Source organism: Brucella sp. NBRC 14130 (genome assembly GCF_040371715.1).
GTDB classification, from domain to species: domain Bacteria; phylum Pseudomonadota; class Alphaproteobacteria; order Rhizobiales; family Rhizobiaceae; genus Brucella; species Brucella intermedia.
This window is the reverse complement of the sequence record NZ_BAABTE010000005.1, coordinates 283,963-503,436: the sequence shown is the minus strand read 5'-3', so window position 1 is coordinate 503,436 and position 219,474 is coordinate 283,963. Positions and strand designations below refer to the sequence as shown.

The window sequence follows — 219,474 nt, the reverse complement described above, 5'->3', positions numbered from 1 at the left end:
TCGGATCAGGATGCGCGAGAAAACAAAGTCGCATCCCGAAAAGTGCGAAGCGGTTTTCGGATCAGGATGCGCGAGAAAACAAAGTCGCATCCCGAAAAGTGCGAAGCGGTTTTCGGATCAGGATGCGTGTGAGGGCGGCGGTTGTGCATGGCGGCGATGTTTCGCCTTTCACTTGTTTTTCTCAACCGGTTTCAATTTGGGAACGAAATTTCCTTGACCGGAGGGCCCCTGTCATCGTTAGTTAAAAATAAGTTGATAACGAGACCCGCAAAGGGCCGATCAACGGGGACTCTTTTAAAAATGGGAAACTGCGCATGCGTTTTGTCACTTCTGCGATAGCAGGCATGATGGTGCTCTTCGGGGCGGCGGCGATACCGGCCAAGGCCGCGCAATGGAGTGAAGCAGGCGGGCTTACGAGCATTCCTTACGGGCACAAGGATTATTGCGATCGCAACAAGCGCGATTGCGGCGCGCATCGCGTCCTGCCGCCCATGAAGCTGACCCCGCAGCGCATGAAGCTGCTGCAATCGGTCAGCAGCTCCGTCAATCACCGTATCAAGCCGGTCTCCGATCAGGAGAATTACGGCAAGCGCGACTACTGGACGCTTCCCGTCAACGGCAAGGGCGATTGCGAAGACTATGTGCTGATGAAGCGGGCGCAGCTCATGGCGCGGGGCATCAGCCCGTCATTGCTGCTCATCACCATGGTGCAGGGCAGCGAGCCGCATGTCATCCTGACTGCCCGCACCGATCACGGCGATTATATCCTCGACAATCTGCGCGACGAGGTGCTGCCCGTCGAGAAGACGTCGTACCGCTATATCAAGATGCAGTCGCCAGCCAATTCCGGCCAGTGGGTTTCCATCGCCGGGCGGTCGGTCGCCGTCGCGAACAACTGACCGGGAGTACAGCGTTCAACGCCGAACGCTGCGAGGCCGTTTGAATATCATCAAGCCGCATTTCGATGCGGCTTTTTGTTTTTAGGGGTTGCGCGATCAGGGATGGAGCGCGAAAATCACCCCATTGTTCACTCTCATTGGACAATATATCCGGACAGACTGTTCGCGCTTCTTGAACAAAGACACCTTTGTAACAGTCGTGTGATTGCTGGTATATCAATCAATCTATTGTTTTTATTTGATTTTTTAAATCAGTTTGGCTCAAATTAAAAAAATTGGTCGCACAAATGTGTGATCAAGAAAACATTTTCGTGACTGGAACTTTTGCTCACTGTCACCCATTTCAGCTGCATCGGAACGACGAACAAACGCCGCTCCACTTTCCAAGGAGATAGGAAAATGAAGAAGATTGTTCTTGCTGCCGCTGCTCTTGCTCTTACCGCCGGTGCCGCCTTCGCAGAAAACCCGCATGTTGGCGAACCTGCCGATCTTTATGCAAACGACCGCACCCCGGTCGCTGCCCAGAAGCTCGACTACACGGCTCCTGCCTCTATCAACAAGGCAACGGTCTATCAGGATGGTTCGGCTCACCGCTTCGGTGATGCATCGCCTTCCTCTTACCAGAACTAAGAGTCCTTCCGGACTTTTGGTCTTTCCGGTCCCGACGGGCCGGGCATGAATACCCACATTGCATGTCATCCCGAAGGTGTCGGGGCATTTCCTCCCAGATGTGCCTGACACCGTAGGGCGGGCCACGAAGGCCCAGCCAACCGGCGGATTGCCGTTAGACAACCGCCAGATAACCGCCAGTTACCTACCAAGTAACCAAATGTCCCCCCTGAGCCCGAACACGAGCCCGAAATTGAGGTTCGACCGGTGAAAGCCGATTTCGGGGACGCTATGGAAAAGGAATAGAGATATGAAAAAGTTTGCTCTTGCCGCCCTTGCTGTCGCTCTCAGCGCCGGTGCCGCCTATGCCGAAAACCCGTTTGTCGGCCAGCCTGCTGAAATGGCTGCCCAGGACAAGGCCTTCGTGCTCCCCGGCGAAACCCCGGTCGCTTCGACCCGCAGCAACATCGACTATACGGCTCCGGCTGCCATTCGCCAGTCTGCGCCGGTCAGCCAGGATGGTTCGGCTCACCGCTTCGGCGACGCTTCCCCGTCCAGCTACCAGAACTAATCGGTTCTGATAGTTGAGACTCCCGGTCGTCCTGCGTGGCCCTGCGTTCGTCCCCCTCACGCATCAGCCATGCAGGGCAACCGGAAAGCTTTAAAACTATCTCCCCGGAGGATGGCGTCAGTGTCTCCCCGGATTGCCCGGATCAGAGGCATTGCGCCATCCGAAGGGGCGACCAGTTATGAAAAAGGCGACGCCAGCGGCGTCGCCTTTTTCCTTGATATGCCTGCGTTTCAAAGCGCATCCCGAAAAGCGTGGACCGGTTTCGGCGATCCACCAAACAGACGCGTTCTAGTCCCGCAGCAATTCGTTGATCGAGGTCTTGGAGCGGGTCTTTTCATCGACGCGCTTGACGATGACCGCGCAATAGAGGCTCGGGCCCCAGTTTTCGCCGGGAACGTTCTTGCCCGGCATGGTGCCGGCGACGACGACGGAATAGGGCGGCACTTCGCCGTAGAAGACTTCGCCCGTCGCGCGGTCCACGATCTTGGTGGACTTGCCGATGAAGACGCCCATGCCGAGCACGGAACCTTCACGCACGATGCAGCCTTCAACGACTTCCGAGCGTGCGCCGATGAAACAATTGTCCTCGATGATGGTTGGGCCGGCCTGCATCGGCTCCAGCACGCCGCCGATTCCGACGCCGCCGGAAAGATGAACATTCTTGCCGATCTGTGCGCAGGAACCGACCGTCGCCCAGGTGTCGACCATCGTTCCTTCATCGACATAGGCGCCGAGATTGACGAAGGACGGCATCAGGATAGCATTCGGCGCGATATAGGCCGAGTGGCGCACGACGCAGTTCGGCACGGCGCGGAAGCCCGCCTTTTCGAATTCGTTGGCTGTCCATCCGTCGAACTTGGAGGGAACCTTGTCCCACCACGACGACTGGCCGGGGCCGCCCTTGATGACTTCCATCGGGTTGAGGCGGAAGGAGAGCAGAACCGCTTTCTTCAGCCATTGGTTGACATGCCAGTTGCCGTCCGCCTGTTTTTCTGCGACACGGGCTTCACCGCGGTCGAGCAGAATGAGCGATTGTTCGACGGCATCGCGCACTTCGCCGCGCGTTGCCGTATTGATGCCGTCGCGCTCGTCGAAAGCCTTGTCGATTGTCTTCTCAAGGGAGGCGAGGTCTGGCTTGGTCATAAGGTGCGGTCTCCATGAATGGGGCGGCGGAAGGCAGGCGGGAAAGGTCCAGCCCGTTTGCTGGGAAATTGATTAAGCGATGGCGCCATATGGGTCAATCGCGTTCGTGACCCGATTGCGGCGCCACGTTTGAGACAGATTAAGCAATTAGCGCCAGAATGAATGTTCAATTCTATGCATGGCGGAATGAAGGAGCAGGTGAGTAGCATGAACCCGATGGAGAAGTCCGGCTGGACGCCGTTCCCCAATTCAGAGGAAGCTGTCAAGCAGGCGCGAACCGTACCGCAGACGCCGCAGACCGAAGCTTCGGCCTATCGCCTTGCATTCACGGACGACGAGTTCATGACCCGGCGCGACCTGCGCCCGGTGCGTCTGCAGCTGGAATTGCTGAAGCCGGAAATGATTCTGGCCGACCGTGGCATCAAGTCCACCGTGGTCATGTTCGGCGGCGCGCGCATTCCCGAACCCGGCGGCGAGGCCTGGGCGGCCAAGAACGAGGTCCAGAAGAAGAACCTCGAAGCCAACGCCCAATATTACGAGGAAGCGCGCAAATTCGCGCGGCTTTGCTCGGAATATTCCGCCACCACCTATTATCGCGAGTTCATCGTGGTGACGGGCGGCGGCCCCGGCGTCATGGAAGCGGGCAATCGCGGTGCCGCCGATGTCGGCGCGCCGACCATCGGGCTCAACATCGTGCTGCCGCATGAACAGGCGCCAAACGCCTATGTCACGCCCGACCTCTGCTTCAATTTCCATTATTTCGCGATCCGCAAGATGCACTTCCTCATGCGCGCCAAGGCGATCTGCGTCTTCCCCGGCGGTTTCGGCACGATGGACGAGCTTTTCGAGGCCATGACGCTGATCCAGACCAACCGGATGGAGCGCCTGCCGCTGATCCTGTTCGGCAAGGAATTCTGGACCAAGGCGATCAATATCGAGTTTCTGGCCGAGCAGGGCACGATTTCGCCTGCCGATATCGAACTGCTCAATTTCGTGGAAACCGCCGACGAAGCCTGGGGGCAGATCAGGGATTTCTACAAGCTCTGATCGTCCCGGATATTCTGTGCGATGCGCCCGGCCAGAGCGGTTCCGGTTAAAACGGAGTCATGGGGACCGCTCTGTCTCTTTGTTTGTACGCGCATCTATTCGGGCGTTTCTTTTTGCAGCTCATCTTCTGCTCGATAGGGACGAGGACGGTGAACGAGCGTCACCAGCACCACCGAGATGATCATCAGCAGATACCACGAGCCGAGCTTGCTCATCGATACGAACTCCCAGCCATTGCGCTGGTTGGGGTAGAGCCAGGCCCTCGACCATGTGCCGATGTTTTCGGCGATCCAGATGAAGAGCGAGGTAAGCAGGAAGGCGATCAGCAGCGGCATCTTGTGCCGGAAGCGGAAGACGCGGTAATGCATGGAGGTGCGCCAGAAAAGCGCGAAGGTCGTGGCAAACAGCAGCCAGCGCATGTCCTGGATGAAGTGGTGGGCGAAGAAATTGATGTAGATCGCCGCAGCCAGAACCACGGTCATCCAGAGCGGTGGATAGTGGTTCAGCCTGATATCGAAAATGCGGTTGATGCGGGCCATATAGGAGCCGACAGCCGCATACATGAAGCCGGAAAAGAGCGGCACGCCGCCTATGCGGAAGAAATTTTCTTCCGGATAGACCCATGAACCGGCATGGGTCTTGAACACTTCCATCGCTGTGCCGACCACATGGAAGATGAGGATGACCTTGGCTTCCTCCCACGCTTCCAGCTTGAAGACCAGCATGGCGAGCTGGATCGCAAGCGCGGCGAGGAACAGGAAATCATAGCGGGTGACGAACCCCGCTCCGCCATCCGGCCAGAACCAGCGGGTGATGATGATGAGCGCCAGCATGGCGCCGCCGAAAAGGCAGGCCCACGCCTGTTTCAGCCCGAAAACCAGAAATTCGATCAGGGCGTCGGAGACGGGATGGCGGGGCAGGGCATCGAGAACACGATGCGCTGCCGCGTCCAGCCATTTTTCAAGGCCGGTGAAATGCCTATCTTGGCGCAACAATCTCTTCCAGAAACCGGGTCAGGTTGTCGGTCACATAGTCCACCTGATCGGTGAACTCGGGATCGCTTTCCCATATTTCGGAAAAAGTAGGCTCAAAATTGTTCGGCACGACCAGCACGGTTTTCATGCCGAGCGCTTTGGGGACGACCAGATTGCGCGCCAAATCCTCGAACATCACGGCCTTGCCCGCATCGATGCCGAAGGAGCCGAGGAAACGGTCATAGGTGACCCGTTCCGGTTTCGGCGTCAGTCCTGCCGCCACGATGTCGAAGATATCGTCGAAATCATCGAGGATTCCGAGCTGGCGCGCCGCGCGTTCGGCATGGCCGCGATCCCCATTGGTGAAGATGAAGCGACGGCCCGGCAGCGCCTTGATGGCCTCGCCCAGAGCCGGATCGGGCTTCAGCCACGTATAGTCGATGTCATGAACCTTTTGCAGAAAGTCGTCCGGGTCGATCTGATGGCACTCCATCAGGCCTTTCAGCGTGGTGCCATATTCCAGATAGAACTGCTTTTGAATCTTGCGCGCCTCGTCGCGCGGCAGGTTCAGCAGCGCCTCGACATAGCTCGTCATCTTCACGTCGATCTGGGAGAACAGATTGGCGGCGTGCGGGTAGAGCGTATTGTCGAGGTCGAACACCCAGTCCGTGACGTGGGCGAAGGCAGCTCTGTCCGGAATATCGGTCATAGTTTTTTCCTTACGGCACGATCAACGTGCTTCTTTTTTTAAGGCACGATCAACGTGCCGGCACCGTGTTCGGTGAAAAGCTCAAGCAGCACGGAATGCGGGGTCTTGCCGTTAAGGATGACGACGCCTTCCACGCCGCGGCGGATGGCATCGATGCAGGTTTCCACCTTGGGGATCATGCCGCCGGAAATCGTGCCGTCCTTGATGAGCGCCTGCGCATCGGCAACCGACAGTTCCTTGATGAGGTTCTTGTCCTTGTCCAGCACGCCCGGAACATCGGTGAGGAACAGGAGGCGCGTTGCGGCCAGTGCACCGGCAATCGCGCCCGCAAAAGTGTCGGCGTTGATGTTGTAGGTGTGGCCGTCGCGGCCCGGCGCCACCGGCGCAATGACCGGGATCATCTCGGAGCGGGCCAGAAGGTCGAGCAGGGTGCGGTCCACTTCCGCCGGTTCACCGACGAAGCCGAGGTCCAGCACTTTCTCGATATTGGAATCCGGGTCGATGACGGTCTTGTGCGCCTTCCGCGCAAAGACCATGTTGCCGTCCTTGCCGCAAAGCCCGATGGCCCATTCGCCTTCGGCATTGATGAGCGCGACGATCTCCTTGTTGATGGAACCGGCCAGAACCATTTCCACGATCTCGACGGTCTTTTCATCGGTGACGCGCAGGCCGCCTTCGAAGCGGGATTCGATGCCGAGCTTGGTCAGCATGGCCTGAATCTGCGGGCCGCCGCCATGTACGACGATCGGGTTTACGCCCGACTGCTTCAAAAGCGCGATATCCCGTGCGAAAGCCTTGCCCAGCTCCGGATTGCCCATGGCGTGACCGCCATATTTCACGACGACATGCTTGTTCTCGTAGCGCTGCATATAGGGCAGGGCTGCGGACAGGAGTTGCGCTTGCATTTCGGGATTTTCAAGTGTCGTCATCGCGGGCTCCATGGCAGGCGACAGGGCAGGGAGAAACAGGTTTTTCTAGACTGGTTTTGTGGCAATTGGAATCGGCTGCAGCGTATTTTTCGCTTCACCCTTCGCGATTATTTGAATTTGCAGCCGGAAACCTCTGGAATAGAAAGCCTGACGGGATTTTTTAAACGGAATGATTTTTCGAGCCGAATGATTTTTTGAGAACGGTTTCATGCGCAAGATTTTCCTTACCGCCCTCGCATTTCTGATTGGCGCAACCGCGCCCCATGCCGCGCCCCCGCAAACCACCGAGACGATCATCCTTGTCCGCCATGGCGAGAAGCCGGAAGGCGGCATGGGGCAGTTGAGCTGCCGGGGCCTTAACCGTTCCCTGAAACTGCCCGCCGTCATTGCAAAGGATTTTGGCAAGCCGGACGCCATTTTCGCGCCAGATCCCGCAAAGGAGAAGATGGATGACGGCGTTTCCTACGCCTATATCCGCCCGCTGGCGACGGTGGAGCCGACGGCGATCCGCTTCGGAATGCCGGTCGATACGCGCTTCGGTTATGACGAGATCGAAAAGCTGCAAGCCGCACTTGAACAGCCGCAATATGCCAGTGCCACGATACTGGTCGGCTGGGAGCACAAGCAACTCTACAAGCTGGCGAGAAATCTGCTGAGGGACAATGGCGGAGATAAAGCTGCGGTGCCCAAATGGCGTGGCGATGATTTCGACGGCATCTATGTGCTGCGTATCCAGCGCAGCGAGGGGCATTCAAGCGCCCGTTTCGAGCAGTTCAATGAAGGGCTGGACGGGCAGCCTGAAAGCTGCCCCGGCTGACTATCAGGCTTCCTTGATAAGCAGCGCGATGGCCGCTCGCAGTTCGTCGAGACCCACACCCTTTTCCGATGATGTGGCGATGATCCCAGGGAAGCAGGCCGCGCGCTTGTAGGTGAGCTTGTGCGTTTCTTCCAGCAGGCCCGGCACGCCCGCAGGCTTGATCTTGTCGATCTTGGTCAGCACGATCTGGTAGGAAACCGCCGCCTTGTCGAGAAGGTCGAGCACTTCCGCATCGTTCTTCTTGATGCCATGCCGGGCGTCGATCAGCACATAGACGCGCTTCAGCGTGGTGCGTCCGCGCAGGTAATTGAACACAAGGCGCGTCCAGGCATCGACCTGCGCTTTCGGCGCTTCGGCGAAACCGTAACCCGGCATGTCGACCAGGGCCAGCGGCGGCAGGTCGCCATTCTCGCCCGAATAGCCATCCGGCACGAAATAGTTCAGTTCCTGCGTGCGGCCCGGCGTGTTGGATGTGCGCGCAAGGCCCTTCTTGTTGACGAGCGCATTGATCAGCGACGACTTGCCGACATTGGAGCGGCCCGCAAAGGCGATCTCCACCGGGCCTTCCGGCGGCAGGAATTTCATCGACGGCACGCCACGGATGAAAATCCATGATTTCTTGAAAAGCAGGCGTCCTTCCTCGACAAGTGCCGCCTGGGCTTCCCGGACTGCATCCGCCGCTGCCTGAGCGGCCCTGATCGCCGCCTGCTTCTTATCCTGCTCGCTCAATGGTTCTGTCCCGGTCGGTGTGTTCTCTTGCGTACACGCATCAATGTTATGGGCCGCATTGTCAACATGAGGGTACAAAAAACCCCGCCGAAGCGGGGTTCTTTCAAGTCTATTTCTTCGCCTCTTTCGGCTTTCGCTTGAAGAGGCTCTTGAGATTGTCGAAGAGCTCGATCTTCACGCCCTGGCGCTTCATGATGATGCCCTGCTGGGTGATGGAGAGCAGGTTGTTCCATGCCCAGTAGATCACCAGACCAGCCGGGAACGAAGCCAGCATGAAGGTGAAGATCACCGGCATCCAGGTGAAGATGGCAGCCTGCGTCGGGTCCGGAGGCGTCGGGTTCATGCGCATCTGCAGGAACATGGTGATGCCCATCAGAAGCGGCCAGACGCCGATCATCAGGAAGTGCGGCACGGCGAAAGGCAGCAGGCCGAACAGGTTGAAGAGCGAAGTCGGATCGGGCGCTGCAAGGTCCTGGATCCAGCCGAAGAACGGCGCGTGGCGCATTTCGATGGTGACATAGAGCACCTTGTAAAGCGCGAAGAACACCGGAATCTGCACCAGCACCGGCCAGCAACCGGCCAGAGGATTGATCTTCTCTTCCTTGTAGAGCTTCATCATCTCCTGCTGCTGCCGCATCTTGTCATCCGCATATTTCTCGCGGATTTCAGTGAGCTTCGGCTGCACCAGCTTCATGCGCGCCATCGACTTGTACGACTTGTTGGCAAGCGGGAAGAACAGGCCCTTCAGCAGAACGGTGACGACCAGAATGGCGACGCCGAAATTGCCGGAGAACTTGTAGATCCAGTCGATGAGATAGAACATCGGCTTGGTGATGAAGTAGAACCAGCCCCAGTCGATCAGCAGTTCAAACTGCTTGATGCCGAGCGTTTCCTCGTAGTTCTTGATGAGGGAAACCACTTTCGCGCCTGCGAAGACATGGTTCTTCACCGTCTGGGTCTGGCCCGGCGCAATGGTCATCGGCGCGCCGAGGAAATCGGCCTGATAGCGCGGACGGTCATTGGTGAAATGCGAGAAACGGCCGGTGAACTTTTCGTCCTGCGGCGGAATGAGCGTCGCCGCCCAGTACTTGTCGGTGATGCCGAGCCAGCCGCCCTGGACATCCTTGAACGAGATGTCCTTGTTGTCCTCGATCTTGGAATATTTGATTTCCTGCAGGCCGTCCTGACCCATGACGCCGATCAGGCCTTCATGCAGCACATAGGTGGCGCTGGCATGTTCGGGCTGGTTGAAGCGGGTCACGCGGCCATAGGAAGCAAGCGAGATCGGCGCACCGGAATTGTTCACGATCGTGTCCTCGACCGAGAACATGTAGGATTCATCGACCGAGATGATGCGCTTGAAGGTGATGTTCTTCTCGTTTGTATAGGTCAGCGTAACGGGCGTCGTCTGCGTCAGCCTGTTATTGCCTTCCACGGTCCAGACCGTGTTCGGTCCGGGGACGGGACCGGTGGTCTCGTTGCCGGTGAAGCCCAGTTCGACGAAATAGCCCTGCTGCAGCGGCGACGGCGCGAGCAGTTCGATGTTCGGCGAATTGTTGTCGACGGTCTCGTGATAGTTCTTCAGGAAGATGTCATCGAGGCGGGCGCCGGTCAGGTTGATCGAACCGCGCAGCGAAGGCGTGTCGATTTCGATGCGCTGCGTCTGGGCAACGGCTGCCTCGCGGGTCAGCGTGCCGCCGCCGGCTGCAACATCGCTGTGACCGGGAACGTTCCCGGAGGCGGCGGGCATCTGCGGCGTGTCGCCGTTCTGGCTACCTTGCGCCTGCTGCTGCGTCGCCTGTTGTTTTTGCTGCTGCTGCTCCTCAATGCGTGCCTGCTCCCGCTGGGCTTCCGATTTCGGACCCAGATAAAACACTTGCCACAGCGTCAGCACGAGGATGGACAGGGCAATGGTGATGAAGAAATTACGATTATTTTCCATTGACGGGTCCTGATTCCGGTCTTTCCGTTCGGCGTTTCCCATCGCCCCGCCGTTCACCCTTCGCCTTGATGCGGCGGGAGAGTTCTTCGGTCAGTCGCGAAAAGGGCGCAGTGAGGGCTTGCTCGCGCGCTACGATCACATAGTCGGTCGAAGGCGCCATGTCACGCCCTGCGTGACAACGAACCGCTTCTCTGAGCCTGCGGCGGATGCGGTTTCTTATCACGGCGTTGCCGTTCTTCTTCGTTACGGTGAAACCTGCACGGGGTTTGTCGCCGATCCTGGCGGCTTGCGATTCCTCTTCGGTCCGTTCCCGGACTTCAAGAAGAAACAGTGGACCACGTCGCTTTTCACCATTCCTCAAAGCCAAAAACTCCGCTCTCTTGCGAAGGCGGAGTATTTGTTTCGGCTTGTTCATTTCTTTAGTCACCGCGCGACAGCGCGGGAAAAGATTAAGCGGAAAGCCGCTTACGGCCGCGCGAACGGCGAGCGGCGAGAACCTTGCGGCCGCCGGTGGTTGCCATGCGTGCACGGAAACCGTGACGACGCTTGCGGACGATCTTGGATGGCTGGTAAGTGCGCTTCATTTATTTAATACCGCGGTGTGCGGCCCTTCTTGATTCTGTTTTTCCGTTGAACATGACCTTGTCCGAAACCGTTATTCACTTTCGGGGTCATGCTCTATTGAACAGGAGCTGGTTCTTTCCCTTGCGATGGACAGCACAAAACCATCCGTAAAACCGCGCGGGCGAACGTGACGCGGCTTATAGGGTGAGGGCGGGAAAGAGTCAATGCCGTCATCATGGGCCGTCATCATGGGCTGTCATCGGCTGCCATCGCCATATGATCACAGCTGCGCTTCAATCGCCGCCTTGTCGATGACCGACCAGACCCGTCTTATCAGCGTATTCTCGAATTCGTAAAAAACATTTTCGGCGAACCGCACCCGCCTGCCGTAGACCGGCAGCCCCAACAGCATCCCCTTCGGCGTGCAGTCGAATTGCAGGCGGCTGGCGATGCGGGGCGGATCGCTGACAAGAAGCTCTATGTTGAAGCGCAGGTCGGGGATCGCCTCGAAATCCTGTTCCAGCATCCTGCGATAGCCATCAAGGCCCAAGGCCCTGCCATTGTGCACGGCCTCTTCATGCACATAAAGTCCGAGGTCATCCCAGTCCTGCCGGTTCAGGCATGCGATATAGTCGCGGTAAATCTCGGCGAGCGGTTGCGCCATGCTTTCCTCCTCCGGGAGAGCGGTTCGGTCAAAACGAGCTTGCCGGGGCCGCACCGGCTATTTGTTTCGTCGCATTATATTGCGCATCGCAGCCGGATGGAAACCAGTCGAGCGAACGGATTTCCCCGCGTGGACGCTCCATGCTTTTGCGGGAAATGCTGTTTTCACTGAAATAGCATCATTCAGGCTGGCATTGGCATTGCCAAAGCGGATCAGGGCTTTAATAAGGATACGCAACATTTTCACATGCGGGCCATGCCCGCGGAAGAGCAGTATCGAGAGGAGTCCACCATGAGCATCCGTCGCATCGGAGTCGGCCCGCGCATGAGCCAGGCCGTCATTCACGGCAACACCGTTTATCTCGCCGGTCAGGTGGGAAATCCTGGCGCCAGCGTCACAGACCAGACCAAGGCCGTTCTGGCCGAGGTGGACCGTCTTCTCAAGGAAGCGGGCTCCGACAAGACCAAGATTCTTCAGGCCATCATCTGGCTCGCCGACATGAAGGACTTTGCCGAAATGAACGCCGTCTGGGATGCATGGGTCGATCCGGCTCACACGCCTGCACGCGCCACCGGCGAGGCAGCGCTGGCAACGCCTGACTACAAGGTCGAGATCATCATCACCGCCGCGGTGTAATCTGGCCCATAAAAGATTACCCCGTCGAAGTTGCGGCTTCGGCGGGGTTTTTCATGAGCGGTTCCCGTCGGCAGTGCCGACCAGACCCTTCGCACTTTTGCCGGAAATGCCCTATTCGCGTATGCGCTCCGAAAAGCCGTCGCGTCCGCCTGCGAGCGCCCTTGCATCGATCGATGCGCGCTGGCGCAGTTCCTCCAGCGTGCCGCCATTTTCCAGCCAGCCGTGATCATAAAGATAGCCGGGCAGGAAGCCTGACAGAAGAATGCGGTAATCGAAGGGGAAGTTCGGGTCCAGCACCCGCGCCATGTGGAAGATGATCGTGGTGCAGTTCGCGGTCAGCGTATTGTAGAATTTCGGCTGCTCGGCCAGTTGATTGCCCAGCGCGACATAGGAGAGGAAGAGTTCGCGCGCGCCTGCGGGCGGCAGCTTGACGCGATAGCGATAGACGTTTTCCTTGCGGACATTGGTGCGCAGATAAATGATGTCGCGTTCTTCCGCCGCGATCATCGCCAGCTCGAACTGGCGGAAGAACCCGGCAATGGCGGAAAAGACCTCGTGATGCTCGCGGCGGATTTCGCCTGAAAACACCACATGACGACCATCCTCGAAGCCGAACGACAGAAGTGTGTGGGCGATAGCCGGGCTCGACCAGTAGGAAAGAAAGACGTCGACCGATGTGATCTTGCTGAGGTCGTAGGTTTCTTCCTTCCAGTTGGGCGTGAAATCCTCCGTCGTCCGCCAGATGAAATCGCGGACATTGGATAGGGTGACGAGATCGCCATTGACGTGCCCGGTCACCGTGCGGGCAACATCGGGCGCCCAGATGCGATTGAGGGACGGGCGCACCGTAGACCAGGCCGCCAGCATCGCCAGCGCAAGAAGGCAGAAGAAGAGCCGCCTGCGCCAGCAGCTGTAATGTCTTTCGCCTGCAATCACCGCAAGGGCGATCAGAAGCCAGATGGCGATGACGGAGCCGCGCATGGCATCGCCGAAGGGCAGCTGAAACCACATGGCGAAGCTGGCCCAGATCGCAAAGACAAGGGTGAATAGAATGAAGACGAATTTGCCTGCGATGCGGACGGGAGCCGATTTCAGGAGAGAAGACATATGCATTCCGTATTCGTCAGTTGCCGCCGCCGGGAACTATTCCGTGTGCGGAAATCGCGGCGATACTGACATGATTTGCATCGTCATGTCATGGGGGTAAGTGTGGGAACACGAAATTTAGATTCTATATTAGAATTCTTGCAAAAAGGCTCTCGCTGGCGGCTTATTTCTTTGCCGCGATTGCTTTACCGCGCGGGCGGGAAACAGGCTTGCGGTTTCGGGCGTGCGGACGCACCAGACGCCACAGCAGAAGCGCGCCGACGATCCCGGCATAGATGACCGGTTCGGCGGGCCAGCTTTTCACCGACATGATGAAATGGATCGCGCCGCCCGCGATTGCCACATAGACCAGCTTGTGCAGGCTGTTCCAGCGCCGCCCGAGCTTGCGGATCGACCAGTTGTTGGAGGTCAGCGCCAGCGGCACCAGCAGCACAAGGCTGATCATGCCGATGGTGATGAAGGGCCGCCGCACGATATCGGTGACGATGGCGGAGATGTTCAGGCCCTGATCCAGCAGCATGTAGGTGGCGAAGTGCATCAGCGCATAATAGAAGGCGAGGAGACCCAGCGCCCTGCGGTAGCGCAGCAGCGCAATGCCGGTCAGGTCGCGGATCGGCGTGACCATGAGGGTGAGAATGAGGAAGCGCAGCGCCCACAGGCCGAGCGTGTGTTCAAAGGTCTTGACCGGATCGGCGCCGAGATTGCCGCTTGCGCCCAGATAGAAGGTCCAGACAGCCGGGACGAAACCGACCGCGTAAAGCAGCCAGATTTTCCATTCACCGGGCCGGGTTGTTTTCTTCCGCTCTGTCCGGGTCGCAGCCGCCATGTCAGTAATTCACCTTCAGGTCCATGCCCGCATAAAGCGATGCGACTTCCTCGCCATAGCCGTTGAACGGCAAAGTCGGGCGTCGGCCCGAGCCCAGAAAACCGCCTTCGCCGATGCGCCGCTCGGTCGCCTGGCTCCAGCGGGGATGGTCGACCTCCGGGTTCACATTGGCGTAGAAACCATATTCGTTGGCGGCCTGCTGCTGCCACGAGGTAGGTGGCTGCTTTTCGACGAAGCTGATTTTGGTGATCGCCTTTATCCCCTTGAAGCCGTATTTCCACGGCACCACAAGCCGGATCGGCGCGCCGTTCGCATTGGGCAATGTCTCGCCGTAAAGGCCGACCGAGAGGATGGTCAGCGGATGCATGGCCTCGTCAAGACGCAGGCCCTCGATATAGGGCCAGTCGAGAACCTGAAAGAGGCCGGTCTGGCCCGGCATTTCCTCCGGTCGCACGAGGCCGGTAAAGGCGATGTATTTGGCCGAACCGAGCGGCTCCACCTGCGCCAGCAGGCTTGCGAGTGGAAATCCGATCCACGGAATGACCATCGACCATGCTTCGACGCAGCGCATCCGATAGATGCGCTCTTCAAGCGGCATCCGGGAAATCAGGTCCTGAATGTCGAATTCCTTCGGCTGCTTGACGAGGCCGTCGACGGTGAGCTTCCAGGGCAGCGGCTTGTAATTGCCGGAATTGGCGGAAGGGTCGCTCTTGTCCGTGCCGAACTCGTAGAAATTATTGTAGGTCGTGACGGCATCCTGCGGCGTCAGCTTCTCGTCCACCTTATAGGCGGAAGCCTTGGCCTTCAGCGGTTCGGCAAAAGCCGAAGAGGCAATGCCAGCGGCAGCGAGAGCACCGGCGCCGACCATGAAGGAGCGGCGGTTGAGATAGAGGCTTTTGGGCGTCACCGCATCATAAGTGAGGCGGGCGGATGAAAAACGCCCCGGTTTGAAGCTGCTCATTGTCGTTCCCACTTCCAAAATGATTGACCCTCAAGTTGCAGACATGATTCCACGTAAAGGCGTCAAAAGCATGGATAATCTGCGGCCAGTGCGGTGGTCACGCATTGTTGAAGCCGCGTGAATGCGTAACAGAATTGTAACACGATGTAACTTTTCGTGCATTCTGCCATATTCTCGCTAAAACTCTGCTGTTAACCGCATTACATTAGCGCAACCGAACGAGCGACTTCGGACTAAATTCGCTATCGCCGGCAGGGGTGGGGACGCACCCGGGAAGAGCTGCCTTCAAACCTTCGTTAACGTCTCATTGGCTATGTTGAGATCATGGTAAAGAAGATGTTTATGGCCGCTTTGGCGGCAGCTGCATTCACGGTGGCGGCTGGCTCGGCTCTGGCTGAGGGACAGCCCGTTTCGACCAACGGTCAGGGCAAGGCCCTGAGCGCCATCGCCGCATCGATGAAAGAAGAGCAGGGCGCTCCCAAGCTGGGTGAAGGCGTGACAATGCGCGAGAAGAAGATGGATACGGAAACGACGCCGGAACAGAATTTTTCGCGCAGCAGGCAGTTCATCCATCGCTTCTACAAGCCGGAAAACGCCTCCAGTGAACTGGTGATCCTGCTGCACGGTTCGGGCGGAAACGAAACCAGCCTAGTGCCGATGGCATCCAAAATCTGGCCGCGCGCCACGCTGCTCGGCATTCGTGGCCGCGTGATGCAGGATGGCGGCACGCGCTGGTACAAGCGCATCACGCCCGTAAAGTTCGACCAGAAGGACATCAAGCTCGAAGCCAATGCCTTCGTGACCTTCCTCACGCGTCTGGCCGACGATAAGGAACTCGACCTTACCCACGCAACTTTCGTGGGCTATTCGAACGGTGCCAATCTTCTGGCGGCGACGATGATGCTCCACCCCGATCTGGTGAAGCGCGCTGTCCTCATGCGCTCGATGCCGGTTCTGGACAATGCGCCTGCCGCCAATCTGAGCAAGGCGCGCGTTCTCACCATCACGGGCGAAGACGACAAGCTTTATTCACCCTTCGCGCCGGCGCTTTCAGCGCTTCTGCGCTCCGGCGGCGCGCGCGTCGACGCCCGCACCATCGATGCGGATCATATGCTGGGCGAAAAGGATGTCGCGGCCATCAGCCAATGGGTAGCGTCGCTCGGACCAGATGGCGCACCGGCGGTCTCGATGAAGTCGAAGTAAAGATGGCATCAATGTCTTTGCTTGATAAGTAATCGCAAATATTATGTTGGCCGGCGGAAATTGTTGCGTTTCGCGACAAAAAGGTTGATCATCTGGAAAATCTGTCATAGATGTTTGCTATTATATGTGAATGTAATAGCGATTATCTAGTTTTATTAATAATAATATTTTTATTGAATTTCTGTAGATAGTTATAGTTAGAGAGAATATAAATGAAGAAAAATACTGTGCTGTGGGATGGCCCTGCGGGGTATGGACCGGTTAGCCGCATATTTCATTGGTCTATGGCATTCTTATTCTTCTGCCAGTTTGTGATTGCGATCACACTGTTCTTTTCCGGTGATGGTCCCGTGGGTAACCTGCTCTGGCCTATCCACCAACAGCTCGGATTTTTCCTGTTTTTGTTGGTTTTCGCTCGTGGTATTTGGGGCGTATTGAATCTTGCCCACCGTCCGCCCAAGCAGGGATTGTCGGGCAAACTGGCGACGTTGGGGCATTTGGTCATCTATGCTCTCATGATAACGGTCCCGGCTTTGGCACTGTTGCGTGCTTCTGGTGATGAATACGGCTTCTCATTTCTGGGCATTCAGATTTTCAAGCCAACAGGAACGGAAAACACAGCATTAACTGCTCCGGGCAATGCACTTCACAGTCTGCTTGGTTGGGTTCTGTTGGTGGTCGTTGTAGGACATGCAGCCATGGCGCTTTTCCACCATTTTGTGCTGCGCGACGATACGTTGCATAAAATGACAGGCCATAAACCAGAGAATTTACGTCCCAAACCCTAATCGGCTATCGAAACCACGCCGCAATCCCCGGCCTCCGAGCCGAAGACGAGGCGGTGGCCGTGCTCGTCCCAGCCCATGCTGGTGATTGCGCCCTTGCCGGGGCGGCGCAGGAGAACTTCCTTGCTGTCGGCGAAACGTGCGATCAGGATCATGCCGTCATTATAGCCAATGGCCACAATGTCCTCGACCGGGTGGCAGGCAACCGATGTCACCATGCTGTCGCCGCGAAGGCCAAGCTCCAAGGGAGCCTTGCCCATCGGGCCGTCCTTGCCCGCAAAAGGCCAGACGATTGCCGCAGGCGCGCCGGAAGTGGCGAGCCACTTGGCCTTGGCGCTCCACGACCAGTCCTTCACCTTCGCCGGATAGCCGGTCATGCGCATGTGCTTCGTATCTTCGAGACGCCAGCCATGCAGCGCATTTTCCTGCATCGAGGTGATGAGGAAGCGGCCATCGGGCGAGAAGATTACGCCGATATGCGCGCCTTTCCATTCCAGTTCGACGGGCTTTGCCGCCGTGCCGGTCCAGATCAGCGTTGCGCCGTTATAGCGTGCAATCGCCAGCCGCTGGCCCTTCGGCGCAAAGGCGATGGCTTCGACGCTGCGTTCCTGCGCAAATTCCTGTACCTTGCCGTCGGACGTGCGCACCCACGCAGTGCGGCCGGACGCAAAACCGACAGTTCCGCCGGGGCCTGCTGCGACAGCGGTCATCCATTTGCGCGGAACCTTTGCAAGTTCGCTCACCGTTCCATCGACGTCGGTACGGCACACGCGACCGTCTTCGCCGCCGGTGATGAGCGACTTTCCATCAACGGAAACGGTCGCGCTCAACAGCCCGTCATGGGCGGCAGAGGTCCTGCTTCCATTGTTGAGCTGATGGATCGCGCCAGCGGCCATGGCGAAGAAGGGAATGCCGCCGACAAAGCGCGCATAAAGACAATGACCTTCAAGGTCGAGCGGAGCTACTGTAGGCATCGGCTTCCGGTATTGTTTATTGATGAGGGCATTTCCAGCACAGCTTTGGAGCGGTTACTGGAAATGCGCAAGAGGAAACAGGGAGCGCTCCCGGTTCGGTCCGAACCGGAGGCTTATTTCGCCTGGCTGTTCTCGAAGCCGGCCTTCAGGGCGGCGGGGTCGAGTTCGCGTCCGATGAAGACGAGGCGGCTTTCACGCTTTTCGTCTTCCTTCCAGGCGCGCTGGTGATCGCCTTCGATGATCATGTGCACGCCCTGCACCACATAGCGGTCCGGGTCGTCCTTGAAAGCGATGATGCCCTTGAGGCGCAGGATGTTCGGTCCCTGCGTCTGGGTGATGTTCTGTATCCACGGGAAGAATTTCGCCGGGTCGATTTCACCCGCCCTCAGCGATACCGACTTCACCGTCACATCATGGATCGGCGAGGCGTGATCGTGGTGGTGATGATGGTCATGATCGCAATCAGGGCCGCATACATGGTCGTGATCGTGGTGATGATCATGGTCGTGATCATGCGCATGGTGATGGTGTCCATGATGGTCATGATCATGGTGATCGTGATCGCAGTCGGGGCCGCATACGTGGTCGGGATGATCGTGGTCCAGGAAGTGCGGATCGTTGTCCAGAACACGCTTGAGGTCGAATGCGCCGCGATCCAGCACGCGGTCGAGCGGGATGGAGGCGCGCTCGGTGCGGTGGATGATGGCGTGCGGGTTGATGGCGCGCACGGTCGCCTCGATGGCGGCCAGTTCCTGCGGCGTGACGAGATCGGTCTTGTTGATGAGCACCACGTCGGCAAAGGCGATCTGGTCTTCCGCCTCACGGCTGTCCTTCAGGCGCAGCGGCAGGTGCTTGGCATCGACAAGGGCGACAACCGCATCAAGGCCGGTCTTGGCGCGCACGTCGTCATCCATGAAGAAGGTCTGCGCGACCGGAACCGGGTCGGCAAGGCCGGTGGTTTCCACGATGATGGCGTCGAAACGGCCCGGGCGGCGCATCAGGCCTTCCACCACGCGGATCAGGTCGCCGCGCACGGTGCAGCAGATGCAGCCATTGTTCATTTCGTAGATTTCTTCATCCGACTCGACGATCAGGTCGTTGTCGATGCCGATCTCGCCGAATTCATTGACGATGACGGCATAACGCTTGCCGTGGTTCTCGGTCAGGATGCGGTTGAGAAGGGTGGTCTTGCCCGAACCCAGATAACCGGTCAGGACGGTCACGGGGATGCGGCCAGCTTCAGTGGTCGTCTTGGTTTCAGACGGAGCTTCGGTTTGGGCTTCAGCCTGGCTCATGGTCATGCCTCTTGAAGTTGTGGCCTTGTGAAGTCGGGGTCAAGGGCAGCCAGCGCGTAGCGGCACGGCACCGAAACCCCGGATAGGACAATTCATATAAGGGAAGGGCGGCGTGAATGCCATATGCAATGCTATAATATTACATTCTCGTCGTTCACGATGATGGCAGTGGCTTTTCCCGAAGCTTGCCGTATGCAGACGTCAGATATCACCCCTTTAAAGAAGCTTCCGATAGAAGATCACCCGCTCCGTTTCATCAAAACCCAACGCCGTGTGAAAGCTCTGGCTGTCCCGGTTTTCAAGCAGAACGTCGGAGGCAAATTCGGTGCAGCCTTTTTCCCGGCCCCAGTTTGCGATTGCCTCGCAAAGCAAGCGCGCGATGCCACGCTGGCGATATTCGGGAGAGACGTAGATTCCCTCGAGGAACAGGACAGGCGATGTCTCGCAGCCGTTGACATAGTCGCGCCGCAACGCTGCCTCCGCGAAGCCTGCGATCTGACCGCCAGCGCTTTCCGCGATGAATGTTACGGCATCAGGGTCATCCTGATCGAGCGTCTCGTAAATCTCCTGCAGATGCTGCTCAAGGCTGGTGTCGGGCCAGAGCGCATGGCGCAATTGCGCCCATGCCTCGGCATGTTCTCTTCGTGCGACGAGCGTGCCCATCCCGATATATCCGGGCTCAGCTCGCCTGACTGGCGAGACGTTGCGATTTGAACCGGGCGAGATCGAACCTGTCGACATCGCGCAGCAGGTCGATGAAACCGGCGACCGCGTTGGCGATCAGCTTTTCCCCGGCTTCCGCCGTTGCGGCGGCGGCGTTGCCGGCAACGCCTTCCGAGTTGAGATCGTGCATCTTCCAGCCGAAGGCATGCGGGCCGTAAGCGCGCAGGAACCTGAACTCCTCGGCATAGCGCGACTGGGCATTGGAGAAATTGCGCGCCTTCGACATGTCCACCAGATCGGGGCGCAGGGCCAGCATCACCGATGTCTCGATGAAGCCGCCGTGAATGTCGAGCGCCTTTTCCTCCGGCGTGATCAGGCCTTCCGGCAGGCCGAAGCGGGTCCAGCTCGTGGCAACGGCAAGCATGTCGAGCCGTGTGCGCAGCTCCGTCGCGACAATCGTCATCAGGGGCGAATTTCCGCCATGCGCGTTCAGCATGACCAGTTTGCGGATGCCGCCCGCGTGAAGGTTTTCACCGATGCCGATCCACTGGTTCACAGCCTCGGCATAGGCGAGGCTCTGGGTTCCTTCCGTGTCCATGTGCTCGATGGAATAGCCGACCGGCTGGGCGGGCAGGAAATTGACGTTGAGTTCGGCGGGCAGCGCATCGCTGACGCGCGCGACAATGCCTTCGGCGATGATCGTATCCGTTTCAAACGGCAGGTGAGGCCCATGCTGTTCGTGAGCGCCAAGGGGCAGGACGACAATCATGTCGCTGTTTTGCTCGCGCAGATCGGTCATGTTTTCCTCGCTTTATTCTTTTCTTCGAGCCTGAGACCCTAACGCTCGTTAGCCATGACAGCAACCGGGCCTTGTTGTTTCATAAGTCGGACAATATTTTACGATATATGAATGGACGGGACTATCGATCAGGCGACAGGAAATAGTTTATTTTGAACAGGCACCTCGTCCGAAACCGTTTCGCTTTTCGGGGATGTGCTCCAAAGAAACAAGGGCGAGGTGGCGATGAGCAAGGACAATAAGGCGGTTGTACTTTACCGGCTGCAATCCGTGGCGAGGCTGTCGCGGACGGTGCTGGCCACGCGGCTTCTGGAGCAGGGGCTCTATGCGGGGCAGGACGCGGTCATGCTGCAACTGGCGGCCGAGGACGGGCTGACGCCCGGCGTTCTGGCGCAGCGCCTGGGCGTGCGTCCGCCCACCATCACCAAAACCATTGCGCGCCTGCAAAGCCAGGGGTTCGTCGCCAAGCGCGCCTCGGAAACCGATCAGCGCCAGTCGCATATCTATCTCACGCAGGCTGGTCTCGAGACCATCAAGGCAATCGAGAAGTCCATTCGCAAGACCGAGAAGGACATGCTGAAAGGCCTCGACAAGAAGGATCGCAAGACCTTCCTCAAGATGCTGAGCCGGATGGAGAGCAATCTTGCGCTTCGTGGCGTCGTGCGCCTTGCGGAAGAAGCGGAAACGGAAGTGCTGGAAGAGGACGAGGTGGAATAAGTCCGCCCTTTCTCCGGCTCTAACTATTTGTTTTGACGCGCATCTTGGCGGGAAACCGTGAAACACTTTTCAGGTTGCGTGCTATCGAAAATGCTTCCAATTCAAGGATGGCAATGGCATAACCGTTCGCAGGACGAACGGTCGCGTCCTGCCTTGTCAGGTTGCGGCTGCGTCTCCGACTGCGGCACGGACCAATTTGGGGAGGCGACTTGGCCCAGAAAATAAAGCTATCGACCATCGCTGACGCGCTTGGTGTTTCGACAGCCACAGTTTCGCTCGCTTTGCGCGACAGTCCCCTCGTTGCCGACCAGACCCGCGAGAAGATCAAGGAACATGCCCGCGCCATCGGTTATATCTATAACCGTCGCGCTGCGAGCCTGCGCACCTCGCGTTCCGGCATTGTCGGCGTCGTGGTGCATGACATCATGAACCCGTTCTTCGCGGAAATCCTCAAATCCATCGAAACGGAACTGGACCGGTCGCGGCAGACCTTCATCCTGTCCAATCACTACGACCAGCTCGAAAAGCAACGCACCTTCATGGATACGCTTTTGCAGCTCGGCGCGGACGGAGTCATCATGTCGCCCGCCATCGGCACCCCGCCGGAAGATATCCAGCTTGCCGAAGATAACGGCCTGCCGGTCGTGTTGATCGCGCGCAGCGTCGAGGGTGTTCATGCGCCGGTGTTCCGGGGCGACGACGCCTATGGCATCGGCCTTGCCACCAATCACCTGATTTCGCTGGGGCACACGCGCATCGCCATGATCGGCGGCACCGACCAGACCTCGACGGGCCGCGACCGCTATCGCGGCTATGTGCAGGCCATGGAAAAGGCCGGGCTTGAGGTTCGTCCCGACTGGCGCATCGCCGGGCCGCGCACGAAGCAGGGCGGCTTTGAGGTCGCGCCGCAATTTCTGGCGCTGAAGGACAAGCCGACGGCGGCGGTCTGCTGGAACGACTTGACGGCCATCGGCCTGATGAACGGCATTGCCCGCGCCGGGCTGGTGCCGGGCGAGGACATTTCCGTGACCGGCTATGACGATCTGGAGGAAGCGGCCATTGCGACGCCAGCGTTGACGACCGTCTGGAACGGCCAGCGCGAGGTGGGGCGCCGTGCGGCGCGCGCGCTGCTCGACCAGTTGAACGGCGTCGAGGTGTCCTCGATGCAGGAACTCATCAAGCCGGAACTGCATATCCGGCAATCGACGTCCAAGCCGAAACACGGCTGATTTCCCCCGCACCGGCTCTCTTTCGGGTCGGTTTTCTTTACGCATTATCCTAAGCAAAACCGCTGCGCACTTTTGCTGGAAATGCTCTACGCATGAGGAATGCCATGACAAAACGCGACGCGACAATTCTGGTGCTCGGCAATTTCGACGACTATGCCGTGCAGAGGCTTTCGGGCGAGTTCAATGTCCAGCGTATCGCGCGCGGCGACACGGCGCTCCTCGATGCCGCCTGGGCGAAAGACGTGAAGGGCATCGCCAGCATGTCGACCGTCGATGCGGCGCTGATCGACGCCTTGCCCAATCTCGAAATCATCGGCAATTTCGGCGTCGGCTACGACGCCGTGGATGCGAAACATGCCGGTGCGAACAATGTCATGGTCACCAACACGCCGGACGTGCTGACCGAGGAAGTGGCGGATACGACCATTGGCCTCCTGATCGACACGGTGCGCGAATTGTCGAAGTCGCAGGAATTCCTGCGCGCCGGCAACTGGGTGAAGGAAGGCCGCTATCCGCTGTCCCGGCTTTCGCTGCGTGGGCGCAAGGTCGGCATTTTCGGCCTTGGCCGCATCGGCAAGGCGGTCGCCCGACGCATCGAGGCATTCGGCCTGCCGATTGCCTATCACAATCGCCGCAAGTCGCCGGATGTCGCCTACGAATATCATCCGAGCCTCAAGGAACTGGCCGAAGCCGTCGACACGCTCATTCTGGTAGCGCCGGGCGGCGCGGAAACGGCGAAGGCCGTCAATGCGGACGTGCTGAAGGCGCTCGGACCGGAAGGCGTGCTCGTCAATATCGGACGCGGTTCGGTGGTGGATGAAGAAGCGCTTGCCGAAGCGCTGCAGAACGGAACAATTGCCGCTGCCGGTCTCGACGTCTTTGCAAACGAGCCGCATGTTCCGCAAGCCTTGCTCGATGCGCCGAACACGGTCCTCCTGCCGCATATCGGCTCCGCCTCGGTCCGGACCCGCCGCGACATGGCCAATCTGGTGATCGACAATCTCATCGCGTGGTTCGACACTGGTGAGGCGCTGACGCCGGTGCCGGAGACGGGGCACGTTAAGGCAGTAAGGCAATAGGGCAGTAAGGCAGTATGTTAAGGGAATAGGGGAATAAGGGAGTAGGGGAGTATGTTTGGCTTGCGGACGACCGCAACGCACATATCCTTCTCTGCCCTACTGCCCTACTGCCCTACTGCCCTACTGCCCTACTGCCCTACTGCCCTACTGCCCTACTGCCCTACTGCCCTACTGCCCTACTGCCCTACTGCCCTATGTCGACGCACTGCATCGCCGAACGCCTCGAAGATCTTGCGGGAAGGGGCATCGGAATGCACCCAGTATTCCGGGTGCCACTGGACGCCGACGACAAATCCCTTCGCATTCTTCACCGAGACGGCTTCGATAGTTCCGTCTTCCGCAACGGCTTCGACCTCAAGCTGCGGCGCAAGCCTGTCGATCGCCTGCCGGTGGACGGAGTTCACCCGCACGCTGTCTTCCTTCAGGATTTCCGCGAGGCATGAGTTCGGGTTCAGCTTGATCGGATGCTGGATGGCGAAACGCTCCGCCTGGCTTTCCGATTCCGGCGCTCGGTGGTCCATCCGGCCTTCCAGCTCCTGGATTTCGGTGGCGAGCGTGCCGCCCAGCGCGACGTTCAGTTCCTGTATGCCGCGGCAGATGGCCAGAACCGGAACGCCCTTTTCAATGGCGGCGCGGATCAGCGGCAGCGATGTCGCGTCGCGGGCATTGTCATAAGGCTCAAAGGCCGGATTCGGCTCCACGCCGTAAAGGGCAGGGTGAACGTTCGATTTGGAACCGGTGACGAGAAGGCCGTCCACCGCATCCAGAATGGCGTCGAGGTCCATCCGGTCGCCGAAGCTCGGCACCAGAAGCGGAGTCACACCCGCAACATCGATGGCGGCTGCCAGATATTGTTCCGGCGCGGCGTGCCAGGTGTAGTTTTCAAATGGCTTCACATCGGTCGGTACGGCGACGAGAGGGCGAGAAGTCTTGGGCATAATGTTCGATTCCACCATTCGGAATATGAAGCGGTTTTGCGTGAGGTAATGCCTAGAAACAAAGATAAAGGGCATTCCCAGCGATCCAGTTCGAACCGGAAATGCCCTGTTTGCTCTGTTCCTTACTTCTCCGCAACGGGGCGCGCAATCACGAACAGGTGTCGTCCTGCGGCCCTGCGGTCGGTCTTTTGATTGTGCCTTCTGTGTATTGTGTTGATTTGGACTGATTTTTACGGTCGAAGATGGTTCAAATGCTGCTTCCGATAATCTAGGAATGAATAAAGACGGATTGGCAGTTGAGGGGATGAATGACTGACGATCAGCTTTTCTCCGTCAGGGGCAAGGTCATTGCCGTGACGGGTGGTTCTTCAGGGTTGGGCCTCAGGATGGTCCATGTGCTGGCAGGGCACGGTGCGCATGTGATTTCGATCTCGCGCACCCATGCAGGGGAAAGCATTTGCCCCTCGGGCGGCGAAGTGCTGGAAATCATGGCGGATGTGACCCATCCGGATGAAATCGTCCGTGCTTTCGATGAAGCGGAAGCGCGTTTCGGACCGATAACGGCGCTTTTCAACAATGCCGGCGTTGCGCATATGGCGCGCGCGCTCGATACGACGCGCGACATGCTCGAACATATTTTCGAGGTGAATGTCGCCGGTGCCTTTTTCGTGGCGCAGGAAGCGGCGCGCCGCATGATCCGGCATGGCGAGGGCGGCTCCATCGTCAACACGACCAGCATTCTGGGCGAGCGTCCGCAGAAGGGCGCTGCCGCTTATTCCATGTCCAAGGCCTGCGTGACGCAGATGACGCGGGCGCTGGCGCTGGAATGGGCCGCGCACGATATTCGCGTCAACGCGATTTCGCCGGGCTGGTTTCCAACGCGAATCAACGAAGAACAGCTGCAGGGACCGGCAGGGGGCTACTTTAAAGGGCGAAACCCGATGCGGCGCCTTGGCGAGCCGCAGGATCTGGACGGGGTTGTGCTGATGCTGGCCTCCGACGCCAGCCGCTATATGACCGGTTCGATCATCACTGTCGACGGGGGGCACCAACTCTGACAGAGTTGGAAGCTTCTTGCGGTTATTTCCCGCCGCTGGACCTTGGATGGCAGGATTTTTCTCTAAAAGGCGGGACTCTGGCGGCAGAATATCCATCGTGACTAATCTGGATTAATTCTCCGCGACGCGACAACTAACCTGCGCTGTTCTCCAATTATGGCTGTTTCAGTAATATTAGGACAACTAAAACAATACATGCCTCTGGTTGTAATTGCCGGACAGGGGTTGTGCGTCTATGGTTTTCCTTAAAAAACATCTGAATACATCTTATGGTGGTCGGCATGACAGCTTGTGGTTTAATATCCCGAAAGATATTTTTAAGTCATTGGTGCGATATTGCTGCCCCATACAAGGGATTAAATGCATCGAATGTGGCAAAGCCGTAAACCTGAGATACCTGCAGATGTGCGGCTATCTTTTCTCAGAGCGCTGTATGGTAATCGTACGACGCTCTGGTTCGGCTTGCTCGCGCACGTTGTAGCCTGTGTCGTCATCTATGTGAAAACCGATGACTGGCGCTATCTGATGTTTGCCGGCGTCTTCGCGATCGTGGCGGTCGGCCGCATCTTCGACATGCACAAGTTCGATCAGGCAAGGCAGCAGCCGCTTTCCCATGCCGATCTCGACCGGTGGGAGACGCGCTATCTGATTGGCGCATCCGCCGTGTGCCTGACGCTCGGCATGTTATGTTTCTTCTCAAGCTTCGTGCTGCGGGATTCCTTTGCCGAACTTGCCAGCCTGACCGTGCTGCTTGCCTCGGTCGTTTCCATCGTGGGCCGCAACTATGCTTCGGCAAAGGCCGTCATCCTGATGTCGGCCTGCACGCTCCTTCCCGTTCTGGCGGGGCTCATTCTGGCGGGGACGCCGTTTCACGTCATCATCGGCCTGCTGCTGATCCCGTATTTCCTGTCCAACATCCAGATGGCCAACGGGTTGCGCGAATTTCTCTTCGCGGCGGTCATGGGCAAGCGCCGCCTGTCCATCGTGGCCGGGCGTTTCGATGCGGCGCTCAACAACATGCCGCAGGGCCTTTTGATGTTCGACAGCCAGCAGCGCATCGCCGTCATCAACAACAAGGCCAAGGCGATGCTGCAGATTGCCGAGCATACCAAGCTGCATGGCCGCAAGCTCGATGTCCTTCTGCGCTATTGCGCCAAGAAGGGGCTGTTTCCGCAGACCGACCTGAAAAGCGTGCATGTGCGCATGCAGGACCTCCTGATCGGCAAGCGCGCCCGCGACATTTTCCAGCTTTCAAACCAGCGCTATATCGAATGCATCGGCAACCAGACCCTCAATGAAGGGGCGGTCCTGATGTTCGAGGATGTGACGCAGCGCGTGGAAGCGGAAGCGCGCATCCAGCATATGGCGCGCTATGACGGCCTGACCGGCCTGCCGAACCGCAATTATTTCGAGACCATGGTGCGGTCGCTGCGTCCCCATCAGAAGAAGGGCACGCAGGTTGCGCTCATCGTCATCGACATCAACCATTTCAAGCATGTCAACGACACGCTGGGGCATCATACGGGCGATGTGCTGTTGCGCCTGTTCGCCGAACGGCTGAACTCGCTCGATCCGCAGCGCTTCGTTGCATCGCGCTTCGGCGGCGACGAGTTCGTGGTGTTTGTCTTTAACCTGCGCGGCGAGGCCGATATTGCCGGGGTGATGGACCACATCATGGCGGTGGCGACCGGGGTTTACGATCTCGACGGCGATCAGGTCCAGATCGATATCAGCGCGGGCGTGGCGATCGAGAATGTCGAAAGGTCCGATGTCGGCAGCATGCATATCAATGCCGATCTCGCGCTTTACGAAGCCAAGAGCACGGAAGAAAAGTCCTGGTCGGTCTTCGTCGATGCGATGGACACCAAATATCGCGGACGCCAGAAACTCAAGGCGGATCTGCGGCTCGCCATCAATCACGGCGAGATCAAGGTCGTCTACCAGCCCATCGTCAGCGCGCAGTCCCTGCGCGTTGTCGCATGTGAGGCGCTGGCGCGGTGGGAGCATCCGGAGCTTGGCTTCGTGCCGCCTGCCGAATTCATTCCGCTTGCCGAGGAAATGGGCATCATCACCGACATAACCCGCTTCATGCTGGAGCAGGCCTGTGCCGACTGCCTGTCATGGGGCGACCGGATCGGCGTGTCCGTCAACCTGTCGGCCATCGACCTGAAAAGCAACGACATTGCCCGGGATATCGCCAATGCCTTGCAGAAATCCGGGCTTCCGGCGCATCGGCTCGAGGTGGAAGTGACGGAAAGCGCCATCATTTCGGACCGCAACAAGACATCGATGGTGTTGCAGCGGCTCAAGAATGCCGGGATCAATATCGCGCTCGACGATTTCGGAACCGGCTATTCCAGCCTCAGCTACCTCAATACATTGCCCCTGACCAAGGTGAAGGTCGACCGCTCCTTCGTGCGCGACATCACCACCGACCGGCGGTCGCTGATGCTGCTTCGCGGCGTCACCCAGCTTTCGCATGAGCTGGGGCTCGGCGTGACGGTCGAAGGTGTCGAAACCGAGGAACAGCTTGCGCTCATCCGCGTGGCGGCGGGCGCCGATCTCGTCCAGGGCTATCTGCTCGGCATGCCGGTGCCCGTGGAAGCAATCAGCGCCATGACCGCGAAGGCCGCAGCGCGCCGCGATGGTGGGCGAACCGTCGCCTGAGCGGGCTTGCCTATTGCCGCCTTTCAGGCGGAATACTCCAGAAAACAGGAAATGAAGCGGCTGCGATTCCACCTGATCGTCGGGCTGAATCTTTCGGGCTGAAACGCCCCGCCAGATCGCCCCGCCAGTCGCCCCACTTGAACCGTTCGGGCGCGTGCCTCCAGTTGGGGGCTGCGCTGCAAAAGCGCTTTACCCGGTATTCTCCGCAGTGCATTGCAGCGGTTCATTTATAGTACACATAAATCTGAATAAATCTGAATAATAGGGATATTTTTCCGGGGAACTATCATGCTCATAATAGATTGGAGGAGTGAATATAAGTATTCATTCATGTGCTTATAGAAAAGATATTCGGCTCAATCTTGTTGTTTGAGGGGAGGCTAATGAAACGATTGTATCACTATACTTTATACATTCTGGTCGCATTGGTTGTTGTTGCCGGTGTCGGCACGGCGGTCTTCTGGAAGAAAATCCATGAAACCTGGGCCGTCTATCAATATGCCCAGATGTTCAAGGGGCCGGAGATTTTTGAGAATTTCCGCAATGTCTACAAGCGTTATCCGTCCGTGCGCATTCCGCATGAAGGCGAGGTCAGCCCGCTTGCCAAGGCGGAGCAGCCCCTGCCGGAAACTTTCGTCTACAAGGGCGAAACCCGCAAGATTTCCGACTGGCTGGAGCGCGGCGGCACCACAGGGCTCATCGTCCTCAAGGATGGCGTCATCGTCCACGAGCAATATGACCACGGCAACAGCCCGGCCACCCAGTCCATCGCATTTTCCGTTTCAAAATCAGTTGTTTCCTTCCTTATCGGCAATGCCGTCCGCGATGGCCTGATCGATATCGGCCAGCCGGTCGACCGCTATGCGCCCGTGCTGGCCGAAGGCGGCTACAAGGGTGTGACGGTCAAGAACGTGCTGCAGATGGCATCCGGCATCGGCTTCAACGAGAACTATGGCGATCTCAATTCCGACATTGTCCGCTATGCCGTGGAGCTTCTGACCGGCTCGATCACGAATTTCACCGCGCATCTGAAAAGCGTGCGTCCGCAAGGAACGCTCAGCCAGTATGTTTCGTCGGATACGCAGGCGCTCGGGCTGGTTCTGGAAGGCGCGACGGGCATTCCCTTGCAGGATTACATGAAGGACAGGCTCTGGTCGAAGCTTGGGGCCGAAGCCGATGCCTTCTGGATCGTGGACCCGACCGGGGAGGCTGCCGCAGCAGGCGGGATGAATGCCGTGCTGCGCGATTATGCGCGGTTCGGGCTGCTCTATCTCAACGACGGCCGCAACTTCAAGGGCGAGCAACTTGTGCCCGCGCAGTGGGTGCATGATTCGGTGACGCCGGATGCGCCTTATCTGATGCCCGGCCGCGAGGATGCGTTCGGCAAGATTCCGTTCGGCTATGGCTATCAGTGGTGGACGCCGGTTGACTGGCAAGGCGATTTTAGCGCTGCCGGCATCTATGGGCAGTTCATCTATGTCAATCCCGCCAGGCGTGTGGTGATCGCCAAGACCTCTGCCCATGCCAGTTACAATGTCGATGGGCAGGATATGAAAGACGAAACCATGCATGCGTTTCAGGCGATCGCCAACGCACTTTGAAGAGCTTTTTTCAAATTAAGGCAGAACGCTGAAATGGCCCGTAATCGGGCCATTTTGCACTTTTCGTCGGATATTCCTGCGTAAAAGCCCACCTCAATTGTGGCGAACGAACGTTCATTGTGCGGCGACAAAAAGGCAGGGCACAAAGTTATATCTTTACATGCTGATAAAGGCGCATATTCTGCACACTGATTTGCGGGGTGCGGAAAAATCGATTGCATGACGAATACAGCTGTTACAGGCGATAAACCGCCATTGTCCAATTTTGCGCGGCAGCTGTTGCAGTTTCTCGACCGGGTGGAATATCGCCGTATCGTACATGCGGAGGACCTCGAGGAAATCGGCCGCCTGCGCTATCGTTCCTACCGCACGCGCAATGTGATGCACGAGGCGGAAGTGCCGTCCATCGTCGATGATATCGATCGTGACAGCCATGCTTTCGTCTATGGCGTGCATGTGGATGGGCAACTGGTCAGCACGCTGCGCATCCATCACATCACGCCCGATCATCGTCGCGGCACGAGCTATGCGCTTTTTCCGGATATCCTCGATCCGCTGCTCAACAGCGGCATGCATTTTGTCGATCCGACCCGCTTTGCGGCCGATCCGGAACTGTTGAGCGAATATCCCGCCATTCCCTATATCACCTTGCGCATCGCGGCGATGGCGTCGGAATTTTTCGCGGCGGATCAATGCCTTGCCTCGGTGAAGCCCGAGCATATGGCCTTTTACAAGCGCATTTTCGGCACTTCGGTCATGGCCGATGCCCGCGAGCATGAAGGCTATGGAATCAGGGTGGGGCTCGGTGCTGCACCCATCCGCAATATCCGCGATGCGGTGGCCGTGCGCTTCCCGTTCTTCAAGTCGCAGCCGCATGAGCGCCGCGCCATGTTTGCCGACATGCGGGACAGTTCCGTGCCGCTGACAATCCTGCCGACGGCGAAATATACCGGGCTCGGCATATAGGAATCTGAAAACATCGCGGAGCTTAAACAATTAAATATAGCCAGAAGGGCAGTTTCGCTTTACGAAGATTGCGGAACCGCTTCTGCGGAGAGAGGGTAGCTGCGACGAAAAGCCTTGCGGTCAATGCATCGGTTTGTTCGCTCGCGCATTGAAGATTGCAGGCATTTCCGCTTAACATGACGGTGTATGGGCGGAAATTTTAAAGCGTGTTGCGCTTTAATCTTGTTTTCACGCATGTCTTTGTCCCGAAACCGGTTCCCACTATTGGGAGACATGCTTTAAATGGGTGGAACTAAAATGGCAGAACATCATACGACGGCTCCGGCTGAACTTGGCGCACCGATGGACTATTCCGAGCATGAGAAAACTTATGCCGGTTTCACGGGCCTGGTTAAATGGAGCACGGTGGCGCTTATCGCCCTTATGATTGCCATGGCGTTCGGCTTTTTTGCTGGTGGTTTCTTCTCCGCGACCGTTCTTTTCATCCTAGTCTGTGTCGCTGCCTGGTTCATTCTTTCGTGACCACTGCCGCCGGATTTCAGCTTCCGGCGCAGTATCGTTGAACTGAAGCGCGAACCGGGGTCAACCCGCACGATTTGATCGAATGCCTTGGCATGGAATACCGTGCCGAGGTTTTATGCATGTCTATAGTTCAGGTTATTTGAACGGGCTTCGCCCCGGAAGCTCGTAACTGTGCATGACCGGAATCAATCCCGGAAGAACGCCACGAAAGGGAAACCAGCTTGGCCCAGACGTTATTTATCCCGAAAGAAAGCGACCCCAATGAAAGCCGTGTCGCGGCGTCGGCGGAGACGGCGAAGAAATTCATCGCGCTCGGTTTCGATGTCGTGGTGGAAAGAGGCGCGGGCGAGAAATCGCGCATTCTCGATGCCGAGTTTACCGCAGCCGGTGCCCGCATCGGCACGGTGGCGGACGCCAGAACGGCGGATGTCGTCCTGAAAGTGCGCCGCCCGTCCGATGCGGAACTGAAAGGGTATAAATCGGGCGCGGCGCTCTTCGCCATGCTCGATCCTTACGGCCATGAAGATGCTGTTGCCGCGCTTGCCAGGGCTGGCATTTCTGCCTTCACGATGGAATTCATGCCGCGCATCACCCGTGCGCAGGTGATGGACGTATTGTCTTCGCAGGCCAATCTCGCCGGTTATCAGGCGGTGATCGATGCGGCGGAAACCTATGACCGCGCCATGCCGATGATGATGACGGCGGCTGGCACCGTGCCTGCCGCCAAGGTGTTCGTGATGGGGGCAGGGGTTGCCGGTCTTCAGGCCATTGCAACGGCCCGTCGCCTTGGGGCCGTCGTGACCGCCACCGACGTTCGCCCGGCTGCGAAGGAACAGGTCGCCTCGCTTGGCGCGAAGTTTATCGCGGTCGAGGATGAAGAGTTCAAGGCAGCGGAAACCGCTGGCGGCTATGCCAAGGAAATGTCGAAGGAATATCAGGCGAAACAGGCGGCACTTGTTGCCGATCATATCGCCAAGCAGGATATCGTCATCACCACGGCGCTCATTCCGGGCCGTCCGGCGCCGCGGCTGGTATCGAAGGAAATGGTTGCTTCGATGCGCCCCGGCTCGGTGCTGGTCGATCTCGCGGTCGAGCGCGGCGGCAATGTCGAAGGCGCTGTCGCTGGCCAGATTGCGGATGTGAACGGCGTCAAGATCGTCGGCCATCTCAACGTTCCGGGCCGCATTGCGGCAAGCGCCTCGCAGCTTTACGCGCGCAACCTGATCGCCTTCGTCGAAACGCTGGTCGACAAGGAAACGAAGCTTCTGAAAATCGATCCGGAAGAAGAACTGGTGAAGGCGACGCTTCTCACCCATCAGGGCAAAATCCTGCATCCGGCTTTTGCCAAGGCTGAGGCAGTACCTGCCGCAACCACGCCAGTTGTTGCAAAGCCGGCTGCAAAACCGAAAGCCGCACCGAAGCCCAGGGCTGCAAAGGCAGAAGTCGTTGCCGATGCAGCGAAACCTGCAGCCCCGAAAACGGCGAAGAAAGCGCATGCAAAAGCACCGAAGGCTGCTGCAAAGTCTTCTTCATCCCCCAAGTCTCCAGTTGATGGAGGAGAGGCATAATGGCCGAAACTAGTCTCGATAAAGCTCTTGAGAGCCTGAACCAGGCCGCAGACGCCGTGCGTCAGGCGGCGGAAAATGCGGGCGGCCTGGGTGATGCGGCGGCTGCTGCCGCGCATGCCGCGTCGGGCGGCGCAATCGATCCGTTCGTGTTCCGCTTCGCGATCTTCATCCTGTCGATTTTCGTCGGCTATTACGTCGTCTGGTCGGTCACGCCCGCGCTGCACACGCCTTTGATGGCTGTTACCAACGCCATTTCATCGGTGATCGTGGTGGGTGCGCTGCTAGCCGTCGGCCTGTCGCTTTCGGGCTGGGCAACCGGCTTCGGTTTCATCGCGCTGATCCTTGCAAGCGTCAACATTTTCGGCGGCTTTCTGGTCACCCAGCGCATGCTCGCCATGTACAAGAAAAAAGAAAAGTGAGGCTGAACGGTCATGAGCGTTAATCTCGCAGCCTTCCTTTATCTCGTCTCCGGCGTGCTGTTCATTCTGGCGCTGCGCGGCCTGTCGCATCCGACAACCAGCCGTCAGGGCAATATGTACGGCATGATCGGCATGGGGATTTCCATCCTCACCACATTGTTGCTGGCGCGTCCGAGCTTCGGCGGTCTGGTCCTGATCGTCATCGGCATCGCCATTGGCGGCGGCATCGGTGCGGTCATCGCGCGCCGCATCGCCATGACGGCCATGCCGCAGCTTGTTGCCGCCTTTCACTCGCTGATCGGTCTTGCCGCTGTTCTGGTGGCCGCTGCCGCGCTTTATTCGCCGCATTCGTTCGGGATTGGCGAAGTGGGCCAGATCCACGGTCAGGCGCTGGTCGAAATGTCGCTTGGCGTCGCCATCGGCGCGATCACCTTCACCGGCTCGATCATCGCCTTTTTGAAGCTCGACGGACGCATGTCGGGCAAGCCGATCATGCTGCCGGGACGCCATGTCATCAATGCGGCTCTGGCCGTGGCGATCGTGCTTTTGATCGTCGTGCTCACCAACACGGAAAGCCATTTCGTGTTCTGGCTGATCGTGCTGCTGGCGCTTGCCTTCGGCGTGCTCATCATCATTCCGATTGGCGGCGCGGACATGCCGGTCGTCGTGTCCATGCTCAATTCCTATTCGGGCTGGGCTGCGGCAGGCATCGGCTTCACGCTCGGCAATCTGGCGCTGATCATCACCGGCGCGCTGGTCGGATCGTCCGGTGCGATCCTCAGCTACATCATGTGCAAGGGCATGAACCGCTCGTTCATCTCGGTCATTCTCGGCGGCTTTGGCGGCGATACATCCGCTGCCAGCGGCGGCGAGGTGGAGCAGCGTCCGGTCAAGCAGGGTTCTGCCGACGATGCGGCCTTCATCATGAAGAACGCTTCGAAAGTCATCATCGTGCCGGGTTATGGCATGGCGGTGGCGCAGGCCCAGCACGCGCTGCGCGAAATGGCCGACAAGCTCAAGGCCGAAGGCGTGGAAGTCAAATATGCCATCCATCCGGTCGCGGGCCGTATGCCGGGGCATATGAACGTGCTTCTGGCCGAAGCCAACGTGCCTTACGATGAAGTGTTCGAACTGGAAGACATCAATTCGGAATTCGCGCAGGCCGATGTTGCCTTCGTGATCGGCGCGAATGACGTCACCAATCCGGCGGCGAAGACCGATCCGAAGTCACCGATCTTCGGCATGCCGATCCTCGATGTCGACAAGGCTGGCACGGTTCTGTTCATCAAGCGCGGCATGGGTTCGGGCTATGCAGGCGTGGAAAACGAGCTGTTCTTCCGCGACAACACCATGATGCTCTTTGCCGACGCGAAGAAGATGGTGGAGAGTATTGTGAAGGCGCTCGATCATTAGGGAAGGCAGTAGGGGAATAGGGCAGTAGGGCAGTATGTTTGACTTGCAAATATACTGTCCGTATCTCCCTTACTCCCTTACTCCCTTAACATACTGCCTTATTGCCCTACTGCCTTACTGCCCTAACATGGCATCCTGCAATGCCCGCAGTTCGGCGATCTTCGAGCCGGGCTTCGGGGCCGCATTGGCATAGGTGATGAGTTCGCCCTTGCGGATCGGCGCGATGACCGTGCCATTCTGCAGCAGGCCGCAGGGGATGGCTTTGGCCGCGCGGGCCTCCGGTGTCGTCATGATCCATGAACGGTAGCAATATTGGCCGATGGCGTCCAGATGATCGCCGGGCCGCAAGTCTTTCTTGGCGACGGCGCACACTTCCGCCACAGGCTTCGGCAGCGGCACCATGTCGGTCTTGCCGTGCAGCACGACCCGGGCAACCGTCAGCGGCACTTCCAGCGAGGTGAGGTGGAAAGGACGGTGGAAGGTGAAATAGGGGCCTTTGCCCATTTTCAGGTCTTCCAGACGCTCCACAAGGCGGGGATGTTCCATCTTGGCGATGACGAAGACGCCGGGCGACACGCCACGTCCGATGGAATAATCGACCACGCCGGTTTTGTTCAGGACGCCGCCGTCCTCCTTCGGGATCAGGGTGCGGTTCAGTTCATCGATTGCTGCCTTGGGGCCGTGCATGCCTGCAATATCCGGCACAAGGCCGGTGGCGTTGGCAATCGCCGCCATTTCGACCATCGTCTTGGAGCCATCGACAAATTCCACCAGCAGGCGGACATTCATGTTCCGGCGGTCGGCCTCCTCCTGATAGTCGTCGGGGATCGCATCGAAATTGAGCGGATTGTTCTTTCCTTTGCCGGCGGCAACGACCTTGTGGCCCATGGCGGAAACGAATTCGATCAGCTCCATGCAGGATGAAGGCTCGTCGCCTGCGCCCAGCGAATAGATCACGCCCTGCCTGTCGGCTTCGGCCTTGAGGTAAGGGCCGATGGTGACATCGGCTTCCACATTCATCATGACGAGGTGCTTGCCGTTGCGGATGGCCTTGATGCCGGTCTCCGCACCCACTTCCGGAATGCCGGTCGCATCGATGATGACATCGAGCAGCGGGTTGGAAAGGATCAGGTCATTGTCGTCGGTGACGGCGATCTTGCCCGCTTCGATGGCGCGGGTCATTGCGGACTGGGTGGCGGTTTCCTGCGCGTTGTCCTCGTCGCCATAGGCGGTGCGGACAGCCTTGAAGGTGTTGGGCAGCCTGCGGGCGGAAAGCGCGCCGACTTCGATGCCCTGCATCCGCGCGACCTGGGTGACGATGTCGGTGCCCATTTCGCCAGCGCCGATAAGACCGATGCGGATCGGCTTGCCGGTTTCAGCCCGCGCCGCGAGATCGCGCGCCAGTCCAACCAGTGCCACATTTGTCGTCATGAAAATCTCCGCAAAATCTCGAAACCCAGCAAGCGAGGTAATTTTGTCACGCTTGTGTTGATATAGGTGCGTAATAGACGAACAGTCTCTATATCAACACTGACGGACGCGCACCTCCAAACTGCGCGACAAAATATGCATGTCACTGGAGCCAAAATGAGCAGCGTTTCCCCCTTCGATCTCGTGATCTTCGATTGCGACGGCGTGCTTGTCGATAGCGAGCCGCTTTCCTGCCTTGCATTCGAGCAGGTCTATGCCGATCACGGCATGAAGCTGCCGGAAGGGACGGTCGCGAAAGGCATCGGCATGAAGCAGGCCGATATCATGAAGATGATCGAGGATATGACCGGGCACCGCCTGCCGGAGGAGGCGACGAACCTGTTCTGGCCCGCGACGAAAATCCTGTTTGCGGAAAGCCTGCAGCCGACCGTGGGTATCGCGGACTTCCTGCGCGAACTGCCGCAGAAGCGCTGCGTGGCTTCGTCGTCGCAGCCGGAGCGCATTGCGTTCAGCCTGGAAAAGACCGGCATCAGCCATTATTTCGGCGATGCTGTCTATTCGTCCAGCATGGTCAAGCGCGGCAAGCCGGCGCCGGACCTGTTCCTGTTTGCTGCGACCAGGATGGGCGTCGATCCGGCGCGTTGCGTGGTGATCGAGGATTCGCCTTTCGGGGTGGAAGGCGCCATTGCGGCAGGCATGACGGCATTCGGCTATACGGGCGGCGGGCACACCTATGAGGGCCATGCAGAAAAACTGGCGGGCAAGGGTGCGCATCAGGTTTTCTCGCATTGGGATGATATTGCACGGGAAATTCTGGTTGCCGCCTAAGTGTCTGATCCAAAAGTAGCCATGCCAGACTGCAAATGGCAATTTCTGCGCTTCCGGTGCTCATGTACATTTAAGTACATTGCGCTCCGGTTCTCGAAATCACCATTTTCGCCATGGCCTGCCACTTTTTGATTCAGACACCAGGCTTTATTGGTTAAACACAAGGCAAATCACATCAGCAGGAATAGCCAGCGAATGAAAGACGCAATCACGCTCGACCAGTTGCGCGAGGCAATCGGCACGGAAATCGGATGTTCGGAGTGGCGCGAAGTCACGCAGGAAATGATCAACCAGTTCGCGGATGCGACCGATGATCACCAGTTCATCCATGTCGATCCGGAACGCGCCGCGAAGGAAACGCCTTTCGGCGGCACCATCGCGCATGGCTTCCTGACGCTGTCGCTGCTTTCGACGCTGGCCTATGAGGCGCTGCCGATGCTGGAAGGCGCAACGATGGGCATCAATTACGGCTTCGACAAGCTGCGCTTCCTGTCGCCGGTCAAGACGGGCTCCCGCGTGCGCGCCCGTTTCAAACTGGCGGATGCGGATATCCGTCCGTCGGGCCGCGTGGTCAATCACTATGATGTGACGCTCGAAATCGAAAACTCGCTGAAGCCCGCGCTGACGGCGACCTGGCTGACGATTGCCGTGGTGGAGCCGCCCGAAGGCTAAGCAATCGGGGTTCAAGCCGCTTCGCGATACGAAACCGGAAGCCGTCCTTCTTCATCGAGAGGGGCGGCTTTTCCCTTATGCCCGGTCATCAGGTCGCGGAAGAAGAACGGGCCGTGCAGGAACATGCCGAAATCGTAGAAATTCTTCTTCTCCGCACCGCGCATATAAAGAAGGTGCATCAGGAAGAAATTGCCCTTCGAGCGCTTGTAGCGGTTTTCGCTATGCACGTGCTTGAAGCGGATGCGGTTGATGAGCGGCGGATTGGCGGTCTTCAGCTTCAGGACCTTTGCCGGGTCCGAACCGTAGAAGTGGATGATGTCGGTCAGCACCTGGAATTCCGACCACAGGACGGGGCTTTCCTCGATCACCACGCGCACATCCTCGCGCAGGGATTTTGCCCTGGGATGCAGCGCGATCATCATCAGGCATGAGCCGATGGCGAGCATCGAAACCGGCTGTTTTTTCAGAAGGTCGGGGCGTTCGCGCTGGAGATCGGCGAGCGCTTCCACCGCCGGAACCGTGCCAAGGCTATGCGCGACAATGACGACTTCATCGGCATTGCTGGCCTCGATCTTCCGTTTCAGGGCTTCGGCAAAAGCCTTGCGCCGCTGGTTGAGCTTCTCGTTGCGGCCATGGATACGATCATAGGCCGCGGACCAGTCGTCGAGCAGATAGGACATGAAAAACCGGTCGCCGGGCTTGCGCACCAGCAAGGTGGCGATGAAGACGGCCAGCGGTGTCGACCAGAAAAGATGCAGGGCCGAGAGACCCGCCACCAGCGGTGCAAGGGCGATCAGCGCGGCGACGGCCAGAATCGCCAGCGACAGCAGGAACGGCCACAGGAAAAACAGGACGAAGCGCCAGCTCGTCGTCAGATAGCGCAACAGCGTTCCGGTGAAGAGGATGTTCAGGAAGGCGTGAAAGCCGGTCAGCATGCGCTTCGGCGTCGAGCGCGCGGCGTAATCGTCGAAAATATCGGCAGTGCCGAACTGGCAGAACTCGGTTTCCGTCTGCCAGCCATTACCCGTGGTTAGGGCGGTCGTCGTGCCGCAATCGTCAGGCTCGTCCACCATGGGCGGGAGCCTGGTCCTGGCGTTCCACAGGCGGTCGAAATCCTTCAATGCCTGCGCATGGCGCACGCGGACGGCCTTGGGATGCAGGCCTTCATAGCCTGTGAACTGGATAACGAGTCGCTTGCGGAGGGGCATAAGGAGAATCGGATATAATAAGAGGAGGCATCATCGGTTTGCTGGCAAAGTGCTATGGGGTGCCATTAAGGCCGATTTATGCGAGAAACCCGTGCGGCTTAGCCTATTCGCACGGTCGCGGCCATAGTAAATCGTGCGCAAGCCGGTATTTCGCGCAAGCCGGTGGGCAAAGTTGCATCTTGATGTGGACAGGCGAGGCTCTTTCTGATAATAGCCACGACCAATTTGCAGCGTATCCGTTGCGAAGCTTGGGAGCCTTTGGGCGTTGATCGGCCGGTCAGACCGGCTGAAATCGTTAAAAGACCCCCTAACGGCCTCAGGCTTAACCGAAATTCTAACCGATACGGGAATACACGTGCAGGTACTCGTCCGCGATAATAATGTTGATCAGGCTCTCCGCGCTCTCAAGAAAAAGATGCAGCGCGAAGGTATCTTCCGCGAAATGAAGATGCGCGGCCACTATGAAAAGCCGTCCGAAAAGCGCGCCCGCGAAAAGGCAGAAGCCGTTCGTCGCGCACGCAAGCTGGCCCGCAAGCGCGCTCAGCGTGAAGGCCTCGTCGGCGGCCGCGCCGGCGCTCGCTGATCGACCTTGAAATCAGGCGCTGTTGAACAGCGCCTTTTCTGCTTTCCGGTGTCGGCTTTCGCCTGCGCCGGATTTTGCATGTTTTGACTTCAGTTTGCGTGTTCGTTTCCGATGTGAAACGAAGGGTCGACATGACCACGGCAGACATATTTCTTTATCCTGCTTCCATTTTTAATGCAGCGTTACGAAAAGTTTCTGGACTTATCGGGCGTCATTATGTGTAAAAACAAATAATTAGGATATCCGCCTGTGCGGCGCGCCATCCAGAGATAAAACAAGCGCAAGACAATGCCGCCTTTTTGCTGTTTTTATCTGCTGGTTGGGGCCAGTATAGTGCCGTAACAGGCAGAATAGTCCGGCAGGAGCAAGCCCTTGAGGGCGGGCTGGCCACGGGATGGAGAAGAAGCAATAGGGTCTTGGCACCCGATGCGAGCTGAAAGGAATGCAGTCGTTGCCCACGCGCTTGAAGATGATGCAATCGTCTGGAACGAAAGTTTCGGGAATTGAGGCATTGGGTGGAACAGGCCGGAACGGCCTTCTCATTGCCACCGCACTTCTGGCTTTAACCATTGCGGGCTGCCAAAGCTCCACGACCGCGCTCAGCACGGTGGACAAGGCGCAAGGGTCGAGCGAGAACATCAGTTCGCTGACGAGCGTGATCCAGAGCAATCCACGCGATCCGGAAGGCTATAATGTGCGCGGGTCAGCCTATGGCAAGTCCGGCCGCTACAAGGAAGCGCTGCGCGACTTCGACCAGGCAATTGCGCTCAACCCGAATTTCTATCAGGCCTATGCCAACCGCGCGCTGGTCTATCGCTATATGGGCGACAGCACCAAGGCCGCGCAGGATTACAGCAAGGCCATCCAGCTCAATCCGCAATATGACGCCGCCTATATCGGGCGCGGCAATGTCTATCGTCAGGCAGGCCGTCTCGATCAGGCGCTGAGCGACTTCAATCAAGCCATCGCCCTGCAGACGACCGACGGTCGCGCCTATCACAATCGCGGCCTGATCTATCAGGCGAAAGGCCAGCACAAGCAGGCCATCGAGGATTTCTCGAAGGCGGTCTCGCTGAATTCCACCGCGCCGGAGCCTTATAATGGCCGCGGCATTTCTTATGTGGCGCTCGGCGATTACGACAACGCCTTCGACGACTTCAACACCGCCATCACGCTCGACCAGAACGTGGCGGAAAGCTGGGCCAATCAGGCGCTTGTCTATGAGCATAACGGCGACAAGGCCAAGGCTGCCAATTCCTATTCACGCGCCGTGCAGCTTGACCCGAAATACCAGCCTGCAAAGGATGGTCTGGCCCGCACGCGCGGATAACCTTCCATATAGCGAAGTATTGAAGATTGATGGCGGCGCTTTTCAAATTGGGAAGCGCCGCTTTTCTTTGTAATTGGCCGCGATATATTGCATCTCATGTCGCTCTTCGATCACATCGGTTTCAAAGCCCGCAACGTCAACCGCAGCCTTTCGTTTTACGAAAGCTGCATGCCCGAACTTGGCCTTGAGGTCATTGCCCGTTCCGGCAGCGGCTTCTTCGTCAGCGGGGGAGAGCGGGCGCCGGTTCCGTTTCTGTGGATCCACGGCAGTGCCGATGGGGTAGCCGACGGCGAGGACAAGCCCGGCGACCGCCTGCACCTGATGTTTACCGCCGGAAGCCGCGAGGCCGTGGAGGCGTTTCATCAGGCAGCGCTCGAGGCAGGCGGCAGGGATAGCGGCGGACCCGCCTATCAGGGGCCGGAAGAGATGGGCTATTATGCGGCACTGGTCTTCGACCCCGACGGAAACACGCTGGAAGCGGGTTTCCGTGAGAGGAAGAGATAGGGATCAGGCCCGCAGGTTGCGCTTGTCGAGACGGCTTACCAGCCGGTCGCCGATCCACTGGATGCCGCAAACCATGATGATGAGAATGATCACGACCGCGATCATGATCTGCGTCTCGAAGCGCTGATAGCCGTAGCGGATGGCAAGGTCGCCAAGCCCGCCCGCGCCAATGGCGCCCGCCATTGCCGATGCGCCGACAAGCGTGATGATCGTGACCGTGAAGCCCGCGACGATGCCCGGCAGGGCTTCGGGCACCAGCACTTCGCGCACGATGGTCCAGCGGTTGGCGCCCATGGAGCGGGCGGCTTCGATGAGGCCATGATCGACTTCACGCAGCGACACTTCCGCAATGCGCGCATAATAGGGGATCGCGGCGATGGACAGCGGCACGATGGAGGCCCATGTGCCGATGGACGTGCCGACGATGAAGCGCGTGACGGGGATGAGCGCCACCAGCAGGATGATGAACGGAACCGAGCGGAAGCCGTTGATGATGGCGCCGAGGATCGTGTTGACCGTCAGGTTCTGGGCAAGGCCGCCACGCTCCGTCAGGATCATGATGAGGGCGAGCGGAAGGCCGACGACGAGCGAAATCAGGCTCGAAAAGCCGGTCATGATGATGGTCTCCCAGAAGGAGCGCCAGAGAAGATCAAGCATCGCCTGAGACATAGCCGAGTACCTCCGTGGCGTCTGCATGGGTGTCGAGATAGGTGATGGCGGCGTCAAGCTTCGCCTTTTCCTGTGCGGGCAGGCCGATGAAGAGCGTGCCGACCGGCTCGCCCTGGATCGTGTCCATGCCGCCATGGATCAGTTGCGGCGCTATCTGGGTGGCGGCTGCGATGTCATTGAAGAACGCGCCTTTTGCCGCCGCGCCTGAAAGTCTGACTTTCAGCACGGCAAGATTGCCCGAATTTTGCAGCCGGTCGCGCCAGACGACAGGCAGTTCCGGCGTCAGCACCTGCAACATGCTCTGCGTCACAGGCGATTGCGGATTGGCGAAGACTTTCCAGACCGGGCCTTCCTCGGCGATCATGCCGTGGTCAAGCACGATCACGCGGTCGGCAATGCGGCGGATGACTTCCATCTCATGCGTGATGAGCAGGATGGTAAGGCCGAGCTTGGTGTTGATGTCTTTCAGCAGGGCCAGAATGGACTGTGTGGTTTCCGGATCGAGCGCGGATGTCGCCTCGTCGGAAAGCAGCACGGCGGGTTCGGCGGCAAGCGCACGCGCGATGCCGACACGCTGTTTCTGGCCGCCGGAAAGCTGGGCCGGATAATGCGTCGCCTTGTCGGAAAGGCCGACCAGTTCCAGAAGTTCGGCCACGCGCCGGGCGCGTTCTGCCTTCGGCTTGCCCGCGATCTTCAGCGGCAAGGCGATGTTTTCGGCAACGGTCTTGGCGGAAAGCAGGTTGAAATGCTGGAACACCATGCCGATGCGGCGGCGTACCGGGCGCAGCGCATCTTCGCCAAGGCCGGTGATTTCACGGCCTTCGATCAGGATCGAACCGGTATCCGGCTTTTCAAGGCCGTTGACGCAGCGGATCAGCGTGGACTTGCCCGCGCCGCTGCGGCCGATGATGCCGAGGATTTCGCCGCGTGAGACCGAAAGCGAAACGCCGTTGATGGCTGCCGTTTCGCCGAACATTCGGCGCACGTCTTTCATCTCGACGATGGGCGCTGATGCGGCGGGTGGCTTTTCAATGGTCACGGGCGTTTCTTCTATGTCTGGATAGGCCGCTGCGGGCAGCGGCCTGGTTCATTCGATAAGGCTTCCGTGTCTGTTTCAAAAGTCGCCATACCGGGTTGCAAATGGCGTCTTTCTGCGCTTCCGGTGCTCATGTACTCTCAAGTACACTCCGCTCCGGTTTTCGAAAACCACCATTTTCGCCACGGCCCGGCGCTTTTTGATTCAGACACTCAAGGAAGGATGATGCCTGGCTCAAGCCATCAGCTTTTGCTGTGGCGATGCTTTAGGGCAATTTTTGTCCGCACGTCAACAAAAGCCGCGCCGGAAACGGTTCCGGCGCGGGTTTTCCAACTCCTGGATGATCAGTTCCAGGCCGGGATGCCGGTGCCCTTGTAGGCGCGGTCGAGTTCGGCCTTCACGGCGTCGTTCTGGAACGAAGCCACGAGGTTCTTCACCCATTCGGCGTTTTCATCTTCGGTGCGCACCGCGATGAAGTTGTTGTACGGGTTGTTTTCCTTCGATTCCCAGCCGATTGCCTCTTCCTTCTTGAGGCCGGCCTTTGCGGCCCAGTCGTTGTTCACGATGGCTGCATCGAGGTCGTCGATGGAACGGCCGACGACACCGGCGTCGAGTTCCTTGATCTCAAGCTTCTTCGGGTTTTCGACGATATCGATCGGGGTTGCCAGAATGCCTGCATCCGGCTTCAGCTTGATGAGGCCCTTTTCTTCCAGCACGCGCAGCGCGCGGCCTTCGTTCGACGGATCGTTCGGCACGCCGACGACAGCGCCTTCCTTCAGATCATCAAGGCTCTTGTGCTTGCGGGAATAGATGCCGATCGGCCAGACGGCGGTATAGCCGGCAACGGAAATCTTGTAGCCGTGCTGCTTGATCTGCTCGTCCAGATAAGGCTTGTGCTGGAAGGCGTTGGCGTCGATTTCCTTGCGTTCCAGAGCTTCGTTCGGCTGGTTGTAGTCGTTGAAGGTCACGCGCTCGATGTTGAGGCCGTGCTTCTTGCCTTCTTCGGCGACGACTTTCCAGACGTCTTCGTCTTCACCGCCCATGATGCCGACCTTGATGGTCTTGTCTTCCGCGTGGCTCGGGGCCGACGCGAAGCCGACGGTCAGTGCGGCTGCGGTGAAGAGAAGGGCTTTCAGACCGGCGCGGCGGGTCAGTGTATAGCGGGAAAGGACTGACGACATTTTGTTTTCCTTGTTCAAAGACTTTGGAGAGCCGGTCCCGGAAAGCGATCTTTTGAGATGATCTTTCTCCCCCTGCCCACCTTGTTGCCGATAATTCCCTTTTGTCGGGCAATAAACAAGGAAAATTATTTCAGAATTCGCCGAGGCGATAATGCCGAAATTGCGTTCACGAGACGGTGAGCGGATTGCCATTTCCGCTCTTCCGGCTTGCTTATCCATTGTCAGCAATAATCATCTGCGCGGCCTTCTCGGCGATCATGAGAGTGGGCGAGTTGGTGTTGCCGGACGTGATGGTCGGCATGACCGAAGCGTCGGCAACGCGCAGGCCCGCAATGCCGTTGAAGCGCAGGCGCGGATCGACGATTGCTTCCGCGTCCTGCCCCATGCGGCAGGTGCCGACGGGGTGGAAGATCGTCGTGCCGATATCGCCCGCCGCCTTTTCCAGCTGTTCCTGCGTTTCGTAGGCAGGGCCGGGCTTGAATTCCTCAGGATGGAATTTCTGCAAGGGCGGCTGCGCCACGATATGGCGGGTGAGGCGGATGGCGTCGGCGGCGACACGGCGGTCGCTCTCGGTGGCGAGATAATTCGGCCTGATCGCCGGTTGTGTCCGGTGGTCCGGCGACTTTATGTGGATCGAGCCGCGGCTGTCGGGGCGCAGATTGCACACGCTTGCCGTAAAGGCGGGGAAGGGGTGCACGGCCTCGCCGAATTTTTCGAGGCTGAGCGGCTGCACGTGATATTGCAGATTGGCGGTTTCGTAGGACGGGTCGGAGCGGGTGAATACACCAAGCTGGCTTGGAGCCATGGACATGGGGCCGGAGCGGCGCAGGAAATATTCAAGCCCGATCATGGCCTTGCCAACCAGCTTGCTTGCCTTCTCGTTCAGCGTCGGGATGCCGGTGACCTTGTAGGCGCAGCGCAATTGCAGGTGATCCTGCAGGTTTTCGCCGAGCTGCCTGCGCTCCAGCTTGACCGGGATGCCTGCCTGCTGCAGCACATCACCGCGCCCGATGCCCGACAATTCAAGGATTTGCGGCGAACCGACCGCACCGGCGGCGAGAATGACTTCGCGCCGTGCCTTCACTGTCCGGGTCGTGCCGTTCTGGTCGAAGGTGACGCCGGTGGCGCGCAAGTCCTCGATCTCGATGCGGCGGACATGCGCGCCGGTTTCAACGGTCAGGTTCTTGCGACCCAGCGCCGGGCGCAGAAAGGCCTTGGCGGTGTTCCAGCGGATGCCGCGCTTCTGGTTGACCTTGAAATAGGAGACGCCTTCATTGTCTCCGCGATTGAAATCGTCGGTGGCGGGGATGCCCGCAGAGACTGCCGCGTCGCGGAAGGCATCGAGGATATCCCAGTGCAGGCGGGCGCTCTCGACACGCCATTCGCCGCCCGCGCCATGCAGGTCGCTTGCACCGGCAAAATAGTCTTCCGATTTCCTGAAGAGCGGCAGGACATCGTCCCAGCCCCAGCCGTCGCATCCGGCCTGACGCCAAAGGTCGTAATCGCGGGCCTGGCCGCGCATATAGATCATGCCGTTGATGGACGAGCAGCCGCCCAGCACCTTGCCGCGCGGATAGCCGAGCGAACGGCCGTTCAGTCCCGCTTCGGCTTCCGTGGTGAAGCACCAGTCGGTGCGCGGATTGCCGATGCAATAGAGATAGCCGACGGGGATGTGAATCCAGGCATAATTGTCCTTTCCGCCCGCCTCAAGCAGCAGCACGGAACGGTTCTGGTCTGCGGAGAGCCGGTTCGCGAGGGCGCAACCTGCCGTGCCCGCGCCAACCACGATGTAATCGTAGGTGTCGGTCATGATCTCATATCCAGTAAAAGGTGGGGGCCGCCGGACGCGCGGGCGGCCCCGCAGTGTCGGTTATCCGAAAAGCCTCTTTCCCAGGCGCGATGCGTAGAACTCGCCTATGATTCCCTTCCGGAAGAGGAGGACGCATGCCATGAAGATGACGCCGGTTACGATCGTGACGGGGAAGTCGGATGTTGCGAGATAGTTCTGGAGGGCGACGACGAAGGCGGCGCCGACGATGGGGCCGATGAGCGTGCCAATGCCGCCCAGAAGCGTCATCAGGATCACTTCGCCCGACATCTGCCAGCCGACATCGGTCAGCGTTGCAAACTGGAAGACGAGCGCCTTCAGGCCGCCGGCAAGACCCGCAAGCGCTGCCGACATGACGAAGGCTGCAAGCTTGTAGCGGTTGACGGAATAGCCCAGCGAGATGGCGCGGTTTTCGTTTTCGCGCACGGATTTCAGGATCATGCCGAAGGGCGAGTTGATGATGCGCCAGATGACGAACACGCCCAGCACGAACACCGCCAGCACAAAATAATACATGATCATCGGGTGGTTGAGGTCGATGATGCCGAAGAGATAGCCGCGCGGCACGCCCTGCAATCCGTCCTCGCCATGGGTGAAGGATGCTTGCAGGCAGAAGAAGAAGAACATCTGCGCCAGCGCCAGCGTGATCATCGTCGAATAGATGCCCTGACGGCGAATGGCGAGATAGCCGATGACGAGGCCGAGGGCTGCGGCGGCAAGGACGCCGAGCACGAGGCCAAGCTCCGGCGTGACGCCCCAGACCTTGACCGTATGGGCGGTGATATAGGCCGCGCCGCCGAAGAAGGCGGCATGGCCGAAGGACAGGATGCCGGTATAGCCGAGAAGAAGATTGAAGGCGGAGGCGAACAGCGCGAAGCACAGCATCTTCATCAGGAAGATCGGATACACCATGAAGGGTGCGGCCAGCAGCCCGACAAGGGCAATGCCGAGGATGACGGCCGAGAGGCTGTTGACGGCAGGCGCCTTGCTGTCGCGCGAGGCCGTATTTGCCTTGAGAGCGGTATCAGCCATGTCAGGCCTCCTTCCCGAACAGTCCGGCGGGGCGCACCAGAAGAACGATAGCCATGATGACGAAGATGACGATGCTGGAAGCTTCGGGATAGAAGACCTTGGTAAGACCTTCCGCCAGCCCCAGCACATAGCCGGTGATGATGGCGCCGAGGATCGACCCCATGCCGCCGACCACCACCACGGCAAAGACCACGATGATGATGTTGGAGCCCATCAGCGGGCTGACCTGATAGATCGGCGCGGCCATGATGCCTGCAAGACCGGCAAGGGCGGCACCGAGCGCATAGGTGAAAGTCAGAAGCAGCGGAACATTGATGCCGAAGGCCTTCACCAGCGTCGGGTTTTCCGTCGCGGCGCGCAGATAGGCGCCGAGCTTGGTCTTTTCGATCAGGAGCCATGTGCCAAGACAGACGATGAGCGAGGCGACGACCACCCAGGCGCGATAGTTCGGCAGGAACATGAAGCCCAGATTATGTCCGCCCGCAAGCGACGGCGGCACCGCATAGGGCTGGCCTGCCGCGCCATAATAATAGCGGAACGTGCCTTCGATGACGAGCGCCAGGCCGAAGGTGAAGAGCAGGCCATAGAGCGGGTCGAGATTATAGAGCCGCGACAGCGCCACGCGCTCCACGATCGCGCCGCCCAGCCCGACGATGAGCGGGGCGAGGATCAGCGCCGGCCAGTAGCCGATGCCGAGCCAGCTCAACAGCAGATAGCCGACAAAGGCCCCCAGCATATATTGCGCGCCATGGGCGAAGTTGATGATGCGCAGGAGGCCGAAGATGATGGCAAGGCCGAGGCTCAGCATCGCATAGAAGGAGCCGTTGATGAGGCCGACCAGCAGCTGCCCGAGAAGTGCCTGCAAGGGTATTCCAAAAATCATTGTCATTCAGACCCCCAATGCATGCGTGAGTTCTGCCATGCGGGCGGGCAGTTCGGCGGTGGGGAAGTTGTCCGTCACCACGCCATGATCCATGAGGTAGAAGCGGTCGGCGACCTTGGCGGCAAAGCGGAAGTTCTGCTCGACCAGAAGCACGGTCATGCCGCGTTTCTTCAGTTCCACCAGCACATCGCCGATGCGCTGCACGATGACGGGCGCAAGCCCCTCGGTCGGCTCGTCGAGGAGCAGCACCTTGACGCCGGTGCGCAGGATGCGCGCAATCGCCAGCATCTGCTGCTCACCGCCCGACAGCTTTGTGCCGGGGCTGTTGCGGCGCTCATGCAGGTTGGGAAAGAGTTCGTAGATCTCATCGAGCGACATGGCGCTCTGGCCGTCCCTGGAGACGACCGGCGGCAAAAGCAGGTTTTCGTGCACGTTCAAGGTGGCGAAGATGCCGCGTTCTTCCGGAACAAAGCCCAGACCCGCATAGGCGATGCGGTGCAACGGCACGCGCACGATGTCCTTGCCGTCGAGCGTGATGGTGCCGGTGCGCTTGCGGATGATGCCCATGATGGCGCGCAACGTCGTCGTCTTGCCGACGCCGTTACGGCCCAGAAGCGTGATCGTCTCGCCGGGCCAGATGTCGAGGTCGACGCCGTGCAGGGCATGGCTTTCGCCATACCAGGCATTGAGCCCGCGCACGGACAATAGCGGTTGGCCTCTATTCATGTTCGGTTCCCATATAGGCGGTGCGCACGCGCTCGTCCTTCGAGACGGCGGCGTAATTGCCGGAGGCAAGTATTTCGCCGCGTTGCAGCACCGTGACGTGGTGGGCAATGTCGGCCACCACCTTGAGATTGTGTTCGACCATCAGCACCGCGCGGTCCTTCGCCACATCGGCGATGAGGGCGGCGATGGTATGGACGTCCTCATGGCCCATGCCGGCCATCGGCTCATCGAGCAGCAGCACCTTGGGATCGAGCGCCAGCGTGGTGGCGATCTCCAGCGCGCGCTTGCGGCCATAGGACAGATCGGCGGCCAGCGCATGGCGGGCATCGGCAAGGCCGACGCGCTCCAGAAGCGAAATCGCCTGCGCGTCGAGCCGGTCGAGCGCCGACAGCGGACGCCAGAACTGCGTGGCAAGCCCGTTGGGGCGCTGCAGCGCGACCTTGACGTTTTCCAGCACCGTCAGATGCGGAAAGGTTGCCGAAATCTGGAACGAACGCACCAGCCCCATGCGCGCCACCCTGGCCGGATCGGCTCTGGTGATGGTTTCGCCCAGTAGCGTGATCTCGCCGCTCGATGGCTGCAGGAATTTGGTCAGGAGGTTGAACACCGTCGTCTTGCCCGCGCCATTCGGCCCGATCAGCGCGTGGACGCGGGCATGTTCCACATCGAGATCGACGTTCCTCACCGCGTGAAAGCCGCCAAACGACTTGCCCAGTCCGCGCGCCGACAGAACCGTCCGGCCGCCGGATGAGCCGCCATCGTCCGGCCCTGCTTCATGCAGGGCCGTCATATTGCCAGTTGCTGCGTTCATTCAACCAGCCTCTTTTACTGCTTCACAAGCGGGCAGCCGCTTTCTTCCGGCTTCATGTAGGCCTGATCGCCGGGAATGGTGGCAAGGACCTTATAATAATCCCAAGGCGCCTTGCTTTCATCAGGCTTTTTCACTTCCATCAGATACATGTCGTAGATCATGCGTCCGTTGGGGCCGACCTTGCCGTGGCGGGCGAAGACGTCTTCGACCGGCATTTCATGCAGCTTCTTGGCAACGGCTTCGGTTTCGTCGGTGCCTGCTTCCTTGATCGCCTTCAGATATTGCGTGACGGCGGAATAGGTGCCTGCCTGAATCATGTTCGGCATGCGGCCCGTGCGCTCGAAGAAGCGCTTGCCGAATTCACGCGATTCATCGTCGCGGTCCCAGTAGAAGCCTTCCGTCAGCGTCAGCCCCTGTGCGGCTTCGAGGCCGAGGCCATGCACTTCGGCGAGCGTGAAGAGCAGGGCTGCGAGGCGCTGTCCGCCAGCAACGATGCCGAATTCCGCCGCCTGCTTGATGGCGTTGGAGGTGTCGAGACCGGCATTGGCAAGACCGACCACTTTCGCGCCGGAGGCCTGTGCCTGCAGCAGGAAGGAGGAATAATCGGTGGTCGCCAGCGGGTGGCGCACCGAACCCAGCACCTTGCCGCCCTTGGATTCCACGAACTTGGTCGTCTGCTCTTCCAGCGAATAGCCGAAAGCATAGTCGGCGGTGAGGAAGTACCAGGTGTCGCCGCCCTGCTGCACGAGCGAGCCGCCGGTGCCGACGGCGAGCGCATGGGTGTCATAGGCCCAGTGGAAACCATAGGGCGTGCACTGCTTGCCGGTCAGTTCCGACGTGGCCGCGCCGGTGTTGATCGTGATCTTTTTCTTGTCCTTCGACAGGGCCTGCACCGCGAGGCCGACCGATGAGGTCGTCAGTTCCATGATGGAATCGACCTGCTCGGTGTCGTACCACTGGCGCGCAATGTTCGAGGCCACGTCCGGCTTGTTCTGGTGGTCGGCCGTGATGATTTCAATCGGCGCATCGAGCACCTTGCCGCCGAAATCCTCGGCAGCCATCTTGGCAGCTTCGAACGACCATTTGCCGCCGAAATCGGCATAGACGCCGGACTGGTCGTTCAGAATACCGATCTTGACCTTGCCGTCGGAAATTTCCGCCGCCGACGAGATAGCCGTGGCGGCGAAAAGCGCCGCCGTTGCCAATGCGAGACATTTCATGAAGTGCTCCTCCCAATAACACCTTGAGCCATTGCGGAAAAACCGCACGGCATCCTCCTTCAAGCAGTCTTTCGAAATCGGGAAACAGCTTTTCCTCTTCGCCGTTCGCCCTCTGCCCGCGCCCGGTTTGTTCCTCCACCCGGGCTTTGAATTGAACGGTAGCATTGACAAATGCGTACAAGAACAACAATTTTTGAACATTGTCTGTTCAAAAATGTACAGAGGCGGTGGCGCGGGTCATCTCTGCTGTCTGGGAGGCGGCGTGCGGCAGTTTACATGGGACGATCTGCAATATTTTCTGGCGGTTGCCCGCACGGGACAGCTTTCGACGGCGGCGCGGCAATTGCGCACCAGCCATGTCACGGTGCTGCGGCGGATCGACCGGCTGGAACAGGCCCTGGCGACCAAGCTTTTCGAGCGGAACCCGCGCGGCTATCTGCTGACGCCCATCGGTGAACGGCTGGTGACCTCTGCCGAGGTCATGGAACGCGAGGCGGTGAAGTTCCAGACGGAGGCCACGGGCAATCTGGCGGCGCTGTCGGGCGTCGTGCGGCTTTCGACGCTGGAAGGCTTTGGCAATTTCTTTCTTGCCGACCGCCTGCCGGTGCTGGCGCAATCCTATCCGAGCCTGTTCGTGGAAGTGGTGACGATCCAGCAGATCATGTCGCTGTCACGCCGCGAGGCGGAATTGTCGATCACGCTGCATATGCCGCGCACCGGTCCCTATCACAGCGAGAAACTGACGCCCTATCGTCTCTTCATCTATGGGCATCGCGATTATCTGGACCGGCATCCGCCGATCAGGACGCGCGAGGACATGGCCCGGCATCCTTTCATCGGTTACATCGACGATATGGTTTTCACGCCCGGCCTCGATTACATGCGCGAGATCCTGCCGGGGCAGCGCTGTACCTATCAAAGCTCGAGCATCCATGCGCAGCTAATCGCCACCCAGATCGGCTATGGCCTGTGCGTGCTGCCTTATTTCATCGCGAGCCGGCACCCGGAACTGGTTCCGGTTCTGCCGCGCGAGATGCATCTGGTGCGTGAATACTGGATGAGCTGTCACATCGATGTGGTCGCCGCACCGCGAATCCGGGTGTTGAGCGATTTCATGATCCGCGCCGTGCGCGAGTCGTCAGCAATCTTCCTTGGGGAACCCCTGCTGCGGGCATGATATGGTGTGATTGCCGTTCAGATCGTGCCGCCGCCGATGGCGACGATGCATGTAATGACGAGTGCGGTAAAACCGAACCCGATAATGAACAGATTAAGTGTTCTCATGACCCCTCCCTTTCAACCCAGGGGCGTTATGTTCGACTTGCGGTGGAATGTCTACCTTAAATTGCAACTATCCAGACTAAAGTGGTAGAGCCGTTCTTCAGCCGTTCTCACGCTCGATATCCCGGCGAAGCACGATTGCCGTAGTGAGATCCTCTACCGTCTCGTGGGTGGCGATGAGATCGCGCAGGCGATTGAGGCGGTCTATGGAGGGAACTTCAACCTCCACGATCAAATCGAGCTGGCCGCTTACCGACGATACGCGGCGTACTTCGGCATGGCGCGCCAACTCGTCGAGAAGGCCAAGCGCCGGGGTGCGCTTGAGGCTGACCAGAATTATGGCGCGGATGATATTGCCGTCGATCTGGCCAATATCTGCCCGATAGCCGCGAATGACGCCGCTTTTCTCCAGATTGGCGACACGTTCGCCGGTGGCGCTGCGCGAAAGCCCGATACGGCCCGCAAGCGTCTTCAACGGTATGCGCGCCTCCTTGGAGAGAATGGCCAGTATCTCACGATCCTTCGCATCCAGTTCCCGCATGGTCGGATGTGCTCCCGCCGTAAATGTGCCGGTCTATTCCGGCAAAGTGCCGGTCTGACCGACGCCTTGTCTGATGCCTGAAAATCGCGGACATGCCAAGCTCCTCCTGTTGCCTCCCATTCATATTCAACCCGTGAAGCGCTTCCCATGACCGATATTTCGCATCCCGCTCCCGATTTCTCGCCAGAAGAGGCCGAAGTGCTGGCCCAGCTTCATTTCGGCGTGACGGCGAGTGCTTCGCCGCTCGACAGCGAGCGCGACCGCAATTTCCGCCTGAAAACGGGCAATGGGTCAGGGGACTGGATATTGAAGATCGTCAATGCCAGCGAACCGCCCGTGGAAAGCGAATTCCAGACCGCGCTTCTCCAGCATCTGGCCAAGGCCGATCCGGCGCTTGCCGTGCCGCGCTTGAAGGCGAGCCTGTCGGGCGAGGTGCTGGCTTCTGTCGAAAAGGATCAGGGCAAGCCGCATGCGCTGCGGGTGGCGAGCTGGCTTCCCGGCACGCCGCTTGCGGAAGTCCTGCGCACCAGAATGCTCATGCACAACCTTGGCGCAGCGCTCGGCGAACTTGATCGCGCCTTGCAGGGCTTCATCCATCCGGGCGCGCTTCGCGATTTCGACTGGGACCTGCGTCATGCGGGGCGGGCGCGCGACCGGCTGCATTTTATCGACAAGGCGGAAGACCGCGCTGTCGCGGAGCGCTTCCTTGCCCGTTTCGAGCGCGATGTGGCGCCGAAGCTGCCATTGCTGCGCGCGCAGGTGATCCACAACGACGCCAATGACTGGAACGTGCTGGTCGACACCCAGGAGAATGAACGCATTGCCGGGCTGATCGATTTCGGCGATTCCGTCCATACGGTGCTGATCGCCGAAGTGGCGATTGCCTGCGCCTATTCCATCCTGGACATGGACGACCCGATCGGAGCAGCCGCTGCCCTTGCCGCCGGGTTCCATGCGAAATATCCGCTCCTGCCGCAGGAAATCGATCTTCTGTTCGACCTGATCGCGATGCGTCTCGTGACGAGTGTCACGCTGTCGGCGTCGCGCCGCGAAAAGACCGATGACAATCCTTATCTGGCGATCAGCGAAGCACCTGCATGGCGGCTTCTGCACAAGCTGGACGCCATGAACCCGCGCTTTGCCACCGCGATCCTGCGGAAAGCCTGTGGTTTCGATGCAGTGGAGGGTGCCGGTGCGGTGCGCCGCTGGATCGCCGCGAACAGCAAGGCTTTCGCGCCTGTCGTGCGCCCGCATCCTGCCACGATGACCAAGGCGCTGGTGCCTTATGGCGACCCGGCCCATGTGATGACGGTCGATTCCGCCGGGCAGCGCCCGAAGGAAGCAACAGCCTGGTGGGATGATTTCTGCGCCCGCAACCGTATCGAACTCGGCATCGGGCCATGGGGCGAAAGGCGTACCGTTTATACCGACGAGGCGTTCCGTTCGCGCTTTGTCGAAGGCGAGCGGCGTGTCCATCATCTGGGGCTTGATCTGTTCATGCCCGCAGGCACGCCTGTCTACACGCCGCTTGCAGCCATCGTGAAAAGCGTTGAGATCGAGACCGCGCCGCTTGGCTATGGCGGGTTGATCGCGCTGGAACACCAGCCGGAGGACTGCCCGCCCTTCATCACGCTCTGGGGCCATATGGCGCATGAGGCGATGTCGCGGCTGAAACCCGGCCAGAAGCTCGCCGCTGGCGAACTGGTCGGCTATATGGGCGACATGCACGAGAATGGCGGCTGGACGCCGCATCTCCATTTCCAGATTTCGACCGATACCGGCCTGACGGCTGCGGAAATTCTGGGCGTGGGCGAAAATGCCTTTCTCGATGTATGGGCCGACATCTTCCCGGATGCAGCAGCCCTTGCAGACATTCCGGCGGAAGCTTTCCACCAGAGCGGGCGTACGCGCGCCGAAATCGTCAGCGCGCGCAAGGATATCCTGCTGCCGAACCTCTCCATCTCCTATACCGAGCCGATCAAGTTCGTGCGCGGCGAAGGCGCATGGCTGATCGACAATCGGGGCCGCGCCTATCTCGACTGCTTCAACAATGTCTGCCATCTCGGCCATGCGCACCCGGAAGTGGTGGAGGCAATTGCCAGACAGGCGGCGATCCTCAACACCAATACGCGCTATCTGCATGACAATATCGTTTCCTATGCCGAGCGGCTGACGGCAACCTTGCCGGAAGGTTTGACGGTGGCGTCATTTGCCTGTTCGGGCAGCGAGGCGAACAGTCTGGCGCTGCGCATGGCGAGCGCGCATTCGGGCCAGCGCGATGCGCTGGTGCTCGACTGGGCCTATCACGGCACGACGCAGGAACTGATCGATCTCAGCCCCTATAAATATAAGCGCAAGGGCGGCAAGGGCCGTCCGGACCATGTGTTCGAGGCCACCATTCCCGACAGCTATCGCGCACCGGAAAACTGGTCGCTGGCAGAACATGGCAAGCGCTTTGCCGAAAGCGTGGCCGAACAGATCGAGGCCATCAAGAAATCTGGACGCGGCCCCGCCTTTTTCATTGCGGAATCGATCCCCAGCGTGGCCGGTCAGGTCTTCCTGCCAGAAGGCTATCTGCGTGAAGTCTATGCGATGGTGCGCGCTGCTGGCGGCGTCTGCATTGCAGATGAGGTGCAGGTCGGCTTCGGCCGTGTCGGCAGCCACTGGTGGGCGTTTGAAATGCAGGACGTGGTGCCGGATATCGTCACCATGGGCAAGCCCATCGGCAATGGCCACCCGATGTCGGCTGTGGTCACGACCCGCGAAGTCGCCGACAGCTTCAACAATGGCATGGAATATTTCAACACGTTTGGCGGCAATCCGGTTTCCTGCGCAGCGGGTCTGGCGGTGCTGGATGTGATCGAACGCGACGGCCTGCGCCGTAATGCGCTGGAGACAGGCAACTATCTCCTCGACGGGTTCCGCGCAATGCAGAAGCGCTTCGACATTATCGGCGATGTGCGCGGGCAGGGGCTGTTCCTCGGCATCGAACTGGTCACGGATCGCAAGACCAGGCAACCGGCAACCGCGCTGGCCAAAAAGATCAACGACGGCGCGCGCGAACGCGGCATCCTGATGGGAACCGAAGGCCCGTTCGACAATGTGCTGAAAATGCGTCCGCCGATGATCTTCAGCCGCGCCAATGCGGATCATCTCCTGAACGTTCTGGAGGACAGTTTCGCGACTGCGCTGAAATAGGGCCTGACCCTGGTTCGTGTCTGATCGAAATAACAACAAGCCCGGCGGGAATGTCGCCGGGCAATGGATCGGCTTTGCTCAAATTCCGAGGCTAGGGCCGATATTCTGGGAGGAGGAACAATGAAAAATATTCTTTTGGGTTCGTTGCTGGCGGCGGGCTTTGCCCTGTCCGCTCAAGGTGGGGCGCAGGCGGACACGCTTTCGACGGTCAAGGAACGCGGCAAGCTCAATTGCGGCGTCAGCCAGGGCGTCGCCGGCTTTTCATCGCCGGACGATCAGGGCAAATGGACCGGCTTCGACATCGATTTCTGCCGCGCGGTTTCGGCAGCGGTCTTCGGTGATCCCGACAAGGTGAGCTTCATTCCGCTTTCGACCAAGGAACGCTTTACCGCCTTGCAATCCGGCACGGTCGATCTGCTTTCACGCCAGACGACATGGACGCTCTCACGCGATGCGGGCATGGGCATTCTTTTTGTCGGCACGGCCTATTATGACGGGCAGGGCTTCCTGATCCGCAAGGACCTTGGCGTCGACAGCGCGCTGAAGCTCGACGGCGCGTCGGTCTGCACCGAACAGGGCACCACGACCGAACAGAACGCCGCCGATTATTTCAGCGCCAACAATATCAAGTATGAGCCGGTGGTGATCGATTCCGCCGACGGTATTCTGAAGGCGTTCGAAACGGGCCGCTGCGATGTCTACACGACCGACGCATCCGCGCTCTACGCTCAGCGCCTCAAGCTTGCCGAACCAGACGCCTTCACCGTTCTGCCGGAAGTGATTTCCAAGGAGCCCCTTGGACCTGCCGTCCGACAGGGCGACGACAAATGGTTCAACGTCGTCCGCTGGACCCTGTTCGCGCTGCTTGAGGCAGAGGAACTGGGCGTCACGCAAGCCTCGGCTGAAGCGGACCTCAACTCAAAGAAGCCGGATGTGCGCCGTTTCCTCGGCTCGGAAGGCGATGGCGGCCAGCAGCTCGGCCTCGAGCCGAAATGGGCCTATAATGTCGTCTCCACGATCGGCAATTATGGTGAAATGTTTGAACGCACCATCGGCAAGGGCAGCCTGCTCAAGATCGACCGCGGCCTCAATGCATTGTGGAACAAGGGCGGGCTGATGTATGCGCCGCCTGTAAAGTAAAGCCAGATAAAGCGGATGAGAGAGCCCCGGAAAACCGGGGCTCTCTTGTTTTTACTTCTGCTTCGCAAAACCCTGTTCGCGCATCTGGCTGAGGCTCATCTTCGGGGAAAGCGCTTCGGGATCGATGCGGATTTCGATGAGGCCGGGTTTGCCGGACTTTTCGCAAGCCTCGAAGGCGGGGGCGAAATCCGCCGTCTTCTCCACCACTTCACCATGCAGGCCATAGGCGCGCGCCAATGCCGCGAAGTCGGGATTGGCAAGGCCGGTGCCCGAAACGCGGCCCGGATAGGTGCGCTCCTGATGCATGCGGATCGTGCCGTACATGCCGTTGTTCACGACGATGAAGATGGCGTTGGCGCCATATTGCGCCGCCGTAGCCAGCTCCTGTCCGTTCATGAGGAAACAGCCGTCGCCTGCAAAGGCAATGACGGTACGTTCCGGCGCGGTAAGCTTGGCGGCAACCGCAGCCGGTACGCCATAACCCATCGAGCCGTTGGTGGGCGCAAGCTGGCTGCGATAGGTGCGGTACTGGTAGAAGCGATGCGGCCAGGCGGAATAGTTGCCCGCGCCGTTGGTGATGATGGCGTCGGCTGGCAGATGCGCACGCAGCCATTCCATCACTTCGCCCATCTGAACTTCACCGGGGATGACCGGCGACTTGATGTTGTCGCGATAATCGGCATTGGCGCTGTCGGTCCACGCCTTCCAGCGAGGGTCGGCGACCGGCGCAAGCCTGGCCGCTGCCGCACAGAAGGCAGGCATGGAAGCATTGACCGGAACGTCCGCATGATAGACGCGGCCCAGTTCCTCAGCGCCCGGATGGATATGGACAAGCTTCTGCTGCGGCACCGGAATGGAGACGAGTTCATAGCCCTGCGTCGTCATTTCGCCAAGGCGTGCGCCGATCACGATCAGCAGGTCGGCATCGCGCACGCGCTGCGCCAGCCCCGGGCTGATCGAGGTGCCCATTTCGCCAGCATAAAGCGGGTGAGTGTTGTCGAACATATCCTGACAGCGGAAGGAAGCAGCGACCGGCAGGTGCATGTTTTCTGCAAATTTGCGCAGGTCGCTGACGGCATCGTCATTCCAGCCGCCACCGCCGACGATCACGAGCGGCCGTTCGGCCTTTGCAAGCAGCGCTTGCATGTCCTGCAATTGGTCCGCGCCCGGATGCATCTGAACCTGCTTATAGGCCGGTGTGTCGCTGACGGCGGCATAGGATGTCAGCATGTCTTCCGGCAGCGCGATCACGACCGGGCCGGGACGTCCGTTGACGGCGCGGTGAAAGGCCTGGCTGACGAGTTCCGGTATGCGGGCCGCATCGTCGATCTGGACGACCCATTTGGCCATCTGGCCGAACATGCGGCGATAATCGATTTCCTGGAAGGCCTCGCGCTCGACCTGATCGCTGGCGACCTGTCCGATGAAGAGCAGCATCGGCGTCGAGTCTTGAAAAGCGGTGTGCACGCCGACGGAGGCGTTGGTCGCGCCCGGGCCGCGGGTGACGAAGCAGATGCCGGGCTTGCCGGTCAGCTTGCCATAGGCTTCCGCCATATAGGCCGCGCCGCCTTCCTGCCGGCAGACGATCAGGTCGATCGCATCGCTGGCATCGTGAAGGGCGTCAAGCGCAGCGAGATAGCTCTCGCCGGGTACGCAGAAGACGCGGTCGGCCCCGTGGATGCGCAGCGCATCCACCAAAATCTGGCCTCCGGTACGGGCATTGGGTTTGCTCGTCATTGTATGCATTTCCTCAATCTCACCATGTCTGGCTCGCCATTCCGGCTTGCCTTGCAAGGGCGGTTTTTCCGCCTCTTTTCAAAAAGATCGTCCCGAAATTCCGGACAATTCATGTGTTTGGGGGAACGGGAACTCATGGTCAGACGCACCCAAATGGCCGACAGGTGCACCGGGCCTTGGTCTCGCGGCCGGGTTTTACCCTCAGCCGTCTGCTTTTCCTCCCAGTCAAGCACGCTGATATGAACATAGCCAGCGGTGCGAATACAGATTAAACATCATGACCAAACAGTATGAACTCATGATGCACCGGTATGGAGGAAAGGCAATGGCCAAGGAAAAGACGGGCGAGATCCGCATCGGCATTGGCGGCTGGGCCTATGAACCGTGGGATGAGAGCTTCTATCCCGAGAAACTTCCGAAGAAGCGCCAGCTCGAATATGCGTCGAGCAAGCTCACTTCCATCGAAATCAACAGCACCTATTACGGTCCGCAGAAACCTGCGACCTTCGCCAAATGGCACGATGAAACACCGGACGGTTTCGTGTTTTCGCTGAAAGCGCCGCGTTTTTCCACCAATCGCCGCGTGCTGGCCGAAGCGGGCGAAAGCATCGAGAAGTTCATGACCGGCGGCATGATGGAGCTGAAAGACAAGCTCGGCGTGGTCAACTGGCAGTTCATGGGAACGAAGAAGTTCGATCCCGTGGATTTCGAGGCGTTCTTGAAGCTTCTGCCCAAGCGGGTCGACGGGCGCGATGTGCGTCACGCGGTGGAAGTGCGCCACGATAGTTTCAACTCGCCGGAGTTCATTGCGCTGCTGCGCGAATATGGTGTGGCAGTGGTGATTGCGGGCGACAGCGACTTTCCCCAATTTGCCGATATGACGGCGCCTTTCGCCTATTTCCGCATCATGGGGACGAAGGAAAGCGAGTCGGGCGGTTATGGCAAGGACGAACTCGATCAGTGGGCGGCGCGCGCAAAGGCAGTTGCCGCCGGAGAGCTTGCCGAAGGGTTGAAGACCGTCACGCCGCCCGTTGCCGATTATATCGCCCGCGATGTCTATCTCTATGTCATCAGCGGCTATAAGGCGCATAATCCGCATGCGGCCATGGCCTTGATCGAACGGATAAAATGATGCCTCGTGGCGGCTGTTGATTTCATCTGAGTCGCCTGAGCATCATGTCAAAATTCGATCTTCCCGCGCTAGAAGCTTTCGTTCGCACCGTTCCGCAGCACTATAAGGGGCCGGGCGGCGCGGTCGCCGTGGTGAAGGATGGCAAGGTCGTCCTGCGCCACGCCTGGGGCTTTGCCGATCTTTCGGCGCGCAAGGCGATGACGCCGCAAACGCGCATGCCGATCTGCTCGATCAGCAAGCAGTTCACCTGCGCCGTGTTGCTGGACAGCGTTGGCGAGCCGGAAGTTCTTGACGATGCGCTTGCCGCCTATCTCGACAGGTTCACGGAAGAGCGCCCGAGCGTGCGCGACCTGTGCAACAACCAGTCGGGCCTGCGCGATTACTGGGCGCTGACTGTTCTGTGCGGGGCCGATCCGGAAGGCGTCTTTCTGCCGGAACAGGCGCAAAGCCTGCTGCGCCGCCTGAAGACCACGCATTTCGCGCCGGGCACGCATTATTCCTATTGCAACGGCAATTTCCGCATTCTGGCTGATCTTATCGAAAGCCATACGGGCCGAACCCTGGTCGAGCTTCTGGCGGAGCGTATTTTCAAGCCTGCGGGCATGAAGACCGCAGAACTCATCCCCGATACCGCGCTGTTCGACGAATGCACCGGCTATGAGGGCGATACGGTGCGCGGGTTCCTGCCTGCCGTCAATCGCATCCACTGGATGGGCGATGCGGGCATCTGCGCGTCGCTCGACGACATGATCGCCTGGGAACAGTTTATTGACGCGACACGCGACGACGAAGACGGAATCTATCGTCGCCTGAGTGGTCCGCAGACTTTCAGCGATGGCAATGCGGCTCCCTACGGCCTCGGCCTCAAGTTCGAGGAAGCAGGCGGCAGGCGGCTCACCGGCCATGGCGGGGCGCTGCGCGGCTGGCGCTGCCAGCGCTGGCATTGCGCTGATGAGCGTCTCTCGACGATTGCCCTTTTCAATTTTGAAGGCGGCGCGTCCGATGTCGCCTTCAAGCTGATGAATATCGCGCTTGGCGTTTCCACGACGGAACAGGTCCGGGTCGAAGCCGATGCCGCTTGGTTCGGCTCGTGGCTGGACCATGAAACCGGCCTTATGCTGAGCCTCGAAGATGCCGGGCGCGGGCGCATGAAGGCGCGTTTCGGCACCGGGCCGGAAGTGATGGATGTGGTGGGCGAGAACGAAGCGCGCTCCTCGATGACGACGATCCGCCGCAAGGGCGATACGATCCATCTGACGCGTGAGGATGAAAATCTGAGCCTGACGATGCAGCGCCTGAAAGGGGCGGCGAAGCAGGATATCGCGGGGCGCTATCGCAGCGACGAGCTTGAAGCCGATCTTCTGATTGTCAATGAGGGCGGCGCTTTCTACGGGGCCTTCGAGGGTTTTCTCGGCAAGAGCGACATGTATCCGCTCTATGAGGCAGGCCCGGATGTCTGGCTGCTGCCGGTACAGCGCTCGATGGATGCGCCGTCGCCGGGCGAATGGAAACTTGTCTTCCATCGCGATGCCAAAGGCGGGATAACAGGCATGACCGTCGGCTGCTGGCTGGCGCGGCATGTGGACTACAGGAGAATTCCGGAATGAGCGAACTGAAAGTCAGGACCCGCGAGACGGGCGCCGTCGCTGAAATGCCGCATGGAAAGCTTCCGGTCATTACCACGCCGACCGGCGGCGTTGTGGAAATCGTCACCAGTGTCAGTCAGGCAGGCTTCAACCCGCTCGACCTCATCTATTCGTCGGTCGCGGCCTGCATGGCGCTCAGCGCGCGCATCGCTGCCGGCCAGCTCGAGCTGAAGGACAAACTGACCGATGTGCGGGTGGAGGTGAAGGGCGACAAGGCGCATGAAGGGCCGTCGCGCATCGAGCGGTTCGATATCACCTTTCATTTCGGTGGCGATCTGACCGAGGATGAAAAGCACCGGCTTGCCGAAATGGCCGAGGAAATCTGCACGGTCAGCAATACGCTGCGCGGCGAGCCGCAGTTTGATCTGAAGGTATCGTAACCTTGAGAGTGGTTCTATATGATGGAGCCGTAAGAACCTCTCTCTTTCTCCTTTACCGCATTATCGAACGCAAAACCCGTTCCCACTCTCAAATAACGTCCCGGATGCGATCGACGCCAAGCTTGATGACGCTTTCCATGGCCTGACGCGCTTTCTGCGGGTCGCGCGATGCGATGGCATGGGCAATGCGCAGGTGATTGGCCGCGCATTCGGCAATGCCTTCCCGCGATGCCGCAGGCGATGAAAGCTGGAACGAGATTGCAAGCGCCGCCTCGATCAGGCCGCTGACCGAGCGCATGAACGGGTTGCCCGACATGCGGGCGATGGCGAGGTGGAATTCCAGATCGACCTTGGCGATGGATTCAGGCGTGTGGTCGGGATTGTCGAATTTGGCGGCGAGGGCATAAAGTTCGACGATCTCGTCGCTGGAGGCGCGCTCTGCTGCCGCTGCCGCTGCCGCCGGTTCCAGCGCCATGCGCATTTCCGCCAGATGATCCACGAAGACTTCATCGAAGCCCGCCTCGAAGCGCCAGGTCAATACGTCGGGATCGAAGAAATTCCAGCTGGCATGACCCAGAACGCGCGTGCCGACCTTGGCCTTGGGTTCGATCAGGCGCTTGGCGGCAAGCGTCTTCATCGCCTCGCGCAGGACGGTGCGGGATACGCCGAAGCGCAGCGACAGTTCATGGTCGCCGGGAAGGATCGAGCCTTCGGGAATGTTGCCCGCGACGATCCCACGGCCCAGTTCCCCCACAACCACCGCGTGGCTGTTATGGCGCTTGCGTCCGGTTATGGCCGTTTCCAGCAATCCCAATTCAGGCCTCCTTCATGCGTTGCCGCGCGTGTTTTATATCGGAAAACCACAAGAGTCCCCGTTGCAGGGCGATAAACAGAAACAGCAATATACCGATAGCAATTTTCGTCCACCATGAAGACAGCGTTCCGTCGAAAACAATGTAGGTCTGGATCAGCCCCTGTATGAGAATGCCGACGAATGTGCCTGCCACAAGGCCCGCGCCGCCCGTCAGGAGCGTCCCGCCGATCACCACCGAAGCGATGGCGTCGAGTTCCACGCCGACCGTCGCCAGCGAATAGCCGGATGAGGTGTAAAGCGTATAGACGATCCCGGCGAGGCCGGAAAGCACGCCCGACATCGTATAGATGCCGATTGTGGTGCGGGCAATCGGAACGCCCATCAGTTCCGCCGATTGCTGGTTGCCGCCAAGCGCATAGATATTGGCGCCGAAGCGCGTGCGATGGGCGATGATGCCGCCGACGATGAAGACCGCGAGCATGAGCATGGCGATGAATGTCAGCCTTCCGCCGCCCGGAAGCCGGAGATAAAGCCCCTGCAAGGTATCGAGAAACGGATGCGCTATGGGCACGGATTGAGTGGAGATGAGGAAGGCCGCGCCGCGTGCCAGAAACATGCCGGCAAGCGTGGCGACGAAAGGCGGGATGCCAAGGAAATGGATCATCACGCCCATCCACGCCCCGAACAAAGCCGCGATCACCAGAATGAGCGCGAATGCCACGAGCGGGTGCACGCCGAGCTGCCCCACCAGAACGGCGACGAAGACGCTGGTGAAAGCGATGACCGAGCCGACCGAAAGGTCGATGCCGCCCGAAAGGATCACGAATGTCATGCCGACGGCGGCAATGCCCAGAAAGGCATTGTCGGTCAGAAGATTGCCGATCACCCGCGTCGACAGCATGTTCGGAAACTGGATGATACAGATCGCATAGGCAAGCAGGAAGATTGCGACGGTTGTCAGGAAAGGCAGATTGCGTAGCGCTCTCATTGCTGTGCTCCCTGCTGGCTGTGGCGGACCGGCTTGGCTCCGTCTCCCTTGCGCTCGGAGCGCAGGAAGGCGATCAGCTGGACGATGGCCGGTGACTGGAAGGTGAGTACGATCACGATGATGATCGCCTTGATGATGAGGTTGAATTCCGGTGGAAAGCCCGCCATCAGGATGCCGGTATTGATCGACTGGATGATGAGAGCGCCGAGCAGCGAGGCCATGATCGAGAAACGTCCGCCATTGAGCGACGTGCCGCCGATGACGACCGCCAGAATGGCGTCGAGCTCCAGCCACAGCCCTGCATTGTTGGCGTCAGCGCCGCGAATATCCGCCGCCGCGATCAGCCCGGCAAGGGCTGCGCCAACGCCGGAAACCGCATAGACGCTGAACAGGAGAAAGTGCGCCTTGACCCCTGCCAGCATCGCCGCGCGACGGTTGATGCCGGTTGCTTCGATCAGGAAGCCGAGCGCGCTCGTGCGCACGGCAAGGCCCACCGCGAGACCGGCCAGGATCCAGATCAGGACCGGAACGGGCACGCCGAGGAAGGAGCCGGAACCAAGTGCGGCAAAGGAATCATTGTTGAAGGTCAGGATCGCGCCTTCGGTGATAAGCTGCGCGATGCCGCGCCCCGCCACCATCAGGATGAGCGTTGCAATGATGGGCTGGAGATCGAAGACGGCGACCAGGAAGCCGTTCCACAAGCCGCAGAGCAGGCCGACGCCAAGTGCGGCCGGAATGACGATAGCAAGCGGATAGCCCGCCACGATGAGCGAAGCGGCAAAGGCGCCGCTGATCGCCATCACCGCGCCGACCGAAAGGTCGATGCCGCGGGTTGCGATCACAAGCGTCATGCCGACGGACAGGATGGCCACGGGCGCCGCACGCACCAGAATATCGATCAGGCTGCCATAGAGGCGTCCGTTCTGGAAGGAGATGTCGAGAAATCCAGGCGCGATGATGGTGTTCGCCGCCAGAATGAGCACGAGGGCAGCGAGCTGGGGGGCAAGTCTTTTCAGTTTTCTGGTCATGCGGGCAATCATGCTGCCGCTTCCTTTTCGCTTCCGGTCTCTGCGATTGCGCGCACGATATTGTCGGCGGTGATTTCCTCGCCTTTCAGTTCCGCGACATGGCGGCGATCCGAGAGGACGACGACACGGTTGGCCACGGCGGCAAGCTCCTCGAATTCCGACGAGATGATGACGAGCGACATGCCTTCCGCGCAAAGCTCGCCGATGAGCTTGAGGATTTCGGCATGGGCGCCGATATCGATGCCGCGCGTCGGCTCATCCAGGATCAGGAGACGCGGATCGGTAGCGAGCCAGCGCGCCAGAATGGCTTTCTGCTGGTTGCCGCCGGACAGGAACTTGATCGGCTTGTCGGGATCGGGAGGCCGGATATCAAGCGCCTTGATATAGCGCTGGGCAAGCGCCGTCTTCTCGCGTGCAGAGATCGGTCTCGACCAGCCACGCTTCGCCTGAACGGCGAGCGCGATGTTTTCGGCCACCGAAAAATCGCCGATGATGCCATCGGTCTTGCGCTCTTCCGGACAAAAGGCAAAGCGCTCGGCAATCGCCGCAACGGGCGAGGGCAGCCGGGTCTCCTTTCCATCGACGGTCAGGCTTCCGCTATCGGTCTGATCGACGCCGAACATCAAAAGCGCGGTTTCGGTGCGGCCGGAACCGAGCAGCCCGGCAATGCCGACGGCTTCTCCGGGCCTGATCGAGAGATCGAACGGGGCAACGCTGCTCTTTTTGCCGAAGTCCGAAAAACGGATCGGCGCGACCGTTTCCGCGCTGACATCCTCGGTGAGCTGGCGGCGCACGGTTTCCTGCAATTGATGGCCCAGCATCATGGAAATAAGGTCGGTGCGCGGCAGGTCCGACAGGTTTCGACTGCCGACCAGACGACCGTTGCGCAGCACCGTCGCGCAATCAGCAATCGCGTAGACCTGATCCAGAAAATGGGTGATGACGACGATGCCAAGGCCGTCGGCCTTCAACTGGCGCAGAACGCCGAAAAGCATTTCGACTTCACGCGCGTCGAGACTGGCGGTCGGCTCATCGAGCACCAGCACCTTGCCGGAAAGATCGACGGCGCGGGCAATGGCGATGATCTGGCGGATGGCGACGGAATAGGCAGACAGAGGCGCACCGACATCAATAGTGAGGCCGTAGCGGGAAAGGAGCTGCGCCGCATCCCTTTCCATCCGCCCGCGATCGACCAGCCCGAAGCGCCTGGGCTGGCGTCCAAGGAACAGGTTTTCCGCAACCGTCAGGTTTTCGAGCAGGTTGACCTCCTGATAGACGGTGCCAATGCCGAGCGTCTGGGCTTCCGCCACGGATGCGGGCGCAATCGGCTGGCCTTCAAGCAGGATCGATCCATCGAAGCCGTGATAGGCCCCGGTCAGGATCTTGATGAGCGTGGATTTGCCCGCGCCGTTTTCGCCGAGCAAGGCGTGGATTTCACCGCGGTGAAGCGTGAAATCGACATGGTCGAGCGCGGTTACGCCCAGAAAGGATTTGGTGATCGAACGGGCTTCAAGAAGCGGTGTTCCCACCGCCGATGCAGCGTCTTTTGCAGCCATGGCATTCTTCCGTTTGCGCTTCGCAAAGGGGTATCCGGGCCGACAGCGGCCCGGATGAAGCGGATCAGTAGCCGAGGCCCTTCTTGGCTTCGTAGACGGCCTTCGGATCGTCAGCCTGTGTGTAAAGCTTCGATTCCGTCTGGATCCATTTCGGCGGAACGGTGCCCTTGTCCTTGAAGGCTTCAATCGCGTCGAAGGCCGGGCCTGCCATGTTCGGCGTCAGCTCGACGGTTGCGTTGGCTTCTCCAGCCGCCATGGCCTGAAAGATATCCGGCACGGAGTCGATCGACACGATCTTGATTTCCGTACCCGGCTTCAGGCCAGCTTCCTTGATGGCCTGGATGGCGCCGACGGCCATGTCGTCATTATGGGCGTAGACCGCACAGATATTCTTGCCGCCGCCTTCGGCCTTGATGAAGCTTTCCATGACTTCCTTGCCCTTGGTGCGGGTGAAGTCACCGGTCTGCGAACGGGTGATCTTGATGTTGTCGTGTCCCTTGATCGCGTCCTCAAAGCCCTTCTTGCGGTTGATGGCAGGCGAGGAGCCGGTGGTGCCCTGAAGCTCAACCACGTTGCATGGCTTGTCGCCCACATCCTTCACCAGCCAGTCGCCGGCCACCTTGCCTTCATGCACCTGGTCGGAAGTGACGGCGGTGAGGTAAAGATCTTCCGGGGAATCGATCTGGCGATCAAGCAGGACGACCGGAATTTCCGCTTCCTTGGCTTCCTTCAAGACCGCATCCCAGCCGGTGGAAACGACCGGCGCGATAAGGATCGCATCGACTCCTTGAGCAATGAAGCCGCGGACGGCCTTGATCTGGTTTTCCTGCTTCTGCTGGGCGTCGGCGAATTTCAGCGTATAGCCGCGCTTTTCGGCTTCCTGCTTGGTCAGGGCCGTTTCTGCGGCGCGCCAGCCCGATTCCGAACCGATCTGCGAAAAGCCGACCGTCAGCGATGCGGCGGATGCGCTCGAAATCAGGGCAAGCGATAGTGCGGCCGTCAGAGCCGCCAGACTGCGTTTCATGATAGTTCCTCCCAATAATAAGGCCCTCCCGGCCTTCGTGTTTATGAAGCATATAATATTACTTTATGGCAAGCGCCTTTCGATAATTCCCAATAAAATGCTGGTGCGACAAACGGGCAATATCTAAATTTATGAATATGAAACAAAGGCTTGTATCATTGCGCGGGGAGCAGCTTTTCTGAACGATGCATGTGGGGGCGTCTGCTTGCTTGACAAAGCAGGCTGCAGCAAAATAGTCATATTAATAACGCGAACCGTGGATTGACGCCTTCTGGTGTTTTTCAAGCGGTCAGGGTGAATTCCGCAAAGGGTAATGCGGAAAACGGGAGGTTTAATGTTACGTCTGGTCCAGTTCCGCGACGAAAGCGGAGAAATGCGTGTGGCTGCCTGCAATGACGAGGGAGCGGCGCATGTCGTCAGGGGCGTGGCAACGACCTATGAACTGGCCTCGGCGGCAATTGCCGCAGGCATCAGCCTTGAAGAACAGGTGGCGAAGAGCGGCAAGGGCGAAGCTGTCGATATCGATGCCGCCCTGGCAGCGGGCCGCGTCGGCCTGCCGATCACGCATGCCGATCCGGCGCATCTGATCGTGGCCGGTACGGGCTTGACGCATCTGGGTTCCGCCGATGGCCGCGACAAGATGCACAAGGCCGCGCAGGCTGCCGAGAAGCCGACCGATTCCATGCGCATGTTCCTGATGGGCGTCGAAGGCGGCAAGCCGAAGCCAGGGGAGACCGGCGTTCAGCCGGAATGGTTCTACAAGGGCGACGGCTCCGCGCTGGTCGCTACCGGCGGCGAACTGGTTTCGCCTTCCTTTGCCGAAGATGGCGGCGAAGAGCCGGAGCTTGCAGGCATCTATCTGATCGGCCCGGATGGTACACCGTTCCGGCTCGGCTTCTGCCTTGCCAACGAGTTTTCCGACCATGTGACCGAAAAGCAGAACTATCTCTGGCTTGCCCATTCCAAGCTGCGGCAGGCGGCGCTTGGGCCAGAGCTTTATGTGGGCGCGCTGCCGGATCATGTGGAAGGCGTTTCGCGCATTCGTCGCGGCGATAAGATCATTTTTGAAAAGCCGTTCCTGTCGGGCGAAGCGAACATGTCGCACACCATCGCCAATCTGGAACATCACCATTTCAAATATGAGCTGTTCCGCCGTCCGGGCGACATTCATGTTCACTTCTTCGGCACGGCGACCCTGTCCTTCTCGGAAGGTGTTAAGACGGAAACTGGCGACCGGTTCGAGATTTCCGCCAAGCCATTCCGCTATGCGCTGGTCAACAGGCTGGCGCAGGCGGTCGCCGAAGACGTTGTTGTGAAGGCGCTCTGAAATGGCGGCTGAATCGAACATCGCTGTCGCAATCGTCGGTCTCGGCAAGATCGCGCGCGACCAGCATCTGCCGTCCATCGAGGCCGTCGATGGCATCGAGCTGAAAGCCATCGCCAGCCGCAATGCCGGGCTGGATGGCCTGCCGTCCTTTCACGATATCGATGCGCTGCTTGGCAGCGATGTCGCCATTGACGCGGTGTCGCTCTGCACGCCGCCGCAAGGGCGTTTTCAACAGGCTTACGCCGCCCTGAAGGCGCGCAAGCATGTGATGCTGGAAAAACCTCCGGGCGCGACCATTTCGGAAGTGCAGGCGCTGGAACGGCTCGCGCAAGCGGCAGGCGTGACGCTTTATGCCACATGGCATTCGCGGGAAGCGGCGGCGGTCGAACCGGCGCGGGAATTCCTGAAAGATGCGGAAATCCGTTCGGTCTCGGTCATATGGAAGGAAGATGTGCGCCACTGGCATCCCGGCCAGCAATGGATATGGGAGCCGGGCGGGCTCGGCGTGTTCGATCCGGGCATCAATGCGCTTTCCATCGTGACGCATATCCTGCCGGAGCGCTTTTTCCTGACGCAGTCCGATCTGTATTTTCCTGAAAACCGCGCAGCGCCGATTGCCGCCGATCTCAAATTTGAGACGGAAAGCGGCATTCCGGTTTCGTTCGAGCTGGACTGGCGCCAGACCGGCCCCCAGACCTGGGACATTCGCGTCGAGACCGACAAGGCTACGGTTCTTCTCAGCCATGGCGGCAGCCGTCTGGCCATTGCCGGAACCGAGAAGATGGCCGAGCCGGACCGCGAATATCAACGACTTTACAAGCGTTTCGTGCAATTGATCCGTGCGGGGCGTTCGGATGTCGATCTCGCTCCGCTGACCCATGTGGCCGATGCGTTTCTGCTCGGAAAGCGGCATGTCGTCGAAGCATTTGAAGATTAAAGCGCATCCCGAAAAGTGTGAAACGGTTTTCGGACAAGATGCACGATGAACCAAACATTCAGAATGTCGATCTGATTTCAAGGATCGGCGTCGAAGGAATCGAGACCGCTTTCCGGTCTCTTACCCACGCAGGACAATGAAATGAACAAGCCCGTCTCTCCGAAACCGCCAAAGTTCCGCTCCCGCGCCTGGTTCGACAATCCCGATAATGTCGACATGACCGCGCTCTATCTGGAGCGCTACATGAATTACGGCCTGAGCCAGGAAGAGCTGCAGTCCGGTCGCCCGATCATCGGCATTGCGCAGACGGGTTCCGACCTCTCGCCTTGCAACCGTCATCATCTGGAACTGGCCAAGCGCGTGCGCGAAGGCGTGCGCGAGGCTGGCGGCATCGTCATCGAGTTTCCGGTCCATCCGATCCAGGAAACCGGCAAGCGCCCGACGGCGGGCCTCGACCGCAACCTTGCCTATCTCGGCCTCGTGGAAGTGCTCTATGGCTACCCGCTCGATGGCGTCGTGCTGACGATCGGCTGCGACAAGACCACGCCCGCATGCCTGATGGCGGCGGCAACGGTCAACATCCCAGCCATCGCCCTTTCGGTCGGACCGATGCTCAATGGCTGGTTCCGTGGCGAACGCACCGGTTCGGGCACCATCGTCTGGAAGGCGCGCGAACTGCTCGCCAAGGGCGAGATCGACTATCAGGGCTTCGTGAAGCTCGTTGCTTCGTCTGCTCCATCGACCGGCTATTGCAACACGATGGGCACGGCGACGACGATGAACTCGCTTGCCGAAGCGCTCGGCATGCAGCTTCCCGGTTCCGCCGCCATTCCGGCGCCGTATCGCGACCGTCAGGAAGTGGCCTATCTCACCGGACGCCGCATCGTGGAAATGGTTCATGAAGACCTGAAGCCGTCGGATATTCTGACCAAGGATGCCTTCGTCAATGCGATCCGCGTCAATTCCGCTATCGGCGGCTCGACCAATGCGCCGATCCACCTGAACGCGCTGGCCCGCCATGTCGGCGTGGACCTGACGGTGGATGACTGGCAGAAATATGGTGAGGAAATTCCGCTTCTGGTCAATCTCCAGCCCGCCGGTGAATATCTCGGCGAGGACTATTATCATGCCGGCGGCGTCCCGGCTGTCGTCAATCAGCTGATGGGGCAGGGCCTCATCAATGAGGACGCGCTGACCGTCAACGGCAAGACCATTGGCGAGAACTGCAGGAACGCGACCATTGAAGACGGTAATGTCATCAAGACCTACGACCAGCCGTTGAAGAAACATGCCGGTTTCCGCGTGCTGCGCGGCAATCTGTTCTCGTCGGCGATTATGAAGCTGAGCGTGATTTCGGACGAGTTCCGCAATCGCTACCTGTCCGACGACAAGGATCCGAATGCCTTTGAAGGCAAGGCGGTCGTGTTCGATGGACCGGAGGATTATCATCACCGTATCGACGATCCGTCGCTGGAAATCGACGAGCATACGGTACTGTTCATGCGCGGTGCCGGTCCGATCGGCTATCCGGGCGCGGCGGAAGTCGTCAACATGCGCGCGCCGGATTATCTCTTGAAGAAGGGCATTACTTCGCTGCCTTGCATCGGCGACGGTCGCCAGTCGGGCACATCGGGTTCGCCTTCGATCCTCAACGCTTCGCCGGAAGCTGCGGCAGGCGGCGGACTGGCCATTTTGAAGACCGGCGACCGCGTGCGCATCGATCTCGGTCGCGGCACGGCGGATATTCTCATCTCGGATGAGGAACTGGCCGAGCGCCGCAAGGCGCTGGAAGCTGCGGGCGGCTATAAATATCCGGAAAGCCAGACGCCGTGGCAGGAAATCCAGCGCGCCGTTGTCGGCCAGATGGAAACCGGCGCGGTTCTGGAAAATGCGGTCAAGTATCAGGATATCGCGCATACGCGCGGCCTGCCGCGAGACAATCACTAAGGCCGGTCCCGATGGCTCTCGATAAAAAGCCATTTGCAGCAGCAGCGGACTGGGGCACCACCCGGTTCCGCCTCTGGACGCTGGATGCCGATGGCAATGTGCTGGGCGAAAGCCGCGGCGATGACGGTCTGCTGCAGGCAAAGGAAGCCGGTTTCGAGCCAACGCTCGAACGGCACCTTGCTTCTGTCGGCGCACCGGACGATCTGCCGGTGGTGATATGCGGCATGGCCGGTTCGCGGACCGGCTGGATCGAAGCGCCCTATATGAGCCTGCCCGCCGGGCTGGAGGGCATCGTGAAGGCGGCGGTGCGCGTGCCTGCGCGTCGCCACGTCATCATGCTGCCGGGTGTCGCGCGCCGGGACGAATTGGCCCCGGACGTGATGCGTGGCGAGGAAACCAAGCTTCTGGGCCTCGTGCATCGCGGAACGCGGGATGCGGTGGTGGTCATGCCCGGCACCCATGCCAAATGGGTGCGGATTGCCGATGGCGGTCTCGCCGATTACCGCACCTTCATGACCGGCGAAATGTTCGCTCTCCTGAAAGACAAATCTGTGCTGGCCGGTGCGCTGGAAGGTGCGGGTGCGGTCGATCCGAATGGCCAGGCTTTCGCTGCGGGTGTGAAAGCCTCGCTGGAAAGTCCGGCCCTGATTTCCAACGCGCTTTTTTCCGTTCGTGCAGGCTGGCTCGTGCATGATCGCAAGCCGACGGACCAATTGGCCCGTTTGTCGGGCCTGCTGATCGGGCTGGAAGTCGCTGGCGGGCGCACGCTCCACGGCGGCGCTGAAGAAGTGCTGCTCCTTTCGGACGACACGATGGGGGCGCTTTATGCCAGCGCGCTTGAAATCGCGGGGCTGAAGGTCCGGCGTGTGGCGGCGGACGAGCTGGTACGGGATGGTCTTTTCATGGCGGCAAGGCACGCCTTCGGAGGAATTGCGCAATGAGCGGGCGCATCGCATGGCCGAAATTGCGCTATCCGCTGGTCGCTATCCTGCGCGGCATCCGCTGGCAAGAAACCGAGGCGATTGTCGGCGCGCTGATCGAGACGGGTTTCGAGGCTATCGAAATCCCGCTCAATTCGCCGGAGCCTTTTGTGTCAATCGAAAAGGCCGCGAAGCTCGCGCCTGCCAATGTGCTGATTGGCGCGGGAACAGTGTTGACCGTTGAAGATGTGGACCGCCTCAATGATGTCGGCGGCAGGCTGCTGGTGAGCCCGAATGTCGAGCCGGAGGTCATCCGCCGTGCCGGACAGCATGGCATGGTGACGATGCCGGGCGTGTTCACGCCGACGGAGGCTTTCACGGCGATCCGCGCAGGCGCGTCGGCGCTGAAATTCTTTCCGGCAAGCGTGCTGGGTGCTGACGGCATCAAGGCGGTATGCGCCGTCTTGCCGAAGGATGTTCCTGTCGGCGCCGTGGGTGGCGTTTCCGAGGCTGATTTTGCGACCTATCGGACAGCGGGAGTAAGCTGCTTCGGTTTGGGTTCCAGTCTTTACAAGGCCGGCTTTACGGCAGCCGAGGTTCGTGAACGCGCTGAGCGTGCGGTTGCGGCATGGGACAAGATCGCGGGCTGAGGAGCTTCGCGACGGGAAGAATTCCGCGTGGCCGGAAGGTGGGGGCGGAAATTTTGGGAGAACGACAGGCAGAAAAACCTGTCCCAATTTGGGAGTGAGACAATGGCAGGCATGAAATCTCTAACACTGGCAGTCGCGATGGCCGCGCTTGCCTTTAGCGGTCTGGCGCATGCGGAAGACAAGGGTCTTGTCGCCGTCGCCATGCCGACGAAGTCTTCGGCGCGCTGGATCGCCGATGGCGACAACATGGTCAAGGTGCTGAAGGAACGCGGCTACCAGACCGATCTTCAATACGCCGAAGACGATGTGCCCAACCAGCTTGCGCAGATCGAAAACATGGTGACCAAGGGCGCCAAGGTTCTTGTCGTTGCATCGATCGACGGCACGACGCTTTCCGACGTGCTGGCCAAGGCACATGACGCAGGCATCAAGGTCATCGCCTATGATCGCCTGATCCGCGATACGCCGAATGTCGATTACTATGCCACCTTCGACAATTTCCAGGTCGGCGTGCTGCAGGCGCAGTCCATCGAGAAGGCTCTGGACCTGAAGAACAAGCCGGGCCCGTTCAATATCGAGCTTTTCGGCGGCTCGCCGGACGATAACAACGCCTACTTCTTCTACAACGGCGCGATGTCGGTGCTTCAGCCTTATATCGATAGCGGCAAGGTCGTTATCGGCAGCGGCCAGACCGGCATGGACAAGGTGGCGACCCTGCGCTGGGACGGTGCAACCGCTCAGGCGCGCATGGATTCGATCCTTTCCGCCTATTATGCCGATAAGAAGCTCGACGCGGTCCTGTCGCCTTATGACGGCATTTCCATCGGTATCCTGTCGTCGCTCAAGGGTGTAGGCTATGGCAGTGGCGACATGCCGATGCCGGTCGTCTCCGGTCAGGACGCGGAAGTGCCTTCGGTGAAGTCGATCCTCGCCGGTGAGCAGAACTCGACCATCTTCAAGGATACCCGTGAACTCGCCAAAATCACGGTCGACATGGTCGATGCGCTGATGAGCGGCAAGGAGCCGGAAGTCAACGACACCAAGACCTATGACAATGGCGTCAAGGTCGTGCCGTCCTACCTGCTCAAGCCGGTGATCGTCGACAAGTCGAACTGGAAGCAGGTTCTGGTCGATAGCGGTTACTACAAGGAAGACCAGATTCAGTAATTTATTGTTCCGGGCGTATCGGAGGATGTGCCCGGAACTATTCTGCAAGCCATTGCCCCAAACTCCCCAGCCTTTCGGCTGGGGTAGGCTTGGCGATTGACAGCGTTGTCTTTCCAGTGCGGGCAATGGTTGCAGAACTTGTAATGGGAGCGAGCGATGAATGTAGCCAATCCTGTCCTGCGCGAGCAGCCTGACGGCGAGCCGGATATCGCCGGCAAGCCGCTTCTGGAAATGCGCGGCATCAGCAAGTCTTTCGGGGTTGTCAAAGCGCTGAGCGATGTCAATTTTACCGTGATGCCGGGCGAGATCCACGCCTTTGTGGGTGAGAACGGGGCGGGCAAGTCGACCTTGATGAAGGTGCTGTCGGGGGTCTATCCGCACGGCAGCTATGAGGGGTCGATCTTCTTCGACGGCGAGGAACGGCAGTTTCGCGACATCAACGATTCCGAAGCGCTTGGCATCGTCATCATTCATCAGGAGCTGGCGCTCATACCGCTGATGACGATTGCCGAGAACATTTTCCTCGTCAACCCGCCCGCGAGCTATGGCGTCATCGACCGCAGCACGGTGCACAAGCGCACCCGCGAGCTTTTGCAAAAGGTAGGCCTGTCGGAACAGCCAGATACGCTCGTCACCGATATCGGCGTGGGCAAGCAGCAGCTTGTCGAAATCGCCAAGGCATTGTCGAAGCGCGTGCGGCTCCTGATCCTCGACGAACCGACCGCGAGCCTCAACGAGACCGACAGCGCGGCGTTGCTGGCGCTTCTGCGGGAGTTTCGCGCGCAGGGCATCACGTCGATCCTCATTTCGCACAAGCTCAATGAAATCCGCGAGGTCGCCGACAAGATCACCGTGCTGCGCGACGGCAAGGCGGTGGCCACGCTGGATTGTCATGCAGGCGAAGTGGAGGAGGACGACATCATCCGCAAGATGGTGGATCGCGACCTGGAAAGCCGCTACCCGAAGCGTGATCCCAAGATCGGCGATGTCATCTTCGAAGTCGATAACTGGTCGGTCTATCATCCGCTGCACCCTGAGCGGCATTCGGTCAAGAACGTATCGTTCAAGGTGCGGGCGGGCGAAATCGTCGGCATTGCCGGATTGATGGGCGCGGGCCGCACGGAATTCGCCATGAGCCTTTTCGGGCGTTCATGGGGAACGAATATCAGCGGCGACGCACGCATCAACGGCAGGCAGGCGGATATTTCCACCGTGGCGCGGGCGATCAAGGCAGGGCTTGCCTATGTGACCGAGGACCGCAAGAAGCTCGGCCTCGTTCTGGGCGAGAACATTTCGCGCAACATCTCGCTCGCGCATTTGCGCGGCGTCAGTCCGAAAGGCGTGATCGACGATATTCGCGAAATGAAGATCGCGAATTCCTATCGCGAGCAGATGAGCATTCGCTGCCACAACGTCTATCAGGAGACAGGCACGCTTTCGGGCGGCAACCAGCAGAAGGTCGTGCTGTCGAAGTGGCTCTTCACCGGCCCCGACGTGCTCATCCTCGACGAGCCGACGCGCGGCATCGATGTCGGCGCGAAATACGACATCTACACAATCATCAATTCACTGGCAGACAGCGGCAAGGGCGTGGTCGTCATTTCTTCGGAAATGCCGGAACTGATCGGCATCTGCGACCGCATCGTCGTCATGCATGAAGGTGCCTTCGTCGGCGAAGTCGCCGGCGAGGAAGCAACGCAGGAAAACATCATGCGCGCCATCATGCGGAACAAGGGAAAACGGCAATGAGCGAGAATATCATCGGAAGCAGTGGATCGAAAGTTCCTGCAAGCAGCGTGGGGCGTTATCTCAAGAACAATCTGCGCGAATCCGGCATGCTGCTCTCGCTGGTCGCGATCATGATATTTTTCCAGATCGTGACGGGCGGCGTGCTGATGAAGCCGCTGAACCTTACCAATCTGGTGCTGCAGAACAGCTATATCGTCATCATGGCATTGGGGATGCTTCTCATCATCGTCACCGGCCATATCGATCTTTCGGTCGGCTCGGTCTGCGGTTTTATCGGCGCGCTTGCCGCCGTGATGATGGTCAGACTCGGCGTGCCTTTTCCCATCGCGGCAATTCTCTGCCTGCTGGTGGGCGGTCTCATCGGCGCGATACAGGGGTTCTGGGTCGCCTATTTCAACATTCCGTCCTTCATCGTCACACTGGCGGGCATGCTGGTCTTCAAGGGCCTGATGCTCGCCGTGCTGGGCGGGCAGTCGGTGGGTCCGTTTCCGGTCGTGTTCCAGAAACTGTCGTCCGGCTTCATACCGGAAATCATCGGTACGACCGGCGGTGTCTATCTGACATCGCTCATCATCGGCGTGCTGCTTGCCGGTTTCATGATCTGGCAGAACGTGAAATCACGCCAGCGCCATATTGCCCATGAAGTGGAAACGGAGCCGTTCGGCCTGTTCGTCATCAAGAACATCCTGTTCTTTGCAGCGATTGCCTATCTGTCGCTCTTGATTTCCATGCATCGCGGCTTGCCCAACGTGCTCATCATCATGGCGGTTCTGATTGCGGCCTATGCGTTTCTCACCAACCGGACCGTGCTCGGACGGCAGATCTATGCAGTGGGCGGAAACCGCCATGCGGCAAAGCTTTCCGGCGTGAAGACCGAGCGGCTGACCTTCCTCGCTTTCGTCAATATGGGCGTGCTGGCAGCACTTGCCGGTCTTGTCTTCGCGGCGCGCCTCAACACGGCGACGCCCAAGGCCGGCATCGGCTTCGAGCTGGACGTGATCGCGGCCTGCTTCATCGGCGGCGCATCGGCCTATGGCGGTGTGGGCCGTGTGACGGGTGCGGTGATCGGCGCGCTCATCATGGGCGTCATGAACAACGGCATGTCGATCCTCGGCATCGGCATCGACTATCAGCAGGTCATCAAGGGGATCGTGCTGCTGGGGGCTGTTTGTATCGACGTCTATAACCAGAAGCGCTGATATTTCGGCTCTGGCGGCCTGCAAATGGCGTTGTTTTGCGCTTCCGGTGCTCACGTACCTTTAAGTACGTTGCGCGCCGGTTCTCAAACTCCACCATTTTCGGCTCACCATAACCAAAATACGCCTGGTGCTTCGCCTCAGGGGGCGGGCGAAGCTCCAGACCGCGCCGGAAGCAATTCCGGCGCGGTTCTGTGTTGGGGGAAATCATTTCAGCTTGTCTGTCGCGACGCTTATCCCTCATCCTGAGGTGCGGAGCGAAGCGAAGCCTCGAAGACGAGGGCAGGCGTTGTGCGTTTTCCCTCGCCCTTCGATCCTTCGACAAGCTCAGGATGAGGAGCGAAGAAAAATGGGTGCGTCGTGCCTCAGATCGCCGTGCGGCGGGCGTGATCGAGATAGATTTCGCGCAGGCGACGGGCGACAGGGCCGGGTTTGCCATCGCCGATGGACTTTTCATCGATGACGGTGATCGGCGTGACGAATGTGCCTGCGCTGGTGAGGAAAGCTTCCTTGGCCGCATAGGCCTCATCGATGGTGAAAAGGCGCTCCTCCAGCTTCATGCCGGTCTCGGCGATCAGTTGCAGCAGCGACAGGCGCGTGCAGCCGGGCAGGATGGAATTGCTGTTGGGGCGCGTGACGATGACGTCATCCTGTGTGACGATATAGGCGGTGGACGACGCACCTTCGGTCACATAGCCGTCCTCAATCATCCACGCTTCATCGCAGCCGGCATTCTTGGCGATTTCCTTGGCGAGCGCCTGCGGCAGCAGGCAGACCGTCTTGATATCGCGGCGCTTCCAGCGCAGATCTTCCAGCGAAAGCACGCGCGCGCCGGTTTTCAGCGCTGGCTTGTCGAGCAGGTTCGCTTCCTGGGTGAACAGGACAACCGATGGCTTCATGCCCTTTGCAGGCACGAAATCGCGGTCGCGCCCGTCGCCCCGTGTCACCTGCAGATAGACCAGGCCTTCGGTCAGATTGTTGCGGCGGATCAGCTCGCGCTCGACGGCGACGATCTCGTTTTCATCCATAGGCATCGGAATGCCGATCTCGCCGGTCGAGCGGCGCAGGCGCCGCATATGCGGTTCGCTGTCGATAAGCTTGCCTTCCAGCACGGCGGTCACTTCATAGATGCCGTCACCGAACAGAAAGCCGCGGTCAAAGATGGAAATGCGTGCATCGCGGGCGGGGACATATTCACCGTTGACGTAGACAATACGGTTTTCGAGGTCTTCTGCTGAAACGGCCATGTGGGATGAATCCTGAAGTGAAAGGGCCGCGACACAAGTCGCGGCCCTTTCATATGCCACTGAATGTTTTAAGGGAATATTTTTCGTGCGGCCTGTCTGCCTGCTGCGAACGGCTCTGGTCAGATTGCAACAATCGAGATCAGAAATGCCGTTCCCTTGCCCTTGATCGTCAGGGGCTCGGCGTTGCCGCCTGCGAAAACCGCGCAGTCCAGTTTCTCCAGGCGAACTGCCCCGGAACCTGAATTCAAATCGAGCTGGCCTTCGGCACAGAAAAGAAGCCCCGGGTTGCCATCGGCCACGGTCAATGTGGTGCCATCGACAGGCAGGCGCCTGACCTTATGGGCGAGGCGACCGCGCCGTGTCATGACGTTGAGATCGGTAATGGCCGATCCGATCAGCCGCGCACTGGAACGCGCATCGGCGGCAAAAGCCAGCGGGGCGCTTTGGCGGGTGAGCTTCGTTTCCTCCCCCTCGACATCGAGCAGGATGCCGTCTCCCTCCAGCACCGATAATGTGCGATCGATGCCGGGAAAGACGGAAAACGGGCCATCGCTGGCCACCGTGGCCATGGAAACGCGCCAGTCGAAATCATCGACTGACGCGCCTTGCGGATGAATGGCGATTTCGACCGTGACGCCGCCGCCGTTTTTCCACGGCATGCGGCGATGGTTTTCGGCCTTGAGGATCGTGAGCGCCATTCGACCTCAGTTTCCGAGTATGCCAGGCAGGCGCAGGCCCTGCTGCTTCGCCCAGTCGAGCGCTATGTCATAGCCCGCATCGGCATGGCGCATGACGCCGGTTGCAGGGTCGTTCCACAACACGCGACCGATGCGCTCATCGGCATCTTCGGTGCCGTCGCAGCAGATGACCATGCCCGAATGCTGGCTGAAGCCCATGCCGACGCCGCCGCCGTGATGGAGCGACACCCATGTCGCGCCCGAGGCTGTGTTGAGAAGCGCGTTCAGAAGCGGCCAGTCGGAGACGGCGTCCGAGCCGTCCTTCATCGCTTCGGTCTCGCGGTTCGGTGAAGCAACCGAGCCGGAATCGAGATGATCGCGACCGATCACGACCGGCGCTTTCAGCTCGCCGTTCCTGACCATTTCGTTGAAGGCGAGGCCAAGGCGGTGACGGTCGCCGAGGCCGACCCAGCAGATGCGTGCGGGCAGGCCCTGGAAGGCGATGCGCTCCTTCGCCATGTCGAGCCAGTTGTGCAGGTGCTTGTTGTCGGGCAACAGCTCCTTTACCTTGGCGTCGGTCTTGGCAATATCCTCAGGGTCACCGGAAAGGGCAGCCCAGCGGAAAGGCCCGATGCCGCGGCAGAAGAGCGGGCGGATATAGGCCGGCACGAAGCCCGGGAAATCGAAAGCGTTCTCCAGTCCTTCTTCCAGCGCCATCTGGCGGATATTGTTGCCGTAATCGACTGTTGGAATGCCTGCGTTCCAGAAGTCGAGCATGGCCTGAACCTGCACCTTCATCGAGGCGCGGGCAGCCTTGGCAACGGCCTTCGGATCGCTTTCCTGTTTGGCGCGCCATTCGGCGACGGACCAGCCGATCGGCAGATAGCCGTGCACCGGATCATGAGCGGAAGTCTGGTCGGTGACGATATCCGGCTTCACGCCGCGCTTAACGAGTTCCGGGAAGATTTCGGCCGCATTGCCGATAAGCGCAATGGACTTTGCCTCGCCAGCCTTGGTCCATGCTTCAATCTTCGCCAGGGCCTCATCGAGGCTGTGGGTCTTTTCATCGACATAACGGGTGCGCAGACGGAAATCGGCGCGGGTTTCGTCGCATTCCACCGCAAGGCAGCAGGCACCGGCCATGACCGCTGCAAGAGGCTGGGCACCGCCCATGCCGCCCAAACCGCCGGTCAAAATCCATTTGCCCTTGAGGTTGCCGTCATAATGCTGGCGACCGGCTTCCACGAAGGTCTCGTAGGTGCCCTGAACGATGCCCTGCGCACCGATATAGATCCACGAACCGGCGGTCATCTGGCCATACATGGCAAGACCCTTCTTATCCAGTTCGTTGAAATGGTCCCAGGTTGCCCAATGCGGCACGAGATTGGAATTGGCGATCAGGACGCGTGGCGCATCCTTGTGGGTGCGGAACACGCCGACGGGCTTGCCCGACTGCACCAGCAGGGTTTCGTCTTCGTTGAGCGTCTTTAGGGTCGCCACGATCCTGTCGAAATCATCCCATGTGCGGGCGGCGCGACCGATGCCGCCATAGACGACCAGCTCATGCGGGCGCTCGGCCACGTCAGGGTCGAGGTTGTTCATCAACATGCGAAGCGGCGCTTCGGTCAGCCAGCTTTTTGCATTGAGTTCGCTGCCGCGTGGAGCACGCACTTCGCGCTCGTTATGGCGTGGATTGGACATGATGTTCTCCTCAGGAAATTAATTCGGGAGCCAGCTGTTCCAGCTGCTGCAAAAGAGATTTGAGATGTACGCGAAGCTTGTCCGCCTTGGCCTCGTCATAGGCGAAGGGAACCGCTTCGGTAGCCAGATGCGTGGACTGGGCAAGCTCCATCTGGATGGCGTGCACGCCGGTTTCGGGCTTGCCGTAATGACGGGTCGTCCATCCGCCCTTGAAGCGGCCATTGAGGATCGACGTGTAGCCCTCGGCCTGTCCCGTTATCTCGACAGCGGCGGCTTCGATGGCAGGCGCGCAGGTCTTGCCCATATCCGTCCCGATGTTGAAATCCGGCAGCTTGCCTTCGAACAGGAACGGGATGTGGGACCGGATCGAATGGCAGTCATATAGGATAGCGACGCCGTGGATAGCCTTCACACGGCTGATCTCGGCGGCAAGCGCGTCGTGATAGGGCTTGTGGAAACGGCCGATGCGATCCGCAATATCGGTTTCGGTCGGCGCCTCGCCGTCCTTCCAGATCGAAAGCCCGTCAAAGTCGGTTTCCGGGATCAGCGTCGTGGTGTTCTGGCCGGGATAGAGGCTGACGCCTTCCGGGTCGCGATTGGCGTCGATGCAATAGCGGTGGAAGGTGGCGCGAACCATGGTCGCGCCTTCGAGGACACCGTCATAAAGCCGGTGGATGTGCCAGTCGGTATCGGCGAGAATCCTGCCATTTTCATTGAGGCGCGCCCAGATGTCGCCGGGAACATCCGTGCCCGTGTGAGGAAGGCCCAGAATGACGGGCGACGTGCCTTGCCGGACTTCAAAGGCGCTCAAGATCAGGCCTCCAGCGATGGCAGGATGCCGCCCGAAACCGCCCCGGCAAGCACGCCGTCGGCCACCAGATCGGCAGCATTCCTGAGGTCGTCGGCCATGTAGCGGTCGTCTTCCAGCGTCGGCACGCGGTCACGCAACGCGGCGATCACCCTGGCAAGCTCGGGGCTGGTGGTCAGCGGTTCGCGCAGTTCGACGCCGAGCGCGCCGGTCAGCGCCTCGATGCCGATGATTGCATTGAGGTTGGCGGTCATCTGGAGAAGACGGCGCGCGCCATGGCAGGCCATGGACACATGGTCTTCCTGATTGGCGGAGGTGGGGGTGGAATCGACTGAGGCCGGGTGCGCCATCTGCTTGTTCTCGCTCATCAATGCGGCGGAAGTGACTTCGGCGATCATCAGGCCGGAGTTGAGCCCCGGCTTGCGGGCGAGGAAAGCCGGAAGGCCGAAGGACAAGGCCGGGTCGACCAGCAGAGCAATGCGGCGCTGCGAAATCGCGCCGATTTCGCAGATTGCGAGCGCGATCTGGTCGGCGGCGAAGGCAACGGGTTCGGCGTGGAAATTCCCGCCCGATACCGCGCGGCCGTCCGAGAGAACCAGCGGATTGTCGGTGACGGCATTGGCTTCGATTTCAAGCGTGCGTGCGGCCTGCCGCAGAATGTCGAGGCATGCGCCGTCGACCTGTGGCTGGCAGCGAATGCAATAGGGGTCCTGCACGCGCTGGTCGCCCTCAAGGTGGCTCTGGCGGATGACGGAACCTTCGAGCAGGGCACGCAGCGCCCGGCCGGCATCGATCTGGCCTTTATGGCCGCGCAGCGTGTGGATTTCCTCGTGGAAAGGCGCGTCCGATCCCATGGCGGCATCAGTCGAAAGGGCGCCGGTGATGAGCGCCGTCTGCGCCGCACGATGGGCGCGGAACAGACCTGCGAGTGCGAGCGCAGTCGAAGTCTGGGTGCCGTTGATCAGCGCCAGCCCTTCCTTGGCGGCAAGCACCACCGGTTTCAGACCGGCCTTTTCCAGCGCCTTTGCGCCGGAGAGGCGCTCGCCCTTATAAAAGGCTTCGCCTTCGCCGATCATGGCCGCAGTCATGTGGGCAAGCGGCGCCAGATCACCGGAAGCGCCGACGGAGCCTTTTTCGGGGATCATCGGGATCACGCCTTTTTCCAGCATGTCTTCGATGAGGGTGATAACTTCAAGCCGTACGCCGGATGCGCCGCGACCGAGCGAAATCAGCTTCAGCGCCATGATGAGACGCACGATGTTTTCCGAAAGCGGCTCGCCGACGCCGCAGCAATGCGAGAGGATCAGATTGCGCTGCAAGGTGGCGACATCGCCTGCCGCGATGCGGATCGAGGCGAGTTTTCCGAAGCCCGTATTGATGCCGTAAACCGGCTCGTCGCCTGCCGCGATTTCCGCAATGCGCGCTGCCGCTTTTTCAACACCGGCATGAAAGGCCGGATCGATGCGGACGGGGAGGCCATCGCGATAGATTGTTTCAAGCGTTTCCAGCGATACGCTGCCGGGCTTGAGGATGATGGTCATGGAAGGCTCCATTGCAAATGAGTTAAAGCTGGCCTTTGAACACCCGCTTCCAGAGCGGATTGAAGCCGATGCGGTAGACAAGTTCAGCTGGACGGTCGACGTCCCATATGGCGAGATCGGCGTCCTTGCCGGTCTCCAGCGTTCCGGTACGGTCGAGTATGCCGAGCGCGCGTGCGGCCTCGCGGGTAACGCCTGCGATGCATTCGTCCACCGTCATGCGGAAGAGCGTTGCGCCCATGTTCATGGTCAGGAGCAGCGAGGTCAGCGGCGACGTGCCCGGATTGTTGTCGGTGGCAAGCGCCATCCTGGTGCCTGCGGCGCGGAAGGCATCGACCGGCGGCTTTTGCGTTTCCCGGATGAAGTAATAGGCACCGGGCAGCAGCACGGCCACGGTTCCGGCCTTGGCCATCGCGGCAGCGCCTTCTGCATCCGTATATTCCAGATGGTCGGCTGAAAGCGCGTCATAGGACGCAGCAAGTGCCGCGCCATGCAGGTTGGAAAGCTGGTCTGCATGAAGCTTGACGGCAAGACCATGGGCCCTGGCCGCATCGAAAACGCGGGCGATTTCGTCAGGCAGGAAGGCGATCCCCTCGCAGAAGCCATCGACGGCATCGGCCAGTCCTTCGGCGGCAATGGCGGGCAGCATGTCATTGATGACGCGATCGATATAGGCGGCCTTGTCGCCGTTCATTTCCGGCGGCAGGGCGTGCGCGCCGAGGAAGGTCGTGCGGATCGCCACGTCGCGCTCTTCGCCAAGACGGCGAGCCGCTTTCAGGGACTTGATCTCACTGTCACGGTCGAGACCGTAACCCGATTTGACTTCGATGGTGGTGACGCCTTCGGCAATCAGCGCATCGAGGCGGGGCAGGGTTTCGCGCACCAGATCGTCTTCGCTGGCGGCACGCAGGTTCTTGACCGAGGAAACAATGCCGCCGCCAGCGCGCGCGACTTCCTCATAGGATGCACCGTTGAGACGCAGTTCGAACTCGTGCGCGCGATTGCCTGCATGGACAAGATGCGTGTGGCAGTCGATCAATCCCGGCGTGATGAGCCGGTTGCCACAATCTATCCTGTCGAACGAATCATATTCACCCGGCAGCGCGCTTTCGGGGCCGACATAGACGATCCTGCCATCCCTGACGGCAAGCGCCGCCCGTTCGATCAAACCGAGATTTGCGGCATTTTCCGCCAGCGTCGCAATGCGAGCGTTGGTGAAAACGGTGCTTGAATTCTTGAGCATGAGCGTTTTCTCGCTTCCCCTGTTTTGAGATAATGTATATACATATTACCGGAACAGCAAAGAAAAAAATGCGCCGGGGCATTTTCGATCCAAAAGCGGAAACTGCTTTGCGTCGAAATGCATGAGAACGAAGTCGAGGAGAGCCTATCCATGTCAGATGCCACGCTCAAAACACGTTTTGTCCATGCCGGCCAGGCACTCCTCAAGAGCGGCTGGGCCGACGACGTGCGGATCGGCATTGCTGATGGAAAGATCGTGTCGCTTGATGCGGGTTCGTCCGTGAAGCCGGGTGATGAGCCTCATGCGGTCGTCGTCGCGGGCATGCCGAACCTGCACAGCCACGCTTTCCAATATGGCATGGCAGGGCTTGCGGAACGGCGCGGCCCGTCCGCCGATTCGTTCTGGAGCTGGCGCGAGATCATGTATAAATTCGCGCTCACCATGTCGCCGGAACAGGCGGAAGCCGTGGCGCTGCGCCTCTATGTCGATATGCTGGAGGCTGGATTTACGCGCGTCGGCGAATTCCACTACCTGCACCATGATCGTGATGGCGCGCCTTACCCCAATCTTTCCGAAATGGCGGATCGCATTGTCTCCGCTGCCAAAAGGTCGGGCATGGGCCTGACGCTCCTGCCGGTCTTTTATGCGCATTCGAGCTTTGGCGGCGCGGCTCCCAATGAAGGCCAGCGCCGGTTCATCAACGATCCGGAGCGCTTTGCGCGACTGCTGGAAGGCTGCAAACAGGCGCTGGTCGGTTTCGATGGCGCTGTTCTGGGTGTTGCGCCGCACAGTTTGCGCGCCGTCACGCCGGATGAACTCAATGTCGTTACGCAGCTTCTGCCCGATGCGCCGGTGCATATCCACGTGGCCGAGCAGGTGAAGGAAGTCGAGGACTGCATCGCCTGGTCGGGCAAGCGCCCGGTCGAATGGCTACTCGATAATCAGGACCTGTCGTCGCGCTGGTGCCTCATTCATGCCACCCACATGACCGACGATGAAACGAAGCATATGGCCGAGGTGGGTGCGATTGCCGGCCTCTGCCCGGTGACGGAAGCCAATCTGGGCGACGGGACTTTCAACGCGACGGTGTTTGCCGCTGCCGGTGGCACGTTCGGCATTGGCTCGGATTCGAACGTGCTGATCGGCATTGGCGACGAGTTGCGACAGCTCGAATATTCGCAGCGTCTGTTCCATCGCGCCCGCAATGTGCTGGCCGAAAACCAAGGATCGACCGGACGCGCGCTGTTCGATGGCGCGGTTGCGGGCGGCAATATCGCCATGGGACGCGCCGGCGATGGCCTGAAAATTGGCGCTTCAGCCGATCTCGTTGCGCTTGATGTGGGGCGTCTGCCGCATGCAAAAGGCGACGCGGTGCTGGACGGCTGGATTTTCGGCAGCCGCGCCCATATCAACGATGTATGGGTGCGCGGCGTTAAACAGGTGGAAGGCGGGCGTCACCGCTTGCGCGATGAAGCCGAGCGTGCTTTCCAGAAAACCATAGGCGAATTACTCGCCTGACAGGAGACGGCATGGCTGGCGGAGATTCGATCGCAAAGGAAACACCGGCGCTTTCGCTGCATCAGCGTATTCTGGACGATATCGAATCGCGCATCCTGTCGGGGGAGTGGCTGCCCGGCCATCGCATCCCGTTCGAGCATGAACTGACGGAACAGTACGGCTGTTCGCGCATGACCGTGAACAAGGCGCTGACCCAGCTTGCCAAGGCGGGCCTGATCGAGCGCAAGCGCCGGTCGGGAAGCTTCGTCTCCTTTCCGCAGTCGCAGGCGGCAATCCTCGAAATCCACGATATTCGCGATGAGGTGGCGGCGCTTGGTGTCGCCTATCGGTTCGAACTGACGAGCAGGCGCGAGCGGTTGAGCGGGCCAGCCGACGCAAGGCATATCGATATGCCGCGCCATACGCCGCTGGTGGAACTCGTCTGCCGTCACTTTGCGGGCAAGCGCGTCTTTGCGCTGGAGGAGCGCATCATCAGTCTGGATGCGGTTCCAACGGCGGCGTCAACCGACTTTGCCGAAAATTCGCCCGGCCCTTGGCTGGTTTCATGCGTGCCGTGGAGCAGCGCAAAACACTCCATCCGCGCAATTGCCGCCACGCAGGAAAATGCGGGTATGCTTGGTATTCCGCTGGGTTCGCCCTGCCTGGTGATCGAACGCCAGACCTGGAACGCTGACCAGCCGGTGACGCATGTTCGCTTTACCTATCCCGGAGACAGCCATGCGCTTGTGGCGAACTTCACGCCGTCGCAAGGATAAGTGGAGTGGAAAAAAGCCGCCGCAGGGGAACAGCGGCGGCTAAAAGGCAGCATGACCTGGGTGTTGGTCAGGCTGCGCGTTTGATGGCGTCGCCGATGATGGAAACGATCGTGTCGATCTGTTCCTTTTCCACGATCAGCGGCGGCGAAAGGGCAATCACATCGCCGGTGACACGGATCAGCAGGCCCTTCTTGAAGCAATCCACGAAGACGTCATAGGCGCGGGCACCCGGTGCACCTTCGCGCGATGAAAGCTCGACGGCGCCGACCAGACCGAGGTTGCGGATGTCGATGACGTTGGAAACGCCCTTGAGTGAGTGCAATGCTTCCTGCCAGTGGTCGGCAAGCTGCGCACCGCGGGTCAGGAGACCTTCTTCGGCATAGACTTCCAGCGTGGCGAGACCGGCGGCGGAGGCAACCGGATGGCCGGAATAGGTATAGCCGTGGAAAAGCTCGATGGCGTTTTCCGGGCCGGTCATCAGGCCATCGTGCACCTTGCGGCTGGCGAAGACCGCGCCCATCGGGATGGCGCCGTTGGTCAGGCCCTTGGCGGTGGTCACGAGGTCAGGCACAACGCCGAAATAATCGACGGCAAACGGCGTGCCGAGGCGGCCGAAACCGGTGATGACTTCGTCGAAGATCAGCAGGATGCCGTGCTTGTCTGCCGTGGCGCGCAGGCGCTCCAGATAGCCCTTCGGCGGCAGGATGACGCCAGCCGAACCGGACATCGGTTCAACGATGACGGCAGCGATCTTTTCCGCGCCATGCAGTTGCACCAGGCGTTCCAGATCATCCGCCAGTTCGATGCCATGCGCAGGCAGGCCCTTGGAGAAGGCGTTCTTCCCGATGTCGAGCGTGTGGCGCAGGTGATCGGCGGGAATCTGAGGGAAGACGCGGCGGTTATTGACGAGGCCGCCGACGGAAATGCCGCCGAAACCGACGCCGTGATAGCCCTTTTCGCGGCCCAGAACCATGGTGCGGGTGCCCTGGCCGATAGCGCGCTGATAGGCGATGGCGATCTTCAGGGCGGTGTCGACTGATTCCGAGCCGGAATTGGTGAAGAACACGCGGTCGAGCTTCGCATCCGGTCCGCCGGGCGCAATGGCGGCGAGCTTTTCGGCAAAGTCGAAGGCGACGTTGTGGCCCATCTGGAAGGTGGGCGCGAAATCCATGGTGGAAATCTGACGCTCAACCGCTTCGGTAATGCGCTTGCGGCCATGACCGGCGTTGCAGCACCACAGACCTGCCGTGCCGTCCAGAACCTGATTGCCGTCGGTGTCGGTGTAATACATGCCCGAAGCACTTGCGAGCAGGCGAGGCGCTGCCTTGAACTGCCGGTTTGCGGTAAACGGCATCCAGAAATTCTCAAGGCTTGGCGCATTGGTTTTGGTGAGCATGGTGTCCTCCTGTTTGGGGGTAGCAGGACACGCTTTGCGAAGGGCAACAAGTCCTTTTCTTCAAAATATTAAGCTATTGTTTTCATGTGGGATAATTATCAGTTTTGTGCTATATCGAACATCATAAACATGAAGGGAAGGTTCGATGAGCATCGATATCGGCGGGAGGCTTCGTTATGTGCGCATGCGGCAGAATCTGTCACAGCGCGAGCTTGCCAAAAGGGCAGGCGTGACCAATTCGACTATCTCCCTCATCGAAGCCAATCAGTCCAACCCGTCCGTGGGCGCATTGAAGCGCATTCTCGACGGTATTCCCATCGGCATGGCCGAGTTTTTCGCGCTCGAACCGGATGCGCCGCACAAGGTATTCTATCAGGCGGAGGAGCTTGTGGAAATCGGCAAGGGGCCCATCTCCTACCGGCAGGTGGGGGACCACCTGTTTTCGCGATCATTGCAGATGCTGAAGGAGCGGTACGAGCCCGGTTCGGACACGGGCAAAGTGCTTTTGATGCACGAGGGCGAGGAGGGAGGCATCGTCATTTCAGGCCGCATTGAAGTGACGGTTGGTGCCGAGCGCCGCATATTGGGGCCGGGCGATGCCTATTATTTTTCCTCAAAGCTGCCGCACCGGTTTCGTTGCGTCGGGCCGGTGCCGTGCGAAATCGTCAGCGCCTGCACGCCGCCAAGTTTTTAGTCAGAGGGAGGCAACGGTACAACTTCCAGTCAACCATCGGAAGGTTGCCGACATCCTTCGAGCCAGACGTCGCCATGGCTTTTGGCTGCACACTTGCCTGCTACGAGACGTTCAATTCGTCCGACACGCTCATCGAGAGCAGTGTCTTTCTCGCTCAGTTTATACAACGCCGGCGAGATGAGAACGGCAACCAGCCGCATGAATTCCAGGTTGTTCAATTCGGCAGGTGCTCGCCCATAAATCAGGGAACTGGCATTATTGAAACCGGTCATCCATCCTTGAGGACCTTCACCCATTTCCAGAGTATCGAGCCACAGGGCAAGGATTTGTTCCTTTGAAAGTTGGCTTTCGAGGCCCAATGCATAACCGGTTTGGCGAATCTTGCCGAGGCCGGGATGAAATTCTTTGAAAGCAAGGCGTTTGGATGCCGATTGAGTGATTGTCGTCGCGCCTGCTCCGGGCGTGGAAAAATCAACGCCAATGTGGTTGGCGAAATTGGGGTCTTCTACAGCAAGCAATATCGCCAGATGTTCCCCACCGAGCGAGCTTCCTCCCTGTCCCCGGGCTATTAATGCATCGGCGCGTTGACGTAATTCCGGCGCATCCGACAGAGCGTCCAAGTATCCTTTTCCACCGTACAGAACACCTGCAACAACTATCAGGCCCAGAAAAAGGCCAGTGAACTTATACACTCGTCTCATGTAGTTTCCCGACCAGAAATCGCGGCAAGATCGCATCCAATGAGACACTGGATTGCAGCAGAATTTGGGTTCAGGAGGTTTTGGTGCCGTGCGAAATCGTCAGCGCCTGCACGCCGCCAAGTTTTTGACGGCGCACAGGCATTTTCTTATTCGTAGCGGGAAATGCCAAGGTCGTCCGCCCGGATATCCGGCTTGTTGCCGGAAATAAGGTCGGCGAGCAGCTTGCCGGAACCGCACGACATGGTCCAGCCAAGCGTTCCATGACCGGCATTGATGAACACGTTGTCGTAGCGCGTTGCACCGATGATCGGCGTGGAATCCGGCGTCATCGGGCGCAGGCCCGACCAAAAGGTTGCAGCTTTCAGGTCGCCGCCGGGGAACAGGTCGGTGACCGACAGATCCAGCGTTGCGCGGCGCGCGGCAGGCAGATCCTTGGTGAAGCCCGAGACTTCCGCCATGCCGCCGACACGGATGCGGTCGCCAAGGCGGGTAATGGCGATCTTGTAGCTCTCATCGAGTACGGTCGAAACCGGGGCGCGTTCTTCATTGATGATCGGCGCAGTAATCGAATAGCCTTTCACCGGATAGATCGGGGCGTTGAGGCCGAGCGACTTGACGAGTGCAGGCGTGTAGCTGCCGAGCGCAACCACATAGCGGTCGGCAGTCAGAATGCCTTGCGAGGTTTCAACGCCGGAAACCTTGCCTCCCGACATCAGCAGCGACTTGATGTTGACGCCGAAGCGGAATTTCACGCCGAGCCCTTCGGCAATCTTTGCCAGCGCATTGGTGAATTTGAAGCAGTCGCCGGTTTCGTCATGCGGCAGGCGCAGGCCACCGACGAACTTGTCCTTCGCGTGTGCAAGCGCCGGCTCCACCTTGACGCAGCCTTCGCGGTCGAGCACTTCGAACGGCACGCCGTCCTGCCGCAGCACTTCAATGTCCTTGCCGATGCCGTCAAGCTGGTACTGTTCGCGGAACAGCTGGAGCGTACCCTGCATGCGCTGGTCGTATTCGATGCCTGTATCCTTGCGCAGATCGACAAGGCAATCGCGCGCATATTCGGCCACGCGCACCATGCGGGTCTTGTTGATCTTATAGCGGCTGTCGGTGCAGTTGGCGAGCATCTGCAGGAGCCAGCTGTACTGGACCGGATCGCAGGTCGGGCGCAGAACGAGCGGCGCGTGCTTCTGGAACAGCCATTTTGCGGCCTTGAACGGGATGCCGGGAGCAGCCCAGGGCGAGGCGTAGCCGGGCGAAACCTGGCCGGCATTGGCGAAACTCGTTTCCAGTGCCGGGCCTTCTTCGCGGTCGACAACGGTTACCTCATGACCGAGCTTGGCGAGGTAGTAAGCGGTCGTAACGCCGATGACGCCGCTGCCGAGGATGGTGATCTGCATGTTCGCCTCTTGTCTTATGCTTTTATGTCGCTCGCGCCGCTCTCCACGTAGACACGTGCATAACGGTTGCCGAGCGCAGTCAGAATTTCATAGGGAATGGTGTCGCAGTCGCGTGCCACGTCTTCGAGACGCTGGTGCGGACCAATCAGTTCCACAAGGCTGCCGAGTTTCAGCGTGCCTTCCGGCAATGCGCTGACGTCAAGCGTGATCGAGTCCATAGAGACGCGACCGATGATTGGCAGGCGTGTATCGCCAAAGAAGGCAGAACCCTTGTTGCTGAGAGAGCGGAACCAGCCATCGGCATAGCCCACCGCAATGGTCGCGACCCTCATCGGGCCTTCAGCGACATAGGTGCCGCCATAGCCAACCGCCGCGCCCTTGTCGATATCGCGCACCTGAATGACACGTGCCGACAGGGTGAGGACAGGAACGACCTCATTTTCGGGACCAACGCCATAAAGCGCGACGCCGGGACGGGCGAGGTCGAAATGATAGGATTTATCAAGAAAGCTGCCGCCGGAATTGGCGAAGGCAACCGGAAGTTTCGGCAGGCGCACAAGCAGGGCTGTCATATTGGCGAGCTGGCGCGCGTTTGCCGCATTTTCCGGCTCGTCGCCGCTGGCCAGATGGCTGATGACAAACTTGATGTCGATATTGTCCAGTAGCGCGAAATTTTCCAGAAGGCGCTCGAATTCACTGGCGGAGAGGCCAAGACGCGACATGCCGGTATCGAGTTGCAGAAGGGCAGGCAGCTTCCTGCCCTGTCTGGCGGCGAGTGCCCCCCAGTTTTCGATCTGTTCGAGTGAGTTCAGCACGGGCAGGATGCCGTCGCGAGCGCAGGCTGCTTCCGTTCCCGGCTGAAGGCCGTTCAGAACGTAAAGTGTCGCATCGGGCTGGAGAAACGGCTTCAGCGCAATGGCCTCGCCAAGATGGGCGACGAAGAAATCACGGCAACCGGCATCGTAAAAGGCCGGGGCAACGCGGCTGGCTCCGAGGCCGTAGGCATCCGCTTTCACGACAGCGGCGGCGCGCGTGGGCGCAATATGACGGGCAATGGCCGAATAATTGTGCCGCAGCGCCGCAAGATCGATGGTCAAAACGCCGCCGGCGGCAAGGTCACGCTCGTCCTGTGAAAATTGCATCGCCATATCAACCATTTACGCGGTTCTTTCCAAGCATCCGACTACTCAATGAGAACGCCTGGAGGCCGCTGGCGATATGGATCGCGCGCCGCCCAGAGCGTATAAAGCCCCGGCGGAGAAACCCGGCCGCTCCTCACACCCACAGCTTACTCATATATTAATCGAAGACTATTCGAATGTTTTTGCTATTTATCGCATATTATGCGAATTTCCGCACAACTTGCGCATATTTTAGCTTCTCGGTTGAAGATTATTCATGGCAACGCTCGACAGTATAGACCGCAACATCATCCGCTGCCTGCGCCGTGACGGGCGCATGACCAACAGCCAGCTGGCCAGCGAGGTGGGGCTTTCCCAGTCCGCCTGTCTGCGACGGGTGCAGATATTGGAGGAAAGCGGCGTTATCCGTGGCTATACGGCCATCGTCGGCTCATCCGGTGGCGATGAGCGGCTGGTCGCCATCGTGCGCATTACGCTCGACCGGCAGACGGAGGAATTTCTGAACCGTTTCGAGGAAGCGGTGCGGCGGCATCCCGAAGTGCAGGAGTGCTATCTCATGACGGGTGATGCAGATTACATTCTGCGCGTCGAAGCTGAAAATGCTGCGGCCTATGAGGTCATTCACAAGGAAATCCTGTCGCGATTGCCCGGCGTCGCGCGCATTCATTCCAGTTTCGCCATCCGCACGGTGCTGTTGTCGAAAGCGCCGGTTTCACGCGGCTGAAATGAAAAAAGCCCGGCTGAGCCAGGCTTTGCTATTCAAGTGAGCACGATGCTTAACGGAATTCGTAGCGCAGACCGGCGCGGATCGTGTGCATGTTGAAGCCGTTGTCCTTGGCCTGCGTTCCGGTGGCGCCCGGTCCTTCGGCGTTGCCGTAAGGGTTCGTGTTGCGGTCGTCGGCATCGTATCCATAGGCCTTGCCGCCATTGATACGCATATAGCGATAGCCAACATCCAGCTTGAGTTGTTCGGTCAGGTCATAGCTGACGCCGGCTATGAGAGCCATTGCAAAACGCCAGCTGTCCAGTCCGCCCTTTTCGCTGGAATAGGTGCAGCCAGCGCAGACTTCATGGGATTTCCAATCGTCATATCTGACATAGGCAGCACCAAGGCCCGCGCCGAGATAAGGCGTGACAGGGCCTGTACGCGGCAGGTCGACATAGGCGTTGGCCATGGCCGTCCAGATATTGGCCGTGGACGAATCCTCGTAGTTGCAATTGTCCTCGACCGGATTCAGCCCCTTCCCGGACTTCACATAGCTCGGACAGGGGGTGCGTCCGTTGATGCCTGCGCGGAAGTAGTCCAGCGTGGCATCGGCGCGGAATGTGTCGGTAAAGCGATAGCCGACACCCACGCCGTAGGTTGCACCTGCCTTGAGGTTGAAATCGTCGTAACGCAGCGTGTCGTCAATGCCGCGATAAGGCGGATCGAACTGGTTCCAGAAGTTCCACTCGCCGCCCGTGCTGGATTTGAAATTGTAACCGAGGTCGCCACGAATATACCAGCCGGAGGCATTGACCGGTTCCGGCATTGGCTCAATAACAGGCTCTGCAATTATATCAGCCGCAAAGGCCGCACTCGATCCCGCCATCAGACTGACAGCCACGATGGCAATGGCGGAAATGCACTTCATCGGTTCCCACTCCAAATCCGAACAGAAAATCGGCTCACAAGCCGCATTGCCGGATATGGTAAAGAGATATGTTTAACACTTGGTTATTAAGTAACCCTGCGGTGTATTTTCTACCGGCACTCGCGCCAAGCGCGATATTTTATAAGTAATAGCTAAAGTATAGGGGCCGGCGCGGGGCCGGCTCCAAACATCGTCAAAAGTTAATGGAATGGATGATCGACTTGTCGATCTCGTTGATGTCGCGCTTGCCGCAGAGCGCCATCGTGACATCCAGCTCCTTGCGGATGATCTCAAGCGCCAGCGTTACGCCGTCCTTGCCCATCGCGCCGAGGCCGTAGAGGAACGGGCGGCCGATGAAGACACCCTGCGCGCCGAGCGCGCGGGCTTTCAGCACATCCTGACCGGAACGAATTCCGCCATCGACATGAACTTCGATCGCGTCGCCGACAGCATCAACGATCGGCTGCAGCATGGAGATTGAAGATGGCGCGCCGTCGAGCTGGCGTCCGCCATGGTTCGACACGATGATAGCATCTGCACCGGACTTCGCCGCCATTCTTGCGTCTTCGGCGTCGAGAATGCCCTTGAGGATGAGCTTGCCGCCCCATTGTTCCTTGATCCAGGCAACGTCGTTCCAGTTGAGCTGTGGGTCGAACTGCTCCGCGGTCCAGGAGGAGAGCGAGGAAAGGTCGGTGACGTTCTTGGCGTGACCGGCGATGTTGCGGAAGGTGCGGCGCTGGGTGCCCATCATGCCAAGGCACCAGCCCGGACGGGTCGCCATCTGCCAGATATGCTTCGGCGTGAATTTCGGCGGGGCGGAAAGGCCGTTGCGGATATCCTTGTGACGCTGGCCCAGAATCTGGAGATCGAGCGTCAGCACCAATGCAGAGCAGCCCGCAGCCTTGGCGCGGCCGATCAGGTTCTTCACGAAGTCGCGGTCCTTCATCACATAGAGCTGGAACCAGAACGGCTTCTTCGTGACCGAAGCAACGTCTTCGATGGAGCAGATGCTCATGGTCGAAAGGGTGAAGGGGACGCCGAAGGCTTCAGCTGCCTGCGCAGCCAGCATTTCGCCGTCAGCGTGCTGCATGCCGGTCAGACCCGTTGGGGCGAGAGCCACCGGCATGGACACTTTTTCACCGATCATCGTCGTTTCCAGCGAGCGGTTTGTCATGTCGACGAGAACGCGCTGGCGCAATTTGATCTTCTTGAAGTCGTCCTCGTTTGCGCGGTAGGTCGACTCGGTCCAGGCGCCAGAATCCGCGTAATCAAAGAACATCTTGGGGACGCGGCGCTGGGCAAGCCGCTTCAGATCGGCGATTTCAACGATGTTGGGCATCTATCCCACCCCTTGTGGTAATTTTTCTTGACCAATCGCATGACGGATCGCGCGGCTGAAATCAAGTACGAACAAGTATCGAATAACAATTGCCTCGCGGTTAATTGAAGGACCGGCTAATTCCTCTTATGGTAATGCCACACGCCCAAGGCAACTTCCTGCCGATCAGAGAAGGCGTTCCTGCAACTGAGCCCGCAATCGGGTTAGAGGGTAACGGATGAGCAAGGCCACCAAAACCGGTTTCATCGGCAAGCGATCCGCTGCTGCGGGTGGATGGGGTGCATTGAAAAGCTGCGGCAAGCAATTGCTCGCCAGCGGCGCTCCACTCTCCGGCGCGCGCACGCTTCTCAAGGCAAACCAGCCTGACGGGTTCGATTGCCCCGGTTGCGCCTGGGGTGATCCGGAACATGGCTCTTCGTTTGAGTTTTGCGAGAACGGCGTGAAGGCTGTCGCCTGGGAGGCAACCGACCGGCGCACGACGCCGGCCTTTTTCCGCGAACATACGGTTTCCGAGCTTCGTGGCTGGACGGATTACGATCTGGAAAATACCGGTCGCCTGACCCATCCGATGCGTTACAACGCTTCGACCGATCAATATGAAGCCATCGAATGGGACGAGGCTTTCAAGACCATCGGCGATATTCTCAAGAGCTTCGACAGTCCGAACCGCGTCGAGTTCTATACGTCCGGCCGCGCTTCCAACGAGGCTGCGTTCCTCTATCAATTGTTCGTGCGCGCCTACGGCACCAATAACTTCCCCGACTGCTCCAATATGTGCCACGAGGCAAGCGGTGTCGCGCTGAAGCAGTCGGTCGGTGTCGGCAAGGGCACGGTGCTTCTGGAAGATTTCGAAATGGCTGACGCCATTTTCGTCGTCGGTCAGAATCCGGGCACCAATCATCCGCGCATGCTGGGCGATCTGCGCCGTGCGGCTGAACGCGGCGCGCGCATTGTCGTTTTCAATCCGATCCGCGAGCGCGGGCTGGAGCGGTTTGCCGATCCGCAGAACAAGCTTGAAATGCTGCATGGCGGCAGCGAAGCCATAGCAAGCGATTATTTCCAGCCGCGGCTTGGCGGCGACCTCGCCGCTTTCCGCGGCATGGCCAAGGCGGTTTTCGCGGCAGACGATGCAGCGCTCGCCGCAGGCAAGCCATCGACTCTCGACAGGACCTTTCTCAGCACGCATACGGCGGAACTGGAAGCCTATCGTGCGGCTGTCGACGCGACCTCATGGGAGGAGATCGAGGATCAGTCCGGTCTTCTGCGGCAGTCGCTCGAACGCGCGGCGCAGATCTACATGCAATCGGAACGGGTCATCTGCACCTGGGCGATGGGCATCACCCAGCACCGCCATTCGGTTATCACGATCCGGGAAATCACCAATTTCATGCTGCTGCGCGGCAATATCGGCAGGCCGGGCGCGGGCCTCTGTCCGGTGCGCGGCCATTCCAACGTGCAGGGCGACCGCACCGTTGGCATCAACGAGCGGCCTCCGGTTGCGTTTCTCGATGCGCTGGAAAAGGAGTTCGGCTTCAACGTTCCGCGCGAGCCGGGGCATAATGTTCTGGGCGCCATCGGCGCGATGCTCGACGGATCGGCCCAGGCCTTTATCGGCCTTGGCGGCAACTTTGCACGAGCAACGCCGGACAGCCCGCTTATCTCGAAAGCGCTCTCCAGCCAGCGTCTGACGGTCCATATCGCAACCAAGCTCAATCATTCGCATCTGGTGCCGGGGCAGGATTCCTTCATCCTGCCGTGCCTGGGACGCACTGAAATCGACCTCAACTCCAAGGGCGTTGCGCAGATCGTGACGGTGGAGGATTCCATGAGCATGGTGCATGGTTCGGGCGGCATCAATGCGCCTGCCTCACCGCATCTGCGCTCGGAAGTAGCGATCATTGCAGGCATGGCGCAGGCGACGCTTGGGCCGCAGCCGGTCAACTGGCTGGAACTTGCCGACGATTATGATCTCATCCGCGACCGTATTGCCCGCGTATTGCCGGACTTCTACGACTTCAACAAGCGCGTGCGGGTTCCGCGCGGCTTCCATTTGCGCAACTCCGCCCGGGAACTGGAATGGAACACGACGAAGGGCAAGGCCACGTTTTGGGCCGGCGCCCTGCCGGAATCCGTGGAGCACCAGCAGGCGCGCGGCACGCCCGGACGCTATGTATTGCAGACATTCCGCAGCCACGACCAGTATAACACCACCATCTACGGCATGGATGATCGCTATCGCGGTGTCTATGGCGAACGTCAGGTCGTCTTCATGAATGCCGACGACATGGCCGATCTCGGCGTTGAGGCCGGCGACCGGGCCGATATTGTTGGCGAATTCGATGACGGCGTGGAGCGGATTGCCCGCGATTTTCGCTTCGTGCCCTACGATATTCCGCGCGGCTGCATTGCAGGCTACTACCCGGAAATGAACGTGCTGGTGCCGCTCGCCAGTTCCGGTGATGAAAGCTACACGCCGACCTCAAAGTCGGTGATTGTTTCGTTCCGTCCCCTGAAGTCGGCTGCCGCATGATGGATGAGAGCGAGGCGGAATATATGGCGTTCGTCGATGCTCTTATGGCTGCGTCCGGCAATCTTAGCGCGCTCGGTGCGGGGATTGTGGCCGGGCTGGCGCTGGATATCGCCTCAGACAGCCGAACCTTTGCGCGGTTGCTGGGCGTTGCCCATGCTCTCGTGCTGCGGGAAATTTCAGTGCTCGGGCAGGACCATGGTTATGTGCGGATCAGGCAGCGCGATCCGCGCACGCAGCGCACACGTTATGAATTGAACGCTGCCGGGCAAAGGCTTGTCCGGGAGGTGCAAGGGTAGAAGGCAATCGCCGGTATTCCCGGAACATTTCTTCAAACTCTGCTCGTACCTACATTTTTACTTATAAATTTTCTGATGAAAGGCAAAAGCCGCCCAATTGTTTGGTGTAAACATTTCCGAAGAGCTTTTGACAGCGAGAAATATGAAACCATATCTTTTACGACGCCGCTTTCGCGTGCGTGGCTTTCGTTGCACTCTCAAACGAACCGAACCAGCGAGATTCGTGTAAATGGCAGTAAATTCATTTGTTTACGGTTTGTGGAATGGGGGAGGGCGCGTTGTGAACCGGCACGTTTTTCCCCGTTTCGGGATAGCCGCCATAGTCCTTGCCTGCATGGGGCTGCTTGTGCCGGGCGCAACGTTTCAGGCGCGGGCGGATGAACTCAATGTCGTCCCGGTGGCGGCGGTCAAAGCGGTCGCCAGTGATTATCAGCCAAAGCTGACATTATCCGGGTCGATAGCGGCGCGATCGCTTGTCAATGTGTCGTTTCGGCTGAACGGTCAGGTGGTTCAGCGTCTGGTCGAAGTCGGCCAGCATGTGGAAAAGGGACAGCCCCTCGCCAGTATCGACGATGTTGAACAGCAGGCTAATCTGCGCGTTGCGCAAGCCTCCAAGGATGCCGCGCAGGCGCAGCTGGTGCAGGCGGAAGCCAACTTTGCGCGACAGAAGGCCTTGCTGGCGCAAGGGTTTACGACGCGCAGCACCTATGATCAGGCAACCCAGAACCTTCAGACGACGCAAAGCGCCCTTGCCAGTGCGGAAAGCCAGCTCAACAACGCGCGCGACGAACTGTCCTACACCGAATTGCAGGCGCCTGTTTCAGGCGTGATCACTGCGCGCAATGTAGAGGCCGGTCAGGTGGTGCAGGCGGCGCAGACGGCGTTTTCGATTGCCGAGGACGGTCCGCGCGATGCGGTCTTCGACGTGCAGGAAACGCTGGTCAACCATGCCAAGATCGGAATGGGTGTAACGATCTCCCTTCTCTCCGATGCTTCGATAAGCGCCGAAGGAAAGATCCGCGAGATTTCGCCGGTGGTCGATGCGCAGACCGGCACTGTGCGGGTCAAGGTCGGGATAGCTCAAACCCCGCACCAGATGGCGCTGGGCGCCACGGTGACGGGCACGGTTCATATGGAAAGTGTGAAGGTCGTCGTTCTGCCATGGAGCGCGATGACCTCGGATGCAGGACGCACGGCTGTCTGGAGGCTCTCCAAGGATTCGAAAGTGGCAACGCTGGTTCCGATCAAGGTGCTCGCCTACGAAAAAGGCCGGCTGCTCGTTGAGAGCGGGCTACAGGAAGGCGAGCTGATCGTCACCAAGGGCGCGCAGATGCTGCGTTCAGGCGAACCGGCCGAGATCATGCCGGAACAGGAAGGGCTCGTTGCACAATGAAAACGGCAATCCAGTTTCCCACGATCCGCTCGGCGGGTTATGTCGCCCTGCTTGGCGCGGCGGTTCTGCTCAGCGCCTGCGGCAAGGAAGAAGACAAGCAGGCGGATTCGGACGTCGCGCGTCCGGTCCTTTACATGGTGGTCGAGCCCAAGCCTGTAACGCAGACGGGCTTCGCCGGTACGATCGAGCCTCGTTATTCCACCGATCTTGCCTTTCGTGTGCTGGGCCGGATCATCAATCGACCTGTTCAGGTGGGCGATCTTGTAAAGAAGGACGAGATGGTGGCCATGCTCGATCCTGCCAATCTCGATCTTGCCGTCCAGTCCGCACGGGCCGATCTGGCGAGCGCGGAAGCACAGTTTGCCAACGCCTCGGCAAGCGAGGAGCGCCAGCGTATCCTGCTGAAGGGCAATAATGTTTCCCAGGCCGATTATGATGCGGCAAGGCAGGCGCGGGATAGCGCTCACGCGGGGCTCGAAAAGGCCCGGGCGGGTCTGAAAAAGGCGCAGGACCAGCGCAGCTATGCCGTATTGCGCCCGGATTACGATGGCATCATTTCCGCAACGAGCGCCGAAGTGGGGCAGGTGGTCGCCGCGGGACAAACCGTGATGACGGTCGCACGTCCGGATGTTCGGGAAGCCGTCCTCGATATTCCCGACAGCATGACGCAATATTTTGAACGGGACACGCCATTCAATGTGCAGCTTCAGGCCGACCCGACTGTCACCGGAAAGGGGACCGTGCGTGAGGTCGCCCCGCAGGCGGACGCCCAGACGCGCACGCGGCGCGTGCGCATTGCCCTCGACAATCCGCCCGACGGCTTTCGCCTCGGCGCAACGATCCGGGCGGCGATGGCTGCACCCGAACAGAACCTGGTAACGATCCCGATCCAATCCTTGCACGAAGAAAACGGCAAGACCGGAATCTGGGTCATCGACCCCGGAAAACAAACGGTTTCCCTTCACGACGTGCAGGTTATCGAGCGGCGCGGCGGCAGTTTTGTCGCCGAGGGTGTCGATATCGGAAGCTACGTTGCGATTGCCGGTGTGAATGAGTTGAAGGAAGGACAGAAAGTCCGCCTGGACGCGAAAGGAACGGGTCTGTGAAGAAAGGATTCAATCTGTCTGACTGGGCTCTGAACCATCGGTCCCTGGTCTGGTACTTCATGCTCGTCTTTCTCGTCGCGGGCTTTATTTCCTACATCGATCTCGGTCGGGAGGAAGACCCGGAATTTACCGTCAAGACGATGGTCGTGCAGGCCAATTGGCCCGGAGCCTCCGTTGAGGAAACGCTCAATCAGGTTACGGACCGGCTGGAAAAGAAGCTCGAGGAGCTCGATACGCTCGACTATACCCGCAGCATAACGACGGCTGGCAAATCGGTCGTTTTCGTGTTTTTGAAAGATACGGCGCGCGCCGAACAGGTCAAAAAATCATGGACCGAGGTGCGTCACTTTCTGAACGACATTCAGAACACGCTGCCTCAAGGCGTTCTCGGGCCATATTTCAATGACCAGTTCGGTGATGTTTACGGCAATGTCTTTGCGTTCACGTCGGATGGTCTTTCGATGCGGCAGCTGCGGGACTATGCCGAAAGCACGCGGGCGAAAATCCTCACCTTGCCGAATGCCGGCAAGGTCGAGCTGATCGGCGCGCAGGACGAGGCGATCTATCTGGAATTCTCCACACGTCAGGTAGCGGCGCTCGGACTGGACCAGCAGGCAATCCTGCAAGCCTTGCAGGACCAGAATGCCATCACGCCTTCCGGTGTCGTGGAAGCCGGTCCGGAACGCATCAGCGTGCGTGTCAGCGGGCAATTCACGTCGGAAGCCGACCTGCGCGCGGTGAATTTGCGCGTCAATGATCGCTTCTTCCGCCTTTCCGATGTCGCGACCATCACGCGTGGCTATGTCGACCCGCCGACATCGATTTTCCGGGTCAACGGGCAGGACGCCATCGGCCTTGGCATCGGCATGAAGCCGAACGGCAATCTGCTGGAATTTGGTGCGGCGCTCGACAAGATGATGAGCCAGGTGACGCAGGAACTGCCCGTTGGCGTGAATGTCTTCAAGGTCGCGGATCAGCCCGAGGTCGTCAAGGATGCGGTTTCCGGCTTTACCAGAGCGCTGTTCGAGGCTGTCGTCATCGTTCTGGCGGTGAGCTTCGTCAGCCTGGGCGTTCGAGCGGGCTTTGTCGTTTCGCTGTCGATCCCGCTGGTGCTGGCGATCACTTTCCTGGCAATGTCGCTGCTGGATATCTCGCTGCAGCGCGTGTCACTCGGTGCGCTGATCATTGCGCTCGGTCTTCTGGTCGATGATGCGATGATCGCGGTGGAAATGATGGTCGCACGGCTGGAGGCAGGCGATCCGATCAACAAGGCGGCGACCTACGTTTATACCAGTACGGCTTTCCCGATGCTGACGGGCACGCTTGTGACCATCGCCGGCTTCATACCGATCGGGCTCAACAGCAGTCAGGCCGGTGAGTACACGTTCACATTGTTCGTGGTGATTGCGGTTTCGCTGATTGTCTCGTGGATCGTGGCTGTGCTGTTTGCGCCGTTGCTGGGGGTCACCTTCCTGCCGAAGAAAATGAAGGCGTATGAAGAAAAGCGAAGCCGCTTCTTCGAAATATTCTCGCAGGTCCTGCTCGCGGCCATGCGGCATAAATGGATCACGATCATCGCGACCATCGCACTTTTTGCCGTGTCGGTTTTCGGGATGGGCTTCATCGAACGGCAGTTCTTCCCGCAGTCGGACCGCCCGGAACTGGTGCTCGACTGGACGCTGCCGCAGAACAGTTCCATCACCGACACCAGAGCGCAGATGGAAAAGTTCGAAGCGACGATGCTCAGGGATAATCCCGATGTGGATCACTGGAGCACCTATATCGGTCAAGGGGCTATCCGATTCATCCTATCCTTCGATGTGCAGCCGGCGAACCCCTATTTCGGGCAGATGGTCGTCGTTGCCAAGGACATTGAAGCGCGCGACAGGCTCCGCGACAAGTTCAACGAGGTGTTGCGCAAGGACTATGTCGGCACGGACGTCTATGTGAAATATCTGGAGCTTGGACCGCCAGTAGGGCGTCCGGTGCAGTATCGCATTTCGGGACCGGACATCCAGAAGCTGCGGGGTGTGGCGCAGGATTTTGCCGGTATCCTGAGCGCGGACAAGCGGCTTGGCGTTGTCAACTATAACTGGAACGAGCCTGGCCGGGTCATTCGCGTCGATGTGATGCAGGACAAGGCGAGAAAGCTCGGCATTTCCTCAAAGGATATTGCAACGACCCTCAACGGTATCGTTGGCGGGATCACGATCACGCAGGTGCGGGATTCCATCTACCTGATCAACGTGATCGCACGGGCGCAGAAGCAGGAACGGGATTCGATCGATACGCTCCAGAGCCTCCAGATCGCAACCGGCAACGGGACCTCGGTGCCCTTGGCGGCGATTGCGAATTTCCGGTATGAGCTGGAGCAGCCGGTTATCTATCGTCGGTCGCGTATTCCCACCATCACGGTTGCCGCCGGCATCATCGACAAGACGATGCCTGATACGATCGTCAAGGATCTGGAACCAGCCATCAAGACCTTCGCCGACAAGCTGCCAGCGGGATATGATGTCCAGACGGCAGGTACGGTGGAGGAAAGCGGCAAGAGCCAGGGACCAATTGCGGCGGTCGTTCCGCTGATGCTGTTCGTCATGGCAACGGTCCTGATGATACAGTTGCAGAGCTTCCAGCGGCTGTTCCTTGTGGTGGCTGTGGCGCCGCTCGGGTTGATCGGTGTCGTTGCCGCTTTGCTGCCAAGCGGCAAGCCGCTCGGTTTCGTTGCGATCCTCGGCGTGTTGGCGCTCGTCGGCATTCTCATCCGCAACTCGGTCATCCTGATCGTGCAGATCGAGGAGCATATCATCGAGGGCATGCACCCATGGGATGCAGTGACACAGGCGAGTCAGCACCGAATGCGCCCCATTGCCCTGACGGCGGCGGCGGCAAGCCTGGCGCTGATCCCTATCGCGCGCGAAGTGTTCTGGGGACCGATGGCCTATGCCATGATGGGTGGCATCATCGCGGGCACGGCAATCACGCTCCTCTTCCTGCCGGCGCTCTATGTCGCCTGGTTCCGGATCAAGGAGCCGGAACGCAACGGCGATGCGCCGCCAGCCGAGGCACATACTGCTTCGCCATCGCATTAACAAAAAAGCCCGGTTACAACCGGGCTTTTTTCATGAGATTGTCACTTGCCATTGGTTCTATATAGGTTCTATTATGTAAGTTATGAATAGAACCACATTGATCACGGCGATTGAAGAGCGCGGCTTGCATGATCCGCAGCTTACGGGGCCGCTTTACCGGAACCTCGCACGCATTCTCGGTGAGTTGATCGAGGAAGGGGAGCTTGCGCCCGCTGTCGGCCTGCCGCCGGAGCGCGATCTGGCGGAACAGCTTGGCGTCGGCCGTATCACTGTTCGCAATGCCTATAAGGAATTGCTGACACAGGGCGTGGTGGAAGCGCGGCGCGGCAGCGGCACCTTCGTCGCGGAGCGCCCGGCACGCATCAGCCAGCATCTGTGGCGCCTGACTTCGTTTTCCGAGGACATGCTGTCGCGCGGCAAGGAGCCGGGCGCGCGCGTCGTCACCAACAAGGTCGACAGGCCATCGCCGGACGAAGCTTTCCGGCTGGGGGTCGGTGTCGATACGACCGTGGTGCGGCTTGACCGCCTGCGTCTCGCCGACGGAGTGCCGATGGCTTTTGAGCGCGCGGTGGTTCCACGCCATTTTCTGGACCAGGATCGCGTTGATGAAACCTCGCTTTACGGCGCGCTGGCGCGTCGCGGCCACAAACCGGTACGCGCCCTGCAACGCCTGACGGCGGTCACGCTCGATCCCGGCATAGCCCGCCTGCTTGGCGTGCATCGGGGCGCGCCCGCACTTTTGATCGAGCGCGTCTCGCATCTCGAAGACGACCGGATCGTCGAATATACCCGTTCGCATTATCGCGCCGATGCCTATGACTTCGTCGCGGAACTGAAAATTGGAGAATGACCATGAACAGCCTTTCCTCCTTGATGCTGCAGGAAACCGAACAGTCGCCAGCCGTCGTCGCCGGTCTGCTTGAGAAGGAGGCAGGCACGTTCGCGGAAATCGCGCGCCTCTTCCAGAAGAGCGAACCTGCCGTCATCACCACCGCCGCGCGCGGTTCGTCCGACCACGCGGCAACATTCTTCAAATATCTGATGGAAATCACGATGGGCATTCCCGTCGCGTCCATCGGGCCATCGGTGGCATCGGTCTATGGTTCCAAGCTGAAGCTCAAGAACGGCCTGCACTTCACCGTGTCGCAATCGGGTGCCAGCCCCGATATTGTTGCGGCGCAGGAAGCAGCCAAAAAGGGTGGCGCAACCACGATTGCCGTCGTGAACGTCGTCGATAGTCCGCTTGGTAACGCTGCCGACGTCGTGCTGGCGCTCCATGCCGGTGAAGAAAAAAGCGTTGCCGCAACCAAGTCGTTCATCGCCGCGGTCGCCGCGCTTTCGGGCGTCGTTGCTTCGGCCAGCGGTGACGCAAGCCTGCAAGCCGGACTGCAACGCCTGCCGGAAGCGCTTGCTGCAACACGGCCCGATGGCCGCGAGGCAGTGGAAAACCTTCTGTTCAATGCGCGTTCGCTTTATACCGGCGGTCGCGGTACGGCCTTTGCGATTGCACTCGAAGCTGCGCTGAAGGCAAAGGAAACCGCGAATATCCATGCCGAAGCTTTCTCTCTGGCCGAACTGATGCATGGTCCGATGCGTCTGGTGGAAGAGGGCTTCCCGATCGTTTCCTTCCTGCCACGCGACGAAGCCTTTGACACCAACATGCAGGCGCTCAAGCGGCTGCACTCGTTCGGGGCGAGCATCGTATCGCTATCCGATGCGGAAACGCCGGGCTTCCGGTTGCCATCGGCGAGCACGGGTAACGCGCATCTCGATCCGCTGGTTTCCCTCATCAATTATTACCGCGTCATTGAAGCGGTCACGCGCCGCAAGGGGTTCGATCCCGACAAGCCGCGCAATCTCAACAAGGTTACGGTGACGGTATGACGAAAAAATCAGCAATAGCAGGGGCGCGTATCTTCGACGGCGAGCGCTTTCACGACCAGAGCGCGTTGGTGTTCAGCGATGGCCGGATCGAAGCCATTGTGCCGGAAGCCTCGCTTGGCGAGGCCCATGAGGTCGAGCGTCTGAATGGCGGCATTCTAGCTCCCGGCTTCATCGATGCGCAGGTGAATGGCGGCGGCGGGCGCATGCTGAACGATCAGCCAACGCCCGAAATCATGTTCACGATTGCCAAGGGGCATCGCAAATATGGAACGACGAGCCTTTTGCCCACGCTGATTACCGATACGACGCCGGTTCGCGACCGCGCCATCGAAGCGGCGATTGAAGCGGTCAAGGCGGACAAGGGCGTTGCCGGCCTGCATCTTGAGGGGCCGCATCTGGCGCCTGCACGCAAGGGCGCGCATCTGGCGGAACTGATGCGTCCCGTCAATGATGCCGATATTGCGCTCTATATCCATACGGCAAAGCAGATCGGCACCTTGCTGCTCACGCTTGCTGCCGAGCAGGTCACGCCGGACCAGGTGCGCCGGTTAAGCGATGGCGGTGTCGTCGTCAGCATCGGCCACAGCGACACTACAGCGGAAGAGGCGTTCAAGCGCTTCGATGCTGGTGCGCGGAGTGTCACCCATCTTTTCAACGCGATGAGCCAGATCGGCCACCGTGCACCGGGGCTTGCAGGCGCGGCGCTCGATCATCCCGACATCTGGTGCGGTATTGTTGCCGATGGCCATCATGTCGATCCGATGGCGCTGCGGCTTGCGCTCAGGGCAAAGCGCGGCGACGCGCATCTGTTTTTCGTGACGGATGCCATGGCTTTGGTCGGTTCGGACTCGGAAAGCTTCGAGATCAACGGGCGCGCCGTCCGTCGTGTGCCGGGCGGCATCTGCTCCAAGCTCGTGCTGGCGGATGGCACCATTGCCGGTTCCGATCTCGACATGGCGTCGGCTGTTCGTTTCGGCGTGGCCGAGCTGGAACTCACGCTGGCCGAGGCGCTGCGTATGGCGAGCCACTATCCCGCGCGCTATCTGCGTCTTGATGATCGCGGCACATTCCGACCCGGCATGCGAATGGATGCGGTCCATCTTGATGACGGATTGTTTGCGAAAGCCACGTGGCTTTCGGGTGAAAAGCAGATCGCGGGGTACGGCCGATGACCGAAATCACCGATCGTTATTTCAATGATCTGATCGCCCGGCTCTCCGGCCTGCGGGATCGTCTTGCCGATCCGATGGCCAAGGCGGCTGAACTCATCGCCGCTGCGGCCAAGGCGGATCGCCGCGTTTATGTGTTCGGCACCGGCCATTCGCATATGATGGCGGAAGAGCTGCATTATCGTGCAGGCGGACTGGCAATCACCGTGCCCATTCTCTGCGGGGCGATCATGCTGCAGGACGGGGCGGTGGCAAGCTCGCATTTCGAGCGGATCGAAGGAGCGGTGCTGCCAATTCTCGAACGTTATGGCATTCGCGAAGGCGACGTGCTGATCGTCGTGTCGAATTCCGGCGTCAATGCCGCTCCCATCGAGGCAGCACGCTTTGCGCGTGAGAAGGGCGCGGCCGTTATTGCGGTCACCTCCGTCACCTATTCCAACGCCATCGCCAAGGGGCGCACGCAATTGCTTTCTCTGGCCGATGTCGTTCTGGACAATGACGCGCCAGCGGGGGATGCGGTGCTGGAAGTCGAAGGCAGTGCGCTAAAAGTCGGCCCGGTTTCAACCGCGCTTGGCGTGACCATCCTCAATGCCGTTTTTGCCGATGTGGCGGCAAGGCTGGTGGGCGAGGGCGACGCCCCGATCTATCTCAGCGCCAACATGCCGGGCTCTGGTGATGTGAACCGCTCGCTTGTTGCCCGCTATCGTAATCGCAACCCGCATCTTTGATGCTGGTCCGCATCCCGGAACGGGGGATGCGGCTCGAAACAAAATTGGACAATCTTTCTTCCAAAGTCGCTTGATAGCGCAATCCCGTCAGTGCATTACGCATTCTGGCATGGCCGGGGCCGCTTCGTGGATTAGGTTCGCGATGTGGTCGCCCTGGCTTGCGCCTTCGAAAATTTGAGGAAGTCCGATGCATAATTTCGTCCTGACCGTCACCTGCAAGTCCACCCGTGGTATCGTTGCCGCGATTTCGGGTTATCTTGCCGGCAAGGGTTGCAACATCATCGATAGCGCCCAGTTCGACGATCTGGACACCGGTCGCTTCTTCATGCGCGTCAGCTTTATTTCCGAAGAAGGCGTAGCGCTCGACGTGCTGCGTGAGGGCTTTGCGTCCGTGGCGGCACCTTTCGACATGAATTTCGAGTTCCATGACAACGCGCACCGCACCAAGACATTGCTGATGGTTTCGCGTTTCGGCCATTGCCTGAACGATCTTCTCTATCGCTGGAAGATCGGCGCACTGCCGATCGATATTGTCGGCGTGGTCTCGAACCATTTCGATTATCAGAAGGTTGTCGTCAATCACGACATTCCGTTCCATCACATTGCCGTCACCAAGGCCAACAAGCCGGAAGCCGAGCAGCGCCTTCTGGATATCGTGGAAGATACCGGCACCGAACTGGTGGTGCTAGCGCGTTACATGCAGGTTCTGTCCGACCAGCTTTGCCAGAAGATGTCGGGCCGGATCATTAATATCCACCACTCGTTCCTGCCGTCCTTCAAGGGCGCAAATCCTTACAAGCAGGCTTATGAGCGTGGCGTGAAGCTGATTGGCGCGACCGCGCATTACGTGACGGCTGATCTTGATGAAGGCCCGATCATCGAGCAGGATGTGGCGCGCATCACGCACGCACAGAGCGCCGCCGACTATGTGTCGATTGGCCGTGACGTGGAAGCGCAGGTTCTGGCGCGAGCCGTTCACGCCCATATCCATCACCGCTCATTCCTCAACGGCAACCGCACCGTCGTATTCCCTGCTAGCCCCGGTTCGTTCGCCTCAGAACGCATGGGGTGATCGACCAGTCGATATTTACGCACTGACGGTCTGCAAATGGTGCCTCTCTGCGCTTCCGGTGCTCATGTATCTTAAAGTACACTCCGCTCCGGTTCTCGAGAGGTCACCATTTTCGCCGCGTCATTGCAAAAATCTCAACCGGTCGATGCGTTGTGCCAATTCAAATATTAAGCCAATAAAAAACCCCGCCGAAGCGGGGTTTTCTTTTGATCTATAAAGGGAGCGATCAGTCGATGTCGAAGGAAACGCCCTGTGCCAGCGGCAGAGCCTTCGAGTAATTAATGGTGTTGGTTGCGCGGCGCATATAGGCCTTCCACGCGTCCGAACCCGATTCACGACCGCCGCCGGTTTCCTTTTCGCCGCCGAATGCGCCGCCGATTTCCGCACCAGACGTGCCGATATTGACGTTGGCGATGCCGCAATCCGAACCTTCAGCGGAAAGGAAGCGCTCTGCTTCCTGCAGATTGAGCGTAAAGATCGATGACGACAGGCCTGCGCCGACAGCATTGTGGCTCGCCAGAACATCGTCAAAGTCGGAATACTTCATGACGTAGAGGATCGGGGCGAAGGTTTCTTCGAGAACCGGGCCTTCCTGCTTCGGCATTTCGACAATGGCCGGACGCACATAGTAAGCGTTTTCATGGCCAGCATCGACGCGTTCGCCGCCCTGTACCTTGCCGCCGTGTGCAGCTGCTTCCTTGAGCGCCTTCTGCATGTTGTCGAAAGCAACCTTGTCGATCAGCGGACCGACCAGAGCGCTGGTTTCAAGCGGAGAACCAACAGTGACGCTGGCATATGCCTTCTGGAGACGCGGGACGAGGGCGTCGTAAACGCTTTCATGCACGAAGAGACGGCGCAGCGTGGTGCAGCGCTGGCCAGCGGTGCCCATTGCGCCGAAAGCGATTGCGCGCAGCGCCATGTCGAGATCGGCCGACGGGCAGACGATGCCTGCATTGTTGCCGCCCAGTTCGAGAATTGCGCGAGCAAAACGCTTGGCAAGGCGCGGACCGACTTCGCGGCCCATGCGGGTCGAGCCGGTTGCCGAAACGACCGGGACCTTCGGGCTGTCGACGAGGACTTCGCCGATTTCACGATCACCGAGCAGAAGCTGCGAGATGCCTTCCGGCGCATCGCCAAAACGCTTCAGGGCACGCTTGAAGATCGCATCGCAGGCAAGAGCGGTCAGAAGGGTCTTTTCAGACGGCTTCCAGACGACCGAGTTGCCGCAGACGATTGCAAGAGCGGCGTTCCACGACCAGACGGCCACGGGGAAGTTGAAGGCAGAGATAACGCCAACGACGCCGAGCGGATGCCAGGTTTCCATCATGCGATGGCCAGCACGTTCGGTTGCGATGGTGAGACCGTAGAGCTGGCGCGACAGGCCGACGGCGAAATCGCAGATGTCGATCATTTCCTGCACTTCGCCGAGGCCTTCCGAAGGAATCTTGCCAGCTTCGAGCGAAACGAGACGGCCAAGATCTTCCTTGGAAGCACGCAGTTCTTCACCGAGCAGGCGGATCAGCTCGCCGCGCTTCGGTGCTGGAACGTTGCGCCAGGCGCGAAAGGCTTCGTCGGCCTTGTCGATGATCTTGACGGCGTCTTCCTTGCTGTGGGTCTTGACCGCAGCAATCTGTTCGCCCGAAACAGGGCTGAAACCGGCAAGGTCGCCACCGGTATAGGCGGATGCATCCACGCCGAGTTTGGAAAGCAGATCGGCGGCTTCCTTCTTCACGTCGATTTTTCTAACAGCGGTGTTCATGGCTTTCCTCTCTGTATGAGTTGTTTGCGCATAATCCTGTCCGAGAAGTTTGCAACTTTTCGGGGTTATGCGTTTATTCCGCCGCTTCGAGGCCCTTCAGGCCTGCTCGAACGGCTTCGATGGATTCGCGTTCGATGCGGGCATAGTGCTCGAATTCATTAAGCACTTTCGCGCCCAGATCATCCTCGAAACGCTTCTGGTTGGGGCTTTCAACAAAATCCTGCGTTTCGTCGTCGCCCAGATTGGACTGGAATATACCGGCAGCACTGACCGGCAGGAAGTCTTCATAGATGATCGGGTCGAACTGAACTGCGCCTGCTTCAATCAGAACCTCGATATCGGTATCCGGCTTGAAAGCTGCAAGACGTGCAGCATCCTTGACCGAATAGGCGAAGTAGCCGAGGCCTTCCTCACGCACGCCAGCCCATGTATCGGGGAAGGCCGCGAAAGTATCGCTCAGCGCCTTCACATATTCAGCCGCATTCGAGCCGTCCGGGGCAGGGCGGGCAATAGCGCGGGTGTCGTTGAGAAGCTTGTCGTAAAGCGCACGGCCCTTTGGCGTGAGCGCCACGCCGCGCTGTTCGATCTCGCCGAAACGGGCGGTATGCGAGCCCGGTGTCCAGGTTCCGTCCGGGTTGACGAAAGATACTTCTTCTTCCAGCGCCTTGAAAGAGGTCTGGCGCAGGAGGATCGGGCACTTGCGGGTTGGCGGGCCTTCAACGACGGCTTTCGGGTTGATGCCGCGTTCCGGCATCTGGGCCTGCACGGCGTCGATGTCGAGCGTGCGCGGCGTCAGATGGTTGATATGCGGACCCTTGAAGGAAACGACATCGGCGATGAGGCGATGTGCATCATGCAGGCGATGATAAAGTTCGGCGCTGACATTGGCGTGATCGTGCCAGCGGAAGGTTTCCAGCACTTCAGCGACGAAGGCCTTGGCATCGTCATCGTTGAGGCCGCCTTCAGCTTCCGCCTTTTCGACGAGCGCGATAGCGCCAGCGGTGAAGATGTTGCGCTTGGAGAGAACTTCCTCCGATTCGGCGCGCAGCTTTTCATCGGCGATGAGGTCAAGGCGCAGAAGCGAGGTGAAGACGCGGAACGGGTTGTGTTTTAGCGCTGCATCGGCGACCGGGCGGAACGCTGTCGAATGGACCGGAACGCCAGCGGCGCTCAGATCGTAATAGCCGACTGGGAACATGCCCATGACCGCGAACACACGGCGCATCATGGAAAGCTCGGCAGCAGTGCCGAGACGGATTGCGCCGTGGCGCTCTTCCGAGATGCGCTCAAGCGAATCTGTTTCCGTCAGGCGTTCATGCAGGTGGCTGTCATCCGCCAGCACCTTGGCGTTCACATCGGCAACGAGTTCCATCAATGTGCCATAAGCAGGCACTTCCTGCTTGTACATGGCAGACATCGCAGCCGAGAAGGCGGAACGAATGGCGTCCGGCGAAACGAATTTCTGGTCTTTCATGGCGAAAATTTCCGTCGAGTGGGGCATCTTCGGGGGGTGCATGTCTTGTTTGGGAGGATCATGCATGGATTATGATGAAAATGTATCATATAGACCGTTTTGCGGTTATGCTTGCGACGAAAGCAACTATGTTAATGCGAGAATGGAATGAAGCTGAGCAGAAGACTGATCCCGGACATCGCCACGCTGCAAGCCTTTGAATGTGCTGCCCGTCACGGAAGTTTCACCCAGGCCGCGCATGAGCTCAATCTCACCCAAAGCGCTGTCAGCCGTCAGATCAAGGATCTCGAAAGCCAGCTCGGCGTGCTGCTGTTCGAGCGCATTCGCCAGCGTATTCTGCTTTCCGATGCCGGCCGCAAGTTTCTGCCGGAAGTGCGGCGTCTTCTCAACCAGACAGAGGATACGATGTTGCGCGCCATGGCTTCGGCGCAGTCCACCTCTTCTTTCAGTGTGGCGACGCTGCCGACATTCGGCACGCGCTGGCTGATGCCGCGCATTCCCGATTTCGTCGAGAAGCATCCGGGGATCGCGTTGAATGTAGCGTCCCGTTCCGGCGTTTTCGACTTCGAGGAACAGCCCTTCGATCTGGCCATTCATTACGGACAGCCAGTCTGGGCTCACGCCACCTGCACTTTCCTGTGCAGTGAGGTTATTGTGCCGGTTGCTTGTCCAAGTCTGTTGAAGGCACGTCATCCGTCCGCTCCGGAAGAACTTGAAAACGAACCTTTGCTGCATCTTGCGACACGGCCCAAAATGTGGGCGCAATGGTTTGAAAGCTGCGGCGTCGAAGGACAGTCGGCCTATCGCGGCCACCGTTTCGACCAGTTTTCGATGGTTATAGGTGCAGCATTGGCTGGGCTGGGTTTCGCGCTTCTGCCGCTTTATCTGATCGAGCAGGAATTGCGCAGCGGTGAACTGGTCATGCTTTTCGAGAAGCCGATGCGGACCGAGAATGAATATTATCTCGTTGTCCCGGAAGGAAAACTGGAAAACCCGCTGACGCAGGTCTTCTGCCAGTGGATTGCCGGGCAGGTTGGAAATACGGATTATTCGATGCTGGTTCATTCCAAACCGGAATGAATTGTTGCGCAAATAACGCTGTCCAAGTGGGTTTGGCGGCGTGAAATAGAAACAACCGGGCAGGGTGCCCGTATTCCACGAGAGCGGTCGATCATGAAAAAGACCGGGAACCGCTCTAACTGTTTGTTTTTACGCATTTCCGAACGCAAAACCGCTTCACACTTTTGCTGGAAATGCTCGGTATGAAATGGTTGTCTCAATGCTGAACGATCCGCGCTCCCATGGTCTTTGGGAAAAGACCGCCCCTGCCGCTCCCAAGACGACTGCGCTGCAAGGTGATCTGACTGCGGACGTGGTAATCGTAGGCGGCGGCTTCACCGGCCTGTCAACAGCCTTGCATCTGGCCGAAAAAGGCACCCGGGCCATCGTGCTTGAAGGCATCGAGATCGGATATGGCGGTTCGGGACGCAATGTCGGTCTGGTGAACGCGGGCATGTGGGTCATGCCGGATGATCTGCCCGGCGTGCTTGGCCAGAAATATGGCGACCGTCTGCTCGATGTCCTCGGCAATGCGCCGAAGCTGGTTTTTGAGATTATCGAGAAACACAAGATTGCCTGTGAAGTCGAGAAGCAGGGCACGCTTCATTGCGCCGTCGGCAAGAAGGGTCTGAAAGAACTTGAAGATCGTTATGAGCAGTGGGCGCGCCGTGGCGCGAATGTAAAGCTGCTCGATGCGAGAGAAACCGAAGCCAAGGTCGGCACGAAAGCCTATGCCGGGTCGCTGCTCGATCTGCGCGCCGGTACGATCCAGCCGCTGGCCTATGTGCGCGGGCTTGCCCATGCCGCTGTCGCCGCTGGCGCGACCATCTTTACCGGAAGCCCCGTGACCGGCTCTGAGGAAAAGAACGGCAAATGGGTGGTCAAGACCGCCAAGGGTTCCGTAACGGCCAATTGGGTCGTGGTGGCAACCAACGCCTATACCAATGCGCCTTGGGCGGAAGTTCGCGCCGAACTGGTTCATCTGCCATATTTCAACATGGCTACAAAGCCGCTGTCGGACAATCTCAAGAAGAGCATTCTGCCGGAGCGTCAGGGTGTATGGGATACGAAGGAAGTGCTTTCGTCCTTCCGTTTTGACAGCCAAGGCCGCCTGGTGTTCGGCAGCGTCGGTGCGCTGCGCAATACGGGTGCTGCCGTGCACAAGGCATGGGCCAAGAAGTCGTTGAAGCGACTGTTCCCGCAGATCGGCGAAGTCGAATTCGAAGCCGAATGGTATGGCAAGATCGGCATGACCGATGACAGCCTGCCGAAATTCCATCGCCTGGCGCGCAATGTCGTCGGGTTCTCCGGTTATAATGGCCGCGGCATCGCGCCGGGAACTGTCTTTGGAAAACTGCTTTCGCAACTCGTTTCAGGCGAGATCAAGGAAGACGATCTGCCGCTGCCGGTCAGCGATCCGAAGGAACAGAATTTCCGTGGTCTGCGCGAAGCCTATTACGAGGCGGGCGCACAGATTGCGCATGTCGCCGAGATCGTTATCTGATCTGCCGAACGGTTCACCGGGGATAGGTTTGCGGCTGTCATAAAACCGCAGTGCAATTCCTCTAATGCCATCCGCATCTCTCCAAATCAGGAGAAACGGATGGCTGTTCGGCAACTGCCTCAATGCCTTACAAGCCTTCCGATGGAATGATTCCGCCGGAAGGCTTTTGCTTTTCCGGTTTCACGTTGCAGGATGTTTGACAGGTGCACCATGAATGGAAATGATCGTGCCTATCGCCATGGCAGTATCTGCGCGTTATCACTTCGCACGCGTCAGGATCGCACCGGCATCGCTGGTCATGCTGGCGAACATTACACAGAAATTCGAGGAGCGAATCCCATGAACAAGATGCTGAAGCGGGCCGCTGTCGTACCTGCGCTTCTTGCTCTTTCCATCGCCGTGGCGCAGGCCGATACGCTGACGCTTTATACCTCGCAGCCGGAAGCGGATGCGACCAAGACGGTTGAAGCGTTCCGCAAGGCCAATCCCGATACGGATGTGCAGATTTTCCGCTCGGGCACGAGCGAACTCCTCACCAAGCTTGCTGCCGAATTTGCGGCTGGCGCACCGCAGCCCGATGTTCTTCTCATTGCCGATGCGGTGACGATGGAAGGCCTCAAGAAGGACAAGCGGCTGCTCGCCTATCCGGAGGCCAAGGTCGATGGCTTTGCCGCAGATAGCTACGACGCCGACAAGACCTATTTCGGCTCCAAGCTGATCACGACGGGCATCGCCTACAATACGGGTGCCGCGCAGAAGCCTGAACATTGGGCCGATCTTGCCAAGGCCGACTACAAGGGTCAGGTTGTCATGCCGAGCCCGCTTTACTCCGGCGCTGCCGCCTATCTGCTGAGCGGCTTCGCGCTCAACAAGGATTTGGGCTGGGATTACTTCAAGAACCTCAAGGCCAACGAGCTGGCGAGCGTCAAAGGCAATGGCGCTGTGCTGAAGTCTGTCGCCAGCGGCGAAAAGCCATATGGCATTCTCGTTGACTTCATGGCGCTCAACGCCAAGGCCAAGGGTTCGCCGGTTGAGTTCGTATTCCCGTCGGAAGGCGTGCCCGCAGTGACTGAACCGGTCGCGATCATGGCAACCGCCAAGAATGTCGACGGCGCGAAGAAGTTCGTGGATTTCATCCTGTCGGATGACGGCCAGAAGCTGGCGCTCGAGCAGGGTTATCTGCCTGCCAAGGAAGGTGTTGGCCGTCCTGCCTGGCTACCGGAAGGCACCAAGATCAACATCATGTCTATCGACACCCAGAAGGTTCTCGATCAGACTGATGCCGACAAGAAGCAGTTCTCCGAGCTGTTTGGCGGATAAGGCATCTCGATGCGCATCATGAGAGACCTTCAGGGCCGCGATGCGGCCCTGATTGTTGGCATAACACTTATCGTGGCGGTTCTGTCGCTTCTGCCGATGGGCAGGCTGCTGGTCGAACTGGTCGCGCCGCAGGGGCAGCTTTCGACTTCGGCGCTGGTGGAGACACTCGGAAGCCAGTCGACTTGGGTTGCGACATGGCATTCGTTGCAGATCGGCATTGGCGGCACCTTGCTGGCGCTGGTGTTCGGCATTGTCGCGGCATTGCTCGTCGGGCTGACAAACATGCGCGGCCGCAATGTCTTCGTGCTTTTCTATGTCACTCCACTTTTGATCGCTCCGCAAGTAACGGCGCTGGCTTGGCTCCAGCTTTTCGGGCCTTCGAGCCAGTTTCTCAAGATTGTGGGGATGGCGCCGCCGCTTGGCAGCCGCAACCCCCTCTATTCCGTCTGGGGCATCATCTTTTTGCTGGGCGTGCAATACGGCCCGCTGGTTTTCCTGATCGTGCGCGCAGGTTTGCGCAAACTGCCACGCGAACTGGTGGAAGCGGGACTTAGCGCCGGTGCCGGCAAATGGACCGTGTTACGCACCATCATCCTGCCGCTGATGACGCCGTCAATTATCGGTGCTGCCGCGTTGGCCTTCGTTTCCTGCGTGGGGAATTTCGGCATCCCGGCATTTCTCGGCATACCGTCGAATTATCTGGTTTTGCCGACGCTGATTTATCAGCGTCTTGCGGGCGGCGGCCCGTCTGTGCTTTCCGGTGTCGCCGTGCTGTCCGTGCTGATCGGCCTCATTGCCATGGCTGGCATTGCTGCGCAGGAATATGCGTCCCGCAGACGTGATTTCCGCATTGTCTCGACGTCTCTGCCAGCCGCTCCCTTTGCGCTTGGCCGCTGGCGCGTGCCGGTGGAAGCCTCGGCCTGGCTGCTGATCGTGGTCGTACTCTTCCTGCCGCTGATCGGGCTCACGCTTTCCGCTCTGGTTCCGGCCTACGGCGTGCCGCTGACCTTTGCGACCGCGACAGTCGAAAATTTCCGCTTCGTCCTTATGGAACACGCCGGTGCCGCGCGCGCGTTTCGCAATAGCGTGGTCCTGTCACTGTCGGCAGCGTTCTTCGCTGTCCTGATCGCCGTTCCGCTCGCCTATATGCTGGCATGGCGCAAGCGTCGCTGGACGCCGATCCTCAATTTTGCAGCCGAAATGCCGTATGCCCTGCCGGGCGTGGTGCTGGCGATTGCCTGTCTGCTACTGTTTTTGAAACCGCTGCCGGTGATTGGCGTCAGTCTTTACAACACGCTCTGGATCATCCTGTTTGCCTATCTCGCGCGCTTCTTCGTGCTGGCTCTGCGGCCGACGGTCGCCGGATTACACCAGATCGACCGGGCGATGGAGGAGGCCGCGCGTGTTGCAGGCGCGGGGCTTTTCTATCGCCTGCGGACAATTATATTTCCCCTCGTCGCACCGGCGACGCTCGCGGGCGGCGTGCTCATCTTCATGACCGCTTTCTGTGAGTTGACGGTTTCAGCGCTTCTCTGGGCGTCGGGATCGGAAACGCTGGGCGTGGTGATGTTTTCTTTCGAACAGGCGGGCGATTCCGCCTATGCGGCAGCCATCTCCATGCTGGCTGTCGCGGTGACATTCATGCTGATGCTTGCAACCAATCTGTTTGCGCGGCGTCTTCCAAACGGAGTGCTGCCATGGCGCGACTGAAAATCGCTTCTGTTTCCAAGAGCTTCAATGAGTTTCAGGCCTTGTCCGGCGTGTCTCTCGATGTGAAGGATGGCGAGTTTGTTGCCATTCTCGGACCATCGGGCTGCGGCAAGACCACGCTTCTTCGCATGATCGCGGGATTTGAAGATGTCGATGGCGGTGAAATCCACATTGGTGACAGCCGCGTTTCTCATATTGGTGGTAGCGTGCCGCCCGAAAAGCGGCAGGTCGGTATCGTCTTCCAGAATTATGCGCTCTGGCCGCATATGACCGTGGCCGAGAATGTCGGTTACAGTCTGCGGGTGGCAAAGGTTGCCAGGGCCGAGCGCGAACGCCGCGTGAACGAGGCGCTGGCGCTCGTCGATCTCGCCGGTTTCGGTGATCGCCGTCCGGCCAATCTTTCGGGCGGTCAGCGGCAGCGTGTCGCGCTGGCTCGCTGTCTGGTGGCTGCACCGTCTCTCGTCCTTTTCGATGAACCTCTCGCCAATCTCGACGTGCATCTGCGTGCTTCGATGGAAGACGAGTTCGCGGCGTTTCACAAGCGCACGGGCACCACGATCATTTACATCACCCACGATCAGGCTGAGGCCATGGCGCTCGCCGACCGGATTGCGGTGCTGGACCATGGCAGGCTGCAGCAGTTCGACACGCCACGCAAACTCTATGAAGAACCGGCGAGCGCAATGGTCGCGTCCTTCATCGCGCACGGCATGGTATTGCCTGCAGAGGTTGTATCCTTTGCACAAGCGGGACATTGCGAGGCGCTGGTGCTGGGAAGCCGCGCACAGGTGCGTTGTTCAGGCACGGAAATGCCACGCGCCAATGCGCAGCTCTGCGTTCGGGCAGAGGACCTGACATTGACCGAAACCGGCGGCATTCCCGTGCGGGTCAAGCGCTCGGTTTATAGGGGCGGCGGTTCGCGCATTGAGGCATCGCCGGTCGCGAAGCCGGATACTCATCTGCATTTCGAGGTGCGCGATCCGGTGCAACTGGAAGAGGGCGACGAAGTGCGCATCGCCATCCGCAACGGCTGGATCATTCCCACCGCTGACATGCCGGTGAGAAAAGCCTCAACCGGCTTTCCGATAGGTAACAAAATCTGAATGAGAAAAGGGCGGCTTTGAGACCGCCCTTTGCTTATTTCTTCTTCATAGCTTCCAGCAATGCTGCGCCGAAGCCGCCGGTCGATGGCTGCTCCTGTTTGCGTTGCGGTGTGAAGTTCTTGGCGGGCCGTTGATCTCGGCCTGCATTCCCGCGTGGGGCAGGGGCTTCGCCTCCGTCCTTTCTCATCGTCAGGCCGATGCGCTTGCGAGGCACATCCACTTCCGTCACGCGCACCTTCACCACATCGCCAGCCTTGACTACTTCATGAGGGTCTTTGACGAAACGGTCCGCAAGCTGCGAAACATGGACAAGTCCGTCCTGGTGCACGCCGATATCAACGAATGCACCGAAGGCCGCAACATTGGTCACGGTGCCTTCAAGCAACATGCCGGGCTTCAGGTCCTTGATGTCATCAATGCCATCGGCAAAGGTCGCAGTCTTGAACTCCGGACGCGGATCGCGGCCCGGCTTGTCAAGTTCGGCAATGATGTCACGCACGGTCGGCAGACCGAAACGCTCATCGACAAAAAGACGCGGATCAAGTGCCTTCAGCGCTGCGCTGTCGCCCATGAGGCTGCGCACATCGCGACCGCAAGCGGCGACGATTTTCTTTGCGACGCCATAGGCTTCCGGGTGAACGGAGGAGGCATCAAGTGGCTCTGTGCCGTTGGAAATGCGCAGGAAGCCCGCGCATTGCTCGAAAGCGCGGTTGCCGAGCCGTGCGACTTTCAAAAGCTCCTTGCGGTTCTTGAAGGCTCCGGCTTCATCGCGGTGCGCCACGATTGCCTCGGCGAGCGACTTTCCCAGACCCGAGACACGCGCCAGCAGTGAAGCGGAAGCCGTATTGAGATCGACGCCGACCGCGTTCACGGCGTCTTCAACCACTGCATCGAGCGAACGCGCCAGGCGGGATTGATCGACATCGTGCTGGTACTGGCCGACGCCGATGGATTTCGGCTCGATCTTAACGAGCTCGGCCAGCGGGTCCTGCAGACGCCGCGCAATAGAAACTGCGCCGCGCAACGACACGTCGAGCTGCGGGAATTCGGCAGCTGCGGTTTCGGATGCTGAATAGACCGATGCGCCTGCTTCCGACACGATGACTTTCAGCGGTTTTGGTGCTGGCATGTCGGAAAGCATGTCGATGACAAGCCGTTCGGTTTCGCGGCTGCCGGTGCCGTTGCCAATGGCGATCAATTCGACCTTATGCTTGCGGATCAGGCTTGCAAGTTCGGCTTGTGTGCCGCGCACGTCGTTCTTTGGCGGAAAAGGGTAGACCGTCGTCGTGTCGAGCAACTTGCCCGTACCATCGACCACCGCTACCTTGACCCCGGTGCGGATGCCCGGATCAAGCCCCATCGTGGCGCGCGAACCGGCAGGCGCTGCGAGCAGCAGATCCTTGAGGTTGCGGGCGAAGACATTGATGGCCTCTTCTTCGGCACGCTCGCGCAGGTCGCGCATCAGATCGAGCGAGAGCGACAGCGAAAGTTTCACGCGCCATGCCCAGCCTGCAACTTCCATCAGCCAGCGGTCGCCGGGAAGCGTTCCGCCGATATTATAGGCGGCGGCGATCTTGCGTTCGACCGGCTTCACAGGCGAGGTATCGTCGGCGTCGATCTCGATGTCGAGCGACAGGAAATCCTCGTTGCGGCCGCGCAGCATGGCGAGCGCCCGGTGGCCCGCAACATTTGCCCAACGTTCGGAATGGTCGAAATAGTCGGAGAACTTCGCGCCAGCGGCCTCTTTGCCATCGACAACCCGGGAGCGGAGAACTGCGCGCTCCTTGAGATAGTTACGCAGATTGCCGATCAGCTCGGCGTTTTCCGCAAAGCCTTCGGCAATGATGTCGCGTGCGCCATCGAGCGCCGCCTTTACGTCGGGAACATCGGCGGTGATGTATTGCGCCGCGATTTCGGCAGGGACAAGCTTGCGGTCCGTCAGAATGGCCTCGGCAAGCGGACCGAGGCCGCGCTCACGGGCGATTTCCGCCTTGGTGCGGCGCTTCGGCTTATAGGGCAGATAAAGATCTTCAAGCTCGGCCTTGGTGGCGACGCCTGCGATCTTCAGCTCCAGCTCAGGCGTCAGTTTTCCCTGGCCGCCAATCGATTCCAGGATCGAAGCGCGACGGGCTTCCAGTTCGCGCAGATAGGCGAGGCGTTCGGAAAGCTGGCGCAGCTGCGTATCGTCAAGGCCGCCGGTGACTTCCTTACGGTAGCGGGCAACGAAAGGCACGGTCGCGCCTTCGTCCAGCAGGCCGATGGCGGCGAGCGCCTGATCCGGCTTTGCGTTGATTTCCGCCGCGATGATCCCGGCAATGCGCTTGGTAATATCGGCCATGTAACTTCCATTTCTTAATAGTCGCGCCGAACATAGTCGGATGCCGGTTCGGCGCAATCAAGGCAGTATCGATGTTCCACAAGAAAGGCGTCAGTGTTCGTGTTCACGGCGATGTGAACTGCCTGCATCTTTTTAAATCGGATTTTAGCAATACTTATATCGGGTAATGACGATACGCATTGGAAGATCAGCGAGGTGACTGCGATGTCGGATGTTCAGCCTATACCTCTGGACGAGATATTAAAAGCGCTCGCCAATCCTGTGCGTCTCGACATTTTGAGCTGGCTCAAGGAGCCGGAGAATCATTTCTCCGGCCAGCACATGCCTCTGGAGATGGGCGTGTGCGCGGGCCAGTTCGAACGGTGCGGCCTCTCCCAGTCGTCCGTTTCCGCCCATTTGTCCGTATTGACCAAAGCGGGGCTGATCACGCCCCACCGCGTCGGGCAATGGACTTTCTACAAGCGCGACGAAGGGGCGATAGCCGCCTTCGTCAAAGCCCTTTCCGATCTTTAATCCATCCTGAAACCGACCTTTCCCACTTGCCCAATCTTTCCCACTTGAAGGAAATGTATCCATGGCTTCATTGTTCGATCCCGTTACCGTAGGCGATCTCAAGCTCGCAAACCGCATCGTCATGGCCCCCTTGACGCGCAATCGTTCGCCCCGCGCCGTGCCAAACGACCTCAACGTCACCTATTACGAACAGCGCGCGAGTGCCGGCCTCATCATCACCGAGGCAACGCCGATCAGCCATCAGGGACAGGGCTATGCCGATGTCCCGGGTCTCTATTCCGCTGAACAGCTCGCTGGGTGGAAGCGCGTGACCGACGCCGTGCACAGCGCAGGCGGCAAGATCGTCGTGCAGATGTGGCATGTCGGCCGTATTTCACACACCACCTTGCAGCCGAATGGTGGCCAGCCGGTCGCGCCTTCCGCGATCACGGCCAAGACGAAGACCTATCTTGTTCAGCCTGACGGAACGGGCGGCTTCGCGCCGACCTCCGAGCCGCGCGCCCTGGACAAGAGCGAACTGCCGGAAATCGTTGCTACCTACGGCAAGGCTGCAAGGGATGCGGTTGAAGTGGCGGGGTTCGATGGCGTGGAAATCCATGCCGCCAACGGTTACCTGATCGACCAGTTCCTCCGTTCGGGCAGCAATCACCGTACCGATGAATATGGCGGCTCGATCGAAAATCGCGCCCGTTTCCTGTTTGAAGTCGTCGACGCCGTGACGAAGGCGGCCGGTGCAGGCAAAGTCGGTATCCGTCTTTCGCCGGTCACGCCAGCCAATGATGCCTCCGATCCCGATCCGCAGCCGCTGTTCGATTATGTGGTCGAGAAACTAGCGGGATATGGTCTGGCCTATATCCATATCATTGAAGGCGCGACGGGTGGTCCGCGCGATTTCCAGCAGGGACCGCAGCCCTTCGATTATGCGCGTCTCAAGCAGGTCTATCGCGATGCGGGAGGCAAGGCGGCGTGGATGGTCAATAATGGTTACGACCGCGCGCTTGCCGAAGAGGAAGTCGAAAGCGGTCGCGCTGATGTTGTGGCTTTCGGCAAGCCCTTCATTGCCAATCCGGACCTCGTGCGTCGCCTTAAGGACAATGCGCCGCTGAACGAACTCGACCAGCAGCATATGTATGGCGGTGGCGCCAAGGGCTATACGGATTATCCCGTGCTTGCCTGATCACGAGAATACAAAACCCGGCGAAAATGCCGGGTTTTTGTTATCAGAGCCTTGCTCGTGTCGAGCGCGGTGTGGCCAGCAGCAGATTGGTTTCGCTGGCCTTGATGCCCGGCACCAGCCTGATGCGGCGCAGGACGGCGTCGAAATCGGTGAGCGTGGCAGCACCCAGTTCCACCACCAGATCAAAGCGGCCATTGGTGGTATGGATCGCCGATATTTCCGAAAAGCCGCCAAGCGCCTTGACTACACGGTCGGCCACATGGCCTTCGATTTCGATCATCATGATGCCGCGCACCGGCAGATCGACGGCATCCGAGCGCAGGATTACGGTATAGCCGATGATATCGCCGGAATTTTCCAGCCGCTCCATGCGAGCCCGCACGGTTGCCCGCGAAACACCGAGATCAATAGCAATATCCGAAATGCTGCGTCGCCCGTTATGGCGCAAAAGCGTAATCAGCTTTTCATCCAGATCGTCCATGCTTTCTCCATTTTGAAAAGCCAAACCGACATTCTGATAAACCAAACCGATAAAATTGCCAATCCGGTTGCTTCACATCGCCAAGCGTAAATGGTGAATCTTGATCTGGATATTCAGAAGGACTCCACTTTATGCATTGCAAGATTCTGGGACTGCCCGTTCAGGAAGGTACCGGCCGCGTGGGCTGCAATATGGGCCCCGATTCCTACCGTGCCGCGGGCATTGCTTCGGCTATCGAGGAACTCGGCCACGAGTTTACCGATCTCGGCAATCTCGCACCGGCTGTCCAGCGCCCGCTGGAGCATCCGAACCCTGCAATCAAGGCATTGCCCCATGCCGTTTCCTGGATCGAGGCAATCAGCGAAGCCGCCTATCGCGAAAGTGCGGATGGTTTCCCGATCTTCCTCGGTGGCGATCACCTTCTTGCCGCCGGCACCGTTCCGGGCATTGCGCGCCGTGCGGCTGAAAAGGGACGCAAGCAGTTCGTGCTATGGCTCGATGCCCACACGGATTTCCACACGCTGGAAACGACAACCAGCGGCAACCTGCACGGGACGCCCGTCGCCTACTACACCGGTCAGAAAGGCTTCGAAGGCTATTTCCCCACGCTCGCCGCACCGGTTGACCCTGCCAATGTCTGCATGCTCGGCATTCGCAGCGTCGATCCGGCGGAACGGGAAGCAATCAAGAAAACCGAAGTCGCCGTCTATGATATGCGCCTGATCGATGAGCATGGCGTTGCGGCCTTGCTGCGCCGCTTCCTTGAGCGCGTAAAAGCCGAAGACGGCCTTCTTCATGTCAGTCTCGACGTCGATTTCCTCGACCCGTCCATCGCGCCTGCCGTCGGCACCACGGTCCCGGGCGGCGCAACCTTCCGCGAAGCGCATCTCATCATGGAAATGCTGCACGACAGCGGGCTGGTAACGAGCCTCGATCTCGTCGAACTCAATCCCTTTCTCGATGAACGCGGACGTACCGCCACCGTCATGGTGGACCTGATGGCGAGCCTGCTTGGCCGCAGTGTCATGGACCGCCCGACGATTAGTTATTGAAACATGCTCAAGGAGCAATGATGACCCAACCGAACCTCAATATCGTCCCCTTCGTCAGCGTCGATCACATGATGAAGCTGGTGCTGTCCGTCGGCGTGGAAACCTTCCTCAAGGAACTTGCCGACTATGTCGAAGAAGATTTCCGTCGCTGGGAAAACTTCGACAAGACGCCGCGCGTGGCGTCGCACTCGAAGGAAGGCGTGATTGAGCTGATGCCGACGAGCGATGGTACGCTTTACGGCTTCAAATATGTGAACGGCCATCCGAAAAACACGCGTGAAGGTCTCCAGACCGTCACGGCCTTCGGCGTGCTGGCCGATGTGGGCAGCGGCTATCCGATGCTGCTGACCGAAATGACCATCCTGACCGCGCTGCGCACTGCTGCGACTTCGGCGGTTGCTGCAAAGCATCTGGCGCGTGAGAACTCGCGCACGATGGCCATTATCGGCAATGGCGCGCAGAGTGAATTCCAGGCTCTGGCATTCAAGGCGCTGCTTGGCGTCGACAAGCTTCGTCTTTACGATCTCGATCCGGAAGCCACCGCCAAGTGCATTCGCAACCTGCGGGGTGCCGGCTTCGACATCGTCGCCTGCAAGACGATTGAAGAGGTTGTCGAAGGCGCGGATATCATCACCACTGTCACCGCCGACAAGGCCAATGCGACGATCCTGACCGACAACATGGTCGGCGCTGGCGTACACATCAATGCGGTTGGCGGCGATTGCCCCGGCAAGACGGAACTGCACGGCGATATCCTGCGCCGTTCCGACATCTTTGTCGAATATCCGCCGCAGACCCGCATTGAAGGCGAAATCCAGCAATTGCCGGAAGATTACCCGGTCAATGAGCTTTGGGAAGTCATCACCGGCAAGATCACCGGTCGCAAGGATGCACGACAGATCACGCTGTTCGACTCCGTAGGTTTCGCCACGGAAGATTTTTCGGCATTGCGCTATGTGCGCGACAAGCTGAAGGATACCGGCCTCTATGAGCAACTGGACCTGCTTGCAGACCCCGACGAGCCGCGCGATCTCTACGGCATGCTGCTGCGCCACGAGAAGCTGCTGGAAGGCGAAAAGACCAAGCCTGCGGCCTGATCGTTCTCATTTCTAGGAGCGATTTTATTCAGCTTCACCTGTTGCAACCCTGCCGCGCTCGACGTGCGGCGGGGTTATGTTTTTTCAATCAGTGCGATAAATCCTTGTGCCGGGCACGATTTCCATTATTGCAGAGGGTACTTCTGAGATTGGGGATGCATCGGGCATGGATGACAGGGTGGAAAACGCAACATCCTTCAGGCAATCGGCAAATACCGTCCGGTCTGCCGCCAGCCCTCTCGTCTTCAGCGATACGCTCGGGCTTTATCAGCGGCCCATTGGTGAAGCTCTGGATACGGTCGTCTTGTTTGCAAGCCCCTGGGGACTGGAGGAACTCTGCACGACGCGGAAGTTCTGGCGCATCATCGCCGACAGGCTTGCGGCGCGGGGCATAGGTTCCTTCCGTTTCGACTGGCCGGGCACCGGCGACGGGCGCGACGACATCGATTTTTCCAAAGGTTTGGGTCTCTGGCGCGATACGCTGGTGGAGGCCGCCCGGAACGCGCGCGCCCTGTCGGGGGCAAGCCGTGTTGTTATCATCGGGCAAAGCCTCGGAGGAGCCGTTGCTGCCGAAACGGCATCGCAGATCGACGGCGTTGCGGCCCTGGCGCTTCTGGCACCGGTCATCTCCGGGCGGTTCTACACGCGTGAACTGGCAGTCTGGTCGAGCATGGTCGATGCCGATCTCGGACTGACGGACGAGCAAAGGATCAGGAACGGCGTTTCCATCGCCTCCCTGACGATGCAGCCGGAAGTAGCCGCCGATGTGAAGAAGATCAATCTCCTGTCGCTGGAGGCAAGACCTGCGCCCAGGTGCCTGTTATTGGCGCGAACAGATCGTCCCAACGATGCAGAATTCGCGGCCCATCTGGAAAAGCTTGGCAGCGACGTGACGGTTGAGGCCTTCGCCGATTACGACAAGCTGATTTCCAACCCCGTCATCTCGCGCCTGCCGCTGGAGGTAGCGAGCCGGCTTGTCGATTGGGTGGCCGGGCTGGCAGGTTCTACGCCCGCGCAAAATACGCCGGACGAAAGCGCTCTGGGCGGCACGTTACGTGGGGACGGTTTTATCGAAACGCCTGTTTCTTTCGGTTCCGAAAACCGGCTTTCAGGTATTCTCTGTGCCCCTTCTGGCGAACGGCAGGGCAGGACGGTCATGTTCCTTTCCTCATCCTACGACCGTCGCGTCGGATGGGGACGCACGACCGTCGACATGGCGCGCAAGCTTGCGCGGGAAGGCGTCGCTTCGCTGCGCTTCGATATTGCAAATGCGGGCGACAGCCCACCCAATCCCGGCATGCCGGAACAGGTGCTTTACACCCACAGCCCCGAGGCCGATGTTGCAGAAGCTCTCGATTATCTCGAGGCGCTCGGCTGGGGGCGTCCGGTTGTTGCCGGGCGATGCAGCGGCGCATTCCTGGGATTTAACACGGCCCTGAAGGACGAGCGCATTTCCGGCGCGGTTCTGGTCAATCCCGTCACCTTCTACTGGGCGCCGGGACGCTCGATCGACGAGGCACTTCGCGAAGGCAATCGCACGCTGGAGGATTACGGCAGCCGTGCCTTGCGCGCCGAAACGTTTCAGCGCCTGCTCCGTGGCGAACTGGATATCCGCGCCATACTGCGCAACCTCACACGCGGGGTGGCCGGGCGTATTCGCGGCCTGGCACGCAAGCTTTTGCGCAGCCGCACAGCGGAAGGGCGGGCGGTCTACTCGGCTTTTGACGAACTGAAACAGCGTGATGTGCCGCTGGCGCTGGTCTATGCCGAAAAGGACCCCGGGCGCGAACATTTCAATTTCTATTTCGATCAGGCAGGCAGCGGCGTGCAAGGTTTCGACAATGTGTCGGTCGCCATCATTCCCGATGCCGATCACAATCTGTCACCGGAACATTCACGCAAGATCTATATCGACGCGATCCGTTCCCTGGCCCTGAAATAGTCAGAACCAGACGATCCGGGACGAACCAGCGATACGAATTTCGCCGGACGGTTTTTCCGGTGTTTCGTTGCGCGGGATAAGCGTGACGCGTTTCGTACCGTTGGGGGCGAGGTGAAACCAGTTGTCGGCTGGGCGCCAGTCGCCCGTATCGATGCTGACGGATTGGGCCAGAACCGGTGTTTTGAGATCAAGGAACCAGTTCCCGTTCTCTTCCACAATTACGGCTTCGATGGCGGCGTCGTGAAAGGCTTTTGTCCGTCCGAGCGGAAAGTGAAACGCCTCGGCGATGGTAATATCATTACGTTTCAATCGCGCCACCGTCACGTCATGCGCCGGAGGGCCGAAACGATAGGCATAAGCGACATCGAAGAACGCGCCGAACAGATCAGTTGCCGGAATGGTGATCGCTGAGCGACCTCCCATCGAAAGATCGCGGCGACCGGAAACCACCGGCTGGGAACCAGCGCGCAGGCAAGCTAACTCAAGCGAAAGATCAGCGGATTCTGTCTGTTCGTTCAGAACATGAATCGCAAGGCCGTTGACGCCTTCGTCGGTCAAGGCAAGCTGTTGCGGACGGAAGGCACGCTTGAGGCCGTGCCAGGAGGGCTTGGGTTCGCCCGCCGCATCGATCATGCCCCACCCGGCACCGGGCAGAAGGTCTTGAAACATCCAGACAAGCCCGCCGAAACAGGTGCTTCCCGGACGTCTCCATTCGGCAAAAGTCGCTTCCATCACTTCTGTCGTGACGGCGCGGGAAAGGTGGAGATATTGTTCCACATCCTCGCGTCGCAACCGCGCCGGATCGTAACCGTATAACATCTCCAGATAGCTATCCCGCACATCCTCGAAATCCCAGGATACGCCGCGATCGCGTGGCACGCGTGCCTTCCAGCGCGGATCGTGCACAGGCGGCACATCAAGATGGGTTTTCAGCGTGCGTGCTTCCGGCACGTTGGCGAAGGCCAGACATTCGGTTGCAAAGCGCACTTCCGCCCGGCGCGCATCTTCCAGCGGGCGGCAATAGGCGCTGACGCCGTAATAATGGCTGACGCCTTCATTGCTGATGAAGGGCAGGGCGCCATCGCAGGGCGAATTCGGCACATAGGGAATGTCGGGGCAAATCTTGCCTGCGATAGCCGGCAGGATTTCCTCGGTAAGCGGGCCTTTCCATGTCGTCTCCGGCAGGCCCATCATAGCGCCCTGCTGGTAGATTTCGCTGCCGCCGCAAAGCACGGTCAGCGATGGCGCCTGTCCGATGGCAGCAAGAAGCTGCGACGCTTCTGCCTGCACCTTCGCGACAAATGCCTCGTCTTTCACCGGATAATCGAAATTGGCGAACATGAAGTCTTGCCACACCATGATGCCAAGCTCATCGCAAAGCGCGTAGAAATCGGGCGTCTCGTAGGCGGTGATGCCGCTTAACCGCAGCATGTTCATGCCCGCTTCCTGCGCGAGCTTCAGCCACGGTTGGTAATCGCTGCGTGTGCCGGGAAGGCGGACGATATCCGCAGAACTCCATACGGCACCGCGACAGAAAACCTTTTCGCCGTTGAGTTTGAGCGCAAATACCTTGCCGTCCGGCCCGCGGTCGACCTCGATCCGGCGAAAGCCCGCGCGCCCCAGCAGGCGCATTTCGCCGTCGAGCGAAAGTTCAACATCGTGAAGCGCCGGATTGCCATGCGTATGCGGCCACCATGGTTCAACATTGGGGAGCGTCAGCCTCGCGGTCCACTCGCCGCTAGTCTGGCGCTCGCAAATGGCCTGTTGCCCTGCGCAATGGAGGGTCAGCGTTCCGGCGCCGCCGCTATAAGTAAAACTGGCTTCAAGTTCCCCATTGCCGCTTTCGGTTAATCTTGCCCTGATGGTGATGCCTGAAATGGCTTCGGTATGGGCGCGGCTGATTGTGACGGGACGCCATGGTCCCACCGCTTGGACTTCCGGGCACCAGCCCGGCATATAGCCAAGCGCGGTCGTGCGGATGAGGCGCAAACCTTGCGTGTTCATCAGCTGCGTGCGCCAGCGGGCACGCGGGCCTTTTTGATTGAGACGGGGTGCGAGCGCGCGAAAACACAGCGCAAGTTCGTCCTTGCCGGTCAGTGTGACGGGCAGATCATGTTTGAGAAACATGCTGTCGGTTTGCAGCAGCAGTTCGCCGTTGAGAAAGACATCGCAAATGGTGGCAAGCCCGCCCAAATGCAGCATGGCAGGGCCGGGTGCCTCGTCTAGGTCGAGGAAATACCAGGCATCCTGATTGTCGAGCGGTAGGGGATTGTTTCGGTCGAAGCGCCCCGCTTTTTCCAGGGCTTCCGCCACCGTGCCGGGCACCGGTGCGTCCTTGATCACCTCACCGGACCTGGCGTCATGCGGCGTTTGCGCCGCATCCGGACCGGTGAGAACGAGCCGCCAGCCGGTCGAGAGCGGGCAGGTCGTCGGATTGAATTCAAGCGGCATCGCGACCCAGTTCCGTTGCAAGCGCTGCCATCAGCCGATCCCAGGCATCTGCTGCCGGTTGAAGCGTTCCGCCCAGTGCGTCGAACTTCTTGCGCATGACGGCACGGGCAAGCTGGAACTGAACCGCCTTTGCCGTTTCCGCAATCTGCAAGGCATCGGCGGAGGCCGTTGCAAAGCGCTTGCCTTGTCCGAGCCACTCCAGATGGCTTGCTGCAAGTTCGAAATTGGCGCCGAGCTGGCGCAGCGTGTTGAACGCATATTTATGGAAGAAGCCGAACGGGCGTTCCGCGATTGCTTCCACCTGAGCGGGGAACACGCTTGCAAAGGCACGGATCGGGTTTTCCTTCGGCCTGCGCGCAAAATGGCGCGGCAGAAGGATTGCAGCCACGCGTCGCTGATGGGCTTCGTCCGGCACGTGCTTCGGAAATTTGGCGAATTCCGTATAGGGCAGGAAGGGCAGGTCGGCATCCGTCAGATGACGCTGGAAAACGCCATCGAAATCCTCGTCTTCGAGATGGTAGAAGCCGCCATTGTGGAAATAATCGAGCTGGCGGTTTTCAACATCCATGCGATTGATGGCGATGGTGGTCTTGCCATGTTCAGTACGATAGCTGACCCCATGCGTATCCGGCATGAAATAGCTGTCCATTTCGACCATGCAGAGGCGTCCACGCGCGATCTGTTCGGCGATATGGCTTTCCACACGGTCGAAAATTGCAAGCTCCGTCGCCCGCACGCCGTAAAGGGCTTCGAGGTCTTCCAGAGGCACCTTGAAGAAGGTGAACTGGTCGCCCTCGAAATCCTGCGTCAGCGTGAAGCCGAGCATGGCTTCCGGTGCGACCCCCAATGTTGCCAGCACTTCGATCCAAAGATCGACATAGCAGTTGGTTTCCGGCCAGATACGCGTCTGGGCATGCAAGGCGTGCGGCGTGTAACGGTCGGGCGCGATGTTCGGAAAAACAGCCTGCATGAGTGCGATCAGCCCCACAATTCCTTGCGTATGTTTTCCGGCCAGATTTCGACATCCAGACCGTGGTGATGGAAGAGCGCCAGTGCGATGCGTTCCAGCCCGAAGCCGACACATGCCGTGTGGGCCACCGAACCGTCGTCGAGTGAGAGACCCCACTTCACGCCAAACTGATCCTGATGATAATTGAAGCTCATGCAGGCGGTCGGCTTTTCCACGCTGGTGATCGGGATCAGCAGTTCGAATTTCAGGTTCTGGTCGCGCTGGTTGTTGACCAGCATCTTGCCTGCACGGCCAAAGAACGGGTCATTGGCGACGTCGATTTCAACCGGCAGCCCAACCTTCTTCATCATTTCCGTGCCACGATCGATCCAAAGCTGGCGGAACGCCATCACATCGGCTTCAGTGCCCATGCGCACATATTCGCGCATGCGGAAAAGCTGCTGACGGGCAGGGTCCACCGATGGTTCGTGACGGAAGCAATAGGATTGCAGGTCGTAAAGCCCGCCGCCCTGCGGCAGTGGCCCGCGCCTGGCGACGGTCGGATAAAGTGGATAGCAGGCTGCTGGCGTCAGAACGATGTCCGTTGCCTTCTGCTCCATCGTCCAGTCTTTGCCTTCATCCATGCATTTGATGAGGTTGACGTGGTCAAGTTCGCAGCCGCAGAAGCTGTGCACTGTGCCAGCCAGTTGCGGGAAGCTTTTCATGTAGCCGCTTTTTTCGAAGAAAGCGCGGTTCATGCCGGGCGGGAAGCGGATTGCCTCGGCGCCGTCATTGCCTCCGGTACGGTCGATCAGGCGTTCAAATGCCTGGATGACATCTTCGAACTGGCCGGAGCGTCCGTAAAGACCTTCCACGCCGGTGTCGATCAGGAGACCGGAATCGAAAAGCCGGTCGAGAAATGATCTCTGAGCATCCATGGCGGTTATCCCAAAAGGCTGGTGTTCTGTTTGTGGATGAGCAGCATGGTGGCGGTATTGCCGAGGATGCGCTCGTTTGAAATCATCAGCTGCGCGGAATGCGCGTCACGCAGATGGCGTCCGAGGCTGAAGGGCGTATCGTTCTTGTAGCCCATGATGCCGCAGACCAGCATGGCGTGATTGATGATCTGCAAGATCATCTGTGAAGCGGCAATCTTGAGATTGTTCATCGCAATCGCAAAACCCATCGAGGCCAGCTTGTCGGGATGATGCTTGGCTTCGCGATAGGTCTTCAGGCAGGCAACGATTTCGGATTTGAGCATCTGCAGCATGTTGGACGCTTCGGCGACACGCAATGCGCCAGGCTGCGGCGCGCCCGGATTGCGCTTTGCGGCGGCGCGCACGAATGCCTGCGCCCGGTTGACCGCGTCGACAGCGATACCGTACCAGAGCGAACTCCACAGCGTATGCGATTGCGCCAGCATGGACTGCGCTGCGATTTCCGCGAAAGGATGCGGCAGGATCTGCACCTTGTCGGCCTCGCCGCGGAACACAAACCCTTCCGAGCAGGTGCCGCGCATGCCGAGCGTGTCCCAGTCATGCGTCTTTTCGAGCGTGTACTGGTCTTTCAGAAACACCGTCATCACCTGATCCGATGATGCGGCGTCCTTATGGGAGCGCGATGTGATCAGGATGGCATCAGCATAGGTGCCGTAGGAAATGACGGTGGCGTTCTTTTCCAGACGACACTTGTCCCCTTGGACTTCGATAGCGCAGATCGAATTGCGCAGATCGCCGCCAATGCCGCCTTCGGTGGTAGCCGAAGCAAGCAGCAGCTGATCCTTTGCGATTTTGCGCATGAAGTCCCGGTGCCATTCGACCGTCTGGCCGTGTTCCACCAGGCTTGAAAGCTTGATGTGATGCATCGCGAAGATCATCGCGCTCGATGCGCAGGACTGACCGAGAATGCAGCACAATTCCGCAATCTGGTCGATCTCCGCGCTTTCGCCACCCAGTTCGCTCGGCACCTGAATACCAAGCAGACCCTCGGCCTTCATCGCATCGATTGCTTCACGCGGGAAGCGGCCTTCCTTATCGACGCTATCGGAAAATTTACCCGCTATGGCCGCTACGCGGCCTGCGCGCTCTGAAAGACTGTTTCCCGCCCCGGCATTCATTATGCGGCCTCTTTGTCCTTGAGAATCTGGGTGATCGTCTGTTCGATGGCCTTGATGCTCGCGAAAGACTTGCGGTTCAGATACTGATCCGGAAATTCGATATCGAACTTGTCTTCCAGACCGAGCATGAGCTGAACCGAGGCAAAGGAGGACAGGCCTGCGCTGTAAAGATCGGCATCATCGGCAATGTCCGTCACCGGCCCCGGCAGACCGCCGACCTTGGCCAAAAGTTCGCGAATGGATTCATTCATAATCTAACTCCCTGCTTATTCGCTCAAGTCGAAGGTTCGCGTCTGGGTTGATGCGACGGCACGATCTCTCAAGCCTCTCGAAAAGCTGCGGCAACTGTTCGAAATTCTGTCTCTTTATGCAAGTGATATGTTGCGAATGTTAGCAACATCGCAAACACATCAGTATGCGTCCGGCTTTTTCTGCTCCCGCAAGCCTTTATTTTCTGTTGACGCAGAGGCATTGCGGCCCGCCTGTTCTGAAGACGTGCTTATATCGTTAAATATTCAATGACAAGATATGTGGCATTGCCCGCAAGAGTTGCGTGCTCTTTTAGTTAAAAAGGACGGCGCGAATGCCGCGGCGCGGCGATCTGTCCCGTATTTGTAGCGATTGCCATTTCAAAACTGTCGGCAATGCGGCGAGCCCTGTCGATGAAGATAATTGCAGCTTCCGGCGGAAAGATTTCGCGTGTGGTCTTCTCGAAAAGGTCGAGCCAGCGGTCGAAATGTTCGTTCTTCAGTCCCAGTTTCAGATGCGGGGCCATGGGGCGGCCTTCGTAATTGCCGGTCTTGAGAATGACCGACGACCAGAACGCGGCGATCTGCGCGATGTGGTGATCCCAATCATCGACCGCATCGGCAAAGATCGGCCCGATGACTGCATCTTCGCGCGCGCGTCCATAGAACGTCGTCACCAGTCTTTCGATTGAAGTCGGGTCGATGGATGGGTGAGGCTGATTGATGAGAACGGTCATGTCGCCTGTTGATATCTTTGCGCCGGAAAAACGGGCTCTGGCGCGGATATAGTCGCTGTACCGGCCACAATCCAGTGAAGTGTTGCCGCATGGGCATCAACTTCCCGTTGGCGAAGCAGTTGCGACGATCTAATAGTACGATGGTTGAACACGGTTGAAGGAGGAATGAATGCGGGTGTTTCTGTTTGCGGGTCTGTTGACCCTTGCGACCGGCGGAGTGGGCTTTGCGGCTTCGTGCGAACAGAATTTCAAATCCGATGGCGTTCCGCTGGTAACATCCGTGAGCTATCGCTCGACACAGAGCTTTGCCGGCGTGAAGTCTTCGGCCGCCTTGCAGCGTCTGGCGCAAGCCATTGCCGCTGAAGGGTTTTCGGGTATCAAGGTGAACAAGCAACTCGCTTCTATCGAGGCTTTTCAGGAAACGACCGGATCGGGCCGGATCCAGACCTTGCGCGTCACTGCCCGGGCGCAGGGCAAGAGCACGCGTGTCGATGCGGTCTTCACCATTCAGGCGGGACAGGCGACCAGCAAGTCCGTCGTGCGCGAAGGACTTTGCCGCATCATTACTTCTGCTGCAAATTGAGTTTGTCGTCCCAAGGTCCGAACGATGTGTTCCAAGCGCAAAACCCACCGTTAACCGGTGACGCCGCCAAACTCGGATTATCGCTGGAGAAAGAGAATGGTAGCGGAGGAGGGATTCGAACCCCCGACACAAGGATTATGATTCCTCTGCTCTAACCTACTGAGCTACTCCGCCACGCGTCGCTTTACAGAGACAACTTCATGATCGCCGTTTCCGGTGGGACAAATCGTTGTTCCTGCAAGGAATGGCGGCGGTATATGTGCGGAATGAAAAGCTGTCAAGCACTCTTCGCATAGCTTTCGTCTTGTTTTCTATCATTTGCACCGATAAGGAACTTGGCATCAGCAAAGGCATGGTTTTATGGCACCTCGTATTGCGGTTTTGGGTTGCGGCTATTGGGGCGGCAATCACATTCGTACCCTGAAGAGCCTTGGTGCCCTTCAGGCAGTTTCCGACGCGAAGGCAGAACAGGCGGAACGCTTCGCGGCCGAGTTCAATGTTCCCAACATTCCCGTCGATGAATTGTTCACGCGTCCAGACATTGACGGCATCGTCCTGGCATTGCCGGCACAGTTCCATTCACAATACGCCATCCAGGCAGTGAAGAACGGCAAGGACGTACTGGTCGAAAAGCCGATCGCGCTCGACATTCCGGCTGCGGAAGCCGAAGTCGAGGCCGCCCGTGAAAACGGTCGCGTGTTCATGGTCGGCCATGTGCTGCGTTTCCACCCGGCTTTCGAGAAGCTGCTCGACATGGTGAAAAGCGGCGAGCTTGGCGATATTCGCTATGTGCATTCGCATCGCGTCGGTTTCGGCAAGTTCCACAACACGTTCGATGCATTGTGGGATCTTGCGCCGCACGATCTTTCGATGATCCTGGCTATTACCGGAGAAGAGCCGAGCGCGGTACGGGGAGAAGGCGTGGCGACGCTCGATCATCTCACCGATATAGCCCATCTTCATCTCGATTTTCCCAATGGCATCCGCGGCCATCTGTTTGCGTCGCGCCTGAACGCCTATCGCGAACGCCGCCTGACGGTCACCGGCACAAAAGGCATGGCGGTATTCGATGATGGCGAGCCGTGGGATCGCAAGCTTGCGCTCTACAATCATGAAGTCTGGCGGGAAAACGACCAGTGGTCTTTCAAATCCGTCGAGCCGGTTTACATCACTGTTGAAGAAGGCATGCCGCTGACACGCGAATTGCAGCATTTCATGCATTGCATCGAGACGCGCGAAAATCCGCGCACCGACGGCAAGGAAGCAATCAGCGTGCTGCGCATTCTCACGGAAGGTACTGTCAGGCACCCGCAGTAAAATGTGGGGCGTGCGGGCCCGGTAACCTGCGTCAAGCGGTGTTACAGGAATCGCAAAACTTTGAACGCTCTGGCCATAGCGGGGCAGGGCGCAAGCGAATAAATAGGTTGCCGAGGATTCGCATATCGACTTGTGCGGGCCAGATATATTGGAGCCAACATGCAGTTTATTGATCTTGGAGCGCAGCGCGCGCGTATCGAAGACCGTCTCAATGCCGCCATTTCCAAGGTTGTTGCGGAAGGCCGTTATATTCTTGGACCGGAAGTAGCCGAGTTTGAAAAGAAGCTTGGCGAATATCTGGGCGTGGAACACGTCATCGCCTGCGCCAATGGCACCGATGCCTTGCAGATGCCTTTGATGGCGCGCGGCATCGGACCGGGCGACGCCGTGTTCGTTCCGTCCTTCACCTTCGCTGCCACGGCGGAAGTTGTTGCACTGGTGGGCGCCGAGCCGGTCTTTATCGACGTGGATGCGCAAAGCTACAATCTGAATGTCGAGCAGCTCGAAGCTGCCATCGCCGCCATCCGCAAGGAAGGCCGCCTGCAGCCAAAGGCGATCATCCCGGTCGATCTGTTCGGCCTGGCCGCCGACTATAACCGCATCAGCGCCATCGCCGATCGCGAAGGCCTGTTCGTCATCGAAGACGCTGCGCAGTCGATCGGAGGCAAGCGCGATAACGTCATGTGCGGTGCTTTCGGCCATGTAGGCGCGACGAGCTTCTATCCCGCCAAGCCGCTCGGCTGCTATGGCGACGGCGGCGCGATGTTCACCAACGATGCCGAACTGGCCGACACGCTGCGTTCGGTCCTGTTCCACGGCAAGGGCGAAACCCAGTACGACAACGTTCGTATCGGGCTCAATTCGCGTCTGGACACCATTCAGGCAGCCGTTCTTCTGGAAAAGCTTGCAATCCTCGAAGACGAAATGGAAGCACGCGACCGCATCGCCAGGCGCTACAACGAAGCGCTGCAGGATGTCGTCAAGGTTCCGGCGCTCCCGGCTGGCAATCGCTCGGCTTGGGCGCAGTATTCCATCGAGAGCGATAACCGCGACGGCCTGAAGGCGCATCTTCAGACGGAAGGCGTTCCTTCGGTCATCTATTATGTGAAGCCGCTGCACCAGCAGACCGCATACAAGCACTATTCAGTTGCGCCGGGAGGCCTTCCAGTTTCGGAAAGCCTGCCGAACCGCATTCTGAGCCTGCCGATGCACCCCTATCTGTCGGAAGCCGATCAGGACAAGATCATCGGCGCCATTCGTGGTTTCCACGGCAAAAAGGCTTGATCTTTTTTGCCTGTCTAACGAAAACCCGGCGAAAGCCGGGTTTTTTATGTTTCAGGCTTGCAAGTTCAATTGCCAGGAAACACCGTATTTATCCTTGATCCAGGCGAAAAGCTTGCTGAAACCATAATTGTCGAGCGGCATCAGCGTCTCGCCGCCTTCCGAAAGCTTTTCGAAAACGCCGGTCAGGCTTTCCTCATCATGAAAGTCGACGAACAGGGATACGGACGGATTGAAATCGAACTGATGCGGGATGGGGCTGTCGATCACGATCAGCCGGTGTTCGGCAAAGGTCACGCGGGCAATCTGCACCTTGCCGGGGCTGCCGCTTGCTTCGTCATAGGTTTTGATCGACTCGATCAGGAAGTCCGGAAAGATCGAACGATATGTTTCCAGCGCCGCGCCTGCACTGCCCTGAAACATGAGATGGGTGCAAACCTGTGTCATGGCGGAAACGTAACACGGCCCCGCCGTTTTCGGCAATCAGGTTGCCAGGGCATTTGTGTCGGGAAATGCCCGAAACCGGTAAGAGCGGTCCTGACGATACCGGGAAAACAGGAGCCGCTTTAAAGGTTCTTTTTCTTCAACCGCTTGTCGATGCGCGCGGCCACGAAGCGGGCGAGGGCCGGACCTGCCAGAAGCACGATGAAGAAGCGGCTTGTCTGCATCGCAATGATGAAAGGCAGGTCGACATTGCTCGATGCTGCGATGATTGCAACCGTATCCGCGCCACCGGGACTGGTGGCGAGATAGGCTGTCAACGGATCGAGCCCCAGCACATGGCCGAGCGCCATGCCGAACAGCCCGCAGACGGCGATGAGGAGCAACGTGGATGTTAGCACCGCTGGAAACGCCCGCGCCGCATGGGCGATGATGGCGCGCGAAAAGCCGAGGCCGATGCGCCAGCCGATAAGCAGGTAGCTGACCGCGAGCAGCCATGGCGGCAGGTCAATGGTGATGAATCCGGTGTCTTGAAGCAGGGCACCCAGTATGAGCGGCACGAGCATGGCGCCGGTCGGAATGCGGAGGAGTTCGCCTAGGAACGCGCCGACGACGACCAGCAGCAGTGTCGGGCCGAGGGTGGACCAATTTATGGGTGGAAACCATATGATTTCGGCAGGTGCAACGGTTTCCACGCCTGTGCTGAGGCGCAGGACCAGCGAAGCGGCTGTGGCCACCAGCACCACGCGCAGATATTGCATGAAGGCGACGAGGCGGGCATCCGCGCCGTGGGATTCCGCCATCAGCGTCATTGCCGTGGCCGCCCCGGGGGAGGAACCCCATACGGCGGTTGTTCCCGGCAGAATGCGAAACCGCGCCAGCAGATAGCCGATGAAGGTACTGGCAAAAAGCACGTAACCTACGGATAGAAGGATAACGGGCAGGTGCTGCCCCATGCTCGTGAAGAACTCGGCAGTGATCGAACGGGCGATGAGGCAGCCGACGACGCCTTGTGCTGCGAGTGACAGCCAGCGGTGGACCCGCAGCGTGCTTTCGCCCGCAGCCATCAGGATTGCGCCAAGCATAGCGCCCAGAAGCATCGCGGCAGGCAGTTGCAGCTTTTCCCCTGCAAAGATCAGGATGGCGGAAAAAACGACCAGCAGACCCCACTGGGCTGGTCTCGGCAAGGTCCTGACGCTGAATCTTGTGGAGGCCGAATTCGGCCCGGAGGGGGAGGATTTCTGCATTATGTCTTTTCACTACATCCGGCCCGGGAGCGATGCAAACCAAGATTTGCACGGCTTTGCCCAAATCTCCACGCTCCCTCCAGCTAACCGCAAAAGATTTTGGCAATTGTCGTATTTGATCGGAAGAAACGGATGGTTCGTCAGCTTCTCCATCGGCAGTCTGATAGGTGGCGCGTGAAGCATGGGCGGCCCTGTCCATGCGGCGTTCAGTCGATTGCCAGTCAATGGAGAAGAAGGGTGATGAAACTAAAATATCTTCCAATGCCGAGCGACGAGGTGCGTGCTTTGCAAGCCGGTGGCAAGGATGCTTATGGCTGTGCGCCGGAGCGAACGGTTTCCGACGGAGACGGCAACCCCTGCCGCCATTGCCTTGACTTCGTACCGAAGGGGGCAGGCATGCTCATTCTCGCCTATCGCCCTTTTCCCGATGTTCAGCCCTATGCTGAAACCGGGCCGGTCTTTTTGTGTGCCGACCCCTGCGAGGCCTGGACTGGGGAAGGTGTTCCGCCCATTTTGGAATCGAGCAAGGATTATCTGCTGAAAGGCTATACCGAAAACCACCGCATCAAATATGGAACGGGGAAAGTCGTCGAGCGCGATGATCTGGCAGATTATGCCGCCGACCTGCTGGGTCGTCCGGAAATCAGTTTCGTCGACGTCCGATCTGCGCGCAACAACTGTTTCCAGTTGCGGATCAAGCGCGCAAGCTGAATTGACCGGAGGCCGGTTTGATCGGGAGAACACGAAAACACCGCCTGCGAGGCGGTGTTTTTCATCGTTGGGCAAGGTTGAGAAACGAAACGTCGATCAACCGATCATGGCGCGGCGCTGATTTACCGGACGCTCGATCACTTCCCTCGGAGCCTTGCCGCCGTCGCGTTCTTCAAGCGCTTCGGCCTTCGTCAGTTCGGTTTCCGCCGCCGACAATTCGGCTTCGGCCGCTTCCTTCTGGGACATCAGGTCGCGAATCGATACGAAAAGATTATCGCGCCGCTGGCGAGCCGCCTTGGCGAAGGTCGGATAAGCGAAATGATTAATGTCAGTGATGCCAGCTTTTTTCTCTTCCGATAGAATCTGGGCGTCGAGTTCTCCGGCCATCCGTTCGAACTCGCCGATCATCAGGTCGAGCTGGCCCAGTTGACGGCGTTTTTCCTTCACCTGGAACAGTTTCAGCCTGACTAGGCTTTCACGTGGCTTCATACGCAATACTCCTTGAACACCAACCAGCTTTCATGTGTTGGGGCGTTCCCCCGACTTTATTAACAGGTGTGAACGAGCAAAACGCACCCGGCCTGCACCCGAATCTCCTTGCGAATTCAAGCCCCTGAAGGGGAAATCATCGCAACCGTTCTTCCGAAATGGCTCAACAAGCGAAACAAAAAGTTAAGAATTCGCTCGTTTGGTAACCATTCCTTTACCGGCGAAGTTAATCATACGCGTTAGGACTTAAGGCTCGGTAAACCTCGTGTGGTTTTTCGGCAACAGGCGAAAGCTAGAGTCAGATGAATCGCTTAGCGAAGATTCTTAATGCGATGCTTTAGAGTCGTGAGGAAGAGAATGTCTTTATGATTCAGGCGCGTAAGAGAATTTTCTAAACAGGGCAGAAATATGCTTGCCAAGCAGAATCATATTTTGTTAACCATTTGCTGGCACCTTCATGCAAAGGCAACGATAGTTCCGTGTGCTGCCGTGAGGGACATCGGGTCGGCTGCGGAAAGGGGATAAGAGATGCGCGTCCTTTTGATTGAAGACGACAGTGCTATCGCACAGAGCATCGAGTTGATGCTCAAGTCCGAGAGTTTCAATGTCTACACGACCGATCTGGGCGAAGAAGGCATCGATCTCGGCAAGCTATATGATTACGACATCATCCTGCTGGACCTGAACCTGCCGGATATGTCTGGTTATGAAGTTCTTCGCACCTTGCGTCTGTCCAAGGTGAAGACGCCGATCCTTATCCTTTCCGGCATGGCCGGCATCGAGGACAAGGTTCGTGGTCTGGGCTTCGGTGCCGACGACTACATGACCAAGCCGTTCCACAAGGACGAGCTGATCGCACGTATTCATGCGATCGTGCGCCGTTCGAAGGGGCATGCGCAGTCGGTCATCACGACGGGCGACCTCGTGGTCAATCTGGATGCGAAGACGGTGGAAGTCGCCGGCCAGCGCGTTCACCTGACCGGCAAGGAATACCAGATGCTGGAGCTTCTTTCGCTCCGCAAGGGCACGACGCTCACCAAGGAAATGTTCCTCAACCATCTTTATGGTGGCATGGACGAGCCGGAACTGAAGATCATCGACGTCTTCATCTGCAAGCTGCGCAAGAAGCTCGACGCTGTTTCCGGTAGCCAGAGCTACATCGAGACAGTCTGGGGCCGCGGTTATGTGCTGCGTGAGCCGGATGCGGAAATGCGCGAAAGCGCCTGACCCGGCAACAGGCTTCAAAATGTAAAAAGCTCCGCTTCGGCGGAGCTTTTGCTTTTTGGAGGGACCGTTTGCTCCGGCTTTCAGGCGGACAGAACGCCTGCAAACTGTTCGGTGAGATAGGCGCGGTCGAATGGCTTGAGAATATAGCCATTGGCGCCTGCGCGCTTCGCCCGCATGATGCGGGTGACGTCGAGTTCATAAAGACAGAGGATGATGCGCAGCTTGTCGCCACCCGGCATGGCGCGCAGTTCGGTCACGACTTCCAATGCCGTCATGTCCGGCAGGTCGTAGTCGAGCAGCATGACGTCGGGCATCCGCGAAAAACAGGTTTCGAGCGCTTCCCGGCCGGTCGAAGCTTCAGCAAATTCGGCTATGGTTTCGGAAAGGATGCGGCGGGCGACCTTGCGAATGACGGATGAGTCATCGACCAGCAGACAATAAGCTGCCATTGGTTCATTCGCCATTCAGACCCCCCTTGCAGATATGTGATGATCGCCGCGCCTTCGACGACATTCGAGGCAAATCCTCATCGGAAATGCATGTTTGTCTGATAGAGGGTTTTATGATGGTTTGCCAGTGCGAGCGCGGGCTGGTCCCGCGCTCGCAAACGCTTATTCAGCAGAAAATACGATGTCTTCCGCGGTTGCGTGGATTGAAATCTTCATGCCGGCCTCTTCGGCCAGCAGAAGGGTATAGTAAGGCTGGACGGAATGGGCGTCGATCGGCTCTTCCGGAGCGGCGCCGGAATGAAGCTCAAGGAATTTGGGCGGAACGCGCAGCATGCGGCCCTTCACGGTGATAACGAAGCGCGGCTCGGTATCGCCGCCTTCAAGCCGCACGGCCAGCGAACCGCCGCGTGGAATGGCCGCGTTGCCGATCAGCAGCATGTTGAGGAGCAGCTTGACCTTGTTCTTGGGCAGAAGGACGCGGGTGCCTTCCCAGGTGAATTCCGGCTTTTCATTCTTGAAGTATTCTGTGGCAACGTTCTGCGCGTCGCCGGTGTCGATCTGTACGCCAGCCGAGCCTGCCGCGCCGAAAGCGATGCGGGCAAACTGAAGCCGGGCAGAGGCGTTGCGGGCGCTCGACTTGATGAGCGCCATTGCGTCTTCGTCGGCTCCGCCTTCTTCCAGCAGTTCCAGACCGTTGTTGATCGCGCCGACCGGCGAAATGATGTCATGACAGATCCTGCTGCACAGAAGCGCACCGAGGTCGAGTGCGGAAAGGGTAACGGGCATTGGCATGGCGTTTTCTCCGGAACGCGGATTGATCCTGGCCTCCGACCGGGTCGGATAACAGAATCGTTATCGGTTAACGAGACAGCCCGCAAAGCCAGTGTTTGCGCGCTGCATGAAGATGGGCGAATCGCCCTGAATATCAATTTAACTGGATACACGCGCCATCGGACCGCCGCAACAAAGCTCTCTTTTTGATCCGCCGGGCTACCCCCCAGCTTCACACGATGTGAGAAATTCCGTGCCTTCGTAAAGTCAATTTCAGTGCTTAAAGGTTTGGACAATAAATTCGGGTCTAAAATAGGCGCGATTCGACCAAAATGTCCGTAAGAGACGTGGTCTGGCTTTTTAACAGGGCCGTCAGACAGAGGAGCGGAGAGCCAAAAGGAATTTTACATGGCCACACAATCCCTGTCGCAAATCAGGTTCCGCAATGCGGCGTGCTTCGTTGCGTTTTTTGCGGCGCTGTTTGTTTCTTTCATCGCCCTGCCAAATCAGGCCAGGGCACAGAACACATACACTGCCGAGGAAATCGTCGAATCTGGTCACAGGTTCTTCGGGTCGGCTTCGGGTGGAATCGCAAGCGCGGTCGAGAAGGCGTTCCAGAGTTTTGGTCTGCCCAACGGCTATATTCTTGGTGAGGAAGGTTCCGGCGCCTTCATTGGCGGCCTGACCTATGGCGAAGGCACGCTCTATACCAAGAATGCGGGCGACCATAAGACGTTCTGGCAAGGCCCATCGCTTGGCTGGGATTTCGGCGGGCAGGGTTCTCGCGTGATGATGCTCGTCTATAACCTCGACGACATCCAGAACCTTTACGGTCGTTACGCCGGTGTTGCAGGCTCCGCCTATGTCGTTGCCGGTGTCGGCTTCAACGTCCTCAAGCGCGAGAACATCATGCTTGTGCCGATCCGCACCGGCGTGGGCGCGAGGCTGGGTGTGAATATCGGTTACCTGAAGCTGTCTGGTGCTCCCACCTGGAACCCGTTCTAGGGCCTCGTTGCCAATGAATACCTTTTCAGCCGGTGATTGTTTTGCTGGCTGGAAAGACGGTCGGCTGCGCACTATGAATAGTAATGCTTGTCTGAAACCGCTCGGGCCCATGTGAAACCGTGATCCAGTCCGCTCTCTTTTTCATATTCGGCGTTCTTGTGACGGTTTTCGTCGTGGTGCTGCTCGGCCCTTCGGTCTGGCGGCGTGCCTTCTTTCTGGCGCGGCGGCAGGTCCAGGCGGAACTGCCGATCACACTCGCCGAGATTCGCGCCGATCGTGACGGGTTGCGCGCAGAATATGCCGTTGCGGTCAGCAGGCAGGAACAATTGCTGAAGCTTGAACGCCAGAAGAATGCCGAGCAGAAGGTGTTGCTCGCCCGGCAATATGAAGAGATGAAACGCATTCCGTTGCTTGAGGCAAGTCAGGCTGATATCGAGAAGCAGCTTGCAGAACACGAGCGGATGGCGGAAGAAGCCGGGAGCGCGCGCGATACAGCGCTGGAAAAGGCGCAAATCCTCCAGGCTGAACTGGAACGGATGCAAAGCCATTACGCCGCGCTTGAGGGATTGGCCGATACATTGCGTATCGAGATAAGTGGAAGCGAGACGGAATACAGCCGTCTGACAAACGAGATGACCGAAATGCGTCGAGATCGCAAGGAAGCCGCAGCCCGTTACAACGAAGTTTCCACCCAGTTGACCTCGGCACAAACGGAGCTGAAAAGCGAGAAGCGGCGCAACAGCGAGTTGCAGCAGAAACTTGAGAAGCTGATTTCCGAGCTTTCCGATGCACAGGAAAAAATCGAGCGCTACAGCCGCCAGAAAGCTGGCGTAGACGACAGTCCCGATTTGGCGGAAATCGAGCGCGAGAATGCAGTCCTTCGCGAAGAAATGGCTGCACTTGCCGCCCGCATGGTAGCGGCGACCGCCGAAAAGGAAGGACCGGGCTCGCCCATCCATTCAATTCTCGAGGCAGCCGAAAAGGCGGATGCAGGAAAAGGCAGGAAGGCCGGCCCCAAGAGCCTGGCGCGCCGCATCCGCGACCTGCAATAGGCCATCGTTCAGCGACTATTCCTTGCCCAGAACATCCGACCAATCGGGATGGCGCATCGCCTGCGCATGCATGAAGCTGCAACGCGGGATGATCTTCCACCCGCTTCGCCGGGCGTCCAGAACAGCGTTCTTGGCAAGCGCCTGCGCGACGCCTTTGCCGCGCATCGTGTCCGGCACGAAAGTGTGGTCGATGGATATCAGCGAGGGGCCAAGCTTCGTATAGGTCATTTCGGCTTCACTGCCGTCGAGAACAGCCGCATAGCGCCCGCCGTCGGAACTGTCTTCCTTGCGAATCTCGATCGTCCCGCTCATGCCATCCTCCTGAACATTGTGTCTCTGGATCAACGCGCCAAGTTCACAACATAGGAACGGAATGTGCAAATAAAAACCGGCCACGAGGGCCGGTTTTCGATTTGTCGATCAATGCCCCTTTCACGGAAGACTTGTTCCGCGGGAGGCCCGATCCTCGCCCTTCCAAAACCGGTCCCGGTTTCGAGGGGCGGTTTTAGTGACGATACTGTTGAATTCTGGTGGTCCTGAGGCCGGCGAGACCATGCTCATCGATTGAGGATTGCCAGGAAAGGAATTCCTCCACCGTCAATGTGTAACGCTGGCATGCCTCCTCAAGGCTCAGAAGTCCGCCCCGCACCGCGGCGACGACTTCAGCCTTGCGGCGAATGACCCAGCGCCTTGTATTGGCGGGGGGGAGGTCCGCGATGGTCAGCGGGCTGCCATCAGGACCGATAACATATTTTATACGCGGTCTTACCAGATCGGTCATTGTACTCTCTACACAACACTCAAGGACCTAATCGAGTAGGAGACTAACGCGACAGCTTTAAAAATTACCTAAGCAGGCGGTAACTCTCTGGTAAGACTTGAAAAAATACTCGTGATGGCGCTTTTGCAGGCGTTTTTGGGGCATAGGATGGGAAAACTTCACGGTGAAGTGTCCGCTGCCTGTCGCAATCCGGACAATGATTGTTCCCTGACCCTTGGCAAATTGCCGCAGTTTAGCCTATATAGGGCGCAGAAACCTAAATTTTGAGAAGCAGGGCAATTGCCCGGAAGCTGGAATCAATCATGAGCCTGAACAGCCTCGATCTGCCGGGAAAGCCGGAAGACACGCGCGTTGTCGTCGCCATGTCGGGCGGCGTCGATTCATCTGTTGTGGCCGGGATTCTCAAACGTGAAGGTTACGATGTCGTTGGCGTGACGCTGCAGCTTTATGATCATGGCGCAGCCGTTCATCGCGCCGGTTCCTGCTGCGCGGGACAGGACATCGAAGATGCCCGCCGCGTTTCGGAAAGTCTCGGCATTCCGCATTATGTTCTCGATTACGAAGCACGCTTCCGCGAGGCGGTGATCGATCCTTTTGCGAATTCCTATGTCAGCGGCGAAACGCCCATTCCGTGCGTTTCGTGCAATCAGACGGTAAAGTTCGCCGATCTCCTGCAAACGGCGCGTGATCTCGGCGCCGATGCACTGGCGACAGGGCACTATATCCGCAGCCGCGCCAATGGTGCGCATCGCGCACTCTATCGTCCGGTCGATACGGATCGCGACCAGAGCTATTTCCTCTTTGCCACCACGCAGGAGCAGATCGACTATCTGCGGTTCCCGCTCGGTCATCTGCCAAAGGCGCAGGTGCGCGAGATTGCTGAGGAAATGGGCCTAACTGTCGCCAAGAAACAGGACAGCCAGGACATCTGCTTCGTGCCGCAGGGCAAATATTCCGACATTATCTCCAAATTGAAGCCGGAAGCGGCCAATCCGGGCGATATTGTCCATATCGACGGGCGCACGCTCGGCCGCCATGACGGCATCGTGCATTACACGGTCGGCCAGCGGCGCGGTATCGGCGTCGCTACGGGCGAGCCGCTCTATGTCGTTCATCTCGATGCCGCCAATGCGCGGGTTATCGTCGGTCCGCGTGAAGCGCTGGAAACGCATAAAGTTTTCCTGCGCGACATTAACTGGCTGGGCGATGCGCCGATTGGCGATCTGCCCGAAGGCGGAATGGAAGTGTTCGCCAAGGTCCGCTCGACGCGCCCGCCGCGCCCCGCCGTGCTGCGCCATGCCGATGGCCAGACATGGGTCGAACTGGTCGATGGCGAAAGCGGCATCGCTCCGGGACAGGCCTGCGTGCTCTATTCGGATGAAAGCAATACGGCGCGCGTCTTTGGCGGTGGCTTTATTGGCCGTTCGGAGCGTGAGCCGCAGGCGGAAGAAATGCTGCGCCGTCTTGTTGCCAATACGGCAAGCGCCTCGGCAGCCTGATAAACTTTCCTGCTGCATCAAAAACCTCCGGTTCGAAGCCGGAGGTTTTTTGTTGAGAGCATTTCCAGCAGAAGTGCGAAGCGTCTACGCGGGGAAATCAGTTCACTGGACTGATTTCTTATCCCGCTTCGATGCGTTGGATAATGCGGCAATACGAATAGTTAGAGCGGTTCCGATAATTCCGTTTTAATCGGATGCGCCCTGGAGCATGTCGCCCCGAAGCGGGAACCGGCCAGGGCAACTTCCAGTGATCCAATCAAAACAGGAATTGCTCGGAAGCCGCTCAAGTAAATTTGCTGAACCGCGAGAGGGCAATGCCCGATGCGGTTGCGACATTCAGGCTGTCGAACGCTGTGGACATGGGAATCCGCGCCGTCTGAAACTTATCCAGTAACCTTGGCGGCAATCCCTCCCCTTCGGTCCCGAGCAGGAGTGCGTGACGGTCTTGCTTCGCCGCACCGTAGATGCTGAGCGTTGATGACGGGCTGAGCGCAAGCAGATTGAAGTTGGCATCGCCGAGCGCGGCGATGATTTCATCAATGTTGCCGCCGTGGAAATAGGGGACTTTCAGCGTCGCGCCGACCGATACACGGATGGCCTTGCGATAAAGCGGATCGCAGCAGGTTTCATCCATCAGCACGCAGTCTGCCTCGAAGGCTGCGGCATTGCGAAAAATCGAGCCGACATTGTCGTGATTGGAAATGCCGCACAATACCACGACGAGCGATTGGGCGGGGAGGGCCCCGAGCATCGCCTCCAGACCGGGCTGTGGTTTGCGACGGCCCACAGCGAGAATGCCCCGGTGAACATGAAATCCCGCAACTGCATCCATGACAGCCTGCGGGACGGAATAGACGGGAACATCGGGTGGGAGGTGCCCCAGTTGTTCTCCGAGACCTGCAAGCCGGTTTTCCAGAACGAGCAGCGATTCCGTTTCGAATCGTGCGGAAGAGGAAAACAGGACGTTCAGAACCACCTTGCCTTCAGCGATGAAACGCTGCTGGCGCCCCACGAGGTCTTTCTCGCGAATGCTGCGATAAGGGGAAAGGCGTATGTCGTCCGGATCGTCAATTGGATGGACGCAAGGATGGACGCAGCCGTGCGAATGAGAACTTTCTTTCATCGCACGGCTGTGACCTCATGATGTTATGCGTGAGCGACTGCCGCCAGATTATGTCTGCGCGGTGTTGGACTCATATACAGACTCGAGAGTGTCGACAACATCAACTCGATATGCGGCGAAGAGACCATGTAGTAGATGGTCTGCGCGTCGCGCCGGGTTGAAACGAGATCAAGAGCTCGTAGTTTTGCCAGGTGCTGAGACAAAGCGGATTGGCTAAGGTCAATCGCCTTGGCAAGCGCACCGACGGACATTTCGTTATGAAGCAACTTACACAAAATTAGTAATCGCTTATTGTTAGCAAGTGCCGAAAGGAAATCGGCGGCCTGGTCTACATTTTCAATCAAATCAAAAAAAGTATCTTGGTTGCTCATTTGCCGTCATACCCCCGTAAGACTGGACAAAGTTAAAAATATACATGCGAATTTCCATAAGCATGCATATTCAAAATAGTGCTATAAGCTGCTTTTGAAAAGCCCTTGCTTATATTCAATCCAGTATAAAGACGTGCAATTTCGTCCCAAAAAAAATGCGGTTTTGTTTCAGGGGGCTTTATTTTACCGTTTTGTCAGTGTTGTAACAGCTTCCCTCAGAGAATCGGGCTGCGCCGAAAATACGTGACGAAGAACCAGATCGCCACTGGTAATATCGGCACCATCGGGGTCGATACCCACAATTTTGAACTGTTCCCGAAGGGCGTCTGATTTCGAAAGCCCGCGCGCAATATGTGCGATTTCCAACGCGTGATTTTCATTCAGATCGTCAAGCGCCTTCTGTTCGCCTTCGGCAAAGCTGGCGCTGACGGAAGCTGCGCATAGCAAATCGTCCTGCGTCAGATTGAATGCCTTGCCGAAGCCGCCGTTGAGGCTGGCGCTTTCCAGTTCGAGGCGGAAGAAGGCGAAATCTCCAAGATCCACATACAGCGAACCCTTCGGATTATGATTGAGATAGCGCCTGTGGATGCGCGAATAGTCGGCGTCGGTTTTCTCAACTTTTCGCGCCTGGCAGTGGAGGGTGACGCGGGCATGGGCGAGTGGGTCTCCCTTGCCGACCTCGCCGAGCAGAAGCGAGCAGGCAGGGTTTGCCAGCAGGCCCGGCGTATGCGCGGCCAGTCCGGAGACCAGAATGAGCGGTGTGCCATTCACGTCTGTCGCAACGGCAACGCGGCTTGCCAGCGGCCTGCCGGTCGCCGCGTCAAAAACGGCAATTGCACCGTAGCGCGACGTGCGCAGCAACGACTTGGCAAGCTGGATGGCTTCGGGGGTGGTCGGACGAATTGGATTGGCTTCGGGCATGGTCTGCAGGACTCAAATATGACTTTTATTGTCCACTTTATACGACGCCTTTTCCCAATGCGCCAGTCAATTCGGCGGTGGCCTGACAGGGCTGATGCGGGACCCACTTTCAGTTGATCGACTTATGGATCTGGCACCTCGAGTCGGTGATGCGCAGCTTGCATTACCCCATGCAAAATGCGTGCGAATAATATTATAATTCAGTGTGCTTTAGCGCAATTTTCCGAAATCATACCCTTTCATAGAATAAAAATCTAACGATTGGTCCCATAATCGGTTGAGAATATGAAGTGGTTCTAAAAATTGCGCTTGCAAAGTGACGATCCACACGTTTCGATAAGCGCAAGCTGCGGGCAATGGGGTGCGCGCGGCATGCTTTTCCGTGGAGGCGGACAATAATGAAATTCTACCAAAAACTCCTGGCAGCAACCGCGCTGGTGGCTCTGATGAGCGGTGCTGCATCAGCGAAGACCTTTGTGTATTGCTCGCCGGCTTCGCCTGAAGGCTTCGATCCGGCTGCCTATACCGGCGGCGATACGTTCGACGCCTCGGCCCATCCGGTTTACAACCGCCTTGCCGAATTCGAAAACGGAACGACGAAAGTCGTGCCCGGTCTCGCAGAAAGCTGGGACGTTACCGACGACGGTCTGGAATATACCTTCCACCTGCGCAAGGGCGTCAAGTTCCATTCGAACGACTATTTCACGCCGACCCGTGATTTCAACGCCGACGACGTGATCTTCTCCTATGATCGCATGCGCAACAAGGACAATCCTTGGCACCAGTACACCGCTGGCATCACCTACGAATATTTCGACAGCATGGAAATGGGTGCGCTGATCAAGGACATCGTCAAGGTTGACGATTACACCGTCAAGTTTGTGCTGAACCGTCCGGAAGCGCCGTTCCTCGCAAATATCTCGATGCCTTTCGCTTCGATCATTTCGAAGGAATACACGGACAAGCTCGCCGCCGATGGCAAGAAGGACGACCTGAACCAGGTTCCGGTCGGCACCGGCCCGTTCCAGTTCGTCGCCTACCAGAAGGACGCCGTCGTCCGCTTCAAGGCCAACGAAAACTATTGGGGCGGCAAGCCGAAGATCGACGATCTCGTCTTCGCGATCACGACCGATCCGGCTGTTCGCGCACAGAAGCTCAAGGCTGGCGAATGCCACCTGATGTCCTATCCTGCTCCGGCAGACATCAAGGGCCTTCAGGCCGACTCCAACCTCAAGGTTGACGAACAGGCAGGCCTCAACGTCGCCTACTTCGCGTACAACACGCTGAAGGCGCCTTATGACAAGCCGGAAGTCCGCAAGGCACTGAACCAGGCCGTCAACAAGCAGGCCATCGTCGATGCGGTGTTCCAGGGGCAGGGCCAGGTTGCCAAGAACCCGATCCCGCCAACGATGTGGGGCTATAACGACAAGGTCGAGGACGACAAGTACGATCCGGAAGCCGCCAAGAAGGCTCTTGAAGCCGCTGGCGTGAAGGATCTGAAGATGAAGCTGTGGGCGATGCCTGTCAGCCGTCCTTACATGCCAAATGCCCGCCGTACCGCCGAACTCATGCAGTCCGATCTGGCCAAGGTCGGCGTCAACGCCGAAATCGTTTCGATGGAATGGGGCGAATACCTCAAGAAGTCGTCCGACAAGGACCGCGACGGCGCCGTGATCCTCGGCTGGACCGGCGACAATGGCGATCCGGACAACTTCCTCGGCACGCTTCTCGGCTGCGCAGGCGTCGGTTCCAACAACCGCGCCCAGTGGTGCTACAAGCCGTTCGAAGACCTGATCCAGAAGGCCAAGGTCTCGACCAGCCAGGAAGAGCGCACCAAGCTTTACGAAGAAGCACAGGTGATCTTCAAGGAACAGGCTCCTTGGAACACCATTGCTCACTCGACGGTCTTCGTGCCGATGTCGGCCAAGGTCACGGGCTTCAAGCAGAGCCCGCTCGGCGACTATCGCTTCGAAGACGTTGATATCTCCGAGTAAAATCTGACAACACGAGCGGCCGGGTGTAGGGTGATCCCCTGCACCCGGTCGGAGTTTTTGTATGTTCCGCTTCATATTGAACAAACTCGTCTATCTGGTTCCGACCTTCATAGGCATCACAATCGTGGCTTTTGCCTTCGTCCGGGTTCTTCCGGGCGATCCCGTGCTGTTGATGGCCGGCGAACGCGGCGTAAGCCCCGAGCGCCATGCCGAACTGATGGCGCAACTGGGCTTCGACCGCCCGATCTGGCAGCAATATCTCGACTATGTCTGGAACCTGCTGCACGGCGATTTCGGTCAGTCCCTGGTGACCAAAAAGCCTGTTCTCGTCGAATTCTTCGCGCTGTTTCCCGCAACGGTCGAGTTGTCCATCTGCGCGATCATCGTGGCTATTCTCCTCGGCATCCCCGCCGGCGTCATCGCGGCTGTCAAGCGCGGCTCATGGTTCGATCAGGGCCTGATGGGCATTTCGCTGGTCGGTTATTCGATGCCGATCTTCTGGTGGGCGCTTCTGCTCATCATCCTGTTCTCAGGCGTGCTGCAATGGACGCCGGTCTCCGGCCGCATCTCGCTGCTCTATTTCTTCCCGCCCGTCACCGGTTTCATGCTGATCGACAGCCTGATGTCGGACCAGAAGGGCGCTTTCGCCTCCGCGGTCTCGCATCTCATCCTGCCGACCATCGTGCTTGCGACCATTCCGCTCGCCGTAATCGCCCGCCAGACGCGCTCTGCGATGCTGGAAGTCCTGGGTGAAGATTATGTGCGTACCGCGCGCGCCAAGGGCCTGCCGGTTCGTCGCGTCGTCGGTCTGCATGCGCTTCGCAATGCGATGATACCCGTGATCACGACGATCGGCCTGCAGGTCGGCGTTCTGATGGCCGGTGCGATCCTCACGGAGACGATCTTCTCATGGCCCGGTATCGGCAAATGGATGCTCGATTCCATTTTCCGTCGCGACTATCCGGTCGTGCAAAGCGGATTGCTGCTGATCGCATTCATCATCATGCTGGTGAATCTGGTCGTGGACCTGCTGTACGGCCTCATCAATCCGCGTATCCGGCACAAGTGAGGGTATAATGACACACTCAGCTATTCAGCCGGAAGCCGTGAACGACGTTGGCAAGATGCGCGCGTTGAGGGATTTCTGGTTCTATTTCAGCGTCAATCGCGGCGCTGTGATCGGTCTTTTCGTATTTCTCGCGATCATTCTGGTCGCAATCTTTGCTCCGCTTATTGCGCCGCATGATCCCACGGAACAGTTCCGTGAATTCGTGAAGGTCCCGCCATTCTGGGAAAACGGCGGCACGACGCAGTTCCTCCTGGGAACTGATGCGGTCGGACGCGATATCCTGTCCCGCCTGATCTACGGTTCGCAGTATTCGCTGCTTGTCGGCTTCGTCATCGTCATCATTTCGATGTGCCTCGGCATCACCATCGGCCTTATCACCGGCTATTTCGGTGGCGGCGTCGATACGGTGTTCATGCGCATCATGGACGTTATCCTCGCATTCCCGTCGCTGCTGCTGGCGCTGGTTCTGGTGGCGATCCTTGGGCCCGGCCTGATCAATGCCGTTCTGGCGATCACGCTGGTCCTGCTGCCGCACTTCTCGCGTCTTACCCGCGCTGCCGTGATGGCGGAAAAGGAACGCGAATATGTAACCGCGGCCAAGCTTGCCGGTGCAAGCAAGCTGCGCCTCATGTTCAAGACCATCCTGCCGAACTGTCTTGCCCCGCTCGTGGTGCAGGCGACGATGTCGTTCTCCAACGCCATTCTCGACGTTGCGGCTCTGGGCTTTCTGGGCATGGGCGCGCAGCCGCCCACACCGGAATGGGGCACGATGCTTGCCGAAGCGCGTGAGTTCATCCTGAGCGCCTGGTGGATCGTTACGTTCCCCGGCCTTGCGATCCTGATTACTGTTCTCGCCATCAATCTGATCGGCGACGGTCTGCGCGATGCGCTTGACCCGAAGCTCAAGAGGAGCTGACCGATGGCGCTGTTAGAAATCAAGAATCTATCGGTTTCTTTCGACACCTCGACCGGTCCCTTCAAGGCGGTCGATGGGATCGACATTACGGTGGACAAGGGCGAAGTGCTGGCGATTGTCGGTGAATCAGGTTCGGGCAAGTCTGTCGGAATGCTCGCCGTCATGGGCCTCCTGCCCAAGTCAGCGACCGTTACCGCAGATGTCATGACCTTCGACGGTCAGGACTTGCAGGCGATGTCCGACAAGGAACGCCGCAAGATCATCGGCCGCGACATTTCGATGATTTTCCAGGAACCGGTCGCAAGCCTCAATCCCTGCTTCACGGTCGGGTATCAGCTTGAGGAAGTGCTGAAGCAGCATATGGGCATGAACGGCTCGGCAAGCCGTGCCCGCGCCATTGAGCTTCTGGAACTCGTCGGCATTCGCGATGCGGCGGAACGCCTGAAAAGCTTCCCGCATCAGATGTCGGGCGGCCAGTGCCAGCGCGTCATGATCGCGATTGCGATTGCTTGCAATCCCAAGCTCCTTATCGCAGACGAACCGACGACGGCTCTCGACGTGACGATCCAGAAGCAGATTCTCGATCTGCTGATGCGGCTTCAGGTGGAGCACGGCATGGGTCTGATCATGATCACCCACGACATGGGTGTGGTTGCCGAAACGGCGGACCGCGTGATCGTGCAGTACAAGGGCCACAAGATGGAGGATGCCGACGTGCTGTCGCTGTTCTCCGCGCCCAAGCATCCTTATACCCGTGCGCTGCTGTCGGCCCTGCCGGAGAATGCGACCGGCGACCGTCTTCCGACGGTGTCCGATTTCGTCTTTGAAAATAATGGTGCGGGAGAAGCGTGATGAGCGAGATTGTTCTCGAGGCGCGCGATATCAAGCGCGATTATCATGTCGGCGGCGGGCTGTTCGGCAAGCCAAAAGTGGTTCATGCCGTCAAGGGCGTGAGCTTCAAGGTGGAGAAGGGCAAGACGCTGGCGATCGTCGGTGAATCGGGTTGCGGCAAGTCCACGCTGGCCCGCATTCTCACCATGATCGATCCACAGACCTCCGGCGAGCTGAAGATCGGCGGCAAGGATGTGAACATCGCTCGCGATGGCCTGACGCCCGAAATGCGCCAGAAGGTGCAGATCGTGTTCCAGAACCCCTATGGTTCGCTCAATCCGCGCCAGAAGATCGGCGACGTTCTGGCTGAACCGCTGTTGCTGAACACCAATATGTCTGCGGAAGAGCGCCGTTCCAAGGCCATGCAGATGCTGTTGAAGGTCGGCCTCGGTCGTGAGCACTTCAATCGCTATCCGCATATGTTCTCCGGTGGCCAGCGCCAGCGTATCGCCATTGCACGCGCGCTGATGCTCAACCCGAAACTGCTCATTCTGGATGAGCCGGTTTCCGCACTCGATCTTTCGGTGCAGGCACAGGTCCTCAACCTGCTGGCCGATCTGCAGGAAGAGTTCGGCCTTACCTATGTCTTCATCAGCCATGACCTTTCGGTCGTACGCTATATCGCCGATGAGGTGATGGTGATGTATTTCGGTGAAGTGGTTGAATACGGTTCGCGCGACGACGTGTTCAACAATCCGCAGCACGATTATACGAAGAAGCTCTTCGCCGCGACGCCGCGTGCGGATGTGGATGCCATCAAGGCACGCGTGGAAGCGCGCGCTGCGGCTAGACAGGCCGCCCATAGCTGACGCGCATACTGCGCAGCCTGAAATTCGAAAGCCGCACATGAGAATGTGCGGCTTTTTTGTTCACGAAGAGGTTCCGCGCTGCTGATGCCAGGCCAGCGCACGCACAATGTCGTCTGCCGCAATCTTGCCGACCACGGCGCCATTCTCGACGATGCCGACATCGCCACTGCTGTCCGCCACTGCATTCATCAGTTCGCGCACCAGCGTTTCGCGCCGTGCGGTAGCCGCAAAGGGACGCGGTGCCGCATTGCGATCGAAAGGCACCATGATGTCTCCGGCGCGAAGCACGCCGAGCGGGTTCATATGCGCAACGAAGTCGGCGACATATGCATCGGCAGGCTGCAGGAGAATTTCCTGCGGCGTGCCGCACTGGACGATACGCCCGCCCTCCATGATGGCGATGCGATTGCCGATCTTCATGGCTTCATCGAGATCGTGGCTGACGAAGACAATTGTCTTTTTCAGGCGCGACTGGAAAGCCAGCAATTCGTCCTGCAACCGCGTGCGGATCAGCGGATCGAGGGCCGAGAACGGCTCGTCCATCAGCAGGATCGGTGCGCCGGTCGCAAAAGCGCGGGCAAGTCCGACGCGCTGCTGCATGCCGCCGGAAAGCTCCCCGACCTTGCGCTTGGCCCAGTCCTGCAAGCCGACGAGTTCGAGCTGGTCGCGGGCCTTGGCGAGGCGCTCTTCCTTGCCCATCCCGGAAATTTCCAGTCCGAAGGCGACGTTTTCCTCGACCGTGCGCCATGGCAGCAGGCCGAACTGCTGGAACACCATGGAAACGAGTTCGGTGCGCAGATGGCGGAGTGTCGCCCGGTCAGCCTTGCCGACATCGATGGCACGGTCGCCTGCACGCACGAGAACGCGGCCGCGCGAAATCGGATTAAGCCGGTTGATTGCGCGAAGAAGGGTCGATTTGCCGGAGCCGGAAAGCCCCATGAGAACGAGGATTTCGCCTTCCTCGATGTTGAGCGTGCAATTGTGGACGCCCAGGACGAGATTGGTTTCCGCCTGGATCTGCGAGCGGGTTGCGCCGCGATCCGCCAGCGCCAGCGCGTCGCCGACATTGCTGCCGAAAATGATGCAGACGTCTTCGAGTGCGATGATGGTCATCCGCTTGTTCCTATTTCTCGTTCCCAGCGCGGAAGATGCGATCAAGTATGATTGCAACCACGACGATGATAAAACCTGCTTCGAAGCCGAGAGAAATGTTGACGGAGTTCAGCCCGCGCACCACCGGCACGCCGAGACCGTCGGCTCCGACAAGCGCGGCGATGACCACCATCGACAGCGAAAGCATGATCGTCTGGGTCAGGCCCGCGAGGATTTGCGGCATCGCATAGGGCAGCTCGACCTTCCAGAGAAGTTGCGAGCGTGACGCGCCAAAGGCTTCACCCGCTTCTATGAGCGAGGACGGTGTGGAGGAAATGCCGAGCTGCGTCAGGCGGATGGGGGCGGGGATCACAAAGATGACGGTGGCAAGCAGGCCCGGCACCATGCCGATGCCGAAGAAGACGATCGCCGGGATCAGGTAGACGAATGTCGGCAAGGTCTGCATCAGGTCGAGAACCGGACGCATCGCGGCGTAAAGCGCCGGACGATGGGCCGCAGCAATGCCGAGCGGCACGCCGATCGCCATACAGACAAAACACGATGACAGGACGAGTGTTAGTGTCTTGAGGGTCGGTTCCCAATAGCCCTGATTGATGATGAAGAGGAAACCCAGAACGGTTAGCAGGACGACTGAAATACGACGTTGGATCAGCCAGGCAATGATTGCGAAGATGGCGATCAGCAGCAGTGGATGCGGCATTTGCAAGAGATACAACAAGCCGTCAATCAGGCCCTGCATGATCGCCGCCAAAGTGTCGAAGAAAAGCCCCAGATGGGTCGTCAGCCAGTCCACCACAGATTTGGCGGTTGGTCCGACAGGAATCTTGTAGTCCGTCAGCCAGTTCAACGATCAAGTCTCCTGCTGCGTGCTTGTGATGAAGGTGCTGGAATGTGCCGGGCCGCGTTTGTCGCAGCCCGGCGGCATAGGCGAATCAAAGGCCGAGCGCCGCCTTGACGGCCGGCAGGCCTTCCTTGCCGTCGACGGTCGTCACGCCTGCGAGCCACTGGTCGAGAACGCCGGGATTGGCCTTGAGCCAGTCCTGTGCGGCTTTCGAAGGTTCCTGGCCGTCATCGAGAATCTTGCCCATGATCTCGTTTTCGATATCGAGCTTGAATTCCAGATTGGTGAGGAACTTGCCGACGTTCGGGCATTCCTGCGTGTAGCCGGTGCGCACATTGGTTTCGACCTTGGCGCCGCCGAGATTGGGGCCGAAGAAATCGTCGCCGCCGGTGAGGTAGGCGATTTCGAAACGCTTATTCATGGGATGCGGCTCCCATGCCAGGAACACGACCGGGTCCTTGCTCTTGATGCTGCGCGCGACCTGCGCCAGCATTCCCTGCTCGGACGATTCCGCCAGTTCGAAGGACTTGAGGCCGAAGGCGTCCTTGTTGATCATGTCGAGGATCAGGCGGTTGCCGTCATTGCCCGGTTCGATGCCGTAGATCTTGCCGCCCAGCTTGTCCTTGAACTTTGCAATGTCCTTGAAGTCCTTGAGGCCTTCGTCATAGGCGTATTTCGGCACGGCGAGGGTGTATTTCGCGCCCGTCAGATTGGTGCGCAGCGTCTCGACGGTCTTGTCGTCCAGATAGGGCTGGAGGTCGGCGCTCATGGACGGGTTCCAGTAGCCGAGAAAGACGTCGATGTCCTTCTTGCTCAGCGACGCATAGGTCACCGGCACGGAGAGAACCTTGATGTCGGTCTTGTAGCCGAGACCTTTGAGGATTTCCGTCGCCACCGCCGTCGTGGAGGTGATGTCGGTCCAGCCGACATCCGAGAAGCGCACGGTCGAGCAGCTTTCGGGTTCGGCGGCGACGGCGTTTGCAGGCGCGCTCAGCATTGCCGTTCCCGCGGCAAGCCCACCCAAGGCAAGCGTAAGCATAAGGGTCGATACGGACTTCATTGTTCTCTCCATTTACCGGGCCGTTTTTACGGATTGATTGTTTTTCCGGTTCCAGCTTTAGCAAACACCAAAGATTTCGCCATTCAAGTACCATAGCGGCGAAAATGTTCTTGATTGCGACGTTGACCGCAGTTTCCGGCGAAAAACCGTTCGCACCTGATTTGAAACCGCCTTGAAGCTGTTGTCGCTCATCATTTCCGGAACCGTCGGCCAGGGGAGGCGGGCAGGATTGCCACGCACTTGGCCGAAGCGGGTTGGCGCCATGTTACGGATCGGCTCCCGGGATTCAACCCTGTCAGCGGAATTGACGGATAAAATCAGTTGGATGAGCGTTCGAGTGGATTGAATTTGACGTTTGATATCCGTCCGATATAAATCTCGTTTCAAACGCCCAATTCGAAAAATACACTCGATTCATAAAGTTACCAGTGGTCTGATTCCGACATTTGCTCAGCGCTCATATCCGCGGGATGCAAATGTCGGAATCAGACCATCGGGTTGTCGAAAAGATGAGCACACTCTATTTGAGAACCAGTGGCTTTTTCAGGCTTGGCTGCTTGCGAACGGGACCTGCGATGCCTAGGTCCGCGTGCGGTGCAGACGCGGTGCGAAGCCCCGGTTTATCGGGCAAAAGGAAGGATATTTTACAGTGTGGAATGCAGTAAAGGGCGTTTTTTCCTTCCTCGGACGTTTCATCGCGGCGCTTGCCCGCCTGATTGCCATTCCGCTTGGCGGTTTGTGGCGGCTTTTCCTGCGGCTCGGAATTTTGTGGAAAGTTGTAAGCGCGGTCCTCGTGATCGGTCTTGGCGGGCTTTACCTCTATTTCATCTGGCAGACTCAAGCCTGGACGAATTTCGATCCCGATTATCCGGCCAAGTACAGCTATCAGAATGCGACGACGCCCGGCGAAGAGGTGAAAGCGGAGGCCGCGCCAGCCGAAGTTCCGTCCACTGCCGCACCGGCAGAACAGCCCGCCACTGCGCCATCAACCGGCCAGAACAGCGATGCCGCAACGGCGAATCAACCGGTTCAGGCGGCGCAATTGCCGTCGTCGGCGCGCAAATGCTCGCGTTCGGCCATTGCTGAAGTTGCTGCCGATCTCACCGATTTCAACGTCAACCAGAATGCATGGATTTCTTCCATGCTGCTCTACAAGCTCGGCTTTTTCGGGCTGGATTGGGACCGCACGCCGTTCCTCGACAACAAGGCTTCGTTCCAGCGCGGCATCAATGCAGCCGTGCGCCGCACCGCGATTGAACTCGTCGACAATATCGGACGCCTCAGAGGCACATCGCAGATTGATGGCGATCTGCAAAAGGCGCGCGGCAATCTGCAATTTGCCGAAGATTCCTGGTATTTCGGCCTGAGCCCCTTTGGCCCTAAAACGCCGACGCCAAGCTATTACCGTTCGGCGATCAAGGATCTGCGTGCGTTCAACGGGCGGCTGGAAAACTGTCAGGCAACATTCGATGCCCGCGCCGACAATCTGATCCAGTTCGTGGACCGTATCGCGAGCGACCTCGGTTCGACTTCGGCCATCCTCAAGGATCGTGCCGAGAACTACCATGCCGGCTGGTTCGACACGCGCGCGGATGATCGTTTCTGGTTCGCCTATGGTCAGCTTTATGCCTATTACGGCCTGCTGCGTGCAGCACATTCGGATTTCCGCGGCGTTCTGGCCGAAAAGCACCTCGACGGTGTGTGGGACGAGATGGAAAAGCAGATGCGCGCCGCGCTCGACATGCAGCCTTTCATCGTTTCCAACGGCAGCCCCGATGCCTGGTTCACGCCGTCGCATCTGACCACGATGGGCTTCTACATCCTGCGTGTCCGTTCGAATCTCGTCGATGTGAAGCAGGTTCTGGAGCGCTGACGGGCAATGGAACTGCCAGCTTCCTTGCGACAGGCGGTGGATGCCGCGCTTGAGGGCGTGGCTCTGGCCGACCTGAAGCGCGCATCCGAAATGCTTTCGCGCCGTTACCGGGCCGAGACGCGCGACGGGCGCATGCATATTTCCGGCGATCTTGCCGCGAAAGCCTATCTGGCGGCGCGCCTGCCTGCGACCTATGCGGCGGTCCGCGCCAGTATGGAGAGTGCAGCCGAGGTCTGTCCCGATTTCGCACCGCAATCCATGCTGGATGTGGGCGCAGGGCCGGGAACGGCCCTTTGGGCGGCCAGGCAGTGCTGGCCCATGCTTCAATCGGCAACGATGATCGAGGCAAGCCCTGCAATCCGTGCAGTGGGAAGCGGCCTTTCGCAAAATAGCGGATTGCCCGATCTCGATTGGCGGGCAGGGGATGTGGTGCGGGAAAAGCTCGATTTTCCGCAGGCCGATCTCGTGACCATTGCCTATGTGCTGGACGAGCTTGCGCCTGAAAAGCGGCAGACGCTGATCTCGCGCCTGTGGGCAGCGGCAAGACAGATGCTGGTTATCGTGGAGCCGGGTACACCGGCGGGCTGGCAGCGCATCCTCGATGCACGCCGCACGCTCATCGCCCAAGGCGCAATCATTGCGGCGCCCTGTCCGCACCAGCTCGATTGCCCGCTGGTCGCTCCCGACTGGTGCCATTTCTCGCGCCGGGTTGCGCGCTCACGCATTCATCGTCTGACCAAGGACGCGGAAGTGCCATGGGAGGATGAGAAATTCATCTATCTTGCGGCGGTGCGCGAGACGATCAATGATGTGAAGGCGCGGGTCATCGCGCCGACACGGGTTGGCGGCGGCAAGGTTTCGGTTAAACTGTGCAGGGACGACGGCAGGGCCGAAGAACGTCTCCTGACCAAGCGCGAGGGTGATCTGTTCCGTTGGGCGCGCCGCGCCGACTGGGGCGATGCTTTGATTGAAGATTGAGCCGGAACCAAAACGATGAAGATCAGTCTGGTCCAGTTACGTCTGCTTGAAGCTGTTGCGGAGACCGGCAGCGTCGGTGCCGCCGCGCGCCGCCTGCGCCTGACGCAATCGGGCGCAAGTCAGGCGATTGCGACACTGGAAAAGATACTCGGGGTTGAGGTGCTGGCGCGAAAGCGCGACGGGGCTGCGCTGACGGCATTCGGACAATCGATCCTTGCCGACGCCAAGGCGGCGCTTCAGGCCATCGACCGGATAGAGGTGCAGGCACGGTGTCGTGCTTCAGGCGCGCCCGAACGGCTGCGCGTTGCGGCAATTCCGAGCCAGCTCCAATATGTCCTGCCCGGTCTGCGAAAGACGTTTCAGCGGCTTTATCCCGGCATCGAGTTCAGCGCTTTCGAGGGTGGGCACGATGATGTCAGCCTGTGGGTGCGGGACGGCATTGCCGATCTCGGCATCACCTCGCTGCCGACGCCCGAGCTTGAGGCTCGCGAGATTGGCCGCGAAGAACTGGTCGTGGTGGGCAGACGCGACGATCCCTTCATGCGCAACGACACTGTTGCGGCAGAGGAACTGCGTAACCGCCAGCTGATCGCGGCTGCGGGCTGCGAGATGATCATCGACCGGATTATCCATGGCGATGGCGAAACGCGCAGCGAGCAGGTGCGCACGCGAGACGTCGCCACGGTGCTGGAAATGGTGCGGCATGGCATCGGCACCACGCTCCTGTCGGAAATCAGCCTGCCGGACGCCGATCTGCATGGATTGCGCGCGCGCCGTCTCAATCCGCCAACTTTCCGCACGGTCTATATCGTCTTTCGGGCCGACAGCCCGGTCAGGCATCTGATCGATCGGTTCTGCGATGTGGCCCTGCAAGCCAGAAGCCGCGCGGCATAAGAAATTCTAATATCTCATATCTCGCTTATCCGTGGCGCTCGTCGCGGCCAGGAATGCAATAGTCCGGTGCTATTCCTTTTTCCTGCTGCGAGCGAAAATGACGGCCATCACCGACACCCCTCCGACGACTTCGACTTCCAATACCATACGCGGTCTGGCCTGGGGGCTGTCCGGGGTGCTGGTGTGGTCCGGGTCCTTCGTCCTGACCCGGTTCGGGTTCAAGACCGCCTTGACGCCATTCGACATCATTGCCCTGCGCTTCGGCGTGGCAGGGCTGGTGCTGTTGCCGGTCGTTCTGATGAAAGGGTTTGGCCTTCGCCAGCTTGGCCCGCTCGGCTTCGTGCTTCTGGCTTCCGGCGCAGGCGTTCCCTATGCGCTCCTGACCACTTGCGGCCTGCAATATGCCCCGGCGTCCCATGCGGCGGCGCTTATTCCGGGGCTGATGACGGCGATGGTTGCCATTCTGGGAATGGCGCTTCTGAAGGAACATCTTGCACCGTCGGGGTGGTCCGGGGTCGTGTTGATCGTGATCGGGGCCATGCTTATCGCCGGTCTGTCGCAACTGGGCGGGCCGGAAATGCTCGGGCACCTGTTCTTTTTCGTCGCGGCACTGGTTTGGGCGATCTATGTCATGGTGTTTCGCAAGAAGGGGATGGACGGGCTGCACGCGACCGCCATCGCCGCCGTCACCTCGGCAATCGTCTATCTGCCGATCTACATGATCTTCCTGCCCAAGGGGATGGACGCGACACCCTGGGGCGATATTGCCCTGCAGGGGTTTTATCAGGGCGTCCTGACCTCGGCCTTCGGCGTATTCGCCTTCAACCGTGCCGTTGTCCTGCTGGGAACGGCTGCGGGGGCAGCGCTGTCGGCGCTGATCCCCGTCATTACTCTGGTTCTGGCGCTTGTCCTGCTTGGCGAAGTGCCGGGCTGGACCGACACGCTCGCCGCCTTCTTGATCAGCCTCGGCGTGCTGGCGCTGAACAGGAAGGGCAAAAAACCTGCCGTGTCATGATGCCTGCAAGGCAGGTCTTGCGGCAGGGCGGTTGATGATGAAGACCATGGCAGCGGCGGCAAAGCACATTGCGCCCGCAAGGATCAGGGCCGGGGTGTAGCTGTCATAGTCCGTGCGCACGAGTCCCGCGAAGGCGGCTGCGGCCGCTGCACCGATCTGATGGCCGGTGAACACCCAGCCAAAGACCAATCCGGCCTTTTCCGGGCCGAAACGTTCGGCGGCAAGCTTGACCGTCGGCGGCACGGTCGCCACCCAGTCCAGCCCGTAGAAGACGGCGAACAGTGCCAGTTCGTAGACGGTGAAGTCGGTAAAGGTCAGGTAGATCAGCGACAGGCCGCGCAGCGCATAGAACCAGAACAGAAGCCAGCGATTGTCGAACCGGTCGGAGAGCCAGCCGGACATGATCGTGCCGATGAGGTCGAAGGCGCCGATCACGGCAAGGATGCCCGCAGCCCCCACCGGAGCGATGCCGAAATCGCCGCAAAGCGTGATCCAGTGCGTCTGGATCAGGCCGTTGGTGGAAAAGCCGCAGACGAAGAAGGTCAAAAACAGGACCCAGAAGGTCGCGGTCGACGATGCCTCGCGCAAGGTGACGAGCGGGGAGGCCAGCATGGCGCCGAAGCTCTTGCGGGGTTCAGGCGCTGGCAGCGGCGCGGTGCGGCCGAACGGTTTCAGGCCGATATCCGCCGGGTGGTCCCGCATCAGCGCGAGAACCAGCACAAGGGCTGCAACAAGGAAACAGATGACGATGGTGAGCGATGTGCGCCAGCCGATCGTCTGGCTGACGCTGGCAAGGATCGGCATGAAGACCAGCTGGCCGGTGGCGTTGCTGGCGGTCATGAGGCCGACGACGAGGCCGCGCCGCTTTTCGAACCAGCGGGCCGCGACGGTTGCGCCAAGCACAAGCGCGGTCATGCCGGTGCCAAGGCCGATCACGATGCCCCAGAGCCCTACCATCTGCCATTCCTCGGTCATGAAAATGGAGCCGACAAGCCCCAGCGAAATCATGATGAGAGCGGCGGCAACCACGCGGCGCAGTCCGAACTGGTTCATGAAGGCAGCGGCGAATGGCCCCATGAGACCGAAAAGAACGAGGCGAAGCGCCATTGCGAAGGAGATATTCGCATTGGTCCAGCCGAATTCACGCTGGAGCGGTTCGATCAATATGCCCGCCGATCCCATGGCGGCTGCCGTTGCCAGCATGGTCAGGAAGGTAATGGCGGCGACGATCCATCCGTAATGGATGTTTCTCTGGGCGAGAAAGCTGGCAAGGCGGGCAGAAATCATCTTTGGCGCTTTCAGGTTCAAGCTGGCTCTCGACCAGCCTTGCGTTTGATGGCGAAGCCATTCGCCCTGATCTTTGGTTTCCACGCATCGTGCTTTGCGAAAATCGTCACCGATTTCGGGCCGATGCTGTAGCGGGCGCATGGCTTCAGGTCATTGTTTTCAGTCAAAGGCGTTTGGTTTTCAGTCAAAAGGCGTCTGGCTTAGCCGAGCGCGCGGAGCAGATGCTGCAATTGCTCCACGCCGTCCTCTCCCAGTCGGGTTTCGATTTCCTCCTGGGCCTCATCCCAGAGCGGGCCGCCGCGCTCAACCAGATCGCGGCCATCAGCCGTGAGCGTGACGCTGGTCTCGCGATGGTCGTCGCTGGCGGCGGGCTCGATCAGGCCCATTCGCTGCAGAACCTTCACATTGCGGCCCATGGTCGATCGGTCCAGCTCCGACAGATGGGCGAGTTCCGTCACCGAGATGGAGCCCGCACGCCGGATTTTCCGCAGCGTGCTGAACTGGGCGACATTGATGCCAAGCGGAGCCAGCGCGTTGTCGTAGACGCTCGACGTCTTGCGGGCTGCCTGGCGCAGAAGAATGCAGAAACACGGATGTGACATGTTGCGGGTATATACCCGTAAATAATTGCGCGCAAGTTCGAAGTGCAGAACAGGGCATTCGTTGCTGCCATGCTGCTGACAGCAACGACGTGTTCAGGAAGGGCTTGTCGCCTGCTCAGACGGCGATATAGGCGGTTTCCTTCACTTCCTCCATCACGGCATAGGTGTGCGATTCCCGCACGCCGGGGAGGGAAAGAAGCGCTTCCGAAAGGAAACGCCGGTAGTGATCCATATCGGATACGCGGGCCTTGACGAGATAGTCGAAGCCACCCGCAACCATGTGGCATTCCAGAATGTCCGGATTGTTGCGGGTGAAGGTCGAGAAGGTTTCAAAGACTTCCGGCGTGGTGCGGTCGAGCTTGATCTCGATGAAGACCAGCATGGCCCGGTCGAGCATCTTGGGCGAAAGCCGCGCCGAATAGCCTAGAATATACCCTTCGCGGGTCAGTCGCTTGACGCGTTCGGCGGTGGCCGTCTGCGAGAGATTTATGCGATCAGCCAGTTCGGTATTGGTCAGGCGTCCATTCTCCTGAAGGGCGCGCAAAATACTCCTGTCCATCGCATCGAGATTCTTCATCAGTTGTCCCCAATGGCCGTTTATGTGTGACGGCTCTATTCTTGATTTTTGCATATGTGTTTGAGTTGCCACGGAAATGAATCCGAAATCGATCCCCGACGCAAGACGAAACTTGTTGGGTGGTCCTACAAATTTTCGAACTGTTTCGGTGAATTGGCCTCAAATGTAAGCATACGTGCAAATAACAATCACAGGTTGCATAATAATCGCGGCCTGTGATAAGGATAAATGTGCATACTGAAAGTCATATTGCACCTGGAAATTTTGGCATGGGGTAAGGGGGGGCCGGATTGGGGGAATCGTCGCTTTCCTTCCGTCCCGTTCATCCCCGGTTCTGAGGAAGTCCGGACAGCCCCAAACTGTCCGGATTTCTTTGTGGTGATTGCGGAACGTGCCGAAGGCCCTGTCGGCGGCGAGCTGGACGGCGCTTTGCGGCCCGGATTGCGCGCCCGAATTTTCCGGTTGCAAGGAAACGGATTGAACGCTAACAGTAGCTCCATGAACATTTCGCGCAATATCGTCATCAACGGTTGGTGGTGGGCCCGCTAAAAGCGGCCACGCAGGCGTTTGTGCATTTGCGTTCAGGAAACAGGCCGCTGGGATTATCCGGGCGGCCTTTTTGTTTGGCTGTTTGTATAAGACCGGCGGGAGAAACCGGTTTCCGGGAATGTTTGGGAACAGTTGGAGCATGTCCCCGGAAGCGGGAGTCGTTTTTTGGGATCGAGACATGCGTCAAAAACAAATAGATAGAGCATTTTAAACCGGAAATGCTCTCGTTTTGGGATAGCCGATCATGAATGCGAAGATTGCGGATAGCGAGATATTCCAGCACGAGACGGCAGGCGGCATCGTCGTCGAGCGCGTGCGCCACCTCACAGCCTATAAGGGCGCGATCGAGACCTATATCGATGCGCTGAACGAACGGCGCGGTGCGGTGTTCTCGTCCAACTACGAATATCCGGGCCGCTATACGCGATGGGATACGGCCATCGTCGATCCTCCGGTGGTCATCACCTCGCGCGCCCGCACCATGCGCATCGAAGCACTGAATGCCCGTGGCGTCATTCTGCTTCGTCCCATTCTGGACACGGTAAAGGCGCTGGCCGAAGTGACGGTCGACAGAGCGGAAGAAAGCCGGATCGAGCTGACGATTGCCGAACCGAGCGGCACCTTCACCGAGGAAGAGCGCTCGCGCATGCCTTCGGTCTTCACGGTCCTGCGCGCCATTGTCGGCCTGTTCTTTTCCGAGGAAGACGCCAATCTCGGTCTTTACGGCGCCTTCGGTTACGATCTGGCGTTCCAGTTCGATCCGATCCAGTACAAGCTGAAGCGCCCCGACGATCAGCGCGATCTGGTGCTGTTCATCCCGGACGAAATCTTCGTGGCCGATCATTATGCGGCACGCGCCTGGGTGGATCGTTACGAATTCACCTGCGGCGGTTCTTCCACGCACGGTCTCGCACGTGCGACGCCTGCACGCGCCTTCAAGCCATCGGACGCCAAGCTTGCGCGGGGCGACCACAATCCGGGCGAATATGCGAAGCTGGTCGAGCGCGCCAAGGAGAGCTTCAAGCGCGGCGACCTGTTTGAAGTGGTCCCGGGGCAGACCTTCTATGAGCGCTGCCACACTGCGCCATCGGAGATTTTCCGTCGGTTGAAGACGATCAACCCGTCGCCCTATTCCTTCTTCATCAATCTGGGCGAGAATGAATATCTGGTCGGCGCGTCGCCGGAAATGTTCGTGCGGGTGAACGGCAGGCGCATCGAAACCTGCCCGATTTCAGGCACGATCAAGCGCGGCGAAGATGCGATTTCGGATTCGGAACAGATCCTGAAACTGCTGAACTCCAAGAAGGACGAGTCCGAGCTGACCATGTGCTCGGATGTGGATCGCAACGACAAGAGCCGCGTCTGCGAGCCGGGATCGGTGCGCGTCATCGGCCGCCGCCAGATCGAGATGTATTCGCGCCTGATCCACACGGTCGATCACATCGAAGGACGGCTTCGCGACGGCATGGATGCCTTTGACGGTTTCCTCAGCCATGCATGGGCCGTGACCGTGACCGGCGCGCCGAAGCTGTGGGCGATGCGCTTTCTGGAGGAAAACGAACGCAGCCCGCGCGCATGGTATGGCGGCGCGATCGGCATGATGCACTTCAACGGCGACATGAATACCGGCCTGACGCTGCGCACCATCCGTGTGAAGGATGGCGTGGCGGAAATCCGCGCCGGTGCAACGCTTCTGTTCGATTCCAATCCGGAAGAGGAAGAGGCCGAAACCGAATTGAAGGCTTCGGCCATGATCGCTGCGGTGCGCGAGGCGCAGAAGAGCAATCATGTCGCCGAGGAGCGCGTAGCGGCGAAGGTGGGAGAGGGCATCTCCATCCTGCTCGTGGATCACGAGGATTCCTTCGTGCACACGCTCGCCAACTATTTCCGCCAGACGGGGGCGACGGTTTCCACCGTGCGCTCGCCAGTGGCGGAAGAGGTGTTCGACAGGATCAAGCCGGACCTCGTGGTCCTGTCGCCCGGACCGGGCACGCCGCAGGACTTCGATTGCAAGGCCACCATCACCAAGGCGCGCAAGCGCGAACTGCCGATCTTTGGTGTCTGCCTTGGTTTGCAGGCGCTCGCCGAAGCCTATGGCGGCACGCTGCGCCAGTTGCGCATTCCGATGCACGGCAAGCCGTCGCGCATCCGCGTGTCGAAGCCGGAGCGGATATTCTCTGGCCTGCCGAAGGAGGTGACGGTTGGGCGCTATCATTCGATCTTCGCCGATCCGGAGCGTCTGCCGGATGATTTTCTGGTGACGGCGGAAACGGAAGATGGTGTCATCATGGCTTTCGAGCACAAGCACGAGCCGGTTGCCGCCGTTCAGTTCCATCCGGAATCGATCATGACGCTTGGCCACAATGCCGGAATGCGCATGATCGAGAATGTGGTGACGCATCTGGCGGGCAAGAACAAGGCTCGCCGCACCAACTACTGACCGAACGCTTGGCGTCGTGATTTCAAGCCAGTCGCGGCCCGCGCCGCGGCTGGCTTTTTTATGATCTGTCGGCGCTTGCCCATTGCCTGCTCTGGCAACTCATTTGCAACTGTAATGCCTTGCATTTGCAGGAGAAAATTAAATGCGGGAACTGAAAAAACAGGGTACGAAGTTTTGCTTTTCTGGGGTATAGAGCGGCGGTGAATTGCTGCCGCATATGCCAGATGCGTTGTGGATGTGTCCCGCGCGCTGGCGCGCATCCGAAAAGTGTGAAACGGTTTCGGATAAGATGTGCGGTTCATGACAAGCAGTTGGAGCGCCGGTCTGTTTCAACCGGATCGAACCGCGCTCCAAGAGTTTTATAGTCGCATTATCCTACGCAAAGCCGCTTCGCACTTTTGCTGGAAATGCTCTGGATCAAGATAATCAAAGGTTCATCATGGACGCGAGTGCAAAGGTTCGGCGGCTTGCCGCTTGGTCTATTCCCATTGCTTTCGGTGTGATGGGCCTGAAATATCTGGCCTATGCGCTGACCGGCTCCGTGGCGCTTTATTCGGATGCACTGGAATCCATCGTCAATGTGATTGCGGCGGTCGGCGCATGGTGGGCAATCCGCATGAGCTACAAGCCCGCGGATGGCAATCACCCTTTCGGGCATCACAAGGCCGAATATATTTCGGCTGTCGTGGAAGGCGTCCTGATCACGGTCGCCGCGCTCCTGATCTTCCGCGAGGCGTGGTTTGCGCTGGAAACCCCGCGCAAGCTCGATGAACCCTGGCTGGGCCTTGCCATCAATACCGCTGCGGCCGTCATAAACGGCCTGTGGGCGACCTTGCTGATTCGCACCGGCCGCAAGTTCCGCTCGCCCGCGCTGGAAGCCGATGGCAAGCACATCATGACCGATGTTTTCACCTCGGCTGGCGTTCTGGTCGGCCTTGTCGGCGCGGTGGTGACGGGCTGGGCCATACTCGACCCGCTGCTTGCCATACTGGTCGCCATCAACATTCTCTGGCAGGGCTGGCATGTCATCAATTCCTCGGTGCAGGGGCTGATGGATATCGCCGTCGAGCCGACCGAGGAAATGCGCATCCGCGACGTGATTTCCGCCAATGCGGGGGGCGCCATCGAAGTTCACGACCTCAAGACGCGCATTGCCGGCCGGGTCACCTTCATCGAGTTTCACCTGGTCGTTGCCGCCGATATGAGCGTCGGCGATGCCCATGTGATTTGCGACCGTATCGAGGATGCCCTGAAGAAGGAGATCGACAGCGCGCGCGTGGTGATCCATGTGGAGCCGGAGGACGAGGCAAAGCTGCCGCCGGGAACCAGCGCTGTGCCATTTGCCTGACTGAAATACTGTCTTGCATGGCGGATAGTGCGCGTGTAAAAGCTTTCCCCATGACGATCAAAAACGCAACATCCATGGAACATTCCGCAGTCGCCTTCGGCGCGCGCGTTGATGTTTGCGTTCTAAACTCGCTTCTTACCCTCGGCCTTAGCGGCGATCGCCGGGCTCGCTGAAAGGAGCGTCCGGCGGTCGATCCCCGGTCGCAGGCCTGTGCTCCTTTCCAGAAAACCCTTATAATTGATCAGTATTATCCGCGCTTGACGGCTTGAATCCGTCGACAGCCGGGAGGAAACGAACATGAATCAATCCGTCACCACGCCGCAATCGAAGTCCGTCTCCGAACGCAAAGGCATGCCGATTGCAGGCAGCAAATACTCACCGTTCCCGGTTCCGCAGCTCCATGATCGCACCTGGCCGTCCAAGCGTATCGAAAAGGCGCCGATCTGGTGCTCGGTCGACCTGCGCGACGGCAATCAGGCCTTGATCGACCCGATGGGCCACGACCGCAAGGAGCGCATGTTCCGCCTGCTGGTCGATATGGGCTTTCCGGAAATCGAAATCGGCTTTCCGTCCGCTTCGCAGACGGATTTCGACTTCTGCCGCTGGGCCATCGAGCATGGCAATGTGCCGGACGAAGTGGACTTGCAGGTGCTGGTTCAGTGCCGTCCCGAACTGATCACGCGGACTTTCGAGGCGCTGGAAGGCGCGAAGTCGCCGATCATCCATTTCTACAATTCCACCAGTGAATTGCAGCGCCGCGTGGTCTTCGCCAAAGATGTAGGCGGTATCAAGCAGATCGCGACCGATGCCGCCAAGATGATCATGGACATGGCTGCCAAGGCAGCCAATTCTACAGATGGCGGTTATCGCTTCCAGTATTCACCGGAAAGCTTCACCGGCACCGAGCTGGATGTGGCGCTGGAAATCTGCAACGCCGTCATCGAGATCGTGAAGCCGACGGCGGACAACAAGCTGATCGTCAATCTGCCCTCGACGGTCGAGATGAACACGCCGAACGTCTATGCCGACCAGATCGAATGGATGTGCCGCAATCTCGACAATCGCGAGAACCTGATCGTCTCGCTGCACCCGCATAATGATCGCGGCACGGGCATCGCTGCCACGGAACTCGGCCTGATGGCGGGCGCCGACCGCGTTGAAGGCACGCTGTTCGGCAATGGCGAACGCACCGGCAATGTGGATGTGGTGACGCTGGCGCTGAACATGTACACGCAGGGCGTGGACCCGGAACTGGACTGCACCGACATCAACCGGATGAAGGAAGTCTATGAATATTCGAACCAGTTGAAGATCGCCGAGCGCCACCCTTATGTCGGCGAACTGGTCTATACGGCTTTCTCAGGCTCGCATCAGGATGCGATCAACAAGGGCATGAAGGCGCGCCGTTCGGCCAATTCGCCTATCTGGGAAGTGCCTTATCTGCCGATCGATCCGCAGGATGTGGGCCGCTCCTACGAAGCGATCATCCGCATCAATTCGCAGTCGGGCAAGGGCGGCATCGCCTATATCCTGCAAGCGGATTACGGCCTGAACCTGCCGCGCAACCTGCAGGTCGAATTCCGCGAGATCATCCAGAACATTACCGATGAAGAAGGCAAGGAACTGCCGTCGAAGCGCATTCACGACGAGTTCCAGAAGCTCTACGTCACGCAGCCCGGCGCACGCATCAAGTTCGTGGATCATCACACCATGCCCGATCCCGAGCAGAAGGGCCGTCGCATTCTCACCGCCGAAATCACCGATAACGGTGTGACCAGGAATATCGAGGGCAAGGGAACCGGCCCCATCGACGGTTTTGTCGATGCGCTGTCCAAATATCTCGGCGTAAAGATGTCGGTCGTCGACTATTCCGAACATTCGCTACAGCAGGGTTCGGACGCTTCGGCCATCTCCTACGTCGAAATGGCTCATCCGGGCGGCAAGCTGTTCGGCGCCGGTATCAACGACAATATCGTCAGTGCTTCACTGGAAGCAATCGTCTCGGCGGCCAACCGGGTGATTGGCCGTTAAGCCAAAACACATAGATTAGAGCGGCGGTCTGTTCAATCAGATGGGCGCTCTATCTCCTTGTTTCGAAGCGCATCTTTTCCGAAAGCCGTTTCACACTTTTCGGGATGCGCTCCAAACGGCGCTAAGGCGCCGTTTTGTTTTGAAATCAATAAAGAACGCGCTCGTTGAGCTTCGTTATTTTCTCACTGGCATCGGAAACGCCGTGTTCTTCCATGAGGCAGGACCAGCCGCCCTCAGGCCGCCTGTCGATGCTGAATATGTTGTAGCGGGCGGCGGGTTTGTGACCGCCGAAGTTCTGGCTTGCAGACGGCACGCTGACTACGGGGACCTTGCCGTTCGGCCCGTCAATCTCGTAATGCGTGACAAGATGCGTGTGGCCGTGGAGAACCAGCTCCGCACCATGCTTGCGTATGATCTTCTGGAAACGGCGGATGCCGTAAAGACGTTTGTGCGCGGGCGTCGCGCCATGGATCGGCGGGTGATGGATCATCACGATGCGGAAGAGCCCGCGTGCACCGGCTTCGTCCAGCATCGCCGCCAGGCGCTTGCCTTGCGCAGACCGGAAATCGCCGCTTGCCATGAAAGGGGCCGTCGCACGCGCCGAGGAAACACCGATCAGCCCCACGGGGCCGCGCACGCGCATATAGGGAAATTGCGGGCGGTTGCCACTGTTGTCGATGCCGTCGCCGCGCATCCACGGTTCCCATTTCCGGCATGACTTGTCGAGCGCGCCGGGAACATAGGCGTCATGATTGCCGGGGACGACCGAGACATCGTTCGGGTTGCCCAGCCTGGTGAGCCAGTCATGGGCAATATCGATTTCGAGATTGAGCGCCAGATTGACGAGATCGCCCGTCACCGCGATATGATCCGGGGATTGCGCCTGCATGTCAGCAATGAGACTGTCGAGTACGGTTCCGTGCATCGCATTTTTGCGATTGCGCAGCCAGTTTATGTAACCGGTAATGCGCTTCGATGCCAATTCGCGGTATCGCACGCGCGGCAGCGGTGAAAGGTGAATATCGGATATGTGGGCGAGACGGAACATAAGGCCCCGTTTACTGGATAATGTTTAAAATCAAAACCTGTTTAGCGACTTTTTGTTGATGACATTGATGCATTAATACGAAGTAGATTGCTTCGCGGAGAGACGGCATGCGCTTTCGACATTTTATATTTCATACATATTTTTTATTAAGGCGCCCAATGACATTAGGAGTAAGGGCCATTGTTTTTGATGAAAAAAAGAATTCGGTTTTCCTGGTAAAACATACCTATGTGCCCGGATGGCAGTTGCCGGGCGGAGGCGTCGAGCGCGGCGAGACTTTTATCGAGACGCTGGAAAAGGAACTGCGCGAGGAATGCAATATCGTGCTGAAAGGCTCCCCCCGGCTTTTCGCGCTTTACAAGAACGCCCATGCATCGCCGCGCGATCATGTGGCACTCTATGTGTGCAGGCAATTCGAGCAGACAGCGCCGCGTTTGCCTGACCGCGAAATTGCCGAATGCGGGTTTTTTCCGCTCGACAATCTGCCGGAGGGAACCACGCCCTCGACGAAACGGCGCCTGCAGGAAGCACTTCACGACCTGGAGCCGCTGCCGATCTGGTGAAGGTGCATCCGCCGCACCCTCACCGTGGCGTGTGGAGTTTTAGAAGCGGTAGGTGATACCCGTGCCGATCAGCCATGGATTGAGCTTGGCCTTGCCGGTCACTTCCGTGCCGCCGATCAGGGTAGCGTCGAATTTCGGCTCCAGGAACAGCTTCTTGACGTCGAAGTTCACGCCCCAATGCTCGTTGAGCATGTAGTCGAAGCCGATCTGCAACGCGCCGCCGAATGCGTTCTTGACCTTCAGATATTCGACGCCGGTCGCATCCTGATTGTAGAACACGGTATAGTTCACGCCTGCACCGACATAAGGCTTGAAGGCGCCGAAATTGGTGAAGTGATATTGCAGCGTTAGCGTGGGCGGCAGAATCCAGGCCTTGCCGATCTTGCCCAGCCCGTCGATCGAACCGGCGCCGTTGATATTGGCATAGGTCGTGCCGAGAATGAGTTCGGCGGCGAAATTGTCGGTGAAGTAGTAGGTGATGTCGAGTTCGGGCGTGATCGACTTGGAATAGTCGAGATCCGAACCTGAAACGCCATTCACATAGCCGGAATTCTGCGGAACGACGCCGAGTGCGCGCACACGAATCTGCCATGGCGACAGGGCTTCCGGCACGGCCTGAATTTCGGACGCGGGCTGGGCTACGATGGCATCTGCGGCAAACGCCGCCGGTGCGGCCAGGGTAAGGGCGATAGCGGCCAGCAATCCTCTTGCGAAGCGGTTCATCTCTCTCTCCTTAAGTCGTGGTCAGTCTTTGAAGTCCTGGGGGAGGTAGTAGTGATGCGTGCAATCTGGACCGCGCAACGAAACGCCCCATTGATCGAAATCAATGGGGCGCGAGAGATTTAAGAGATTGCTGATGTTCTCCCCGGCACTGTTGCAGGAAAAGCGCAGTTGGTCCGGTCGGGCTTTAAAGCCGCTTCACGCTCTTGCTGGAAGTGCTGAGGGGAAGCGATCCCGGTCATGCGGGGCAGCGAAGTCGATTTCCGGTCCAAGCGGCACAACGCCGGTCGGATTGATCGTCTTGTGGCTGCGATAATAATGGCCCTTGATGTGTTCCATGTTCACGGTCGGGGCGACGCCCGGCACCTGATAAAGCTCGCGCGTGTAGTTCCAGAGGTTTGGATAATCGGCAAGGCGACGCAGATTGCACTTGAAATGGCCAACATAGACCGGATCGAAACGCAACAGCGTCGTGAACAGCCGCCAGTCGGCTTCCGTCAGGCGGTCGCCGGTCAGATAGCGCTGGCGGGAAAGTCGTTCCTCAAGCGCATCCAGTGCGGCGAAGAGCTGCCCGAACGCTTCCTCATAGGCTTCCTGCGTGGTGGCGAAACCGGCGCGATAAACCCCGTTGTTGATGTTGGGGTAGATGAAATCGTTGAGCGCATCGATCTCGCCGCGCAGCGCTTCCGGGTAGAAGTCGAGCGAGGCATCGCCGAATTCGTTGAAGGCGGTGTTCAGCATGCGGATGATTTCCGACGATTCGTTGGAGACGATCGTCTGGCGCTCTTTGTCCCACAGGACCGGCACGGTGACGCGGCCGGAATAGTTCGGATCGGCGCGGGTGTAGATCTCGTAAAGACGCTTCGCGCCATAGAGCGCGTCGCCGGTGCTGCCGGTGGCGCCGTGGAAGGTCCAGCCTTCTTCGGCCATCAGAAAATCCACCACGGAAACCGAAATCACGTCTTCCAGCCGTTTCAGCGCGCGGAAAATCAGTGTGCGATGCGCCCATGGGCAGGCATAGGAAACATAGAGGTGATAACGGCCCGGTTCGGCCTTGAAGCCGCCTTCGCCGGTCGGGCCGGCGCTGCCGTCAGCGATCACCCAGTTGCGGAATTGCGATTTTGAACGTTCAAAGCGGCCTTTCGTGCTCTCGGTGTCATACCAGACATCCTGCCACTTGCCATCGACCAGAAGTCCCATGCGATTTCTCCTTTTGGCAAGAGAATAGGGCGACAGCCGCCATTTTGCAGCATTACAAGCCGTGAACAGTGCGTAACGGTTCCAAAAAGAACAGTCGAAGCCGCCATTTTGAAAAAAATGGTTTTACCTCTGTCCATTTTGGTGTAATGCAACTTCCAAATTGCGGTCATCCCAATTCCGGCCGCACAGGAGAACGATGTAATGGAAATGCTTTTCATCCGACGATGAAACTTGGACCGCGCCCAAGCGCGGAGTGCATTCCATTGACCTGACGGTCCCCGACTTCTCCTATTGCGATCTTAAGCCCATGCAGCAGCTTGAACTGACCTATGCGCAGGAATGCCCGGCGCACGACATTGAAATCGAAGCCATCAATGCCGAAGCTTTCGGACCGGGACGTTTCACACGTGCCGCGCATTTCATCCGCGAGGGTGGTCCGCACGCGCTCGATCTTTCCTTCGTGGCGCTGATGGGCGGCATCGTGGTCGGCTCGGTGCGGCAGACGCCGGTTGTCGTCGGCAAGACGCCCGCGCTCCTGCTCGGACCGCTTGCCGTCAGGCCTGAATGGAAGAAGCGGGGCATCGGCGGCAGGCTGATGCGCATGTCGCTGGAAGCCGCCGAAAAGGCAGGCCACAAGCTCGTCATTCTCGTCGGCGATGAGCCTTACTACGGTCCGTTCGGCTTCAAGATGGTCGCGCCGGGCTCCATGATCATGCCGGCACCGGTCGATCCGCGCCGGATGCTCGCCTGCGAACTCGCGCCGGGCGCCGTGAATGGCGTCGGCGGCATCGTGCGCCACGCCAACCGGGTGAAATAGAGCATTTCATTAGAAATGCTCTATCTGCTTGTTTTATCGCATGTCTTTAACCCGAAACCGGTTCCCACTTTCGGGAAACATGCTCTAGTTAAAAAGAGGGGAAAGCGAGGGGCGGTTTACCGCCCTTCGCGATACCACATGCTGCCGAAGACCAGAAGCAGGGCAGACAGCGCCAGGAAGCCGGAGAACAGCGGCAGGCGATTGACGCTTTTCAATTGCGTGTCCGAAGTCTCACGCAGGCCGATCCAGTCATTGCCGCTGGCGGCGCGGTTGCCGCTGATGGCCGTGATCGCGGGCACACGGACTGCACTGTCTCCGCTTGCATGGACGCGATGGACCGAGCCGCCCGTTGCCTCGGCAAGCGGTTTCAGGCGATCCGCCGTCGAAATGCTGTCGGCAAATTCCGGCGCATCGATGGGTCCCACATGGGCCAGCGCTTCCAGATCGCCATTCTTCACCCGGAAAATCCCGATCTCTTCCGTCTGCAACGAGCCTTCGAACAGGCCCGGCTTGCTTTGCGCAAGATTGACCTGCAATTCCTTGCCGGAAGGGGTTGTAACGGTTGCCGCACCCGGATTGTCGCCCATGGTCTGGCGACGGATGGAAAGGGCGCGCCCGTTGCCGGAAGCTGTCAGCGCTTCTTCTTCCAGTTCGGGCTCCTGCATCAGCCAGTGGGCGATGCGGCGGTAGAGCGAGGCATAGGGGCCGCCGCCCTCGAAACCGCGCGCCCAAAGCCAGCCCTGATCGGAGAGGAACATGCCGACGCGGCCCTTTCCGACGCGGCTCAACACCAGCAGTGGCTTGTTGTCCGCGCCGCTCATCACCGTTTCGCCCTGCGGCGCGGTAATGTCGATGGTGCGGAACCAGCGGCTCCAGTGCGGCGGCTCCTGATCGCTGCCGTCGAGGCCGCGCGTGACCGGGTGGCGTTTGCCGAGGTCGGTGAGGCGGGGATAGAAGGCCTTTTCCGTCACCGCGCCGGTCGGCATGGCGGGCAGGGCGCTATAGAGCGGCGTGCGGGCAATGGACATTTCGCCTGCATATTCCGGCCCGGCGGCCACCAGAAGCGCGCCGCCATTCTCCACATATTGCGCGATATAATCGTAATAGAGGAGCGGCAGCACATCGCGGTGCTGGTAGCGGTCGAGAATGATGAGATCGAACTCGTTGACCTTGTCCACGAAGAGTTCGCGCGTCGGGAAAGCGATCAGCGACAATTCGTTGATCGGCGTGCCGTCCTGCTTTTCAGGCGGGCGCAGAATGGTGAAGTGGACGAGATCGACGGCGGCATCGGATTTGAGCAGGTTGCGCCATGTGCGCTCGCCATTGTGCGGCTCGCCGGAGACGAGCAGCACGCGCAGGTTTTCGCGAACGCCGTCCACGGTTGCGACGGCGCGATTGTTGGCGTCGGTCACTTCACCGGGAAGGGCTGGCGTGGCGATTTCGACAATGTTCACACCGGCGCGCGGCAGGGTGATGGTCACGGGCGTTTCCTGCCCGACCCGCGCTTCCTCCTCGCTGACGGTTTCGCCATTGACGCGGACCTGAACCGGCGCGGGGCTGCCGAGGCTCTTGCCCTCATCGATCACCGTGAACGACATTTCCAGCGGCTTGCCGCTGATGCCATAGCGCGGCGCCTTGTTGAAGCGGATGCGGCGGTCGAACTCGTCCGGCTTGCCGGTCACAAGCCCATGCAGCGGCGCATCGAAGCCGAGCGCATTCTTGTTGGCGGGAATATCATGCACCTGACCGTCGGTAATCAGAACAGCGCCCGCGACGCGGGAAGGCGGCACGTCGAGAAGCGAACGCGCCAGCGGCCCGAAAAGCCGGGTGGCGTAACCGTCTTCATTCTCGCCGGGCTTGCCCGCCTCCACCACGCGGGTTTCAAACTGCGGCATGGCTGCAAGCTGGTCCTGCACCGCCTTCAAGGCCGCATCCGTGTCGGCACGGCGGCTGCCGAGTTCCTGGCTCTGGCTGCGATCCACCACCACCGAAACCACGCTTTTCAGCGGTTCGCGTTCTTCATTGATAATGACGGGATTGAAAAGAGCGAGTGCAAGCGCTGCCGCAGCCAGAAGGCGGATCAGCCCGCCACGCATCCGCAACGCAATCGTGGCCAGAACCAGCAACGCCAGCGGCACGAGAACGGCAATCAGCCAGGGCGTGGAGAGAAACGGTTCGAATTCGATGTTCATTCTCACCTCCTACCGCCGTTCGCGTTCACGATCAGGGGAAAAGAGAAGCGGGATTGGGCGATGACGTGGCTGCAAAGCATTATGCTAGTTTCCCAGCCGCTCAATGAGGTCCTTGGCGTGGACCTGATCGGACTTGTAGTTGCCGGTCAGCATATACATCACGATGTTCACACCGCCGCGAATGGCATAGATGCGCTGCATCGGGTCGTTCGGCACGGTCGGCAGAAGCGGATTGCCTTGCTCGTCCACGGCCCATGCACCTGCGAAATCATTGGCGGTGATCATGATCGGCGTCACGCCGTCGCCGGTGCGCACGGGGCGCTCGCGGGGCGAGGCATTCGGTGTCGAGGCCTCGACCCACAACGGGCTGCCTTCATAGCGACCGGGGAAATCCGGCATGATGAAGAAGGATTTGGTCAGCACATGATCGTCGGGCACGGGTTCCAGTGGCGGAACATTCATGCCGTCGAGAATGGCGCGCAGGCGCTGGTTGGCGGGTGAGGCGGACGCATCGAGGCTGGCTCCGGCCTGCAACTGGTCGCGCGTGTCGAAAAGCACGGTGCCGCCCTGCTGCATATAGGCATCGACCCTGGCAATCGCTTCCGGGCTTGGCATCGGCGCTTGCGGGTCTATAGGCCAGTAGATCAGCGGATAAAAGGCCAGCTCATCCTTGGCGGGATCGACGCCGACAGGGTCGCCCGGTTCAAGCGCGGTCTTGTCCATCAGCGCGAAGCTTAAACCGCGCAGCCCGGCCTTGCTGATGTCGTCGGTCTGGGCGCTGCCGGTGATGACATAGGCAAGATGCGTCTGCGAGACCGAGTTGACTATCGCCTCGTCTCCCGGCTTGCTGTCGTCATGCACCTGTTGCTGTGTCTTGGACTGGGATTGAGATTGAGATGGGGATGGGGTCTGGGCTTGTGCTTCGCCCATTCCGGACGGAAGAAGGTTGAAGGCAAGCGAACCAGCCAGCAGCACGGCGATGCCTGCGGCCTTGGCGCGCACTTTCATGCGGCGACGGAAGGCACCGCGCAGCCACAGCATCAAAAGCGTATCGAGTGCGAGAAGCATTGCGGCGACCGCAAAGAACGGTCCCGCCAGTGAAATCGACTGGTCGGACGTGTAGGAAGCGGGCACTATTCCGACGGAAAATGCGGGTTGTGCAATCGGTTGCAGCTTGATGTCGGCACCTTCAAAGATGTTGAGCGCTTTCAATCCGTCCTCATTGCCATAGAAACCGGGCGGCGTGTTGATGCTGACGCTCGCCTGCCTGTTCTTCTCGACGATCAGCGGCTTGGCTTCGGATGTGGGCGGGGTCAGCGCGCCGGAAGCCGACAGGAGCTGGTATGGCGGAAGCGAGACCGAGGCCTGCGTGTCCTGCGCGCCGGTCCTCTGTGACAGCGAGACGATGCGGCGCAGCATTTCCACGAACGAACCCGAAATGGGCAGGCTCGACCAGCTTGCATCGGGCGAGATGTGGAACAGGACGATATTGCCGCGCCCGCGCTGTTCACCGGTTACAAGCGGCGTTCCATCCTGAAGAACGGCGTAAGCCTTATCGTTGAGATCGAATGACGGTTCGGCAAGGACCTGTCTTGTGACGGTCACGTCATCGGGAACGGCAAGACCGGCAAAAGGCCCCTTGTCAGGGAAAGCGCGTAATTTCTGCGGCTCCGACCAGGACAGCGTGCCGCCCAGTGCGCGTTCGCCCTTGCGCAGTTTCACTGGCAGAAGCGGGTCGTTATCGCTGGCGCCGGCAAGGCGCGGGCCTGCGAACCGCACCAGCGTGCCGCCATCCTCGATCCATTTGGAAAGCTGTTCGGTGACCGGCTGCGGCAGCGTGCCGATATCGGCCATGATGAGGATCGACGGCTTTGCATCCAGCACTTCCGGCACGGATTGCAGCAAGTCCGCCGAGCGTGGCTCGATCAGATTGACATAGGGCGAAAGCGCCCGGGAAATATAGTGCAGCGGCGAGAGCAGCGGCTGCGCCAGATCACCGTCGCCGCTGGCGATCAGGCCGACAGTGCGCCGTTCCGATCCCGCATCGATCAGCCTTGTCGCGCCTGCCTGTTCGATGCCATCGACACGGATCAGGCGGAAATCGTTGCGAAGCTCCACCGGCAGGTTGAAACGCGCCGTGCCTTCCGCGCTTCCAGGCGTGAAGGAAAGCGGCGCTTCGGCGATGCGGCGTCCCTTGTCGTCATAGGCGGCTGCGGTGAGCGTGCGCGGAGCCGATACGCCTTGCGGGCGGATGGCGATCGCTTCCAGACTGTCAGCCTTGTTGTCGATGCCGGTCAGCGCGAAAATGCGGCTGAGGCCCGCACCATACCAGAGAACGGAGGCGAGATGGCCGGACTTGTCCAGTTCCGCGAAGGTTTGCGCATCGTTTGGCGTAGCCAGCCCGTCGCTCATGAAGGCAAGGCGAAGTTTTGCACCGGCAGGCACGGTTGATGAGAGCCGCTCCAGCGCTGCCTTGCGGTCGACGGGAATAGGGCGCGGTTCCAGCGCCTGCAGGCGTTCTGCGGCGCGCTTGCCGTCATAGGGGCCGATTTCCGCATTGGCCGGTTCCGCCGTGCCTGCGATATAGATCGGCGCGTCGTTGCCTTCCGCATCGGAAATGAGCTTTTCGGCGGCATTAACGCGCTGCTGCCAGTCCTCGGCGGAAGCCCAGCCATTATCGATGACGACGGCGAGCGGCTCATTGCCCGCAAGCGCCACGGGGCGCGGATTCCAGACCGGCGAGGCAAGCGCGAGAATGACGAGCGCGGCGATGAGCAGCCGCAGCAGCGTCATCCACCATGGGCTTTTCGACGGCACTTCCTCGCGCTTGAAGACCTGCGCCAGAATGCGTAGCGGCGGAAAGGTTTCTTCCTGCGGACGCGGCGGCGTCATGCGCAAAAGCCACCAGATGACCGGCAGGGCGATCAATCCTGCAAGGATGAGCGGCGAACCGAAGGCGAGCGGCAGGAAATTCATGTGCTGCTTCCCTTGGTGCTGCTCCCTGTTGCGCTCAGGGCATCGTGAAGACGCGCCAGCGCCTCGGCCGTCGGCCTGTCGGTGCGGTGAACCGTATAGCTCCAGTCAAGCCGCTTGCAGTAATCGATGAGGGTTTCGCGCCGCGCGGTGTAGAGGCGGCGATAGTCCTCCGCATAGGTTTCGGCCCGACCGGCGACGAGCGTCGCGCCGGTTTCGGGATCGCGGAACTCGGTGCGGCCAGAATAGGGAAATGTCTCTTCCGCCGGATCGGCCACTTCCACCAGATGCGCGCGGACGCCGCGTCTGGCGAGGCGGTCGAGAAGATCGCTCAGTTCGTCGAATGGATGCAGGAAGTCTGAAACCAGCACGACTTCCGAAAAGCGGCGTATCTGGCCGATATCCGGCAGCGCCGAAGCGGGCGCGTCGTGCATCAGCGCAGCTGCAAGCCTCTCGGCACCATTGCGGGCCGAAAAGGGTTGGATCAGCTCCGGAAAGGCGATGCGTTCGCCCGAACGCGACAGAAGTTCGGCAAGCGCCAGCGTCAGCACCAGCGAACGCGCTTCCTTGGAAACCGGCGCCATCTGCGAGCGATAGAGCATCGAAGGCGAAAAATCGCACCACAGCCAGACAGTGTGAGCGGATTCCCATTCGCGGTCGCGGACATAGGTATGGTCGTCGCGGGCCGAGCGCCGCCAGTCGATGCGGGCGAGGGATTCGCCCTCGACATAGGGCCGGAACTGCCAGAAATTTTCACCCGGGCCGCGTTTGCGCCGTCCGTGCCAGCCATTCATGACGGTATTGACCACGCGCTGCGCTTCCACCAGCAGATCGGGGATAGCAGCGGCCCGCGCGCGGGCGCGGGCAAGCGTCTCCTTGCGATCTGCGGTGGAAACTTCTGCGCCGATCACCATCAGACAGCAGCCTTTACCAGATTGGCGATGACGTCACGAATATGCATGCCATCGGCGCGCGCGGCGAAATTAAGCGCCATGCGGTGCTGTAATACCGGCTCGGCCAGTGCCTTCACGTCGTCAACCGAGGGGGCGAGGCGGCCTTCATAAAGCGCGCGCGCCCTAGCACAGAGCATGAGCGCCTGACTGGCGCGGGGGCCGGGACCCCAGGCGATATGCTTCTTCGCATGGTCGTTGTCGGCGTCAGGTCTTGCGGAGCGCACCAGCTTGAGGATCGCTTCCACGACGCTTTCCGACACGGGCATGCGCCGCACTAGGGTCTGCATTTCGATCAGCCGCTCGGCATTGATGATCTCATAGGCCCTGGCTTCGGAAACGCCGGTCGTCTCCAAGAGAATGCGCCGTTCCGCATCCAGTTCGGGATAGAGAATGTCGACCTGCATCAGGAAGCGGTCGAGCTGGGCTTCCGGCAGCGGATAGGTGCCTTCCTGCTCCAGCGGGTTCTGCGTTGCCAGAACGTGGAATGGCGCTGGCAGGTCGTAGCGCTGGCCCGCGACCGTCACATGATATTCCTGCATGGCCTGCAAAAGGGCGGACTGCGTGCGGGGCGAGGCGCGGTTGATTTCATCGGCCATCAGGAGCTGCGCGAAGATCGGCCCCTTGAGATAGCGGAAGGAGCGCCGCCCGTCGGCATCCTGTTCCATGACTTCCGAGCCGATGATGTCGGAAGGCATCAGGTCGGGCGTGAACTGGATGCGCTGGCCGGAAAGGCCAAGCACGGTTCCAAGCGTTTCGACCAGCTTGGTCTTGGCGAGGCCCGGCACGCCGACGAGGAGCGCATGGCCACCGGCAAGCACGGCGACAAGGGTGCGCTCGATCACGTTTTCCTGACCGAAGATCACGGTGCCGACACTTGCCTTGATGCGGGCGATATCTGCGAGCGCCCGTTCGGCCTCCGCGACGATTTGTTCGGGATTGGCGGTTTCAGGCGTAACGGCAACGCTCATATGGACCTCGCAATGCTCTGGCGGAACTGCTTCTTAAATCGCTATATAATACTGACAAGCCGCGAAAGGGTGACTATTTCATGGCTTTGGGTCTATTTGCGCAGGAATAACCGAGTCGGATGATAAAAAGCACCCCTGAAGGCAAAGACGCGCCGCAAGAATCCATGCGGGACACCGGGACCGCCGGCGGGCTGGAAGCCCTGATCGCGCGCGCCCATGCCGATGCGCAGAGCGGTCCTTCGACCAGGGAGCGCGGAATCCCGCCGGTCGAGCGATGGAATCCGGAATTCTGCGGCGATCTCGACATGGAAATAAAGGCGGACGGCACATGGTTCTACATGGGCACGCCGATCGGCCGCAAACAGCTCGTCAGGCTGTTCTCGACCGTGCTGCGCAAGGATGAGGACGGAAAGACCTATCTGGTCACGCCGGTGGAAAAGGTCGGTATCCGCGTCGAGGACGCGCATTTCATTGCCGTCGAGATGGAGGTTTCCGGCGAAGGAGAGAGGCAGGCGCTCACCTTCCGCACCAATGTCGGCGATGTGGTGACAGCCGATGCGCAGCATCCCTTGCGCTTCGTGGTCGAGCCGGAAAGCGGCGGCCTCAAGCCTTATGTGCTCGTTCGCGGACGGCTGGAGGCGCTGATTGCCCGTTCGGTCATGTATGATCTGGTGGAGCTGGGCGAGGAAATCGAAATCGACGGGGTGCAGACATTTGCGGTCCGCTCCGGCGGCGTGGTCTTTCCGATCATGGCTTCCGATGCGCTGGAGGCAGCATTGCAATGAACGGCTTTCCTGACTTTTCCGCCGGTGATTTTGCCGAGCGGGTCCGGCAGTGGCACCCGGACCACGATGCGGTAACGGGCGATCATTCGCTCAATCCCGATTTCACGCAGGCCATGGTGACGTCGAAGATGCGCGACGCGGCCGTGCTGGTGCCGGTGGTGGATCGCGGATCGGAAGCCACGCTGCTTTTGACGCAGCGCACCGACACATTGCGCAAGCATTCGGGCCAGATCGCCTTTCCGGGCGGGGCAATCGACCCGGAAGACGGCACGGCGGAACGGGCGGCACTGCGCGAGGCCAATGAGGAAATCGGGCTTGCTGCGGATCGCGCCGAGATCATCGGCAATCTGCCGCGCTATCTCACCGGCAGCGGATTTTCGATCACGCCCATCCTCGCGGTGGTGAAAACGCCGTTCGACGTGCATCCCAACCCGGACGAAGTGGCCGATATTTTCGAGGTTCCGCTTTCCTTCCTGATGAATCCGCAGAACCACCGGCGGGAAAGCAGGATGTTCAACGGCAAGGAACGCTTTTATTACGCCATGCCCTATCACGAGCGATTCATCTGGGGGGCAACCGCCGGCATTATTCGCGGACTTTATGAAAGGCTCTACGTTTGAGTATCAATATTTCCGGGAAGGCGGACTGGCTTAAGACAAAGCCGTTGCAGGCCCTGTTCAAGGCGCTGAACCGTGATGGCGGCGAGGTGCGCGTCGTCGGCGGCGCAGTGCGCAACACGCTGCTTGGCACCGGGGTGAGTGACGTGGATCTGGCGACGACGCATGTGCCGGACGAGACCGTCAGGTTGGCGACCGAGGCCGGTTTCAAGCCGGTGCCGACCGGCATCGAGCACGGCACGATAACTGTTGTCGTACAGGGGCATCCGTTCGAGGTGACGACGCTGCGGCAGGACATCGAAACCAATGGCCGTCACGCCAAGGTTGCGTTTGGAACCGACTGGAAGGCCGACGCCGAGCGGCGCGACTTTACCATCAACGCGCTCTATGCGACCGCTGACGGCACGATCATCGATGATGTCGGCGGCCTTGCCGACATAGAGAGCCGGACGCTGCGCTTCATCGGCGATGCGGAACAGCGCATTCGCGAGGATTACCTGCGCATCCTGCGCTTCTTCCGCTTCTTCGCCTGGTACGGTTCAGGTCGGCCCGAGGCTGAAGGATTGCGCGCCAGCGCGCGGCTGAAGGACGGGCTTTCACAGCTTTCCGCCGAACGGGTCTGGTCGGAACTGAAGAAGCTTCTGTCTGCTCCTGATCCCTCGCGCGCGCTTTTGTGGATGCGCCAGGGCGGCGTGCTGAACCTCATTTTGCCGGAAAGCGAGAAATGGGGCATCGACGCCATTCACGGCCTGGTGCGCACCGAGGCCGATCTTGGCTGGCAGGCCGATCCGCTGCTGCGGCTTGAAAGCATCATCCCGCCCGACAGCGTGCGGATGGAAGAGATGGGCAAGCGGCTGAAAATGTCCAATGCCGAAAGGGCGCGGCTCGAAGCCTGGGCGCGCGCCGATGCAGTCAAGCCGGAACTTTCCGAACAGGCGTTGAAGAAGACCATCTATCGCGGCAGCAAGCAGGCCGTGCTCGACCGCATTCGTCTGGCCTATGCCGCGGCGCGGGCCGAGGCCGCAGGCAGCGACGAAGCGATGGTCCGCGCCGGTGGTTTCGCCCGTCTTCTCGAAACTGCCGAACGTTACGATGCGCCGGTCTTTCCCGTCACGGGGGGCGATCTTCTGGCCCTTGGCATCCAGAAGGGGCCGGGACTGGGCGAGACCTTGCGGTCGCTTGAAACTTTCTGGATAGACTCCGGTTTTAGCCTTGACCGCACCGCGCTTCTGGACAAACTTGATCGTAGTTAGGGTGCTTCTGCCCTGACTATTCTTTTTACGGCATTTCCGAACACAAAACCGTGTCTCACTTTTGTTGGAAATGCCGCGAAAATGAACAGCTGACCTCTTGTCGGCAAATTTTCGCTATAGTTTCATTCATTTATGGCTGGGAAGTTTTCAGCGTCATTCTGAAAGAGCGTGAGATGTCCAATCCCGATACATTGATACAAGACAAGGCAGCGGCCGATCCGAAGCAGAAGTTTGGCACCGAGGGCATCGCCGCCATGGACCGGCCGAGCCGCATCACCCGTTTCTTCATGGGGATCGTATCCTGGGCCGAAGGTCTCAACCTGAAATATGCCAGGCTTGGCAATCCGCCGGTCTATGACAACGCGACCTTTCCGTGGGCTGCGGAGATCGAGAAGGAATGGCCGGCCATCCGCAAGGAACTGGACACGATTCTCCTGCGCCAGAGCGAACTGCCTTCCTTTCAGGACATTTCGACCGACGTGAAGACGATCTCGACCGACAATCGCTGGAAGACGTTCTTCCTGCTCGGTTTCGGCGTGAAGTCGCAACAGAACATCAGGGCCTGCCCGGAAACCTGGCGCATCGTCAACAAGATCCCGGGCCTCACGACGGCGATGTTCTCCATCTTCGAGCCGGGCAAGCACCTGCCGCCGCATCGCGGCCCTTATAATGGCGTGCTGCGCCTGCATCTCGGCCTCATCGTGCCGGAGCCGAACGACAAGCTTGCCATCCGCGTGGACAAACAGGTCTGTCACTGGCAGGAAGGCAAGGTGCTGATTTTCGACGATGCCTATGAGCATGAGGCATGGAACCACACGGACAAGACGCGGGTCGTGCTGTTCGTCGATTTCGTGAAGCCGCTGAAGTTCCCGGCCCGGTTCGTCAACTGGTGCCTGATGAATCTCGCCATCTTCACGCCCTTCATCAAGGAAGGGCTCGATAACCACAATGAGTGGGAAAAGAAGTTCTACGCGGAAGCCGAAAAGCTTCGCAACCAGCCCAATACCAAGTCTCGTTGAGTCCAGCTCATCGAGAATTGGTTAAGCCCGTGCGGCGATCGAGCATTTTCAGGGCGCGATGCGTCGGCATGCTGGTGCCTGCCATGGAGCCCGAACGGTTTGACACCGGCGCGCGGCGCTTATAAATGAGCAGGAGGGGCTATTGCCCTCCTGTCCTTTGGGCCTCTGGAAGAGGAATTGTTGATGCTGGAGATTGTCGGAAACCTTTGAGCGTTCCGGACGAAACTGCAAGTAGCGGGTGCTGAAAGCGCCTGACATGCAGGTCCAGGAGCGGAAACGGCATTGGCCGTGGATGGTTCACCATCCGCGAAGGCTGATGCTTGTCATGGTTTCCATCCAGGCATTAACGACAATGAATATCTCTCGCATGGAACAGCGCGTGTTGCACGTGCTGGCGCAGGGCGGCTACATCCGCCATCTGCGCGAAGACGGACGCATCTGCGATATCGAATGCTATACCCGGGAAGGCTATCTGCTTTCCGACTGCACGATGGCGATTTTTCAGCAATTGCGCCGCAAGCGGCTGATCGAATCGCGCATGGGCAGTCCTTATCGCATCTCCTTGAAGGGCCGCGAGAATGTCCGCGCCCAGGCAAACAACCGGTGAAGGAGAGGGACATGCTTATTCGCAACGAAACGCCCGAAGATGCCGCAGAAATCCGTCGCCTGACGGATGAGGCATTCCGCAACGCTGCCCATAGCAGCGAGAAGGAAGGGAAAATCATCGATGTGCTGCGCGCCGCAGATGCGCTCACCCTGTCGCTGGTTGCGGAAGAGGACGGGCAGGTTCTGGGGCACGTCGCTTTCTCGCCGGTTCTGGTCGGCGGCGAGGACAGGGGCTGGCACGGGCTTGGTCCCGTTTCGGTCCGCCCGGACCGGCAGGGCGAGGGGATTGGCGGCAAGCTTATCCGCGAGGGCCTTGCGCGGTTGCGCAGCCTCGGCGCTGAAGGCTGCGTCCTTCTGGGTGATCCCGGCTATTACGGGCGTTTCGGCTTCAAGGCCGATGAGCGGCTGAAACTGCCGGGCGTGCCGACGGAACATTTCCAGTGTCTGGCCTTCGGGCCGGACATTCCGGAAGGCGACGTCGCCTATCATTCCGCATTTGCAATATGATTGAAGGGCCGGGAAACCGGCCCTTTTTCAATGCCTCACGGCCACTTCACCACGGGCGGCATGGAAGACAGGATGGAATTCACATTGCCGCCGGTCTTGAGGCCGAAGATCGTGCCGCGATCATAAAGCAGGTTGAACTCGACATAGCGGCCACGGCGGATGAGCTGTTCGTTGCGGTCCGCGTCGGTCCAGTCCTTGTTGAAGTTCTGGCGGACCAGATGCGGATACACGACCGAAAAGCCGCGTCCCACATCGCGCGTATAGGCAAAATCCGCATCCCAGCCGCCTTTTTCTTCCGGCGAATGCAGCCAGTCGTAGAAGATGCCGCCAATGCCGCGCGGCTCGTTGCGATGCGGCAGGAAGAAATATTCGTCGCACCATTCCTTCACGCGCTGGTAGTCGACAATTTCCTTGTGCTTGTCGCAGATGAAGCGGAAGGCCTTGTGGAAGGCAAGCGTGTCCGGATCGTCCTGCGTGCGGCGGCGGTCGAGCACCGGCGTCAGGTCGGCGCCGCCGCCGAACCACTGGCGCGTGGTCACCACCATGCGGGTGTTCATGTGGACGGCAGGCACATTCGGGTTTTGCGGATGCGCGATCAGCGAAATGCCGCTTGCCCAGTAACGCGGGTCTTCCTCGGCGCCCGGAATCTGCTTGCGGAACTCCGGCGAGAACTCGCCATAGACCGTCGAGACATGGACGCCGACCTTTTCGAAGACGCGGCCATGCATGATCGACATGACCCCGCCGCCGCCGCGGCCTTCATCCTTCTGCCATGGCGTGCGGACGAAGCGTCCGGGTTCGCGATCCGAAAGCGGGCCCTGCAATTCATCTTCAAGTTGTTCATAGCTTGCGCAGATACGGTCGCGCAGTTCCTCGAACCAGCGCTGTGCCGCCTGCTTCTTCTCTTCGATGTCTGCCGGGATGATGGCCGGAATCTCGTCGCGTTGCATTTTCGTGTCCTTCCGGCGCGGCCTGGTGGTGTTTGAAGACCTCGCGCAGCCAGGGTTGGAGCGCATCCCGAAAAGTGCGTGACGTTTTCGGACAAGATGCGCGGTTCAAAATGAATATCTAGAGCGCCGATCCGATTCAGTCAGATCGAAGCGCGCTCTAAATGGATGAACTATTATTGCTTGGCTTAGCAAAGTCCGCCTTCACCGCAAAGCGTGAAGCGCGTGATCGCAAGACAGTACCGGCCCTCTCCCCAAGAAAAGACTCGTCTTTGGGGTATCGCTAACCTATCTTTCTCTACTCAGGGTTTGAAAGGCATTCATTTCCGGGTTCGCCGGGAGGCAAACGCATGGCAGCAACACCGCCCCGTCCACCGCTTGAAGGCCTGCGCAGGCAGCTTGAGAAAAGCCGCGCCCAGAAAAGCGCCAAGCAAAGCACGAAAAGCCGGATGCCGCGCGATGGTTTCGTCCGCGAGACGTTCACCCTGCCGAGGCTGGCGGCGCGCGAAAAGGCGCGCGAGTGGTTCGAAACATTCCCGAAAGCCGCCTACTGGACCGAGATCGAAAGCTGGTGCGAGCGGCCGGACGACGTGATCGAGTTTACCATGCGCCGTCTGGCGACCGCAGATTGAGCAGCGCTTCAATCGCGGCGGTCAAGCCATTGAAACGCGATTCAGATTAGCAGGCAGAAAAGGCGCCCCGGAAGGCGCCTTCGCTTTTTGAATCGTTATTACGTTACGGCTTGGAGTTTCGATCCGATCGGATCGGATTGCGCTTCATCCGAAAGCCGTTTCACACTTTCGGAATGCGGTCTACTGGCCTGCCGTCTGCGGGGCCTTTTCCCATGCGTTCCAGTTCTGGATGATGCTTTCGGCATAGGCCTTGCCGACGCGATAGGCGTTGGTCGTGGCAAGCGGGAAGCCGCCGGAATTCGCGGCCAGCGATTCCGCCGCCGTCTGGTCCTTGCCCTGGCGGTCGAAATTCGACGCGGTGCGCAGCAGCGCGATGCGGTCGAAATCGAGCTTGCCAGCTTCGGCGGCGCGCTTCAGCGCGGTCAGCGTGGCGTTGTCTTCCATCTGCGAGGTGCAATAGTCGGCCTTGCCGTCGGTCAGAAGCTTCGACCATTCGGCCATGGCTTCGCCGAGCTTTGCGCCGTGCCAGTAGGTATCGCCCGAAGCCGTATCGCAGATCGTGACCTTTGGCGCGCCGGTCGCAGCCTCTTCCGTGTAATGCTTGCGATATTCCTTCGCCGCGTCGCTATCCAGAAGTTCGACGCCTCTGGTCGTTGCCAGAGCATAATCGGCAAGCTTGCCGTTCAGCTCGAAGACTTCCGTGCCTGCGGCCCATTTAGGCTTTTCGCCGGGCTTTGCCGCGCCGAGGCCGAAGAAGTCCGTGGGCGAGCCTTCCGGCGCTTCCCGAATGTCGATGCGGTGGTTCAGATTGGCGTCGACCGAATATTTCGCCCAGTGCGCCGATCCGAGCGTGCCGTGCTTCGGATCGACCCCGGCGATGCCCGCGATCACGAAATAGGTGTGGCTCAGATCGAACCTGTCGCTCAGCGCCATGGCTGCCGTCGCGCTTGCGGCATTGGCGAAGCCCATGGCCGTCGTCATGTGGCACAGGCCTTCGGCGGTGCAGTCGACCGTCGGATATTCGGGGTTGAGGCCCGGCAGCTTGATCTTCTGGGTGAACTTTTCGCCTTCAAGCCATGGCTTGGCCTCCTCGCCGAACATGGTGATGACCATCACCTTCGGTGCGATGGGGGTAGCTTCCTTGGCGAAGGCCGGGGCGCTTGCGAGCAGGGACAGGGTGGAAGCGGCGAGAGCGAGGGTGGACAGGTTCATGGAAGAAGCGAGCCTTTCAGACCGGAGGGGGAGGTGCTGCCTTGCGAATCCGGTCATTTCGCGAGGTTTTTCCTTTGCCGCAGAGCTTCGCCTGCGGTCATCGCAACCGAAATCGCAAGATTTAGCGAGCGCGCGCCCGGCACCATGGGGATCAGAAGCCGAGCATCGGCGGCATCGTGCACGGTGTCGGGAACGCCCGACGACTCACGCCCGAAGAGCAGGATGTCATTTTCCTGAAACTGGTAATCCGTATAGGGAATCGCCGCCTTGGTGGAGAGCAACACGATGCGGCGTCCGGCCTGCCGGCGCCAGTCCTCGAAGTGGCGCCAGTCCGCATGGCGGGTGAGGGCGGCCTGCTCCAGATAATCCATGCCTGCACGCTTCAGCGAGCGGTCCGAAACATCGAATCCGGCAGGCTCGATCAGGTCGACCGCGAAGCCGAGGCAGGCGGCCATTCGCAGGATGGTTCCCGTATTGCCGGGAATGTCGGGCTGGTAAAGTGCGACGCGCAGTTCCATATGATGCGGGTAGCCGACAAATCGGGCGGCTGCAAGCGTCGAGAACGGTTCCCCCTCCCGCATCAACATATCCGTTGGCGAGGGAGTGTCCGCAGGATGGGGGGCGTTCCTGCATCACGAAAATATTCCTGTTTTGTTCCTATTCCGTCTTGGAAATCCTGCAAGGTGCCCGTAAAAGGATCGCCATGTTCAGATGGTTTGAAAAACGACTCGAAGCTTATCCCGAAGAACCGCCGCGCGAACCCCCGCGCGGACTGGTAGCCTTTTGCCTTTATTATACCCGCGGCGCATGGCCGTGGATCATCGGCATGGCGATCTTCACCACGCTCATCGCCGTGATCGAAGTGTCGCTCTTTGCCTTCATGGGCAACATTGTCGACTGGCTGTCGCACCAGTCGCGCGAGACTTTCCTCAGCAATGAGGGCTGGCGGCTTGCGCTGATTGCCGGCGTGGTCCTGATCGGCCTGCCGGGTGTGGTGCTGATCCATTCGCTGCTGATCCACCAGACATTGCTCGGCAATTATCCGATGCGCATTCGCTGGCTGATGCACCGTTACCTGATCCGCCAGTCGATGTCGTTCTTCCAGGACGAATTCGCCGGACGCATCTCCACCAAGCTGATGCAGACTGCTCTTGCCGTTCGCGAAACGGTGATGAAGCTTCTGGACGTGCTCAACTATGTCATCGTCTATTTCGCTGGCACGCTGTTCATTGCGGCGTCTGCGGATCTGGTTCTGATGGTCCCGTTTGCCGTCTGGCTGGTTGCCTACATCCTGCTGCTGCGCTTCTTCATTCCGCGCCTGCGGGTGGTTTCGGAACAGCAGGCCGATGCGCGCTCGCTGATGACGGGCCGCATCGTCGACAGCTACACCAACATCGCTACCGTGAAGCTTTTCTCGCATTCGAGCCGCGAGGAATCCTATGTGCGTGAAAGCCTCGACGGCTTCCTCGGCACCGTGCATCGGCAGATGCGGCTCATCACGATGTTCCATTTCACCCTCTATATGGCGAACTGCATCCTGCTGTTTGCGGTGGGCGCAATCGGCATCCAGCTCTGGATGAACGAAGCGATTACCGTGGGCGCCGTTGCCGTCGGCATCGGGCTGGTGCTGCGCCTCAACGGCATGTCGCAGTGGATCATGTGGGAAATGTCGGCCCTGTTCGAGAATATAGGCACGGTGGAAGACGGCATCACCACGATTGCGCGTTCCCATGAAGTTGTGGACGTTCCCAATGCGCCGGCGCTGCAGGTGACCAGAGGCGAGCTCGACTTCGACCGGATCGGCTTCCACTACGGCAAGGGCAAGGGTGTCATCGACAACCTCACCCTCACCATTCAGCCGGGCCAGAAAGTGGGACTGGTCGGACGCTCCGGCGCTGGTAAATCCACGCTGGTCAATCTGCTGCTGCGCTTCTACGATCTGGAGAAGGGCCGCATCCTGATCGACGGGCAGGACATTTCCAGGGTCACGCAGGATTCGCTGCGCGCCAATATCGGCATGGTGACGCAGGACACCTCGCTTCTGCATCGCTCTGTCCGCGAGAACATCATGTATGGGCGGCCGGATGCCACGGAGGAGATGCTCCAGCAGGCGATCCGTCTGGCGCAGGCCGACCAGTTCATTCCGCTGCTGACCGATCCCAAGGGGCGGCAGGGGCTGGATGCGCATGTCGGCGAACGCGGCGTCAAGCTTTCCGGCGGACAGCGCCAGCGCATCGCCATTGCGCGTGTGATGCTGAAGGACGCGCCGATCCTCATTCTGGACGAGGCCACATCGGCGCTCGATTCGGAGGTGGAGGCAGCCATTCAGGACAGCCTCAACACGCTGATGGAAGGCAAGACCGTGATCGCCATCGCGCACCGCCTTTCCACCATCGCGGCGCTGGACCGTCTCGTGGTGATGGACAAGGGGCGCATCGTGGAAGACGGCACGCATGAGGAACTTGTCGCGCTCGGCGGCATTTATGCAAGTCTATGGGCCCGCCAGTCCGGCGGCTTCCTCGGCTTCGATGAAAATACCGAGGATACGCTGGTCAAATAAGGACACAAGCCATTGATGAAAGCGGTTTACAGCCTGTTCGAACGTTGGGTCGATCCCTTTCGTGAACCGGACAGGCTGAGACCGCCTTCAACGACCCTCGGCTTTCTTTGGCATTATGCGCGACAGGCGAAATGGCCGCTGGCGGCTTCCCTTGCCGTCGGCGGATTGCTGCCGCTGGTCGAGGCAGGTCTGTTCTATTTCACCGGCAGGCTGGTCGATATTCTCGATCAGGCGGGCAAGGGCGGCGTCGAGCGAAGCTGGTCAGCGCTTTTGCAGGTGGCAGGGCCCGACCTGCTTTTCATGGGGATCACTGTCCTTGTGATCCGCCTCGTGGTGACGGCAATCAACACGCTGCTGGAAGACCAGACCTTGTCGCCGGGCTTCTACAACATGATCCGCTGGCAGGCGAATTCCTATGTTCTCCGCCAGTCCTACGCCTTCTTCCAGAATGATTTTGCCGGGCGCATTGCCACCAAGGTCTGGCAGGCAGGGCAGGCGGCAGGCGACCTCATCGAAAGCCTCATTCAGGTCGTCTGGTTCATGGCGATCTACAGTATCACAACGCTGTTTCTCGTCGGTCGGCTCGACTGGCGGCTGGCGGCGGCGGTAGTCCTGTGGATCATTGCTTTCGGCTTCATCGCCTGGCGTTATCTGCCACGCATCCGCAAGAATGCCGAGGCCTCTGCGGAGGCGGGATCGATGATCAATGGCCGCATCGTTGACAGCTATTCCAATATCCAGACGATCAAGCTCAATACTGCCGATGACGATGAGCGTTATCTGCGCGATGGTTTCGAGCGGTATCTCGGCGCAATTCTCCCGTTCATGCGTTCGCTCACCGGCGTCCGCGTTTCGCTCACGGCGCTCTCCGGCCTGATGATCGTGACGGTTGCGGCGATAGCCATCGATCTGTGGACACGCAATGCCATCACTGTCGGGCAGGTGTCGTTCACGCTCGGTCTGGTGCTGCGCCTCAACATGCTGCTTGGCCGTCTCATGATGCAGCTCAATGGCATGCTGCGCCAGCTCGGGCTGATCGAAAATTCCATGCGGCTGGTTTCCGCTCCGCTCGGTTTGGAAGACCGGCCCGATGCCAAACCGTTGCAGGTGACGGAGGCGCGCATCGATGTCCGCAACGTCACCTTTCACTATGGCAAGGCCGCGGGCGTTCTCGACAATATCAACCTGACTGTGCGCGGTGGTGAAAGGGTTGGTCTTGTCGGCCATTCCGGCGCGGGCAAGTCCACGCTCGTGAACCTCATCCTGCGTCTCTACGATGTGGAGAAGGGTTCTATCCTTGTCGATGGGCAGGATGTTCGCGATGTCACCCAGACCTCGCTGCGCCGGGCCGTTGCGGTCGTCAGTCAGGAGACCGCATTGCTGCACCGGTCGCTGCGCGACAATATCATGCTGGCGCGAGACGATGCGACCGACGAGGAACTGCTGCAGGCGGCGCGTCAGGCCGAGGCCGACGGGTTCATCGCCAATCTGGAGGATTTTCAGGGGCGGCGCTCTTTCGATGCCTTCGTGGGCGAGCGCGGCGTCAAGCTTTCCGGCGGGCAGCGGCAGCGCATCGCCATCGCGCGCGCCATCCTCAAGGACGCACCGATCCTGATCCTCGATGAAGCGACATCGGCGCTCGATTCGGAGGTGGAAGCTTCCATTCAGGAGAATCTGAAGCGCCTGATGGAGGGGAAGACGGTTATCGCGATCGCCCATCGGCTTTCCACCATCGCGGCGCTGGACAGGCTGGTGGTGATGGACCAGGGCCGCATCGTGGAGGAGGGGACGCATGACGAACTTATCGCCCGCGGCGGCATCTATGCGGGACTTTGGGCCCGCCAGTCGGGCGGGTTCATAGGGCGGAACAGGGAAAGTTGAAAGCTTTCGGCTGCTGCGTCCTTGCCGTGCTTTCCCTGAATTCAGCAGGCAAATCCGCCTGCGACATCGTGCCGTCATAAGGGGTTGGTGTCTGGACAAGCGTTTTTTACACGCATAAACCGGATAGTGAAATGGAGGGAATTTCGTCCTGTGAGCACTTGCGGGACTACTTTTGCGCAAGTGCAAAAGAGGACGAGGGGAGAGTTCAATTGAACATGCAGGTTGAAAAGGAATTGGCACGTGAGCGCACACGACACGGCTGAGCCGACACGGCGTGATTTTTTGTATATTGCGACGGGAATGGCCGGTGTCGTCGGAGTTGCCGGACTGGCCTGGCCGTTTATCGACCAGATGCGTCCGGACGCTTCGACACTCGCGGCTGCGTCCATCGAGGTTGATGTTTCGTCCCTGACGGAAGGAGCATCATTAACTGTTAAATGGCGTGGTAAGCCGGTTTTCATTCGTAACCGCTCCGCCAAGGAAGTCGAGGATGCCAAGACAACCGCTCTTGGTGATCTCAAGGATCCGATCGCGCGTAACGCCAACCTTGCTTCGGACGCGCAGGCGACCGATCTCGCCCGCTCGGCAGGCGAGGGCAAGGAAAACTGGCTGGTGATGATCGGCGTCTGCACCCATCTGGGTTGCGTGCCGCTCGGTGAATCCGGTTCTTTCGGTGGCTGGTTCTGCCCATGCCATGGCTCGACCTATGACACGGCCGGTCGTATCCGCAGCGGTCCGGCGCCGGAAAACATGCACATCCCGCAATATGCGTTCACTTCCGATACGGTCATCAGGATCGGCTAACAGGTCTTGGGGAGAGAAGACATGAGTGGTGGACACTCCACATACACGCCGAAGACCGGCATCGAAAAATGGGTGGACGAACGGCTTCCCTTGCCGCGTCTCGTCTATGATTCTTTCGTGGCCTATCCGACGCCGCGTAACCTGAACTACATGTACACCTTCGGTGGCATTCTGAGCTTCATGCTCATTTCGCAGATCGTTACCGGCATCGTGCTGGCAATGCATTATGCTGCGGATACGGGCATTGCGTTCAATTCCGTCGAAAAGATCATGCGCGACGTCAACTCCGGTTGGCTGCTGCGCTACATGCACTCCAACGGCGCATCCTTCTTCTTCATCGCCGTTTATCTCCATATCGCTCGCGGCCTCTATTACGGTTCCTACAAGGCGCCGCGCGAGCTGTTGTGGATTCTGGGCGTGGTGATCTTCCTTCTCATGATGGCGACCGCCTTCATGGGCTATGTGCTGCCATGGGGCCAGATGTCCTTCTGGGGCGCGACCGTCATCACGGGCTTCTTCACGGCCTTCCCGATCATCGGCGAGCCGATCCAGCAGCTTCTGCTCGGCGGCTTCGCGGTCGACAATCCGACGCTCAACCGCTTCTTCTCGCTGCATTATCTGCTGCCGTTCATGATCGCCGGCGTCGTCATCCTGCACGTCTGGGCGCTGCATGTGACGGGCCAGACCAACCCAACCGGCATTGAAGTCAAGTCCAAGACCGATACGCTGCCGTTCACGCCATATGCGACCATCAAGGACGCTTTCGGCGCGCTCGTCTTCTTCGTGTTCTTCGCCTACTTCATCTTCTACATGCCGAACTTCCTCGGCCATCCGGATAACTACATCCCGGCCGATTCCCTCAAGACGCCTGCCCACATCGTTCCGGAATGGTACTTCCTGCCGTTCTACGCAATGCTGCGCGCCATCACCTTCAATATCGGCCCGATCGATTCGAAGCTCGGCGGCGTTCTGACCATGTTCGGTTCGATCGCAATCCTCTTCGTCGTGCCATGGCTCGATACGTCGAAGGTTCGTTCGGCTGTCTATCGTCCGTGGTTCAAGCTGTTCTTCTGGCTGTTCGTGATCAACGCCATCTTCCTCGGCTGGCTCGGTTCGCGTCCTGCGGAAGGTTCCTACGTCTTCATGGCGCAGCTGGGTACGCTCTACTACTTTGCCTTCTTCATCATCATCATGCCGGTCATCGGCCTGATCGAAACGCCCAAGCGTTTGCCGAACTCGATCACCGAGGCGGTTCTGGAGAAGAGCGGCAAGGCCGAGATTACCCCAGTGGAAATCCCTGTAGAAACTCGGGGCTGAACCAGCGAGAGAGATGAAGGACGTAACAATGAAAAACATCCTCAAGAATTTCGCTGCCTTCGGTATTGTTCCGCTGGTCGCGCTTGGTATCGCCTTCGCCAGTACGGTGGGTGGTGCCTTGGCTGAGGAAGGCGGTAATGCCGCGGAGCCGGAACATTTTCCGATCCACCATCCCAAGCAGGAAAAGTGGAGCTTCGCCGGCCCGTTCGGAACCTATGACAAGGGCCAGCTGCAGCGCGGCCTGAAGGTCTACAAGGAAGTCTGCTCGGCTTGCCATTCGATGAACCTGGTCGCCTTCCGCACGCTGGAAGGCCTCGGTTATTCGCCAGAACAGGTCAAGGCCCTTGCCGCTGAATATGAAGTGCAGGACGGCCCGAACGCGGATGGCGAAATGTTCACCCGCAAGGCGCTTCCGACCGACCACTTCCCGTCGCCATATCCGAACGCGGCTGCGGCTGCGGCGGCAAACAACGGTGCGGCGCCGCCGGACTTCTCGCTGATTGCCAAGGCGCGCGCAGTGGAGCGTGGGTTCCCGCAGTTCATCTTCGATATATTCACGCAATATGCCGAAGGTGGCCCGGATTATATCCATTCCCTGTTGACCGGTTTCGACGAACAGCCGCCGGCAGGCATGCAGATCGCCGAAGGTACGCATTACAATCCGTACTTCATTTCGGCCAAGGCGCTCGCCATGGCGAAGCCGCTCAGCGACGACCAGGTCACCTATGACGACGGTTCGCCGCAGACGGTGGACCAGTATGCACGCGACGTTTCGGCTTTCCTGATGTGGGCTGCCGAGCCGCATCTCGAAGAACGCAAGCGGACCGGCTTCCGGGTCATGGTGTTCCTGATCCTCTTTGCGGGTCTGGTCTATGTCGCCAAGCGTTCGATCTGGTCGGATGTGAAGCACTGACAGGTCAGTCAAGGTTGAAAAATGGGCGCCACGGGCGCCCATTTTTTTGTCCCGGAGCCAGCCGGAATTTGGCCGGGGAAACGAGCACTGGCTGCTTTGCCACAATTAAGCCATGAAAATGTCCGTGCTTCGCCGCAATATTCCTGGCAAAAACAGGCGGTTTCTTTTGCATTTTGCTCGTTTGCGGGTGTAAAGGAGCTTTGCCCCGACTTTGCCTTGATTAGTTTTACCGGCCTGCAGGCCGCCTGAAAGGATGGAAAATGGAATCCGGATTTAAAGCCAGTCTGAAGGATGCGATCCGCACCATTCCGGACTATCCGAAGCCGGGCGTCCAGTTCCGCGACGTGACGACGCTCATGGGCGACGCGCAGGCATTCCGCCGCTCGGTCGACGAACTGGTCTATCCCTATGCAGGCAACAAGGTCGACAAGGTAGCCGGTATCGAGGCGCGAGGCTTCATTCTGGGTGGCGCAATCGCGCACCAGCTTTCCGCCGGTTTCGTGCCGATCCGCAAGAAGGGCAAGCTGCCGCGCGATACGGTGCGCATCGCCTACAGCCTTGAATACGGCATCGACGAAATGGAAATGCATCGCGACGCGATTGAAAAGGGCGAGCGGATCATTCTGGTGGACGACCTGATCGCCACGGGCGGAACCGCGGAAGCGGCGGCGAAGCTCCTGCTTCAGATGGGCGCGGAAATCGTTGCGGCCTGCTTCATCATCGATCTGCCGGATCTGGGTGGCCGCAAGAAGCTCGAAGCGCTCGGCGTGCCGGTGCGCACGCTTGTCGCCTTCGAGGGCGACTGAGTTAATGAAAAAGCCCGGATCGCTCCGGGCTTTGTTGTTTCAGAGGTCTGCTTTTGGTGGCAGCTTCACCATTGCCGCATTGTCGAAGGACAGGACTTCCTCGCCATTCTGGTTATGGGCGTTGGTCGTCATCGTCAGCATCGACCAGCCGGGGCGGGAAGCGAGCGGCCTGATTGTGTGGACCACGCGCTTATAGGTGATCGTATCCCCGGCATAGACCGGCTTCGGCCATTTCAGGTTCTCAAAGCCGGGCGAGGGACCGAATGTCGGCGGTGTTTCGCCGCGCTTCAGGGCGTCCTTCGTTGCCTTCACGATGGAGGCGACGTTGAGCTTCATGAACACTGCCGTCGTGTGCCAGCCGGAAGCGCACAGCCCGCCAAAGACGCTCTTCTTTGCTGCTTCGCTATCGAGATGAAACGGCTGCGGATCGTATTTCCGCGCGAAATCGATGATTTCCTCGGCCGTAAACGTATAGCTGCCGATAATGACGGCCTGTCCGAGATTGTCTTCCAGAAAACTCATGACGCATCTCCCGCAGCCGCATCGTAGTCACGGCGCAACATCATGCATGGATGCTGCATTTCACAGACGCTTTCGCCGCGCTGATTGAACAGTTCATGATGGAACGTCACGAGCCCGATTGCCGGGCGCGACCGGGAAATGCGCTTGTCCTTGATGGTCGTCACGCCGTTCAGCGTATCGCCTGCGAGCACGGGACGCTTCCACCGCGTAAATTCCACGCCGGGACCGCCTTGCGAGGTGGAACCAGTCAGATAGGCATCACAGACCAGCCGCATGATGAGGGAAACGGTGTGCCATCCCGATGCGGCCAGCCCGCCCAGCACGCTGGCCTTGCCCGCTTCCTCGTCCAGATGGAAGGGCTGCGGATCGAACGCGCTGGCAAATTCGATGATTTCTTCCTTGCTGATCGTACGAGGACCGAAGGGAAGGGTCATTCCCGGTTCCATGTCCTCGTAGGCATATTTCGGCAGAGGCTTGCTCACCCTCGATCTCCTCCATACTCATAAAGTGCGATGCACTCACACTGAATCGTACCACGATTTTCCCTCCTCCTGAGGAGGCTCGCGAGCTTGCGAGGGAGCCGTCTCGAAGGAAGAGGGCAGGCACTGTGCGTTTCCCCTCAGCCCTTCGAGAGGCCGTTTTCAACGGCTCCTCAGGGTGAGGGAAAGATAGGCGTCGAGAGTATAGGTGACACCTCCCGGAATCAAAAACTCTCCCACATCACTACACATTATCCAGACGCGAAATCAGTTCACACTTTTGGGAGGCGCGCCTTATAGCAGAGCGGTTCCTGTCCTGACAGAATCGCCGGAACCGCTCTAACTATTTGTTTTATCGCATTATCCAACGCATCGAAGCGGGATAAGAAATCAGTCCGGTGAACTGATTTCCCCGCGTAGACGTTTCACACTTTTGCTGGAAATGCTCTAAATCTCGTTGAGCCTGACTCATCGAGACCTGGTTGAGCCCATGCGGTGATTGAGGATTTTCGGGGCGTGATGCGCTAGCATTCAGCGCCCTGCTATCAGGTATTGAAGCGGAACAGCATCACATCGCCGTCATGGACGATGTATTCCTTGCCTTCGTCCCTCGCTTTTCCAGCTTCCTTCGCGCCGACTTCGCCGTTGTATTTGACGTAGTCTTCATAGGCGATGGTCTGGGCGCGGATGAAGCCGCGCTCGAAATCGGTGTGGATGACACCGGCGGCGGCGGGGGCCTTCGTGCCGCGCTTGATGGTCCAGGCGCGGGTTTCCTTGGGGCCAGCGGTGAAATAGGTGATGAGGTCGAGCAGCTTGTAGCCGGCGCGGATCAGGCGGTCGAGGCCCGGCTCCTCAAGGTCCATGCTTTCCAGATATTCCCTGGCTTCCTCATCGGGAAGCTGCGCGACTTCCGCCTCGATCGCAGCCGAAATGATGACCGTCTGGGCACCCTGTTCCTCGGCCATCTTGCCAACGGCGGCGCTGTATTCGTTGCCCTTCGCAGCATCGCCTTCCGCGACGTTGCAGACATAGAGCACAGGCTTCGAGGTCAGAAGGTTCAGGCCCTTCAGCGTCAGCAGGTCCTCGGGAGAAATGTCCTTCAGCATCAGGCGAACAGGCTGGCCGTTCTGAAGCAGTTCAAGCGCGGCTTCCATCACCGGCAGGACGGTGAGCGCTTCCTTGTCCTTGCCGGTCGCGCGCTTGCGGATCTGCACGATGCGGCGCTCGATGCTTTCGAGGTCCGACAGCATCAGCTCCGTTTCCACCGTCTGGGCATCCGATACGGGATCGATGCGGCCTTCAACGTGGGTAATGTCGTCATCCTCAAAGCAGCGCAGCACATGCACGATGGCATCGACTTCGCGAATATTGGCGAGGAACTGGTTGCCGAGGCCTTCGCCCTTCGAGGCGCCGCGCACGAGGCCCGCAATATCCACGAAGTTGATGCGGGTCGGGATGATTTCCTTCGAACCGGCGATCCTGGCGATTTCGTTCTGGCGCGGGTCCGGAACGGCCACTTCGCCGGTATTCGGCTCGATGGTGCAGAATGGATAGTTCGCGGCCTGTGCGGCGGCCGTTTTGGTCAGCGCGTTGAAAAGCGTCGACTTGCCAACGTTTGGCAGGCCAACGATGCCGCATTTGAAACCCATGATCGTACCTATCAGACTAGAATTTTCTTGGTGTGGCTATGCGTCATAGGACGGCACAGCGTCAATCCTTTTTCCCGAAAAGCCGCTTGAGCATGTCGGCCATCGGGCCGCTTTCGGGAATATTCGGCTTTTTCTGGTTTGGCCGGGCCTGGCGGATATGGCTCTGCACCTTTGCCTTTGCTTCGGGCGGGGCTTTTTCAAGCTGCGCGGGGTCGGCCTTGAAACCGTTGGGACGCTGATTGCCGTCGCCCATGGCGAGCGCAACGCGGTTCATGAAACTGTTGTCCTCGCCGCGGGCGAGCATGGCGACATTATCGGCGACAGCGCCCAGAAGCGTATCCAGCCATTCATTGTCGGCCTTGGCGAAATCGCCGAGAACATAGTTATGCACGAGTTCCTTCGCGCCGGGATGGCCGATGCCAAGCCGCATGCGGCGATAATTCTGGCCGCCGGGGAAGGATTGCATATGGGCGTCGATGGACTTGATGCCGTTATGGCCACCGGAGCCGCCGCCGGTCTTGATGCGCAGCTTGCCGGGATTGAGATCGAGTTCGTCATAGATCACGACGAGATCGGCAGGCGTCAGCTTGTAGAAGCGCATGGCCTCGCCGACAGACTGGCCGGAAAGGTTCATGAAGGTCTGCGGCTTGATGAGCAGCACCTTTTCGCCATCGATCACGCCATCGGCGATCTCGGCCTGAAACTTCTTCTGCCAGTTGGAAAAGCGATGGCGGCGGAATATTTCATCCGCCGCCATGAAACCGATATTGTGCCGGTTATGCGCATATTTGGGGCCCGGATTGCCAAGACCTGCAATGAGCAGCATGGTTTGAGCCCCTAAATAATTACTCGGCGTCCTTGGCTTCTTCCGCAGCGCCTTCCGAGGCAGCTTCTTCCGACTTCAGGCCGGCAGGAGCAGCGATCGTGGCGATGGTGAAGTCGCGATCCTGGATAGCAGGCTTCACGCCCTTCGGCAGCTTGATTGCCGAAATGTGGACGGAGTCGCCGATTTCGAGGCCGGTCAGGTCGACATCGAGTGCTTCCGGAATTGCATTGGCCGGAACGATCAGTTCAACGTCGTGACGAACGATGTTGAGAACGCCGCCGCGCTTGATGCCCGGAGCTGCTTCTTCGTTCTTGAAGTGGACCGGAACATTCACATGGACGACCGACTTCGCGGAAACGCGCAGGAAGTCGACATGCTGCGGGAAGTCACGGACCGGATCCAGCTGGTAGTCCTTCGGGAGGACCTGAATCTTCTTGCCGTCCACTTCGATCGTGGCAACAGTGGTCTTAAAGCCACCGCCATGAATCTTGTAGAAGATCTCCTTGTAGGAGACGGCGATTGCGAGGGGTTCCTGCTTGTCGCCATAGATGACTGCAGGAATCTGGCCGTTGCGACGCAGTTCGCGGGAGGACCCCTTACCAACCCGGGTACGCAGATCGGCCTTGAGCACGTAAGTCTCGCTCATGGCATTTCCTTTCGATGTTACTGGAGTGTCGCCCGCTGTATAATCTGCGCATGATCTTCTCCGAAAACCGGTTTCCACTTTTCGGGACCATGCTTCAACAAACGACATGAAACAGCCCGTATCGTCTGTCACAAGGTGAAAGACCGGACCGCTCCATTCCGCGTTGCCTCCAAGGGTGTCTACGCGGATGGCGGTGCTATAGAGCATAGCGCGCGGCGGTGCAAGTTTTTTGGGTTTGCCTCCCACGGAGGCTGACGGGCGATAGTTGAAAAAGTGATCCCGATGGCCTATATCCGGATCGGTAGCTGAAGCGCGAACTCCAGCTACCGTGTTCTTAGATAAAGAATTGTACCCGCACTGTAGCTCGCCAGCTGGTGCGGGTTTTCTTTATTCTAAGCGTGAATCTAATGGGTATTAACCACATTCAATTCACCTCCGAATAGAGGGCAAAGCCTTTGCATAGGTCGGAGCGACCGGGAGCCCGTTCCAAAAGTCGCCCTGTGCGGCTGCAAATGGCAATTTGTCTGCGTTCCGGTACTCACGTACCATTAAGTACGTTCCGTTCCGGTACTCGAAACTCACCATTTTCGCGCGCACATGCCGCTTTTTGAATCAGGCTCCCATCCTCCCCGACGCGCCCGCTGGATAGTGTGGTGGATTTGAAGTTCCTATAATTTGCATGGCATCAGCGTTCAGGAACTTCAAATCCGTAAACCACACTAGATTCTATATGTTACTAGTGTGGCTTTGAATCCGAAATTCGTACACAGCTTGCTATCGCGTGAGACCAATTTCGGATTCGCCACACTAGACGCTTGCTGCTTTTGCCCCTTGACAGGATTGCTATCAAAACTTCAGGTTGAAATCTACTGCCCGGCACCTGTGGGCATTTGTCTTAACGGGTGGCAATGACAGCCGCAAAAGTGTTAAGCGGGTGCCTGATCGACTGGCCGGTTTTCTGCGCGAGTCGTCTGTTCCTGCAATGTTGAAACAAGGAGGCGAGATGCAGGTCGGTATCGACATGGGTTCTGTTGCTGGAAGCGGTTCTGCCTCGGCAGCGGCGCTTGGCGGCAGCAAGCAGGCCATGCTTGATCTTGAGGAGCTTCTCGCCACGCGCCTGCTCGTGCAGGGCAATTCCGGCTCGGGCAAGTCGCATCTTCTGCGCCGCCTGCTGGAACAGAGCGCGCAATGGGTGCAGCAGTGCATCGTCGATCCCGAAGGGGATTTCGTCACGCTCGCCGATCTCTACGGCCATGTCGTCGTTGATGCCGCCCGCACCGAAGCCGAACTGACCCGCATTGCCGGACGCATCCGCCAGCATCGTGTTTCCGTCGTGCTCAATCTGGAAGGCCTGGACGTCGAGCAGCAGATGCGCTCGGCTGCGGCTTTTCTTGGCGGACTTTTCGATGCCGAACGCGATTATTGGTATCCGATGCTGGTCGTTGTGGACGAAGCGCAGCTTTTTGCGCCTGCCGCCGCCGGTGAAGTGTCGGATGAAGCGCGCAAGCTTTCGCTGGGCGCGATGACCAACCTCATGTGCCGTGGTCGAAAACGCGGTCTTGCCGGGGTTATTGCGACGCAGCGACTGGCGAAGCTCGCCAAGAACGTCGCCGCCGAGGCCTCGAATTTTTTGATGGGGCGCACTTTTCTCGATATCGACATGGCGCGGGCCGCCGACCTTCTCGGCATGGAACGCAAACAAGCTGAAATGTTCCGCGATTTGCAGCGCGGGCATTTTGTGGCGCTTGGGCCCGCCTTGTCGCGCCGTCCATTGCCGATCAAAATCGGCAAGGTGGAAACATCGGCACGGTCTTCTTCGCCGAAACTGATGCCGCTTCCCGATGCGCCCGAAGATGCGCTTGATCTTATCTTCACGCCTGCGCCGCAGGAAATCCGCACCGCTGTGCGCAGGGCTCCGCCACCGCCACCGCCGCCATCGACGGCGGAAATCCTGGCTCAGGTGGCAAAACCCAAACCGGAAGCCGAACCGGTCGAAGCGCCGCTTTTCCCCGGCATCGTGGAAGCCGAACGCGAAGAGCTTCTGGAAAAGGTGATGCGCGAGATCGTGGACGATCCGGAGGCCTCGTTCCGCTCGGTTGCCGTTCTCTATCAGGACTTTCTGGTGCGTTGCCGCATTCACCGCGTTCCGGGCGAACCGCTGGCCCTGCCTGCCTTCCGGCGCAGGCTCGCCGTGGCGCAAGCCAGCATTGAAAGCGATGTCGCCAATGGCGAGACATGGCAGCAGGCGCTTATCCTTTCGGAAAGCCTCACCGACGATGTGCAGGGCGTGTTCCTGATCGTGGCGCAGGCAGCGGTGACGGGTGCGCCTTGCCCGTCCGACGCGGCGCTGGCGCGGGCCTATGGCACGCATTCGTTCAGTCGTGCGCGGCGTCTCCTGACCTATTTCGAAGAGCGCGGGCTTCTGGTCGTGCGCAACGACTTCAAGGGAATGCGCATCGTCAATTTCCCCGATCTTGCCTGTGAGACCGCGCCGGGCGATCCGAATGCGCCGGATGATCTGGCCGAAGAAGGTGCCGCAGCCGAGTAAGCCTGTGAAAACCGTCATGAACCTGTAATGATTGTCAGCAAGAGCTTGGTCGGATCATTCAGGATGACAGCGTGACACAGCCAATAAAGCAGCCGGATTTCAAAGAACTTTTCGCGACATTCGGCAAGATCGGGCTTTTGTCCTTCGGCGGGCCGGCAGCGCAGATCGCCATGTTGCAGCGCGTTCTCGTGGATGAGAAGAAATGGATGGATCAGGAGCGGCTGATCCATGCGCTCAATTTCTGTATGTTGCTGCCCGGGCCGGAAGCCATGCAGCTTGCGACCTATTCCGGCTGGGCTGTGAAAGGCTGGCGCGGCGGCTTGCTGGCCGGGCTTTTGTTCGTGCTGCCCGGCGCTGTCGTCATGCTGGCATTGTCGGCGCTTTATGTCGCCTTCGGGCATGTCGATGTTGTGGCGGGATTGCTGTTCGGCCTCAAGGCTGCGGTGCTGGCCGTGGTCTTTGAGGCGCTCTATCGGATGGCCAGACGGACATTGGCGTCGGGTTTTTCCTATTGCGTGGCGGTCGCGGCATTCATTGCGATAGCGCTTTTGAAACTGCCGTTTCCGCTCGTCGTGCTGCTGGCGGCTGTCGCCGGTGGCCTGCGCCATGCCATTCAGGGAAATAGTGCAGCAACAGTTCTGGGGCAGGCGACACCCGGTGCGCTGCGGGAATTCACGCAGCAGACACTGATCTGGGGCGGGCTGTGGCTTTTGCCTCTGATCGGGCTCTTCCTCGCCTTTGGCGGGGGGCATGTCTTCGTGCAGGAAGCTGCCTTTTTCTCGAAGCTTGCGGCGGTAACGTTCGGCGGCGCTTATGCGGCCCTTTCCTATACGGCGCAGCAGGCGGTCGAGCATTTCGGCTGGATGAAGCCCGGCGAGATGCTGACCGGGCTTGGTCTTGCCGAAACCACGCCGGGACCGCTGATCCTCGTGCTGGTATTCGTCGGCTTCGTGGGGGCGGCGAACCTTTCGGGCCTGTCGCCGCTGCTCGGCGGCTTTTTCGGCGGATTGATCGCGCTGTGGTTTACCTTCGTGCCCTGCTTTCTATGGATACTGGCAGGCGCGCCATTCGTGGAGCGGCTGCGTCAGGTGCGCTGGCTGTCGGCGATGCTGGGCGGCATTACGGCTGCGGTCGTGGGTGTGATTGCCAATCTGGCGCTGTGGTTCTCGCTGCATGTCCTGTTTTCACAGGTCGTGGAGAAGGCTGTCGGTCCCTTCACGCTGCCGCTTCCGGTCTGGAGCACAATAGACAATGCCGCCGTCCTGATCGCAGGCGCGGCGGCATTGTTGCTTGTCGTCTTCAGGATGAACATGCCGCTCGTGCTGTTGCTGGCGGCATGTTTCGGGATCGCCCTCAGGCTGTTGTTTTAGTCGAACAGGCTCGAAACCGACTCTTCCGCTGCCGTGCGGGCAATGGCTTCGCCGATGAGGTCCGAGATCGACAGCACGCGGATGTTCGGCGCGTCGTTGATGGCGGTGGTCGGCTGGATGGAATCGGTGATGACCAGTTCCTTCAGCTTGGACGAGGCGATACGCGCAACCGCGCCGCCGGACAGAACGCCGTGCGTGATATAGGCGGTGACGCTGTTGGCGCCCTTGTTGAGGAGGGCTTCGGCTGCATTGCAGAGCGTGCCGCCGGAATCGACGATATCGTCGAACAGCAGGCAGTCCTTGCCGGAAACATCGCCGATGACGTTCATGACTTCCGACTCACCCGGGCGCTCACGACGCTTGTCGACGATGGCGAGCTGCGCGTCGATGCGCTTTGCGAGCGAACGGGCGCGCACCACGCCGCCGACGTCCGGCGATACGACCATGCAGTTGCCGGTGGCATAATGGGCCTTCACATCGCGGGCGATGACCGGAACGGCGTAGAGGTTGTCGGTCGGGATATCGAAGAAGCCCTGGATCTGACCGGCGTGAAGGTCAAGCGTCAGGACGCGGTTGGCGCCGGCTTCGGTGATGAGGTTGGCGACGAGCTTGGCCGAGATCGGCGTACGCGGGCCGGGCTTGCGGTCCTGGCGGGCATAGCCGAAATAGGGCAGGACTGCGGTGATGCGACGGGCCGAGGAACGGCGGAAGGCATCGATCATGATGAGCAGTTCCATCAGGTGATCGTTTGCCGGGTAGGAGGTCGATTGCAGAACGAATACGTCTTCGCCGCGCACGTTTTCCTGAATCTCTACGAAGATTTCCTGATCGGCGAAGCGACGAACGCTGGCCTTACCGAGCGGAATGTTGAGATATTGAGCAACGGATTCGGCAAGAACCCGGTTGGAGTTGCCTGCGAAAAGTTTCATTCTTTTGCCTCTGACGCCGATGCGGTCGCGGTTTGCAGTCTGGTTGTCGCAAAAGTCCGCCGTAACGGACAATCTCAAAAATTTTAAAGCTGCGTACTTATCTGACGGGATCAAGTACAGCAGCTTGCAAGGTTCTTTCGGATGCGGGGGCTATTGCAAAGAGTCACAGTTATTGCAAGGCCCGAAGGGACACAATTGCTGCAAAAAGGCCGGTATTGCGGCTTTCCCACAGTATGACAGACGGATTCAGCAAAAGATTTCAGTCTTTTGCTGCCGAAGCAAGTTTCTATGCGCGATTTGCCGCAAGCCAGGTCGAATATTCCTGCATGGTGCGGTCGGCGATTGCCTGCATTGCGGAAGCCGGAACGACGCTCCATGAGTCTGCCGCAGCGCCCGGAACTTTCTCCTGACCCTGTATGCGGTGAAGGCGGTTGCCGGACGCATCGAGAACGTCCCAGACGTAGAGAACCGTGGTCTGGTTATCTTCCGAAAGAACGGAGAAATATCCCTTCATCACATAGGCCGCGCCCGTATCATTATTGCCCGCAAGTTCGATGCCCTTTGCCTTGGCGTCATCGTTGATGCGATGGGTCAGCGGCGTCACCACATTGACCGGCGCGCCGACGATGGGGGCGATATGCAGCTTGCCCGGCTTGAGGCCTGCACTGCGCTGCGGCGCCGCTGGCGCGGTGGTTGCGGGCGGGGTGCCGGTTGCGGTTGTTCCGGCGGGTTGCGCGGCGCCGGTCGCCGGGGTGCCGGGCGTCGTGGCCGGTGCAACGGTTTGGCCCGAACTCTGGCCAGAGGCTTGACCCGGGCCCTGATTGCTGCCTTGCACGTTCAGCGCGGATTCAGTGCTGTTGCAGGCAGCGAGGACGCTTGTCAGCATCCCGGCCAGAAACAGCATCGTTGAAAGATGTGCCTTGTTCATGTTCGGCTTCATGCTCCTGAAGGCGCAGGTTCTCTGCGATAGGGCATTTCAGTTCATTCCGTCGACTTTTCCCGACGTGCCGTTTTATCGCCGATTGCGCCTCATTTGACAATCATATCAAGAGAATGGCGGGATAATGGCTGAGCAGCCCCATTTGTTGTGAGATATGTCTGTCCCAGCGTCATGGCGGTCTGCGTATCGGAATCCATGATGATCATATGCGCGAAAAGCGTCATGTCCGGCTGGATGCTTTCCGGATTTCCGGCATAGAACATCTGCGGGTCCATCCATGACGGCGTGAAGCGCGCGCCCACCGAATAACCGCAGGCATTGAGGCGGTGGCGGGTGAGGCCATGCGCCTCCATGGTCCGCGCATGGGCATCGAACACGTCGCCAAATGTCGAGGCGGGCGTCATCGCCGCTTCCACGGCTTCCAGCGCCTCGCGCGCGGCGGCGTAAAGCTCCTGATGATGCGTTGTCGGCTTGCCGACGATCAGCGTGCGCATCATCGGCGCATGGTAATGCCGGAAGACGCCCGACCATTCGAGCGTGAGCTGGTCGTTCTTGTTCAGCTTGCGCCGGCCGGATTTGTAGCGGCAGAGCAGGGCGTCGTCGCCCGAGCCGATGATATATTCGTTCGCCGGATAATCGCCGTCGCCCGCGAAATTGGCGCTCATCATCGCAGCCAGAATATCGGCTTCGCTCGCGCCGCCTTTGGTCAGCTTGATCGCCGCATCAAGCGCATCGTCGCTGAGTTCCGCGGCGCGCTTGGCATAGGCGATTTCGGCAGGGCTCTTCAGCAGGCGCAGGCGATCCACCATGCCGGACGCATCGTAAAGCTTGGCAAAGCTCTGCAACTGTTCGTCCAGCTTGCGGGCATTTGCGCCGGTGAGGCCGTGCGTCTGGTATTCGATGCCGATCCGCGTGCCGAGAAGGTCGAGTTCCGTCAGGACATTGCGCAGGTCCGAAGCCGGATTGGCATTGTCGCGGTCGGTCCAGACCACGATATTCTCGATATTCGACGTATGACGCGCCTGCCGGAGATCGGCGGAGCGGGTCATCAGCACCATGGACCCGTCGGCTTTCACGACGAGGCACTGGAAGAAGCAGAAGCCGAACGTGTCATAGCCGGTCAGCCAGTACATGCTCTCCTGTGCGAACAGCAGAAGGGCATCCAGCTTCTCCTCCTCCATCTTCAAGGTCAGACGGTCGCGACGTGCGGCGAATTCTTCCGGCTCGAAGTGAAGGGCCATGCGGTTCTCCTAATCTTCCTGGGTGGCGGTGTCTTCTATGATGGCAATGGCTGCGATCTGACGCCCGTAATCGGGTTCATTGCGATGGGTGGTGCGCCGGTAGGAATAGAACTGCTCCTCGTCGGCATAGGTGCACTGGCGCAGCGATTCCGCCTGCACACCTGCCTTCGTCAGGCGGTCGGTGATGAACGTCCACAGGTCGAACAGCTTGTGGTCCGCCTTGTCGGATGGGCGGAAATAGGCGGTATAGGCCGGGTCCCTGCCGATGAATTCGGCATAGAATTCCGGTCCTACCTCATAATTGTCGGGGCCGATGGTGGGGCCGAGAACAGCCACGATATTCTCGCGCTTCGCGCCGAGCCCGATCATGGCTTCGATGGTGTTTTCCAGCACGCCGCCGAAAGCGCCGCGCCATCCCGCATGAGCAGAGCCGATGATTCCCGCTTCGTGATCGGCAAACAGCACTGGCCCGCAATCGGCGGAAAGCGCACCGATAGCGATGCCGGGAACATTGGTCACCATGGCGTCGGCCTTCGGGCGCGGGCTGCCGAATGGTTCGGTGACGTGGAGGACATCGGGCGAATGAACCTGATGCACGGTCATGAGATGATCGGGCGCAACGCCGAGGCTTTCGGCTACGCGGCGGCGATTCTCCGCGACCTTTTCCGGTACATCGTTCGATCCGCTTCCGACGTTGAGGCCCGTATAGATGCCATCGGAAACGCCGCCCTTGCGGGTGAAGAAGCCGTGCGCAATCCGCTTCCCGTTCTGTCCGACGGGCTTTTCAAGGAGAGGCGAACGGAGCGGTTGCGGCATGTCGGTCATGGCATTCTTTCGTTAAACGGCGGGATGGTGGGGGAGGTCGGTTGGCTTGTCAATCGAAGCTTTCACTAACATGGGACTGCAAAAGGAATGAGCTTTGTGTCGGAATCGCTGATGGCCAGCACCTTGAACAAGGTTCCCATCTGGTCGGGCGCGGCCAGTCTTTCGACATCCTGCCGGATTTTTTCCTGAAATGCCGCATCCTTGCCCGCGCCCAGCCGTCCGGCGCGATCAATCAGGCCCATTGCGAGCAGAAACTCGCCCTGCGTCATCGTTCCGGTCCTGCAATTGCTGGCGCGTGCCGCCTTCTCCAGCATGTCGAAATCGACATGGCTGGTAAGATCGGCTTCCCCCGGATGGGCGAACACATCGTCAAAACTGTGTTTCAGCATGGCTTGCAGCGTATCGCCGAAACCGGATTCCAGATGGCCGTAATCGATGTTGAGCGCCGCGCCGCGCGTTGTGGCAATACGGCTGGCGATTTCCTGCATCAGGGCCGTGCGCGCCGGGGCCGCTTCGAAGATGGCACCTTCCTCCGCCGTGGCGTGATCTTGCGGAAGGAGAGCCGGATCTATGCCGCCCAGACCGCTGACGAAGTGAAATTCGTCCTTGTCGTCGAGCGAAATCATCCGTTCGACAAAGCGGCCACCCACCTTGACGAACTGGCGGAAAGGAATGGCGTCGAAGAGTTCGTTGGTGACGAGGATCAGGGGCCCGTCAGCTATGTCGGAAAAGCGCTCGAACCAGTCGATTTTTACGCCTGCACCGGCCAGCTTTTCCTTTTGCCTTTCGACAAGGCGCGGGCTGGTTTCGACCATGGCGATGCGGGCAGCGCCAAGCATTTGCGGGGCAAGCCTGCCGATGGTGCGCAGCATGTCGCTCATCAGCGTGCCGCGACCGGGGCCGATCTCGCACAGCACCACATTGTCCGGGCGTCCCAGCGCATCCCATTCGCTGACGCACCAGATGCCGATCAGCTCGCCGAACATCTGGCTCACTTCCGGCGCGGTGATGAAATCGCCGTCACGTCCGAAAGGTTCTCGCGTGGTATAATAGCCAGCCTCGCGGTCGCCGAGGCAGGCGGCCATGTAATCGGCGACGCTGATCGGCCCGGAGGCGGCAATCAGGCGTTTCAGCCGGTCTTTCAGCAATGACTCAGGCATCTTTGGCTGCTGCGCGGTTGGCGCGCCACATGGCCCACAGGCCAATCAGCACCATTGGCACCGAAAGCACCATGCCCATGGTGAGCCAGCCGCCGAGGAGATAGCCAAGCTGGGCGTCCGGCTCGCGGAAGAATTCCACCACGATGCGGCTGAGGCCGTAGCCGGTGACGAATGCGCCTGCGATGAAGCCGGGTTTCTTCAGCTTGCGTCCGACCCAGACGAGCAGGAACAGCACGAAGAAGAGCACGAGACCCTCGAGCAAGGCTTCGTAAAGCTGGCTTGGATGGCGCGGCAACGGGCCGCCATTGGGGAAATAGACCGCCCATGGCACATCGCTGACCCGGCCCCAGAGTTCCGAATTGATGAAATTGGCGACGCGCACGACGCCGAGGCCGACCGGCACGCCGGCGGCAATCGTGTCGAACATGCTCCACACCCTGATGCCGCGTGAGCGGGCAAACAGGATCATGGCGAGCGTCGTGCCCAGAATGCCGCCGTGGAACGACATGCCGCCATCCCAGACCGCCGGAATGGCGAGCGGGTTGGAGATGTAGAAGGAGAAATTATAGAAGAGCACATAGCCGATGCGCCCGCCAAGCACGACGCCGAGCGCGGCCCAGATGACGAAGTCGTCGAGCGCTTCCGGGGCCATGGGCGGCTGGTTGTTCGCCCACAGGCGGTGGCTTCGCAGGAGCTTCTTGCCATACCACCAGGCGAACATGATGCCGACCACATAGCCGAGGCCGTACCAGTGCACTGCCAGCGGCCCGATCCGGAAAATCACCGGATCGATATTGGGGAAGGCGAGCGCCGATACGGGCAGCAACGTCTCAATCATGAAATCACTCCGTTTTGTGAGGGAACATGCTGGACCAGCCCTTGCCGGTCAAGCCGTTCCCGCCGTGCTGCAAATCGCGTTTTGCGGTGCCTGCGGTGCTCATCTACCCTTAAGGCAGCCTTAAGTACATTCGCCTCGGGTTTCCCGATCCCGCAGGAGCCCCTGATTTTGCTTTCGTTGCGCCGAAGCCGATCACTTTCCATAGCCGAGCTTGCATCGGACCCGAGACGGCCCTATTTCAAATTTATGTTTTCAACAGGTCTCTCCTGGAAATAAGGAATGATTGCCATGACCAGCGGACAGAACCGGGTTCTCGATGAACTCGCCAAGCTTGTGACGGATGCGGCAGGCGCTGCGCAGGGCGTGCGCCGCGAAGTGGAAACGGCGTTGCGTTCACAGGGCGAACGGGTGCTCAACACGCTCGACGTGGTGCAGCGCGAAGACTTCGAAGCCGTTCGTGAAATGGCGATCAAGGCGCGCGCCGAAAACAGCGCCCTGCTGGCAAGAATCGAAGCTCTCGAAGCGCGTCTTGCGAAATTCGAAGTCGATTCCGATGCCAAATCGGCAAAATCGGCTTCAACTTCGGCTAAATCCAAAAATAATCCCTGAATATTTATTAACAGGCCGCAAGTGGCAAAAACCCTTGTCTTAGAGTCGGTTAAGGCAAGGGGTGCGGCCCGCCCTTCATATATTTCCACATGCTTTCATGTCTCTTTTTTGAAAAGGGGCTGGCGTTCAGATTCAGCATCAATAGACTGAAAACACTACATGATTCGTAATGTGGTCATGTAGGCGGCGGCGAGGGGCTGTGTGTCAGGTTTCGCGTCTTTCAGGCTGCTTTCCAGTATCAGTTGCGTATGTGCGTGTGCCATTGGGGCGCTTGCATGCCACCGTGCATGCCGGTTCCTCGACCGATCAATTCGTGCCTGTTTTCCTGCGCTTGTTCTTGCGCGGTGACCGGCGCGGGCGGGCAGTTATCTGCACGCCGGGAATTAGGAAACATCTGGGGGCAGATGGTTCCCAGAACAGGAAACGGACATGAGCCTTCTTGAGCTTGAATTCGCACGTGAGGCGCATCCGGTGGATGTGATCGAACAGGTCGCGCATTCAAACGACTGGACGTTCGAGCGGACTGGCGACGACGAAATCGCAATCTCGGTTGCGGGCAACTGGACTGACTATCACATCTCGTTTTCCTGGATGGAGGATTTCGAGGCACTGCATCTGGCCTGCGCATTCGACATCAAGGTGGCCGAGCCGCGCGTCAACGAAGTGATGCGCCTGCTTTCGCTCATCAACGAAAAACTGCTGATGGGCCATTTCGACCTCTGGCAGCAGGAAGGCGCGATCATGTATCGCCAGTCGCTGTTGCTGGCGGGCGGCGCGGAACCGACGAGCCGTCAGGTGGAAGTGCTGCTGTCGGCGGCGCTGGAAGCCTGCGAGGCCTATTTCCAAGCTTTCCAGTTCGTGGTCTGGTCGGGCGTCACGGCCCGCGAGGCGCTGGAAAGTGTGGTGTTCGAGACAGTCGGTCGCGCCTGACTATAAATCAGTTTAATTTTGGCCCGGCGCTCGCGCCGGGTTTTCTGCGAGGCCGGGAGCGCGGGCCGGGGAGTGAAAGAATGAGCGAAGCAACCACCATCAGCTGGGCAGATTTCGAAAAGGTCGATATCCGCAGCGGAACCATCGTGGAAGCCGTGCCATTTCCCGAAGCGCGCAAGCCCGCCTTCAAGCTGAAGATCGATTTCGGCGAAAAGATCGGCGTCAGGAAGTCGTCGGCCCAGATCACGAAGCACTACACGCCCGAGCAACTCATCGGCAAGCAGGTCATGGCTGTGGTGAATTTCCCGCCGCGGCAGATCGGCCCCTTCATGTCGGAAGTGCTGACGCTCGGCATGCCGGACGAGGACGGCGAAGTGGTTCTCGCGGCAATCGACAAGCCGGTGCCGAACGGCGGCAAGCTTTATTGAGAGCACGATGATTTCGCGTTGAGCAACCGCGTCGATCCCTCATCCTGAGGAGGCTTCTGAGCAAGCTCAGGAACCTTTTCAGAATGGAGGCAGAGAGGTAGTTATTGCGTTACGCTATCGATTGAGAAGATGCACTGATTCTGGAACGTGTCCTGCGGTTTCCAGATTTTATCTGCAAGAACAATATTATGAATATTGAGCTGTTTCATCGCTTTCAGCGAATAGGTCCAGCCCTTGCAGTCTTTATATTCGTGATCGAGGCGATCCAGGCCGTATAGGGGCATCATGGGCTCCACGCCCAATGACGAATAGAAACTGAATTCACGGGCTCGTTCTTCGGTTAATGCGCGGTACAGCTTGGCCTTATCAGCGGCTGGCGCTTTTTCAAGCACGTCCGACACTATTTGAAATGCACTGCCATGCCATCCGAGCTGGCTGTCCTTGTCCAGATATTTGATCTTTCCTGCCGGAAAGACATAATTGGCGCAAGAAGAGAAGCAGTGTCGCTTGATATGAACATCCATACCCTTTTTATGGATAAACTCCCCGAGATCCATGCCCGTGTCTACCGGTCCACCTCTGCTGTCGATAACCAGCGTCGTGATCGAAGGATCGTAGAGCTTTTTTAGTTTTTCAAATGAAGCTTGGTTTAGCCAGCCGGTGTAATGAATTTCCTTCCCTTGTTTAATGACAGTGGCAGTCGATGAGGTGCCGGAATTGTCGGTCGTCATGGCAGCTGTCGAGAACGATGATGAAGTATAAATTACAAAAAACAAAATTATTTCTTTTTTCAACGGTGAATCCTTGCAGATTAATATTAAATGAAGTCGAATTTTATGAATTACATCAAATATAACGTCTATTCTTGTATAAGAATTACATTAAACTTAGGCCGGAATATGGATGATGGCGCGTAGGCCGCCCAGAGGCGAATCTTCCAGCGAAATGTCGCCGCCGTGGCTGCGCGCGATGTCGCGTGCAATGGCAAGCCCCAGCCCGCCCGTGCCGCCTGAATCCTGCGTTCGCGCTTCATCCAGCCGGACGAATGGCTTGAAGACATCTTCCCGCCGGTCTTCCGGAATGCCCGGTCCGTCATCGTCCACGACGACTTTCAGCCAGCCTTCGACATGCGAAATTGACAGCTCGACATTTTGCGCGTGACGGAAGGCGTTCGATACGAGATTGCTCACCAGACGCGAGAAGGCGTTCGGGCGCACATGAACCTCGCTGTCGCCCTCGACATGATATTTGAAGCCGCGTTCGCGCAGCCGCGCCTCGTTCTCCAGCTTCTCGCAGAGTTTGGTGACATCATAGCTTGCCGTTTCTTCCGAACCTTCGCCGCGCGCAAAGGCAAGATAGCCTTCGAGCATCGTCTGCATGTCGGCGATATCCTGATTGAGCGGCTCGGTGTCGATGGAATGGCCAGCCAGCGCCAGTTGCAGCTTGAAGCGGGTGAGGATGGTGCGCAGGTCGTGGCTGACGCCCGACAGCATGGCCGTGCGCTGCTCGATCTGGCGCTCGATGCGCGAGCGCATCTGGATGAAGGCAATGCCGGCGCGCCGTACTTCCTCGGCCCCGCGCGGATGGAAGCCCTCCGGCATGGGGCGCCCCTTGCCGAAACTTTCCGCCGCCTCGGCAAGCTGCTGGATCGGCTTGATCTGGTTGCGCAGGAAAGCGATGGCGATGATGAGCAGAACGAGCGCGGTGCCGACCATCCAGGTCAGGAAGATGCCCGTATTGGACGCATAGGCCTGGCTGCGCCTTGCAAAGACGCGCAACACCTTGTCCTCGAGCTTGATGCGGATTTCGATGAGATCGGAATCGCCCACCGTATCCACCCAGAAGGGCCGGTTGATCTGGCGGGTGATTTCCTCGCTCAGGAAGTAATCGAGAATGGCGAAGAACGGCTTCGGTCCGGGCGGCGGCAGCGGATCGGGCGGCAGGATCGAAATGTTCAGCGCCAACCGCTGCTGCGAGATGCGGATCAGATTATCGTAGCCCGGTTCCTGCCGATAGGTTTCCAGAATATCGATGATGCCTGCAATATCACGGACGACGGCGGTGGACAGACGTTCCGTCACCATCTGCCAGTGACGCTCCATGAACACATAGGCGATCACGGATTGCAGCAGCACCATCGGTGCGATGATGATGATGAGCGACCGCGCATAAAGCCCCTTGGGCATGGTGCGGGCCAACCAGCGGGAGAATTTTCTCAAGGGCGATTTCATCGTGTCAGGCCCACACTGGCTGCGGCACAAGGGGGGTATTCGGGTCGGTATTCGGGGCGGTGATCGCGCTTCGCGACGGCCTTCGCGGCGTCTGGCGCAGCCGAAAAGTTCTTTTCAGGCTGCGCTTCGCGTTTTGTGAGAATACCATTTCCGATCGCACTATCCCGGCTCTGCCGAATGCTACTCGATGCTCAGCTTGTAGCCGATGCCGCGCACGGTCTGGAGCCAGACCGGATTGGCCGGGTCCTGCTCGATCTTGCGGCGAAGGCGATTGATCTGGACGTCGATCGTGCGCTCGCCGACATCGCCGTCCTGACCGGTCAGCTCGTGACGGGGGATCGTTTCACCGGCGCGCTCCGCGAAGATCGCCATGATGTCCTGTTCGCGATCCGTCAGCTTGATCGTTTCGGAACCCTTCTTCAATTCGCGGCGCGGGATGAAGAAAGTGTAGGGGCCGAACACGATCTGTTCGATCTTCGGCTGCGCCGGAGGCGCGCCGCGCCGTAGGATATTGTTGATGCGAAGCGTCAGCTCGCGGGGATCGAAGGGCTTGGGCAGATAGTCATCGGCGCCAGCGGCCAGCCCGTCGATGCGGCTGTCGGTTTCCGACAATGCCGTCAGCATGAGAATGGGAACATTCTTCTGCTCGCGCAGCGAGCGCGTCAGCGAAACGCCGGTTTCGCCCGGCATCATGACGTCGAGGATGAGCAGATCGAAGTCGATGCCTTCCAGCTTGCGGCGCGCTTCAGCGGCGCTGCCAGCCATGGTGACACGGAAACCGCTATTCGTCAGATATTGCGAAAGAAGGCTGCGGATGCGCGTATCGTCATCAACGACGAGGAGATGCGGCGCGTCATCCGAAAGCGTTTTTTCTTCTTCTGCTGCCATGGCGTGTTTCGATCCCGTTCCGATAATTTGACTTCAGCATCCCGGCATCATGCCCGATGCTTTGGCACGCATATTACCGACAGGAATGCGGCACGTCCATTCACTGCCTGCATGCGCCTGTTTTTATGCAATCATTCAGTGTCTGGTCCAAAGCCGCCATGCCCTGCTGCAAATAGCGGCTTTCTGCGCTGCCGAGGCGCATATACTTCAAGTATTGCTCAAGCTGAGCTTGTCGAAACCCGTCATTTTCGCGACGGCCTGACGCTTCTTATTCAGACACTTTCTGCAACGATGCGTAACACTTCGCCTCAGACCTGCCGGGACGACGGATCATCGGCAGAAAACTCGTCGATCTGCGCACGCCGTTCGGGATTGACCATATTATAGAGAAAGCGTTCGATCACCGCGCGGTCCTGCGGGGCGCAATCCTCCAGCGCGCGCGCAATGCGCCGCGACTGCGGAAGGGCCAGCGCCAGCGTCAGCTCGCGGCCGCTCCTTGTCGGATAGAGCTTGCGGTGGCGGCGGTCATGCAGGCCGGTGGCCTGAACGACATGGCCGGTATCGATGAGCTGCTTGAGCACCCGCGACAGGCTTTGCTTCGTTATGCGCAAAACCTCCAGCAGTTCCGCAACCGTCATGCCGGGCTTGCGGTTGATGAAATAGAGGACGCGGTGATGCGCCCGTCCGAATCCGATCTTTTCCAGAATGAGATCAGGGTCGGCGGTGAAATCGCGATAGGAAAAAAACAGAAGTTCGATCACGTTGAGATCGGCCGCCTCCTCAGCCGTCAACGGATTGCTTATATAATTCAGATCGTTCGTCGAATTCACATCTGTGCTCCGTTCTGCCGCGTTAAATATGTCAGCATTATTGACATAATTCAATCGCCCAGATAATTTTCGATAAGCGTGAGCTGGCTTTTTTGGAATAATGTTTGCGCTGACGCGTGCATGAAGGAGGAATAATTGCGCTGGCCTCTTTGCCGCCGTTCGTCTGAACGCGGACGGTGAGAAGAGTACCCGCAATATTCCATCCCGGTGGAGGATTTATTTTCTTTCCATGCATGCTCCGGCTGGATTTCGCGCAATATGTTTGCGTGACCTCAAAGCATTTTGAACAAAAAGGCCAGCAGTTACGCAGAAAAAGGTGGCCGTCTCACCATTTATATCGATTTAACTGGGGAAGACGGGTCGCGGAGAAGTTTGTCCGGTCTGAAATCGGCCTGTAACCGTGTCGAGACAGCGCCGCGAGGAAAGTCAAGGAGCAAGAAAATGGCTGCGATTCCATTCGATCAACGGGACGGATTCATCTGGCTGGACGGAAAATTCGTCGACTGGAAAGATGCGAAAGTCCATGTGCTGACCCATGGCCTGCATTATGCGAGCGCCGTGTTTGAGGGCGAGCGCGCCTATGGCGGCGAGATATTCAAGCTGAACGAGCATACCGAACGCCTGCATGAATCCGCGCGCATTCTCGGTTTCGAGATTCCTTTCAGCGTCGCGGAAATCAATGATGCCTGCCGCGAGCTTCTCGAGAAGCAGGGTTTCGAGGACGCCTATGTGCGCCCGATCGCCTGGCGCGGCTCGGATTCGCTGGGCGTGTCGGCGCAGAACAACCGCATTCATCTGGCCATCGCCATCTGGCAGTGGCCGAGCTATTTCTCGCCGGAAGAAAAGATGAAGGGCATTCGGCTCGACATCGCCGAATATTGCCGTCCGGACCCGCGCACCGCGCCGTCGCGCTCCAAGGCCGCCGGTCTTTACATGATCTGCACGATCTCCAAACATGCCGCCGAAGCCAAGGGCTATGCCGATGCCTTGATGCTCGACTGGCGCGGACAGGTCGCGGAAGCGACCGGCGCGAACGTCTTCTTCGTCAAGGACGGAGCGCTGCACACGCCGAAGCCCGACTGCTTCCTCGACGGCATCACGCGCCGCACGATCATCGATCTTGCCAAGCGTCGCGGCATCGAAGTCATCGAACGGGCAATCATGCCGGAAGAACTTGCCGGTTTCTCCGAATGCTTCCTGTGCGGAACGGCTGCGGAAGTGACGCCGGTTTCGGAAATCGGACAATACCGGTTCAAGCCTTCCGAAATTACAAATGTTCTAATGAATGACTATTCAGCGGAAGTTCAGCCGAAGCGCGCAGCGG

General features: G+C 59.2%; 205 protein-coding genes, 1 tRNA gene and 1 pseudogene (1 of these 207 only partly in view). 105 read left to right on the top strand and 102 right to left on the bottom strand.

Translation table 11 applies throughout. The features are described from left to right. The first annotated feature begins 347 nt into the window (after window positions 1-347). The 3 genes from ABWW28_RS13485 (at window position 348) to ABWW28_RS13475 (ending at window position 2,079) form a co-directional block, all read left to right on the top strand. On the top strand, window positions 348-899 hold the full coding sequence (locus ABWW28_RS13485; RefSeq protein ID WP_006472292.1) for a transglutaminase-like cysteine peptidase: 552 nt from the start codon (window positions 348-350) through the stop codon (window positions 897-899). Between the two features lie 399 nt (window positions 900-1,298). Continuing rightward, the gene (locus ABWW28_RS13480) at window positions 1,299-1,529 is read left to right on the top strand and encodes a hypothetical protein (protein WP_006472293.1); all 231 of its coding nucleotides are present in this window, start codon (window positions 1,299-1,301) and stop codon (window positions 1,527-1,529) included. Window positions 1,530-1,818: 289 nt separating this feature from the next. Next, complete coding sequence (locus ABWW28_RS13475) at window positions 1,819-2,079, top strand: hypothetical protein (RefSeq protein WP_006467574.1); 261 nt, start codon at window positions 1,819-1,821, stop codon at window positions 2,077-2,079. 288 nt (window positions 2,080-2,367) lie between these two features. On the opposite strand, the gene dapD is transcribed toward ABWW28_RS13475, so the two are convergent. Beyond that, window positions 2,368-3,222, bottom strand: coding sequence for a 2,3,4,5-tetrahydropyridine-2,6-dicarboxylate N-succinyltransferase (dapD, locus tag ABWW28_RS13470; RefSeq protein WP_006467573.1), 855 nt, complete (start codon window positions 3,220-3,222; stop codon window positions 2,368-2,370). 207 nt (window positions 3,223-3,429) lie between these two features. On the opposite strand from dapD, the gene ABWW28_RS13465 reads away from it, so the two are divergent. Next, complete coding sequence (locus ABWW28_RS13465) at window positions 3,430-4,269, top strand: LOG family protein (protein ID WP_031346854.1); 840 nt, start codon at window positions 3,430-3,432, stop codon at window positions 4,267-4,269. A 95-nt stretch (window positions 4,270-4,364) separates the two neighbouring features. On the opposite strand, the gene ABWW28_RS13460 is transcribed toward ABWW28_RS13465, so the two are convergent. The 4 genes from ABWW28_RS13460 to ABWW28_RS13445 are packed head-to-tail and all read right to left on the bottom strand — an operon-like array spanning window position 4,365 to window position 7,091. Further along, on the bottom strand, window positions 4,365-5,261 hold the full coding sequence (locus tag ABWW28_RS13460) for a DUF817 domain-containing protein (protein WP_151659047.1): 897 nt from the start codon (window positions 5,259-5,261) through the stop codon (window positions 4,365-4,367). After that, window positions 5,248-5,952: a pyrimidine 5'-nucleotidase gene (locus ABWW28_RS13455; protein ID WP_025090810.1), complete on the bottom strand. Its 705-nt coding sequence runs from the start codon at window positions 5,950-5,952 to the stop codon at window positions 5,248-5,250. The genes ABWW28_RS13460 and ABWW28_RS13455 overlap by 14 nt, the downstream gene beginning before the upstream one ends. A gap of 38 nt (window positions 5,953-5,990) precedes the next feature. After that, complete coding sequence (argB, locus tag ABWW28_RS13450) at window positions 5,991-6,881, bottom strand: acetylglutamate kinase (protein WP_006472297.1); 891 nt, start codon at window positions 6,879-6,881, stop codon at window positions 5,991-5,993. A 45-nt stretch (window positions 6,882-6,926) separates the two neighbouring features. Continuing rightward, window positions 6,927-7,091, bottom strand: coding sequence for a hypothetical protein (locus tag ABWW28_RS13445; RefSeq protein ID WP_021587101.1), 165 nt, complete (start codon window positions 7,089-7,091; stop codon window positions 6,927-6,929). Between ABWW28_RS13445 and ABWW28_RS13440 the strand changes: the two genes are divergently transcribed. Beyond that, complete coding sequence (locus tag ABWW28_RS13440; RefSeq protein WP_021587100.1) at window positions 7,090-7,698, top strand: hypothetical protein; 609 nt, start codon at window positions 7,090-7,092, stop codon at window positions 7,696-7,698. The genes ABWW28_RS13445 and ABWW28_RS13440 overlap by 2 nt on opposite strands. Before the next feature lie 3 nt (window positions 7,699-7,701). Here ABWW28_RS13440 and yihA read toward each other — a convergent pair whose 3' ends face one another. From yihA to ABWW28_RS13410, 6 genes are all read right to left on the bottom strand, one after another. Further along, window positions 7,702-8,472, bottom strand: a complete 771-nt coding sequence (gene yihA / locus ABWW28_RS13435; protein WP_425598872.1) for a ribosome biogenesis GTP-binding protein YihA/YsxC — start codon at window positions 8,470-8,472, stop codon at window positions 7,702-7,704. A gap of 64 nt (window positions 8,473-8,536) precedes the next feature. After that, complete coding sequence (gene yidC / locus ABWW28_RS13430; RefSeq protein ID WP_021587098.1) at window positions 8,537-10,369, bottom strand: membrane protein insertase YidC; 1,833 nt, start codon at window positions 10,367-10,369, stop codon at window positions 8,537-8,539. Continuing rightward, the gene (gene rnpA / locus ABWW28_RS13425; protein ID WP_036565519.1) at window positions 10,359-10,784 is read right to left on the bottom strand and encodes a ribonuclease P protein component; all 426 of its coding nucleotides are present in this window, start codon (window positions 10,782-10,784) and stop codon (window positions 10,359-10,361) included. The genes yidC and rnpA overlap by 11 nt, the downstream gene beginning before the upstream one ends. Before the next feature lie 34 nt (window positions 10,785-10,818). Next, a complete protein-coding gene (rpmH, locus tag ABWW28_RS13420) occupies window positions 10,819-10,953 on the bottom strand; it encodes a 50S ribosomal protein L34 (RefSeq protein ID WP_006467565.1) in 135 nt (44 codons plus the stop codon). A 260-nt stretch (window positions 10,954-11,213) separates the two neighbouring features. Then, window positions 11,214-11,597 (bottom strand): ester cyclase, encoded by a 384-nt coding sequence (locus ABWW28_RS13415; protein WP_021587096.1) that lies wholly within the window; start codon window positions 11,595-11,597, stop codon window positions 11,214-11,216. Between the two features lie 57 nt (window positions 11,598-11,654). Beyond that, window positions 11,655-11,837, bottom strand: a complete 183-nt coding sequence (locus tag ABWW28_RS13410) for a hypothetical protein (protein ID WP_151599413.1) — start codon at window positions 11,835-11,837, stop codon at window positions 11,655-11,657. A gap of 51 nt (window positions 11,838-11,888) precedes the next feature. On the opposite strand from ABWW28_RS13410, the gene ABWW28_RS13405 reads away from it, so the two are divergent. Next, window positions 11,889-12,233 (top strand): RidA family protein, encoded by a 345-nt coding sequence (locus tag ABWW28_RS13405; RefSeq protein ID WP_006472300.1) that lies wholly within the window; start codon window positions 11,889-11,891, stop codon window positions 12,231-12,233. A gap of 111 nt (window positions 12,234-12,344) precedes the next feature. On the opposite strand, the gene ABWW28_RS13400 is transcribed toward ABWW28_RS13405, so the two are convergent. From ABWW28_RS13400 to msrP, 3 genes are all read right to left on the bottom strand, one after another. Continuing rightward, the gene (locus ABWW28_RS13400; protein WP_151659049.1) at window positions 12,345-13,346 is read right to left on the bottom strand and encodes an Lnb N-terminal periplasmic domain-containing protein; all 1,002 of its coding nucleotides are present in this window, start codon (window positions 13,344-13,346) and stop codon (window positions 12,345-12,347) included. 157 nt (window positions 13,347-13,503) lie between these two features. Further along, window positions 13,504-14,166, bottom strand: a complete 663-nt coding sequence (gene msrQ, locus ABWW28_RS13395) for a protein-methionine-sulfoxide reductase heme-binding subunit MsrQ (RefSeq protein ID WP_151659050.1) — start codon at window positions 14,164-14,166, stop codon at window positions 13,504-13,506. A gap of 1 nt (window position 14,167) precedes the next feature. Then, the gene (msrP, locus tag ABWW28_RS13390; protein ID WP_100651738.1) at window positions 14,168-15,127 is read right to left on the bottom strand and encodes a protein-methionine-sulfoxide reductase catalytic subunit MsrP; all 960 of its coding nucleotides are present in this window, start codon (window positions 15,125-15,127) and stop codon (window positions 14,168-14,170) included. Between the two features lie 324 nt (window positions 15,128-15,451). On the opposite strand from msrP, the gene ABWW28_RS13385 reads away from it, so the two are divergent. Further along, window positions 15,452-16,330 carry an alpha/beta hydrolase gene (locus ABWW28_RS13385; protein WP_021587092.1) on the top strand — a complete coding sequence of 293 codons (879 nt, stop codon included), beginning with the start codon at window positions 15,452-15,454 and terminating at the stop codon, window positions 16,328-16,330. A 212-nt stretch (window positions 16,331-16,542) separates the two neighbouring features. Next, the gene (locus tag ABWW28_RS13380) at window positions 16,543-17,118 is read left to right on the top strand and encodes a cytochrome b (RefSeq protein ID WP_151599415.1); all 576 of its coding nucleotides are present in this window, start codon (window positions 16,543-16,545) and stop codon (window positions 17,116-17,118) included. Here ABWW28_RS13380 and ABWW28_RS13375 read toward each other — a convergent pair. From ABWW28_RS13375 to ABWW28_RS13360, 4 genes are all read right to left on the bottom strand, one after another. Further along, window positions 17,115-18,089, bottom strand: coding sequence for a WD40 repeat domain-containing protein (locus ABWW28_RS13375; RefSeq protein WP_353391144.1), 975 nt, complete (start codon window positions 18,087-18,089; stop codon window positions 17,115-17,117). The genes ABWW28_RS13380 and ABWW28_RS13375 overlap by 4 nt on opposite strands. A 113-nt stretch (window positions 18,090-18,202) precedes the next feature. Next, window positions 18,203-19,384, bottom strand: a complete 1,182-nt coding sequence (locus ABWW28_RS13370; protein WP_031346844.1) for a CobW family GTP-binding protein — start codon at window positions 19,382-19,384, stop codon at window positions 18,203-18,205. Between the two features lie 216 nt (window positions 19,385-19,600). Beyond that, entirely contained in the window at window positions 19,601-20,047 is a 447-nt protein-coding gene (gene aac(6') / locus ABWW28_RS13365; RefSeq protein WP_021587090.1) for an aminoglycoside 6'-N-acetyltransferase, read from the bottom strand. A 16-nt stretch (window positions 20,048-20,063) separates the two neighbouring features. Continuing rightward, window positions 20,064-20,846: a creatininase family protein gene (locus tag ABWW28_RS13360; RefSeq protein ID WP_021587089.1), complete on the bottom strand. Its 783-nt coding sequence runs from the start codon at window positions 20,844-20,846 to the stop codon at window positions 20,064-20,066. Between the two features lie 225 nt (window positions 20,847-21,071). Between ABWW28_RS13360 and ABWW28_RS13355 the strand changes: the two genes are divergently transcribed. The 3 genes from ABWW28_RS13355 to ABWW28_RS13345 all read left to right on the top strand — a co-directional run bounded on the left by ABWW28_RS13355 (window position 21,072) and on the right by ABWW28_RS13345 (window position 23,871). After that, window positions 21,072-21,563: a MarR family winged helix-turn-helix transcriptional regulator gene (locus ABWW28_RS13355; RefSeq protein ID WP_021587088.1), complete on the top strand. Its 492-nt coding sequence runs from the start codon at window positions 21,072-21,074 to the stop codon at window positions 21,561-21,563. Between the two features lie 209 nt (window positions 21,564-21,772). After that, a complete protein-coding gene (locus ABWW28_RS13350; RefSeq protein WP_006471199.1) occupies window positions 21,773-22,792 on the top strand; it encodes a LacI family DNA-binding transcriptional regulator in 1,020 nt (339 codons plus the stop codon). Window positions 22,793-22,896: 104 nt separating this feature from the next. Continuing rightward, window positions 22,897-23,871 (top strand): 2-hydroxyacid dehydrogenase, encoded by a 975-nt coding sequence (locus ABWW28_RS13345; protein WP_031346841.1) that lies wholly within the window; start codon window positions 22,897-22,899, stop codon window positions 23,869-23,871. Window positions 23,872-24,047: 176 nt separating this feature from the next. Here ABWW28_RS13345 and ABWW28_RS13340 read toward each other — a convergent pair whose 3' ends face one another. After that, window positions 24,048-24,809 (bottom strand): gamma-glutamyl-gamma-aminobutyrate hydrolase family protein, encoded by a 762-nt coding sequence (locus tag ABWW28_RS13340; protein WP_036592939.1) that lies wholly within the window; start codon window positions 24,807-24,809, stop codon window positions 24,048-24,050. Between the two features lie 308 nt (window positions 24,810-25,117). Here ABWW28_RS13340 and ABWW28_RS13335 point away from each other — a divergent pair, with 308 nt between their 5' ends. From ABWW28_RS13335 to ABWW28_RS13300, 8 genes are all read left to right on the top strand, one after another. Beyond that, on the top strand, window positions 25,118-25,867 hold the full coding sequence (locus ABWW28_RS13335; protein WP_006467551.1) for an SDR family NAD(P)-dependent oxidoreductase: 750 nt from the start codon (window positions 25,118-25,120) through the stop codon (window positions 25,865-25,867). Between the two features lie 369 nt (window positions 25,868-26,236). Further along, window positions 26,237-28,534, top strand: a complete 2,298-nt coding sequence (locus ABWW28_RS13330) for a putative bifunctional diguanylate cyclase/phosphodiesterase (protein WP_025090826.1) — start codon at window positions 26,237-26,239, stop codon at window positions 28,532-28,534. 383 nt (window positions 28,535-28,917) lie between these two features. Continuing rightward, on the top strand, window positions 28,918-30,135 hold the full coding sequence (locus tag ABWW28_RS13325; RefSeq protein ID WP_031346839.1) for a serine hydrolase domain-containing protein: 1,218 nt from the start codon (window positions 28,918-28,920) through the stop codon (window positions 30,133-30,135). Between the two features lie 219 nt (window positions 30,136-30,354). Continuing rightward, complete coding sequence (locus ABWW28_RS13320) at window positions 30,355-31,101, top strand: N-acyl amino acid synthase FeeM domain-containing protein (RefSeq protein WP_006467548.1); 747 nt, start codon at window positions 30,355-30,357, stop codon at window positions 31,099-31,101. Between the two features lie 297 nt (window positions 31,102-31,398). Beyond that, window positions 31,399-31,623: an aa3-type cytochrome c oxidase subunit IV gene (locus ABWW28_RS13315; RefSeq protein WP_006471190.1), complete on the top strand. Its 225-nt coding sequence runs from the start codon at window positions 31,399-31,401 to the stop codon at window positions 31,621-31,623. 221 nt (window positions 31,624-31,844) lie between these two features. Beyond that, a complete protein-coding gene (locus tag ABWW28_RS13310) occupies window positions 31,845-33,191 on the top strand; it encodes a Re/Si-specific NAD(P)(+) transhydrogenase subunit alpha (protein WP_021587084.1) in 1,347 nt (448 codons plus the stop codon). After that, complete coding sequence (locus ABWW28_RS13305) at window positions 33,191-33,610, top strand: proton-translocating transhydrogenase family protein (protein WP_021587083.1); 420 nt, start codon at window positions 33,191-33,193, stop codon at window positions 33,608-33,610. The genes ABWW28_RS13310 and ABWW28_RS13305 overlap by 1 nt, the downstream gene beginning before the upstream one ends. 12 nt (window positions 33,611-33,622) lie before the next feature. Beyond that, complete coding sequence (locus ABWW28_RS13300; RefSeq protein WP_021587082.1) at window positions 33,623-35,023, top strand: NAD(P)(+) transhydrogenase (Re/Si-specific) subunit beta; 1,401 nt, start codon at window positions 33,623-33,625, stop codon at window positions 35,021-35,023. 114 nt (window positions 35,024-35,137) lie between these two features. Here the strand turns inward: ABWW28_RS13300 and ABWW28_RS13295 are convergent, their stop codons facing one another. Beyond that, a complete protein-coding gene (locus ABWW28_RS13295) occupies window positions 35,138-36,454 on the bottom strand; it encodes a 1-deoxy-D-ribulose 5-phosphate reductoisomerase (RefSeq protein WP_021587081.1) in 1,317 nt (438 codons plus the stop codon). A gap of 156 nt (window positions 36,455-36,610) precedes the next feature. On the opposite strand from ABWW28_RS13295, the gene ABWW28_RS13290 reads away from it, so the two are divergent. Both ABWW28_RS13290 and ABWW28_RS13285 read left to right on the top strand, forming a co-directional pair. Next, window positions 36,611-37,282, top strand: coding sequence for an HAD family hydrolase (locus ABWW28_RS13290; RefSeq protein WP_021587080.1), 672 nt, complete (start codon window positions 36,611-36,613; stop codon window positions 37,280-37,282). 195 nt (window positions 37,283-37,477) lie between these two features. Then, a complete protein-coding gene (locus ABWW28_RS13285; protein WP_006471187.1) occupies window positions 37,478-37,954 on the top strand; it encodes a MaoC family dehydratase in 477 nt (158 codons plus the stop codon). An 11-nt stretch (window positions 37,955-37,965) separates the two neighbouring features. On the opposite strand, the gene ABWW28_RS13280 is transcribed toward ABWW28_RS13285, so the two are convergent. Next, window positions 37,966-39,162, bottom strand: coding sequence for a hypothetical protein (locus ABWW28_RS13280; RefSeq protein WP_021587079.1), 1,197 nt, complete (start codon window positions 39,160-39,162; stop codon window positions 37,966-37,968). Between the two features lie 355 nt (window positions 39,163-39,517). Between ABWW28_RS13280 and rpsU the strand changes: the two genes are divergently transcribed. The 3 genes from rpsU to ABWW28_RS13265 all read left to right on the top strand — a co-directional run bounded on the left by rpsU (window position 39,518) and on the right by ABWW28_RS13265 (window position 41,579). After that, the gene (gene rpsU / locus ABWW28_RS13275) at window positions 39,518-39,745 is read left to right on the top strand and encodes a 30S ribosomal protein S21 (RefSeq protein ID WP_006471186.1); all 228 of its coding nucleotides are present in this window, start codon (window positions 39,518-39,520) and stop codon (window positions 39,743-39,745) included. Window positions 39,746-40,187: 442 nt separating this feature from the next. Then, a complete protein-coding gene (locus ABWW28_RS13270) occupies window positions 40,188-41,075 on the top strand; it encodes a tetratricopeptide repeat protein (protein WP_021587078.1) in 888 nt (295 codons plus the stop codon). Between the two features lie 96 nt (window positions 41,076-41,171). Then, window positions 41,172-41,579, top strand: coding sequence for a VOC family protein (locus ABWW28_RS13265; protein ID WP_025090834.1), 408 nt, complete (start codon window positions 41,172-41,174; stop codon window positions 41,577-41,579). A gap of 3 nt (window positions 41,580-41,582) precedes the next feature. Here the strand turns inward: ABWW28_RS13265 and ABWW28_RS13260 are convergent, their stop codons facing one another. From ABWW28_RS13260 to ABWW28_RS13220, 9 genes are all read right to left on the bottom strand, one after another. Beyond that, complete coding sequence (locus ABWW28_RS13260) at window positions 41,583-42,248, bottom strand: methionine ABC transporter permease (RefSeq protein WP_006471185.1); 666 nt, start codon at window positions 42,246-42,248, stop codon at window positions 41,583-41,585. Beyond that, window positions 42,229-43,287, bottom strand: coding sequence for a methionine ABC transporter ATP-binding protein (locus ABWW28_RS13255; RefSeq protein ID WP_006467533.1), 1,059 nt, complete (start codon window positions 43,285-43,287; stop codon window positions 42,229-42,231). The genes ABWW28_RS13260 and ABWW28_RS13255 overlap by 20 nt, the downstream gene beginning before the upstream one ends. A gap of 341 nt (window positions 43,288-43,628) precedes the next feature. Further along, window positions 43,629-44,465 (bottom strand): MetQ/NlpA family ABC transporter substrate-binding protein, encoded by an 837-nt coding sequence (locus tag ABWW28_RS13250; RefSeq protein WP_031346837.1) that lies wholly within the window; start codon window positions 44,463-44,465, stop codon window positions 43,629-43,631. A gap of 211 nt (window positions 44,466-44,676) precedes the next feature. Then, window positions 44,677-46,275 carry a GMC family oxidoreductase gene (locus ABWW28_RS13245; RefSeq protein WP_021587073.1) on the bottom strand — a complete coding sequence of 533 codons (1,599 nt, stop codon included), beginning with the start codon at window positions 46,273-46,275 and terminating at the stop codon, window positions 44,677-44,679. A 60-nt stretch (window positions 46,276-46,335) separates the two neighbouring features. Then, complete coding sequence (locus ABWW28_RS13240) at window positions 46,336-47,325, bottom strand: branched-chain amino acid ABC transporter permease (RefSeq protein ID WP_021587072.1); 990 nt, start codon at window positions 47,323-47,325, stop codon at window positions 46,336-46,338. Between the two features lies 1 nt (window position 47,326). After that, window positions 47,327-48,214 (bottom strand): branched-chain amino acid ABC transporter permease, encoded by an 888-nt coding sequence (locus ABWW28_RS13235; protein ID WP_006467529.1) that lies wholly within the window; start codon window positions 48,212-48,214, stop codon window positions 47,327-47,329. Then, on the bottom strand, window positions 48,215-48,934 hold the full coding sequence (locus ABWW28_RS13230) for an ABC transporter ATP-binding protein (protein ID WP_151659054.1): 720 nt from the start codon (window positions 48,932-48,934) through the stop codon (window positions 48,215-48,217). Then, window positions 48,927-49,745 carry an ABC transporter ATP-binding protein gene (locus ABWW28_RS13225; RefSeq protein ID WP_006470028.1) on the bottom strand — a complete coding sequence of 273 codons (819 nt, stop codon included), beginning with the start codon at window positions 49,743-49,745 and terminating at the stop codon, window positions 48,927-48,929. The genes ABWW28_RS13230 and ABWW28_RS13225 overlap by 8 nt, the downstream gene beginning before the upstream one ends. Window positions 49,746-49,759: 14 nt before the next feature. Then, a complete protein-coding gene (locus ABWW28_RS13220; protein WP_006472976.1) occupies window positions 49,760-50,965 on the bottom strand; it encodes an ABC transporter substrate-binding protein in 1,206 nt (401 codons plus the stop codon). A gap of 262 nt (window positions 50,966-51,227) precedes the next feature. Between ABWW28_RS13220 and ABWW28_RS13215 the strand changes: the two genes are divergently transcribed. Next, on the top strand, window positions 51,228-52,142 hold the full coding sequence (locus ABWW28_RS13215) for a LysR family transcriptional regulator (protein WP_006472975.1): 915 nt from the start codon (window positions 51,228-51,230) through the stop codon (window positions 52,140-52,142). Between the two features lie 204 nt (window positions 52,143-52,346). On the opposite strand, the gene ABWW28_RS13210 is transcribed toward ABWW28_RS13215, so the two are convergent. Then, window positions 52,347-52,787 (bottom strand): Lrp/AsnC family transcriptional regulator, encoded by a 441-nt coding sequence (locus tag ABWW28_RS13210; RefSeq protein WP_006472973.1) that lies wholly within the window; start codon window positions 52,785-52,787, stop codon window positions 52,347-52,349. Between the two features lie 147 nt (window positions 52,788-52,934). On the opposite strand from ABWW28_RS13210, the gene ABWW28_RS13205 reads away from it, so the two are divergent. Next, window positions 52,935-55,985: an aminotransferase class III-fold pyridoxal phosphate-dependent enzyme gene (locus tag ABWW28_RS13205; RefSeq protein WP_112670403.1), complete on the top strand. Its 3,051-nt coding sequence runs from the start codon at window positions 52,935-52,937 to the stop codon at window positions 55,983-55,985. Window positions 55,986-56,105: 120 nt separating this feature from the next. After that, window positions 56,106-57,125 (top strand): amino acid ABC transporter substrate-binding protein, encoded by a 1,020-nt coding sequence (locus ABWW28_RS13200; RefSeq protein ID WP_006467521.1) that lies wholly within the window; start codon window positions 56,106-56,108, stop codon window positions 57,123-57,125. Window positions 57,126-57,176: 51 nt separating this feature from the next. Here ABWW28_RS13200 and ABWW28_RS13195 read toward each other — a convergent pair whose 3' ends face one another. Beyond that, on the bottom strand, window positions 57,177-58,862 hold the full coding sequence (locus ABWW28_RS13195) for a thiamine pyrophosphate-binding protein (RefSeq protein WP_176588196.1): 1,686 nt from the start codon (window positions 58,860-58,862) through the stop codon (window positions 57,177-57,179). A 325-nt stretch (window positions 58,863-59,187) separates the two neighbouring features. Between ABWW28_RS13195 and ABWW28_RS13190 the strand changes: the two genes are divergently transcribed. The 3 genes from ABWW28_RS13190 to ABWW28_RS13180 are packed head-to-tail and all read left to right on the top strand — an operon-like array spanning window position 59,188 to window position 62,020. Beyond that, entirely contained in the window at window positions 59,188-59,994 is an 807-nt protein-coding gene (locus ABWW28_RS13190; protein ID WP_152848536.1) for a DUF72 domain-containing protein, read from the top strand. 44 nt (window positions 59,995-60,038) lie between these two features. Further along, entirely contained in the window at window positions 60,039-61,601 is a 1,563-nt protein-coding gene (locus ABWW28_RS13185) for a D-aminopeptidase (RefSeq protein ID WP_112670399.1), read from the top strand. Further along, the gene (locus tag ABWW28_RS13180; protein ID WP_021587064.1) at window positions 61,598-62,020 is read left to right on the top strand and encodes an OsmC family protein; all 423 of its coding nucleotides are present in this window, start codon (window positions 61,598-61,600) and stop codon (window positions 62,018-62,020) included. The genes ABWW28_RS13185 and ABWW28_RS13180 overlap by 4 nt, the downstream gene beginning before the upstream one ends. An 88-nt stretch (window positions 62,021-62,108) precedes the next feature. On the opposite strand, the gene ABWW28_RS13175 is transcribed toward ABWW28_RS13180, so the two are convergent. The 5 genes from ABWW28_RS13175 to ytfQ form a co-directional block, all read right to left on the bottom strand. Further along, a complete protein-coding gene (locus tag ABWW28_RS13175) occupies window positions 62,109-62,834 on the bottom strand; it encodes a FadR/GntR family transcriptional regulator (protein WP_006467514.1) in 726 nt (241 codons plus the stop codon). A gap of 1 nt (window position 62,835) precedes the next feature. After that, a complete protein-coding gene (yjfF, locus tag ABWW28_RS13170) occupies window positions 62,836-63,822 on the bottom strand; it encodes a galactofuranose ABC transporter, permease protein YjfF (RefSeq protein ID WP_021587062.1) in 987 nt (328 codons plus the stop codon). Next, window positions 63,819-64,862: an ABC transporter permease gene (locus tag ABWW28_RS13165; RefSeq protein ID WP_021587061.1), complete on the bottom strand. Its 1,044-nt coding sequence runs from the start codon at window positions 64,860-64,862 to the stop codon at window positions 63,819-63,821. Before ABWW28_RS13165 ends, yjfF begins: the two co-directional genes overlap by 4 nt. Continuing rightward, on the bottom strand, window positions 64,859-66,406 hold the full coding sequence (locus ABWW28_RS13160) for a sugar ABC transporter ATP-binding protein (RefSeq protein WP_353391132.1): 1,548 nt from the start codon (window positions 66,404-66,406) through the stop codon (window positions 64,859-64,861). The genes ABWW28_RS13165 and ABWW28_RS13160 overlap by 4 nt, the downstream gene beginning before the upstream one ends. Window positions 66,407-66,470: 64 nt before the next feature. Continuing rightward, window positions 66,471-67,430 (bottom strand): galactofuranose ABC transporter, galactofuranose-binding protein YtfQ, encoded by a 960-nt coding sequence (gene ytfQ, locus ABWW28_RS13155; RefSeq protein ID WP_006472965.1) that lies wholly within the window; start codon window positions 67,428-67,430, stop codon window positions 66,471-66,473. 334 nt (window positions 67,431-67,764) lie between these two features. Between ytfQ and araD1 the strand changes: the two genes are divergently transcribed. The 8 genes from araD1 (at window position 67,765) to mmsB (ending at window position 77,326) form a co-directional block, all read left to right on the top strand. Further along, window positions 67,765-68,757, top strand: coding sequence for an AraD1 family protein (araD1, locus tag ABWW28_RS13150; protein WP_021587059.1), 993 nt, complete (start codon window positions 67,765-67,767; stop codon window positions 68,755-68,757). 1 nt (window position 68,758) lies between these two features. Continuing rightward, window positions 68,759-69,694 (top strand): Gfo/Idh/MocA family protein, encoded by a 936-nt coding sequence (locus ABWW28_RS13145; RefSeq protein ID WP_021587058.1) that lies wholly within the window; start codon window positions 68,759-68,761, stop codon window positions 69,692-69,694. A gap of 141 nt (window positions 69,695-69,835) precedes the next feature. After that, window positions 69,836-71,641 (top strand): IlvD/Edd family dehydratase, encoded by a 1,806-nt coding sequence (locus ABWW28_RS13140; RefSeq protein WP_021587057.1) that lies wholly within the window; start codon window positions 69,836-69,838, stop codon window positions 71,639-71,641. A gap of 11 nt (window positions 71,642-71,652) precedes the next feature. Continuing rightward, a complete protein-coding gene (locus ABWW28_RS13135; protein WP_021587056.1) occupies window positions 71,653-72,582 on the top strand; it encodes a 2-dehydro-3-deoxygalactonokinase in 930 nt (309 codons plus the stop codon). Beyond that, the gene (locus ABWW28_RS13130; RefSeq protein ID WP_021587055.1) at window positions 72,579-73,211 is read left to right on the top strand and encodes a 2-dehydro-3-deoxy-6-phosphogalactonate aldolase; all 633 of its coding nucleotides are present in this window, start codon (window positions 72,579-72,581) and stop codon (window positions 73,209-73,211) included. Before ABWW28_RS13135 ends, ABWW28_RS13130 begins: the two co-directional genes overlap by 4 nt. A gap of 102 nt (window positions 73,212-73,313) precedes the next feature. Continuing rightward, window positions 73,314-74,378 (top strand): multiple monosaccharide ABC transporter substrate-binding protein, encoded by a 1,065-nt coding sequence (gene chvE / locus ABWW28_RS13125; RefSeq protein WP_031346831.1) that lies wholly within the window; start codon window positions 73,314-73,316, stop codon window positions 74,376-74,378. A gap of 156 nt (window positions 74,379-74,534) precedes the next feature. Further along, window positions 74,535-76,127 (top strand): multiple monosaccharide ABC transporter ATP-binding protein, encoded by a 1,593-nt coding sequence (mmsA, locus tag ABWW28_RS13120; RefSeq protein WP_006467503.1) that lies wholly within the window; start codon window positions 74,535-74,537, stop codon window positions 76,125-76,127. Beyond that, entirely contained in the window at window positions 76,124-77,326 is a 1,203-nt protein-coding gene (gene mmsB / locus ABWW28_RS13115; protein ID WP_006467502.1) for a multiple monosaccharide ABC transporter permease, read from the top strand. The genes mmsA and mmsB overlap by 4 nt, the downstream gene beginning before the upstream one ends. 362 nt (window positions 77,327-77,688) lie before the next feature. Here mmsB and ABWW28_RS13110 read toward each other — a convergent pair whose 3' ends face one another. The 6 genes from ABWW28_RS13110 to hutI form a co-directional block, all read right to left on the bottom strand. Then, a complete protein-coding gene (locus tag ABWW28_RS13110; protein ID WP_021587053.1) occupies window positions 77,689-78,570 on the bottom strand; it encodes a D-amino-acid transaminase in 882 nt (293 codons plus the stop codon). A 119-nt stretch (window positions 78,571-78,689) separates the two neighbouring features. After that, the gene (locus tag ABWW28_RS13105; RefSeq protein WP_021587052.1) at window positions 78,690-79,268 is read right to left on the bottom strand and encodes a HutD/Ves family protein; all 579 of its coding nucleotides are present in this window, start codon (window positions 79,266-79,268) and stop codon (window positions 78,690-78,692) included. Window positions 79,269-79,274: 6 nt separating this feature from the next. Beyond that, window positions 79,275-80,948, bottom strand: coding sequence for a urocanate hydratase (gene hutU / locus ABWW28_RS13100; RefSeq protein ID WP_021587051.1), 1,674 nt, complete (start codon window positions 80,946-80,948; stop codon window positions 79,275-79,277). 10 nt (window positions 80,949-80,958) lie between these two features. Beyond that, entirely contained in the window at window positions 80,959-81,759 is an 801-nt protein-coding gene (gene hutG / locus ABWW28_RS13095; RefSeq protein ID WP_021587050.1) for an N-formylglutamate deformylase, read from the bottom strand. 2 nt (window positions 81,760-81,761) lie between these two features. Continuing rightward, a complete protein-coding gene (hutH, locus tag ABWW28_RS13090) occupies window positions 81,762-83,297 on the bottom strand; it encodes a histidine ammonia-lyase (protein ID WP_025090576.1) in 1,536 nt (511 codons plus the stop codon). A 22-nt stretch (window positions 83,298-83,319) separates the two neighbouring features. After that, complete coding sequence (gene hutI / locus ABWW28_RS13085) at window positions 83,320-84,537, bottom strand: imidazolonepropionase (RefSeq protein WP_151659056.1); 1,218 nt, start codon at window positions 84,535-84,537, stop codon at window positions 83,320-83,322. A 150-nt stretch (window positions 84,538-84,687) separates the two neighbouring features. Between hutI and ABWW28_RS13080 the strand changes: the two genes are divergently transcribed. Together ABWW28_RS13080 and hutC are read left to right on the top strand one after the other, a co-directional pair. Next, window positions 84,688-86,055, top strand: a complete 1,368-nt coding sequence (locus tag ABWW28_RS13080) for a formimidoylglutamate deiminase (RefSeq protein ID WP_353391127.1) — start codon at window positions 84,688-84,690, stop codon at window positions 86,053-86,055. 11 nt (window positions 86,056-86,066) lie between these two features. After that, the gene (gene hutC, locus ABWW28_RS13075; protein ID WP_006467494.1) at window positions 86,067-86,810 is read left to right on the top strand and encodes a histidine utilization transcriptional repressor HutC; all 744 of its coding nucleotides are present in this window, start codon (window positions 86,067-86,069) and stop codon (window positions 86,808-86,810) included. Window positions 86,811-86,877: 67 nt separating this feature from the next. On the opposite strand, the gene aptA is transcribed toward hutC, so the two are convergent. After that, window positions 86,878-88,206, bottom strand: coding sequence for an omega-aminotransferase AptA (gene aptA, locus ABWW28_RS13070; RefSeq protein WP_151659058.1), 1,329 nt, complete (start codon window positions 88,204-88,206; stop codon window positions 86,878-86,880). Window positions 88,207-88,351: 145 nt separating this feature from the next. Between aptA and ABWW28_RS13065 the strand changes: the two genes are divergently transcribed. After that, window positions 88,352-88,900, top strand: coding sequence for a cupin domain-containing protein (locus ABWW28_RS13065; RefSeq protein WP_006467492.1), 549 nt, complete (start codon window positions 88,352-88,354; stop codon window positions 88,898-88,900). 29 nt (window positions 88,901-88,929) lie between these two features. Here ABWW28_RS13065 and ABWW28_RS13060 read toward each other — a convergent pair whose 3' ends face one another. From ABWW28_RS13060 to alr, 3 genes are all read right to left on the bottom strand, one after another. Then, entirely contained in the window at window positions 88,930-89,601 is a 672-nt protein-coding gene (locus tag ABWW28_RS13060) for a transglycosylase domain-containing protein (protein ID WP_151659059.1), read from the bottom strand. Between the two features lie 146 nt (window positions 89,602-89,747). Further along, window positions 89,748-90,998 (bottom strand): D-amino acid dehydrogenase, encoded by a 1,251-nt coding sequence (locus ABWW28_RS13055; protein WP_006467491.1) that lies wholly within the window; start codon window positions 90,996-90,998, stop codon window positions 89,748-89,750. A 14-nt stretch (window positions 90,999-91,012) separates the two neighbouring features. Next, a complete protein-coding gene (gene alr / locus ABWW28_RS13050; RefSeq protein ID WP_021587045.1) occupies window positions 91,013-92,155 on the bottom strand; it encodes an alanine racemase in 1,143 nt (380 codons plus the stop codon). A 241-nt stretch (window positions 92,156-92,396) separates the two neighbouring features. On the opposite strand from alr, the gene ABWW28_RS13045 reads away from it, so the two are divergent. Continuing rightward, entirely contained in the window at window positions 92,397-92,864 is a 468-nt protein-coding gene (locus ABWW28_RS13045; RefSeq protein ID WP_021587044.1) for an Lrp/AsnC family transcriptional regulator, read from the top strand. Window positions 92,865-92,916: 52 nt separating this feature from the next. Here the strand turns inward: ABWW28_RS13045 and ABWW28_RS13040 are convergent, their stop codons facing one another. Together ABWW28_RS13040 and ABWW28_RS13035 are read right to left on the bottom strand one after the other, a co-directional pair. After that, the gene (locus ABWW28_RS13040) at window positions 92,917-93,774 is read right to left on the bottom strand and encodes an outer membrane protein (RefSeq protein ID WP_021587043.1); all 858 of its coding nucleotides are present in this window, start codon (window positions 93,772-93,774) and stop codon (window positions 92,917-92,919) included. Between the two features lie 193 nt (window positions 93,775-93,967). Further along, window positions 93,968-95,113, bottom strand: coding sequence for an alpha-hydroxy acid oxidase (locus ABWW28_RS13035; RefSeq protein WP_006467487.1), 1,146 nt, complete (start codon window positions 95,111-95,113; stop codon window positions 93,968-93,970). Between the two features lie 217 nt (window positions 95,114-95,330). On the opposite strand from ABWW28_RS13035, the gene ABWW28_RS13030 reads away from it, so the two are divergent. From ABWW28_RS13030 to purU, 10 genes are all read left to right on the top strand, one after another. Continuing rightward, entirely contained in the window at window positions 95,331-97,643 is a 2,313-nt protein-coding gene (locus ABWW28_RS13030) for an FdhF/YdeP family oxidoreductase (protein WP_112670397.1), read from the top strand. Next, on the top strand, window positions 97,640-97,939 hold the full coding sequence (locus ABWW28_RS13025) for a hypothetical protein (RefSeq protein ID WP_021587041.1): 300 nt from the start codon (window positions 97,640-97,642) through the stop codon (window positions 97,937-97,939). The genes ABWW28_RS13030 and ABWW28_RS13025 overlap by 4 nt, the downstream gene beginning before the upstream one ends. 229 nt (window positions 97,940-98,168) lie before the next feature. Beyond that, window positions 98,169-99,332, top strand: a complete 1,164-nt coding sequence (locus tag ABWW28_RS13020; protein ID WP_031346826.1) for an efflux RND transporter periplasmic adaptor subunit — start codon at window positions 98,169-98,171, stop codon at window positions 99,330-99,332. Then, window positions 99,329-100,438 carry an efflux RND transporter periplasmic adaptor subunit gene (locus ABWW28_RS13015; protein ID WP_021587039.1) on the top strand — a complete coding sequence of 370 codons (1,110 nt, stop codon included), beginning with the start codon at window positions 99,329-99,331 and terminating at the stop codon, window positions 100,436-100,438. Before ABWW28_RS13020 ends, ABWW28_RS13015 begins: the two co-directional genes overlap by 4 nt. Beyond that, entirely contained in the window at window positions 100,435-103,530 is a 3,096-nt protein-coding gene (locus ABWW28_RS13010; RefSeq protein WP_021587038.1) for an efflux RND transporter permease subunit, read from the top strand. The genes ABWW28_RS13015 and ABWW28_RS13010 overlap by 4 nt, the downstream gene beginning before the upstream one ends. A gap of 82 nt (window positions 103,531-103,612) precedes the next feature. Beyond that, window positions 103,613-104,380: a GntR family transcriptional regulator gene (locus ABWW28_RS13005; RefSeq protein ID WP_006467481.1), complete on the top strand. Its 768-nt coding sequence runs from the start codon at window positions 103,613-103,615 to the stop codon at window positions 104,378-104,380. A gap of 2 nt (window positions 104,381-104,382) precedes the next feature. Beyond that, entirely contained in the window at window positions 104,383-105,414 is a 1,032-nt protein-coding gene (locus tag ABWW28_RS13000) for an SIS domain-containing protein (RefSeq protein WP_031346824.1), read from the top strand. Beyond that, complete coding sequence (gene nagA / locus ABWW28_RS12995) at window positions 105,411-106,586, top strand: N-acetylglucosamine-6-phosphate deacetylase (protein ID WP_021587035.1); 1,176 nt, start codon at window positions 105,411-105,413, stop codon at window positions 106,584-106,586. The genes ABWW28_RS13000 and nagA overlap by 4 nt, the downstream gene beginning before the upstream one ends. Further along, entirely contained in the window at window positions 106,583-107,311 is a 729-nt protein-coding gene (locus ABWW28_RS12990) for an SIS domain-containing protein (protein WP_021587034.1), read from the top strand. Before nagA ends, ABWW28_RS12990 begins: the two co-directional genes overlap by 4 nt. Before the next feature lie 187 nt (window positions 107,312-107,498). Next, on the top strand, window positions 107,499-108,383 hold the full coding sequence (gene purU / locus ABWW28_RS12985; protein ID WP_006467477.1) for a formyltetrahydrofolate deformylase: 885 nt from the start codon (window positions 107,499-107,501) through the stop codon (window positions 108,381-108,383). 226 nt (window positions 108,384-108,609) lie between these two features. Here the strand turns inward: purU and amaB are convergent, their stop codons facing one another. Both amaB and hglS read right to left on the bottom strand, forming a co-directional pair. Beyond that, the gene (amaB, locus tag ABWW28_RS12980; protein ID WP_006467476.1) at window positions 108,610-110,142 is read right to left on the bottom strand and encodes an L-piperidine-6-carboxylate dehydrogenase; all 1,533 of its coding nucleotides are present in this window, start codon (window positions 110,140-110,142) and stop codon (window positions 108,610-108,612) included. A 73-nt stretch (window positions 110,143-110,215) separates the two neighbouring features. Continuing rightward, complete coding sequence (gene hglS, locus ABWW28_RS12975; protein ID WP_112670393.1) at window positions 110,216-111,616, bottom strand: 2-oxoadipate dioxygenase/decarboxylase HglS; 1,401 nt, start codon at window positions 111,614-111,616, stop codon at window positions 110,216-110,218. A 147-nt stretch (window positions 111,617-111,763) separates the two neighbouring features. Here hglS and ABWW28_RS12970 point away from each other — a divergent pair, with 147 nt between their 5' ends. The 6 genes from ABWW28_RS12970 to ABWW28_RS12945 all read left to right on the top strand — a co-directional run bounded on the left by ABWW28_RS12970 (window position 111,764) and on the right by ABWW28_RS12945 (window position 118,312). Further along, window positions 111,764-112,696 (top strand): LysR family transcriptional regulator, encoded by a 933-nt coding sequence (locus ABWW28_RS12970; RefSeq protein WP_006467474.1) that lies wholly within the window; start codon window positions 111,764-111,766, stop codon window positions 112,694-112,696. A 199-nt stretch (window positions 112,697-112,895) separates the two neighbouring features. Further along, on the top strand, window positions 112,896-114,179 hold the full coding sequence (locus ABWW28_RS12965; RefSeq protein WP_031346822.1) for an NAD(P)/FAD-dependent oxidoreductase: 1,284 nt from the start codon (window positions 112,896-112,898) through the stop codon (window positions 114,177-114,179). 214 nt (window positions 114,180-114,393) lie between these two features. Continuing rightward, window positions 114,394-114,522 carry a hypothetical protein gene (locus ABWW28_RS12960; RefSeq protein ID WP_021587031.1) on the top strand — a complete coding sequence of 43 codons (129 nt, stop codon included), beginning with the start codon at window positions 114,394-114,396 and terminating at the stop codon, window positions 114,520-114,522. Next, a complete protein-coding gene (locus tag ABWW28_RS12955) occupies window positions 114,519-115,499 on the top strand; it encodes an ABC transporter substrate-binding protein (RefSeq protein WP_021587030.1) in 981 nt (326 codons plus the stop codon). The genes ABWW28_RS12960 and ABWW28_RS12955 overlap by 4 nt, the downstream gene beginning before the upstream one ends. Window positions 115,500-115,508: 9 nt before the next feature. Continuing rightward, on the top strand, window positions 115,509-117,209 hold the full coding sequence (locus tag ABWW28_RS12950; protein WP_021587029.1) for an ABC transporter permease: 1,701 nt from the start codon (window positions 115,509-115,511) through the stop codon (window positions 117,207-117,209). Continuing rightward, window positions 117,197-118,312 carry an ABC transporter ATP-binding protein gene (locus ABWW28_RS12945; protein ID WP_021587028.1) on the top strand — a complete coding sequence of 372 codons (1,116 nt, stop codon included), beginning with the start codon at window positions 117,197-117,199 and terminating at the stop codon, window positions 118,310-118,312. The genes ABWW28_RS12950 and ABWW28_RS12945 overlap by 13 nt, the downstream gene beginning before the upstream one ends. Window positions 118,313-118,346: 34 nt before the next feature. Here ABWW28_RS12945 and ABWW28_RS12940 read toward each other — a convergent pair whose 3' ends face one another. Continuing rightward, complete coding sequence (locus ABWW28_RS12940; protein ID WP_021587027.1) at window positions 118,347-120,650, bottom strand: Tex family protein; 2,304 nt, start codon at window positions 120,648-120,650, stop codon at window positions 118,347-118,349. Window positions 120,651-120,854: 204 nt separating this feature from the next. Here ABWW28_RS12940 and ABWW28_RS12935 point away from each other — a divergent pair, with 204 nt between their 5' ends. Both ABWW28_RS12935 and ABWW28_RS12930 read left to right on the top strand, forming a co-directional pair. Then, the gene (locus ABWW28_RS12935) at window positions 120,855-121,163 is read left to right on the top strand and encodes an ArsR/SmtB family transcription factor (RefSeq protein ID WP_100649509.1); all 309 of its coding nucleotides are present in this window, start codon (window positions 120,855-120,857) and stop codon (window positions 121,161-121,163) included. A 61-nt stretch (window positions 121,164-121,224) separates the two neighbouring features. Beyond that, on the top strand, window positions 121,225-122,340 hold the full coding sequence (locus tag ABWW28_RS12930; RefSeq protein ID WP_021587025.1) for an alkene reductase: 1,116 nt from the start codon (window positions 121,225-121,227) through the stop codon (window positions 122,338-122,340). A 43-nt stretch (window positions 122,341-122,383) separates the two neighbouring features. Here ABWW28_RS12930 and ABWW28_RS12925 read toward each other — a convergent pair whose 3' ends face one another. Next, entirely contained in the window at window positions 122,384-122,821 is a 438-nt protein-coding gene (locus tag ABWW28_RS12925) for an Lrp/AsnC family transcriptional regulator (protein WP_006471598.1), read from the bottom strand. A gap of 131 nt (window positions 122,822-122,952) precedes the next feature. On the opposite strand from ABWW28_RS12925, the gene rocF reads away from it, so the two are divergent. From rocF to ABWW28_RS12910, 3 genes are all read left to right on the top strand, one after another. After that, the gene (gene rocF / locus ABWW28_RS12920) at window positions 122,953-123,873 is read left to right on the top strand and encodes an arginase (RefSeq protein WP_021587024.1); all 921 of its coding nucleotides are present in this window, start codon (window positions 122,953-122,955) and stop codon (window positions 123,871-123,873) included. Window positions 123,874-123,893: 20 nt separating this feature from the next. Beyond that, window positions 123,894-124,970: an ornithine cyclodeaminase gene (gene ocd / locus ABWW28_RS12915; RefSeq protein WP_006471597.1), complete on the top strand. Its 1,077-nt coding sequence runs from the start codon at window positions 123,894-123,896 to the stop codon at window positions 124,968-124,970. Window positions 124,971-125,136: 166 nt separating this feature from the next. After that, window positions 125,137-126,912 (top strand): alpha/beta fold hydrolase, encoded by a 1,776-nt coding sequence (locus ABWW28_RS12910; protein ID WP_021587023.1) that lies wholly within the window; start codon window positions 125,137-125,139, stop codon window positions 126,910-126,912. Here ABWW28_RS12910 and ABWW28_RS12905 read toward each other — a convergent pair whose 3' ends face one another. From ABWW28_RS12905 to ABWW28_RS12880, 6 genes are all read right to left on the bottom strand, one after another. Beyond that, window positions 126,913-129,363 carry a glycoside hydrolase family 2 protein gene (locus tag ABWW28_RS12905; RefSeq protein ID WP_021587022.1) on the bottom strand — a complete coding sequence of 817 codons (2,451 nt, stop codon included), beginning with the start codon at window positions 129,361-129,363 and terminating at the stop codon, window positions 126,913-126,915. It abuts the gene before it with no gap. Then, window positions 129,353-130,333 (bottom strand): DUF1839 family protein, encoded by a 981-nt coding sequence (locus ABWW28_RS12900; protein ID WP_031346819.1) that lies wholly within the window; start codon window positions 130,331-130,333, stop codon window positions 129,353-129,355. Before ABWW28_RS12900 ends, ABWW28_RS12905 begins: the two co-directional genes overlap by 11 nt. Before the next feature lie 8 nt (window positions 130,334-130,341). Then, on the bottom strand, window positions 130,342-131,250 hold the full coding sequence (locus tag ABWW28_RS12895) for an amino acid--[acyl-carrier-protein] ligase (RefSeq protein WP_021587020.1): 909 nt from the start codon (window positions 131,248-131,250) through the stop codon (window positions 130,342-130,344). 5 nt (window positions 131,251-131,255) lie between these two features. Continuing rightward, the gene (locus tag ABWW28_RS12890; protein WP_021587019.1) at window positions 131,256-132,428 is read right to left on the bottom strand and encodes an acyl-CoA dehydrogenase family protein; all 1,173 of its coding nucleotides are present in this window, start codon (window positions 132,426-132,428) and stop codon (window positions 131,256-131,258) included. Next, entirely contained in the window at window positions 132,428-132,679 is a 252-nt protein-coding gene (locus tag ABWW28_RS12885) for an acyl carrier protein (RefSeq protein WP_006467457.1), read from the bottom strand. The genes ABWW28_RS12890 and ABWW28_RS12885 overlap by 1 nt, the downstream gene beginning before the upstream one ends. 314 nt (window positions 132,680-132,993) lie before the next feature. Next, window positions 132,994-133,413 (bottom strand): group III truncated hemoglobin, encoded by a 420-nt coding sequence (locus ABWW28_RS12880; RefSeq protein WP_021587018.1) that lies wholly within the window; start codon window positions 133,411-133,413, stop codon window positions 132,994-132,996. A 169-nt stretch (window positions 133,414-133,582) separates the two neighbouring features. Here ABWW28_RS12880 and ABWW28_RS12875 point away from each other — a divergent pair, with 169 nt between their 5' ends. Next, window positions 133,583-133,996: a hypothetical protein gene (locus ABWW28_RS12875; protein WP_021587017.1), complete on the top strand. Its 414-nt coding sequence runs from the start codon at window positions 133,583-133,585 to the stop codon at window positions 133,994-133,996. Between the two features lie 97 nt (window positions 133,997-134,093). On the opposite strand, the gene ABWW28_RS12870 is transcribed toward ABWW28_RS12875, so the two are convergent. Next, window positions 134,094-134,170: transfer RNA gene (locus ABWW28_RS12870), tRNA-Met, on the bottom strand. A gap of 186 nt (window positions 134,171-134,356) precedes the next feature. Here ABWW28_RS12870 and ABWW28_RS12865 point away from each other — a divergent pair. Beyond that, a complete protein-coding gene (locus ABWW28_RS12865; protein WP_021587016.1) occupies window positions 134,357-135,313 on the top strand; it encodes a Gfo/Idh/MocA family protein in 957 nt (318 codons plus the stop codon). A 159-nt stretch (window positions 135,314-135,472) separates the two neighbouring features. Beyond that, complete coding sequence (locus tag ABWW28_RS12860) at window positions 135,473-136,597, top strand: DegT/DnrJ/EryC1/StrS family aminotransferase (RefSeq protein ID WP_021587015.1); 1,125 nt, start codon at window positions 135,473-135,475, stop codon at window positions 136,595-136,597. A 51-nt stretch (window positions 136,598-136,648) separates the two neighbouring features. On the opposite strand, the gene ABWW28_RS12855 is transcribed toward ABWW28_RS12860, so the two are convergent. Both ABWW28_RS12855 and ABWW28_RS12850 read right to left on the bottom strand, forming a co-directional pair. Further along, window positions 136,649-137,041: a VOC family protein gene (locus tag ABWW28_RS12855; protein WP_006472630.1), complete on the bottom strand. Its 393-nt coding sequence runs from the start codon at window positions 137,039-137,041 to the stop codon at window positions 136,649-136,651. 119 nt (window positions 137,042-137,160) lie between these two features. Next, window positions 137,161-138,282 carry an AbrB family transcriptional regulator gene (locus ABWW28_RS12850; RefSeq protein ID WP_031346818.1) on the bottom strand — a complete coding sequence of 374 codons (1,122 nt, stop codon included), beginning with the start codon at window positions 138,280-138,282 and terminating at the stop codon, window positions 137,161-137,163. A gap of 240 nt (window positions 138,283-138,522) precedes the next feature. On the opposite strand from ABWW28_RS12850, the gene ABWW28_RS12845 reads away from it, so the two are divergent. Then, a complete protein-coding gene (locus ABWW28_RS12845; RefSeq protein WP_031346817.1) occupies window positions 138,523-138,993 on the top strand; it encodes a DUF1203 domain-containing protein in 471 nt (156 codons plus the stop codon). Window positions 138,994-139,089: 96 nt separating this feature from the next. On the opposite strand, the gene ABWW28_RS12840 is transcribed toward ABWW28_RS12845, so the two are convergent. Continuing rightward, complete coding sequence (locus ABWW28_RS12840; protein ID WP_006472627.1) at window positions 139,090-139,482, bottom strand: hypothetical protein; 393 nt, start codon at window positions 139,480-139,482, stop codon at window positions 139,090-139,092. A 528-nt stretch (window positions 139,483-140,010) separates the two neighbouring features. Between ABWW28_RS12840 and ctrA the strand changes: the two genes are divergently transcribed. Continuing rightward, entirely contained in the window at window positions 140,011-140,709 is a 699-nt protein-coding gene (gene ctrA / locus ABWW28_RS12835) for a response regulator transcription factor CtrA (protein WP_006467396.1), read from the top strand. Between the two features lie 80 nt (window positions 140,710-140,789). On the opposite strand, the gene ABWW28_RS12830 is transcribed toward ctrA, so the two are convergent. Both ABWW28_RS12830 and chpT read right to left on the bottom strand, forming a co-directional pair. After that, a complete protein-coding gene (locus ABWW28_RS12830) occupies window positions 140,790-141,173 on the bottom strand; it encodes a response regulator (protein ID WP_031346816.1) in 384 nt (127 codons plus the stop codon). Window positions 141,174-141,320: 147 nt separating this feature from the next. Further along, window positions 141,321-141,950 (bottom strand): histidine phosphotransferase ChpT, encoded by a 630-nt coding sequence (gene chpT / locus ABWW28_RS12825; RefSeq protein ID WP_006467394.1) that lies wholly within the window; start codon window positions 141,948-141,950, stop codon window positions 141,321-141,323. A 387-nt stretch (window positions 141,951-142,337) separates the two neighbouring features. Between chpT and ABWW28_RS12820 the strand changes: the two genes are divergently transcribed. Both ABWW28_RS12820 and ABWW28_RS12815 read left to right on the top strand, forming a co-directional pair. Further along, window positions 142,338-142,934, top strand: a complete 597-nt coding sequence (locus tag ABWW28_RS12820) for a DUF1134 domain-containing protein (RefSeq protein WP_006467392.1) — start codon at window positions 142,338-142,340, stop codon at window positions 142,932-142,934. A 143-nt stretch (window positions 142,935-143,077) separates the two neighbouring features. Continuing rightward, complete coding sequence (locus tag ABWW28_RS12815; protein WP_176026558.1) at window positions 143,078-143,986, top strand: coiled-coil domain-containing protein; 909 nt, start codon at window positions 143,078-143,080, stop codon at window positions 143,984-143,986. Between the two features lie 15 nt (window positions 143,987-144,001). On the opposite strand, the gene ABWW28_RS12810 is transcribed toward ABWW28_RS12815, so the two are convergent. Both ABWW28_RS12810 and sciP read right to left on the bottom strand, forming a co-directional pair. Next, window positions 144,002-144,298, bottom strand: a complete 297-nt coding sequence (locus tag ABWW28_RS12810) for a GNAT family N-acetyltransferase (protein ID WP_006472625.1) — start codon at window positions 144,296-144,298, stop codon at window positions 144,002-144,004. A gap of 193 nt (window positions 144,299-144,491) precedes the next feature. Then, entirely contained in the window at window positions 144,492-144,767 is a 276-nt protein-coding gene (gene sciP, locus ABWW28_RS12805; RefSeq protein WP_002964694.1) for a CtrA inhibitor SciP, read from the bottom strand. A gap of 302 nt (window positions 144,768-145,069) precedes the next feature. On the opposite strand from sciP, the gene mnmA reads away from it, so the two are divergent. Beyond that, a complete protein-coding gene (gene mnmA, locus ABWW28_RS12800; protein WP_025090540.1) occupies window positions 145,070-146,266 on the top strand; it encodes a tRNA 2-thiouridine(34) synthase MnmA in 1,197 nt (398 codons plus the stop codon). A 283-nt stretch (window positions 146,267-146,549) separates the two neighbouring features. Here the strand turns inward: mnmA and ABWW28_RS12795 are convergent, their stop codons facing one another. The 3 genes from ABWW28_RS12795 to ABWW28_RS12785 form a co-directional block, all read right to left on the bottom strand. After that, window positions 146,550-147,389, bottom strand: a complete 840-nt coding sequence (locus tag ABWW28_RS12795) for a TrmH family RNA methyltransferase (protein ID WP_021587008.1) — start codon at window positions 147,387-147,389, stop codon at window positions 146,550-146,552. A 23-nt stretch (window positions 147,390-147,412) separates the two neighbouring features. Continuing rightward, window positions 147,413-147,760 (bottom strand): ArsR/SmtB family transcription factor, encoded by a 348-nt coding sequence (locus ABWW28_RS12790; protein ID WP_006467382.1) that lies wholly within the window; start codon window positions 147,758-147,760, stop codon window positions 147,413-147,415. 183 nt (window positions 147,761-147,943) lie between these two features. Beyond that, the gene (locus tag ABWW28_RS12785; RefSeq protein ID WP_021587007.1) at window positions 147,944-148,681 is read right to left on the bottom strand and encodes a HugZ family pyridoxamine 5'-phosphate oxidase; all 738 of its coding nucleotides are present in this window, start codon (window positions 148,679-148,681) and stop codon (window positions 147,944-147,946) included. A gap of 398 nt (window positions 148,682-149,079) precedes the next feature. Here ABWW28_RS12785 and ABWW28_RS12780 point away from each other — a divergent pair, with 398 nt between their 5' ends. The 5 genes from ABWW28_RS12780 (at window position 149,080) to ABWW28_RS12760 (ending at window position 154,360) form a co-directional block, all read left to right on the top strand. Beyond that, window positions 149,080-150,675 (top strand): ABC transporter substrate-binding protein, encoded by a 1,596-nt coding sequence (locus ABWW28_RS12780; RefSeq protein WP_021587006.1) that lies wholly within the window; start codon window positions 149,080-149,082, stop codon window positions 150,673-150,675. A gap of 61 nt (window positions 150,676-150,736) precedes the next feature. Then, window positions 150,737-151,744 carry an ABC transporter permease subunit gene (locus ABWW28_RS12775; protein ID WP_006467377.1) on the top strand — a complete coding sequence of 336 codons (1,008 nt, stop codon included), beginning with the start codon at window positions 150,737-150,739 and terminating at the stop codon, window positions 151,742-151,744. A 7-nt stretch (window positions 151,745-151,751) separates the two neighbouring features. After that, a complete protein-coding gene (locus ABWW28_RS12770) occupies window positions 151,752-152,660 on the top strand; it encodes an ABC transporter permease subunit (protein WP_021587005.1) in 909 nt (302 codons plus the stop codon). Window positions 152,661-152,663: 3 nt separating this feature from the next. Then, window positions 152,664-153,512 carry an ABC transporter ATP-binding protein gene (locus ABWW28_RS12765; protein WP_006467375.1) on the top strand — a complete coding sequence of 283 codons (849 nt, stop codon included), beginning with the start codon at window positions 152,664-152,666 and terminating at the stop codon, window positions 153,510-153,512. Further along, window positions 153,512-154,360, top strand: a complete 849-nt coding sequence (locus ABWW28_RS12760) for a dipeptide ABC transporter ATP-binding protein (protein WP_006472712.1) — start codon at window positions 153,512-153,514, stop codon at window positions 154,358-154,360. Before ABWW28_RS12765 ends, ABWW28_RS12760 begins: the two co-directional genes overlap by 1 nt. A 60-nt stretch (window positions 154,361-154,420) precedes the next feature. Here ABWW28_RS12760 and choV read toward each other — a convergent pair whose 3' ends face one another. The 3 genes from choV to ABWW28_RS12745 all read right to left on the bottom strand — a co-directional run bounded on the left by choV (window position 154,421) and on the right by ABWW28_RS12745 (window position 157,374). Continuing rightward, a complete protein-coding gene (gene choV, locus ABWW28_RS12755) occupies window positions 154,421-155,473 on the bottom strand; it encodes a choline ABC transporter ATP-binding protein (RefSeq protein ID WP_021587004.1) in 1,053 nt (350 codons plus the stop codon). A 10-nt stretch (window positions 155,474-155,483) separates the two neighbouring features. After that, window positions 155,484-156,320, bottom strand: coding sequence for a choline ABC transporter permease subunit (choW, locus tag ABWW28_RS12750; RefSeq protein WP_021587003.1), 837 nt, complete (start codon window positions 156,318-156,320; stop codon window positions 155,484-155,486). Between the two features lie 85 nt (window positions 156,321-156,405). Then, a complete protein-coding gene (locus ABWW28_RS12745) occupies window positions 156,406-157,374 on the bottom strand; it encodes a choline ABC transporter substrate-binding protein (protein WP_021587002.1) in 969 nt (322 codons plus the stop codon). Window positions 157,375-158,023: 649 nt separating this feature from the next. Here ABWW28_RS12745 and ABWW28_RS12740 point away from each other — a divergent pair. The 4 genes from ABWW28_RS12740 to ABWW28_RS12725 all read left to right on the top strand — a co-directional run bounded on the left by ABWW28_RS12740 (window position 158,024) and on the right by ABWW28_RS12725 (window position 162,134). Next, window positions 158,024-159,247, top strand: coding sequence for a DUF2333 family protein (locus ABWW28_RS12740; RefSeq protein ID WP_021587001.1), 1,224 nt, complete (start codon window positions 158,024-158,026; stop codon window positions 159,245-159,247). Between the two features lie 6 nt (window positions 159,248-159,253). Continuing rightward, window positions 159,254-160,225 (top strand): small ribosomal subunit Rsm22 family protein, encoded by a 972-nt coding sequence (locus tag ABWW28_RS12735; RefSeq protein ID WP_021587000.1) that lies wholly within the window; start codon window positions 159,254-159,256, stop codon window positions 160,223-160,225. Between the two features lie 15 nt (window positions 160,226-160,240). Beyond that, the gene (locus ABWW28_RS12730; protein WP_112670377.1) at window positions 160,241-161,119 is read left to right on the top strand and encodes a LysR family transcriptional regulator; all 879 of its coding nucleotides are present in this window, start codon (window positions 160,241-160,243) and stop codon (window positions 161,117-161,119) included. 97 nt (window positions 161,120-161,216) lie between these two features. Further along, window positions 161,217-162,134: a DMT family transporter gene (locus ABWW28_RS12725; protein ID WP_021586998.1), complete on the top strand. Its 918-nt coding sequence runs from the start codon at window positions 161,217-161,219 to the stop codon at window positions 162,132-162,134. On the opposite strand, the gene ABWW28_RS12720 is transcribed toward ABWW28_RS12725, so the two are convergent. From ABWW28_RS12720 to ABWW28_RS27615, 4 genes and pseudogenes are all read right to left on the bottom strand, one after another. Next, window positions 162,129-163,421, bottom strand: a complete 1,293-nt coding sequence (locus ABWW28_RS12720) for an MFS transporter (protein ID WP_006472717.1) — start codon at window positions 163,419-163,421, stop codon at window positions 162,129-162,131. The two genes, ABWW28_RS12725 and ABWW28_RS12720, sit on opposite strands and share 6 nt — an antisense overlap. A gap of 200 nt (window positions 163,422-163,621) precedes the next feature. Next, window positions 163,622-164,023: a MarR family winged helix-turn-helix transcriptional regulator gene (locus ABWW28_RS12715; RefSeq protein WP_021586996.1), complete on the bottom strand. Its 402-nt coding sequence runs from the start codon at window positions 164,021-164,023 to the stop codon at window positions 163,622-163,624. 115 nt (window positions 164,024-164,138) lie between these two features. After that, window positions 164,139-164,600, bottom strand: a complete 462-nt coding sequence (locus ABWW28_RS12710; protein ID WP_006472719.1) for an Lrp/AsnC ligand binding domain-containing protein — start codon at window positions 164,598-164,600, stop codon at window positions 164,139-164,141. A 523-nt stretch (window positions 164,601-165,123) separates the two neighbouring features. Then, a pseudogene (locus tag ABWW28_RS27615) lies at window positions 165,124-165,395 on the bottom strand (hypothetical protein). Between ABWW28_RS27615 and ABWW28_RS12705 the strand changes: the two are divergent. The 3 genes from ABWW28_RS12705 (at window position 165,394) to leuA (ending at window position 170,968) form a co-directional block, all read left to right on the top strand. Beyond that, window positions 165,394-167,589, top strand: coding sequence for an anthranilate synthase component I (locus ABWW28_RS12705; RefSeq protein WP_021586994.1), 2,196 nt, complete (start codon window positions 165,394-165,396; stop codon window positions 167,587-167,589). The pseudogene ABWW28_RS27615 and the gene ABWW28_RS12705 overlap by 2 nt on opposite strands. A 439-nt stretch (window positions 167,590-168,028) precedes the next feature. Then, on the top strand, window positions 168,029-168,937 hold the full coding sequence (locus ABWW28_RS12700) for a cation diffusion facilitator family transporter (protein ID WP_006472720.1): 909 nt from the start codon (window positions 168,029-168,031) through the stop codon (window positions 168,935-168,937). Window positions 168,938-169,234: 297 nt separating this feature from the next. Then, on the top strand, window positions 169,235-170,968 hold the full coding sequence (gene leuA, locus ABWW28_RS12695) for a 2-isopropylmalate synthase (protein WP_151659065.1): 1,734 nt from the start codon (window positions 169,235-169,237) through the stop codon (window positions 170,966-170,968). A 145-nt stretch (window positions 170,969-171,113) separates the two neighbouring features. On the opposite strand, the gene ABWW28_RS12690 is transcribed toward leuA, so the two are convergent. After that, entirely contained in the window at window positions 171,114-172,016 is a 903-nt protein-coding gene (locus ABWW28_RS12690; RefSeq protein WP_151659066.1) for a metallophosphoesterase family protein, read from the bottom strand. A 107-nt stretch (window positions 172,017-172,123) separates the two neighbouring features. Here ABWW28_RS12690 and ABWW28_RS12685 point away from each other — a divergent pair, with 107 nt between their 5' ends. Next, window positions 172,124-172,579 carry an NUDIX domain-containing protein gene (locus ABWW28_RS12685; RefSeq protein WP_006467358.1) on the top strand — a complete coding sequence of 152 codons (456 nt, stop codon included), beginning with the start codon at window positions 172,124-172,126 and terminating at the stop codon, window positions 172,577-172,579. 39 nt (window positions 172,580-172,618) lie between these two features. Here the strand turns inward: ABWW28_RS12685 and ABWW28_RS12680 are convergent, their stop codons facing one another. Continuing rightward, window positions 172,619-173,302 carry an OmpW/AlkL family protein gene (locus ABWW28_RS12680; RefSeq protein WP_021586988.1) on the bottom strand — a complete coding sequence of 228 codons (684 nt, stop codon included), beginning with the start codon at window positions 173,300-173,302 and terminating at the stop codon, window positions 172,619-172,621. Between the two features lie 195 nt (window positions 173,303-173,497). Next, window positions 173,498-174,499 carry a glutathione S-transferase family protein gene (locus ABWW28_RS12675; RefSeq protein WP_176588193.1) on the bottom strand — a complete coding sequence of 334 codons (1,002 nt, stop codon included), beginning with the start codon at window positions 174,497-174,499 and terminating at the stop codon, window positions 173,498-173,500. A 307-nt stretch (window positions 174,500-174,806) separates the two neighbouring features. Here ABWW28_RS12675 and ABWW28_RS12670 point away from each other — a divergent pair, with 307 nt between their 5' ends. Further along, on the top strand, window positions 174,807-175,316 hold the full coding sequence (locus tag ABWW28_RS12670; RefSeq protein WP_025090528.1) for a GNAT family N-acetyltransferase: 510 nt from the start codon (window positions 174,807-174,809) through the stop codon (window positions 175,314-175,316). Between the two features lie 116 nt (window positions 175,317-175,432). On the opposite strand, the gene ABWW28_RS12665 is transcribed toward ABWW28_RS12670, so the two are convergent. The 4 genes from ABWW28_RS12665 to ABWW28_RS12650 all read right to left on the bottom strand — a co-directional run bounded on the left by ABWW28_RS12665 (window position 175,433) and on the right by ABWW28_RS12650 (window position 182,402). Next, a complete protein-coding gene (locus tag ABWW28_RS12665) occupies window positions 175,433-177,508 on the bottom strand; it encodes a membrane protein (protein WP_021586985.1) in 2,076 nt (691 codons plus the stop codon). A gap of 84 nt (window positions 177,509-177,592) precedes the next feature. Next, window positions 177,593-180,484 (bottom strand): DUF4159 domain-containing protein, encoded by a 2,892-nt coding sequence (locus ABWW28_RS12660; RefSeq protein ID WP_021586984.1) that lies wholly within the window; start codon window positions 180,482-180,484, stop codon window positions 177,593-177,595. After that, window positions 180,481-181,395, bottom strand: a complete 915-nt coding sequence (locus tag ABWW28_RS12655) for a DUF58 domain-containing protein (RefSeq protein ID WP_021586983.1) — start codon at window positions 181,393-181,395, stop codon at window positions 180,481-180,483. Before ABWW28_RS12655 ends, ABWW28_RS12660 begins: the two co-directional genes overlap by 4 nt. After that, entirely contained in the window at window positions 181,395-182,402 is a 1,008-nt protein-coding gene (locus ABWW28_RS12650; RefSeq protein ID WP_006467351.1) for an AAA family ATPase, read from the bottom strand. Before ABWW28_RS12650 ends, ABWW28_RS12655 begins: the two co-directional genes overlap by 1 nt. Window positions 182,403-182,521: 119 nt before the next feature. Between ABWW28_RS12650 and ABWW28_RS12645 the strand changes: the two genes are divergently transcribed. The 6 genes from ABWW28_RS12645 (at window position 182,522) to ABWW28_RS12620 (ending at window position 187,189) form a co-directional block, all read left to right on the top strand. Beyond that, window positions 182,522-183,187 (top strand): DUF1285 domain-containing protein, encoded by a 666-nt coding sequence (locus tag ABWW28_RS12645; RefSeq protein ID WP_021586982.1) that lies wholly within the window; start codon window positions 182,522-182,524, stop codon window positions 183,185-183,187. Then, complete coding sequence (locus ABWW28_RS12640; RefSeq protein WP_021586981.1) at window positions 183,184-183,807, top strand: CoA pyrophosphatase; 624 nt, start codon at window positions 183,184-183,186, stop codon at window positions 183,805-183,807. The genes ABWW28_RS12645 and ABWW28_RS12640 overlap by 4 nt, the downstream gene beginning before the upstream one ends. Next, the gene (locus tag ABWW28_RS12635; RefSeq protein ID WP_151659067.1) at window positions 183,804-185,057 is read left to right on the top strand and encodes a CCA tRNA nucleotidyltransferase; all 1,254 of its coding nucleotides are present in this window, start codon (window positions 183,804-183,806) and stop codon (window positions 185,055-185,057) included. The genes ABWW28_RS12640 and ABWW28_RS12635 overlap by 4 nt, the downstream gene beginning before the upstream one ends. Window positions 185,058-185,230: 173 nt before the next feature. Then, a complete protein-coding gene (gene olsC, locus ABWW28_RS12630) occupies window positions 185,231-186,076 on the top strand; it encodes an ornithine lipid ester-linked acyl 2-hydroxylase OlsC (RefSeq protein ID WP_151659068.1) in 846 nt (281 codons plus the stop codon). Window positions 186,077-186,428: 352 nt separating this feature from the next. Next, window positions 186,429-186,683: a YjhX family toxin gene (locus tag ABWW28_RS12625; RefSeq protein ID WP_006472724.1), complete on the top strand. Its 255-nt coding sequence runs from the start codon at window positions 186,429-186,431 to the stop codon at window positions 186,681-186,683. Between the two features lie 11 nt (window positions 186,684-186,694). Beyond that, window positions 186,695-187,189, top strand: a complete 495-nt coding sequence (locus tag ABWW28_RS12620) for a GNAT family N-acetyltransferase (protein ID WP_151659069.1) — start codon at window positions 186,695-186,697, stop codon at window positions 187,187-187,189. A gap of 35 nt (window positions 187,190-187,224) precedes the next feature. Here ABWW28_RS12620 and hemF read toward each other — a convergent pair whose 3' ends face one another. Further along, window positions 187,225-188,139 (bottom strand): oxygen-dependent coproporphyrinogen oxidase, encoded by a 915-nt coding sequence (gene hemF, locus ABWW28_RS12615; RefSeq protein WP_151659070.1) that lies wholly within the window; start codon window positions 188,137-188,139, stop codon window positions 187,225-187,227. 347 nt (window positions 188,140-188,486) lie between these two features. Here hemF and ABWW28_RS12610 point away from each other — a divergent pair, with 347 nt between their 5' ends. Then, the gene (locus ABWW28_RS12610) at window positions 188,487-188,768 is read left to right on the top strand and encodes a hypothetical protein (protein WP_006467342.1); all 282 of its coding nucleotides are present in this window, start codon (window positions 188,487-188,489) and stop codon (window positions 188,766-188,768) included. A 180-nt stretch (window positions 188,769-188,948) separates the two neighbouring features. Here the strand turns inward: ABWW28_RS12610 and ABWW28_RS12605 are convergent, their stop codons facing one another. Together ABWW28_RS12605 and ABWW28_RS12600 are read right to left on the bottom strand one after the other, a co-directional pair. Then, window positions 188,949-189,980, bottom strand: a complete 1,032-nt coding sequence (locus tag ABWW28_RS12605) for a purine-nucleoside phosphorylase (protein ID WP_151659076.1) — start codon at window positions 189,978-189,980, stop codon at window positions 188,949-188,951. Between the two features lie 53 nt (window positions 189,981-190,033). Beyond that, entirely contained in the window at window positions 190,034-190,498 is a 465-nt protein-coding gene (locus tag ABWW28_RS12600) for a tRNA (cytidine(34)-2'-O)-methyltransferase (RefSeq protein WP_151659077.1), read from the bottom strand. Window positions 190,499-190,683: 185 nt separating this feature from the next. On the opposite strand from ABWW28_RS12600, the gene ABWW28_RS12595 reads away from it, so the two are divergent. The 7 genes from ABWW28_RS12595 (at window position 190,684) to ABWW28_RS12565 (ending at window position 198,261) form a co-directional block, all read left to right on the top strand. After that, complete coding sequence (locus ABWW28_RS12595; protein WP_006472727.1) at window positions 190,684-192,540, top strand: ABC transporter ATP-binding protein; 1,857 nt, start codon at window positions 190,684-190,686, stop codon at window positions 192,538-192,540. Between the two features lie 15 nt (window positions 192,541-192,555). Then, window positions 192,556-194,421: an ABC transporter ATP-binding protein gene (locus ABWW28_RS12590; protein WP_021586973.1), complete on the top strand. Its 1,866-nt coding sequence runs from the start codon at window positions 192,556-192,558 to the stop codon at window positions 194,419-194,421. Between the two features lie 240 nt (window positions 194,422-194,661). Beyond that, complete coding sequence (gene petA, locus ABWW28_RS12585; protein WP_022569054.1) at window positions 194,662-195,225, top strand: ubiquinol-cytochrome c reductase iron-sulfur subunit; 564 nt, start codon at window positions 194,662-194,664, stop codon at window positions 195,223-195,225. Window positions 195,226-195,246: 21 nt separating this feature from the next. After that, the gene (locus tag ABWW28_RS12580) at window positions 195,247-196,542 is read left to right on the top strand and encodes a cytochrome b (RefSeq protein WP_006472729.1); all 1,296 of its coding nucleotides are present in this window, start codon (window positions 195,247-195,249) and stop codon (window positions 196,540-196,542) included. Between the two features lie 28 nt (window positions 196,543-196,570). Beyond that, complete coding sequence (locus ABWW28_RS12575) at window positions 196,571-197,455, top strand: cytochrome c1 (RefSeq protein ID WP_021586971.1); 885 nt, start codon at window positions 196,571-196,573, stop codon at window positions 197,453-197,455. A gap of 21 nt (window positions 197,456-197,476) precedes the next feature. After that, window positions 197,477-197,704, top strand: coding sequence for a hypothetical protein (locus ABWW28_RS12570; protein ID WP_128005735.1), 228 nt, complete (start codon window positions 197,477-197,479; stop codon window positions 197,702-197,704). Between the two features lie 11 nt (window positions 197,705-197,715). Then, the gene (locus ABWW28_RS12565) at window positions 197,716-198,261 is read left to right on the top strand and encodes an adenine phosphoribosyltransferase (RefSeq protein WP_010659612.1); all 546 of its coding nucleotides are present in this window, start codon (window positions 197,716-197,718) and stop codon (window positions 198,259-198,261) included. A 39-nt stretch (window positions 198,262-198,300) separates the two neighbouring features. On the opposite strand, the gene ABWW28_RS12560 is transcribed toward ABWW28_RS12565, so the two are convergent. From ABWW28_RS12560 to ABWW28_RS12540, 5 genes are all read right to left on the bottom strand, one after another. After that, window positions 198,301-198,783, bottom strand: a complete 483-nt coding sequence (locus tag ABWW28_RS12560; protein ID WP_021586970.1) for a MaoC family dehydratase — start codon at window positions 198,781-198,783, stop codon at window positions 198,301-198,303. Next, window positions 198,780-199,265: a MaoC family dehydratase gene (locus ABWW28_RS12555; RefSeq protein ID WP_176588191.1), complete on the bottom strand. Its 486-nt coding sequence runs from the start codon at window positions 199,263-199,265 to the stop codon at window positions 198,780-198,782. Before ABWW28_RS12555 ends, ABWW28_RS12560 begins: the two co-directional genes overlap by 4 nt. A gap of 542 nt (window positions 199,266-199,807) precedes the next feature. After that, a complete protein-coding gene (ychF, locus tag ABWW28_RS12550; RefSeq protein WP_021586969.1) occupies window positions 199,808-200,911 on the bottom strand; it encodes a redox-regulated ATPase YchF in 1,104 nt (367 codons plus the stop codon). A 61-nt stretch (window positions 200,912-200,972) separates the two neighbouring features. After that, entirely contained in the window at window positions 200,973-201,737 is a 765-nt protein-coding gene (gene pth, locus ABWW28_RS12545; RefSeq protein ID WP_021586968.1) for an aminoacyl-tRNA hydrolase, read from the bottom strand. A 19-nt stretch (window positions 201,738-201,756) separates the two neighbouring features. Then, window positions 201,757-202,383: a 50S ribosomal protein L25/general stress protein Ctc gene (locus ABWW28_RS12540; protein ID WP_176588190.1), complete on the bottom strand. Its 627-nt coding sequence runs from the start codon at window positions 202,381-202,383 to the stop codon at window positions 201,757-201,759. 1,003 nt (window positions 202,384-203,386) lie between these two features. Here ABWW28_RS12540 and ABWW28_RS12535 point away from each other — a divergent pair. Beyond that, complete coding sequence (locus tag ABWW28_RS12535; protein ID WP_021586967.1) at window positions 203,387-204,931, top strand: ATP-binding protein; 1,545 nt, start codon at window positions 203,387-203,389, stop codon at window positions 204,929-204,931. A gap of 71 nt (window positions 204,932-205,002) precedes the next feature. Continuing rightward, on the top strand, window positions 205,003-206,301 hold the full coding sequence (gene chrA, locus ABWW28_RS12530) for a chromate efflux transporter (RefSeq protein WP_021586966.1): 1,299 nt from the start codon (window positions 205,003-205,005) through the stop codon (window positions 206,299-206,301). Here chrA and ABWW28_RS12525 read toward each other — a convergent pair. The 6 genes from ABWW28_RS12525 to lgt all read right to left on the bottom strand — a co-directional run bounded on the left by ABWW28_RS12525 (window position 206,298) and on the right by lgt (window position 212,234). Continuing rightward, on the bottom strand, window positions 206,298-207,230 hold the full coding sequence (locus tag ABWW28_RS12525) for a ribose-phosphate pyrophosphokinase (RefSeq protein ID WP_021586965.1): 933 nt from the start codon (window positions 207,228-207,230) through the stop codon (window positions 206,298-206,300). The two genes, chrA and ABWW28_RS12525, sit on opposite strands and share 4 nt — an antisense overlap. Before the next feature lie 286 nt (window positions 207,231-207,516). Next, window positions 207,517-208,170 (bottom strand): hypothetical protein, encoded by a 654-nt coding sequence (locus ABWW28_RS12520; protein ID WP_036592919.1) that lies wholly within the window; start codon window positions 208,168-208,170, stop codon window positions 207,517-207,519. An 89-nt stretch (window positions 208,171-208,259) separates the two neighbouring features. Then, on the bottom strand, window positions 208,260-209,411 hold the full coding sequence (locus ABWW28_RS12515) for a M24 family metallopeptidase (protein ID WP_021586962.1): 1,152 nt from the start codon (window positions 209,409-209,411) through the stop codon (window positions 208,260-208,262). 9 nt (window positions 209,412-209,420) lie between these two features. After that, window positions 209,421-210,236 carry a peptidoglycan editing factor PgeF gene (pgeF, locus tag ABWW28_RS12510; protein ID WP_021586961.1) on the bottom strand — a complete coding sequence of 272 codons (816 nt, stop codon included), beginning with the start codon at window positions 210,234-210,236 and terminating at the stop codon, window positions 209,421-209,423. 65 nt (window positions 210,237-210,301) lie between these two features. Beyond that, complete coding sequence (locus ABWW28_RS12505) at window positions 210,302-211,396, bottom strand: class I SAM-dependent methyltransferase (RefSeq protein ID WP_021586960.1); 1,095 nt, start codon at window positions 211,394-211,396, stop codon at window positions 210,302-210,304. After that, window positions 211,389-212,234 (bottom strand): prolipoprotein diacylglyceryl transferase, encoded by an 846-nt coding sequence (gene lgt, locus ABWW28_RS12500; protein WP_021586959.1) that lies wholly within the window; start codon window positions 212,232-212,234, stop codon window positions 211,389-211,391. The genes ABWW28_RS12505 and lgt overlap by 8 nt, the downstream gene beginning before the upstream one ends. Before the next feature lie 288 nt (window positions 212,235-212,522). Between lgt and ABWW28_RS12495 the strand changes: the two genes are divergently transcribed. The 3 genes from ABWW28_RS12495 (at window position 212,523) to ABWW28_RS12485 (ending at window position 214,201) form a co-directional block, all read left to right on the top strand. Beyond that, entirely contained in the window at window positions 212,523-212,843 is a 321-nt protein-coding gene (locus ABWW28_RS12495; RefSeq protein ID WP_006471915.1) for an accessory factor UbiK family protein, read from the top strand. Window positions 212,844-213,272: 429 nt separating this feature from the next. Continuing rightward, window positions 213,273-213,773 carry a type III secretion system chaperone family protein gene (locus ABWW28_RS12490; RefSeq protein WP_006467319.1) on the top strand — a complete coding sequence of 167 codons (501 nt, stop codon included), beginning with the start codon at window positions 213,273-213,275 and terminating at the stop codon, window positions 213,771-213,773. A gap of 80 nt (window positions 213,774-213,853) precedes the next feature. Further along, window positions 213,854-214,201: a tRNA-binding protein gene (locus tag ABWW28_RS12485; protein ID WP_021586958.1), complete on the top strand. Its 348-nt coding sequence runs from the start codon at window positions 213,854-213,856 to the stop codon at window positions 214,199-214,201. Between the two features lie 101 nt (window positions 214,202-214,302). Here ABWW28_RS12485 and ABWW28_RS12480 read toward each other — a convergent pair whose 3' ends face one another. The 4 genes from ABWW28_RS12480 to ABWW28_RS12465 all read right to left on the bottom strand — a co-directional run bounded on the left by ABWW28_RS12480 (window position 214,303) and on the right by ABWW28_RS12465 (window position 218,150). Further along, window positions 214,303-214,995: a hypothetical protein gene (locus ABWW28_RS12480; protein ID WP_128005737.1), complete on the bottom strand. Its 693-nt coding sequence runs from the start codon at window positions 214,993-214,995 to the stop codon at window positions 214,303-214,305. Between the two features lie 93 nt (window positions 214,996-215,088). Continuing rightward, window positions 215,089-216,432 (bottom strand): ATP-binding protein, encoded by a 1,344-nt coding sequence (locus ABWW28_RS12475; RefSeq protein ID WP_353391090.1) that lies wholly within the window; start codon window positions 216,430-216,432, stop codon window positions 215,089-215,091. Window positions 216,433-216,612: 180 nt separating this feature from the next. Continuing rightward, window positions 216,613-217,320, bottom strand: a complete 708-nt coding sequence (locus ABWW28_RS12470) for a response regulator (protein ID WP_006467315.1) — start codon at window positions 217,318-217,320, stop codon at window positions 216,613-216,615. Window positions 217,321-217,628: 308 nt separating this feature from the next. After that, complete coding sequence (locus ABWW28_RS12465) at window positions 217,629-218,150, bottom strand: MarR family winged helix-turn-helix transcriptional regulator (RefSeq protein ID WP_006471913.1); 522 nt, start codon at window positions 218,148-218,150, stop codon at window positions 217,629-217,631. Between the two features lie 441 nt (window positions 218,151-218,591). On the opposite strand from ABWW28_RS12465, the gene ABWW28_RS12460 reads away from it, so the two are divergent. Beyond that, window positions 218,592-219,474: the 5' portion of a branched-chain amino acid aminotransferase gene (locus tag ABWW28_RS12460; RefSeq protein ID WP_021586952.1), read on the top strand. 8 nt of this gene lie beyond the right edge of the window; 883 of the gene's 891 nt are visible here — the first part of the coding sequence; its start codon is at window positions 218,592-218,594; its stop codon lies beyond the right edge, outside the window.

Coding starts and splice junctions, on each gene's coding strand:
- yjfF (WP_021587062.1), bottom strand. CDS start 63,822: ATGAGAGCGCTACGCAATCTGCCTTTCCTGACAACCGTCGCAATCTTC.
- ABWW28_RS12470 (WP_006467315.1), bottom strand. CDS start 217,320: ATGGCAGCAGAAGAAGAAAAAACGCTTTCGGATGACGCGCCGCATCTC.
- ABWW28_RS12880 (WP_021587018.1), bottom strand. CDS start 133,413: ATGACCGTTCTCATCAATCAGCCTCACCCATCCATCGACCCGACTTCA.
- ABWW28_RS13345 (WP_031346841.1), top strand. CDS start 22,897: ATGACAAAACGCGACGCGACAATTCTGGTGCTCGGCAATTTCGACGAC.
- ychF (WP_021586969.1), bottom strand. CDS start 200,911: ATGGGTTTCAAATGCGGCATCGTTGGCCTGCCAAACGTTGGCAAGTCG.
- ABWW28_RS12780 (WP_021587006.1), top strand. CDS start 149,080: ATGAAATTCTACCAAAAACTCCTGGCAGCAACCGCGCTGGTGGCTCTG.
- ABWW28_RS13305 (WP_021587083.1), top strand. CDS start 33,191: ATGGCCGAAACTAGTCTCGATAAAGCTCTTGAGAGCCTGAACCAGGCC.
- ABWW28_RS12930 (WP_021587025.1), top strand. CDS start 121,225: ATGGCTTCATTGTTCGATCCCGTTACCGTAGGCGATCTCAAGCTCGCA.
- nagA (WP_021587035.1), top strand. CDS start 105,411: ATGACGAAAAAATCAGCAATAGCAGGGGCGCGTATCTTCGACGGCGAG.
- ABWW28_RS13290 (WP_021587080.1), top strand. CDS start 36,611: ATGAGCAGCGTTTCCCCCTTCGATCTCGTGATCTTCGATTGCGACGGC.
- ABWW28_RS13360 (WP_021587089.1), bottom strand. CDS start 20,846: ATGACCGATCTGCGCGAGCAAAACAGCGACATGATTGTCGTCCTGCCC.
- ABWW28_RS13265 (WP_025090834.1), top strand. CDS start 41,172: ATGTCGCTCTTCGATCACATCGGTTTCAAAGCCCGCAACGTCAACCGC.
- ABWW28_RS12925 (WP_006471598.1), bottom strand. CDS start 122,821: ATGGACGATCTGGATGAAAAGCTGATTACGCTTTTGCGCCATAACGGG.
- ABWW28_RS12720 (WP_006472717.1), bottom strand. CDS start 163,421: ATGATTTCTGCCCGCCTTGCCAGCTTTCTCGCCCAGAGAAACATCCAT.
- hutI (WP_151659056.1), bottom strand. CDS start 84,537: ATGCTCAAGAATTCAAGCACCGTTTTCACCAACGCTCGCATTGCGACG.
- ABWW28_RS12655 (WP_021586983.1), bottom strand. CDS start 181,395: ATGGTGATCGGCGCAGAAGTTTCCACCGCAGATCGCAAGGAGACGCTT.
- ABWW28_RS12660 (WP_021586984.1), bottom strand. CDS start 180,484: ATGAATTTCCTGCCGCTCGCCTTCGGTTCGCCGCTCATCCTTGCAGGA.
- ABWW28_RS12605 (WP_151659076.1), bottom strand. CDS start 189,980: ATGAACCTGTCCACCCTCGCTCTCGCCGCTTCCACCCTGTCCCTGCTC.
- ABWW28_RS13260 (WP_006471185.1), bottom strand. CDS start 42,248: ATGTCTCAGGCGATGCTTGATCTTCTCTGGCGCTCCTTCTGGGAGACC.
- ABWW28_RS12725 (WP_021586998.1), top strand. CDS start 161,217: ATGACGGCCATCACCGACACCCCTCCGACGACTTCGACTTCCAATACC.
- ABWW28_RS12945 (WP_021587028.1), top strand. CDS start 117,197: ATGGCGCGACTGAAAATCGCTTCTGTTTCCAAGAGCTTCAATGAGTTT.
- ABWW28_RS12830 (WP_031346816.1), bottom strand. CDS start 141,173: ATGGCGAATGAACCAATGGCAGCTTATTGTCTGCTGGTCGATGACTCA.
- ABWW28_RS13145 (WP_021587058.1), top strand. CDS start 68,759: ATGGCGGCTGAATCGAACATCGCTGTCGCAATCGTCGGTCTCGGCAAG.
- ABWW28_RS13445 (WP_021587101.1), bottom strand. CDS start 7,091: ATGAAACCGTTCTCAAAAAATCATTCGGCTCGAAAAATCATTCCGTTT.
- ABWW28_RS12735 (WP_021587000.1), top strand. CDS start 159,254: ATGGAACTGCCAGCTTCCTTGCGACAGGCGGTGGATGCCGCGCTTGAG.
- ABWW28_RS13035 (WP_006467487.1), bottom strand. CDS start 95,113: ATGCCCAACATCGTTGAAATCGCCGATCTGAAGCGGCTTGCCCAGCGC.
- ABWW28_RS12575 (WP_021586971.1), top strand. CDS start 196,571: ATGAAAAACATCCTCAAGAATTTCGCTGCCTTCGGTATTGTTCCGCTG.
- hutU (WP_021587051.1), bottom strand. CDS start 80,948: ATGTCCAATCCACGCCATAACGAGCGCGAAGTGCGTGCTCCACGCGGC.
- ABWW28_RS13315 (WP_006471190.1), top strand. CDS start 31,399: ATGGCAGAACATCATACGACGGCTCCGGCTGAACTTGGCGCACCGATG.
- ABWW28_RS12675 (WP_176588193.1), bottom strand. CDS start 174,499: ATGGGACTTCTGGTCGATGGCAAGTGGCAGGATGTCTGGTATGACACC.
- ABWW28_RS12690 (WP_151659066.1), bottom strand. CDS start 172,016: ATGTTCCGTCTCGCCCACATATCCGATATTCACCTTTCACCGCTGCCG.
- ABWW28_RS12795 (WP_021587008.1), bottom strand. CDS start 147,389: ATGAAAGAAAGTTCTCATTCGCACGGCTGCGTCCATCCTTGCGTCCAT.
- ABWW28_RS12905 (WP_021587022.1), bottom strand. CDS start 129,363: ATGCCGCTTGAATTCAATCCGACGACCTGCCCGCTCTCGACCGGCTGG.
- ABWW28_RS12890 (WP_021587019.1), bottom strand. CDS start 132,428: ATGAATGCCGGGGCGGGAAACAGTCTTTCAGAGCGCGCAGGCCGCGTA.
- ABWW28_RS13230 (WP_151659054.1), bottom strand. CDS start 48,934: ATGAATAGAGGCCAACCGCTATTGTCCGTGCGCGGGCTCAATGCCTGG.
- ABWW28_RS12935 (WP_100649509.1), top strand. CDS start 120,855: ATGTCGGATGTTCAGCCTATACCTCTGGACGAGATATTAAAAGCGCTC.
- ABWW28_RS12520 (WP_036592919.1), bottom strand. CDS start 208,170: ATGAAGCCGAACATGAACAAGGCACATCTTTCAACGATGCTGTTTCTG.
- ABWW28_RS13440 (WP_021587100.1), top strand. CDS start 7,090: ATGCGCAAGATTTTCCTTACCGCCCTCGCATTTCTGATTGGCGCAACC.
- ABWW28_RS12760 (WP_006472712.1), top strand. CDS start 153,512: ATGAGCGAGATTGTTCTCGAGGCGCGCGATATCAAGCGCGATTATCAT.
- ABWW28_RS12970 (WP_006467474.1), top strand. CDS start 111,764: ATGAAGCTGAGCAGAAGACTGATCCCGGACATCGCCACGCTGCAAGCC.
- ABWW28_RS12895 (WP_021587020.1), bottom strand. CDS start 131,250: ATGGATGCTCAGAGATCATTTCTCGACCGGCTTTTCGATTCCGGTCTC.
- ABWW28_RS12765 (WP_006467375.1), top strand. CDS start 152,664: ATGGCGCTGTTAGAAATCAAGAATCTATCGGTTTCTTTCGACACCTCG.
- ABWW28_RS13335 (WP_006467551.1), top strand. CDS start 25,118: ATGACTGACGATCAGCTTTTCTCCGTCAGGGGCAAGGTCATTGCCGTG.
- ABWW28_RS13285 (WP_006471187.1), top strand. CDS start 37,478: ATGAAAGACGCAATCACGCTCGACCAGTTGCGCGAGGCAATCGGCACG.
- ABWW28_RS13020 (WP_031346826.1), top strand. CDS start 98,169: ATGGCAGTAAATTCATTTGTTTACGGTTTGTGGAATGGGGGAGGGCGC.
- ABWW28_RS13060 (WP_151659059.1), bottom strand. CDS start 89,601: ATGAGACGAGTGTATAAGTTCACTGGCCTTTTTCTGGGCCTGATAGTT.
- ABWW28_RS13220 (WP_006472976.1), bottom strand. CDS start 50,965: ATGAAATGTCTCGCATTGGCAACGGCGGCGCTTTTCGCCGCCACGGCT.
- ABWW28_RS13190 (WP_152848536.1), top strand. CDS start 59,188: ATGGCCAAGGAAAAGACGGGCGAGATCCGCATCGGCATTGGCGGCTGG.
- ABWW28_RS12950 (WP_021587029.1), top strand. CDS start 115,509: ATGCGCATCATGAGAGACCTTCAGGGCCGCGATGCGGCCCTGATTGTT.
- ABWW28_RS13045 (WP_021587044.1), top strand. CDS start 92,397: ATGGCAACGCTCGACAGTATAGACCGCAACATCATCCGCTGCCTGCGC.
- ABWW28_RS13340 (WP_036592939.1), bottom strand. CDS start 24,809: ATGCCCAAGACTTCTCGCCCTCTCGTCGCCGTACCGACCGATGTGAAG.
- ABWW28_RS13465 (WP_031346854.1), top strand. CDS start 3,430: ATGAACCCGATGGAGAAGTCCGGCTGGACGCCGTTCCCCAATTCAGAG.
- ABWW28_RS13455 (WP_025090810.1), bottom strand. CDS start 5,952: ATGACCGATATTCCGGACAGAGCTGCCTTCGCCCACGTCACGGACTGG.
- ABWW28_RS13480 (WP_006472293.1), top strand. CDS start 1,299: ATGAAGAAGATTGTTCTTGCTGCCGCTGCTCTTGCTCTTACCGCCGGT.
- ABWW28_RS13410 (WP_151599413.1), bottom strand. CDS start 11,837: ATGTTGCGTATCCTTATTAAAGCCCTGATCCGCTTTGGCAATGCCAAT.
- ABWW28_RS13105 (WP_021587052.1), bottom strand. CDS start 79,268: ATGGCGCTCACGATCCTCAAGGCCGAAAACCATCGCCGCATGCCGTGG.
- ABWW28_RS13320 (WP_006467548.1), top strand. CDS start 30,355: ATGACGAATACAGCTGTTACAGGCGATAAACCGCCATTGTCCAATTTT.
- ABWW28_RS12820 (WP_006467392.1), top strand. CDS start 142,338: ATGGCCACACAATCCCTGTCGCAAATCAGGTTCCGCAATGCGGCGTGC.
- ABWW28_RS12625 (WP_006472724.1), top strand. CDS start 186,429: ATGAATATCTCTCGCATGGAACAGCGCGTGTTGCACGTGCTGGCGCAG.
- ABWW28_RS13030 (WP_112670397.1), top strand. CDS start 95,331: ATGAGCAAGGCCACCAAAACCGGTTTCATCGGCAAGCGATCCGCTGCT.
- ABWW28_RS12770 (WP_021587005.1), top strand. CDS start 151,752: ATGACACACTCAGCTATTCAGCCGGAAGCCGTGAACGACGTTGGCAAG.
- ABWW28_RS13195 (WP_176588196.1), bottom strand. CDS start 58,862: ATGACGAGCAAACCCAATGCCCGTACCGGAGGCCAGATTTTGGTGGAT.
- ABWW28_RS13185 (WP_112670399.1), top strand. CDS start 60,039: ATGTCAAAATTCGATCTTCCCGCGCTAGAAGCTTTCGTTCGCACCGTT.
- ABWW28_RS13280 (WP_021587079.1), bottom strand. CDS start 39,162: ATGCCCCTCCGCAAGCGACTCGTTATCCAGTTCACAGGCTATGAAGGC.
- ABWW28_RS12775 (WP_006467377.1), top strand. CDS start 150,737: ATGTTCCGCTTCATATTGAACAAACTCGTCTATCTGGTTCCGACCTTC.
- ABWW28_RS12745 (WP_021587002.1), bottom strand. CDS start 157,374: ATGAAGTCCGTATCGACCCTTATGCTTACGCTTGCCTTGGGTGGGCTT.
- ABWW28_RS13295 (WP_021587081.1), bottom strand. CDS start 36,454: ATGACGACAAATGTGGCACTGGTTGGACTGGCGCGCGATCTCGCGGCG.
- ABWW28_RS12485 (WP_021586958.1), top strand. CDS start 213,854: ATGAGCGAAGCAACCACCATCAGCTGGGCAGATTTCGAAAAGGTCGAT.
- ABWW28_RS13000 (WP_031346824.1), top strand. CDS start 104,383: ATGAACAGCCTTTCCTCCTTGATGCTGCAGGAAACCGAACAGTCGCCA.
- ABWW28_RS13055 (WP_006467491.1), bottom strand. CDS start 90,998: ATGCAGATCACCATCCTCGGCAGCGGCGTCATCGGCGTTACGACCGCT.
- ABWW28_RS13205 (WP_112670403.1), top strand. CDS start 52,935: ATGACCGATATTTCGCATCCCGCTCCCGATTTCTCGCCAGAAGAGGCC.
- ABWW28_RS13200 (WP_006467521.1), top strand. CDS start 56,106: ATGAAAAATATTCTTTTGGGTTCGTTGCTGGCGGCGGGCTTTGCCCTG.
- purU (WP_006467477.1), top strand. CDS start 107,499: ATGCATAATTTCGTCCTGACCGTCACCTGCAAGTCCACCCGTGGTATC.
- ABWW28_RS13300 (WP_021587082.1), top strand. CDS start 33,623: ATGAGCGTTAATCTCGCAGCCTTCCTTTATCTCGTCTCCGGCGTGCTG.
- ABWW28_RS12525 (WP_021586965.1), bottom strand. CDS start 207,230: ATGAAACTTTTCGCAGGCAACTCCAACCGGGTTCTTGCCGAATCCGTT.
- ABWW28_RS13160 (WP_353391132.1), bottom strand. CDS start 66,406: ATGGCTGCAAAAGACGCTGCATCGGCGGTGGGAACACCGCTTCTTGAA.
- ABWW28_RS12515 (WP_021586962.1), bottom strand. CDS start 209,411: ATGGCCCTTCACTTCGAGCCGGAAGAATTCGCCGCACGTCGCGACCGT.
- ABWW28_RS12565 (WP_010659612.1), top strand. CDS start 197,716: ATGGAATCCGGATTTAAAGCCAGTCTGAAGGATGCGATCCGCACCATT.
- ABWW28_RS12540 (WP_176588190.1), bottom strand. CDS start 202,383: ATGAGCGAGACTTACGTGCTCAAGGCCGATCTGCGTACCCGGGTTGGT.
- araD1 (WP_021587059.1), top strand. CDS start 67,765: ATGTTACGTCTGGTCCAGTTCCGCGACGAAAGCGGAGAAATGCGTGTG.
- amaB (WP_006467476.1), bottom strand. CDS start 110,142: ATGAACACCGCTGTTAGAAAAATCGACGTGAAGAAGGAAGCCGCCGAT.
- aptA (WP_151659058.1), bottom strand. CDS start 88,206: ATGCTCACCAAAACCAATGCGCCAAGCCTTGAGAATTTCTGGATGCCG.
- chvE (WP_031346831.1), top strand. CDS start 73,314: ATGGCAGGCATGAAATCTCTAACACTGGCAGTCGCGATGGCCGCGCTT.
- ABWW28_RS12885 (WP_006467457.1), bottom strand. CDS start 132,679: ATGAATGAATCCATTCGCGAACTTTTGGCCAAGGTCGGCGGTCTGCCG.
- ABWW28_RS12960 (WP_021587031.1), top strand. CDS start 114,394: ATGGAAATGATCGTGCCTATCGCCATGGCAGTATCTGCGCGTTATCAC.
- olsC (WP_151659068.1), top strand. CDS start 185,231: ATGTCCAATCCCGATACATTGATACAAGACAAGGCAGCGGCCGATCCG.
- ABWW28_RS13475 (WP_006467574.1), top strand. CDS start 1,819: ATGAAAAAGTTTGCTCTTGCCGCCCTTGCTGTCGCTCTCAGCGCCGGT.
- pgeF (WP_021586961.1), bottom strand. CDS start 210,236: ATGACCGACATGCCGCAACCGCTCCGTTCGCCTCTCCTTGAAAAGCCC.
- ABWW28_RS13355 (WP_021587088.1), top strand. CDS start 21,072: ATGAGCAAGGACAATAAGGCGGTTGTACTTTACCGGCTGCAATCCGTG.
- ABWW28_RS12700 (WP_006472720.1), top strand. CDS start 168,029: ATGGACGCGAGTGCAAAGGTTCGGCGGCTTGCCGCTTGGTCTATTCCC.
- ABWW28_RS12940 (WP_021587027.1), bottom strand. CDS start 120,650: ATGGCCGATATTACCAAGCGCATTGCCGGGATCATCGCGGCGGAAATC.
- ABWW28_RS12645 (WP_021586982.1), top strand. CDS start 182,522: ATGATAAAAAGCACCCCTGAAGGCAAAGACGCGCCGCAAGAATCCATG.
- ABWW28_RS13080 (WP_353391127.1), top strand. CDS start 84,688: ATGTCAGATGCCACGCTCAAAACACGTTTTGTCCATGCCGGCCAGGCA.
- msrQ (WP_151659050.1), bottom strand. CDS start 14,166: ATGGCGGCTGCGACCCGGACAGAGCGGAAGAAAACAACCCGGCCCGGT.
- ABWW28_RS12710 (WP_006472719.1), bottom strand. CDS start 164,600: ATGAAGAATCTCGATGCGATGGACAGGAGTATTTTGCGCGCCCTTCAG.
- ABWW28_RS12640 (WP_021586981.1), top strand. CDS start 183,184: ATGAACGGCTTTCCTGACTTTTCCGCCGGTGATTTTGCCGAGCGGGTC.
- ytfQ (WP_006472965.1), bottom strand. CDS start 67,430: ATGAAACGCAGTCTGGCGGCTCTGACGGCCGCACTATCGCTTGCCCTG.
- ABWW28_RS13325 (WP_031346839.1), top strand. CDS start 28,918: ATGAAACGATTGTATCACTATACTTTATACATTCTGGTCGCATTGGTT.
- ABWW28_RS12790 (WP_006467382.1), bottom strand. CDS start 147,760: ATGAGCAACCAAGATACTTTTTTTGATTTGATTGAAAATGTAGACCAG.
- ctrA (WP_006467396.1), top strand. CDS start 140,011: ATGCGCGTCCTTTTGATTGAAGACGACAGTGCTATCGCACAGAGCATC.
- ABWW28_RS12965 (WP_031346822.1), top strand. CDS start 112,896: ATGCTGAACGATCCGCGCTCCCATGGTCTTTGGGAAAAGACCGCCCCT.
- ABWW28_RS12715 (WP_021586996.1), bottom strand. CDS start 164,023: ATGTCACATCCGTGTTTCTGCATTCTTCTGCGCCAGGCAGCCCGCAAG.
- ABWW28_RS13065 (WP_006467492.1), top strand. CDS start 88,352: ATGAGCATCGATATCGGCGGGAGGCTTCGTTATGTGCGCATGCGGCAG.
- rpmH (WP_006467565.1), bottom strand. CDS start 10,953: ATGAAGCGCACTTACCAGCCATCCAAGATCGTCCGCAAGCGTCGTCAC.
- ABWW28_RS12850 (WP_031346818.1), bottom strand. CDS start 138,282: ATGCAGAAATCCTCCCCCTCCGGGCCGAATTCGGCCTCCACAAGATTC.
- ABWW28_RS13005 (WP_006467481.1), top strand. CDS start 103,613: ATGAATAGAACCACATTGATCACGGCGATTGAAGAGCGCGGCTTGCAT.
- ABWW28_RS13415 (WP_021587096.1), bottom strand. CDS start 11,597: ATGGCGCAACCGCTCGCCGAGATTTACCGCGACTATATCGCATGCCTG.
- pth (WP_021586968.1), bottom strand. CDS start 201,737: ATGCTGCTCATTGCAGGTCTTGGCAATCCGGGCCCCAAATATGCGCAT.
- ABWW28_RS13015 (WP_021587039.1), top strand. CDS start 99,329: ATGAAAACGGCAATCCAGTTTCCCACGATCCGCTCGGCGGGTTATGTC.
- ABWW28_RS13110 (WP_021587053.1), bottom strand. CDS start 78,570: ATGGCCGTTTCAGCAGAAGACCTCGAAAACCGTATTGTCTACGTCAAC.
- ABWW28_RS12570 (WP_128005735.1), top strand. CDS start 197,477: ATGGGCGCCACGGGCGCCCATTTTTTTGTCCCGGAGCCAGCCGGAATT.
- alr (WP_021587045.1), bottom strand. CDS start 92,155: ATGGTTGATATGGCGATGCAATTTTCACAGGACGAGCGTGACCTTGCC.
- sciP (WP_002964694.1), bottom strand. CDS start 144,767: ATGACCGATCTGGTAAGACCGCGTATAAAATATGTTATCGGTCCTGAT.
- mnmA (WP_025090540.1), top strand. CDS start 145,070: ATGAGCCTGAACAGCCTCGATCTGCCGGGAAAGCCGGAAGACACGCGC.
- ABWW28_RS13330 (WP_025090826.1), top strand. CDS start 26,237: ATGTGGCAAAGCCGTAAACCTGAGATACCTGCAGATGTGCGGCTATCT.
- chpT (WP_006467394.1), bottom strand. CDS start 141,950: ATGCCAATGCCCGTTACCCTTTCCGCACTCGACCTCGGTGCGCTTCTG.
- mmsB (WP_006467502.1), top strand. CDS start 76,124: ATGAGCGAGAATATCATCGGAAGCAGTGGATCGAAAGTTCCTGCAAGC.
- ABWW28_RS13240 (WP_021587072.1), bottom strand. CDS start 47,325: ATGGCTGATACCGCTCTCAAGGCAAATACGGCCTCGCGCGACAGCAAG.
- ABWW28_RS12535 (WP_021586967.1), top strand. CDS start 203,387: ATGCAGGTCGGTATCGACATGGGTTCTGTTGCTGGAAGCGGTTCTGCC.
- ABWW28_RS12860 (WP_021587015.1), top strand. CDS start 135,473: ATGCAGTTTATTGATCTTGGAGCGCAGCGCGCGCGTATCGAAGACCGT.
- ABWW28_RS13135 (WP_021587056.1), top strand. CDS start 71,653: ATGGCTCTCGATAAAAAGCCATTTGCAGCAGCAGCGGACTGGGGCACC.
- ABWW28_RS12785 (WP_021587007.1), bottom strand. CDS start 148,681: ATGCCCGAAGCCAATCCAATTCGTCCGACCACCCCCGAAGCCATCCAG.
- ABWW28_RS13180 (WP_021587064.1), top strand. CDS start 61,598: ATGAGCGAACTGAAAGTCAGGACCCGCGAGACGGGCGCCGTCGCTGAA.
- ABWW28_RS12810 (WP_006472625.1), bottom strand. CDS start 144,298: ATGAGCGGGACGATCGAGATTCGCAAGGAAGACAGTTCCGACGGCGGG.
- ABWW28_RS12840 (WP_006472627.1), bottom strand. CDS start 139,482: ATGAAGCCACGTGAAAGCCTAGTCAGGCTGAAACTGTTCCAGGTGAAG.
- ABWW28_RS12580 (WP_006472729.1), top strand. CDS start 195,247: ATGAGTGGTGGACACTCCACATACACGCCGAAGACCGGCATCGAAAAA.
- ABWW28_RS13130 (WP_021587055.1), top strand. CDS start 72,579: ATGAGCGGGCGCATCGCATGGCCGAAATTGCGCTATCCGCTGGTCGCT.
- lgt (WP_021586959.1), bottom strand. CDS start 212,234: ATGATTGAGACGTTGCTGCCCGTATCGGCGCTCGCCTTCCCCAATATC.
- ABWW28_RS12875 (WP_021587017.1), top strand. CDS start 133,583: ATGCGGGTGTTTCTGTTTGCGGGTCTGTTGACCCTTGCGACCGGCGGA.
- ABWW28_RS13400 (WP_151659049.1), bottom strand. CDS start 13,346: ATGCATATGTCTTCTCTCCTGAAATCGGCTCCCGTCCGCATCGCAGGC.
- dapD (WP_006467573.1), bottom strand. CDS start 3,222: ATGACCAAGCCAGACCTCGCCTCCCTTGAGAAGACAATCGACAAGGCT.
- ABWW28_RS12900 (WP_031346819.1), bottom strand. CDS start 130,333: ATGCAGGCTGTTTTTCCGAACATCGCGCCCGACCGTTACACGCCGCAC.
- hutC (WP_006467494.1), top strand. CDS start 86,067: ATGGCTGGCGGAGATTCGATCGCAAAGGAAACACCGGCGCTTTCGCTG.
- ABWW28_RS12845 (WP_031346817.1), top strand. CDS start 138,523: ATGAAACTAAAATATCTTCCAATGCCGAGCGACGAGGTGCGTGCTTTG.
- hglS (WP_112670393.1), bottom strand. CDS start 111,616: ATGAAAGACCAGAAATTCGTTTCGCCGGACGCCATTCGTTCCGCCTTC.
- ABWW28_RS12680 (WP_021586988.1), bottom strand. CDS start 173,302: ATGAACCGCTTCGCAAGAGGATTGCTGGCCGCTATCGCCCTTACCCTG.
- ABWW28_RS13270 (WP_021587078.1), top strand. CDS start 40,188: ATGCAGTCGTTGCCCACGCGCTTGAAGATGATGCAATCGTCTGGAACG.
- argB (WP_006472297.1), bottom strand. CDS start 6,881: ATGACGACACTTGAAAATCCCGAAATGCAAGCGCAACTCCTGTCCGCA.
- ABWW28_RS12475 (WP_353391090.1), bottom strand. CDS start 216,432: ATGAAATCGCCCTTGAGAAAATTCTCCCGCTGGTTGGCCCGCACCATG.
- ABWW28_RS13040 (WP_021587043.1), bottom strand. CDS start 93,774: ATGAAGTGCATTTCCGCCATTGCCATCGTGGCTGTCAGTCTGATGGCG.
- ABWW28_RS13210 (WP_006472973.1), bottom strand. CDS start 52,787: ATGCGGGAACTGGATGCGAAGGATCGTGAGATACTGGCCATTCTCTCC.
- choV (WP_021587004.1), bottom strand. CDS start 155,473: ATGACCATCATCGCACTCGAAGACGTCTGCATCATTTTCGGCAGCAAT.
- ABWW28_RS12490 (WP_006467319.1), top strand. CDS start 213,273: ATGAGCCTTCTTGAGCTTGAATTCGCACGTGAGGCGCATCCGGTGGAT.
- ABWW28_RS12665 (WP_021586985.1), bottom strand. CDS start 177,508: ATGAACATCGAATTCGAACCGTTTCTCTCCACGCCCTGGCTGATTGCC.
- ABWW28_RS12495 (WP_006471915.1), top strand. CDS start 212,523: ATGACCAGCGGACAGAACCGGGTTCTCGATGAACTCGCCAAGCTTGTG.
- ABWW28_RS12610 (WP_006467342.1), top strand. CDS start 188,487: ATGGCAGCAACACCGCCCCGTCCACCGCTTGAAGGCCTGCGCAGGCAG.
- hemF (WP_151659070.1), bottom strand. CDS start 188,139: ATGCAACGCGACGAGATTCCGGCCATCATCCCGGCAGACATCGAAGAG.
- ABWW28_RS13225 (WP_006470028.1), bottom strand. CDS start 49,745: ATGAACGCAGCAACTGGCAATATGACGGCCCTGCATGAAGCAGGGCCG.
- ocd (WP_006471597.1), top strand. CDS start 123,894: ATGACCCAACCGAACCTCAATATCGTCCCCTTCGTCAGCGTCGATCAC.
- ABWW28_RS13370 (WP_031346844.1), bottom strand. CDS start 19,384: ATGAGCCAGGCTGAAGCCCAAACCGAAGCTCCGTCTGAAACCAAGACG.
- ABWW28_RS13385 (WP_021587092.1), top strand. CDS start 15,452: ATGGTAAAGAAGATGTTTATGGCCGCTTTGGCGGCAGCTGCATTCACG.
- ABWW28_RS12560 (WP_021586970.1), bottom strand. CDS start 198,783: ATGAGTTTTCTGGAAGACAATCTCGGACAGGCCGTCATTATCGGCAGC.
- ABWW28_RS13405 (WP_006472300.1), top strand. CDS start 11,889: ATGAGCATCCGTCGCATCGGAGTCGGCCCGCGCATGAGCCAGGCCGTC.
- ABWW28_RS13485 (WP_006472292.1), top strand. CDS start 348: ATGGTGCTCTTCGGGGCGGCGGCGATACCGGCCAAGGCCGCGCAATGG.
- ABWW28_RS12620 (WP_151659069.1), top strand. CDS start 186,695: ATGCTTATTCGCAACGAAACGCCCGAAGATGCCGCAGAAATCCGTCGC.
- msrP (WP_100651738.1), bottom strand. CDS start 15,127: ATGAGCAGCTTCAAACCGGGGCGTTTTTCATCCGCCCGCCTCACTTAT.
- ABWW28_RS13245 (WP_021587073.1), bottom strand. CDS start 46,275: ATGACCGACACCTACGATTACATCGTGGTTGGCGCGGGCACGGCAGGT.
- rocF (WP_021587024.1), top strand. CDS start 122,953: ATGCATTGCAAGATTCTGGGACTGCCCGTTCAGGAAGGTACCGGCCGC.
- leuA (WP_151659065.1), top strand. CDS start 169,235: ATGAATCAATCCGTCACCACGCCGCAATCGAAGTCCGTCTCCGAACGC.
- ABWW28_RS13250 (WP_031346837.1), bottom strand. CDS start 44,465: ATGTCGTCAGTCCTTTCCCGCTATACACTGACCCGCCGCGCCGGTCTG.
- ABWW28_RS12600 (WP_151659077.1), bottom strand. CDS start 190,498: ATGGAACTGCGCGTCGCACTTTACCAGCCCGACATTCCCGGCAATACG.
- ABWW28_RS13375 (WP_353391144.1), bottom strand. CDS start 18,089: ATGCCTACAGTAGCTCCGCTCGACCTTGAAGGTCATTGTCTTTATGCG.
- ABWW28_RS12705 (WP_021586994.1), top strand. CDS start 165,394: ATGAATGCGAAGATTGCGGATAGCGAGATATTCCAGCACGAGACGGCA.
- ABWW28_RS12670 (WP_025090528.1), top strand. CDS start 174,807: ATGCAGCAGCTTGAACTGACCTATGCGCAGGAATGCCCGGCGCACGAC.
- ABWW28_RS12730 (WP_112670377.1), top strand. CDS start 160,241: ATGAAGATCAGTCTGGTCCAGTTACGTCTGCTTGAAGCTGTTGCGGAG.
- rnpA (WP_036565519.1), bottom strand. CDS start 10,784: ATGAACAAGCCGAAACAAATACTCCGCCTTCGCAAGAGAGCGGAGTTT.
- ABWW28_RS12590 (WP_021586973.1), top strand. CDS start 192,556: ATGAAAGCGGTTTACAGCCTGTTCGAACGTTGGGTCGATCCCTTTCGT.
- hutH (WP_025090576.1), bottom strand. CDS start 83,297: ATGACCATCATCCTCAAGCCCGGCAGCGTATCGCTGGAAACGCTTGAA.
- ABWW28_RS12990 (WP_021587034.1), top strand. CDS start 106,583: ATGACCGAAATCACCGATCGTTATTTCAATGATCTGATCGCCCGGCTC.
- ABWW28_RS12865 (WP_021587016.1), top strand. CDS start 134,357: ATGGCACCTCGTATTGCGGTTTTGGGTTGCGGCTATTGGGGCGGCAAT.
- mmsA (WP_006467503.1), top strand. CDS start 74,535: ATGAATGTAGCCAATCCTGTCCTGCGCGAGCAGCCTGACGGCGAGCCG.
- ABWW28_RS13165 (WP_021587061.1), bottom strand. CDS start 64,862: ATGATTGCCCGCATGACCAGAAAACTGAAAAGACTTGCCCCCCAGCTC.
- ABWW28_RS13140 (WP_021587057.1), top strand. CDS start 69,836: ATGAACAAGCCCGTCTCTCCGAAACCGCCAAAGTTCCGCTCCCGCGCC.
- ABWW28_RS13235 (WP_006467529.1), bottom strand. CDS start 48,214: ATGACAATGATTTTTGGAATACCCTTGCAGGCACTTCTCGGGCAGCTG.
- ABWW28_RS12595 (WP_006472727.1), top strand. CDS start 190,684: ATGTTCAGATGGTTTGAAAAACGACTCGAAGCTTATCCCGAAGAACCG.
- ABWW28_RS12855 (WP_006472630.1), bottom strand. CDS start 137,041: ATGACACAGGTTTGCACCCATCTCATGTTTCAGGGCAGTGCAGGCGCG.
- yidC (WP_021587098.1), bottom strand. CDS start 10,369: ATGGAAAATAATCGTAATTTCTTCATCACCATTGCCCTGTCCATCCTC.
- ABWW28_RS12650 (WP_006467351.1), bottom strand. CDS start 182,402: ATGAGCGTTGCCGTTACGCCTGAAACCGCCAATCCCGAACAAATCGTC.
- ABWW28_RS12955 (WP_021587030.1), top strand. CDS start 114,519: ATGAACAAGATGCTGAAGCGGGCCGCTGTCGTACCTGCGCTTCTTGCT.
- ABWW28_RS12685 (WP_006467358.1), top strand. CDS start 172,124: ATGCGCTTTCGACATTTTATATTTCATACATATTTTTTATTAAGGCGC.
- ABWW28_RS13025 (WP_021587041.1), top strand. CDS start 97,640: ATGATGGATGAGAGCGAGGCGGAATATATGGCGTTCGTCGATGCTCTT.
- ABWW28_RS12910 (WP_021587023.1), top strand. CDS start 125,137: ATGGATGACAGGGTGGAAAACGCAACATCCTTCAGGCAATCGGCAAAT.
- ABWW28_RS13380 (WP_151599415.1), top strand. CDS start 16,543: ATGAAGAAAAATACTGTGCTGTGGGATGGCCCTGCGGGGTATGGACCG.
- ABWW28_RS12505 (WP_021586960.1), bottom strand. CDS start 211,396: ATGCCTGAGTCATTGCTGAAAGACCGGCTGAAACGCCTGATTGCCGCC.